The organism is Paenibacillus sp. WC2504, from assembly GCF_052682475.1.
On sequence record NZ_JBQZFH010000001.1, the window covers coordinates 2,691,614 to 2,922,299 of the forward strand.

Below are 230,686 nucleotides of genomic sequence, written 5' to 3' on the forward strand. Positions count from 1 at the left end.
GAGGATTTGATTTAGTTAAACAAGGCGTTCTTAGCGGGACGGTTACTAGTCCGACAGGGGGCAGAGAGTCGATTCAATACGCACTCGATATTCTGAACCGTGAGAAGGTCATTCCCAAGAAGATCATTTTGCCAAGTCATGTTATCACGCAAAAAAATACCAGAGAGCTGGGGGCAGCCAGTGACCCTAGCTTGAAACAGGTTGCTACTCGTATGAGTGTGAACCCGAAAAAAATGAAGTTAGGCGTAGCGGTTGTAGGCTCTGAAAGCAGCTGGCGGGCAGCCAACACCGAATCTATTAAGAATGCGGCGGCTCAAGATCTCGGCATCGACCTTATTATGCAAAATGCCGAGGGCAGCCAAGACAAGCAAATCGAGATTATTCGGAGTTTTATTCAGCAGAGGGTGGACGTTATTGCCTTCACGCCGATTGTGGAGTCCGGCTGGGACGATGTCTTGGCGGAAGCCAAGGCTGCGGGCATACCGGTCATTTTGACGGATCGAAAAGTGAAGCTGGAGGATGACTCCTTATGGACGACGTTCATAGGTTCGGACTTTGTTGAAGAGGGACGGCGAGCGGCTAGGTGGCTTGTGGAGCACAAGCCTGTGTCCGGGGAAACCCAGATTGTAGAACTTCAAGGAACTGCAGGGTCCGCACCTGCAATTGAGCGTAGACAAGGCTTTGAAGAGGTGCTCACTCAGCATGACGGATTTCGTGTGATCGCTTCGGAAGTCGGGGATTTCACGACGGAAAGCGGTCAGCAGTTAATGAGGAAAGTACTTCAACAGGGGAAGATACCGCAAGTTGTTTTTGCACATAATGATGATATGGCGCTTGGCGCGATTAAAGCGATTGAACAGACGGGCTTAAAGCCAGGTAAAGACATCATTGTCATTTCCGTGGATGCAACGAAGCTTGCCTTTCAAGCTATGCTTGCCGGGAAGCTGAACATGTCCGTGGAGTGCAACCCCTTGCTGGGGCCACAAATCATCAAAGCGGCTAAAGATCTCGTCGCAGGCAAGGAAATTCCGGTGAATATTATTACAGCGGAAAGTATTTTCTCTCAGGAAACGGCTAAACGGGATGTTACTACACGAAAATATTAAGGGAAGACGGAGTAGCTTATGCAAAACTATATATGGTCAGGTAAAAAAGTCCGGTTACGACCCGTTCTGGCTTCGGATTGGGAGAAATTCCATCTGAATGATTTGGATTCGGAAGGTGCGAGGCACTGTGACGTCATCTATTTTCCTAGATCGGAAGAAGGAACGAAAGCTTGGGCAGAGAATCAAGCAGGGAATGTTCCGGTCAGCGATAACATCATGCTCGCCATTGAAACGTTGGATGGTGAGCTCGTTGGGAGTATGAGCACTAGCAGCTGCGATCGGCGGCATGGCACTTTCAAATACGGCGTAGCCATCTTTCGCGAGCATTGGCGTAAGGGATACGCCTCGGATGCGATAAAGATACTGCTGCGGTATTATTTCGAAGAGCTGCGCTATCAGAAAGTTACGGCGCATGTGTATGCCTTTAATGAGGGTTCCGTAGCGCTGCATGAACGGCTTGGGTTCGTCCAAGAAGGCAGGCTGCGGAATATGATTTTCACGAAGGGGCAGCACTTTGATGAATGCCTGTTTGGCTTGACGAAGGGTGAATATGAGAATATGACGAAATAACACATTGACCAAGGACCTAGCGATTTTCGCTAGGTTTTTTTTTTTTGTTTTATGTGGTGGGGGGATTTCAGGGAACTAGCGTCCGCTATTTCTCCGCTAATGCAAATTTTTCATTGGCGAGAGGAACGACGATCCTCTATTTTGCCGATTTCTGTTTAGCCCCCTAATTGACGGGAAAGTGATGGCGATACGTGTAACAGCGAAAGAGCTGCGTGTTATGGGCATGAAGCGTCCGCTCGGACCGATTTTGTTCACAGATCTAGGATTGAAGCCGGCAAAAGGTGTTGAGAAAATCGATAAAGCGTATGAAGCGATTTCGCAGGAAGCTCTTCCTGACTACGATGCCGACGCGATTTTTGTTATTGTGAATAATGAAGATGGGGCAAAAAAGCTTTTTGAACAGCTGTCATCTAACCCGATTTGGAAAGGGCTTAAAGCGGTCAAAGCGGGTCATATTTACCCGATTGCTGATCAGCCTTGGCTGGATTACTCAGCCATTGGAAACAAAATGGCGCTTGATGCGGCAGAAAAGCTTTTCGCTAAATAAGTATTTATGAGCTATTCCTCAGCTGTTTTGATAAGGCTGGGGGATAGCTTTTTTTGCGTTTGGCGAGGTGGCGGGAAAGACTTCTGTAGAGATGGGGAATTGGCTTATGAACGATTAAATATATTTTACCCGGGTAATATTGATCTTTTATTTTTATCCGGGTATAATTAGCTTGGCAATCTGAGAGGAGGTTAACATGAGTAATGCCCTAACAAGCTTATACTGCACGGCATTTTTGGGTGTGAAAGTCGTCGCCAGTGGTTCGTTACAGCACATTGTTATTACAGTGAAGGATGCTCTGAATGATAGAGACCTGACACAGTTGCTTATATTTGACGATTCCACGGGGAAGCCAGTAGATGTTGATTTTCGTGGGAAAACAGATGATGTGCTCAAACGATTAGAAGAACAGTTTGGTGACTTACCCAGTAAGGAAGAGAATCATCAGCCTACACGGCGGGCCGGTCGACCCAAGTTGGGGGTTGTATCCGGTGAGGTTACGTTATTGCCACGGCATTGGGAATGGCTCAAGAGTCAACCTGGAGGGGCGTCGGTAACATTACGCAAACTCATTGATGAGGCTCGCCGTACCGGAGAAAAACAGAGCAATGTCCGAGAGTCGCAAGAAGCAGCTTATAACTTTATGACAGCTATGGCCGGAGATTTCCATCAATACGAAGAAGCTCTCCGGGCACTGTATGCTAGTGATATGGACCGTTTTTACCACTTCATCCATGACTGGGCACCTGATATCAGAAACCATGTCAAGAAATTAGCCGCTCATGCATTCCCTGAAGGGAACTTATGACTACGAAAGGAGCCGCTATGACAGAGTTTGAATCTATTTGTTACATCGAACCATCGCAACGCACTGGCATGAAGTTTATGCAACGAGGCATTGAGGGCAGCATCGTGATGTTGAACCTGCTGATGTTGCCGATAACACAGCCAATCCTGAGCTAACACCGGAGGACCCAATCAGCGGTGCCGAAGCTTTTAAACGCTATATTGAGCACACCCTTCCATATCTCCGTGAATGCGGAGGTGAAATCTTGTTTCTTGGGCATGATGGAGAGTTCCTTATCGGACCCGAAGACGAAAGATGGGATCTTGTTATGCTGATCCGCCAGAGCAGCGCGCAGTCGTTTCTTGCTTTTTCAAGTCATCAAGACTACCTGACCGGTATCGGGCATCGGACTGCAGCGATCGAAGATTCACGCCTTCTGCCTATGACAGAACTTCCAATACCAAATTAATTGAAGGAGAACATACGCATGAACATTCTAAAAGTCAACGGTGTTGATTTGGCTTATGACAGTTTCGGTAACGAAAATGACGAAGCTATTATCCTAATCGCCGGGCTTGGAACCCAGATGATCCGATGGACGGCTCCGTTTTGTGAGATACTAGCAGCACGGGGCTTCCGCGTGATCCGCTTTGATAATCGCGACGTAGGTTGCTCGACACACTTTAGCCATTATCCGGCGCTGAATTTTGAAGCACTGGCCACTGCACTCATGTCAGGACAGCGACCGGACATCCCTTACACGCTCGATGACATGGCAGGCGACGTTATCGGACTGCTCGACGCCCTTTCAATTGACCGGGCACATCTCGTTGGCAGGTCGATGGGCGGAATGATTGCCCAGATTGCAGCCAGTGAGTACCCTGAACGAGTTTTATCACTCACCTCCATTATGTCCAGTTCCGGAAATCCCACTCTTCCGCAAGCATCTCCGGATGTCATGGCATTGATGACTAAACCGGCGCCGAGCCCCTTTGAGGATGAAGCAGGATTTTTGGCGCACAGCCTCGCTTTTGCCAAACGCATCGCCGGCACCGGTTATCCGTTTGAAGATGACGCTTATCGGGCACTCATTTTGGAGGAAGTTCTGCGAGCCTACGATCCAGGCAGTGTCGGTCGACAAATTGCTGCGATCGCTGTCTCCGGTGACCGTCGTCCGCGGCTAGCGACCATAAAAGTACCAGCACTTGTCATTCATGGGGTGGACGATCCCCTGTTCGTCCCGGCGTGTGGCGAGGATACGGCTTCTGCCATCCCGGGCGCTGAGCTACTGTTGGTTGACGGAATGGGACACGATCTGCCGCACCAACTGTACAAAGTAACTGTTGATGCCATAGAGCGAACGGCTCGTCGTAATTGACAACTCAAAAGCTAACCGGGCTTCAATTCATCAATCTTGTCTTTAGCAAAAATGATGAGGGCTATTCCAAAGGTCTTAATGATCAGAGGGGTAGCCCTATTTTCATAGCCAATAAGGTAAAAGGATTCTGGATATTCTTTCCCCGATAGGAAATGATAAATGAAAGTAAACATCAGGAAGAGATCACGCGAATTTACATAAAGGAGTCAACCATATGGCATCAACCGATATCCCATTGACATCGTCTGAAATAGGTAACTTGTGGATGACCTATCAAGAAAAAACCATGTTGCTTCGCTTTTTGGAATATTTCCTTGAAAACGCAGAAAATGAAGAGGTTAAACAAATTCTGAAAGCAACGTACGATTCCAGTGATCAAATAGTAACGACGATCAAACACATTTTTGAGCAAGCAGGAGCAGTCATTCCGCTAGGATTTAATGCAAATGACGTCAATAAAGGGGTTCCCAAGTTATTTGATTATCTGTACGAACCGATGTTTTTGCTTATGATAAGCAAGATTGAAGTTCCTCTTTTCGCGTTTCATTCTACGATGTCATATCGGAAAGACATCAGAGAGCTCTTTAAGCAGTTAACAGCAGATTCACAAGAGATGTACGATCAGTGCGTGCAATTCCTGCAGGAGAAAGGGGCTTTATCGCGGCCGCCCTATATGTCCATGCCCACTGAGGTAACCTTTATTAAGAATGATAATTATTTATCTGGATTCAATTTGTTTAAAGATAAAAGAGCGCTAAATGCGATTGAGATTTCGCTTTTACATCATTCGATTGAAACGAATCTTACAGGGATGCAGCTGATGATCGGCTTCGCTCAAGTTGCTCATGATAAGAATGTGAAAGAATATTTTGTGAAAGGCATGAAATTGTCCAAAGAAGTTGAAACAACGCTGGGTGAATTTCTGCGTGAGGATTACATTGAGCCTCCTGCTACTCACGCGGGGAAAGCGACTAACTCCACCGTTTCACCATTTTCAGATAAGATAATGATGTATCTCACCAATTTATTGGGCTCGTTTGCGATTGGCAGCCACTCGCTTGGCGGAGCTTTCAGTTTGCGTAGTGATCTACCGCTTGCGCTCGCGAAACTTGCTCAAAAAATTATCCCCTTTGTCAAAGAAGGCGGGGAAATCATGATTGAGCATGGTTGGATGGAAGAGCCGCCACAAGTTGAAGATCGCAGACAGCTAACCAAATCATGATGGCAAGCAAATGGATACCGACCCAGCCACTCCAGTCATTGGATTGGCTTTTTTGCATAAAATTGCGCTAGCAATTTGCGTGATTTTGCAATAAAATATGTTGGTGAACGAATGGAGGAATGGTTTTGAGCCAACGTTATCGAATTACAAGAGCCTTGCAAGTTAATGACAACTCGGAAGCTGTCATCTCTTTGGAAGAATGCAAACAGTATTTTGCATCCCAATCTGATTTTTCCTATACACCTGTGTTTACGATAACCGGTACAACCACGATGTCCATCGAAGGTGATTTCTTCATGTGGAGTTATGGCGACAGCAAGATTCCCTTCCGGCATTATCAGGGGGATGTTTACGTGTCAGGCACGAATGAAGCCGTGATTCCAAGGATGATGGAAGTTGCGAGCGATTTAAGGGCGGACATCGTAGGCGAATAATTTGTCCTATTTTCGAAATTTCAAAAAATTTGTTTACGTTACAATCGATATCTGATAATATTATCGCAACATTCAAATGCGACGAAGAGAAGAGTAAATAAATGAAATCTTTCACAGAGAGCTCCGTTAGCTGAAAAGGAGTAAAGAAATCTTTATTGAAAAAAGGCTCAGAGCAGCGCATCGGAACCGGGCAAGAAGGGGATGGTGTGCCAGGAGCTCCTGTTACAGAGCTAAAGTATCCGCATTACACCGTAATGCCGTACTTGAAGAGGCTAATATGGCGACATATTGGCGAATCTGGGGTGGTACCACGAGGAATCCAAATCTCGTCCCTGAGGCTGTATTAGTCTTGGGGGTGGGATTTTTTTGCTTTTATAAAAGAAATGCAGGTTACGCGCTGATTAGGTACACCATTTCAGACTTATTGAATAGTTTATCATACCATTTTGAAAGGATTTGAATATCACATGTCAGAAAAATTAAAAGTGGGTATTGTCGGAGGAACAGGAATGGTTGGCCAGCGTTTTGTTGAATTGCTGGATCAACATCCTTGGTTTAAAGTAACAGCGATCGCAGCTAGCAGCAGCTCTGCGGGTAAAACATATGAAGAATCCGTGCAAGGCAGATGGAAACTAGCTACACCTATCCCTGAAGGCGTGAAACAAATTGTTGTTCAAGATGCTTCGAAAGTGGAAGAAGTAGCTTCTCAAGTTGATTTTATCTTCTGTGCCGTCGATATGAAAAAGAATGAAATTCTAGCGTTGGAAGAAGCTTACGCCAAAACGGGCACGCCTGTTATTTCCAACAACTCGGCTCACCGCTGGACACCTGATATCCCGATGGTTATCCCGGAAGTAAATCCAGGGCATATTGAAGTGATCGCGGCACAACGAAAACGTCTCGGAACTTCAACCGGCTTTATTGCCGTTAAGCCTAACTGCTCCATTCAGAGTTATGTGCCGGCGCTTCATGCCTTGCTGGACTTCAAACCAACCCAAGTTGTTGCATCGACGTACCAAGCAATTTCCGGAGCGGGCAAAAACTTCACCGATTGGCCTGAAATGCTGGATAATGTCATTCCTTATATTGGCGGCGAGGAAGAAAAAAGCGAGCAAGAGCCGCTGCGCATCTGGGGCAGCATCGAAAATAATGCCATTGTTAAAGCAAGCTCCCCTTTAATTACAACCCAATGTATCCGCGTTCCTGTAACAGATGGACATTTGGCAACTGTTTTTGCATCGTTTGAGAAAAAACCATCCAAAGAAGAAATTCTTGCTCGTTGGCTCCAGTTCAAAGGCCGTCCGCAAGAGCTGGAATTGCCTAGCGCACCTAAGCAGTTCATCACTTATTTCGAAGAAGAGAACAGACCGCAGACGAAACTTGATCGTGACATCGAGCGCGGTATGGGCGTCTCCGTAGGTCGCTTGCGTGAAGATTCCATCTACGATTACAAATTCGTAGGATTGTCGCATAACACATTGCGCGGAGCGGCTGGCGGCGCTGTTCTGATCGCTGAACTGTTGAAAGCAGAAGGTTACATTCAAGCGAAATAAAAGTTAAATAAAATAGCAAGCCTTCCTAGATGACTAGGGGCTTGCTGTTTTTGTTTTTAAAACACTAAATTAATAGGAAATACCGAATTTCTCGTCCAAATCTTGCGAAATTTGCACGAGATCCCTCCAAATATGGTGACACGACACATGGATGTTATTCAGTTCCGTCCAGCCTTTATCTATTTCGACAATCATTTGTTCAATATCTTGATTTGTGATTTTTCTTTGTTCTGTATTGGTTCGCATAGGAAGCTCCTCCATGACAACGTTTCATACTATATCATATCTTTTCGTCATGCTGATCCCATATGAGGGTGTTGCCTGCAGAGTTTGCAAATTCCTCGTGATAACAGCCGTTCCCTGGGGCACATCTCCCAACATAAGATTACTTAGGAGAGTGATCCCTTGTGACCATGAATAGACGTATACCCTCGTTTCATTTCGCCTACGTTACGAATTTCAACGACAATACCATCTCGGTAATTGATACCCGAACCAGAAAGGTCAAGGCAACGATAAAGACGGGAAAAGGTCCCTTTGAGATCGCGGTCACCCCCGATGGGAAACATGCGGTTGTCATCAATAAAACCGATAACACCGCCCAAGTCATCCAGCGAAGCACGAATAAAATTATTAGCACGATCCCAGTCGGAAAAAGCCCATCAGATGTAGGAACATCGCAAAGGTATGTGTATGTTACGAACTCAGCCGATAATACCGTTTCAGTTCTATGTATAAAAAAGAGAAAGGTCATTCAAACGCTAAAGGTAGGTAAGAGACCGGTAGGCGTAACTGTCACACCTCAGAAAATAGGACAAAGAATGGTGGGTTACGTGAGCAATCACGACAGCAATACGATTTCTATTTTTAATGCGAAATGTAATAAAGTCATAGACACCATTCCCGCTGGAGTGGGTCCGGATCAAATTGCTTTTACCCAAAACAGCAGATTGGCTTATGTGACCACGAATCACAACGTTTTGGTCATTGGTACTAAAAGCAGAAAGATCCTTAGCAAAATTAAAGTCGGCTCAACACCTGTGGGAGTAGCGATAACGCCAAACGATCGATTTGCTTATGTCGGTAATGAAGGAGATAATACCGTTTCCGTCATTAGGCTGAAAAAAAATAAAGTGATAGCTACCGTTCCGGTGGGAAAGAAACCCGGCATAGTCGCTATCACGCAAAACGGCAAATATGCCTATGTGGCTAATTTTGGAGAAAATACCGTCTCTGTTATAAGAGTCCGGGATAATAAGATCATAGACACGATAAAAGTAGGAAATGCTGCATCTGGACTAGCCATTATCCCACTTTGATGAAGGAATTAGAACATCCTTCTAGCCGTAACAAAACGTTTTTTCCATTTATCAGTAAAGTCCTCGTAATGCACGCCTTGCTCTTTGGAGTAAGTATGAAGAAGCCGCCCGTCTCCTGCATAGATGCCAACATGTCCGATATCGAGCCCGCGTGCGTCAAAGAACAGCACATCACCTTTGCGCAGCTCATCTAGAGGGACTTCAGTTCCTTTCAAGGCTTGGTTGTAGGAGACTCGCGGGAGATCGATTGACAATGCTTGCTTGAACACATATTGGACGAATGAGGAGCAGTCGAATGTCTTGGTTTGACCGGGATCTGCTCCGAATTCGTAAGGCGTTCCGAGAAATTTAGCTCCGAAAGCGAGCAAATCATCGGCTTTTTTATCTGCTGAAGCGACGTTGGCGTAATCCGTATACTGGGAGGCTGCAGAAAGGAAACCAATCGTCTTGTCCTTCGTCTGCACCTCCAACCAGTTGGCGTCGACTTCCCGGATGACATGAATGTTCTCGCTCTTCGGAATCATTCGAAGAACTTGCCCACTTGTATTCGGAGCGTCACGCAGATTGACGCCATATTCAATCTTGGTTTCATACTCATTCGCCGAGGAAATCGTAATCGATCGCGAATATTCATGCCATTTCACGAGATTGCCCAGTGTTTCGCTTATTAACCGAAGCGGGATCATCGTGGAGCCGTCAATAATTTTACCCGCGATCGGCATATCTAGCTGGTCTTTATTTTTATAAGCCGTCATGTCACCAATGCGGTATGTAAATACGATATCATTTTTCGTAGCAGTAACTGTTCGTGTTTTGTCATCCCAAGAAACTTTTGCGCCTTCAGCCTCAAAAATTGCACGAAGTGGAACAAGACTGTAGCCATCTTCGATAACGGGAGGCGTCTCAAAGCTCAACGGATGGCCATCGAGATAGACGGGAAGCGACGTGTCCGCATCTGCATGAGCATTTGCTGCTGGGAGCATGCCCATGAGCAGAAACATCAACGCTGCTCCTGTTTGCAAGCCATTTTTTATCTTCATATCCTACACTCCTTAGCTGACTTTAGTAATGTTTAGACGCGGAAGAAGGACTGTTTGTTGCTCTGAAATATGTGGTAAATTAAGGATATGGGCAAAGGAAGAGCTTTTGGAGTCAGAAGAACCTGGGGGGATGGATGTGCAAGAGGAGTATTCAAGAGCAAACAAGAAGGCTTGGGAAACGAAAGCGTATCAGGCTTGGGTACACAGTTTCGGGACACCCGATGAACTTGCCGTAGAGTTGAAAAGGGAACACAAGCATCATCTGCGCTATTGGTTAAAATACATAGGTGATCCAAGTGGAAAGCGAATAATTAATCTTCTTGGTTCGCACGGGAGGAAAGCAATCTCTTTTGCGATGTTAGGCGCGGATGTAACCGTCGTGGACATCTCTGAAGAAAATCGCCTGTACGCCAAGCAAGTTGCCGATGCCGTAGGTGTGAAGCTCGACTATATCTGCTCGGACGTCTTGCAAATCCCGAACGAAGAGTCGCTTGGCCAGTTTGACATCGTGCTGATGGAGTTTGGCGTTTTGCATTATTTCACTGATCTTAATGCTATCTTTGAGGTGGTCCGTCGCAGGCTTGGGAACAAGGGTCGGTTCCTTTTGACCGACTTTCATCCTTTTGCACGAGCTTGGCTGAACACGGTTAATCTGAATCAACCAAGCGGCAACTATTTTGAAAAGGGGACTAAAGAAGGAGAGGTAGCGTTTGCTAAATTGCTGCCTGAGGAGGAACGGTCCGGATTGGAGAAGGTTCTATTGCGAAGTTGGACACTTGGCGAGATTATCACAGCCATTGCGGCTTCCGGGCTCGTGATACGCGCATTGGAAGAGATACCAAGTCCTTCAGATGCTAGGTTTCCTGAGTTTTATACGTTAGTGGCTGATAGAGTGGAGTTGGAGCTATCGCCGCTCTGATATGATTTAGAGATCGCATCCGCTAGCTAGGCTTCCATTAGGGAACTATGGTCTTCTATTTCGAGGAAAACGAGCTGTTTCTACTTGTTAGGAGAACTACAGTCCACTATTTCAGTATATGAAGCCCAAATGCAGCATCCAGTGGGCATATAAGACCCTGTAGTTCTGCTCGCAGCCAGAAATCAGCCTAACTCGCTGAAATAGCGCCCTGTAGTTCCCCCTTCGCACACGGATGCATGCCAACGATGGGATCAACAGTGGAAATGGGGGCGGCAAAAAAGGCAGTTCCCAAAAGTAGAAGCTTCTACTTGGGAACTGCCTTTTCTTACAGGCTAACGACTACATGCGTTTTGCCCGTTTCAGGCGTAAGCACGATGCCGTTAGCGGAATCGATCCATTCCGCCCCGTCTACGCCGGCGACTTCATGAATGCCTCGCAGCACGATCGTATACGGCTTCGTTGCCCCTTGAATGAAGAAGCTTACTTCTTCATCACGGCGAACAGCCTTCACGGTCACTTCCAGCTCGCCTTGCAAGCTGTACAAATTCGCTGCAGCGCTGGCGCCATCTTGCAGTTCAAACAAATGCAGGGATACGCCATCCGCGTAGTCGTAGTCGGGCTTCTGATCGTTCGCACCGATTGCGAGCAACGAATTCGGTTTAACTAACAATGGCAGCGTCATGTAACCATGGGTTTCTTCGTGCCATTTCCCGCCTTCAACGATTTGCCCGCCAAAGAAGTCGGTCCAGCGGCCTTCCGGCACATAATACATCACTTGCCCGCGATCATTAAAGATTGGAGCCACGAGCAGATTGTCGCCTAACATGTACTGCGTATCCAAATGATGCGTGGAAGGGTCCGCAGCATAATCGAGCACCATCGCGCGCATCATTGGAATCCCCATCTCAGTGGACTGGATGGCACTTTCAAACAGATAAGGCATCAACGTGCTTTTGAGCTTCGTAAAATGCCGGAGAACATCGACGGCTTCTTCATCAAACAGCCACGGCACGCGGTAAGACTCGTTGCCGTGCAGTCGGCTGTGGGAAGACAGCAGGCCAAAGGCGACCCAGCGCTTATAAATATCAGGCGGCGCTGTTTTCTCAAAGCCGCTGATGTCATGGCTCCAGAAGCCAAAGCCGGATAAGCCGAGCGAAAGGCCTCCGCGCAGCGACTCCGCCATGGAGTCGTAATTGGCCGAGCAGTCGCCGCCCCAGTGCACAGGGAATTGCTGGCCGCCTGCTGTGGCCGAGCGAGCAAAAAGCATCGCTTCATTTTTGCCAAGTTTCTCTTCCAGCACCTCAAAGACAGCTTTGTTGTACAGGAAGGTATAATAGTTATGCATTTTCAGCGGATCAGATCCGTCATGGTACTTAACATCCGTAGGGATGCGCTCGCCGAAGTCCGTTTTGAAGCAGTCCACTCCCATATCAATCAACCGTCTCAAATGCCCCTTGTACCACTCGGTTGCCGCCGGATTCGTGAAATCGACCAGCCCCATGCCTGCCTGCCAGAGATCCCACTGCCACACGTCATCCTCTAAGGTTTTGACCAAATAGCCTTGCTCCATGCCCTCTTTGAACAGCGGAGACTTCTGGCCAATATACGAATTGATCCATACACAAATTTTGAGGCCTTTGTCCTTAAGGCGTTTCAGCATGCCTACCGGATCGGGGAACATATCGGCATCCCACTCGAAGTTGGTCCATTGATATTCTTTCATCCAGAAGCAGTCAAAATGGAAAACATGCAGCGGAAGATCGCGTTCGATCATACCGTCAATGAAGCTGTTCACGGTAGCTTCGTCGTAATTCGTTGTGAAGGAAGTGGTTAACCACAAACCGAACGACCAAGCTGGCGGCAGGGCGGGTTTTCCAGTCAATTTGGTGTAATTATTCAGAACGTCTTTCAATGTTTGGCCGCCGACGATGAAATATTCGATATTTTCGCCAGGTACGCTGAATTGGACTTTGGAAACGACCTCAGAGCCAACTTCGAACGAGACATGCTCAGGATGATTGACGAACACGCCGTAACCTTTACTCGATAAATAAAAAGGAACATTTTTGTACGCTTGCTCGCTGCTTGTGCCGCCATCTTCGTTCCAGATGTCAACCGCTTGCCCATTTTTCACAAAGGGGGTGAAGCGTTCCCCAAGTCCGTAAATGTGCTCGCCGACGCCAAGGTCCAGCTGTTCGCGGAAGTATACATCTTTGTTATCTGTTGTAATATGCCCCGCGCCTTTGCTATTGGAGCCAGTCAAACGTTTTTCTTCGTAAAAGAACTCCGTTCCCCAAGTTTCTTGTTTATTTATTTTGACACTTAGATTGCCGGATTTAAGCGTCACCTGATGACCGCTTTCATCTATAGTGACAGGCGTCAACGGATTTTCTAACAATTCAAAAGCCGGTCCCTTTGTTGTCTTGCCTGCATGATGCGTCCAACGTACACGGATGACATCAGGGATTGGCGAGCTAATTTCACACGTCAGCAACGCGCCGTTTAAGGTATCGCCTTTTCGCTGAATCCTTCGCGCTGCGGCATAAACCGTAAGATTGTTGCCCTTTTGCTCCACTTCGCGGACATCAACAGGGTTCAAAACTGTGTATCCTTCTTTTGCCATCCAATAGCCATTCGAAAATTTCATTGCCATCAGCCCTTCGTTGTAATTTAATATAAGTATATTGATTTATAAATCGCTTTCCTTTCTTTATATTGCTAGAATATATCAGTATTTTGACATGAGGCTTGATTTTGTGAAGGAGGAACGAAAGCTATGCAGCAGGCGCATTTAAAAGAAGACCGCGTTCACGGCGACCCGCTATATCCGATTCGTGTATATGAAATCTGCTGTCAGCCAGGGGAAGAACTGCTGGACCTTCATTGGCATGACGAGTTGGAGTTTCTAATGCTGACGAAGGGAAAGGCTACTTTTCGCGTTTCTATGGATGACTACGAGCTGGAGGCGGGTGAAGCGATTTTCGTGAATGGCGGTCAGCTTCACTCTGGTTACATCACCTCAGAAGAAGAATGCTGCTTCACAGCCGTGGTGTTTCACCCGGATATTGTAGGAAACGGGCGGTTTGATCTTGTGGGCGAGAAATATATTACACCGCTTATCCAGCAGAAATATATCATTCCTGCCCATATCACACGTCATTCGGCAGGCGAAATTGAGCTGCTTGAACTGCTGCTGCAGGTGTTCGATTTGAACATTAATGAATTGCCGTTATACGAATTGACGACAAAAGGATTACTGCAATTAATTATTTCGAAGCTGATGATGTTGGGAGGACCATCTTTTCGCGAGCTTCCCCCTACGGTGAGTCCGACACATATTGACCGATTAAAACTCATTATTGAATACATTCAAATGAACTACAGCGGGCCCATTCGCTTGGAGGAGTTAGCAGCGCTCGTTTCCTTCAGCGAGTCTTATTTCTGCCGATATTTTAAAAATTTTACCGGAAAAAGCCCGCTGGAATACTTAAATCAAGTACGGGCACAGCGAGCGGCTTACCTATTGAAGGACACGGATAAGAAGATTACAGAGATTTCGCTGGATGTCGGATTTAATACGCTAAGTTATTTTATCGGTGTGTTCAAAGCTCATTTTGGTTGCACGCCATCCGAATATCGTAGAAAAGCCCATGCATAAGGAATGGAAACAGAATCAGGGGTGAAGTCATTTGTTTGCTAAGTTAAGAGACATTGTAAAACCATGGATGTACGATTATTTAACTTTAAAAAAGCGAATATTTATCATCTTTCTTTGCAGTACGCTGATACCGTTTATTTGTATCGTTCTCATTTCTTATTACACGATTTACTCGATCCTGACGAATAAAATTCAGAACGGGATACAGAGTAATTTAAAGCAAGTTGAACTCTCCTTAGAGAGTACGATCAGCAATTTAAATCACGTTTCTCAGCAGCTTGCTTTTCCCGGTAGCGTAGGGAAAAAGCTGGATCAGATGTTATCGCTTCCACCTAGCCAAACCTATGAACGATCTCAAATGATTAGCAATTTAAGAGATGAATTAAGCTTAGTGACCTTTACGAATCCAAATATCGGTCTAACCTTGTACTATTTTCAAAAGGATAATACTTACGATCTCGAAAATGTAGGGGTCAAAGATAATTTCTCTCCTGAAAAGCTGCCGTTGCTGGCAGAATACTCAGGAATTTCGTATTATGGGCCTCATATCAGCAACAACCGTTTCGATAACAACTTTGTTTTTTCGGCACTGAGGAAAGTGGATTTGCCCATGCGCGATGACGTGTATGTCTACATTGAATCAGGGTTCCATCTGACGCAGAATATCCTGAACAATGATCAATTCGGCGGCGGGAATTATCACATTTTTCTGGACAATAATGGTCGAATCGCCTATACGGAGCTGCCTAATTCGTTCGTGAAAGATACGCTCTTCCCGAATTTCTCCAGTGACAGTACGCACGGCAAGCTGAATGAATTTATATGGTTTCGGCAGGCCAGCAATCAAGGGTGGAGTATCGTATCCGTCATTCCGAAAGCTGATTACAATAAGGAAATGAATCGGTGGTTTCTGCAAATCTTATTGTTTGCGCTTATTTTTCTAGGAATTAGTTTGCTGATGGCATGGCTTTTATGGAAAATGGTTTATGTCCCTTTGAATGGATTTAATCGAGAAATCAAGCTGATGGCGCAAAATCGCGCGCAAGTGGTTAATGTAAAAACCAAAATACCGGAGTTTGATTTCCTTTTGAACCAATTTAGACAGATGAGGGAGCAGATTTGGGAGTTGTTCGCCGAGGTTGAGCATAAGGAGAAGCGGCGGGTGGATCTGGAAGTTGAGAAGCTGCTGTATCAAATAAATCCCCATTTTCTGATGAATACGCTGGATACGGTGCACTGGCTGGCCCTTATGAATGGTCAAAATGAGATCGATCGTCTTGTTTCTTCCCTAAATAAGCTGCTGCATTACAATCTGGGCAAGCTGGGAACGGCATCCACAATTAATGAAGAGATTGAGGCTTTGAAGCAATATTTGACGCTGCAGCAAATCCGTTATGATTTTAAGTTTGATGTCCAAATGCACGTCGATGAAGATGTTTGGAGCATGCCGGTGCCTCGGTTTATTCTTCAGCCGCTGGTGGAAAACTCTCTTTATCATGGGTTAAGCGACGATGGGTATATCCGCGTAGATGTGAATTTAACGAATGCCATTCTGATCTCTATTCAGGATAACGGTTCAGGGATGTCGGAAGAAACGATTCAAAACCTCCTGCATAACCCGGAAATCGAGAACAAAAAAGTCGGCATGGGAATTGGGTTGAATTATGTGAAGCGGATGCTCGAATCGCAGTATGGCGATAAGGCGGAGCTGCGTATTCAAAGTGTGATCGGCAAAGGGACAACGATATTTGTAACGATACCTATTATGGAGGGGAACCGCCGTCATGATTAAAGTGATGATTGTCGATGACGATAAATTGGTGCGTAAAGGGCTTATTTCTGCCATGCCCTGGAGCGAGTTTGATATGGAGGTTGTTGGAGAAGCGAGCAACGGCGAGAAGGCGTTGGAATTCATAGCCGACCATGCCGTCGATTTACTGCTCACGGATTTAGCGATGCCCGTCATGTCGGGGATTGAACTATTGAAGATTGTGCGCAAGCAATATCCGACTATGTATACCGTTGTGCTCACTTTCCACCAGGATTTTGAGTATATCCAAGAGGCGCTGAGGCTTGGCGCTATTGATTATATTGCCAAGGTGCAGCTTGAGAAGGAGCGCTTTGAAGAAGTGCTGGGGAGAATTCATAAACGGATTCTGGAGGAACAAAAGCCTGCTCCGCAAGCATCCGATGTCTTCTATGAAGGGGCTTTCTCACGAGACGAAACCATTTTTCAAGTGGATAAAGCTGTGCCGGATCTGGATCAAGTGAAGGAACAATGGTCGGGGCACGAATGGATTCATCAAGATCCGTTATTCGCCGCTCAGGTCAAACAGTTGAAGCATTTACGTTTGCCGCAAACCAAGCTAATTGGGCTCTTGTATACGTTAACGGATAAATGGAATCTATTATTCCACGCTGTTCATATGGCGAAAATTGCGCTGCCGGACGCTTTTGAGAACTGGCTGGAGGTTGAAGCGTGGATAACCAGTACGCGTGACATGATCCGCAAAGCGATGGACAAACCGGCTTTCTCGCAAGAGGTCGTCGAATGCGTGATGAAAGCCGTTCACATCGTCAGCGAAGAAATGCAGGAGCAGATTACTGCGGCAATCATTGCGAAGCGGGTGAATATGAGCAGAAGCTACTTCAGCCAGTGTTTCAAGGAAATTATCGGCATTAATTTTAGCGAGTTTTTGCGCAATAACCGAATCGACAAGGCAAAGGAGTATTTGCTTTATACGAATAAGACAATTTTATGGATTGCTGAGCATGTAGGCTATATGGATGAGAAGTATTTTAGCCGCAGCTTCCGGGAGCAAACCGGACTATTGCCAAGCGAGTATCGGCTAAAGCATGCAGCAGGTAGAGAAATGTCCGAAAGTTAGGGGGTCAAATGCCGGAAATGCCGCAGGTTGGATGCGAGTGGCAGAAAAATCTCGGTCAATTTCCCATCTAAGGTGTAACCGTTTTCCCTCCTTGCAGGGGGATGATTCGTGTTATTTTTATCGTGTAGACAAATTATATAAACGAAAGAAGGGGATTTATATGAGCAAGCCTAAAAAAAGCATGCTGCTTTTACTCGCAGGAATGCTAGTTGTCTTATCTGCCTGTTCGGAAGCGAATACGGCTAAGGAATCACCTAAAGCTTCAACAGCGGCTACACAAACTGCGGGAGCACAAACAGCAGCCGCAGGCCCTTTCACGAAATCAGAGAAACCGATTACGATTAAAATTGGGAAAGATGTCGACGCAGCGGACAAAAGCTTGCCTGCCGGAGATTCGCCGGAAAGCAATCAGTATACCCGCTATATTAAAGACAACTTGAACATTGATACCAAAATTGTTTGGCAAGCGGCAAGCGGAAAGGATTACGATCAAAAAGTTAACCTATCTATTGCCAGCAATGATTTGCCGGACGCGCTTGTTGTGAAAGACACGCAGTTCAGACAAATGGTGAAAAGCGGTCAGCTCGCGGATCTGACAGAAGTATATAACAAATATGCTTCACCAGCACTCAAAAGCATCGTCGATAGTACAAAAGGACTTGCGCTTAAATCAGTTACCGTAGATGGAAAAATGTATGCCCTTCCGAACGTCACAACGGAATCGGACATGGTTCATATGATGTGGATTCGCAAGGATTGGCTGGATAAATTAGGCCTGCAACCGCCGAAAACGATGGATGAACTGGAGAAAGTAGCCAAAGCCTTTGTCGAGCAAGATCCAGACGGGAATGGCAAAGCGGATACGATCGGGATTTCAGGGCCACAATTGGGCGGCTTGTTGAATGCAGATTTTATCAATCCTAACAATAATAACTATGGTTTCGATCCGATTTTCGCTTCCTACCATTCTTATCCAGGATTTTGGCTAAAAGGCGCTGACGGTAAAACAACGTACGGTTCCCTTCAGCCAGAAACAAAGCAAGCGCTCTCTAAGCTGCGTGATCTATATTCCAAAGGCTTGATTGACAAGGAAATGACGATTCGTAAAGACGCGCAAGAGCTGATCAAAAATGGAACTTCCGGTATTTACTTCGGTCTGTGGTGGGCTGGCGGATACGGTCCATTAGCGGATGCCATCAAAAATAACCCGAAAGCAAACTGGCAGGCTTATGCGGCGCCTCTGGATGTAAATGGCGAATTTACGCCACACATGGGGAACCCGACGAATCAGTATCTCGTTGTTCGGAAAGGGTATGAGCACCCAGAAGCTGCTATTCAAATGGAAAACTTGTTGCTGCGTGACGAATCCAAATTCGATGTGAAAGTAGCCATTGGCAACTATCCATTACGTATCGTATATGCTCCAATGGATGAGATGGACGTTACGTACAAAATGATGAAAGAAGTGCTTGCTGGTACCAAAAAACCGGAGGATATGGATCTCCCGGGGTACAAATTGCTGAAATCCGATGCGGAAAAAGTGAAAAAAGTGAAGCTGGAGCCTTACGACAAATACGATATTCAGTATTGGGATCCGAATGCGGATTTAGGAACATGGAAACGGATGTATTCAACACTTGTAGGGATATCTGCGCTCCAGCTGCCGTATAAGAAAACCTACAGCGTAACGTACTCCCAGACGAAAACGATGGAAAGCCGATGGTCTGCGCTGGATAAATTGGAAAAAGAAACGTTCCTCAAAATTATTATGGGCGCTGCGCCGTTGGAATCCTTCGACAAGTTCGTCGAGGATTGGAAAAAGCAGGGCGGAGATCAGATCATTAGTGAAATCGAAGCGAACTTGAAATAGTCGCAAGGGCACACCAGGCGCCAGACTACTCTGGCGCCTTTCCCTTAACAACAAAGAATGGAAGTGATTGATAGGATGGTTACGAAGGGTTTTGCCAAACATTACTATCTCATGCTTCTTCCTGGCTTTATATGGTTGACGCTGTTTAGTATCGTGCCTATGTTCGGCATTGTCATTGCTTTTCAGGATTTTAATCCAGGCTTAGGCATTCTTCATTCCGAATGGGTCGGCTTGGAAAACTTCAAGTACATGTTTTCATTGAACGACAGTAAAACGGTGTTTTTCAATACCTTGTTCATTGCTGTCATGAAAATTATTGCGAATATGATTGTTCCGCTGGTCTTCGCGTTATTGCTGAATGAATTACGCATCGCGGTGTTGAAGAAATGGGTTCAGACGATTGTTTATTTACCACATTTTTTATCCTGGGTTATTCTTTCCGGTATTTTGCTTGATATCTTGTCCTTTAAAGGACCTGTTAACGGGTTGCTGGGGTTCTTCGGCATCAGTCCTACGCTGTTTTTCGGCAAGGCGGAGTTGTTTCCTTTTATCATCGTTGGAAGTGATGTTTGGAAGGAATTCGGTTTTAACACCATTATCTTTTTGGCGGCTTTAACGGGGATTAACCCGGCGCTTTACGAAGCGGCTGCAATTGACGGCGCTACGCGCTGGCAGCGATTGCTTCACGTCACGCTACCCGGCATGATGACAACAGTCATTTTACTTTCGGTACTTAGCTTAGGGAATGTCTTAAACGCTGGTTTTGACCAAATTTTTAACTTGTACAATCCACTTGTGTATTCAAGCGGGGATATTATTGACACTTGGGTCTATCGGACAGGTCTATTGAATCTGCAGTATGGATTGGCTACGGCAATGGGGCTTTTGAAATCCATCATTAGTTTTGCGTTAATTACGACTTCCTATGTGCTAGCCGCTAAGTTTGCAAATTATCGTATTTTTTAATATAAAGGAGCAGGATTATGGTCAGAGAAACAACAATAGGCTCCAGAGTGTTCGATCTTTTCCTTATCGTGCTGCTGGTTGGCATCGCTCTTTTGTGTGTGCTTCCTCTCTGGTATACGCTGGCTGTTTCGCTAAGCGACAATGCGGCAGCGTCCTCGGGGCAGGTCAGCTTCTGGCCGGTGGGATTTAACTTGAATTCCTATCATGAAATTATGGGCGACAGTAAATTTTTCAATTCCTTCTGGATCTCGATTCAGCGTGTTGTTCTGGGATCGACCCTGAACTTTGTTGTTATTGTGTTGATGGGGTACCCTTTATCGAAAAATACGAAAGATTTGCCGTTTCGTAATGTCTTGATGTGGATTTTGGTATTCACCATGTTATTTAACGGTGGCTTGATCCCTTGGTATCAAACGGTCAAATCTCTAGGTCTGATTAATAATATTTGGGCGTTAGTCCTTGGGAATAGCGTTCCGATCTTCAGTGTCATTCTGGTCATTAACTATTTCCGGAATTTGCCGAAGGAATTGGAGGAAGCGGCACTCGTCGACGGTGCAGGTCCTTGGTATATGCTTGTGAAAATATTCATCCCGCTGGCTGTGCCTGTACTCGCGACTGTGACCTTGTTCAGTATCGTTTACCACTGGAATGAGTTCTTTAACGGTCTGGTGTTAATGTCGAATGCGGATCATTATCCGCTGCAGACCTACATTCAACAGCTGGTGGTCATTGTGGATGCCAATACGATGACTGCGGAGCAAATTCAAAAGATGAGCGAGCTTTCCAATCAGACGTTGAATGCGGCGAAAATCTTTATTGCGATGATTCCGGTACTTGTCATCTATCCGTTCCTGCAGCGCTTTTTCATTCATGGGATTACGCTTGGTTCTGTGAAAGAGTAATAAGAGATTTAAAAACGGCTGACTCTGTGTAAACAGAGCAGCCGTTTGTGTTATACGGCTGCTTGAACGGTTGGAGTGAAGGTGTACAGCGAGATCGTAAAAAATGACAGGGCAGTGTAAGTTCATACAATGTAAAGGCAGCTTATAAAGAGTAAAATTTAGACAGAGGTCATAGGATTTTGAACACTGCAACAGATCATGGTAATTTCGACGAAAAGTGAGGAGGTATAAGATAGTATGCATGTCAACTTAGCTTTACAACGACCAGTAATTTGCAGCTCGGAGCGTATGAATGGTGAAGGAAGCCATGCTGTGGATGGAGAAGCGGGCACTTTTTGGCAGCCGCTAAGCACGGATCGAAAGGATGACAATCGCGTTTGGATAACGGTTGATTTGGGAAGTACCGTTTCGTTTAACCAGATCATTTTGAAATTTGCATCGGGCTTCATAAGTGGTTATCAGATCGCCTATTCGCAAGACAACCTCATTTGGCAGGAGGCTTACCGCAAAGATGCTTCTAAAGAAGACATCGGACGTACCAATAAGACCATTTTTCCACGAGTTAATGCCAGATATGTCAAGCTGGAAGCGGAACTTTTCGATCCAGACCGTGATTTTCAATTGGTGGATTTGGGAATTTACGAGATCCCGTCGATTCCAAACGGACCTTTGTTAGCAAGTGTTTATGCGAGCAATGCTGAGGGAGATACCTTTGAACAATGGGATACATTAGCGCTTGTAAAAGGGGGCAGTGCGCGACTTACTATAAAAGGAGTCATGACGGATAGGACGGCAGCTGATCTAACACGAGCAGAGATCGTAACAACTTGCATGAATCCGGAGGTAGTCGTATTGGATGAAATAGGTGCCATGACTGCGCTTAAATCAGGTATTGCTCAAGTCAAAAGCCATGTTACTTTACAAGGGGTCACGCAAGAGATCAACCTTTATGTTGACGTTGATGATCCGTCCGAAAGGATAGCAGATCTATGGCTAACGCATCCTTCCCTTGTTATGGAAATCGGGCAACCTGCTCTACTGGCAGCGGACAGCGAATTTCCTGTCCTGCATATTTTGGCTAGTGAACGTATGTCGGTGAAGAACACTTTGATAAACGATTTAACCGGTGAGGTCATTACCTTTTTACCGGAACGTGAAGTTGAGGCTAACACGGATTGTACATTTATAATACCTGGTTATGCTTCCCAAGCTGCGCACTATCAATGGCGTATCGAGCTTCTACTGAACGGCCATGTTGTAGGTTACGATGCTTTTTATTTTACGATTCTAGATCCCACGGCTTCTGAGGAAGGTCAGAATCAAATCGTTTATCTGAACAAGAACGGCAAGCTTGTCTATGTACCGGATTATAAGGGGAATCGTGTCATCGACTTTTCAAATGCAGGGTATGGAGGTGGGGGAGTCCCATTGCCGGATGTGCCGATAGTCCTCACCATTGAACCTATTGAAGGCGATAATACGGCACATATTCAGCATGCGCTGGATCGTATCTCAGCCATGCACCTTTCTCCAGACGGCTTCCGGGGGGCCGTTCTTCTAAGGAAAGGTACATACCCAGTCAGCGGACAGCTTCGTATCCGTGCGAGCGGAGTCGTATTGCGTGGAGAAGGAGCAGACGAAAAGGGCACGCTGCTGTATGCAACAGGGACGATGAAGCGCAGTGTGATCGATATCCAGGGAGCATCGGCTCCGGAACTGTTAACAGAGACCGCAGCGTCTATAACAGATCTCTACGTTCCGTCAGGCTCACGCAGCCTCCATGTCGAAGATTCATCCGGCTTTCGTCCGGGTGATACCGTGAAGGTGCTGCGATTTGGGAATGAAAGATGGATTCATGCCATTGGGATGGATTCAATTAGGACAAGGCCTGTAACAGGAGGGACTGTGCAATGGTCGCCATTTGAACTAGCGTTCGACAGAGTGATCACGCATATTGACGGCAATTGTATAACACTCGACGCACCTATAGCCAATGCAATAGAACAACGGTGGGGGTCAGGTGCGATCGTCAAATACGAAGATGCCGGCCGGATTGAACGGATTGGTGTGGAACATTTGCGGATTGATGTGACTTATGATCCGAGCGTCAAGGAAACGAGCGTGGATGGAAATGAGGGAAGTGCGACGTACTTGGCTGATGAAAATCACGCCATCACGGGTGTGTATATGGACCGAGTTAAGCATGCATGGGTTCGCAATGTGGCAGGCTTCCATCTGCAGCATGCTCTCGTGCAAGTTGAGCGTGATACCAAGTGGACGACCGTTCAAGATTGCGCCGTATCCGATTTTATAAGTATAATAACCGGCGGGCGCCGTTATTCATTTCATCTTGTTGGCGAATTGGCTTTGGTACAACGTGTTTACTCGGGAGGGGCAAGACATGCTTTTACAGTTGATTCCCGTGTTACAGGTCCGAATGTGTTCTTCGATTGCAAATCCAAACAAGATTATAACACCAGCGAGCCGCATCATCGATGGTCAGTAGGCTGTTTGTATGACAATGTGAATGGTCGCATTCACATCCAAGATAGGGCTTGGTTAGGCAGCGGTCATGGCTGGGCGGGGGCTAACTACGTCACCTGGAATACCCGCAATGAGCTAGTTTCTCAACAACCGCCGACTGCGCAAAATTACGCTTTCGGACATGTGGGGATGAAGGGGAAAGCGCTGCTGCCTAATGCCTATGATCCTAGACCAAAGAATGATGCTTTTTGGGATAGCTTTGGTACACATGTCAGTCCACGAAGCTTATATTTACAGCAATTACAAGACAGGATTGGTGCCGAAGCCGATGAAGTAAAATAATTATGGCTGTCCCATACATTCTAAAAAAGAGGCGTTCCCTCGGTCATTAAATGACTTTGGGACAGCCTTTTTTATTTCACCAACCAGCTAGTCAAGAGACAATGATACGGACTCCCCTTGCAGGACATGATGGTCGATCAATGTCTCGGCCGGCACTTCCTCATAATTAATGCGGCGGATGAGTAGATCAGCGAGTTTGGTACCGATTTCGTTCACATTATAGTCCACCGTCGTCAGGGAGGGGTTAATATATTTCAGAAACTCAATATTATCGAAGCCCATAAGGCCGACTTGATCGGGTACGCGGATTTTACGCGCTTTCAGCCATTTCAAGACCTCCAATGCGTACACATCGCTGGAGCAGAGGATGGCGCATTTGCTGTCGATTGTTTCCATCAATGTTTCTAGTTCCATCAAATATTGCTTCTGTGCAATGACGTTAAACCTCATATCCGGAATCTCCGCACAGGCTTGCAAGAAACCTTGATATCGCTGCTCGGGCACATAAATGTTTTCTTTGCCTTTGCGCATCAGGGGAGGGCTTAAGTAGATGAGATGGCGGTAGCCTTGTTCGGCAAGAAAGGCAACAGAATCACAAATCGCCTGTTTATCGTTAATCCAAATGTAGGGAAACGGACTAGCTAGCCGGTTGCCGAATGTTACAATCGGTGTGCGTGAACGAAGGAGAAATGACTCGAATTTCTTATTGTCATTCGCCGGCAGCAGGGCAATTCCATCGACACGGCGATCCAACAAGTTGTTGATATATTCCATTTCGAGCTCCTTGTCCCGATTGGAAAGCACTAAATAAACGATATAACCTCGTTTCCGAGCTTCAGCCTCGAAGGCATGGAAGAGCTGGGAGAAAATTTGGTTATGGATATCGAATAATACGATGCCAAGTGTTTTCGTATGTCCTTTGACAAGGCTCTGAGCCAAGAAATGCGGTCTGTAGCCAAGCTCTTCAGCGACGCGCATGATTTTATCGCGTGTGTCCGGATGAATGCCTGGACGGTTGTTCAATGCGCGATCTACGGTCCCTCGGGTAACGCCGCACAATTCGGCGATTTGTTTGCTGGTAATGTTCATAGGAATGGACCTCCGTGAAAGGCTTTAGTGGTCTAATCGTAGCTTAACTCGGCGTGCAGGTCAAGACCCGTGCTCGTGAACGTAAAGGGAATGCGCGCATATAGGCATTAGGAACGAATTTCATTTAAAGCGTTTACAAAATGAAACTTATTTGTTAAGATGAGTTCGTTCACGTGCACGATGTAGGTGAGGGGAGCTCCAATGCAGGATTAGCCGAAGCGGGGGACGCCCCGGATGGCACAGTTGCTTGTTGCAAATTTTTTTAGTCTTTACCGTGCACGTGCACGGGATTAACATGACCATGAATCGCAACGTAGAAAGGCATCAGGCCGCACCGGTTATGCCAAACTCGGTAGCGCGGCTTCACATTCTGTTAAGGATGGTGTCCTGTATGAGAAAGGTTTGGGTCTTTTTATTAATTTTTGCACTCGGGTGGTCACTAATTGCATGCAGCTCCAATTCTACACCAACTTCATCGAAATCAACTAAAGCCGAATTAACGCTAGTATGGAGTAAAAATGAAGCCTCAGATGAGCAGTTAACGAATATTTTGGCCGAATTCAATAAACAGAACCCGGATATCACGGTCAAAAGGGTGGAAGTCGTCAGCAGCGGTTGGGCCGACTATTTCAACAAAATCCAGACGATGATCGCCGGCGGCAAATCGCCTGACGTCATTCGTGTTGCCATCGAAGGCATTCAAATGTTTGCGAAGCAGGATTTGCTTCTCCCGTTGGATACCTATATGAAAGCCGATCCGGCTGCACTGGACAACTACAATGATTTACATCCGAAACTTCAGTCGCCTTTTGTCATCGACAAAAAAACGTACGGTTTTGTCTGGGACTGGAACAATGTCGTCATGCATTTTAATACGGATATGCTCAAGCAAGCGGGCTTGTCTATGCCGAAAAAAGACTGGACGAAGGACGACTTTCTACAATACGCGCAGAAGCTGACTACAGAAAAAGACGGCAAGAAACAATACGGATTTGCGATTCCGAATTATTATTTTGGTGCCTCTGCGTGGTTGTTTAACAATAACGCAAGCGTTCTGAACGATGACATGACAACCAGTAAATTAGACGATCCGAACGCCATCGAAATGATGCAGTTTTTCCAGGATCTCATTTACAAATATAAAGTGGCCCCGGTTCCAGGACCGAAGGATGATCAGATTCAGATGCTCATGAATGGTCAGGTAGGGATGATATCTGCCGGCAAATGGCCATTCGGCACGTATGACAAAAATAAGTTTACGAATATCGATGTGCAGTTCTTGCCGACGTTCAAAACGAACAAAGTGATCTTTGGTTCCGGGGCGTTCCCTGTCCTTAAATCCACTAAATATCCGGAAGCCGCCTATAAGCTTTCAGCTTTTTTGAGCGGTGTCTACTCACAGAAAACTACGCTTTCCAATACTTCAATTCCGACACGCATATCCGTCATGAACGAAGTGCTGCCGAAAACACCGCCTCAAAACTGGAAAGTATACGCAGAAAGCGCCGATGTCGCCAAAGCGGTAGAAGCACCTATGCAATATGGCGAAATTCAAGGCGTATTCGACCGTCACGTATCGGAGATCCTGTCTAATCAATCCGATGCGGCGACAGCTATGAAAAAGGCGAAACAAGAAATCGACGCTATCCTGAAAAAATGACGCCGAATCGTTGGCAGTCCGTCGGCGGTCCGGAGGGATCGCCCGGCTCCACGGTTCATGGGAGGAGTCTAGCGTGGGAACCTATCGCAAGATGTCTAATACTGTTGTCGGCTTGTTATTTCTGGCGCCAGCCTTGCTATTTTTTGTACTCTTCATTGGCGAACCGGTTGTAGCGACTCTTTATTTAAGCTTTACCAAATATAACGTGATCACGCCGGCCAAATGGATCGGGTTTGACAATATCAAGCATTTGTTCGCGGATGACCGCTTATGGCTGACGTATGGAAATACGCTCAAGTATGTATTGATTTTAACCCCTATGCATGCGATTCTCGGTTTATTGATTGCTTTAGCGGTCAATCGAAATATTGGCAAAGGGTGGAAGTATTTGTACCGTACGATTTTTTATTTCCCCGTACTCGCGACTTCGGCAGCGGTTGCGGTCGCGTGGCAGTTCATCTTCAGCAAGGACTTCGGCATTCTGAATTTCTTGTTAAGCAAATTTGGTGTCAGCCCAATTGCGTGGATGCAGTCTCCGCAGTGGGTTTATGTGGCTGTAGCGATATATAGCTTCTGGAAATTTATCGGCAATGCGTTCCTGTATTACTTAATCGGACTTCAAAGCATACCTGCTGCACTGTATGAAGCCGCCGAAATTGACGGGGCGAATAAGACACAGCGCTTTTTTTCCATCACGCTGCCGATGCTTTCGCCAACAATTTTCTTTGTCTTGGTGACGACTCTGATTGGGGCGACCCAAATCTTTGATGAGCCTTACCTCATTACGTCGGGCGGACCAGGAGACGCTTCCCGTTCAGTGAATATGTATATTTATGAAGTGGCGTTCCAGCATCATGAGATGGGATATGCCTCTACACTCTCGCTCAGCTTGTTTTTAATCATATTATGTGTGACGGTCTTTCAATTTTCGATTAGTAAGAAATGGGTCAACTATGACAGGGATTAAAAGAGGAGTTGATACAAGTGGAGGCTTCCAATCTTCAGGCAGCAGGAACCGGGACTAAAATGGGCGCCATGCGGGGATTAAGGCCGGGACGCTTTCTGCTGGACGGCGTGCTGCTGCTCTTATCCTTTCTAATGCTGACCCCGTTCCTGTGGATATTCTCCACCTCGCTGCGGCTGCCAAAGGATTCGTTCTCGCTGCCACCTGCTATCTTTCCGACAGCGTGGCATATTGGCAACTACGCCGAGGTGTTTGCGAAGGTACCGTTTTTCGATTTTATTTCCAACAGTTTAAAAATTTGCTTAATCATCGTGCTGGGACATATTTTTATCTCCAGCATGGCGGCTTTTGCCTTTTCACGCATCGCTTTTCCGGGACGCAACGCGTTATTTCTCATTTTTCTTTCCGGGCTTATGATTCCGGGGCAAGTAACAATCATCCCGCAGTTTATTCTGATGTCGAAGCTGGGGCTTGTTGACACGCATCTGGCGCTTATTTTGCCGGGACTCATTAATCCGTTCGGCATTTTCATGATTCGGCAGACGATGATGTCGATCTCCAGCGCGTATGATGAAGCCGCCTATATGGACGGAGCCAGCCGGATTTGGGTGTTTCTGAAGGTCATTCTCCCGATGTCCTATCCAGCAGTGGCCGTCACTTCGGTTATTAGCTTCAACGGACATTGGAACGATTTTTTCCGGCCGCTTATTTTCCTGAATTCATTTGAGAAAATGACGCTGCCGATCGGGATGACCGCATTAACCGGAGCTTTTGGTACCGGAAACCTTTCCGCCATTCTAGCAGGAGTGACATTGTCGCTCATCGTGCCGCTGCTTTTTTACATATTCGGACAAAAATACTTGCTGGATGGCATCACTGCGGGTGGACTTAAAATGTAAGTGAGCACAACGAACTATTTAATATCATGAGGAGTTTGAGGAGGCCGTTCTATGAGTACGAATCAGTCAAATGCGCAATTTGGTATGGAGAAAAATTTTGAATATACAGGTGCCAAAACGAATCAAATCTCGTTTCCGCTTGGTGGCATCGGGACAGGCAGCATTGGTCTGGCCGGGAATGGTCGGCTGATCGATTGGGAGATTTTCAATCGTCCGAACAAGCTAAGTTTTAATGGATTCTCCTTTTTTGCTGTAAAAGCGGAGCGTCAAGGCGAGGTGATCCTGACCAAAGTTTTGAACGGGGATTTGCAGACACCTTATACCGGCGAAGGAAAAGGGAAGTTTGAGGGCTACGGCTACGGTCCTAGACGGGAAAATATGTCGGGATTTCCGCATTTTAAAAACACGTCGTTTCGCGGAGAATTTCCGTTTGCAGAAATGACGTTCGATGATCACGATGATCCTATTCATGTCAAGTTGACAGCTTTCAATCCGTTCATCCCGCTGAACGATCGGGATTCATCGATCCCGTGTGCCATTTTTGAATATGAAGTGACGAACCGCTCCACGGATGAATTAGATCTCAGTGTAGTAGGCAATTTAACGAACCCCCTACGCAAAGGAGCTGTAAACGAAGCGACGGAGGTAGATGGGAGAAGAGCGATTCGGATGTCCTCTGTACAGTATAAGGAGGATGAAGCGGATTTTGGCGATTTGACGCTGCTTGCTGATCATGATGATGTCAGTTATCAGTCCTATTGGTTCCGTGGGAGCTGGTTCGATAACTTAACCGTGTTCTGGAAAGATTTCCGCCGGCCAGGCCGTTTTCAGGAGCGGAATTATGAAACATCAAGTGAACTGGATCCGAGAAGAGTGCATGAAAAGCACCAGGATGTCGGCTTGCTGAGCGGGCATCGTACGGTACCAGCGGGCGGTAAAGCAACATTTCGTTTCATCCTTACATGGAGTTTTCCAAATTATGTAAATTTCTGGAATCCGGGCGGCGATCAACACCCTTCATGGAAAAACTATTATTCAACGCTATTCGAGGATTCCACCGCTACGGCTAAATACGTCATGACGAATTACGATCGGCTCTATGCGGAGTCGCGACTGTTTAAGGATACGTTGTTCGGGTCTACGCTGCCTGATACCGTCGTTGATGCCATTAGCAGCAATATTTCTATTTTAAAATCGCCTACTGTACTGCGTTTAACCGATGGGACTTTGTACGGATTTGAGGGTGTGCATACGAATGAAGGCTCGTGCGAAGGCTCTTGCACCCACGTATGGAATTACGAGCAAGCGACAGCTTTCCTGTTCCCGGCGCTGGCACGTTCGATGCGGAAGATCGATTATACCTATGCCCAATTTGAAAATGGGAAAATGGCGTTCCGCCTCATGCTGCCTGCCGAGCGGACAACACGCGATAACAAGTTCAGAGCCGCTGCCGATGGTCAATTGGGCGGCATCATTAAGTCATATCGCGAATGGAAAGTGTCCGGCGATACAGCGTGGCTGCGCTCTCTGTGGCCTAATATTCGCAAAGCGCTCGAGTTTGCCTGGGAGCCGACCAATGAGGATCAATGGGATGCGGACAAGGACGGCGTGATGGAAGGGCGGCAGCACCATACGCTTGATATGGAGCTGTTCGGGCCAAATTCCTGGCTGACAAGTATGTACTTGGCGGCTCTGAAGGCTGCAGCCGAGATGGCGAATGCGCTGGGAGAGCCGGAGACAGCGGCAGAGTACGATGCGATCAGGCTCAAAGGATCGGCATGGACGAATGAGCATTTGTTCAATGGGCGTTATTTCCATCAAATGGTTGATCTCAAAGACCGTTCCGTGCTTGAAAAGTATGGTGCAGAAGCGGTGTACTGGAACGAAGAGGCTGGGGAGCATAAATATCAGATCGGTGAAGGCTGCGGCATTGATCAGGTGTTAGGACAGGGGTTTGCTCATCTGGTTGGCTTAGGGTACGTGTTGGATTCGGACAAAGTAAAACGTGCGGTTCATTCCATCTATGAGAACAACTTTATTGAACATTTAGGCGATCACCCGAATGCTTGCCGCATTTACGGATTAAATGATGAGGCTGGTCTTGTGATCTGCTCATGGCCTGATGCGAACTCTCCGATTGTGCCTGTTCCTTACGCGGAAGAGTGTATGAATGGCTTTGAATATCAAGCTGCTTGCCATATGATCTATGAGGGATACGTTACGGAAGGGCTGCGTGTGGTGAAAGCGATTCGCGACCGGTATGACGGGGAACGCCGCAATCCGTGGAATGAATTCGAATGCGGCAGCAATTATGCTCGCTCTATGGCTTCTTTCGGTTTATTGCTGGCGCTTAGCGGATTTGAATATGATATGGTCGAAGGACATATTGGCTTTAGTCCGAAGTGGCAGCAAGAAGAATTCAGCAGTTTCTGGAGCTTGAATGACGGTTGGGGCGAGTTCCGCAGCACGAATGGACAGCTGGAGCTGGAGGTTAAGATGGGGACACTGACGTTATCCAGCTTCGGCAGCGAATTGCTGAAGGGGCGCGACATTCAGAGCGTCTTGCTTGGAGGGAACGAAGTAGCCGTAGACCATGCTGAGGGGAAAGTATTTTTTAAAGAGAAGATCACTCTTGATCCGCAATCTACTCTTATCATTAAGTTTTAGTATCAAGGTAGGTGATTCGTAGATGGAAGCCAATGAAGTTATTCAATCAGCTGTAGAGCAGCTGCAAAAAGTAGAAGGAATCGCTGCTATTGTATTAGGCGGCTCACGTGCCTGCGGTACCGAAACACAGGAGTCGGATATTGACATTGGCGTATACTACGATCCTGAGCATCCGATTGACGTTGCAGCTTTGGAGAAAGCTGCGGAGTCATTGGATGATCAGCACCGCGGCGGTCTTATCACGCCAATCGGCGGATGGGGGCCTTGGATCAATGGCGGCGGCTGGCTTAGCAGCGGCGGCTTTCCCTTGGATGTGCTGTATCGGGATGCCGCCAAAGTGTCAGGCATTATCGAGGATTGCCGGCAAGGCCGGATCGATATTCATTATCAGCCTGGCCATCCGCATGGCTTCTGCACATCGATCTACATGGGAGAAGTCGCGCGCTGCCGGCCGCTCTGGGATCCGGAGGGTCTCGTCGCTGAGATGAAGGCCAAGACATGGCCGTATCCGGAAGCGCTGCGGCAAGCGACCCTCGCGAAATTTATGTGGGAAGCGGATTTTTCCATCGCTAACGCTAAAAAGGCTTTGGGGCGTAACGATGTTTCTTACGCAGCCGGGCATCTCTTTCGAACGGTAAGCTGCCTCGTTCAAGTATTGTTCGCGTGCAATGGGCAGTATTTGCTGAACGAGAAAGGGGCCGTCGCCCAGTGCAGCCAATTTGCAGCAGCTCCTGCTGATTTTGAGAGGCGAATCCAGGAGGGATTCGCTTGCATGACGGCCGATCGCTCGGATTTAACGAGGGCGATTGCTTCTTTTGCGGCGCTTGCCGGCGAGGTTCAGGCGATTGCTAAGTAGCGGAGCGGGTTAGGCCCGGCGGAACAAACCGAGCAACTGCGAGGATGAGGCAGATTACTAGTGCTTAACGCCGATTCCTCCTGCTAGTTGCTGCGGTTGTTCCACTTTTTTCCTAAGTAGCTGGATTTTCTGGTGTTAATTAGGCCGACTATACCCAATTCTAGCCTCCTACCGATGATTTTGCTGGAGCTTCTACCGCTATTTCCTTGTCTGCTACTGTGCAGCGAAGATTAACGGTTGTTTTTCCATCTACCTTAGCGGGGACGACTTAGTGGATCATTCGCTCGGAGCAACGGCAGTATTTTCGGGTAAATTGACGAGGCTGCACACCTTACTTGACTGTTTGCATCACATAGTGGAACCTGAGGGCGCTATTTCTGCCCTATCGGTCTATTTTAAACTCTTGGGGAACTACAGGACTTTATTTCAACATCTGGGGCAGACTTTCAGCCCAATCCGTTGAAATAAGGGACCATAGTTCCCCTTCCGTGAGTAAAGGGGCTCATTTCGCAGAAATAGCGCCCTCTAGTTCCCTAAGGCCGAGCTGCTCGGCTTCAGGCCCAGGTGCCGAGGCTAGCCACGCAAGCTCCGCCTTACTCATCCGTTGGGGACGGCGACCGGCAGCAGCTCCAGTTCATGAAGTGTGTAATTTGTCTTTGGTAGGTGAGGTGGAAGTTGACTGATCTGATGAATTTTGATGGAATGGTGCGACGAGTCATTGTGATGGACAAACAGAATCTAGCTTACGTGTAACTCTGGTATGTTGAGAAATTCGTTGATATACTGGGTTTGCAACTGCTTATCCCTTTTGTTGTGGTCGGGGAATTACAACAATACAGGAGTGTCAGGAATCAAGTAGGCTGATGAATTCCCGGATCGGCTTTAGGCTAATGACAACAAACCAATTTGAAGATGAGGTGTTTAAAAATGGCATTAATGTCCACATTCACGAGCTTCAATCTGCCTGTAAACAATGTAGAACAATCGAAGGCGTTTTTCACCGGACTCGGATTCAAGCTCAACCCGCAATTCCCCGAGAATGAGAAGTCGGTGGCTATCGTGATCGGCGACAACCTGCAGGTCATGCTGCTCACCAAAGAAATTCTAAAGTCGCTCACGCAGAAGGAAACCGTTGATACGCAAAAGTATGCGCAAATGACGATCGCATTGGCCTTCGAGAGCCGAGAAAAGGTGGATGAAATCGTGAATACTGCGGTCTCCTTGGGCGGGAAATCGTACGAAGAACCTGAGGATTATGGATTCATGTATCATTGGGCCTTCGAGGACTTGGACGGCCATATGTGGGCAATCAACTACATGAACACGGATGCAGCTCAAGGTTAAGGATAACGGAGAGCGCACTCATACTTGGATTAACAAGGGAAGACGCCAGGCACTCTCCCCGGCGTCTTCTTCGCGATGATTAGTTTTGTTCGGTATAGGCTTTGAAATTGTCCATAATCGGCATCGCAGGGGGACTTAGCCATCAAGCACTGATTTTAAGGTTGAGCTCAAAAAAGGTTTTGACCTTTGGCGAATTCATGTAAAATATAACTTAGAAATAGAGAGTAATGATAAGGAGAGATTCACTATGGCTGTGTTGGATATTAAGGTTGACGATTTAACGGGTACAGAAGTAAAAGCATTAATTCTGGAACATCTAAAAGGAATGTCAGAGCTTTCACCACCGGAAAGCATGCATGCCCTGAATATTGATGGGCTCAAAAAGCCGGAAGTTACCTTCTGGAGTGCCTGGGACCAAGGACAATTAGCCGGCTGTGGCGCAATGAAAGAACTTGACTCCGGACACGGTGAGATAAAATCCATGCGAACTTCTTCAGCCCATCTAAGAAAAGGGGTTGCCAAACAGCTGCTTGAGCACATTATCGGGGAAGCCAAGCGACGTGGCTATCAGCGGTTAAGTCTGGAAACAGGCTCCATGGAAGCTTTCGAACCGGCAAGAAAACTGTATGAAAAATCCGGGTTCGAGTATTGTGAGCCGTTTGCTGATTACACGGAAGACCCGCTTAGTTCATTTATGACATTGAAATTATAGAAAAAAAGGCTGCTGGACCAACAAGTCTGGACAGCCTTTTTTATTTCGCGGTTCAAGGGGTTTTTGAATAAACGAAAAATCCGCTTCTTTTTTCCCAACCCGCAGCCGTCCAGAAAGAATGGCCCAGATCATTATTTTCGAGTACAAAAATGTGACATTTCTCAATCCCTATCTCTCTTAACTGCGCAAGACTCGCTTCTACAAGCCGATGCCCGATCCTTTGTTTGCGATATTCCGGATTCACAGCTAGATGATAGATAAACCCTCTTCTGCCATCGTGCCCAGCCAGAATAGTTCCAACCACCTGATTGTCTGCTTCGCAAACGAAACAAAATCCTTTATTTCTAGCTAGATAACTCTCGATATTTGGTTTAGAATCCGCCTCGCTTAATACAAGACCTTCAATCTGATTCCAGAGTAAAAAGGCTTGCTCATAATCTTCGATTGTCATTTCTCGAATAAGGGACATCGATGCATTCTCCTTTGAATAGTGCATTTATGAACTCTAGTTTATTACCAGAGATTGTACTCTTTTATCTGAAGGATTGCTAGAACGATTTACAGCCTAAAAGATCTAAGGTAATCTATGGATAGCAGGAGGTGGCGATATTCTTTGCCTTTCATTAAGACAATACTGCGTCATTTTGCACAGTATAAATTATTATCTGCTATATTCATAGGCAGTATTTTCATCGAAATTGCGTATTCCGTTGCCTCACCCTTAAGTTTGAAATATTTGGTAGATGAGGCTTTCATGCCTAAGGATCTCCACGCATTCATTTTCATTCTTTCGGTGCTGCTCAGCGGAGGGTTATTGAACATTTGTGCAAGCGCTTTTGGCGACTACTCGTTAGGCAAGCTTAGCGGGGAAATGATCCGAAAGATGCGCAGTGAGCTGTTTGACCATATGCAAAAGCAATCGCTCCGGTTTTATCAACGGTTCAAGGTTGGTGATTTGGTTACTCGGTTTGCTGCCGATATGGGTGCAATGGAGAAAGTCGTACGTATATCGTATCCATTCCTGATGAAGGAAACGTTAAGTGTGACGCTCGGACTTGTCATGCTTTTTTCAATCAATTGGAAGCTAACCCTTGCTATGCTGGCTGGGTCTTCGCTCATGTTTATCGGGCCGAAATTGCTGCAGGGGCGTGCGGAGGCTGCCAACACAGGATACAAGGAAGCGCAGGAGCATTTCGCCAATACGATTGACGAGATGGTCAAAGGGCACAAAACGATTAAAGGCCTTCACTTGCAGGGGAGTATCCGAGATCGTGCGCGCAAACAGATAAACGAATTGTTAACTTTCGGCTTCAAGCTGCATATGGCTGGGGCTTTGATCGAACGGTTGCCGCTCACGGCGCTGCTCATTCTCAACGGTATCATGATCGGTTTCGGTGGGTATTTAATATTTAATGACGATATTACGGTTGGCGGTTTTATGGCATTTTTTACGTTGTTTTTATCCGTAGGTCAATCGGTTACAAATTTGTCGGTCCTTATTCCAAATCTCATTGATTCGAGTATCAGTTTCCGCCGGGTGAAGGAGATATTGGAGCAGCAGCCGGACGTTCCTGACGCGGAGAATCCTGTACCTTTATCTTCATCTTTTACTTCAATTCAGATGGATCGGGTGACGTTCGGATATAACGATGAAGCGAATCAATTAAAGGAAGTGAGCATGCGTATTACGGAAGGCATGTATGTGGCTTTCGTAGGGCCTAGCGGATCTGGCAAAAGCACGGCTTTACAGCTGCTATCACGGTTTTATGATCCGAACCAGGGGGCCATCTCAATCAATGATTGCGATCTGCGTCAAGCAAGTGAAGCGTCGCTAAGAAAGCTGTCTACGCTTGTTACGCAGGATACATTTCTGTTTAACGCTTCCATTCGTGATAATTTGCTGATAAATAATGAAGCTGCGACGGAAGCAGAAATGATAGAAGCGGCGAAGCAGGCGCGGATCCACGATACCATTGTCAACTGGTCAGATGGATACGACACGCAGATTCACCACGAAGGGGGCTCTCTGTCGGGTGGAGAGCGGCAGCGACTGTCCATTGCGAGAGCGCTTCTGCGGAAGCCGAAGTTGCTGCTGCTCGATGAAGTCACATCGGCGTTAGACCCGGCGACGGAGGCCGATATTAATGAGTTGATAGGGCAAAGCCGGAAAGACAAAACGATTATTTCCGTTACACATAGACTGGCTTCAGTCGTGCACGCCGATGTCATTTATGTATTTAAAGACGGACAGATCATTGAAAGCGGCACCCATCAAGAGCTTCTGGATCAAAAGGGGGAGTATGCGAATCTTTGGGAGAAACAGATCGGGTTTCATCTATCTCACGACGGTCTACATGCGACTGTGGATGTCAATCGGCTTGCTAAACTGCCGTTCTTTCAAGGCATTGAGACAGCGCTTTTAAGTGATATCGCTACCTTGTTCTCAACAGAAACATGTAAGGAAGGCGAAGTAATCGTTCGTGAGGGCGAAGAGGGGAATAAATGCTACATTATCGTTCGAGGCAAATTTGAAATTGTGAAAAATATCCCGGACAAAGGCGAGATACGTGTTGCCGTTCTGCAGGATGGCGATCATTTCGGGGAAATTGCGCTGCTCCGCAACACATTAAGGAATGCAGCAGTGAAGGCACTGAGTCCTGCGGTACTGCTATCGGTCAGACGAGAGGCTTTTCACCGGTTGACGGCAGAGTATCCACAGATTTTACAAACATTGCAGCAGACATTATTGAGCCGAATGTAGAGGCTTCGTTGCGGAAGGAGTGAAGGTAAACGTTATGACGGCTAGTATTTACAAACGGTGCGTCACTGATGATGATTTGGCTAAAGTGAGTTTGTTCATTCTGGAAAACCGGCGGGATATGCATCCCTCGTATTCGGCCACCGACACGATAACGATGTTGTATTCGTTCATCAAGTATGGTCAGTTGATTCAGGTGGTGGATCAAAACGTACAGCGTATTATTGCGGTAAGTGCTTATTACATTGGGACACCAGAGCACGATTACGAAGATAAACACATCGCTTTTGTAGAGATGGCCATAGCCGACCGTGCGTATCGAGGATCGAGGCTCTTCATTAAAGGATTGCGCTTCTTGGTAAGCGAGATTATGTCTGACAATCCGGACGTCCAGGAAGTGAGATTTGCAGCACTTGCAGATAATGTATATTTATGTAGATTGTATGCGAAATTTGCCGACATAAGCCATGAAGAGGATAGCATACTTGGCAAACAAATGAAATTTGGTGTCAAAATTAACAATTTGAGGGCTTTCTTAGATAAATTCGTAAAGGTATAATATACATATGACAGACAACTATCCTTGATAAGGAGGCGTTATGCATGATTGTAATTCCACCAAGCATTAAAAAAGGTACGAGCAAAGGCGGTTTCGGTAAAATCGTCAAAGACAACGAGAATTTGCGAGCTAATCCGGTATAATGGGTTTCGAATTCCGCACTTGTAAGTTCGAAATGGATTTCGAAGCTTACATCCGTTTTTTGATTCAGCAACAAGCCTTTTTGAACTTGCCATATCCTTTCGTGATGAAGTTAGCTTTCATGGGTAGTCCGCTACAGTTCGGGCAAGTCATGCTGATTTTCAACGATGAGACTTACGATATCGTAGGTGCGGCGGGTTTCGTGAACGGCACAGGGGCAAATGATTATGAAGATCGAGAGATTTGTCAGGTCGAGATTGCCTTTATTTTGGAACAATATCGGCGTACACCGCTATTTCTACGTGGACTTGAAGCGTTATTAAGCCTTATTAAAGCTGGTAATCCAGACGTGAAGCAGCTCCAGTTCTGGAGTTCTTCTGACAATAAGGAGATACAGCCAATTGTTTCTAGGTGGAGCAGCTTGCCTGGATTCCAATCATCAGTTGTGAATAATTTAACCTTCTACAAGTTTTCATTCGATGAGTTGGAAGCTTATTGCAGGCGAATTGGAACGACGGGAGTAAGGTCTGGGTAGTCTTTTTTCCATACGCATTGAAAACTATCGCTATAGTTGTTATTATGTTTTCATACAAGTAACTGTGTGTGACTGGCGGAACATGGGGAACCATGAGGGAGCACATAGATAATCAGCCGTACGCCTGGGCAGAGGTAAGGGGATATCCCCTTACCTCTTTGCGTTTCAAATTTACTCAAAAGGGATGATTGAAATGTCGAAAGAAACATTAATCTTGGATGGTAACCGGGTCGCAGACGCCATAAAGGCATCGCTGAACAGCAGAATTCAAAACTTGTCCAATCAAGGCGTCGTTCCTTGTTTAGCGACCGTGTTGGTCGGCGACGATCCTGCTTCAGCAACTTATGTACGGATGAAAGGAAACGCATGCAAGCGACTGGGGATTCAATCTATTCGTGTTACTCTTCCTGAACACACGACTACGATGGAGTTAATTGCAGCCATTCACAAGCTTAATGATGACAACAGCGTGCATGGGATCTTGTTGCAGCACCCAGTCCCGAAGCATATCGATGAAAGGGCAGCTTTTGAGGCGATTCGTATTGATAAAGATGTCGATGGTGTAACGACATTGGGATTTGCTCAAAATGCTTTTGGATTTGCTGAGTTCCCTTCCTGTACACCAGCGGCAATCATGGCCATTTTGAACTATTACGAAATTCCTGTTGAAGGCAAACATGCGGTTGTTATCGGAAGAAGTCCAATTCTCGGCAAACCGGTCTCTCTGATGCTGCTAAATAAGAATGCAACAGTTACGACCTGCCACTCAAAAACAGCGAATTTGGCCGATATCGTGCGCTTGGGAGATATTGTCGTAGCTGCCGTGGGGAAACCTCGCTTTGTTCAAGGCGATTGGCTAAAACCAGGCGCTATTGTCTTAGATGCAGGTTACAATCCTGGAAACGTAGGCGATGTTGATTATGACGCTTGTTGTGAGGTAGCTTCGGCCATTACACCGGTTCCTGCCGGGGTTGGTCCAGTGACCATTGCGACCTTGCTCAAACATACGGTCGATGCGGCTGAAAAGATAGCAAACAAGCGATAGGCATAGAGCGTCCGAGCCTGCAAGTTCGCAAACATCATATTTTCACCAACAACGGGTCATACTAGGGGATCTAGAGTAAAGAGGTGAAAATCATGTTATTTAACATTATTGCAGGCTTTTTAATCCCCTGGATATTTGGCATTTATCTGTACAGGAAATCTCGAATTATTGTGTTTCTAATCTTTCCTATTACGGTTACAATATCTAGCTTGATCAATGATACCGGGTATCATCTGAATTTTTGGGATTTTACCCCATTGATTGAGAATGATGAGACACTTTCAGCACTTCCGCTTGATATTGGGCTTTATCCCGTTATGGCCGGTTATATGATTTATTGGATTCGAAAAAATAATCGGCATGCGTTTCTGAAAATAGGCTTTTTTTGCTTGGCTACGACTGCGCTGGAATATATGGCGTTTATTTTTGGGAAAGTAGAATACAGCAATCATTGGAATATAGGTTGGACCTTTGCATCTTATATACTTGCTTATAGCCTGGTTTATTTGTATTACAGGCTTTTGGTAAGATACGGCTATTGGAAATGAAAAACGCTTATTGCTCTTCGGGCCAGTGGTCAGAGGGAGTTGATAAGCGTTTTTTTGTTGCTCTTTATTCAGGAATAATTTGGAACAACCTGCAAAAAATATTTCTGTACGATTTGAAAAGGGGGCAACCGATGAAAATTAAAATTATGTTCATTAGCCTGGTGATTTCAGTCTTATGCGGTAATGTCGGATTCGCTGAACCAAGGCAATCTGTACAAGCTGTGTTTGTGCGCGGCGGCGATCTATGGGTCCAAAAAGACGATAAGGAGCTGCAAGTTACACGAAATCAAAAGGTAAGCGAGCCCAAATGGTCAGCAGATGGGAAGTTCATTGCTTACTCACTTGCCCTTGGAGAACAGCAGCACGAGATATGGGTGTACAGCTTGGAGGCGAAAAAGCATAACCGTGTGTATCCAGGCGGTGACAATTTTCAGTGGTCTCCAAACAGGAATGATCTTGCTTTTAAAATAGATGGCGTTCTGAATACCGCAAGGATTGGCCGCGATAAAGTGGATCCCTTTAAAAATGTAACTCTGGGTGTGGATAACTACTCATGGGTACCTGATGGCAGTGGATTTCTAGTATCGTCACCTGCTCAGCTGCGGCCATCCGGTTGGACGAATGTGGAATTGTACATGGTTCCGGCCGATGCCAAAATGGACCCTAATAAGAGTAAGCATTTTTATACGCTTCCTACGGAGTCGCCTGGTTTTTTCGCTGTTGGCACAAGCATATTCAAATGGTCCAGTGATAAGAAGTGGATCTCGTTTACCGCACATCCAACGGCATCTTTGTCTGCGGACGGGAATGCCTTATGCGTGTTGTCTTCGGATGGCGAACAGTTCCAGCAATTGGATAACATGCTTCACTATCCGCAATGGTTTGCCTGGTCGCCTGCGAAGGCGAGGCTCGCCTATATTGCAGGGGAAGGCCGAGTGGCGGTGCAGAATAAGCATTTGAAGCTCAAGGATCTGCCCGCCATGAAGCCGGCTTCTTATACGCCTCAAGGATTCGCGGATCGTGATTTTACATGGGAAAACGACCGCATGATTATTGTTTCTAGGTCGAAGGAAGCCAAAGAGGATGCTGTATGGCCGCTTCCCGCTTTGTATCAGCTGAGACTTTCAAATAAAGAGCAGAAGCAACTTACGCATCCTCTGGAGAAAAACGGTGACTTCGCGCCGTACATGCTCAGAAAGAGTAATAAACTGACGTGGATCCGGTCAGATGGAAACCATGCGGAAGTATGGATCTCGAATCCGGATGGAAGCAAAGCGGAGATTTTTATTTCCCAGCTGGATGTAGGCGTTCCTTATTATGGATGGAGTAACTGGAGCACGGTTTTAGCCTGGTATGACCCTCATCGATAGCGTCAAATTACATGCTGCCCGTTCGCTGATCTAGCGTTCGGGTTGTTGTATTTTTGTGAGATTTGGAATAACATTAAACGATAAATGATAGGGTTAATCTTCATGAAAAGGACTTCCAGATGAACGAAATATCGCTTGATTTTCTGACGATTTTATTACCGTCCTATATGTTTTTTTATATGGCTATTTCAATGTACGCCCGGAATAAACAAAACCTGGTGAACCGCGTGGCCTCGCTGCTTATGCTTTCATTACTCTTTTATTTTCTAGGTGAATATATCAAGACAGCGCTTTTTCCGAAGTATGAGAGTTTGATTGTGCTTTTTTGGAATGCTCCTATGCTGCTATTAACGATTAGTAACCTTGTGCATCTTAGTGTGCTTGTTGCGGGTAAGACGAGTTCGACAATAAGACAATTTGTCTTATGGATATATGTAACTCCACTGCTTTCTTTGGCGTTGATGCTGCTGATATTTGGTCCTCAACATCTCTATCAGCCAAGGGTAGATGGACCTAGTCCTTTAAGTCCGCTTATGCTTGGTTTAGCGGTTTTTTTTGTAGGAAGTTATATTTTATTATCCGTTGGTATTTTGTTAATTGCCTGGCTGACTACCCAACTTGTGAAACGTAAAAAGATGCTCATAAGACTTTTGGCGGGATTACTATCGCTTTTTGCCTGGATACTTATTGTGACTTTTCTTCTGTCTCTAGCAGTTATTACGAGTTCAGTTTCTATTGCTCTTTATTTTTCCGGAACTCTTCTGTGGGTGGTCTCGCTTAGAAGGCTCATTACGAAATACGACTTTTTGCCCAGTTACCGCGATCTGTTTCACACCTTGTTCCAATCCGCTCCGACCGCAATCTTCCTGCTGGATCTGCAGGGGATTGTCAAAGAGATGAATCCGCGTGCAAAGGGTTTGTTTAGTTTACAAACAGATGACATGGAGCGGGTCGATGTGATCTCAAGCCTATCTTTTTACGATGATACGAGTTTCAAAGATAGATGGAATGAGTTTCAGATGAATGAGATGAGTAATAGGCAATGGGAAATGAAGCTGAATATTCAAGATCAGGCGCAGCTGGATATGATCGTCAGCATGGAGAATATCGAAGGGGCGGAGGAAGGAATGGTCATCCTGAATATGACGGATATCACCTCCCTGAAAGCTACGGAACGCCAGTTGGTTGAATCGGAAAGGAAGTATCGTCATTTGGCTTACCATGATCCACTCACGGGTCTCTTGAACCGGGCCGCCGTGCAAGAGCATGCAAATCTTAAAATAACTGCAGGCGAGCCATTCGCACTGATATTAATAGACTTGGATAACTTCAAGACCGTGAACGATACGCATGGGCACTTGATTGGTGATGACTATTTAAAACATATCGCGGCATTGTTGGAACTGCATGCAAGGCCAGGGGATCTTGCAGGAAGAATCGGCGGGGACGAATTTGTCCTGCTGATGCCTTTCGATTCGGCCCAAATGCAAGTGTACGAGGAAGCACATTCTCGCTTATCCCCGCTTTCTGCCAATCCTTTTCGCATCCATCAAAAGTTAATTCCCGTTTCTTTTAGCGCTGGAGTGAGTCTATACGCCGATCATGCCTCGGATCTTACAGGTTTGTTGCAAAAGGCGGACGAAGCCATGTATGAGGTGAAGAGGAGCGGGAAGAATGCGATCGCTGTTGCGGGGCACAGAGTTAGTAAGACGAAATAAACAGAGGTTGTCCCACAAGGTAAATTACCTTCTGGGCAGCCTTTTTTGTTTTTGAAATAGTTTACAAAAATTTTATGTGTTCAACAAAAAGTCACAAATGAGAATGCATAATTGCCTGCATATTGAAAAAATTTATCGAGATAAATTGATCAATGCAAGCGTTTTATCCCGTCGATTTTGCGTAAAAAAGACTAATTGAGTTACAAGTGTATGTGAAAATTCGCCATTCATCTTTACAAAATCAACATGTTTCCTTGCTTATTAATGTATTGAATGAACCTTTATTAAGTCGTATAGTACCGTATTGTAAAAAGGTTAGTTAGGAGGGTAAAAGCTACTTGCACATCATTACCGCAGATTGAAAAAGTAGTTTATCTTTAGAGGTAAAAGATGTATCATATATTTTGTCGTATATATAATACAAAATAGTGATGGAGAGCTGACAATGAAGAAGTTGAAGAGTTTACGTCTTAAAATTTTACTTGGTTTCTCGGCTGTTTTGGTGTTGTTCGTTGTAATGTCTGTTTTTATCTACACACAAGTAAACGTTTTCAATGGGAGTGTCAAACAAATCGTAACGAATGATGTAACGAAGTTGGTTATTGATGAAAAGCTAAGCGGAAATATACAAAAACGTATAGCCTTGGTAAGGGGTTATGTCTTATTTGGGGACCCGGATTATAAAAAAAGGTTCTTGGAAACTACGGAAGAGAGCAAGGAGTACCAGGAGAAACTTTTGACCATAACGACTTCGCAAGAAGCCAAAGATCTTATAGCGAAAAGCGTTCAGTGGAGGCAGCTTGTTGAACAAAAGTTATTCCCTGCTTACGATAGTGGCAATAAGGACTTGGCTACACAAATTTTAAAAAATGAAGTTACTTCTACAGGACGTGAAATTGACGAAGGTTTTAACAAATTAGCGTTGACTAGAGAATCGGAGATTCAGGAACTGGGAAGTGCGTTGTTATCTAGCGGGGATAGTTTGCAATTGAAAATCGAAACTCTTTCTATCATCGCCATAGTCGTAGGAATTATTCTGGCCCTTCTCATCGCCAATCAAATTGTAGCTCCTCTTATTAAAATTGTTGCCAGAATGAAGTCCATTGCTGAAGGGAATTTAACGGAGGATAAAATGATAACGAATGTGAAGGACGAAGTCGGGCAATTGGTCCACGCTTCGAATGAGATGGTGGAAAGCTTGCGTGACATTATCGTGCAAGTGAGAATAAATTCTGAGCAAGTTGCAGCAGCAGCGGAAGAGTTAACAACAAGTGCTGAACAAACGAGTCATGCGACTGAGCAGATCTCCATCACGATGCAAGATATTGCGTCGAGTACTGAAAAAGAAGTTCAAAGTGCGGAGGAAACGTTAGAAACGGTCAGTAAAATATCCGATTCTGTGCAGCAAATTGCGAGAAATGCGCACTCTGTTAAAGATGTGGCTATGGAAGCGGCTGAGAAGGCAGCGCAAGGAGGGAGTGCCATACAGACGGCTGGTAAACAGATGGATGCCATTCATCAGACCGTTAATGGTTTATCGACGAATATTAAAGGTCTAGGCGAACGTTCTCAAGAAATTGGGCAGATTATTGAGGTTATGGCTGGCATCTCCATGCAGACGAATCTACTGGCCCTGAATGCTGCGATTGAAGCAGCTAGAGCAGGAGAGCAAGGACGCGGATTTGCGATTGTCGCGAATGAGGTTCGTAAATTAGCAGAACAATCGGCTAATTCCGCTGAGCGAATTTCACAATTAATCGGGTTGATTCAGGAGGAAGCAGTCAAGGCTGTTCAGTCCGTGGAATTTACAACGAAGGAAGTAGCTATAGGTATCGAAGTAGTTAATACGGCTGGAGAGTCGTTCGAACATATTGAGACTGCTATTAATGAAGTGTCAACTCAGATTCAAGAAGTGTCTTCAGGGGTTCTTCAAGTAGCCTCTGGCACGGAACAATTGGTTCACGCCATGCAGTTCATTTCTGAAGCCTCGGGAAATATTGCAGCAGGAACGCAAGAGGCATCCGCATCAGCCGAGGAGCAATTAGCATCCATGGAGGATATTTCATCCTCAGCTGCAAATTTATCTACGATTGCCGAAGAATTGCATGTCATAATTAGACAGTTTAAAGTTTAAAACAAGAAGGTGTCCTAAAGCCAAGATGTTGGCGTGTGGGGCACCCTTTTTTTAATTATTCGCAGGGTAAACTTGATTATTTTTAAATAAATTTCTAACCTGGTCGGCCATAAACTGAGTGGAATGTGGCATTTGATGGCGTATCCACCACTCTACTATGCCAATGAAAGCAGAGGCCATGAATTGCGCTTTCAGCTCTAGATCGATGTCGGGCTGATTGTCCGGCTTTTTCATTTTAACCATCAGATTGACAGAGATAAAATTCAGCAGTTGTTCCCGGAATAGAAAAACCCTTTGATTGGAAAACATGGCGGAGAAGAAGGGGAAGTTATCGTGAAAATAATCAAAAATCGGTTTGGGGTCTTGCACCATGCCTTGCGAAACCGAAGGATTCTCCCGCTTCGTGCAGAGCGATATCAATTCGTTGATTTGATCTTCAATGCATTTGTCCAAAAGGTCGTATTTGTCATTGTAATGCAGATAAATGGTGCCGCGGTTCACATTGGCGCGCTCGGCGATCTCGTTGATCGTGATCTGTTCAAAATCTTTTTCCGAAAAGAGCTCCAGAAACGACTTGGTGATGGCTTGCTTCGTTCTGAGAATGCGGCGGTCGGTTTTAGCGACGTTTTCCAACTTTATGTAACCTCCTTTTCAGATAATCAACAATAGGGAGGGTGATGTTGGATATCTAACAAATCCGCATCAATCAACCATTGAGTAATCCGATCTTCTGTCTATAATATTAATCAACGGCCGTTAAATATTCAACACGTGTTTAATATAATATTCAACAGTGAAGGAGTGTTTAGCGATGGAAAATATACAAGGTAAAGTGATCATTATTACGGGAGCATCCAGTGGAATAGGTGAAGCTGCAGCGAAAATGTTGGCGAAACATGGAGCCAAGGTGGTATTGGCAGCCAGAAGAGAGGAGCGCTTGCACACGATTGTGGATGAAATCAAACAGGCTGGTGGCGAGGCTGCTTCTGTAAAAGCCGACGTCGCTTCTGCTGAAGATATGCAGCAATTGGCTAAGTTTGCCTTGGCTGTATATGGCCGAATCGATGTGCTGGTGAACAATGCAGGCGTCATGCCGAGTTCCAGGATGAATGAATTAAGAGTAACCGAGTGGGATCAAATGATCGATGTGAACATCAAAGGCGTTTTATATGGAATCGCCGCGGTACTGCCTGCCATGAGGGAGCAGCGATCTGGACATATCATCAATCTGTCTTCTACTTCGGGTTATCAGGTGTCACCAACATCGGCTGTATACGCGGCTACCAAGTTCGCAGTAAGGGCCATCTCGGAAGGACTGCGGCTTGAAGAATCGGCGACTTCGAATATCCGATCGACCGTGATTGCTCCGGGTCTGACGAAGACGGAACTGTTTGACAGCATCACGAGTCCTGAAGTGCAGGCGATAGCCGGTCAAATAAGCGGCTTGGGGATTTCTCCTAACAGCATTGCCAGAGCTATCGCATTTGCCATTAACGAACCGGATGATACGCTGATCAGCGAAATTATGGTTAGACCTACTGCGTTAGCTTAACCATTTCCCAAGATGTTGATGATTAAAAAAAGGCTGCCGACAACAAACATCGGCAGCTTAATCACTTTTAATAAGCTTGAATCAGCACTTTGCCAGCCTCCACATGTTGCTGCTCAAGTCCCGGCGTGGAGTTGAAGGCATTTACAACAACATCATAAGGCTTTAAATCGTCGGCTGTTAGATCAAAAATATTCTTTTCTACAGCGTGTACATGGGGTTCTTGTACTTTGGACACACTTCTAACCAAAGCCGTTACTTCATGCCCTCTTGAAAGGGCTTCTTTCATAATGAGTTTTCCAGCTTTTCCTGTTGCTCCGAGGATGGCGATTTTCATTGTTTTTCCTCCTAAAATGGTTAAGGATTTCTGTAATAATTATTGTTACAACACGGTCGAAAAAAAGCTCGTACTACTTGAAGATATGATAGATAACATCTTGTAGTGTTTTATTTCTAAGCTCATTTTCCATGGCTGCTTTTACACTTTCAAAGGTTACATCCAAAGTTTGTTGGATTTCCCTGCCTACCGTACAATTCGGATTCGGATTATCATGAATATTGAAAATTTCTGACTCTAATTGGACAGATTTATAGATATCATATAAGGTGATTTCGCTTGGACTTTTGGTCAATGCAAACCCGGCAACGCCTACTCTTGAAGAGATTAAGCCGGATTTTTTCAACATGCTGGTAATTCTTCGAATGACAACGGGATTCGTTGAGACGCTTCCTGCAATCATATCGGAAGAAGCCTTAGGGTTCGTATGAACTAGAGCCATTATATGAATAGCAACGGAAAGACGTGTGTTAACCATGACTGTCACCTCACGAAGGAAGTGTCTTTATGAAAGGATGGGCATCTTTCCATTCGACACGTTTACCCTATTATAGCAGATAAATTAGCTTCTAGCTTCTCCATGATCATGGCAGCGCCGCCAACTTTAGTTTTTGCTACATAGATATTCACTCCTTCTGCTGATCACGCCTTACATGCAACAATAATAGTTACATGTTTTCTTTTTGTCAACCTGTTGCTTTTGTTTTAAAGAATTTAAGAAAGATTTAATTTTTAGCCCCATATCTTTTTAAATAAATTTCCCTATCCTTGATTAAGCGGCAGGTCATAGCTGCTATTGGACAAATGAAATTTATAGGGAGGGTGGGAATGTAGGATGTCGATTACCATTTTGATAGCTGATGATGAGACGGAGATTGCCGATCTTATCGAGCTTCATTTAGAGAAAGAAGGCTACGGATGCCTGAAAGCAGCTGACGGTCAGGAGGCTATAGCTGCCTGTGACGCGCATGTCATTGATTTGGCGATTTTGGATATTATGATGCCTAAACGGGATGGTTATGAAGTAACCAGGCAGATTCGAGAGAAGCATCACTTCCCTATCATTTTTTTAAGCGCAAAAACGTCCGACCTCGATAAGATTGCGGGATTGGTAAGAGGAGCGGATGATTATGTTACCAAGCCATTCAACCCGATGGAGTTGGTAGCGCGAGTTAACGCGCAGTTGAGGCGATCAAAGCAATTCATTCTATCGACGCAAACGGCTAGACCCGTTTTGGAAGCCGGTGGATTGTTCATCTATCCCGAAGAACGTACTGTTTTTTTATACGGCCAACCCATTGAATTAACTCCGAAAGAGTTTGATATCTTATATCTGCTAGCCCGGCATCCCAAGAAGGTTTTCAGTTCGGAGCATATCTTCGAACAAGTGTGGCGTGAGACCTACTATGAGGGAAGCAATACAGTCATGGTGCATATTCGCTCTCTTCGGAAAAAGCTGGAGGAAGACATGCATAAAACCAAACGGATTAAAACCGTCTGGGGGGTGGGGTACTCCTTCCATGGCTAATATGTTCCGCAGCTTTCGATTTAGAATGATTTTATGGTTTGGTTTAAGCATGTCACTATCAGCGGCGATTACCTATATCCTTTTTAAAGCCCTTCAATCCTATTACTACACGACCAAGTTTGAGAATCCCTTAACGAAAGTGCGTTATTTCATAAGAGATATCGGGGATATCAATTTTTTTCTCGTCATCTTCCTTCCTCTCTCCTTTTATTTTTTCTATCTTTCCACGAAACGATATGCGACTTATTTTCATGTTATATCCAATGGAATTAACCAACTGGCGAAAGGTGATTTCAACCGCCGTATTCGTCTGTCCTCCAAGGATGAATTCGGAGATGTGGCTAGAGACATTAATCGGGCAAGCGAGAAGCTACAGCAAGCGATGGAAAGAGGCGATTTTGCGGAAAGCAGCAAGGAACAATTGGTACTGAATTTGGCTCATGATTTGCGTACGCCTCTGACTTCAGTGATTGGTTATCTGGATTTCATCCTTCAATCGGATGGACTAACGGGGGATCAAACGAATCACTATACGCGCATTGCTTACACGAAAGCACAACGATTGGAAAAGCTGATTGACGAGCTTTTTGAAATCGCTCGAATGAACTATGGCACGCTTCCTCTCGAAACAAGATCGATCGATCTCAACGAGCTTCTCTTCCAATTATCGGAGGAATTATTCCCTGTCGTATCTAAAAAAAACGTAACAGTCAGAATGAATATTACTCCGCATTTGCTCGTTTGGGGTGACGGAGATCTGCTGGCACGCGTATTTGAAAATCTTCTGACGAATGCCATTCGCTATGGCGCAGATGGGCAGTTTATCGATATTCTTGGCCATTCGGATGTTGGAGAGGCAGTGATCCAAGTGGTTAATTACGGAGATTGTATTCCGCAGGAGGAGCTGCCGTATCTCTTTGATATGTTTTTTACAGGGGATATGGCCCGAACACATGAAAAAGGCGGTTCCGGGTTAGGCCTGTTCATCGTGAAGAATATCGTAGAGCAGCATCATGGCACCATCACAGTTCAAAGCAATTTAATTCGTACATTATTTGAAGTCCGAATCCCCCAACGTTGACATCGCCTACCAAGGCGGTGTTTTTTTTCTGCCAAGACTTTAGAAAAACTTTAAGTTTTACCCTGCTTTTTTTTAAAAAGTTCATCTTAATCTACATGTAAGAGAGGAGGGAACAGATGAAAGGTTTACGTAAGGATGCTTCAGTGGCATGGATGTTTCTTGCGCCGAGCGGTATCGGATTTGCGCTATTCTACCTGATCCCGTTTGCCATGGGATTGTACATTTCCTTCATGGATGGTACGGTAGATAGCCGCTTTGTGGGATTGGATAATTACCGTGCGCTGCTTGCAAGCGACTCCTTCCGAAAGGCAGCTCTCAATACGTTTTACTTCAGTGTTGTTAGTGTTCCGCTTTTGCTTTTGCTTTCGCTTAGCTTGGCGCTGTTGTTAAACCAAAATATTTATTTTCGCAATTGGCTTCGTATGGCATATGTACTGCCGCTTGTCGTTCCTGTTGCTTCGATCCTGCTTGTCTGGCAGATTTTATTGGACTGGAACGGCTCTTTAAATGCCTGGTTAAGCAGCTACGGGATCGCACGTGTGGATTGGATGAAAACTGATGATGCCCGAACGGTCATCATTGTTGTGTATATATGGAAGAACATCGGTTATAACGTGATTCTTTTCTTGGCGGGGCTTCAGCAAATTCCGAAGGATTATTACGAAACCGCCAAAATCGAAGGCGCTGGGTGCTTACGGCGGTTTGGCAGTATTACGATGGTCTATCTAACATCCACCATATTTTTTGTAGTCATCATGTCGATCATTAATTCGTTTAAAGTATTCCGGGAAACGTACCTGATTGCGGGTGATTATCCACATGAAAGTATTTATATGCTGCAGCATTATATGAACAACATGTTCACGTCGTTGGATATTCAGAAGCTGACTGCATCGGCGGTTTTGATGGCCGGATGTATCCTTCTGATCGTCATAGGCATGTTTATACTAGAGCGCCGGTATCGGCAGTTTATGGAGTAGGGGGAGGAGTCGTGTGCGAAAAATTGCGTTAACGATTGTTATGGGCGTCATAGCTTTCATGTTGTTATTTCCTATTGTTATTACTTTTACCAATTCATTAATGACTACACAAGAAATCAGCATCAATTACAGCACTATTGGGCAGATGAACAAAGAGGCTCGTTTCGTGAATATAAAATTACTCCCGGATCAAGTGACCTTGGATCAGTATGGCAAGGTGTTAGTCGGCAGCCCTAGATATTTGGGAATGTTCTGGAATTCGGTTTTTATGGTCGTACCGATTATCGCAGGGCAGACCTTGGTAGCATCGCTTGCCGCTTATGCCTTCTCCAAGCTGCGATTTCGCGGGCGAGAGCCCTTGTTTCTCGTATATGTCTTTACGATGCTGATGCCGTTTCAAGTGACTCTGGTGCCTAATTATATGATGGCGGATAAGCTGGGGCTTTTGAATAGTCCGAGTGCGATCATTTTACCAGGTATTTTCGCAGCCTTCGGAGTGTTCATGCTTAGACAGTTCATGCTGGAAATTCCATATGCCTATATGGAAGCGGCCAAGATAGATGGTGCCGGTCATTTGCGGATTTTCTACACCATCATTGTTCCTATGATTACGCCGGGTTTGGCAGCCCTAATTCTTCTTCTATTCGTTGACTATTGGAACATGGTGGAGCAGCCGATTGTTTTTCTGGAAGATCCGTTCAAGCAGCCTTTGTCCGTATATTTATCCAGGATAAGCGGCGAGCCGGGGATTGCTTTTGCTGCATCAGTGCTCTATATGGCTCCGATGGTGCTGCTGTTTCTGTACGCGGAATCGTACTTCATAGAAGATATTCAATTGTCTGGCCTCAAGGGTTAGTACTGCGAAAAGTTTATAGGAGAGAAGAAAGGGGGAACGGGGTTGGAAAAGGAGCCGGCTGTATCAGGCCGAAAGAAAAGCATTCAAGTCGTATTCCTTGTTTTTATGGGATTACTTGTGTTTTTTACGCTATTCAGCAATACCTTGCAGTCGTTAGCATTACCGAAAGTGAGAACGGAAAAGCCGGTGAAAGGGAGTCTTGTATTTACAATCGCAGGCAGCGGCAGCCTACAACCGTTCTATGAGGCTAAACTGTCGAATACGGCCGGGTGGAAAGTGCAGCAGATTCTCGTTAAAGGAGGCGATCATGTCAAAAAGGGGCAACCGCTCATCCGTTATGACAGCAAAGTGGCTGAACATGAGCTGGAAGACGCTATAACCAATCTGGACAAGCAAAACATCGAGCTTCAGAATGTGCAAGACCAGTTCATCCAGTCAACCATGGAAGGGGACGACATCAAGATTCGAACGGCAAGGCGCGATCTTGAGACGAGAAAGCTCGATCTGGCTGCGCAGGAGCGCAAAATTAACGAATTTAGAGATGAGCTGGCAGCCTATAAGGAAATGACGGCTCCGTTCGATGGCCTGATAACGAAGGTAAATGCTATGGAAGGGCTGGTTTCGGCGGGAGAACCGGAGATCCTTATCACGAACAGTAGCCTTGGCTACCGCTTCGATCTATCCGTTGATTCAACTCTTCTGTCCAGCTTAGGGATGTCGGCGGGAGAGAAGGTAGAGGTCGAAGTACACGCTGGTCAGGAACCCTATACACGTATCATCAACGGTACAATTGATGAAATGGCGGATGCAGAATCTCGAACCGTAAGCTCCTCTGATGGAGAGTCAGGCAAGACGATAACAGTGCCTCAGAAGGTTCTTCGCGTGAAGGTCGTTGATGCTGAATTGAAGGGGGGTGAGGAGGTTCGAATCAAGCTGGAGAAGCGATCGCGTAAAGAGGGATGGATGATATCGAATGAAGCGATTCATCAGGATCGAGAAGGTATGTTTGTTTATAAATTGGAAGAGATGAGAAATGCGCTGGGCAACGAATTCATAGTCCGTAAAGTCAGGTTGCAATACAGCGAAAGAAATAGCAAAGAAACGATGGTTCAAGCCGATAGCCTTTATGAGGAAGACATGGTGATCTTGGAGAGCAGTGAGCCTTTACAAGATGGAAACCGAGTACGTCTGGAGTAATTAAGCATGCAGATGAGAGAGAATGATAGGAGGATTCATACGATGAAGAAGTGTCAATCAATCATAATTATGAGTTTTTTAATGGCGGTAGCGACCGCGTGCAGTTCCGGAAGCAATGATGACTCAGCGGCAAGCAAGGAGGTCACAGGATCAGGGTCGGCAAAGGGGAAAACCGTCGTTACGATGTCTTTACAAGCGGCAAATCCTTATTACCAGACACTAGAGAAGAAGTTTGAAGAGAAGTACCCTGACATCGACCTTCAAATTCAGTTTACGAATGATTATGAGAAATACCAGAAGACGACGAATGCAGCTCTGCTATCAGGAAAAGGGCCTGATATCTTCGAAATCAGTTCACTGCCGATCGGTGATTATTTGGACAAAAAGCTTCTGCTGAACATGAGTGACCTCATGCAACAAGACCAAACAGTGAATAAAAGTGATTTGCAAACAAATGTGTTGGATGCCTTAAAGTTAAATGGAGGTTTGTATACGATTCCTTCCGGTTTCTCCCTGCGGGCTTTCGTCGGTGATGGAGATATTCTTGAAAAAATGAAGGTTGACGATAAGAACTGGACCTGGAAGCAGTTTGCGGAGACATCGAAGAAAATGGGGCAAAGCGGCACGGAGCGACGTTACGCGTTAGCCAATGATCCGCCAGAAATTCTACTGCAAGAAATGATGGTCGATCATTACGCACAATTTGTTGATCCTACAGCGAAAAAGGCAACATTCGACTCCCCTTTGTTCATTGAAGCGATGCAGCAAATTAAGAAAATGTATAATGACAAAGTCATGACCTCGGAACCTGCGGATGTAGGTAAGCAAATGTTCTATTCTACCGTTTTGCGATCACCCGTAGATTTTATAGATGGTTTGCATCAGTTTTTTGCCAATCCGAAGCTGCTGCAAAAACCTGAGCAAACAGGTGGAACTCGGATTGTCACCTCGACCCAGCTTGCTATTCAAGCCAAATCTCCGGTGAAAGAGGGGGCTTGGAAGGTGATTGCCTTCTTGTTATCGGAAGAGGGGCAGTCTCTACAAGAGAGAGAAGGCTTTTCACTGCTTAAGTCTGTGAATGAGAAGAAATTAAACAGCATTCGGGATCAGGTGAAAAGCGGTACGTATAAGCTGAAGGACGGGAAAGTGCCCAAGGTGTCGGATGAAGAATTCAATAAATTCAAACAGCTCCTCAGTACGGCGGATAATTATCCGATGGTAGACGGCAGTGTGATCGCCATGATAGGGGATGAGGCTAGAGCTTTCTTTGGTGAGCAGAAGTCCGCGCTGGAAGTAGCAAAGCTGATCCAGAGCAAGGCAACAACCTTCTTGAATGAGTAGGGTAGATGACAGATTAGTACCTTCAAATAAAAAGTCGTGGCAATCGGTATAAAAACGTGGTAGAGAATCCGTACAAGCTTATAAAACGCATTGCCGACTTTTTCGAAACCTCGCTGCCTCCTCCCTTGAACAGACGGCATCCATGGAAGATATCTTTCAAGCCACCGAGGAATTGCAAAAGATGGGGCATGAGCTTAATGATTTGGTTAGAATGTTTAGAGTTTGAAGTAAACAGAAGATCCTCAGCACAGAGCTGCGGGTCTTTTTTTGTCGCGCCGCACCTTGGTGAACAGTGGTATAATCAGTTTTGTTGATCATGATCTCATAGAAAGTTGAGGCCGAGTTTAAATGATTACAAGAATGATCTATCGAGCGGAATTTGAAGAGGGGCAAGTATCTGCGGGTGTAAAAGCTTTGGAAAGAAGTGAGCAAGCCAAACAACGCATCATACAAGGTGAGTTGATGACCGCTGCTGCTTATGTGTGGAGAAATAGTCTATTCCTCTATTATGAGTGCATAGACAGCCGGTTAAGTCCTGATGAGATCGCTGGCGCAGCTGTCCCCTATCTGAAGGACTGGCCTGGTCATGCGGAACCGCGCAAGTGGATTCCAATGATTGACGTGTTCCACTTTAATGAGCCGGCGGATACCGAACACTGGCTGCGCAAGGAGCGGGTAGAGAAGCGTGTCGGAAGAGTTGCGCATTTGAAACCTGAGATGATCAGCAGTTATATCTATTATCATTATCAGCTTCAGGAAGAGCGGTCGTTCACAGGGGACAAATACGAAATCATTGCGATGCACGAGAACCTGCTGTTTGGCTATCAAGAGTTTCCAAAGGTCATCGAAGAGCCGGTTGTGCCCGGTCGTTTGAAAACGAAGGGGACTCCCGAGAACTGGCAGGATTCACGTATGGATTTGCACTTTCAACCTTGGGAAGAAGACGGCTATCTGTACTTTAAACCGATTGAACCTATCTTTGCGTATTACATTGGCGACTACAAATGAACGAAGCTGCATGGAGGAATGACCACGTGGAACAACGTTTGGAACAGTCCAAAAAGGTTTACGCCATGCAACTGGCTACGATTTTTGTAGGCTTCATTGTGTTTGGCTTTTCAGAAAATATTAAGGGACCTGCGATCCCTCGCATTCAATTCGATTTTATGCTGAATGAATCGCAGCTTGGGACATTGCTGTCTCTCAATGCGCTGGGTTATCTCATCGCTTGCTCCTTCACGGCTTTTTTAACCCGTCTATGGGGGATTAAAATCGTCAGTATCGCTGCCTTTGGCGTGATGATCCTTTCAGGTGTTTGCATCTATTTATCCAATAGCTTTCCAATATTTTCCTCTTCCTATTTTCTCATGTATATCGGTAACGGGATGCTTGAGATTGCACTCGCGATTCTAGGGGCGAGAATCTTTGTGAAAAATACGGGAACGATGATGAATCTCACGCACGGCTTCTATGGACTTAGTTCCACCGTTGCCCCGTTGATTGCAACAGGACTTATGTCTGTAAGCGTATTCGGGCATATGCTCGATTGGCGCGGCATGTATGTGGTCATGCTTTCGTTGTCCATACTTCCCATCCTTTTTGCATGGCGCAGTTCTTTTCCCTCTGACGAAGTTGCCCATGAAGACCGGGTTCCTTTGAAAACACTAATGCGTGATCGGGTTCTGTGGTTCATGGTCCTGATTCTTTCATTTGGCGTTGTATCGGAGCTCGCGGTAGGCGGGTGGTTAGTCAATTTCCTGGAGAAAGCGTACATGTGGGAAGGTGTGAAGGCTTCCGGCATGCTTTCTGCCTTTTTCCTCTGTTTTACGCTTGCAAGGCTGATTTTGGGCCCGATTACGGATAAAATAGGATTCCTTTTGTCGCTGATTATTTTCTCCGGATTTTCTGCTCTGTGCACGTTTGGCGCCATTGTGGGTGGGGAACCACTTGCCTTCCTATTCGCAGCGGCGGGAATCGGTATCGCGATGATTTATCCGACCGTTATGGCCTTTATTGCCAAAAGATACCCGAACGGCACCGATACGGCCATTACTTTCACGGTTACGCTCATGGGGGTCGGCAGTGTCATTGGCAACTATCTCATTGGCGGTGTTATTGAATTGGTCAAAAATTGGGTTGGATCGGACACCCAAATCGGTTTGATTCGCGGCCTGCAGACCGGATATGGGTTCATCGGGTTGTGCGCTGCGATCTGCGCCGTGTGCAGTTTCATTTTATACCTCATCTTAAAAAAGCAAAAAGAACTTATCTGAATCTAGCAATTTGTGGTACGATTCTTACATAGTATGGAGAGGAGTTTTGAGGATGAGACCGAAAGTTTTTCTTGCAAAGCGAGTTCCAAGTGAAGTAGAGGCGTACATCGCACAGCACTGCGATTATCGTAAATGGGACAGGGAAGAAGAAATTCCTCGTCAACAGCTATTGGAGGAGTTGTCCGATATGGACGGACTCTTAATCTCCGGCGGAAGCATTGATCAAGAATTGTTGGATCATGCGCCAAAGCTCAAAATCGTAAGCAATGTGTCGGTAGGTTACAACAATTTAGATACGGCGGCCATGAAGGCCAGAGGCGTTATGGGAACGCATACACCGGGTGTATTGGATGAAACGGTGGCCGATACGGTGTTCGGGCTTATTTTGGGCGCAGCAAGACGAATACCGGAACTTGACGCTTACGTGAAAGCAGGCAAGTGGAAAAAAGGAAGCGATGACCACATTTTCGGCATCGATGTTCATCACGCGAAGCTCGGGATTATTGGCATGGGGCGCATCGGGGAGGCTATTGCCAGACGAGCGAAGTTTGGTTTTAATATGGAGGTCATGTACTACAATCGCAGCCGGAAAGAAGAAGCTGAGCAGAAGCTGGGTGTTGTTTACAGGTCGCTGCAAGAGCTGCTGCAAGAGTCTGATTTTGTCGTGTTAATGACGCCGTTAACAGCTGAAACGACCCGTTTAATCGGCCGCGAAGAGCTGGCGCTCATGAAGAAAACCGCCATCTTTATTAATACGTCGCGTGGCCAAACCGTGGATGAAGAAGCGCTCATTGACGCATTGGAAAAAGGACAGATTCGCGGAGCGGGTCTTGATGTTTTCGAACAAGAACCGGTAGATCCGGAGAACAAGTTATTGAAAATGCCGAATGTCGTCACCTTGCCGCATATCGGATCGGCTACCCATCAAACACGTTTTGATATGGCGATGCTTGCCGCAACGAATTTGGTGAAGGGTGTTCAAGGGGAAGTGCCGCCGAATCTTGTTGCGGAGTTGAAGTAAGTAAAGCCTGACGGAGCAATCTTGAACTCCGTCAGGCTTTTTTTGTGGTCAACCGTCCTCTCATCCAACCAATCAGTACAACGCTTAGCGGATAAACAATGCCCAATAGGATGGCGAGAGGAATGTAAGTGTGGTTATCCCACTTTTGCTCAAATGCGCCATTGGGGTAAACGACAAGAGCCAGGACGGTAACAATTAGCCCGATGGGCGTACAAAGAGATTTGTAATCGCGTAATTGGAAGGTGTGCGCTAAACCTCGAAGAGTTGTATGAAAGTACATGGATGTTTTGAAGAAAATGGAGACCAGCCATAAGAAGGCTACGACAACTTCAATGCGCTGTAAGAAATTTCCAATGTTAATTCTTTGTGCCAAGGCATAACTAGGAAACGACTCTATGGCCGCAGAATCAGGCCCAAGCACGAGGACACTGGAGGCCACGAGTAAAAACAAGGTCAGACCGCTTATCACAACGCCTACAAGGTATCCCTTACTAGCCCTTTTTACATTTGAAACTTGATTAATAATAGGGCCAATCGTAATAAATAAGGGGATATAGGTAAAACAGACGATTCTTATCGTACACCGAATGATCGGGATTGCGGTGGCTTCTCCAATCGGTAAGAGATTGTTCGTATCCATATTAGGGATATTCATGGTCATAAATAAGGTAAATAAGAGGATAAGCCACGGAAAGAAAATTTCAGCCGTTCTGAGAAAAACAACCAATCCCAATTTTGCTCCCATCATAACTACAAGCATGAATAGGATGTTAATGGCCTGGATAGGTGTTGAAGGCATAATTTGAGTGCTCATAAAATGGCCGACGTAAAAAACGTCCTGAGCGCCGAAAATAAGCGTCAGAAAGGTAATGCCCAAGGTGATCATGCGGCCCAACCACTTGCCAAAAACGAGGTCGTTGATTTCGAAAAGTGAAGAGATCGCATATTTTTTCGCCACTGCTGTATAAAGGAGGGCCAGGATTATGCCCAGACCTATGCTGAGTGCAAGTGGTATCCATGCATCTTGTTTGACATCCGCGGCTATCGACGCTGGTATGACCAGTATAGCTGTACCTATGGAATAAAGGATGACGATGATCATGAGTTGCCGCGGTGTGATGGACTCTTTGCCCATGCAAGCACATCCTTGTTTAGCTGTTTTTGACTTTTTTTCTGCGCATGTAGCCGATGATGATGAGCAGACCGGGATGCAGGCAGCCGAAAAATAATCCCAAAGGTACCCAGGTGTGTTGATCCCATTCATGGATGTAGGCTACATTGGGGTATACCATTAAAGAAAGCACGATCACGATGAGACCCGTTGGCGTTGCAAGAGATTTATAATTTTGGAGTTGAAAAAAGGAGGCGACGGCTTTGAGTGTTACGTGAAAATAGAGGGTCAGCTTAAAATAAATGGAAATAAACCATAAGAAAGCGACCGTAACCTCAATCCGTTGAAGAAAATTCCCTACGCTAATTTTTTTGGCTAGCGCATAGGTGGCATAAACATGCCGTGCCGATTGGTCCGCCCCCATCACCAGAATGCCTAGTAATGTGATAATAATCATCATGACTCCGCTAGTTATCCCTCCGTAGAAGAAGGATTTGGCGAACCTCGCAGGAAATCTGGCCTCCTTTGAGGTTAAACAGAGGATAAAAACGATGGGAAAAAAGCTATATACGATCATAAACATAGCCGGACGTGCAATGGAGATGAAACTTGCTTCGCCAATTGGAAGCAGATTCTTCATATTGGATTGCGGCGCCACAAAGACTACCAATAAGAAAAACAGTAAGACAATCCATGGAAAAAAGATTTCACCGGTTCTCGCTAAGATGACCACACCCAGCTTTGCGCCAATGACGGTAAACGTGATCATGAGAATGTGAATGGATTGGATAGGTGTCGTAGGCATGATCTGGGTTGTCATGAAGGCGCCAATATAGAAGAGGACCTGCGCGCTTATTATGAACATGATGTAGATGTAGAGAAGCGTTACCGCTTTGCCAAGCCATTTGCCCAACACATATTCATTCATATCAAAAAGCGTCATATCCGGATACATCCGGACTAACTTGACATACATCCAAATGAAAAGCATCCCTGCGCATACGGCCGTTGTGCCGGCGATCCAGGCATCCTGTTTGGATTGTGCAGTCAAAATGGAGGGGACGACAAGGATCGTTGTCCCCAGCGAAATCAAGAAAATAAAGATCATAAGCTGCCGAGCTGTTAAAGTACTCTCGTTGTTCATGCTCTGCCTCCCTACGCCGAGCCCAACTCATTTGATTAACCCGACCTGCAACAACAGCTTGCTTAACGGGGCCATAAGAAACGTAATGCCGTCGCCTGGATTTGGCAGTGTTTTTCCCATCCCTTTGAACGTAGCAAGCACATTGCCGATCAGCATGAGGATAAGGTACAACCAAACTGTCTTCTTACATCCTTGCTTCCACAAACGCGGAAGTTCATACCACGAAATCAGGATGGAAATTAATAGTATACTGAGGCCAATTAACATATCGGCTACTCCTTTGCATCATTGACTACAGAATCTCCCAAGGTACCTGTACCTCTCACTTTAGCAACCACATTCATGTGTGGCTCCAACTGCTTAAAGACCTGTTCCCAATGATCCTTGACTTTGTTCCAGTAGGTCGGATCAGCCCGATGGACAGCTTCACCGAAACCATAAATATCCGTGCCTAACTGCTGCGTCTTCTTAATCGTTTTCTCCATATTGGATTTAATGAAATCAACGTACTGTGCATCCAAATAGGCGATCGTTTCTGTTTTGAAAAGATTGATTTTACACTCTACATCAGAGACATTCCCTTCTGTCCGAGTGTTGATATAAATTTCAGGTTTATCGTTCTTGATAACAGCGTGTATCTTGCTTTTGACGCGGGCAATATCGATACCAATGTTTCCGCCATCGGGACAGACGAGGTGAATCGAAGAGCGCATGGATTGATTGGTAATGACAGAGTAAGCGCGGGACTCTTTCTCGTTCAACCATCCGACGAGTTTATCTTTTTTAAAGACCGCATTGCCCGAATATTGCAACTTCACCCGGGGGGACGTGTAGTCGATATTGTTATTGCGCTTGCCCGTTGTAGGTTCACCTACAATTTGTATGCCGGAGACAACGGAACTTTTTCCTGGGGTAACGAGACCGCTCGATAATTGATCGAGTTTAATTGTGACCGCAGAAGTCCACTCTTTTTTTGCAGCTTCTAGAGAATTAAAGATATAGTTGGCCGGAACTTTCTCTAGCGGTGTCATGACGCTTAATAAGTCCTTGGCTGTGTTGTTTCTGGCAATGACAACGTCAAAATCAGTCCGGAATTCGCTTCCTCTCATGAGATAATCCATCGCATTGACAATTCCTTTGGAGGCGAGATCCTCTGAAATGACAAGGATTCGTATATGGGCGAAATAGATGTTCCTTGAGATCGACGATGTCAATCTTTTGACTGCTTCATTCAGGGTCACGCCTTTGGAAGAATAGACGATGATAGGAACTTCGGCATTCCCTTTTTCCTTCGTCACACTCCGCGGGTTCACAATTTGAACGGTTAACTCAAACTGGCCATCCGAGATATCGATGCCGACACCTTCTGCAATCGCGATATCGTTCAGTTCTCTGCGGCTCCAACAGCCGCTTACTAGGAAAATGATCAGGAATAAGCAGGCTGTTAGTCGCATCCGGGATATCAAATGACCTCGTGCCTCCCTTAAGGTCGGAATGGTTTTCTTTTTGCTTTCTTAACAACGTTATTGGTATGGATCGTACGAACTCGGGAAAATAACGACTGAAAAGGCAATCGAAACAAGGCATCCTTTTGTTTGTTTAATTCCAGAGGAGCAAAAGGGCTTAAATAAGGCACGCCAAACGATTGTAAACTGTTCAGATGTAAAATTAATCCAAGAAGTCCTGCCAGTATCCCGAAAAATCCGAAGGAAGCCGCTAAAGCCATCAATGGGAACCGCAAGATGCGAATGGCGTTCGATAAGTCATAGGAAGGAAAGACGAAGCTGGAAATCGCGGTAATGGATACCACGATAACCATCGCAGCCGATACAATACCGGCTTCAACGGCTGCTTGCCCGATGACCAATGTCCCGACGAAGGACAGCGCCGAACCGATGCTTCGCGGCATCCGCAGTGCGGCCTCCCGCAGCACTTCGAATGTGATTTCCATCAGCAAGGCTTCGATGAAAGCCGGGAAGGGAATGCCTTCTCGCTGCGCAGCAAGGGAAATGAGCAGCTGCGTTGGGAGCATTTCCTGATGAAAAGTCGTGATGGCCACGTAGAAGGATGGCGCTAATAAAGCGATGAGAAACCCGGCATAACGGAGTATCCGGACTAACGTGCTGATATCCACGCGATGATAGTAATCCTCGGAAGCTTTGAGGAAGGTTTCAAACAAGGCGGGAGCGATCAGCACGAAAGGGGTGCCGTCGACGAGAATGGCAACTTTGCCTTGAATTAATTCAAGTGCGACGACGTCCGGACGTTCCGAGTTATAAACGGTTGGGAAAGGCGTGATGACTTCATCCTGGATAAGCTCCTCGATATTGCTGCTTTCGAAGATCCCGTCAATGTCTATCTGATTCAGACGATTGCGGGCTTCAATAATAAGAGAATCCTGGGCGATCCCGTGCAGATACATCAGCACGACGTCAGTTTGGGTCACATTGCCGACTTGAAAAGTTTCCACCCATAAATTCGGATCTTTAATTTTCCGGCGGATGAGTGCCGTATTCGTTCGAATCGATTCAGAGAATGATTCGCGCGGTCCGCGGACAACAGTTTCAACATTGGTCTCCGTTACACCACGGTCTTTCCAGCCTTTCGTACTTGCTGCAAGACCTGTCGTGTAGCCGTTCATCAAGATAACCGAGTCGCCCGATAAGATATGATGAAACAATTTTTTCATATCGGAAACTTTCTGAATTTCACCAATCGTCAACGTATGTAATTCCAAGACGTCAAAAGGGTTTTGAGCAGGATCAATGTCCATGGTATCTGTCATCATAGCTCGCATAACGAAATCGTTAATGACATTCCCATCCACAAGGCCATCGGTGTATAAAATAGCGACGTCCTCTGTTATCGAGTTATAGGTAAACTCTCTAATCACAATATCCGTGCTGTTTCCGAGAGCTTGCCTGACATAATCCGTATTTTCCTGGATGGTTGCGAATAAAGGCATGGAAGCCGCTGGTTCCACAATGGTGTTTGGTTTAGGAAGACTCGGATGTTTTTTGGAGCTCAGCCAACGAGCGAACATATGGTATTTTCTCCAAGCTCTAGGATGTTGTGCTAGTATCTTTTCCTTAAGTTTCCTGAGGTATGCGTGTGAGCAAAAAAGCGTGGCGTGAACATGATGGTTTCAAGGAACACGGATTCGGGTATGTATGCTTAGGATGGTTTACTGCTGGGAAGTGACTAGTTAACGTACAGGCAACAATCAAAGGAGGAAAAACCTATGTACAACCATATTCTTGTTCCTATCGATGGTTCGCAGCAATCCGATCGGGCCTTGGATCATGCGATCAAGCTCTCCAAGCACGGATATCCGAATGCTCGCATAACGATTATTCATGTGAGTCCTCAGATCATCTTAAATGATCCACCGATAAGCGTTCCGCTTAGTGACACACTGGCCGATGAAGGGCGGAAGATTGTTGAACCTGCTTCCGCGAAATTGATGGAGAGCAGAATAGCTTTCAAAAGTGTGACGTTGACTGGGGACCCGTCAACGACCATCTGCCATCAGGCAGATACAGATGGCCACGACTTGATCGTGATGGGCTGCCGGGGTGTCGGCCTCATGTCGGAAATTCTCCTCGGCAGTGTAAGTCATGGTGTGATCAAACATGCGAACTGCCCGGTCTTGATCATAAAATGAAAATAAGCTGCACCTTTCGGTTTGATGGCCGAAAAGGTGCAGCTTTTTTGTGGTAGGTGCCGAAGGGCAGCCTCCCAACTCACAAATTGCTAATTTTACATCAAATAGTGTCCTGTAGTTCCCCAAAATCGCAAGGCACAATCAATCCATTGCCTATATGTAAAGTGGAACCTAACTTCTAGCATCAATTAGCGCTGCTTCGCGGCGGATGAGAGGAGTGCCGCTCAACAAAACGGGTGTCCACCCTGATTTTGGAGGTGGCCTCGACACCATGTTCGATGGATTCGATCAGTAGATCAACCGCTAATTGAGCCATGCGTTTTTTCTCGACGTGAACGGTGGTTAACTCCGGTGAAATGATGCGAGACTCCGAAATATTGTCAAACCCAACGACAGATACTTGTTCGGGCACACGGATGCCTAGCTCCGATAACGTCTTCATAGCGCTAATCGCGATGTAATCACATTCGCAGAAGATAGCGGTTGGCAGTTGTCGGTCCGTTTCCATATACGCCTTGATTTGTTTCTTAAGATCTTCCTGAGACGATAACATTGTCGGCGCTACAGCAAAGATATGATCGGGATGGATTTCGAGTCCCTGTTCATGCAATGCCTCATAAAAGCCAATCTTGCGCTCTTCAAAGTTCTGAATCCGAACATTGGAGGCAATATATCCAATTTCTGTATGTCCGATACCGCTTAGATGAACCCCCGCTTGATAGGCTCCCATGAAGTTATTCATGCTCACAAAATGAACAGGCAGCTTATCAAAGCAATTATCGAGCACAACGAGGTGAGGTCCTAGGCGATTTGAAATATCCAGAATCTCCTCCGGACTAAGGTTATTCCCAAGTAAAATAATGCCGTCGCTTTGGTTATCCTCCGCAAGCGTCCGAATTTCGCGTTCGAAATACTCCATATCTACCGAAGAGAAAAGCAAGGAATAGCCTTTAGAGCGGCAGCGATCCTCAATATAATGAATCAGCTCTCTAAAAAAGGGCTGCTGATAATAGGCCTCAAGCACGATACCCGAGTTGGTGAAAACGAGAAATGAGAGTGATTTCACGGCGTTTTCGACAGCGGATGCCCGAGGCTTCGGGGAATAACCGCTTTCTCTGGCAATTTCAAGTACACGGTCGCGTGTCTCCGAGCTAATCCCCGTTTTGCCGTTTAGAGCCAGTGATACCGCCGATTTAGAAACCCCGGCCATTTTCGCAATGTCTTCCATTTTCAAATCAAACAATCCCCATTTACTAAATTAGTTGAGTGAGTTTAGTTTATCCTTAACCGCTTTGAAATGCAATATATCGTTTTGTTTTCACTAAACTTTTTATATAAAACCAACTAAACTTTAATTAAAAACAGCATTGACGTCCCAATATTGGCATGTTAGATTAAGTTTATTCATAAAATTAGCTAAACAAAGACGGATAAGAACATATTTATTTTAGTTACATTTCATCTCAATAATTAATTTGTTTAGCTAAACTTATCAGGAGGCACATCCATGAAAAAATTAAAGCTGGGCTACGCGCCGACTCGCCGATTCGTTTTTAGCGCGGAAGATGCGTTTAAGTACAAAGTGCTCATTAGAGAAAAAATCCAAAGTTTCGGATTGGACATCGATATTGTCGATCTGGAGGGGATCAATTCAGAAGGCCTTCTCTATGACGATAACATTAACGCAGACCTCATCATCGATCGGTTCAAACAAGAGCAAGTGGATGCGGTATTTTTCCCGCACTGTAACTTCGGTACGGAAGACACAGTTGCGCGGGTAGGTAAAGCGCTAGGCAAGCCGGTGCTGTTGTGGGGGCCGCGCGATGAAGCTCCGCTTGAGGATGGCATGCGGCTACGAGATACACAGTGCGGACTATTTGCAACGGGAAAGGTGCTTAGACGCTTTAATGTACCATTTTCTTATGTGACGAACACGCGTGTGAATGATCCTGTTTTTGAAAGGGGTTTCTCTAATTTCATCTCAGCGGCGAATGTAGTTCGCCAGTTCCGTTCGCTGCGCATCCTGCAAATCGGGCCGAGACCGTCGTCGTTTTGGACGATGATGTGCAATGAAGGGGAATTGCTGGAGCGTTTCGGAATTGAGCTGCACCCTATTACGCTCGTTGACATCCAGCGTGCTACAAAGCGCATCGAAAACGGCCAATCCTCGGAATTGGCGCAAGCGATGGATTACATCAAGGAGAAGCTGGACTGGTCGGAAGTGACGGAAGAGGATGTAAGGCGAATTGCCGCATTGAAAGTAGCCATGAAGCAGTACGCGCAGCAAACAGGCAGCACGGCGATTGCCATCCAATGCTGGTCAGCGCTGCAGGAGGCTATGGGAATTATGCCTTGTCTGGCGAACGCGATTTTGACGGATGAACAGATCCCGGTAACATGCGAGACTGATATCCATGGCGCGATTACTTCCGTTATGGTTCAAGCTGCTGCGATGAATGAAGCGCCGACCTTTTTTGCCGATTTAACGGTACGCCATCCGGAGAACGCCAACGGAGAATTACTGTTCCATTGCGGGAACTTCCCTGTTTCTCTCTCCGTTGAAAATAAGCCTAAGCTGCGCAAGCATTTCTTGTTCGACGATCATGCGCCTGGCACTCACGAAGGTGAGATTAAAGGAGGCGGCATGACACTGGCCCGTTTTGACGGCGATCATGGCGATTATCAATTATTCCTTGGGAAAGCCAAGGGAATTCAAGGCCCGTATACACGTGGATCTTATGTATGGGTTGAAGTGAACGACTGGCCGCTATGGGAAGAGAAGCTTGTGAAGGGGCCGTACGTGCATCATTCTGTAGGCATTCATGCCAATGTCATTCCTGCTTTATATGAAGCTTGCTCGTATATACCGGGGTTATCCCCTGATCCTGTTGATCCGACGGAAAGCGAAATTCAGGCTTGGCTGCGAGGCAAGGGCCTGTAAATAAGGAGGATTTATGGAAATCTCAGCGCTTCAAGCGAAAGCAACGCAAATCAGGATGGATTTATTGCAAATGATTGCACAGGCTCAGACCGGCCACACGGGCGGTTCACTAAGCAATACAGATATTTTGACAGCACTTTATTACCGTGTGATGAATATTGATCCTGCGAGCCCAAAGGCGGCAGATCGTGACCGCTTTATTTTGAGTAAAGGGCATTCGGTAGAATCGCTATGGTCGATCCTTGCTGACCGCGGGTTTTTCCCGAAAGAGGAGCTGGCAACCTTCAGCAAATTCGGCACGAAACTTATCGGACACCCAAACAATAAGGTGCCAGGCATCGAAATGAATACAGGTGCGCTTGGCCATGGACTTGCGGTTGCCGTCGGTATGGCGCTTGCCGCGAAAAAAGACGGCGCCGCCTATCGAACTTATTGTCTCATGGGAGACGGCGAGCAGGCGGAAGGTTCGGTATGGGAGGCCGCGATGGCGGGATCTCACTATAAATTAGATAATTTGATCGGGATTATCGACCGCAATCGGCTGCAGATCAGCGGCTCAACGGAAGACGTTATGGGCTTGGATCCGCTTGAGGACAAATGGGCGGCTTTTGGCTGGCATGTTGTGTCGATTGACGGCAACGACATGCAGGCTTTGATCGAGACTTTTGAGGCCGTACCGGCAATGAATGGCAAACCGACGCTTGTCATGGCGAATACGGTGAAGGGCAAAGGTGTTTCTTTTGCCGAAAATGTTCCACACTGGCATCATCATGTGCCTAACCAAGTTGAGTTGGAGAAAGCTCTGGCCGAGCTCGCCGCAACATTCGACAACTACGAGCAGAAAGGACAGGTGCGTTAAGATGAACACGATTCCAAATCGTCAGGTCATATGTGAGACTTTGCTCGAAAAGGCGCAGCAGGACCGCTCTATTATGGTGCTTGCCAGCGATTCGAGGGGTTCGGCGGCGATGGGACCTTTTGCCAAAGCGTTTCCGGAGCAATTCGTTGAGGTGGGCATCGCAGAGCAAAATATCGTCGGAATTTCCGCAGGGCTTGCCCACAGCGGTAAAAAGCCGTTCGTTACCTCGCCGGCCTGTTTCCTTAGCATGCGCAGCATTGAGCAAATCAAAGTGGACGTCGCTTATTCGGCAACCAACGTGAAGCTGGTGGGAATTAGTGGCGGTGTCAGCTACGGCGCGCTTGGCATGTCCCACCATTCCGTACAGGATGTGGCCGTTATGCGGGCGATACCGGGCATCGCTGTGATGATGCCGGCTGATCGGCATGAAACGAAGCGGATGACGGAAGCGCTTGTGCAGCACGAAGGCGGCGTTTATGTTCGAATTGGCCGTAACGCTGTTCAAGATGTTTATGATTCGGACGATTACGAATTCATTATCGGCAAATCCGTGCAAATGCGCGAAGGCAGCGACGTAACGATCATTGCAGCAGGGGAAACGGTTCGTGTGGCACTGGATGCACATGAAGCGCTGAAGGAAGCGGGCGTATCTTGCCGAGTGATCAATATGCATACGATAAAACCTTTGGATGCGGATGCCATTATTCAGGCGGCAAAGGAAACCGGACACATCATCACGGTGGAAGAGCACAGCGTGCATGGCGGGCTTGGCGCAGCTGTGTCGGAAGTGGTCGTTCAACATCAGCCCGTACCGATGCGGATTATCGGCATACCAGACGAACCGGCGATTGCCGGGAAAACGGCTGAGGTTTTTGACCATTACGGCATTAGCAGCAGCAATCTTAAGCGTGTGGCGCTTGGCATGCTCGGCAGACAGGAGTAATGATGATGGAAAAGTCCTACCTGCTCGCGATTGATCAAAGCACATCAGGGACGAAAGCGCTTATTATTAACCGCGCAGGGCAGATAATGGCTCAAAGCGCGATCCCGCATCGCCAGTACTATCCGCGCCCGGGGTGGGTCGAGCACGATCCCATGGAAATTTACGCAAATGTCATTCGCTCAGCTCATGAAGCTTTGGCGATAGCCGGAGTCGGGCCGCAATCTTTGGCTGCCTTAACGATCACGAACCAACGGGAGACGGCCGTGTTGTGGGATCGAACGACAGGGCTTCCCGTGCATGCCGCGATCGTATGGCAGTGCCAGCGAACGGCTGACCAGTGCGCCGTCTATCAGAAGGCGGGGCACGAGGAGAGTGTGCGCAGCAAGACGGGGCTGATGCTCGATCCATATTTCACCGCCGCGAAATGGGGCTGGATCCTGGAGCATGCAGAGGGTGTGCGAGAAAAGCTGGCCGACGGCCAGCTGCTCGCTGGCACAATCGACAGCTGGCTGCTGTGGAAGCTGAGTAGGGGCAAGACGCATGCAACGGATTATACGAACGCCAGCCGCACATCGCTTTTTAATATCCACACGTTACAGTGGGATGAGGAACTGTGCGGCCTTTTTGGCGTGCCGCTGCAGCTTCTTCCCGATGTCAAGAGCTCGGATGAAATTTTTGGCTACACGGAAGATAGCGAATTATTCGGCGATTGCCGGGTTCCCATCACGGGGGTCATCGGCGACTCGCAGGGAGCTTTATTCGGCAACCAGTGCTTTGAGAGCGGTATGGCGAAAGCCACCTACGGCACAGGCACATCCGTGCTGATGAATGTAGGCGAGAGGCCGATTCCATCAGGTAACGGACTTGTGAGCGCTATTGCCTGGGGCAGGGGCGGCAAAGTGACGTATGCCGTTGAAGCCGTTATCCGCACTTCGGGTGACAGCTTGACCTGGGTTCGGGATAATTTGGGTTTGTTTCGTACGTTTGAGGAGATGGAGCAGATGCTTGAGCACACGCCAGATAGTGAGGGTGTATATTTGGTGCCGGCATTTGTCGGGCTTGGTGCGCCTTACTGGGACTCTTATGCCAGAGCCTCCATTACGGGTATGAATCGGGGGACAACGAAAGCACATATCATTCGGGCTGCCATTGAAAGCATTGCTTTTCAGGTACACGACGCGGTTAAATTGATGGAAGATGAAACTGCTGTTGCGCTGCAAGAACTGCGGGCAGACGGCGGTGCGTCTGATAATGTAAATTTGATGCAATTCCAAGCTGATTTATTAGGTAAAATGGTCGTGAAATCGGAAATTGCGGAATTGTCCGCACTAGGCTCGGCTTATTTGGGCGGTGTCGGAATCGGCTTTTGGCCGTCACTCGAAGCGATAGGTACAACGCGAGAAGGATCTATATCGTATCAACCGAAAATGCTGCCGGAACTGCGCGAAGCCCATTGTTCGGGCTGGAAAAAGGCCGTTTCTTCCGTCTTAACTCGGAATGCTTAGATGCAAAAAGGAGAGATCATAAATGCCGCACCATTTTATGCCCTATGAGGTTCCAGAGCAAAAGCAGATTCGTGTCATTATCAATACCGACGCCAAATGCGAAGCGGACGATCAATACGCGATTGTGCATGCGATTTTATCACAACGCTTACAAATAAAAGGCTTCATAGGCGCCCACTTCGGTCCAAGAAGCGCTGCTCCGATGGAAGAATCTTATGAGGAAGTGGAGCATGTGCTGCAGCTCATGGGGATGAGAGAGCAATATGGCGTCTATCGGGGGGCTCCGCACAAACTCCCGGATGTCCATACGCCTGTGCCTTCGGAAGGCAGCCAACTCATTATTGACGAAGCGATGAAGGACGATCCGAGGCCTTTATTCGTCACCTTTCAAGGACCGTTAACTGATCTGGCTAGCGCTTATTTGCAGGAGCCGCGCATTGCGGATCGTCTTACCGCTGTTTGGATCGGCGGAGGTACGTATCCTGAGGGGCATGATGAATTTAATTTATCCAATGATGTCGAGGCAGTGAATGTCGTTTTCAATTCCCCGATCCCGCTATGGCAGGTTCCTAAAAATGTGTACGAAATGGTGCGCGTTGGCATTGCCGAGCTTGCTGTAAAGGTTCGTCCTCATGGCCGCATCGGCAGCTATTTATATGACTACCTTGTCCATCACAATATGAAAAACGGACATCGCCCGCAGTGGCCGAAAGGGGAGACCTGGGTGCTCGGCGATTCGCCGGCCGTTTCCCTGCTGCTGGAGGAGCAGAGATTCGATTATGAGATGATCGAGGCGCCGAATGTGGATGCCGAAATGCGATATTTCGCGAAGCCGGGCAACCGTAAAATCCGCGTCTATCGGAGTGTGGACTCCCGATTTATTTTGGAGGATTTTTATGCGAAATTGGCGTTGTTTGCACTCTATGAGAAGGAGAGGGATTCACAGGAGTAGCGTGAGCGACACGCTGTAGGGTTGTTTTACACCGCTAACGTAGCTGCCACGCGCGAACAGTTCGCGGTAGCGTTGTAAAACAAGCTTAAGTTCAGCGTGGAACCTCATTCCACGCCCACGACACGCTGTAACGTTGTTTTACGCCGCTAACGTAGCTGCTATGCGCAAACAGTTTGCGTTAGCGTTGTAAAACAAGCTTACATGCCGCGCGGGACCCCAAACCACGCCCACGACACGCTGTAACGTTGTTTTACATCGCTAACGTAGCTGCTATGCGCAAACAGCTCACGTTAGCGTTGTAAAACAAGCTTAAGTTCAGCGTGGGAGCCCATTCCACGCTTTCGACACGCTGTAACGTTGTTTTACATCGCTAAAGTAGCTGCCACGCGCAAACAGTTCGCGTTAGCGTTGTAAAACAAGCTTAAATGCCGCGCGGGACCCCAAACCACGCCCACGACACGCTGTAACGTTGTTTTACATCGCTAACGTAGCTGCTATGCGCAAACAGCTCACGTTAGCGTTGTAAAACAAGCTTAAGTTCAGCGTGGAACCTCATTCCACGCCCACGACACGCCGCAACATTGTTTGTCACCGCTAAAGTAGCCACAACCTCCTCCATTCCCTTCCGAGAAAGCCCAATAGGCTGTCTCGTATTCCACTGTTCCATCCAATCGCAATTTCCACTTTAAACGATCCCAATCGCGTTGTATTGCCAGGACTGGCAGAGCAAAAATGAAAGCGTTTCAGCAAAAAACACTTCAATTTGATCCTTTGCTATTTTGAATCAGTTAATGTTAAATACTTCAAACCTCCATTTAGATACCTTCTTCTGCAGCTGGAAAACCATAGGTTTCAGCACCTTTCAAGGATTTTACAAATTACAATTCTACATATATCCAGTTTCATAAAAGCGTGGTATGATGTGTGATGTCACAATATTTCGTATACGAATGATTTTGGTGTGTAAGGGGGGCGCGTTTTGGAAGAGGTTAAAGAACTTGTAGCTGAACTCACGAGGCTGCATAAAGTACGGGCTTCTTTACTGTATCGAGAACTTCAGCGGGAAGAGCTTACGGGACCTCAGCTATTTATTTTGCGGGAATTGTTTTTAAAAGAACCAAGAAAGCTTGGCGATCTTGCCCAGTCTGTGCAGCTCAGTAATAGCACGGTGTCAGGTATTGTCGACAGGCTTGAACGTGATGGGATGGTTGAACGCAAAAGAGATGAACAAGATCGCAGGGTGGTCTGGATTGGCACAACAGATTTCTGTCAACAAATGAAGAAATCGAAGGTCGAGACGATGAATAATGAGTTTTATGCAGGTCTAGAAAATGTCTTTACACCCGAGCAGATTGCGACTTGCAAAGAAGTAGTGGGTACACTGATTAAACATTTGGAGAAAAAGCTGGAGGGAACGGAATGAAACGTAAATTAATTTTAATTATTATTCTGGCTGTTATTGTACTTAGCGGAGCCTTTATCGGCAGTTATTACTGGTATCAAGGCGCTAACTACGTAGCGACGGACAATGCCCGTATCTCTGGGGATATCTACCGTGTCATGCCTCGAATTTCCGGCAAAATCAATACGCTGGGCATTAAGATGGGAGATACGGTTGTGGCGGACCAAATCGTTGGGCAGCAGGATATTACGAACTTATCAAATAGCTTATTAGATCAAGCATCACTGCGTGCTCCGATTAGCGGAACGGTCATTCAAACTTCTGCCAAAGTCGGCGAAGTCGTGGCTCCTGGGCAATCTGTAGCCATGATTGTGGATAAAAATGCGCTCTACGTATCCGCAGACATCGATGAGACGAAGATCAAAAAAGTCCATGTGGGTCAAGTGGTAACATTTGATGTCGATACATATGGCAAAACAGAATTCCAAGGGAAAATAATGGAGATCGGCCAAGCAACAGCTTCTACGTTCTCTTTGCTTCCAACAACAAGTTCAAGCGGGAATTTCACCAAAGTAACACAACGTATGAGTGTAAAAATTTCTATAGACGATAATAAAGGATTGGATCTAGCGCCAGGAATGAATGCTTCGATCAAAATCCATATCAAAGGGGAGTAAGGATTGCCCATGAAAAAACATCTTAACGTCGTTATATCTTTAAGTGTTCTTGCCGGTTCCATGATACTTGCGAGCGGCTGTACATCCTCGTCGGCCAGCACTGCGCAATCAAGCGTACCTTCCGTCAAGGTGATTACGATCAACAGCGCGAATGCCGTTGGCGCAAGCGGTAAACTGGCATCGGATCAAACCGTTCAAGTCGTGTCCAAAATTGGCGGTAAAATTGCCGCAGTTTCCGTTGAAGAAGGCGCAAAAGTGAAAAAGGGCGATCTGCTTGTGCAGCTTGATACGGAAGATTTGCTCCAACAGTTGGATCAAGCTCAAGCAGGACTGACGGCTTCGCAAGCCAAATTGGCGGATACGGAAGCTGGTGCCCGCTCGCAAGATGTGCAGGCGGCAATGTCGGGTGTTGACCAAGCCAAAGCAGCGGTTAACCAAGCGAAAGCAGGGGTAACGCAAGCGCAAGCAGCTTATGATCTTGTGACCAAGGGATACAATCATGCTAAGAATTTTTATGATCAAGGCGATGTTACATCCGACGAATTGGATAAAGTAACGCTTGATTATGAAAAGGCTAAATCAGCGAATGATGCAGCCCTATCACAACAACAGGCTGCGAATGCGCAATTGGCTGCGGCCGAGGCGAAGCTTGGTTTGATCAGAGAAGGGGCAACGGCAAACACATTAGAACAATTAAAAGCTGATGTAACTGCTAAACAAGCTGCTTTGAATCTGGTTCAAATTGCAGTGAAAAATGCGGGAGTCGTATCTCCCATCGATGGTGTTATTGTTAAAAAGAACGTGAATGCAGGAGAAATGGCGCAAGCGGGCGCTGCTTTATTGACCGTTGTAAATGTGGATAAAGTGAAGGTTGAAGTTAGCGTACCTGAAGGAATGATCAATTCGATCAAGGAAGGTTCCAAAGGAAACGTTATTGTTCCTAGTGTTCCAGGTAAAACATTCGAAGGAACGGTCTCCTTTGTAAGCCCGGTATCCGACACGAATAATAATACGTTCCCGGTGAAGTTGACAGTAAACAATCCGGATGGAACGTTACATGCAGGTGCTGTAGCGAGTGTTGACTTCGGAGGCAGCAGCAGTGAAAGTCGCGTTGAAGTGCCCAAAGTAGCGCTTGTTCAAAAAGATGGTAAATCCGTCGCTTTCAAACTTAACGGTGACGCTGTGCAATCCGTTGTGCTGCAAACCGAAGATAAGAACCAGGATTGGGTATACCTTAAAGGAGACTCGGCTCTGAAACCGGGAGATAAAATCGTCTTGAACCCGGGTGACAAGCTGGCAGACGGAGCTAAGGTTCATGCCGAGTAAAGGAGGCTGCTACAATGTCAACAACAACGGCAGATACAGCTACTCCGGCAGTTGAGCAAAAAGAGGAGCAGATCACAGTCTACCAGTGGTTAGCACTGTTAGTACTCATTCTAGGCACATTTCTAGCCATTTTGGACAATAGTTTAATGAACGTTGCGATACCAAAACTGATGGCTGTATTCGGTTCGACATCTACGGAAATCGAGTGGGTTGTTACGGGGTATATGCTTGCTTCAGCTGTCGTTGTTCCGATGGGGGGCTTTCTGGCGGACCGATTCGGTTACAAAACAACGTTTCTGACCACGGTGAGTGCGTTTATCGTCGGCTCGGTATTGTGCGGGATCGCTTGGAGCGACACGAGTCTTATTATTTTCCGAATTATTCAAGGACTTGGCGGCGGCTTTATTATGCCGGTAGGTATGGCCATGCTTTACCAAATCATGCCTCGCAGCAAAATTCAAGTAGCGATGGGGATCTGGGGAATTTCGGCGATGGCTGCGCCTGCGATGGGGCCAACTCTAAGCGGATATTTAATTGATAATTTTAGCTGGCGCTATTTATTTTACATCAACGTTCCCATTGGGATTGTAGCCGTAGGTCTTGGTTTGATTATCTTGAAAGAGACGCCTAAACGTGCAGGGCTGAAATTTGATTACGTTGGCAGTATCTTATGTATGATTGTTTTCAGCACGCTGCTTCTGGCATTAACGGACGGTCAAGCGGATGGGTGGACTTCCTTCTATATCGTGAGTTTGTTCTTCATCTCTATTTCATGTTTTATTCTATTAGTTTATATCGAGCTAGGTAAAGATAATCCGATTATGGATTTTCGCTTGTTTAAAAACTCCGTCTTTACGATCAGCTTGGCAGCCTCAAGTTTCGTTATGATTTCCATGCAGGGCGGGATCTATATGATGCCAATTTTTCTGCAAAATGTAACGGGATTGACGCCTATGCAGACAGGGTTGGTCATGATGCCGCAATCGATCGCCATGGCTTTCATGATGCCTGTTGCAGGGAAACTTGTTTCCAAATACGGAGTTGTACCTCTAAGTATCGTAGGTTTGGCTATTATTGGTTTTACAACGCTGGAAATGCATGTTCTTTCGCAGCAAACGTCTACACATTGGATTAGCGGTTTGCTCGTTATCCGTGGTATTGGTATCGGTTTGTGTATGATGCCGTTGTCCTCAGCCGGGATGAATACGTTGCCGAATCATTTGATCGGGAGGGCTTCCTCCGTATCCAACGTTGTGCGTAACGTAATGGCATCGCTGGGTATCGCCTTGCTGACCAGTATTATGAATAACAAATCTACGCAATTCGGAGTAAGATTCAATGAATCCATTTCTACGAATACGCCTGCGTATGCTGATTTTCAGACAAATGTCGTTCATCGTTATTTAGAACTTGGGACGGACACAAGTTCAGCTTCCGGTGGTGTTATCGGCGTTTTATACGGACTCGTACAAAAAGAGGCTTTGACAAGAGCAATTGCTGACACTTTAATGGTATCTGCGGTTCCGGCTTTCATTGCGATCGTCTTGGTCATTTTTATGCGGAAGAAAAAGAAAAGTGAGGCTGTCGAGCAGCAATCCGCCAAGGATTCTGATGCTCAGCACCATGTGATGATTGAAATGTAATCGCAAAACTCACTCTTAGGAGGAACGGGAAAAATGAAAATTCAATTTAAACAAGTAGCAATGACGCTCGTTCTGTCATCAGCATTGCTGATGATGGGACTCCCGGCGCTTGCAGAAGGAACAGATGCTGCTGTTGCTCAAACAGTCGCAGCTCCGGTCTATCAAATAAGCGACAGCCTGCAAGTTGCAATCGAAGGCGTCACTAGCGAGAAAACAGCAAACGGCGTGCGTCTCGGTTCTGTCATTAGAATCATGAACACCAGCAATCAGACGCTTCGCATTCCAGACTATGAGCTTAAAGTAAAAACGACGGATGGTACCATCTATACACTGCGTCCAAGCAGCAGCAATGCACACGGGGTGCAGCCGGAGTCGGAAGTCGAATTGACGTATTTGAAAGTCATCAACCGTCAAACGGAAGTGGATTTAAGCAATCTATCACTGATTGATGTTAATTATGATGTATATCCGAAACAGGAAACATTGCTTCTATCTGCTCCAATCGATGGGTTGGTATGGAACGGAAATCGCGGAGAGTTTAAAAAGGCTCCGGCTTCCATTAAATGGGGAGAAACGTTCACCATCCCGACTGTAGCATCGCCATTGCAATACAAAACAGTTGATATTACTAAAAGCAACAGCAATGAAGGTGTTATGTATGTGGTGAAACTTTTGGTAACTAATCCGAATGATCAAGCCGAAACATTGCCGGCTATTGAATTGGATGGCAAGTCCAAAACGAATCTGTATGCTGGCAAACAGGTTGAAGCAGATCCTGTTGTGCTCGATGCAGGTCAAAGTAAATATGTTCATTATGCGATTCATGCCGATATGGATACCGTGCTGGAGAGCATCAATGTGCTGACATCCGAAAGCTTTACGCAAGCAGATGCAGCAGGCAATGTAAAAACTTCTGCCTTCACAATCGGGAAGCTGAATGTTGAGATGCCAGGCGCTGCCGGTGCCACGGGCAGTTATACGTACGGAACGCCGATTACATTTGAGAAATGGAATGACGTTATTAATCAGGATCTTGATGTAGCCTTGGTAGAACTGCATGTTACGGACAACAAAGATCAAGGCAGCAAAGTAGCTTTTGCTAAGTTTACTTTGACGAACAAAGGCGTTAGTGACATTCCTGTCCCAGCTTTCCAAACAATGTTGTCTAGCTCAACCGGCTATGATTACACAGGTTCCAGACAAAATGATGCTCAGAAGTCTATCGCGCCAGGAACTTCAACAGTTGTCAGCTATGCATTTGTACTGCCTGTGTCTGAGACAAGCGATACATTTACGATGAAAGTGCAAAACGAAATCAAAGGACAAACAGACGGAGAATCCAAACCAGCGTTCAAGTCAACAATTGCTTCTTACCAGGTAGCTGTACAGGAGCCAGAGGATAGACACGAGATCTCTTTGTATCCTTATACGGTTAATTTGAAAGATTACATGTTGTCTCAAATCACAGTGCCAGGACAAACGATTGCTCTCAATTACACCTATAAATTGCAGCTGTATATGGATCTCATTCGTGATCCTAAGGTGTTGGTAGACAATAGCTTCTCCAAATTGAAATTTGAGCTGGTTGATCGATCGGGCACGATTTTGGGTTCTAAAATCTTCCCATTCACCGGCACTGATCGCTTAGTTAATGGCAAACAAACGTTAACTTTCAGCAACTTAACGACAGATCAAATTCAAAACAATGTACTAGTTAATGTATATGAAGTGTTGAACACACCTTCAGGAGAAGTTGATCGACTGATTGCAGAGTTGAAATAATGGATAGAAGAGGATGTCCCAATAGCCATGTACATGGCGGGGCACCCTCTTTTTCATTGTAGCTGACGCCGATTACTCCCGCTATTTTTCTCGAGTTTAAATTGCTTGGAATTTCTGGTAAACTGTCTGATAACATGCCTGTAGGGTTACCGCTTACCCTTCCTGTTATTTTTTTAAATACAGATAGGCAAACGATTCGTAAAGCCATATAATTAGAAAGGACAATCAAAGTTATTCAGGAGGAAGGGAATCATGTCATTAATTGGAGAAGAACGCAAAGACTATATACTAAACCTGCTTAACCTTGAGGGTAAAGTAAAAACGACGGACTTGGTTGATAATTTGAATGTATCTTCTGAAACGATTCGCAGATATCTGGAGGAATTGGAAGAAGAAAACAAATTGAAGCGGGTATATGGCGGCGCCGTGAAAATCAATCTCTCCCGTGAGGAACCATCCCATCTGAAGAGAGAAGTTTTGCATGCGGAAGAAAAACGAATCATCGGCCGTTCAGCGGCTACATTAGTGGAAGATAACGAAGTCATTTTCATCGATGATGGGTCAACGACGCTGCACATCATTGATTATTTGCTTAATAAGAAAAATATAACAGTACTTACGAATTCAGTTCCTGCTCTTTACCTGCTTATTGATTACAAGAACAAGGAACTCCTTTCTGGCGACATCTTCTTCATCGGAGGGAAAGTAAGTTCATTACAGTCTCGCGTTGTCGGTTCTATGGCTGAAAAAATGATCGAGAACTTTTATGTGGATAAAGCGTTTATTTCGATTGACGGCATTATGTTGGACAAAGGGATCACGGCTTTTGATGAAGATCGGGGACAATTTGCCAGAAAATTAATTGACCAATCGAAGATTAGCGTTGTGGTAACGGACAATTCGAAGTTTGGACAAGTACAATTTTACAAAATTGCTGACTTGAACAAGATCGATATTATCGTTAGCAATGTGGACGCTCCTAAAGAGTGGAAGGAACAGTTGATTCAAAAAGATATTACCTGGATTCAGGCCGAATAAAATATACAGTGAGAGAAGCATCTGAGGCAGCGGCCTTGGGTGCTTTTTTGTTTTTCATTCAACCATATATCGGTAATTTTTCGACTTTTTTATGAAAATACTCCACTCTCAATTGAAGCGTTTACAGCTAAGATGAAAGCAGTAAACGATATTGAGGTGAACAACCAAAGTGATACATCCACTTGTACAAATGGAAGGTATTGATAAACATTTCCCCGGCGTACAGGCGCTTTCCAACTGCCAATTTGAACTTATCCCAGGTGAGGTCCATGCTTTGGTTGGTGAGAATGGTGCAGGAAAGTCGACCATGATGAAGATCCTGACCGGCATTTATCAGAAAGACGGCGGACGCCTGCTGTTGAAAGGGAAGGAGGTTCAGATTCCGGATACCAAAACAGCTCAACGACTAGGTATCAGCATCATTCATCAAGAGCTCAATTTAATCCCCGATTTGACGATTGCTCAGAATATGTTCATTGGGCGGGAGCCGCGAAAGAAATTGCGATTTATTTTAGACGAAAAGAAAATGAATGACGACACGAAGGCGCTTCTGGAACAGCTAAACCTGAACTTGGATCCGCGTATGAAAATATCGGAGCTGAGTGTCGCCAAGCAGCAAATGGTTGAGATCGCCAAGGCGCTGTCCTTCCATTCCGAGGTGCTCATCATGGATGAACCGACTGCGGCACTGACGGAAGCGGAAATAAACGAACTATTTCGGATGATTGAGAAGCTGCGGCATAACGGTGTAGGTATCGTTTATATTTCCCATCGCATGGAAGAGTTAAGAAGAATCAGCGACCGAATAACGGTCATGCGGGATGGGCGTTACATTACCACTGTGAAGACGCAAGAAACATCCATGAATGCGATCATTTCGATGATGGTTGGAAGGGAAATCGTGGTTGAGAAACGGCCAAGCTTGCAAGGCGGATCGCAGGATACAGTCCTGAAAGTCGAAAATCTGAGCCGTGGGAATGCCTTCAAGAATATTCATTTTACCGTGAATGCCGGTGAGATCGTAGGCGTTGCCGGTTTAATGGGAGCAGGCCGAACGGAGATGGCGCGAGCGATTTTTGGAGCCGATCGTATGGATACTGGCGAAGTCTATGTACACGGGAAAAAAGTGAATATTCGCGGAACCCATGACGCGGTGAAACACGGAATCGGGTATCTTTCCGAAGATCGCAAACGATACGGGCTTGTCGTGGATATGGATCTGGGGGCCAACATTGCGCTGCCCTCTTTGAAGAAATTCCGCAACCGGTTCGGGTGGATGAAAGATGGTCGCATCGAACAAGTATCGGGTCACTATGTGGAATCTTTGAAAATAAAAACGCCGAGTGTGCAGCAGAAAGCGAAATTTCTGTCAGGAGGCAATCAACAAAAGGTCGTTATCGGGAAATGGTTGCATCGCGATTGCCAGATTCTTATTTTTGATGAGCCGACAAGAGGGATTGATGTGGGGGCAAAATCCGAGATTTATGCGCTGCTAGAGGATTTAGCCAAGCAGGGAAAGGCGATTTTGATGATTTCCTCCGAGCTGCCCGAAATTTTGCGTTTAAGCCATCGTGTTCTGGTGATGTGCGAAGGCCGAATAACCGGTGAACTTCCAGGTGATCAAGCCAACCAAGAAGAGATTATGAAACTAGCAACAAGCCGCAATTAAGAAAGGATGGACATTCATGCAATTAAGCAGCTTGAAATCTTCAAAGCCAATTCTTCCAAAGACAGCCGCTACACAGAAATTGTTAGCTTTCGCCAGTTTGGCGCTCTTAGTTATTATTTTCTCGCTCTCCTCCAGCAATTTCTTGCAATTCACGAATATCGTCGGGATTCTCCTATCAACGGCTGTCATCGGTGTGCTGGCGCTAGGCTCAACGTTCGTTATTATAGCAGGCGGCATTGATCTCAGTGTCGGTACGGTCATGACTTTCTCGGCTGTGATGACCGGTGTGTTCATTACAAACTGGCATTTGCCGATTCCCATTGGAATTCTGGCAGGAATTTTGACAGGTGTTCTCTGCGGATTGTTCAGCGGCTTTGCAGTAGCCAAGATGAATATTCCACCGTTTATTGCGACACTGGCCGTCATGATGATGACGAAAGGCTTGTCACTTGTGATCTCGCATGCGAAACCGATTTATTTCAATGAAACGCCTGCATTTCGTGAAATTGTGATGGGCACAGCGCTGGAGAAGGTGATTCCGGGCTTCGCGGTTCCCAATGCGATTCTAATCTTCTTCGGGCTTGCCATTGTTTCAAGCTTGGTGCTGACGAAAACGGTGATTGGACGCTATAACTTTGCATTAGGCAGCAATGAGGAAGCAACGCGGCTATCCGGTGTAAACATCCGTTTCTGGAAAATCTCCATCTATGTATTAACCGGTTTATTTAGCGGAATTGCGGGGGTCATGATTGCTTCGAGACTTGACTCCGCCCAACCGGCGCTTGGGATGGGGTATGAATTGGAAGCCATCGCGGCCGTCGTCATCGGGGGCACCTCATTAAGCGGAGGCCAGGGATCTATTCTGGGAACCGTGATCGGGGCTTTGATTATGAGTGTGATGACCAACGGGTTAAGGATCTTGTCCGTTCCTCAAGAATGGCAAACGGTTATCGTTGGCATTGTGGTTTTACTTGCGGTGTATGCAGACATTTTGCGTCGGCGTAAGGCGGGGTAATGACTTCAGGTGTTCCTTCTTTGTAAGAATTCATATACCAAATTCCATGTAAAAGGGAGACGACAAAATGAAAAACAAAATGAGTAAAATTGTCATGGCCACCGTTGCGCTTACACTTTCTGCATCTCTTCTCGCTGCTTGTGGATCAAGCCCGACATCTAGTACAACAACAACATCTTCAGCCAAACCTGCTTCTTCAAACGCTTCAAAGCCTTACATTCCTGTGATTTCCAAAGGTTTTCAGCACCAATTCTGGCAAGCGGTAAAGCAAGGAGCAGAAAAGGCCGCCAAAGAATTCGACGTGAATATTACGTTCGAAGGCCCGGAAACTGAAGCGCAAGTGGATAAACAAATTGAAATGCTGCAAGCTGCGCTGGATAAAAAGCCAACCGCCATCGCCTTCGCAGCGCTGGACAGCAAAGCATCCGTTTCGCTTCTGCAAAAAGCGAAATCCGCGAATATTCCGGTTATCGGCTTCGATTCCGGCGTGGATAGCGATATTCCCGTCACGACAGCGGCAACGGATAATAAGAAAGCCGCAGCACTCGCCGCAGACAAAATGGCGGAGAAGATTGGCGATGCCGGCGAAGTTGCGCTTGTTGTGCATGACCAAACGAGCCGCACCGGCGTTGATCGCAGAGACGGCTTCGTCGATCAGATGAAAGCGAAGCATCCGAACATCAAAATCGTTGATATTCAATATGGCGGCGGCGATCAATTGAAATCAACCGATTTGGCTAAAGCAATCATTCAAGGGCACCCGAACTTGAAAGGTATTTTCGGAGCCAATGAAGGCTCGGCGATTGGTGTCGTCAACGCGGTGACTGAGCTTAAAAACGATAAGCTTGTCATTATCGGCTATGACTCGGGCAAAGCGCAAATTGACGCCATTAAGAGCGGCAAAATGGCTGGAGCCATTACCCAAGATCCGATCGGAATCGGTTATTGGTCCGTTAAGGCGGCGGTCATGGCGAGCAAAGGCGAGAAAGTTGAGAAGAGCATAGATACTGGCTTCCATTGGTATGATAAAACAAACATGGACTCAGCTGAAATTAAGGCGCTGCTGTATAACTAAGTTTAGATGAGGTTGCTCTTAAGCGGGCAACCTTTTTCTCAAAAAGAAATTCCAAACCTCTACAGGAAATGTAATCGCTATTATAGAATAAAGTGGAGGTTCAGAGCGAATTTGTTAAACCTGAGGTGGTACGGTGTATACCCTAATCATTGTTGATGACGAAGAGGCTGTACGGGAAAGTATTCGTGAGAAAATAGATTGGGAGGCCTATGGCTTTGAACTGATAGGTTCTTATGGTGATGGAAGAGAAGCCTTGGATTCCCTCGAAATCCGGCTGCCGGATGTGATTATTACGGATATTTCGATGCCTCACATGGATGGGCTGGCGCTTGCCGCGGCGATTGCTGATCGCTACCGGGATATTACCGTCATCATTATGACGGGATTCGGAGAATTCGAATACGCCAAGCAGGCCGTAAAACTGAAGGTGTATGAATATGTGATGAAACCCGTTGGCCATCACGAATTTACGGGTATTTTGCAACATTTGAGAAAAGAGCTCGATGAGAAACGGTTAAGAAATGAAGATCTGTCCAGGCTGCAAAGCCAACTAAATATGAGCATGCCTTTGTTGCGCGAGCAATTTTTAGAACGCATGGTCACCAGCGAAGTGAAGAAAGAGGAGATTCTGAATAAATTTGCTTTGTTTCATTTATCACTCCCAGGGCCGTACTACTTGGCGGCAACGTTAGACGTGGAGGAGTTTATGTATCCAAAGGTTGCGAAAATAAGCTCGGAGACCGAATTGCTGCGGTTTGCCGTGTATAATATTGTTCACGAAATTTTTGAGTTAGAGCAAAACGGTATTGTCTTCCGAACGAGAGACGAGCGAATCGGCATCATTTTCGCAGGGGAAATGCCTCATCTGATTCTCGCTGTCCAGAAATACGCGGAGCAAGCCCTGCAGTGCATAGAAAAGTACGTGAGAGTTCGCGTTTCGATTGGGATTGGCAGACCTTACCGGGCGATGGAGGAGCTGTCGAAATCTTATTCTGAAGCGGGTTCGGCACTTGATTATCGATTTATGGTTGGCAAAAATAAGATTATTTCCATTGAAGATATCGTGCATGGAAAAGGTAAATTGCAAGTGCATCATGCAGAATGGGAGCGCAAGCTGATCGCGGCGTTGAAGACGGGGAATAAAGAGCTTTTCGCCAGACTCTTAAATGACTGGATGCATGAGCTGCGTGCTTCGCAATCATCGGTAGATCGCTGCTACATTTATGTGCAAAGGCTGCTTGTTGCCATCATTCAATTATTCGAGGACTCAGGGCATGACGCCCTGGAGGCTGCGGATATTCTCGGACAGGTTCGAGCCTACAAAACCTTAGATGAAATAAAAGGGTGGTTGGAGTCGTTATGTCTGCAGTTGTTTGAACAGGTCATGATGAAAATGGCGCAAGATGTAGACTCTTTGTTGATCCGGTCTGAAGTGTATATTCTGGAAAACTATCAGAATGAGAACTTATCGCTGAATGAAGTGGCCCAACACGTCTATATGAGCATGAATTATTTCAGCGGGCTGTTCAAGCAGAAGAAAGGCCAGTCCTTCATTGAATATGTCACATGGATACGCCTTGCCAAAGCGAAGGAGCTGTTAACCGAGACGAATTTGAAGGCCTATGAAATTGCCGCGAAAATTGGATACAGCGACCCGCAGTATTTCAGCGTGATTTTTAAGCGGCATCATGGGATGACGCCCAAAGAATATAGATCAGCAAGCAGAGAGGGGAGCTCTCTTGAATAAGAGGCGTTTCTTTAGATTTAAAAGCATTCACACGAGCATAGCTGTCGCTTTCTCCTGTTTGATCATAGGCACAACGCTTATTCTGAGCTACAACACATACCGCCAGTCGTCGGACTCCGTTACGGAAAACTCTGTGCAGTATACGAATGAGCTGATCAATCAGGTTGGAACGACCATTGAGACATACATTGACAATATGAAAAGTATTTCGTCCCTTCTATATAACAATGGGCAAATCAGGCAGTATTTGACGATGGCGGATCCACATTCAGAAGTCGGACAAAGCCTGGTCAATGCGATTGAAAGCTCCCTGCAAGTCATCGTTCAATCCAGAAATGACATTAGCGCAATTCTTTTTATAGGCTCCAATGGAGCTGTCATCTCCGACCGGGAGCAGAGCGCTCTGAAGAGTTATCCTGAGTTAATTGCGCAGGATTGGTATACGAAAGCGAAGAATGATGCCACCTATATTTCTTCTTCGGAAGTTGAACATGTCTATCGCAACGAATATCCATGGGTCATCTCCATGAGTCAGCAGTTTCGGGGCCATGATCGATTCGACAAGACCGGCGTGTTGCTGATTGATTTGAATTACACGATCATTAATGACCTCTGCAGCCATATTCAACTAGGCAAGAGAGGGTATGTGTTTATTGTCAATTCCGAAGGAGACCTCGTTTATCACCCTCAGCAGCAGATCATCCATACGAATTTGAAAAGTGAACCTATTGAAGCGATTCTGGCCTCGGGAGACGGGCAGTTATCATTGAAAGAAAATGATCATGAAAAAATCTTATCGATCCGAACAACGAATTTTGGTTGGAAAATTGTTGGTGTCACGTATCCCGAAGAGCTGGTTGGCAATAAAAAAAAGATGCAGCTTTCAACGGTTCTATGGGGCAGCGTGTGTTTGATCATCGCGCTGGGTATTTCAATCGTGCTATCGTTTACACTCAGCAGACCGATCAAGAAGCTGGAAGCGAATATGAAACAGGTGGAACAGGGCAACTTTGACATTCGGGCTGATATTACGCAAGCCGATGAGATTGGGAAATTAGCGAGAAGCTTCAATGTCATGCTTGTCAAAATAAAGGATCTCATGAAACAAATCGTGCATGAAGAGGCGCTGCTTCGGACAAGTGAAATCAAAGCGCTCCAATCCCAGATCAACCCGCATTTCTTGTATAACACGCTGGAATCAATCATTTGGATGGCGGAAACGAACAAGATGAGAGAAGTCGTGAAAATGACCATGGCACTCTCCAAAATGCTGCGTTACAGCATAGGCAAAGGGGAACAAGAAGTTTCGGTATCCATGGAAATGGAGCACTTGGCTAACTATCTAACGGTACAATCTATGCGATATACGAATAAATTTTCATACGCGATTGAGGTAGAACCCGAACTGCAAGGCTGCCGTATGCTACGAATTATGCTTCAACCGCTCGTGGAAAATGCAATTTACCATGGCATCAGGCGCATGGAAGAACGGGGGCATATCCGCATTGAAGGGCGGTTGGTCGACGGCGTCATCCAAATTACGGTAAGCGATAATGGATTAGGAATGGATAAAGCCAAGCTGCAAGGCTTGCTGGGACCGGGACCAGGACAGGAATCTTCCAAGGATCAGGGGCTAGGTGTTTGGAATGTGCATCATCGTATTCAACTGTTCTATGGTACAGCGTATGGCTTGTCTTTCGAAAGCGAACCGGAAGAAGGGACGACGGTCACATTGCGGATTCCTTGCTCGGAGTTGGAGGTGAAAGACGAATGAAGCGCTGGTTATTCTTAATTGTCATTGCAATCTTATCGATTGCTATTTATATGTACGGTTTAAAGGCGGCAGGTAAAAATAATCAGCCCATCGTTTTTGTACCCAAGACAATTGATAAGCAAATTGAGTTTTGGCAGGTTGTCGAGCAAGGCGTCAACGCCGCTGCCGCAGAGATGGGCAGCAAGGTGAAAGTTGTCGGTACAGACACGGAAAAAGATGTCGATGGTCAAATTCGGATGTTGCGCGAAGTCATAGCAATGAAGCCGAAGGCGATTGTCTTGTCGGCTTTAGATTTCGAGCGAACGGTGCCTATTGCACACGAAATTGTAAAAGCCGGTATTCCCTTAATTACCGTTGATTCCGGTCTCAAGGGAGGCATCTCCAAGTCATTTATCGCTACGGATAATGTGGAAGCGGGTAAAAAAGCGGGTGAAGCGCTGATCCAGACACTGCCGAATCGCGGGCAAATAGCCATTATTAATTTCATTAAAGGGTCATCTACTTCCATTGAAAGAGAAAACGGCCTTCGCTCTGCCATTCAAAGGGACACGGGCTTCCAAATTCTGAACACCTACTACAGTGAGGGATCTTCGGAAAAAGCGTACGACATTACGATGCAACTGCTGAAGGATTACCCGGATCTGCAAGGGATAGTTGGATTAAATGAGCCTTCGACCCTTGGCGCGGCCAAAGCGCTTCACGATTGGAAGAAGCCAGGAGAGATCAAGCTGATTGGCTTCGACAGTTCCATGGAAGAAATCGGTTTCCTGGAAGAGGAAATCATTCAGGCAATGGTCGTCCAAAAACCGTTCAACATGGGCTATGTGGCATTGAAAACGGCGGTTCAACTGAGCAGTGGGCAGAAGGTGGAAGGAAGAATCGATACGGGGTCGGAGGTTATCTGGAAAACAAACATGTATACGAAACCGAATCAGAAGCTGCTTTTTCCAATCCTGGATAAGCGTCCTTAGTGGATGCTTACAGGATTTTTTTCTTTTCGACGGCATTCGACACCAAATTCTTCCAAAAAAAGTTATTGCATTTTCCAGTATTACACGGTACGATACAGATATTGGTTAAGCGCTTACATTTAGAGTGACTATGATTAAATCGGTTTAACAAACATCCATACCTTACGTTTAATTCCACTCAAAAGAGGAGATTACCCGATTGCTATGTACCTTGTTAAACCGGTTTAATCTGTTATTTTGGATCTTTTTACGCTTTGCAAAGAAAGCGCTTACTCTTATCTCCACATACTTAAACCGGTTTAAGCTTGAATCTATCTAGGGGGTGGAAGGGAACCAATTTCCAGTTCGTGATGAGGAAGATTGAAGTACCAGATGAATGATGGAGGGGATAGGTTTGAAAACGAACCACATATTTTTGGGCATGATGCTGATGGTGTTCACTGTTGTATTTGCTGCCTGCGAGAGTGCAAGTGAAGTTAGTCCAAAGGCAAGCTCTGCCGCAAAAGAGGCAACGGCGGCTCCCGTAGCGCCCGCTCCCGCAAAGACAGACGGATTCAAAGAAGCTCCTATGCTTACTAAGCTTGTGAGCGCAGGAACGTTAAAGCCAGTGACTGAGCGTATGCCTGCCAAGGAAGACATCATGGTCGAAACCGTATCCGAGGAAATCGGCAAATACGGCGGAGATTGGAAGATGCCATGGACCGGACCGAATGACCGCTGGACAGTAGGTCAGCCTACAGAGGAAGCTCTGTTCCGTTTTAAAAAAGATGGAAGCACAATTGAACCTAATGTGGCCAAAAGTTATGAGGTCAACAAAGATTCTACCGAATTTACGATCCATTTAAGAAAAGGTATGAAATGGTCAGACGGGGTGCCGTTTACCGCCGATGACGTGCTATTCTACTGGGAGCACATGCTTACCAAAGAAACGTTCGGCAAAAAAATATATGACGCTTATTATTCCGTAGACCCTGTATCAGGGGAGAAGGCTTTGGCGACGGTTACTAAGGTAGACGACTATACATTTAAGGTTGTACACAAGTATCCGAGCGTACAGTTCCTGGAACGAGTAGCGATAGACAACAAATGGTTCTTCGCTCCAGCGCACTTCCAAAAAACGATACTGCCTGAATTTGTGGGTCAAGAGAAAGCACTAGAGATTGCGAAAAAATGGGGCTTCGAAGACGTAAAAACGTTCTTAGTCGCAACAGGATATTATTATTGGGTAAATCCACAAATTCCGACATTGCGGGCTTGGGTGGCAAAAAATGACCCCAACAGCGATCAGTTTATTATGGAACGTAACCCTTATTACTGGAAAACAGACAAAGAGGGTAATCAGCTTCCGTATATGGATCGCATCGTTGCTACCAAAGTACAGGATCCTGCTCAACGTATTCTTGGTACGCTTGCTGGAGACTACAATTTGCTTGACTTCGATTTTAAAGACTTCACTGTCCTCAAGGAAAATGAGAAAAAAGCAGGGTTCCGCGTTATGTCTTGGACGACGCCCAATTGGTCAAGCGCTGGCCTGCAGTTGAATCAGACGATTGCAGATCCGAATCTGCGCAAGCTGTTCCAGGATATTAGATTTAGAGAGGCTCTGTCGGTTGCTGTAGATCGAAAGGAAATTTCGGAAATCGTAACGAATGGCTTGGGCGCTCCTCAGCAGGCATCGGTCCCTGAAGGATTGGTTGGCTACCAAGCAGGATGGGCAGATCAGTGGAGTAAGTTCGATGTGAATCGGGCTAATCAGCTGCTGGATGAGATTGGTTTGACCAAGCGCGATAAGAATAATTTCCGGCTGAATGCAGATGGCTCTGATCTGACCATTACGATCATTGAAGGCAGTACGAACACAGCAAGTTTCCTGGAACTTGTCAAAAAGTATTACGAGGCAGTGGGCATTAAGGTAGACCTTAAAGTTGTGGATCAAGGAACGCATCAGGAACTTAAGTACGCTAACAAAATTCCTGCGACGACTGAAAATATCTCACTGGTTAACGTAGCATTCCGTCCGGATACGCTCGTTCCTTTGAGGGTACTGACGCCTTGGTATGGACATTACGGACTGTACTCGTCTTCCAATGGCAAAGAAGGTGTCAAACCGGAAGGCGATGTAGCTTTAATTCTCGACTACTGGAACAAAGTTAAAGCGTCGACAAGTAAAGAGGAGATCGAGAAATGGAGCAATGAGATTGTGAAGCTACATCAGAAAAATCAATGGATTATTGGCTACGCCGGTCCTACGCCTCGCCTTGTAGTTGCTTCTAATAAAATGGGCAACGTACCCAAAGACTTAGTCTATTCAGATGAATTCCGCAGCTTAGGGCACGGTCATCCCGCGCAATTTTTCATCAAACCATAAATAAGCTTCAAGCGAAATAGGGGGATCCCAAATCCCCCTGTATCGTTCAGCGGCATTCTTGAATTAAACGGAGAGGATAGGGTAGAGATGCTTCACTATATCTTAAAAAGAATCGTCTTGGTTATACCGGTTATTTTCTTTATCTCCATGATCGTTTTCTACATCATTCAGCTTCCGCCAGGTGACTACGTGTCGACTTATGCGGCTAAAATGTCGGTTGCAGGCGATGTCATGTCAGACGCCGATATAGCTGCAATGCGAGCAAGCTTGAAATTGGATCAGCCCTGGTTTTTTCAGTATCTGGCTTGGATGAGCAATATGATAACGAACTTCGACTTCGGCTATTCTTTCAGCTATAACAAGCCGGTTACTACGGTTATCTCGCAATATATGGGATTAACGATTGTCGTCTCTTTGGTGACAATGGCATTCACATACGCAGTGGCGGTTCCGATCGGTATTTACTGTGCCGTAAAGCAATATTCAATTGGTGATTATATTTTTTCTGCTGTTGGCTTTCTTGGCATGGCAACGCCGCATTTCTTAATGGCCATAATATTAATGTATTTGTCGTATGTTTACTTTGGTGATCCCTTGTTAGGTCTCTTTTCAAGTGAATTCGTTAATGCAGGCTGGTCGTTAGATAAGGTATTGGATTTACTCAAGCATATGATCATTCCTGTTATCGTCATTGGTTTAGCGAATACAGCAGAATTGATTCGAGTTATGAGAGGTCAGATGCTGGACGAATTAAATAAGCCAAATGTGGTGACGGCGAGAGCAAAGGGTTTATCGGAAACAAAAATATTAATCAAATATCCGACACGTGCAGCTATGAATCCGATCGTGAGCACAATTGGTTGGTCACTGACCTCTATATTTACAGGTTCCACCATTACGGCGATTGTTCTCAATCTTCCCATCCAAGGGCCGGTCATGTATAACGCTCTCTTAGCGCAGGATATGTACTTGGCGGGTACATGGCTGTTGTTTATGGCTGTTTTGACGGTTCTGGGGACATTGATTTCAGATATTTTATTGGCATGGCTCGATCCAAAAATTCGCACAGAGTTCAGAGGTATGTGACCATGAAAACAATTCCAATTGTCGGAAGACAAAAGATAACTCCAGTAAAAGAAACTCCCAAAAGTGATCTTTCTCATAGCTCACAATGGCGACTCATGTATCGTCGTTTAAAAAAGCATAAATTGGCCCGGATTAGCTTGGCGATTCTTGCATGCTTTTATGTAGCGGCCCTATTTGCACAGTTTATTGCGCCTTATGGCTTGCAAAGCTATGACAGTAAATACGTAAACGCACCTCCAGTAAAAGTAAGCTTTAAGGATGCAGATGGCCAGTTCCATATGAGACCGTTCGTGAATGAACTGAAATCAGGAAGAGATCCTGTGACGCTCCGTAAAATATTTGTCCAAGACGAGAATGTTCGTCACCCTGTTCGCTTTTTGGTAGAAGGTGAAACCTATAGGTTTTTAGGACTGTTTTCAACGAATATTCATCTATTTGGCGTCGATGCGCCGGGACGCATATTTCTATTCGGTACGGACGGCATGGGTAGGGACTTACTTTCCCGTGTATTTCTGGGGAGTCAAGTTTCATTAAGTATTCCTCTCATTGGCGTGTCAATAAGCTTCATCTTGGGATTATTTATCGGAGGGGTGTCCGGTTATTTCGGCGGTTGGCTCGATTCGATTATACAGCGGAGTATTGAAATCATTCGGTCATTTCCGACGCTTCCTCTCTGGATGGCATTGTCAGCTGCCATTCCGGCTAGGGTTCCAATTGTCACTATGTATTTGTATATTGTCATCATTTTCGCCTTTATTGGGTGGACGGAATTAGCAAGGGTTGCAAGAGGAAAGTTCATCTCTTTGAAAAATGAGGAGTATGTGTTGGCAGCCAAAATTGCCGGCGTCAGTGACGCAAAAATCATTATTAGACATCTATTGCCTGGATTTATCTCCTATTTGGTTGTGGCAACGACCTTAGCGATACCTGGCATGATACTTGGTGAAACAGCAATGAGCTTCCTAGGGCTCGGAATACGCTCGCCTGCTACGAGCTGGGGCGTCTTGCTCCAAGAAGCACAACAGATCGAGAATGTTGCTTTGTATCCCTGGAAACTGATCCCTTTAGGTTTTGTTATTGTGACAGTTTTAACCTTTAACTTTCTTGGCGACGGATTGCGCGATGCTGCCGATCCATACAAGAAGTAATTCATTCTAGTGTAAAGCGAGGGGATAGTATGACATCGCAAGCCACCGTATCACAATCTGAACGCCCCCTACTGTCTGTCCAAGATCTCAGAATTCGCATTCAAATGGATAATGGAGAAATGAAGGCCGTTGATGGCGTTGACTTTGACATAAAAAAGGGGAAGACGCTGGGCCTTGTTGGCGAGTCCGGCTGTGGCAAAAGTTTGACTAGCAGGGCAATTATTAGCATTAATCCCAAAGAATGCGAAACCACCGGAAAGATCGTGTATCACTCCGAATCGGAGAAAACCTTAAATCAGTTGGATTTGTTATCGTTACCTACACGGAGCAAACAAATACGCTCCATTCGTGGCAGAAAAATAGCCATGATTTTTCAAGAGCCGATGACTGCTTTTTCACCGATGTACACGATTGGCAATCAGATTATGGAAGCTATATTAATCCACCGAACGAAGAACAAAAAAGAGGCTAAAAAAATCGCGCTTGAAATGCTTGGCAAAGTCGGTATATCGGATCAAGAAAAGCGTTTTGACCAATTTCCGCATGAATTCTCCGGGGGGATGCGTCAGCGGGCGATGATTTCAATGGCCTTGTCCTGCAACCCGGAATTGCTAATTGCTGACGAGCCTACTACTGCGCTTGATGTTACGATACAGGCACAAGTGTTGGAGCTTATGAAGGAGCTTCAACGTGAATTTGGTATGGCTATCCTGCTGGTCACTCATGATCTTGGAATTATTGCCGAAATGTGTGATGAAGTGGCTGTTATGTACTTGGGGAAAATAGTCGAACAATCGACAGTTAAGGAAATTTTCAATAATCCTAAACATCCCTACACCAAAGGGTTGCTCAAATCGATGCCTAAATTATCCGGAAGCAGGCATGCAAGATTGGAATCCATCGATGGAACTGTTCCCATGGCAACTAATATGCCGCCGATGTGCGGGTTCTACGAGCGCTGTTCAGATCGAATCGAGGGTGTATGCAATAAGCAGGCCGTTCCCAAAACGAATGTTTCCGATAACCATATGGTGAGATGCTTTCTCTACATGGCTGAGGGCGAGGGAGAATAAGGATGTCTAAACCAATTTTGAAAGTAAATCAATTGAATAAGGATTTTCAAGTGAAATCCAAAAATAAGCTGTTTAGCAAACCATCCTCCATCCGCGTGCTGAATAATGTTTCTTTTGAGCTTTTGGAAGGCGAGACATTAAGTATTGTCGGTGAGTCGGGCTGCGGTAAAACGACTTTAGGACGTTGTATTGTGAGAGGGATGGATGCAACCTCCGGTCAAGTTCTCTATCATCCGGAGGGAGAAGAGCAAGTCGACTTTTTAGGATTACGGGGAAAAGCATTCAAGAAATATCGTAAAGATATTCAAATGATTTTTCAGGACCCTTTTTCATCCCTTAGTCCTAGAATGAGCGTATATGACATTATTTCTGAGCCGCTTTTGGCCAACTTCAAGCTGTCGAAATCACAATTGGATGAGAAAGTGACCTTAATCGCAGAAAAGACGGGCTTAAATGTCAGTTATCTCAAACGTTATCCTCACGCATTCTCTGGCGGACAAAGGCAGCGGATAGCGATTGCGAGATCTCTCATTTCCCAGCCAAGACTCATTGTATGCGACGAAGCAGTGTCGGCCTTGGATGTCTCGATTAAAGCGCAGATTATTAACTTGCTGAAGGATTTGCAAGAGCAGCTTCAGATCACCTATATCTTTATTTCTCATGATTTATCGATCGTACAAAACATTTCGGACAGGGTGGCGGTCATGCACTTGGGTAAAATCGTAGAATTGGCGCCTGTTGATTCTTTATTTACCCATCCGATGCACCCGTATACTGAAGCGCTTTTGTCAGCCGTACCAGAGCCAGATCCCGATACGAAGAAGGATCGAATTATTCTGGAAGGAGAGGTTCCTAATCCGGCTAATCCTCCAAGCGGTTGTCATTTTCACCCAAGATGCAGGTATAAAACGGACAAATGCGTGCAGCAGGAACCGGAGCTTCAAACTGTAGACAATGACAATAACCATTTTGCTGCGTGTCACTACGCGAACCAATTAAATCTAAGAGGTGTCATTCATGAATCATAATACAACGAATATTTCAGCACAAAAGAAACTAATTGTTTTTCTGGACTGTGGCGATACCATTATTGATGAAGGTACGGAAATTAGAGATGATCATGATATTGTCATTCAAGCTAATGTGATTCCAGGAGCCGATGTCATGGTGAAGACGCTGGCTGAACGGGGGTATACACTAGCGATTGTAGCCGACGGCAATGCGCAATCCTTCAAAAATATTCTGACACAAAATGGCTTGTACGATTATTTTACGACGATGGTGTACTCGGAGACGGTCAAAGCCTCCAAACCAAGTCCTCGGATGTTCAAAGCTGCGATAGGGGCATTAGATCTCAGCGAACAGGACTGCAACCGTATTGTCATGGTCGGAAACAACTTGAGCAGGGACGTCAAAGGGGCTAACCAAATGGGGATCACGAGTATCTTCTTAAGCTGGACGCCACGTTATCCGAAGCTGCACGCAGACGAAAGTGAAATCCCTCAGTATACAATTAGTCACCCACTGGAGTTAATTGATTTAGTCGAGCGGCTCAATGACAAATTAGCGTAAATGGATGGTTTTCTGAAGGGATGTTAATAAGGATATGGCTAAAATAGATGACGTTGCCAAATTAGCGAAAGTTTCGAAGGGAACTGTTTCCAATGTTTTTAGCCAAAAGAGGCCTACAAGCAATGAAGTGAAAGAGCGAGTATTGCGTATCTCCAAACAGCTGAATTATGTGCCGAATCATATCGCGCGCAGCTTGGTGACAAAGAAAACGATGGCGATCGGGTTAACAATTCCGCATGGCAACTTCTTTTTTAGTGCATTTCATACGCAATTCATCAATGGGGTCATACTCGAAGCTTCCTATTACGGATACCGGGTGCTGCTTGATATGATTCCTTTGCAAAAGGTTCAAACCCCTTTCTTGTCTAGTTACCCAATCGATGGGGCTGTTGTCATGCGTCCAACAACCAATGATGAGCGAATTCATCTGATGGCTTCGGAGAATATTCCATTCGTTACGGTAGGCAGGGTCATGAATTCAACGGTTCTTAATAGTTATAGTGTAGATAATGATAATCAAGCAGTTAGTTATCATATTTGTGAATATTTGATTAAAAAAGGACATCGGAATATCATGTTTTTAAATGCCAACGAGTTAATGACGGTATCCATCGATAGAAAAGAGGGCTTTATCAAAGCAATGGAAGATCACCATCTTCAAGTTGAAGAGCACATGATTCATCATAAGCCTGATCTAAGTTCAAATGTGTACATGGATTACGGCTATGAGGAAACAATGACCACTTTAGGGGAACTTAGGAAAGGAGTAACCGCAATAATTGCAGATGATGACCGTACAGCATTCAGTGCCCTCAATGCAATTAAAGATCTTAATCTCAAAGTCCCTGAAGATGTTTCAGTCTTCGTAATATGTGGTGATCTTTCCATGATGGTTCAATCAAACCCGCCGCTTACCAGTATGGACTTGCAACCTTCGGAATTAGGTGCTCAATCCGTCAGAATGTTAATGAAACAACTAGGCGTGCTGCCTAATGACTTCCAAAGAAATGTCATTATTCAAAGTAAAATAGTTGAAAGAAATTCTTGTTCCACGCTTGTGAAGTCAGTTAAATGAATAAAAGGTCTGCTCCGAAACTGGGGCAGATCTTTTTTATTTATTAGGAGGGAATCTTCCGATGAGTCGGCTTGTTTCGGTAGCTCTACGTGATGTTAATGTTATATTTTGTGACATAAAATAGTTGACACATCCACGGGGATCGGATTATAATTTCATTATAAAAACAACTAAAAACAATTAAAATCAATTAGTTTAAGTTGTTTTTATGTTTTTTACTGAAGGAAAACGATGTGGGGGGGATCTTTGATCGATAGTCGATCAGCGAAAACGACGTTTTGCATCCAGACCATACAAAATTAAAGTAGAGAGAAGCGTGTGTCTTATCGGAAGGAACAGATTATAACCAGGAGAGGAATCGGAACAATGAAAAAATTAACTAGAGGTTTAGTCGTTGCGGTTACGTTAGTTTCTTTCTTATCGGCATGCGGCAAATCTGCAACCATCAATGAGTCGACACCTGGAGCAGCCGCAAGCCCTGCTGGAACAAGCAGTATAGATTCAACCAGTAAGGAACTGACGGTGTATACGGCACTGGAAGATGATGCAATCAAGAGCTATCTAGCTAGTTACAAGAAGAAATATCCTGATATTAAACTTAACATTGTCCGAGATTCGACGGGGGTAATCACGGCTAAGCTGCTGGCCGAGAAAGATAATCCGCAAGCAGATGTTGTGTGGGGATTAGCGGCAACAAGCTTGCTGGTGTTAGATCAAAGTAATCAGTTAGAACCTTATGCTCCGCAAGGGGTAGATCGCATACTTCCTGAATTTAAAGATAAAAATGTACCGGAACATTGGGTGGGCATTGATGCTTGGGAAACAGCTTTCATCGTCAACAAAACAGAGATGGAAAAGCGTAAATTGCCCATTCCTGAATCATATGCCGATTTAATTAAGCCGGAGTATAAAGGGCTTATTACCATGCCTAACCCTTCTTCCTCAGGCACAGGTTTTCTGACGGTATCTGGATTGATCCAATTGGAGGGCCAAGATAAAGCTTGGAACTATATGAACAAACTGCATGATAATGTTGCCATGTATGTTCACTCCGGGTCGAAGCCGGCCAAGTTGGCGGGTACGGGCGAATACCCAATCGGCATTTCTTTTGGATATCGCGGCTTGCAGGAGAAAAAGAACGGATCCCCGGTCGAAGTTGTATTCCCGAAAGAGGGCTCCGGGTGGGATGTAGAAGCCAATGCACTGATTAAGAAGAAAACGATTAAACAAGTGTCTCAGCAGTTCCTGGACTGGGCTGTTACAGATGAAGCTATGAAAGAATACAACAAAAATTATGCCATCTTAGCGATCAAAACCGATAATTCGCAACTTCCTGAAGGTTACAAAGTGGACCCGATGAAACAATTGATCAAAAATGATCTCAATGAAATTGCGAAAAATCGGGCAAGTATTCTGGCTGAATGGGATCAACGTTATAACACGAAGAGCGAGCCGAAATAACCCGCTATCAAGTTAATGAAACGGCTGCTGTCCGGATCTGCCTAGGTCAGCAGTCGCTTCCTTCTCAAATCTAAGTTCAAGGAGGCAGCTTATGCCAGAAGCCTATTTATCCATTCAAGGCGTGAACAAAACATTTGACTCCTTTACAGCGCTTAGAGAAATAAATATTGATATTAAAAAGAATGAATTCATTTGCTTGCTTGGCCCAAGCGGCTGTGGCAAAACAACCTTGCTGCGCATTATCGCCGGTCTTGAGAAACCGACGCGCGGGCGAATAACGGTTGGAGGCAAGGACATCACAGATTTGCCGCCATCCAAACGAAACTTTGGCATGGTCTTTCAATCTTACGCTTTATTTCCAAATTTAACGGCTGCTCAGAATGTGGCTTACGGCTTGCAGGGGAGGAAACTTACGAAGAAGGAAATCAACGACAAAGTTAGCGAGGCGCTTTCACTAGTCGATTTACTACATTTGAAAGAACGTTATCCGTCCCAGCTTTCAGGCGGCCAACAGCAACGCGTTGCACTTGCCAGAGCTGTTGTTTTATCACCTGATTTTCTCTTGCTGGATGAACCATTATCAGCGTTAGATGCCAAAGTTAGGACCAAACTGCGTGAAGAAATTTGCAGCCTGCAAGAAAAATTGGGCATTACAACCATCATGGTGACACATGATCAAGAAGAGGCATTGACCATGGCGGATCGGATTGTCGTTATGAATAATGCTGAAATTATGCAAGTAGGAAGCCCTCAGCAAGTGTATGATCAACCGGAATCGCCTTTTGTAGCGGATTTTATAGGTTCCATTAATTTCTTGGCCTACGGGCCACGCAAAGGAGACTTACCGCTCACCAATTTTGCTGTCAGACCCGAACATTTCGTATTTCTTCATCAGGTTCAGGTTACCAAGCTGTCGTTAAGCACATGGAGTTTAGAGGTCCGTTTTATAGATTGCTATTGCAGCCCATCCGTGAGCTGAAAGATCTGCTAGGAAATCAGCTGCTTTCCGTGGATGTCTCTGCACAGCATGCACAGAAATTGAACTTGATGAAGTTTGCTGAAGTATCGGTTGAGTTTCCGCAAGAGAGAGTCATTACCTTTACCCCGGATGATGTGGTGACTGCGTGATGGAGAAGCAAAGCGCTGCTTGGACACCGTCTGTTCGCCGAAACTGGGGAGAAATCCTCAATTTGCAAAATTTCCTTATTATCTTACTCGTCATCACTTTATCGTTCACGATTTTAGTGCCGCTCTGTTTACTGTTCAGTAAAGCTTTTTTCAATACGAATGCAGAATTCATCGGGATTCAGAATTTCATTAAGTATTTTACGACACCTTCCTTGGCGCAATCCTTGTGGAATACGGTGTGGGTTTCATTGCTTTCTACAGGTATTGCCGTCACCCTGGCTTTCCTGTATGCGTATGGGATTAGCCGGACGGCGATTCGAGGTAAAGCCTACTTGCATTATGTCGCCATGCTCCCGCTTTTTGAGCCGACCATGATGCACGGTATTGCTTTAACGTATCTTTTTGGCAATCAAGGCATTCTGACATCTGGTTTTTTCGGATTATTGCCCAGCGGTATCCGTATCCCGATTTACGGTCCTGGGGGAATTGTTATTTCTGAAGTCATTTATTTGTTTCCGCAAGCGTTCCTCATTTTTATTACCGCATTATCCATCACAGATCAGCGGCTTTATGAAGCGGCGGAGACATTAGGGGCAAGTAAGGTGAGAATGTTCCTGACAGTTACCTTGCCTTCGGTCAAGTATGGATTAATCAGTGCAATCTTCGTTTGTTTCACGGCTTGTTTTACGGATTTCGGGGCGCCACAAGCCATAGGCGGTAAATTCAACGTATTAGCCACGGATATTTATAAGCAGGTCATCGGACAGCAAAATATGTCAATGGGCGCTACAGTGGGCATTTTGTTAACCATTCCGGCAATCGTCGCTTTTGTAGTTGACCGAATGGTAGAAAGAAAACAGCGTTCCATGCTTTCTTCCAAATCAACTCCCTATCGGATAGCCGGGGGGAAAGTTCGAGACACCATCTTTCAATTGTTCGGAGTAGTCATTTCTATTTTAATACTCATTCCATTAATAACAATCGCGTGTGCTTCGTTGATTAAAGTTTGGCCTTATAACTTAAATTTCAGCTTCAAACATTATGATTTCTCCGGTGTCGCAGGATCAGGACTTGATCCGTTCTGGACCAGTTTGCAGGTATCGTTTTTTACAGCAATCGTCGGGACCATCGTCACGTTCTTATTCGCCTATCTCATTGAGAAATCGCGTCATTTGAACGGACTTAGGCAAATTGGCTATTTTCTGTCTGTGCTGCCGTTAGCACTGCCAGGGATGGTCATAGGTTTAGCGTACATTTTTTTCTTTAATAATCCGAACAATCCTATGAACTGGATCTATGGATCGATGATTATCCTTGTGCTCGCCAATATCACCCATTTCTATGGCGTGCCGTTCATCACGGCGACGACAGCCTTGAAGAAGCTGGATAAAGAATTCGAACTCGTTTCTGAATCGATGCGCGTGCCATTTTACAAAACATTGCTGAGAGTAACGGTTCCTATGTGTCTGCCGGCAATCATAGAAATTGCCATGTACCTCTTTGTCAACTCCATGGTTACGGTTTCTGCTGTTGTATTTCTGCGGTCAGCGGATTTGAACTTAGCGGCAGTTGCGCTGGTGAGTATGGAGGATGCAGGAGATGTAGCAGCAGCGGCAGCTATGGCGGTGCTCATTGTGATTACGAATATTATCGTAAGACTGCTTTACACGCTCCTTTCCAAAAAAGTAAGAAAGAAAACGGAAGCATGGCAAATTCGAAAGTAGCCGCTATGAACAAACATTGAGGCAGTTGTGCAAGGAGGTTCGCGTTCGTGTCACTTATCGGGGAAGAACGTAAGGAGTATATCCTTAATCAGATCAATGCCGAAGGCAAAGTAATTACCAATGAGCTTGTTGAGGTGCTTCAGGTTTCTTCGGAGACTGTACGCAGGTATTTGGAGGATCTTGAAGAGGCTAACAAGCTGAAGCGGGTCTACGGCGGAGCGGTGAAAGTTAATCGCTCGCGGGAAGAACCCTCCCATTTGAACAGAAAAGTACTGAATGTGGAGGAGAAACGTAAAATAGGCAAGTGGGCTGCAGCACTTGTCCAGGACAATGAAGTGATTTTTATCGATGATGGCTCGACGACGATGCAGATGATCGAACATTTGCTTGATAAGCAAAATCTCACGATCTTGACAAACTCCATTCCTGCGCTTCACTTGCTAATTGAGTATAAGAACAGAGAGTTGTACTCCGGGGAAATATTTTTCATCGGAGGCAAAGTAAGCTCCCTGCAATCCAGGGTTGTCGGCTCATTGGCGGAGAAAATGGTGGAGCATTTCTACGCAGACAAAGCGTTTATCTCCATCGATGGGATGATGATCGACAAAGGGATCACATCTTTTGATGAGAAACGCGGTCAATTAGCGAAGAAGATGATGGAGCATGCGAAAGTGAGCATTGTGGTCTCCGATCATTCCAAAATAGGTATGGTGCAATTTTATAAAATGGCGGATTTGCGGGATATCGATGTCATCGTCAGCAATGTTCCTGCACCGGAAGAATGGGAAGTAGAACTGGAACAAATGCATGTCGAGTGGATCACATCAGAATAAATATTGATTTGCGAACTAAGAGAGGGATGGTAATGATGTCGAAAAATTATGAAGGTCGTATTCAAGCCGTTATTTTTGATTGGGCAGGTACGATGGTTGATTATGGATGTTTTGCGCCACTGGACGTATTCTTGCGGATATTTGAGAAACGGGGCATTGCCATTACAGCTGAAGAAGCACGCGGTCCGATGGGACTATTGAAATGGGATCATATCCATACCTTATGCAGCATTCCGAGAATCGCTCAGTTGTGGAAAGACAAATTTGGGGCTCTACCGACGAATGCGGATGTGGATGACCTGTATGCCGATTTTGAACCTTTGCTATTTGAAATTTTACCGAATTATACGGACCCTATCCCTGGTGCACTGGACTTAGTGAAGGAACTGCGGAACAGAGGATTGAAAATTGGCTCTACGACTGGCTATACGGCGGAAATGATGGAAGTGGTGAGCCGGGAGGCCAAGTTGAAAGGGTATGAGCCGGATTCCTTGGTTACTCCTTCCGAAGTGAATGCCGGGCGGCCGTATCCGTGGATGTGTTACGCGAATGCCGCGAATCTAGGGGTTTATCCGTTCCAGGCGATTGTCAAAGTAGGCGATACTGTCAGTGATATTCAAGAAGGTGTGAATGCAGGCGCATGGAGTGTTGGGGTTGTAAAAGGAGGAAGCGAGCTCGGTCTTACCGAGGAGGAAGTCAATACGATGCCAGCTGAGGAATTAGCAGCGAAAATGGACGTTGTTGAAGACCGTTTCCGCCAAGCAGGGGCCGACTACGTGATTCCGACGATCGGTGACCTTGTGAAAGTCATTGATGATATTAATGCCCGTTTGGCAAAAGGTGGCCAATAGATGAATAAAACGAGGGAGGACGTAACTATGAATATAGATTTGATTGAGGATAACCCGTATTTGCTTTTGACGCCTGGCCCGCTTTCGACTAGCAAAAGGGTAAAAGCGGCCATGTTGAAAGACTGGTGCACATGGGATGATGATTATAACCGAATTGTGCAGGATATTCGCGCTAAACTTGTCCAATTAGCGACCAAGGAGACTTCGCTTTACACCTCCGTTCTTATGCAGGGCAGCGGTTCATTTTGTGTAGAGTCGGTTATCGGTAGCGTTATTCCACAGGATGGCAAAATTCTGGTTATGGCAAATGGTGCTTATGGTCAACGGATGGCCCAAATGGCGAAAATGCTGAATATCCCGCTCGTTCTCTTGGATAACGGGGAGGTTCAACCTCCGGATTTGGATCAATTGGAATATACGCTGTGCAAAGAAACGGATATTACACATGTAGCTGTTGTTCATTGCGAGACGACGACAGGCATGTTGAACCCTATAGAAGCTGTTGGCCGCATTGTCAAAAAATATAACAAAACCTATATCGTAGATGCTATGAGTTCCTTTGGCGGAATTCCAATGGATATCGCGGATCTACAGATTGATTTCTTAATCAGCAGCGCTAACAAATGTATTCAGGGTGTTCCGGGATTCGGTTTTATTATCGCCAAGATTGATGAAATGAAAAAGTGCGCCGGATGGGCGCGTTCCCATTCCCTCGATTTGTTTGACCAGTGGGATAAAATGGAGAACTACAATGGCAAATGGCGTTTTACATCGCCAACCCACGTCGTCCGTGCTTTCTATGAAGCACTGAAAGAATTGGCGGATGAAGGTGGCGTTATCGCCAGATACAATCGTTACAAAACAAGCCAGCGGGCACTCGTCAAAGGAATGAAGGTTCTCGGCTTTGAGACCTTGCTGCCGGAGGCACTGCAGTCGCCGATCATTACTTCGTTCCTATATCCGGAAAGCGATGCGTTCCAGTTCCAAACCTTATATGAGAAATTGAAGCTCAGAGGTTTTGTGATTTATCCGGGGAAAATTACGAACGCCAACACGTTCCGAATTGGCAACATCGGTGAAGTGGAAGCGGCTGATATGATTCATCTTGTGGATGCCATACAGCAAGAACAATTTTGGACATAGGCGAAGGAGATGCGTGAACATGATTATTGGTGTGCCAAAAGAAATTAAAAACAATGAAAATCGAGTTGGGATTACACCTGCGGGTGTGGCCACTTTTAAACATTACGGACATGAGGTTTGGATTGAAACCGGCGCTGGTTTGGGTAGCGGCTTCGAGGATAGCGAATATTTGACGGCAGGTGCCACAATCGTACCTACGGCAGCGGATGCTTGGTCGGCGGAGATGGTGCTTAAAGTAAAAGAGCCGCTTGCAGAGGAATATGGGTTTTTCCGGGAAGATTTGATTCTGTTCACCTACCTGCATCTTGCTGCAGAATCCGAGTTGACCCGGGCGTTAACGGACAAGAAAGTCGTCGCAATCGCGTATGAAACGATTCAACTAAATAACGGTTCACTTCCGCTTCTTACCCCGATGAGTGAAGTCGCCGGCAGGATGTCCATTCAAATCGGCGCACAATTTTTGGAAAAGTCCAAGGGTGGAAAAGGTATCCTTCTTGGCGGAGTTCCTGGGGTAGCGCCAGCTGAAGTCGTAATTATCGGCGGGGGCGTGGTGGGGACACAAGCGGCGAAAATGGCGGTTGGTCTAGGAGCAAGTGTTACGCTGCTTGATGTAAATCCAGAGCGGCTGCGTCAATTGGATGATCAATTCCAAGGACGGCTGCGCACGTTGATGTCGCATAGCAGCAATATTGCCGAGGCGGTCAAGAAAGCGGATCTGCTGATCGGCGCCGTATTGATTCCGGGCAGCCTGGCACCGCGACTCGTAACTGAAGCTGCTGTCAAAACAATGAAACCGGGTTCCGTTATTGTGGACGTAGCCATTGATCAAGGCGGCTCAATTGAGACTATCGATCGAATTACGACTCACAGCAATCCAACCTACGTGAAGCATGGTGTTGTGCATTATGCTGTTGCCAATATGCCTGGCGCTGTCGCACAAACTTCTACAGTGGCTTTAACGAACGTCACCGTCGGATATGGCTTGCAAATTGCCAATAAAGGCTATCGAGAAGCTGGATTGCAGCATCAAGATTTAGCAAAAGGATTTAATACGATTGAAGGTAAAGTCACGTATAAAGCTGTTGCTGAAGCTCATGGTTATCCTTATGTTGAAATTAACGCGGTACTAGACGGTCTTTCCGTATCTATATAACAAGTCCCGCCTTGCAGACGGGGGCATGTTGAGAGGAGAAACACAGTGTTGATATCTCCCTTTGTGATTAAGTTAGGTATTGCTCTATTTCTTGGCATGTTAATCGGCATTGATCGCCAGTTGAAACATAAGCCGGTAGGCATGAAAACGAACATGGTTATTGCTGTTGCCAGCTGCTTAATTACGATGGTTTCTATTGAATCCGTAAGCCGATTTTCGGTTCTAGGTCATACCAACATGGACCCCATGCGGCTTGCTGCGCAAATCGTCAGCGGCGTCGGTTTCTTAGGAGCAGGCGTCATCTTAAGGAAAAATAATGATGAAATTTCCGGCTTAACGACAGCATCTATGGTATGGTCAGCATCTGCGTTAGGAATTGCAACTGGTGCAGGTTATTATTTGCAGGCATTTGTAGCCGTGATATTTATTATTTTTTCTGTCAATTTGTTTCCAGTAATGATTAAGTGGATCGGCCCCCGCTCTCTCAAACAACGCTATTTGGAAGTACGAATTATATGTCATGAAAGTCAGGATCCCAACCGGATTTTCAAAAGGTTAAAAGAGCTGAACATTCAGATTGAACGCGTGAAAGTTAAGGATGTAGAAGGCAGCTCTAACCAGTTGGAATTAAAGCTGCTAACGTATGAAAAAGTGCAGGCAACGGATATTTATGCTTCGCTGAAATCTGTTGATCATGTTACTTTTGTGGAAGTTGAAAGCAGATAACCGTCTACGGAAAAACCCCAGTCCTATTTCGGAGGACTGGGGTTAATTTATGTTATTCCAGTGAGGAGACTCCGACCCAAGGGATTGGACTGCATTCCATTGACCTTCCTACGGGCATGTACATAGCCCCATCAACTTCAACAATTTGTGAGATGATTTGGCTTGGTAGTAGATTCCGACCGTCAAGCACATAAGGCCTGCGCATAAGGTGAAGCAGATAAGGCCAATCGAGTTCAGCGAACTGCGGCCATTCCGTCATAATCATGACAGCATCGGCCTGGGCTGCTGCGGCATAAGGGGAATCCATCACCTGAGCGGCTGTAGCTCCCACCTGTCTGACGACAGGATCGAAGGCTTGAACCTCGATGCCATGACGCTCACACTGAGCTAATAAGGTTAGAAATGGCGCATCGCGAACATCATTGGTATTTGGCTTGAACGAGATGCCTAATACACAGAGTCGCTTGCCTAAGGGATTGCCCCAAAGCGAGATAAGTTTGGCGATCATCCTTGGAATGCGCTGGTCATTGACTTTGGCGACCGCTTCCAAAATGGGAAGCGAGCTGCCAATCAATTTCCCGGTCGTCAGCAGGGATTGCAAATCTTTGGAGAAACAGGAGCCTCCATAACCAGCGCCTGCCGATAGGAATTCAGGCCCGATGCGCTGATCGGCGCCAACTCCGCTCATCACGTGGCGGATATCTGCGCCATAACCTTCACACACATCGGACATCATGTTCGCGAATGAGATTTTCATCGCAAGGAAGGCGTTCGATGCATATTTGATGAGTTCGGCGCTTCGCCGGTCGCAAACATGTACGGGAGCCTCGATCCCCTCATATAACTGGCGAAGCAGGGATTCGGCTTGCGGCGTTTTGCAACCGAACACGATGCGATCGGGTTCCATGAAGTCTTTGAAGGCGCTGCCTTGCCTTAAAAATTCGGGGTTAAAGGCGACTTCTGTACGAAGACCAGCCGCCAGCAAAGTAGCTTCCAGTTCATCGCAGGTGCCTACGGGGACGGTACTTTTTATGATGACAAGAGGAGGACAGGTGCCGGCTTGCATCAAGTGAGACAGCACTTCATGCACATGACCCAGATTCGTATGACCGTCTGATCGCGTAGGGGTGCCTACAGCAATCATCAATGCGTCCGTGTCCGATGAGGCTCGGGCGAGATCTGTCTCGAAGCTTAATAACCCTTTCACATAGACATCGGCCAGCTCTGGCTCCAGCCGAGGTTCCCATACGGTCAGCTTATTTTCCTTCAGCCCGCGAATGACGGGCTCGCGGTCAACGGTAATGACTTCGTGCCCCAGCTTCGCAAAGCACACAGCGGCAACCAAGCCCACATACCCTGTTCCGACTAATGTAATTCGCATGGATGTCCCCTCCTTTAAGCTGTATAGAATCCCAGTTTGCTTCCAATTCGACGAGCATCGATAATTTGTTCGTAGTCCTCCAGCAATCTGTCAAAGATAGCGTCCCATGAGCGTCCAAGGGCAAAACTTCTTGCTGCCTTACGGAAATCTGCCCATTGTTCCGGGGCATTGACGAAAGCATCAATGGCTTGAATAAAAGATTCTGGCTGACGTGGCTCGCATAAAGTTCCCGTCTGCCCGGGAACAATCATATCCCGCACTCCTCCGCTATTTGCGGCGATAACCGGAAGGCCGGAAGCCATCGCCTCTTGGACGACATTGCCGAATGTTTCGGTACTGGAGGGGAAGAAGAAGAGATCGGACGAGGCATAGATTTCTGCAAGTTCTACCCCTTGCTTATAACCGGCAAATGTCACATTGTCCGGAGCTTGCTCGCGCAGCTCCTCAAGTTGCGGTCCGTCCCCTACGATGAGCCAGTGAACACGTTCTTTCAGCGAATCAGGCAAAGTACGCATGACGGCCGATAAGGTATCTATATCTTTCTCCGGGGCGATGCGCCCCACATAGAGGAGGAGGTAAGGGGCTGTAATTCCGTATCGCTCACGAACCGCATTCGTGTGCTTATCGGGGGTGTAGAGCGCACAATCAACACCTCTGGACCACAATAGCATGCGGTCAAAGCCTTGTGCATGCAAGTGCTGCATGGTATCGGTTGAAGGGACGAAAGTTGCGTCGCAGGATTGGTGAAACCACTTCATGTACGTCCAATACAATGGAACTGCTCTTTTCATTCGGTAGTAGGTTAAATAGCGATCAAAATGAGTGTGATAGGAGGCTACGTGCGAAATCCGGTGCTTGCGGGCGTAGTGGAGACCACACAAACCGATGTTAAACGGAGTTGCCATATGGAGCAGATGGGGACGGAAGCGATCAAGCTCAGAACGCAGAGAAATAATGTTGGGCAAAGCAATTCGGCATTCGGGGTAGAGAAAAAAAGGAACGGACGGTACGGGGCGAATCAGTTCGGAGTAGGCCATTTCATCCGTGCATTTCGGCGTGAACACGAGGTGCTCAACACCACGACGATTTAAATAATCCGTAAGACGTCCTAACGTGAGTGCAACGCCATTCATTTGAGGAACATAGGTATCGGTAAACAACGCGAGGCGCATAAGAATCCCTCCTGTAGTTCCTAGATGCGATAAGCGTAACATTCGATTATTCGTGGAACGTTAACCGCATGTTAATTCTTTTTTAAAACAGCAAGGGCCTGACAGCAAGCGTCAAACCCTCATTTTGTCGAAAATCAATGGTGAAGGGGTTGCAGAAATCGACATACAGCAATAAGAGATTTGGAATATGATAGAAAGGAAGGCAGAGTTCACTCGTAGAAGGGGCTGATCGTTGTGGGCAAAATACAAATATCCTCAAAAGGGATCGAAAAAACGCTTCGTAAATTTGATTATTTGCAGGCGATTTCCGAATATATTTGGAACGGCTTCGATGCGCAAGCTACAGTGGTAGACGTTAAACTTCATTTAAACGTGCTCGGCGGTGTTGACCATATCGTAATCTCGGATAATGGTTACGGGATTGATCGGCGTGAATTGGAACGGAAATTCACGCCTTTTTTTGAGTCGGAGAAGCAGATAGATCCAGAGAAGCGGACAAGAACCACATCGGCGATGCACGGTAAAAATGGGATCGGCCGATTAACCTTTCATCGGTTTGCTTCTGATGCGACATGGAAAACGACTTATGCAGACGGCTTATTGAAAAATACGTATACCATTCAAATTAACGCGAATCATTTGGACGCCTACGAGGTTTCGAGAATCAAACTGACAGATGGAGAGGCAGGAACGAGTGTCACGTTTCACAACATCATGCAGGATTTCATTCTTGAGGATTTGTCGGCATATCTATGCAAGGAATTTGGCTGGTTTCTGGAGCTTCATGCGGACAAAGATTTCGATCTTCGTCTGGATGGCCAATCGCTGGATTATTCGAGTCTGATCGGGGAAAAAGAGTGCTTTGACCTCGTACATGCCGGCAGCCAAACAGCGTTTCAAATTAAATTTGTCCGTTGGCAAGACCGGATAAACCACGAATATTCCAAGCTGTATTTCATCGACTCCCATTTGGAAGAAAAGTATAAACAGCCTACCACCTTTAATAATAAAGGGGATTCCTTTTACCATAGTGTCTACATTCAAAGCAAACTGTTCGACTACTTTGATTTTGAGAGCGATGATCAAAGCGGTCAGCTCGAAGCGGCTTTTGGTGTGAGCAAAAAAAGCGACGCTTTTCAATTTCTGTTGGAAGAAATCAATGCATTTATTAAGCAGAAAAGAAAGCCCTATTTAGAAATACTGTCTGACCATGTCATTCAAGAATTTGCGGAAGCGAAGGCTTTTCCGGATTTCACGGACGCTCCTGAGGACACACGGAAGAAAAATGAGCTGGAATCCGTCATCCGGGAGCTCTGTCAGCTGGAACCAAGAGTGTTCGCTAGATTAAATGTGGAACAGAAGAAACTGATGGCGCATCTGATCCACTTGGCGATGGGCACGGCAGAACGAAAACGCTTGTTGGAGGCGTTATAAGAGCTTAGGCGCTTTATGACCGCTGCCGATTCCGATACTCCGAAGGAGAGATGCCATAATACAGCGTGAACTGCTTGCTGAAATGGTGGATAGAAGAGTACCCCAGATCCTCGGCGATGTCAGTAACCGATCGTGCGCTCTCTTTTAATGCGGCAGCGGCTTGCTTCATGATGACAGAAGTCCAATAGGCCTTGGGCGACAGGCCTGTGGCTTGTTTGAATAGCTGATGGAATTGTGTTTTCTTTAGCTTGCATTGTTCCAGCCAGGATTCATAACTGGACTCCATATAGGCTTTCTGGTGAATGTTATCGAGCAGAGGTTTGATCCGGAAATCAATAAACGGCATGTAAGTGTGCAGTTGAACAATTTTTAGCAGTAAGGCTTGGAGAAGGCTTTTGCCGATTACGTCTGAATAGGGGGCAGCATTCTGATGCTGCTCTACGACTAGGGCGAACAGGTCGGTAATGGCGCTTTGATGCTGGAAATGCAGCAGATTAGGCAAGGTGTCCAGGTCAGGATTCGGCTCCATAGCCGTTAACAAGTGAGGATCGAAGTCGGCTTCTTTCCAAACAAGATGTTTTTGCCCAGCGTCCAGGCGCGTAGCCCATAAGTCGCAATAAATGTTATAGGTCGATAACGCATGTGCAGCATCAGAATGGAAGGAATGTTGGAGCTTAGGCGGAAAATAAAGCAGATCACCTTTGGCGATGGAGAAGGTTCCTGTTGGAAGGGTAATGGCTCCTTTGCCACCGGTCACGAGGTGGAAGGCATAACAATAACCTAAACGGAAAGATTCGCTGTCATTTTTCGTGTAAGGAAAGCGGTAGTGGTGGGCGGTTCTTATCGATGGATTCATCGCTGTCAAAATCGGCATCAGACGGTCTCCCTTTGCTAGCAGGTTGTCATTTCATTGTATGTCATAATGTTCTGGTTGAAAAGAAATAACCGGAAGAATTGATCAATCCTTGAACAGCCGGATAAATACGTTTTAACTCAAAGATGCTAAATTTATAAGTGTAGATCAACTTTGAGGAGGAATGAACACAATGAACGTGAATCAAGTCGGCGGAAGTTTGAGCAAAGAGCAAGTTGATTTTTATAACACGGAAGGATATCTCGTAATTCCAAATTTGCTTCAGGAAGAAGATCTCGCGCAGGCAATTGAAGCGATGACGACAAAGGTCTCGGCCATTGCGGAGGAGCTTGTGCAGGCTGGGCTCATTCATGACAAATTAGAAGATCGCCCTTTTAAATATCGTTTGGCTGAATTGTTCAAAGATTTGACGGCGGAGCATTTCCTGAAATATGGGCGCAGCTGGCGAGACAGGATTCCAGGTTATTTTCACTTAATGAGCAATCCCAAAATTTTGGATGCGGTTGAATCGTTAATCGGCGGCGAACTGTTTTCCAATCCGGTCTATAACACACGACCAAAAATACCAAAGGTGGCCGCAGGCGCAGTACCCTGGCACCAAGATAAATCCTATTGGCCTGATGCCAATTCCAATCCCGTGATTACGGTTTGGATTCCGCTTGTTGATGCGAATGAGATTAACGGTTGTCTGCATATTAAACCGCGCACGCACCGTAAGCGCTTACTGAAGTGGCACCGGGAAGAGGATACAGGAACAGGATACACGGCTTTGCATGAAAGCCAATTGGGCAAAACAGAGACTGTCGTTCTACCGGTATCCGCAGGAAGCGCAATCCTGTTTAATGACCGTTGCCTGCACATGTCAACGCCTAATTTATCCGATGAGGTACGTTGGAGTGTAGACCTGCGTTATCAGCCTACTGACCAAGACCCGATGCCGGGTCATGGAGCGGGATTCCTGGCGAGAAGTTACAAATATCCCGATCGCGTTGCGACTTTAGAGGATTGGCTGGTAAATCGGATGGAACATACCCCCGGATCCCCAGTCTAGTCCATCAAGCGGTATCGATCTTCCCGAAATAAGGAGCTGGCTCTTGCTGAGCCGCTCTTTTTTGTGTGTTCGACATTATCCATGAAATGGAAAATCAATTTTTACCCTTACAAGGAAAGGAAAATGCCGAAGAACATAGAATTGTTACTAAAAACACATGCGTTTATTGATAGGGTGAGGACTAACAACATGGATAAAAGGGTACAGAGTAAACCAATACCGACAAATTGGATGCAGCAAATTAACCAACTATTCGACCTTTGCTTTCACCATACAAATGCCAGCATCGCAGTTATTGATCTTGAAAATCACATTTTGCAGGTGAACAAAGCGTATGAAGACATGTATGGGTGGACGAATGATGAGGTTTATGAAAAGTGTTTAAAGACCGTTCCCTTATACGAAGTTGACCGAGTAAGAAATATTCATTCCCGTGTAATTGACCATGATCAGGCTGAGAGTTATGAGACGCATAAGCTTCGCAAAAATGGCGATTCTTTTTTTGCCAGCATGACGATATCCCCGCTGAAGGACAACGAAGGCCGCATTTTTGCGTTAGTGGAAGTAGCTAGAGACATTTCTAATCGAAAAATGGAAGATGTGAAGCTGAAAGAAAGCGAAGAACGCTATCGCAATTTGGTCGAACATTCACCGGAACCCATTATTGTATACAGTGAATCTGTTATCGTATATGCAAATCCTGCCGCATTAAAGCTGGTAGGTGCTGAAAGTGAAAACCAGCTTCGAGGGAAGTTAGCCAAAGAATTTATTCATCCGGATGAAAGAGACGAGCTTCAAGCACAGGTAGAGGATTTACTGAAAACCAAGAAGCCTACGGATATTATTGAGAAGAAGTTGGTAAGGCTGGACAACCAACTGATCAATGTCGAAATCAGAGCCGTTCCGGTTGAATATTTGGGCAAGCCGTCGGTTCAATTATTATGCAGAGATATTACACATAAAAAAGTGATGGAAAGCATCGTTCGCGAACGGGATGAAGAGTATAGGCGTATGATTAAATTGCTCCCTGAGCCGATCCTTGTGCATCAGGAAGGCATCATTTGTTATATCAATGATATCGGGTTGAAGCTGTTAGGGGCGGTAACGCAGAATGAGGTTATTGGTAAAAGCGTGATTGAGTTCATACACCCTGATTTTCATGAGATTTTTAAAGAGAGAGTCAAGTCCGTTGAGTTCGTCGATAAATATATACCATTTATTGAACTGAACCTGTTAGGTCTGCACGGAGATCGTATTGCCATTGAGGCTTCATCTGTCGTACTTCATAAATATTTGGAACGTCCTGTTATCCAGACGGTGCTAAGAGATATCACCGAACGCAAGACAGCGGAAGAGATGCTGCTCCAATCGGAAAAACTCTCCGTAGTCGGACAATTAGCGGCAGGAATCGCGCATGAAATTCGAAATCCCTTAACCTCGCTTGTAGGGTTTCTAAAGCTTATCAAGTGCGCTCCTGCCCAAAAAATCGTCGAGTACACAGATATCATGTTGGTAGAATTAAATCGAATCAACAGCATTGTAAACGAATTCATGCTCATTTCGAAGCCGCAAAGAAGCAGATTTGAAGATAAAAACGTTGGTGACATTATCGATAATGTGGTCTCTTTGCTTCAGCCTCAGGCACTCTTGCATAATGTCGAGATTGATTTTAATCGGATGAACGATGACGTACATATGGTTAAAAGCGATGAAGGCCAGTTGAAACAGGTCTTTATCAATTTGTTGAAAAATTCCGTGGAGGCCATGCCAGGCGGCGGAATTATTCAAATCGCTATTCAACGTCTAGGAAATAAGAAGATGTTGATTAAGCTCAAAGACAATGGGATTGGGATTGCTGAGGAGCTTATACCTAGACTGGGTGACCCTTTTTTTACGACAAAAGAAGAAGGAACCGGGCTCGGACTCATGGTTTGTTACCGGATTATTGAAGCGCACCATGGGAGCATGAGGATTCAAAGCAAGCTGGGAGTAGGGACAGTCATTGATATAGAACTCCCTTTTGTGCTATAAAAAGCGTGCTTTCAACGTCTTTTTCATCTTGAAATAAAATTTCACAAATTCTTCAAAACATGTCGACAAAGTTTTACAAACTTCTGCGGAATCATGATTTATAATAAAGACACTAACGAAACTGAACAGAATTGGTGTGAACTGTTGAGATGGAACTTTTGTTGCAGAAAATTGAAGCATTACGCATGAAGATGATAGAGGAAGCCGAACGTCACGGCTGTTTTACCCATGAAAAGGTCGTTGCGATTAGCCAACAATTGGATGAATATATTATCCGATATTACGTGCTGAAATAACCAATCGGCAGGTTGACGATTAGACATCGTGGTGATAATATGGGATTAATCCAAGTGATTAACTTGGTTTAAGTGAAGCAGTTTGACCGACCGTAGAAAACGGAGGCGATCCTTTGAGGGATTGCCCTTTTTTTTTAATACCAACAGACAGGGAGATGTGAATATGAGTATTGGACAAAGACGTCTTGGCCGATCAGGATTGCGCGTTTCGGAGGTAAGTCTGGGCACGATGGCTTTCGGCAGATGGATCGGGGAGAAGGAATCTGCAGAAGTGCTGGACACGGCGCTTGATGCGGGAATTACCCTTATTGATACAGCTGATGTGTATGGCTCTGGGATGGACAAGGATAACCCGCTTGAAACCGGCGAGTCCGAAACGATTCTCGGCAACTTGCTTGGTGCGCGCCGCCATGAAATCGTGCTCGCGACCAAAGTTCACGGACGTGTCGGACTAGGCCCGAATGATGCTGGTCAAAGCCGATACCATATTTACCGTGCTGTTGAAAATAGTCTTAAACGATTGAAAACCGATTATATTGACTTGTACCAAGTACATAGATTCGACGAACAAACTCCGCTCGAAGAAACGTTGCGCGCGTTGGACGACCTTGTTCGTCAAGGAAAAGTTCGCTACATCGGCGCCTCGAACTATGCGGCGTGGCAGATCGCCAAAGCTCATGGCATCTCTGCGCTGCAGCGGCTTGAACGCTTCGAGAGCGTTCAGCCGGAATACAGCCTGATTGCACGCGGAATCGAGCAGGAGCTGTTGCCTTTCGCCATCTCGGAAGGCGTAGGTGTTATCGTGTACAGCCCGCTGGGACGCGGACTTTTGACGGGGAAATACGCCTACGGTCAGCAACCGCCTGCAGGAACTCGTGGCGCTGCCAATGAGAAGCGGCTGCAAGTGCTGCTGGAGCAAGAGCGGCATTTCCACATTGTGGAGCAGTTGAAACCAATCGCAGCTCGGAAGGGTTGGACGCTTGCTCAGCTAGCGCTGAGCTGGGTTCTGAGTACGCAGGGAGTCACATCGGCGATTCTGGGTGTGTCCAAACCGCATCACATTACGGATATTTTGCCAATGGTTGCTGAGAAGTTAACTCAGGAGGAACTGAAAGAGCTCGATGCGGTGACGAGAAATCCCCAAGCGAATCTAGTTAGAAATTAAGACAGTGAATAGAGGGCTGCTCCAGGAAGGTGATCTTCTGAGGAGTGGCCCTTTTTGTGCTGACTCTAGGAATAACACAAGTGGACCTAAAAAAAACGCTACAGGGATAGGAAGAATTTAACTATAATGAACATTGTTAAGCGCTTACACGGAAATAAACGCTAGTATTCGAACATGAAAGGAGGTCACCTAAGCCTGCAGCACAAAAGTCATTGTTCGCCTTCAGATTGCCTCACACTGATTTTCTGAATGAACAGCATTGCGTACTGCTTCGAACTCAGAACACAAAAGTTGACCATTAACTAGGAGGATTATTATGCGAAAAAAAATGCTAAAACCCATTCATTACTTAGTAATGCTTTCCTTGCTGTTGTCAACCGCATTAATTTTCAGCAATGTTACGTCGGTAACAGCCGCATCCATTGCGATCACTAATCCTGGCTTCGAAAGTGATGCAACAGGATGGACGAAGGTTGGCTCCGCTGCGATCTCAACGAGCGATCATCACTCGGGTACTCGTTCGGCCAAATCCACAGCTAGCGGTGGCGGTTATCAGCAAACCATATCCGGTCTAACAGCGAACACCGATTATACGTTGAAAGCCTGGATTTTGGGTCAAGGCGTTATTGGCGCTAATACCTTTGGCGGCAGCGAAGTTACGGCTGGCGGCAATACCTCAACTTGGACGCAATTTACCGTCAACTTTACGACAGGGGCGACGAATACCAGCGCCGTAATTTTCACTAGAAGCACGGGCTCTTCCGATGTACGCTTTGATGATTTTACCCTTGACAGCGGCACTGGCTCGACGCCAACTCCTACCGCAACGCCAACAACCACACCAACACCGACGCCACCTACAACTCCAACACTTCCATCTGATGTCCTATACTTGAAAAATTGGAAAATCACTTTGCCGATTCCGAAGCAATCCGGCTCGACTAGTCCACTAGAAGTATTACAACCAGCGTTAAATACGTATTCCATCGACCCTTGGTTTAAAGTTGTCCACGATGCGGATGGCTATGCCGTTCAATTTCGCGCGAACCATGGCGCTGTGTCAACATCAGGGTCCAGCAATCCTAGAAGTGAGCTGCGCGAGATGAAAGATAACTATACGACTGGAGATTCCAGCAATCAGATGTCTTGGGGCAGTAATGACGGGAAAACACATACGATGTATATTAAGCAAAAAGTGACGCATCTGACAACGGTTAAACCGCAAACGGTCGTTGGCCAAATTCACGATGCCAATGATGATGTGACTGTCTTCCGTGTCGAAGGCAATAATCCTGGCGGCGTTTCCACGACAGCAAAAATTTACATTACAGACGGGGATAATACGCATGGTTATTTGCTCGACAGCAATTATACGCTGGGAACTTTATTTACGGTTAAAATCATTGTAGCGAATGGAGTCATTTCCTATGAATACAATGGTCAAACTGTGCCTTACACGCAAACGAAAAATGTAACAGGGTGTTTCTTCAAAATTGGAAACTATACGCAATCCAATGATTCAACTGCGCCTGGTGAAAGTCCGGACGCCTATGCCGAGAACTGGGTGTACGACTATTCGGTCACACATCAATAAGCTGCTACTGGTCCGGCGTGTCTTTGAAAAGTGTAGCGCAAAATTGACTAAGACTCATACCTGTTTTTCGCTTGAAAATTTTCCCGAATGCATGGATATTCGTGTAGCCCACCTCATTGGCAATTTCGCCAAATGATTGCCCGGATTGAAGCGCCAGTTCCTTGGCCTTCTCCAATCGGACCCAGACCAAATATTGCACGGGTGACATGCCAAATGCGGTGCGGAATTGCGTAATAATGTAATTGCGGCTCCAGCCGGTCAATTTCTCCAGGTCTTGATGCGTAAATCCAACCTGCAAGTGGTTGGAGATATAGTTGCGTATAAGAATGAGCTTCGCTTTGTTAGCATCTTCTTTCTTCGAAGGGCTGACAGCGAGCTCTTTTTTTTGCTTGGACATTTGAAGTAAAACCTGTGTCAGCAGGCTTTGACAGAGAAAGTGGTCTGTTACCTCAGGCATCCGGTAATGGTGTACAAGTTCAGTCAGCTTATGCTCGATAGTGTGATTTTGGTAATTCCCCATGTAATGAGGACCGGTTTCATTGGAAGCATCCAGAATTTGTTGGACGGGGAAACCGGATTCGCCGAAATGGAAAACAATCGAGATGCAGACATAAGGCTCGTTCGGGCGGGTGGTGACGTAATGGGGCTCGTTCGGTCTGTGAAAGATCAAATCCCCACGTTCCGTCACATAATCATGCCCGCTAATATGATAGTCTGCAACTCCTTCAACCACATATTGCAGTTGATATTGCTTCAACGAGCGTGGTTTCAATTTCCAGCCGTTAGGGGCATGGAACATATGGGCAAGCGTAATATACGGCGGGAAATAATACTGCTTTAACTGTTCGAGCGTTTCGCTTGGCTCCATAAAATAAAGCTTAGTCGTCATCGTTCGCCTCCGCATGATCCGTCCAAGTGCCTAATTCCATTATACAAATTTATGGGAATTTGCCATAGTGTGATTTTGGTAACCATTTTGTTACTTTGGGATAAATACTTCCGTAGGGTGGGTCTGTACAATGAAAGCATAATCATCAAGGAGAAGGAGGCGCTCAGATGTCTTCAGCCAATGGAAGAAGAGATTACAGCCTTACAGGCAAGGAGAATCAGCGAGCACAAGATAGGGGCCTTGTCACCACCGAATGGTACACGTCTCCTATTCCTCGTCAGAGGATGAAGGAGTTAATGAAACGTAAAGACGGGCCGGCGATCCGGGATACCCTTATTTTATTCGCGCTTCTCATCGGCACTGGCATCCTTGCCTATTATTCGTGGGGAACGTGGTGGGCTGTTCCAGCATTTTTTATCTACGGCACCTTGTACGCATCCCCGGGAGATTCGCGTTGGCATGAGTGCGGGCATGGGACGGCTTTTAAAACACCTTGGATGAATGAAGTGGTGTATCAGATTGCTTCCTTCATGGTGCTGCGGTCTGCAACACCATGGCGCTGGAGCCACACGCGTCACCATAGCGATACGTACATTGTGGGGCGTGATCCCGAAATTTTTATGGAAAGACCACCGATCTGGCGCATTCTTTTTATGGAGATTCTTCATCTGTACGGCGGGCCGAAAGAAATAAAACGTTTTTTTCTCCATTGTGTTGGGAAAGTGGATCGTACGGAAAATGAGTACATTCCCCTGTCAGAGCGCCCCAAAGCATACCTGGAAGCACGCATATACCTGCTTATTTTAGCCTCTGTTACCGGGCTTGCGATTTATCAAATGAGTTTCCTGCCGCTTATGTTTATTGGCCTGCCGACATTCTATGGTACATTGCTGATGCTGTTATTTGGATTATCGCAGCATTTGGGGCTGCATGAAGATGTCTTGGATCATCGTTTGAATACGCGCACGGTATATCTGAATCCCGTGTTTAGATTTCTCTACTGGAATATGAATTATCATGTTGAGCATCATATGTTTCCGATGGTGCCTTATCATGCACTTCCTGCGCTTCATAATGAAATGCTGGGGGATTGCCCGAAGCCGTGCAGCAGTCTAGGCGCTGCGCTCAAAGAAGTCATGAACGCGCTCATCAAACAGGGCAAAGATCCATCCTTTACGATCGTTAAGCCGCTGCCGAGCACGGCGCGTCCTTATTACTATGGTCCGGCGAAAACGTCCGACCCCAATGAACTGAAAAGCACGGGCACGAAACCTGCAAGGACCGGAGGAATGACACATGGCGCCTGATGAGTGGATTGAAGCATGCAGAGCGGACGAAATTGAACAGGAAGACGTGATCCGCTTTGATTATAGCGAGCGTTCCTTCGCGATATACCGAACGGATCGAAACGACTACTATGCGACGGAGGGGTTTTGCACACATGGGAAGTTTCACCTGTCAGAGGGACTTGTCATGGGAAACATCATCGAATGTCCGAAGCATAACGGGAGATTCGATGTGATTACCGGTCAGGCGAAGAGGGCGCCGGTATGTATTGATTTGAAAACATATCCAGTGAAAGTAGAAGCGGGGAAAGTTTTCATTAGGCTCTGAGAGGGGAAGAGAGCATCGGGTTTTGGGAGGAGAATGATATGAAAGACAGGAATGCAGCGAAGGTTCAGACAGGAACGTATAAAGAGCACTTCTCTCTTTCCATAGAAAATGAGACGCTCAAAATAGAACTCATCCCGCAGCTCGGAGGGAAGCTGGTTTCCATGATGTATAAGCCAACTGGAAAACAGTGGCTGCTTGATTCAGGTGCGCGTCCTCTCAGGCAGCCGGAGTTTGGCTCAACCTTCACGGATTGGGATATGAGCGGTTGGGACGAATGTTTTCCAACCATTCTTGCCTGTCCTTCCGGCGGAGATGAACCTATTCTCCTGCCGGATCATGGAGAACTTTGGTCGCTTCCAGGAAGCTGTCAGATCGAAGAGGGGACTGTTAATTGTACGATCGTAAGCCCGCAGCTGCCCTACCGGTTTTCAAGGCGAATATCATTGGCGGACACAGACAAAGTCAAGCTGTCGTATCGCGCCGAGAATGAGGGGGATAAACCAATCCCCTTCCTGTGGGTCCCGCATCCTCAGTTTGCGATTACAGAGCAGACACGCCTTCTTCTTCCTGACTCTATGGAGCGTATGTTGTGTGTTTTTGGAGGTGAAAAACTTACAGCCGGCAATTCCTATTCCTGGAAGGAAGTCTCACGGCTTACACCCGAGGCATCTGGAGATGCGCGCAAGTTTTATTACGATGGGAAAGTAACGGCTGGATGGTCGGGTTTGTATGAAGAAGTAAGCGGTAATTATTTCATTATGTCTGTATCGGCTGACAAAGTTCCCTATATCGGCATTTGGATTGACGAAGGTATGATTAATGATCGAGTTACGTGTGCATTGGAGCCAAGTATCGGCTATTACGATTCGTTGGAGACGGCGATAAACAATGGAACGGCGCAGGTCATTCCGTCAAAAGGTTGCTTCGAATGGGAAATGGAGCTTTCTTTTGGTGTCGGTGAGTGGCTAAAGGCCGTTCAACCGTAGATGTATGGATAAAATGCCTACAGAAAGCGTAGGCGTGAGTGTGGATACAACTTTGTTACGCGAAGCTGTATACTTCACTGGGCTTGTCTCATATAATGGAAATAGATGGAATGGTTATTTGGTCTGCCTATTTATAAGTTTGTGAAAGCGTTTCCCCTATGCAAAAAATGATGAATGTTCCACGGATGTTCGAACGACGAAAGTGACATTTCAATTTTGGGAGGAATACGAAGATGACAGGAAACAGAGCAGTCGTTTATAACAAACCAGGCAGTGTAGAAATCCGGGATACAGCTTATCCGGATCTTATTTTACGTGATGGTCCAGGCGTGAATCCGCTAAATGTGGGACGTAAATGTGAACATGGCGTCATTCTGAAAGTTGTCACGACGAACATTTGCGGCAGCGACCAGCACATGGTCAGGGGCAGAACGACGGCGCCGTCGGGGCTTATTTTGGGACATGAAATCACAGGCGAAGTCATTGAGGTTGGTCGGGATGTGGAGTTTATCCAAAAAGGGGATCTGGTCTCCGTTCCGTTCAATATCGCCTGCGGACGCTGCCGTAATTGCAAAGAGCGCCATACGAATGTATGTCTGAATGTGAATCCGGATCGTCCAGGCTCTGCTTATGGCTATGTGGATATGGGCGGTTGGGTAGGCGGACAGTCCGAATACGTCATGGTACCCTACGCTGATTTTCAATTGCTGAAATTTCCTGACAAAGCGCAAGCGATGGAAAAAATTCTTGATCTAACGATGTTATCCGATATTTTCCCAACTGGCTACCATGGTGCAGTTAGCGCCGGTGTTCGTTCTGGCTCGACCGTATACGTTGCCGGTGCGGGGCCAGTCGGTTTGGCGGCAGCACATTCCGCACAACTGCTGGGCGCAGCGGTCGTTATCGTCGGCGATTTGAACGCAGAGCGGCTGGCTCAAGCGAAAAGCTTCGGCTGCGAGACTGTCAATTTGCGTGAGCATGCCAATTTGGCCGAGCAGATCGAGCAAATCTTGGGCACGCCGGAAGTGGATTGCGCGATTGACTGCGTCGGCTTCGAAGCTCATGGACATGGCAAGGGGCATGGCGAGGCGCCGGCGACTGTGCTTAATTCCATCATGGAGGTTACGCGTGCGGGCGGCAGTCTGGGTATTCCGGGGTTGTACGTGACAGGCGATCCTGGCGCTGTGGATGAGGACTCCAAAATCGGCACACTGAAAATCCGGTTCGGGCTCGGCTGGGCCAAATCCCATACGTTTGTCACGGGCCAAACGCCGGTCATGAAATACCATCGTGACTTGATGATGGCAATTCTTAGCGGCAGAGCGCAAATCGCGAAAGCGGTGAACGCGACGAAAATCTCCTTAGAGGAAGCGCCTAACGCTTACCAGGAATTTGATCGCGGTGTCTCTCGAAAATTCGTGATCGATCCGCATGGGCTTGTGAGATAGAAGGTTTTGTTGATGACATCCTCAGTCGTTGGACTGGGGGTGTCTTTTTGTGCTTCGGAAAGGCAGGCAGGTTTAAACATGCCAACATCGAAGTATTTAACAGATGAAATTGCATCCTATAGACTACGGAGGTAAGCAAATGAATACATTAAAAGAACCGCTGACGAATAAAGGCCGCAACGTGAGAAGCATCCTTGAAGTCGTCGATATTCATACGGGTGAGCGAACTCAGCTGGCTTATTATGATTACCTGATCGAAGCTCCGAATTGGACGAGTGACGGTAACCGGCTCATTTATAATAGTCTGGGCCGTCTCTATTCTTTTGATATCTTAGAGAGTGAAAGCACACTAATTGATTCGGGATACATTGATCATTGTAATAACGATCACGTGCTATCGCCCGACCAAACGCAAATTGCCGTAAGTCATCATACACAGGAAGACGGCCAGTCTCGCATTTACATCGTACCACTGGAGGAAGGGCATCCGGTTCTCGTTACCCCCATGGCGCCGAGTTATTTGCACGGGTGGTCACCAGACGGCAGTGAACTAGCTTACTGTGCAGAACGAAACGGACAATATGACATTTATACAATCCCTGCTGCCGGAGGTGTGGAGAGACAGCTAACGGATAGTCCTGGTCTGAATGACGGCCCTGAATATTCACCCGACGGCAAGCATATCTGGTTTAATTCCGTTCGATCGGGTCTGATGCAAGTATGGCGCATGAACGTAGATGGCAGCGAGCAGACGCAGATGACGTTTGATGAAAGTAACAACTGGTTCCCGCATGTGTCTCCTGACGGTGAGCTTGTTGCGTATATCGCGTATAAAAAAGGCGATGTTGAACCCGGGGACCATCCCCCGAACAAGCAGGTGGAAATACGCTTGATGCCAAGCGGTGGCGGCGAAGCTAGAACACTGGTTCAACTATTTGGCGGCCAAGGCACAATTAATGTCAACTCATGGTCTCCAGATAGCAGCAGGCTGGCGTTCGTCAGCTACGCATTGATTTCACCCGATGCTGGAAAATAAATGTTGAAGCATTTGAAATCCTGTAGTAATATCAAATTAAGCGCTTAACCTCGATGGAGATTAAGTGCTTAAAACAGGAGAGATTAAGCGCTTAATCCCTCGGGATAGCAAAGGAGATCGAGATACCCATGAGCACAATCCGTTTAACGATGGCACAGGCTTTGCTTCGATTCTTGGACAGTCAGTACATATCGGTTGATGGTAGAGAGCAGAAGTTTGTTGAAGGTGTTTTCGGTATATTTGGACATGGCAACGTGACGGGCATCGGTGAAGCGTTGGAACGAAGCGTGGGCAGTCTTACTTATCGGCAAGGTAAAAATGAACAAGGCATGGTGCATTCTGCAATCGCTTTCGCCAAACAGCGGAATCGGCAGCAAATCTATGCCTGCACCAGCTCGATTGGCCCGGGTGCATTAAATATGGTCACAGCCGCAGCAACAGCGACGGTTAACCGCATTCCGGTACTGCTGCTGCCGGGAGACAATTTTGCCTCCAGACAGCCGGACCCCGTGCTGCAGCAATTGGAATCTATTCAGGATTACACAATATCGGCTACGGATGCTTTTAAAACGGTAAGCAAATATTGGGACCGGATCGTCAGACCGGAACAACTGATGACAGCTGCCGTTCAGGCTATCCGTGTATTGACGGATCCGGCCGAGACAGGAGCAGTAACTTTGGCTCTGCCACAGGATGTACAGGCGGAGGCGTATGATTATCCTTTAGCTTTCTTTGATAAGAAAGTCCATTATATCGATCGTCGGCCAGCCGCCGAGGGCGCGGTCAAACGTGCAGCGGAGCTGCTGAAAGGCAAGCGCAAGCCGCTCATCATCGCCGGCGGCGGCGTGTTGTACGCTTCCGCTTCGCAGGAGCTTGCTGCTTTCGCCGAAGCTTTCGGCATCCCCGTGGCCGAAACGCAAGCCGGCAAAAGCGCCCTGCCTTGGAACCACCCGCTGCAGGTCGGCGCAATCGGCGTCACAGGGTCGCTGGCAGCCAACCGGCTTGCGCAAGAGGCGGACGTCATTATCGGCGTCGGAACGAGATATTCTGACTTTACAACATCGTCGAAGTCGGCTTTTACCCATCCTGACGTGCAGTTCGTCAACATTAATGTCAGCGGATTTGATGCGGCGAAGTTAAATGGCGTGGGGATTACCGCCGATGCGCGAGAAGGTCTTATTGCCTTGCAGGAAGCGCTTACACAGACCGCCTATAGAACTGCATACGAAAGCGGGGAAATTGACGGCCTTAGACAGCAATGGACCGCTGAAGTGGACCGCTTGTACGCGGCCGAGCATGAGGCTGGACTAGCACAAACTCGTGCATTGGGTGTCATTAACGCCGCGATTGACCCTTCCTCGGTGATCGTGTGTGCGGCCGGCAGCCTGCCGGGTGATCTGCATCGATTATGGCGGCCGGTCGAGCCCAAAACCTATCATATGGAGTATGGCTTCTCCTGTATGGGGTACGAAATTGCCGGAGCCTTCGGGGCTGCCCTGGCAGAACCTGAACGCGACGTATACGCCATGGTAGGCGACGGCAGTTACCTGATGATGCATTCCGAGATGGTCACCAGTCTGCAAGAAGGCCGCAAAATAACGGTGCTGCTATTTGATAACCATGGCTTCCAATGCATTCATAACCTCCAAAGAAGCCAAGGCAGTGATGGTTTCGGTAATGAATTCCGCTACCGCACGGAAGCGACAGGCGGTTTGACGGGTGCCTATATGCCTATTGATTTTGCCGCGCATGCTCGCAGTTTGGGGGCTAAGGCTTATAAGGCAAATACGGCTGAGGAGCTTCAGATTGCGCTGCAGATGGCCAAACAGGAGAGTGTAACTACACTCATTGAAATCTCTGTCGTTCCAGGCACGAATACCGATGGTTATGAGTCCTGGTGGAATGTAGGCGTACCCGAGGTCTCCGTCTCAAGCAAGGTTGTTGAAGCGCACGAAAACATGAAAGCCCGCATTCAGGCGGTCACGATCATTTAACGAGAGGGGATACGCTGCATGGGTAAACTGCCTTTTAAACTTGGCATACATCCAATTAATTGGGTTGGCGAGGATGTAAGGGAACACGGCGCTGACACCACATTTGAGCAAATTGTTGACGATATTCAGGCTTTAGGGTTGACGGGAACCGAGATGGGACGGAAATATCCGACAGATCCTACCGTTCTAAAGGCTGAGCTTGCGAAGCGCGGTATTGAGCTAACATCTCAGTGGAAATCGGTGCTTTTTTCCGACCCGGCATACCGCGAAGCGGAACTTGAAGCGTACCGCAAACATGTAGAGTTTCTTCATGAGATGGGAAGCACCGTCATCTCCACGTGCGAAGTGGGAGGTTCCCTGCACTTTGATCCGCGGCGTACGCCTAACGAGAAGGAAGTGCTGCGTTTCGATGAAGCAGCCTGGCGATCGCTGGCAGAAGGTCTGAATGCAGCCGGAGCCATCGCTCAGGAGTATGGCCTCAAACTAACGTATCATCATCACGGCGGAACGGCTGTAGAACAGCCGGAAGAAATCGATCGCCTAATGGAATTAACCGATCCTAATCTTGTGTATCTATTGTTTGATACAGGCCACGCCTATTATGGCGGCGCAGACCCGCTTGCGGTTTTGCGTAAGCATTACGATCGTATCGCATATATTCATTTAAAGGACATTCGGCAAGAAATACTCGACCAAGCACGCGCAGCAAACGCGGATTTCGTGACTTGCATTCGCCAAGGCGTGTTCACGGTACCGGGTGATGGATGCCTGGATTTTGCTCCAATTTTCCGGGAGCTGCTAGAGCGTAACTACAGCGGTTGGGCAATGCTGGAAGGCGAGCAAGATCCCGCTGAACATCCAGCATACGAATACGCGAAGAAATCGCTTGATTTTATCCAAACGCTCATATCCCAAGAAAGCAGGTAGAGAAGCCATGACCTATGTATCTTTTCCAACGAATAAGCCGCTTGATTTTGTAGCTATTGGACGCTTGTGCATCGATTTGAATGCGAATGAAATTCATCGCCCCATGGAAGAAACGATGACGTTTACGAAATATGTCGGCGGATCGCCTGCGAATATCACGATTGGAATGTCGCGTTTAGGTCTGAATACAGCTTTCATCGGGAAAGTGGCTAACGATCAAATGGGCCGTTTTATTACCGACTATCTGCAGCGCAACAAGATTGACACCGCCGGTGTTGTAACGGATACAACCGGAGCCGTGACGGGGCTTGCTTTTACGGAAATTAAAAGTCCTACCGATTGCAGCATTCTGATGTACCGAGACAACGCAGCCGACCTGAAATTGACGCCTAACGAGGTGCAAGAGGAGCTGATCGCCCAGGCTAAGGTGCTGCTTATTTCCGGGACGGCGCTTGCCAAAAGCCCATCGCGGGAAGCTGTAGTCCAAGCTTTGAATTATGCCAAAAAGCACGGCGCAGTTATCGTCTTCGATTTGGATTATCGCCCTTATACATGGACATCACCGGAAGAAACAGCGGTTTATTACAATCTTGCCGCTGAAAAATGCGACATCATCCTCGGAACGCGTGAAGAGTTCGATATGATGGAATGTTTCGAAAGCAATGAGTCCTCCGACGATAAAGTTACGGCTTCCAAGTGGTTTAACCATTCAGCGAAAATCGTCATCATCAAGCATGGGAAAGAAGGCTCTATCGCTTATACACAGGATGACGAGGGGCACCGGGCGAAGAGCTTCCCAGCCAAAGTCGTCAAAACCTTCGGAGCGGGAGATTCCTATGCTGCTGGATTCCTGTATGGCGTTATGCAAGGCTGGACGCTTGAGAAGAGCATGGAATTCGGAAGCGCTGCCGCATGTATCGTTATTTCCAGCCATAGCTGCTCGGATGCCATGCCGACCGTTAACCAAGTAGAAGATTATATTGAGCGCTGCAATCGCAATGAAATTACTGCCTCATAGGCGAGATTTAGAAACCAGGCAACTTTGAAAGGGGAAACCACAATGACACAAGTATTGAAAAACTTGATTGGCGGAGCATGGGTAGCATCAACTGCCACACAGAACGAAGCCGTGATGAATCCGGCAACCGAAGAAATCATCGCTTATGTGCCGTTTTCAACAAAAGAGGATGTGGATCAAGCGGTTCAAGCGGCAAACGCTGCTTTTAAAACCTGGAGCGCGACACCAGTTCCGCGCAGAGCTCGCGTGCTGTTCAAGTACCAGCAGCTCCTAGTCGATCATTGGGAAGAACTGGCGCGCCTCGTAACCAAAGAAAACGGCAAAAGCTACACGGAAGCTTACGGTGAAGTGCTGCGCGGGATCGAGTGCGTCGAGTTCGCTGCAGGAGCACCGAATCTAATGATGGGTAAACAGCTTCCGGATATCGCAACGGGGCTGGAGTCCGGTATGTATCGCTATCCGGTTGGCGTTGTTGGCGGTATCACGCCTTTCAACTTCCCGATGATGGTGCCGTGCTGGATGTTCCCGCTGGCGATTGCTTGCGGCAATACGTTTGTTTTGAAGCCGTCCGAGCGGACGCCTCTGCTGGCTAATCGTTTGGCGGAGCTATTTATGGAAGCCGGCTTGCCGGAAGGTGTACTGAACATCGTTCATGGTGCGCATGACGTGGTGAACGGCATTTTGGAGCATAAGGACATTAAGGCGGTTTCTTTTGTAGGGTCACAGCCTGTTGCAGAATATGTGTATAAAACAGCTTCCGCACACGGGAAACGGGTACAGGCGCTGGCTGGTGCCAAAAACCATTCCATCGTTCTGCCGGATGCGAACCTGGACCTAACGGTTAAAGAAATTATCAATGCTTCCTTTGGTTCTGCAGGCGAGCGTTGTATGGCATGCTCAGTGGTAGTCGCTGTGGGAGATGTAGGCGATAAGCTCGTAGAGAAGCTTGTGGAAGCTGCGGATAAAATTACGATCGGCAACGGCAACGAAGAAGGCATCTTCCTTGGTCCTGTCATTCGTGGACCGCATAAGGATCGTACGCTGCAATATATTCAGACTGGAGAGCAAGAGGGAGCTTTACTCCTGCGCGATGGACGTAAAGATGCGGCAGCGGGCGGTGAAGGCTATTTCGTTGGGCCAACGATTTTTGACAACGTGCAGTGTGATATGAAAATTTGGAAAGACGAAATTTTTGCCCCTGTTCTTTCTATTGTGCGGGTAGATTCCCTAGAAGAAGCTATCGATTTGGCAAATCGTTCGGATTTTGCGAATGGCGCTTGTATCTTCACGGATAGCGGAAGCGCTGTAAGACAATTCCGGGATACGATTGATGCCGGCATGCTCGGTGTCAACCTTGGCGTACCCGCACCAATGGCGTTCTTCCCTTTCTCTGGATGGAAGAAATCTTTCTACGGGGATCTGCATGCGAACGGCACGGATGGTGTTGAATTTTATACTCGGAAGAAAATGGTGACCGCTCGCTGGTAATGTAAGTAAAAAACGTGATGGAGAGAGAGAAGGAGTGGAAGGTATGGCGCTGGTTTCGATGAAAGACATGCTGCATAAGGCGCTTGAAGAGCAGTATGCCGTTGGACAGTTTAATTTGAACAACTTGGAATTTACTCAGGCAATTCTGCAAGCAGCCCAGGAAGAGAAGGCACCAGTCATTCTCGGTGTCAGCGAGCCTTATATTCCTTATATGGGCGGGCTTCCATGCATTGTAGGAATGGTCAATGCGCTCATGGAGCATTACGGAATTACGGTACCTGTTGCCCTCCACTTGGATCACGGCACAACGTATGAGGTGTGTGTACGGGCCATTCATGCCGGCTTTACCTCTGTGATGATCGATGCCTCGCACCACACATTGGAGGCGAACATTGAGGTAACGCAGCGGGTCACTCAAATGGCTCATGTTCTTGGGGCTACCGTTGAGGCAGAGCTTGGAAGAATCACGGGACGCGAGGACGACTTGGTGGTGGACGAAGCCGAGGGGATGTATGCCGTGCCGGAGGATTGCGTCAAGCTGGTGTATGAGACCGGGATCGACTGCCTGGCGCCTGCGCTAGGTTCCGTACATGGACCCTACCGGGGCCAGCCGAAATTGGGCTTCGACCGCATGGGCGAAATTCAGCGATTGACGGGTCTGCCGCTTGTTCTGCACGGCGGCAGCGGCCTGCCGGAGAGCGAAATTCGGCAAGCGATTGCTTTGGGGACTTGTAAAATTAATGTCAATACAGATAACCAATCGGCCTGTACAGCAGCGATTCGCAGCTATTTACAAGAGCATCCCGAAGCATACGATCCGCGCAATTATTTGATCCCTGCGCGGGAAGCGATCAAGGCTTCGGTTAAGGCGAAAATTCGCTTGTTTGGCAGCGATGGAAAAGCGGGAGGACATGCACAATGAAGAAGATCAGAGTTGGCATAATTGGAGCGGGAAGAATCGGAAAAATTCATACCGATAATCTGTTGAAATTGCCGCAGGTAGAAGTTGTTGCGGTGAGTGATTTATTTGCCGGAGAGGAACTTACAGCTTGGGCTGCGGAAAGAGGCATCGATCAAGTCGTACAGGACAGCCAGGTGCTAATTGCCAATCCCGACATTGACGCTGTGTTTATTTGCTCGTCGACGGATACGCACGTACCTTTGATTAAGCAGGCGGCGAAAGCCGGCAAACACATTTTCTGCGAGAAGCCGGTTTCCATGGACATTACGCAAACCGAAGAAGCGCTGGAAGTGGTGCGTCAATCCGGCGTCCAGCTGCAAATCGGATTCAACCGCCGGTTTGATCATAACTTTAAACGTGTGCGTGACCATGTACAAAATGGGACAATTGGAGATCCTCACATCGTGAAAATTACGTCACGCGACCCGAATCCTCCGCATCCAGATTACATCAAAGTTTCTGGCGGCATTTTCATGGATATGATGATCCACGACTTCGATATGGCTCGATTCGTAACCGGCAGCGAAGTGGAAGAAGTGTATGCACAGGGGAATGTGCTGATCAATCCGGTTTTCGCTGAACATGGCGATGTGGATACGGCTATTGTGACGCTTCGCTTCGCAAACGGTGCGCTGGGCGTCATCGATAACAGCCGCCAGGCTGTCTACGGTTACGATCAGCGAGTAGAGGTTTTCGGCTCCAAAGGCAGTGTCGCTGTGACAAATGACCATCCGAATACGGCGGAAATTTCCACAGCCGAAGGCATTATGCGGGATAAACCGCTGCATTTCTTCTTGGAACGCTACAATGAAGCATATATCCTTGAGACACAAATGTTTATTGATAGCTTAGTGAACGGTCATCCCCTCCCGGTTGAAGGCTTTGACGGGCTTCAAGCAGAACGTATCGCCTTGGCTGCGAAGTTCTCTCGAGAGCTGCAGCGTCCGGTTAAAATCAGTGAAATCAGCGAGCTGTTGTCGCAGCAGTCAGTAGCTCAATAATGCAGTAGGGAGGCAGGATCACATGTCGGATTCCAATCTGATCGTTAAAGCCTATGAGGCAGATAAAGAGGGTGTCGTCCTTACCGTCACTCCCGAGTCTGCAGGGTGGGAGTATGTAGGGTTCCAAGTCGTCAAGCTAGCGGAAGGCCAGGTTCTGCGTCGTGAAACAGGCAGCAATGAAATCTGTCTGGTCCTTTTAAGCGGGAAAGCGGACGTTTCCACCAAGCTCCAATCGTGGCAAGGAATTGGGGAGCGGATGAGCGTCTTTGAGAAAATCGCTCCTTATTCGGTGTATGTGCCGAATGAAGATGTTTACGAAGTTAAGGCCCTTACGGACGTGGAGTTGGCGGTATGCGCCGCTCCCGGCTTTGGCCGTTACCCGGCCCGATTGATTGAACCGGCGCAGGTTGGCATCGAGGCTCGCGGATATGGCAATATCGAGCGTCGGATTCATAATATCCTCCCTGAACAAGAGTCGGCAGACAGCCTACTCGTGGTGGAGGTTTTTACCCCGGATGGACATTGGTCCAGCTACCCGCCTCATAAACATGACCGGGATTCGCTGCCCGATGAGTCCTTGCTGGAGGAGACTTATTACTTCCATGTTCAGCCTGAGCAGGGTTTCGCCATTCAACGCGTCTATACGGATGACCGCTCCTTGGATGAGACGCTTGTTGTTCGTGACGGTCAAACGGTGTTGGTGCCGAAAGGATATCATCCCGTGTGTGCGCCGCCTGGGTACGAAGTGTATTACTTGAACGTAATGGCGGGGCCAACGCGGACGTGGAAGTTCCATAATGATCCCGATCATGCTTGGCTCATGACCAAACCTCGCGAATAGCGGCTGTACGAGCGGGTTGCAACTTGGATGCCTTCTGAGCATAATAGAGACTAATGTGGAAGAAACAACGATGGGAGAAGCAAATGAAGGCAACCATATATGATGTAGCCCGTGAAGCCGGAGTATCGATAGCGGCCGTTTCGCAGGTTATCAACGGAAAAGGTAAAATCAGCGAGGAGCGCCGCAACGAAATTTTTCTCGTTATGGAACGGTTAAATTATCGTCCAAGCGTTATTGCCGCAGCTTTGACAGGCAAAAAGACATTCACCCTCGGGCTGCTGGTCCCCGATATTTCAAATCCTTTTTTTGCTGAAATCGCGCATGCGGTTGAAGATCAAGGACATAAGATTGGCTATAGCATTGTCATTTGCTCAACGCATAACGAAGACGAGCGAATTGAACGGTATTTAACGCTGTTGCAGCAAAAAAGCGTGGACGGCATGATCATCGGTACCGGAATGGACAATTTGGAACTTTTATCGCCCTTGGTCGATAAGTCGATTCCCATTGTTTCCATAGCCAGGGAGATGGCAAGTCCCTATGTACAAACCGTACATGTAGGCGACTTCGAAGGAGGCAAATTAGCAGCGCAGCATTTGCTTGAGCTCGGGCATACCCGGATTGCTGTGTTGGCCGAGCATCTGAAGGTCAGTTCCTCCCGGGAGCGCATTCGCGGGTTCCGTGAAGCGCTGGCGGGCGCGGGGCTCGAACTGCCGGATGCTTCGGTGAAGTCCGGCGGCTACGATCTGCTTCGCGACGGCAAGCGCCAAACGATGGAGCTGCTGCAGCAGGAGGGGCGTCCTTCGGCGCTCTTTTGCTGTAACGATCTGCTCGCCATTGGCGCGCTGCAAGCGGCCAAGGCTTTGGGTTTGCGCGTACCGGAGGACGTGTCGATCGTCGGCTTCGACGATACGATTTTGGCCTCGGTCACAGACCCGCCTTTGACCACGATCGCCCAGCCGATAGAGGCGATGGGGAAGCTGGCTGTTGATCTTGTGATCGCGCAGCTCGCGAACAAGGGGGACGCCAAGCCAGAGCAAGTGCTTAAACCGGAGCTCGTTGTACGCAAGTCTACCGGAGCGGTAAGCGAGTAAACAAGCAGGGACCAGTCGACGATTGTCGAATGGTCCTTTCTTGTTTACTTGGAAGGTGATATTCTTGTCTTATAACGTTGTTTTGGCATTCATTATAAAATGGGGGGGAGATTTTTTTGGAAGCTAATAAGTCCTGTTGTTCAGCAAGTCGAGATTCAGCTACACAAGTTCACTCCGACGCTCCGACACCTGTTCAGTCTCAGTCTCAGGCTCAAGCTCAGGCGGTTGAATCTAACGATCGTCAAGTTTCGGACAAGTCGGGCATGATCTATTTGGAGGGGGGCACGTTCCTGATGGGGACGGACGACCAAGAGGGTTTCCCAGCCGATGGTGAAGGACCGGTACGAGAGGTGACCATCAAGCCTTTTTACATAGATCCATGTACGGTAACCAATGCGGAATTCAAACAATTTATTGATCAAACGGGGTATCGCACCGAAGCGGAATCGTTCGGATGGTCGTTTGTTTTTCATCTGTTTGTATCTGAAGCCACAGCTCAAAAGGTGAAATCCGCCGTGCAGCAAACACCATGGTGGTGGGTTGTCGAGGGAGCCGACTGGCAGCATCCGGAAGGACCGGACTCCAATGTGGAAGATCGATGGGATCATCCGGTCATCCACGTGTCCTACCAAGATGCGCTAGCTTATTGCAAATGGTCGGGCAAACGCCTTCCTACAGAGGCCGAATGGGAGTATGCCGCAAGAGGCGGTTTGGTGCAAAAGCGCTACCCCTGGGGGGATGAACTGAAGCCGGGCGGCCAGCATAGATGCAACATTTGGCAGGGGAAATTCCCAATTAAGAATAACGCTAGCGACGGCTATGCAGGTACCGCGCCGGTACGAGCATTCGAGCCTAATGGCTACGGATTGTATAATGTTTCGGGCAACGTTTGGGAGTGGTGTTCGGACTGGTTCAGCCCGGACTATCATGTGAAAGCCAAACGAGTGAATCCTGCAGGACCTCCGTCCGGTCAAGCCCGTGTGATGCGTGGAGGCTCCTATTTGTGCCACAAATCGTATTGCAACCGGTATCGGGTAGCTGCGAGAAGCAAGAACACACCGGATAGCTCCACAGGAAATATTGGATTCCGCTGCGCTTCCGATGTTGAATAGAGACGATGGTTCACGATAGGAGGTTCGGCTTACTGTGATCAAGTGTAGACATTGTTTCAAAATGACTGATCTACAATTGCAGAAGTGTTCGCACTGCGGAGTGGTGCTCGGTTATTCGGTTGCAGAGAAATTTGATCTACTCGCTGAATCGGTTGAGCATGCACTGAAAAAGGAATTGGAAGCTAGAAGAAAGCTGAAGCATTGAATGGGAATAGTCATGAAAGGTCGCCTACAAGGCGGCCTTTTTTTGATTTGCTTGTGGTTAGTTATTAGTGCCGATTACTCCAGTTATTTCATGCGAACAAAACCTAATAACTGGAAATTCTGCCGCTAATTTCACGAGTGTATCAGTTTTCGGGCAATCATCGACGATTTAGCTGGAGCTTCCACTGTTATTACCTTCCACACCACTGGGTTGCGTAGAATAACGGTAGTTTTTCCATTTGTATTAAATCAGAAGGCTGTTGACTGTTATTCAACCGCAAAATAGTCGTATTTTTGCACAAGATGTGTGCACATTTCGAAGGAGAATATTGGTAAGCTTGAACCAATAAGCTGAAGGAGGAAATAAGCATGCTCAAAGTAGCTATTATTGGTGCAGGGGCCATATCGAACGCACATATCGAAGCCTATTTGAAATTTCCGGAGCGCTGCCAAATTGTGGCGATTAGTGATATCTACGTGGACAAGGCGCAGGAACGAATTGACCAACATGGGCTGAATGCCAAGGCTGTCAAGGATTATAAAGAACTGCTCACGGGGGAAATTGACCTCGTTTCCATTTGTACACCACCGTATACCCATGCTTCATTGGCTGTCGAATTTATGGAGGCTAACACACATGTCATGGTGGAAAAGCCGATGGCGTCTTCGCTTGAAGAGTGCGATACGATGAATGAAGTGTCGCAGCGCACAGGCAAGCTGTTGTCCGTTGTGGCTCAAAATCGTTTCAAAACGCCGATGATGAAAATGAAGTCTGTCCTGGAAAGCGGACTTATGGGGAATATTTTGCACGTGCAGGTCGATTCGTTCTGGTGGCGCGGTCATTCGTATTATGATCTCTGGTGGCGCGGCACATGGGAAAAAGAAGGCGGCGGCCCGACACTGAACCACGCCGTGCATCATATTGATGCGCTGCTGTGGATGATGGGCAGCCCGAGTGAAGTACAGGCATTCATGAGCAATGTTGCGCATGATAATGCCGAAGTGGAAGATCTGTCGATCGGTATGCTGCGTTACGCTAACGGATCGCTTGGTCAACTAACCTCCTCTGTGGTTCATCACGGAGAGGAGCAGCAGTTGATTTTCCAAGGCGCTAAAGCGCGCGTCTCCACACCTTGGAAAGTGAAAGCATCGAACTCAAAAGCGAACGGTTTCCCTGAGCCGAACCCAGCATTGGAGTCACAGCTGCAGGCTCTCTATGATGCCCTGCCGGACGTTGTGCATGAAGGCCATGCGGGCCAAATCGATAATGTGCTTACCGCCATTGAGACAGGTGCGCCTCTCTTAATCGATGGGGTGAGCGGCAGACAAACACTCGAATTAATTACAGCTATTTATAAATCGGCAAGCACTGGACAATTGGTGAAATTCCCGATCGGCCCTGAGGATGCTTTCTATACCCGTGAAGGTGTTCAGGCGAATGCAATCCATTTCTATGAAAAAAAGAAGTCAATCGAGAATTTTGCAACGACCACCATCTCGACAGGAAGCAGCTACAAATAAGGATGCCGCTTACCGAGGCTATCAGCGCTGCTTCTGCCATTGCAGGCGGAATTGATGGGGCGTGCTGCCCATACGGCTTTTAAACATTTTACAGAAGTAGGAACTGTTCGTAATCCCGATGTTTTCGGCGATTTGTGCGATCGACTGCTCGGTTGAAGTTAACAGCATGACAGCTTGCTGCATTCTACGTGCGGTCACATAATCGGAAATGCTGCTGCCTGTACACTCTTTGAACAAATGAGAGAGATGGTAAGGGGACAGGTGAAGCTCGCTAGCCATGTGCTCAAGTCGAAGCGGTTCCGTGTAGTGCCCTTCGAGCCAGCCCAGAATACGCTCAGCCTGATGCTTATGGCGTGTGTGGCCGGAGTCGAACTGCACATCGCTTCGTTCCCATATTTGCCGTAAAGCTCGGAAAAAAGCAACGAGGAATAACGAAAATTCCTCCAGCTCGTCTTTCTTCGCTAATGTCGGTATTTTCTCTTCCAGGCTTGGAAAAAGGGAAAGCAGCGGCTCCGGCTCGCTGATATTGTAGATGCATGGCGCAGGCAGCTTGCTCGTGTGCATTTGCTTGAAAAATGTCAGCAGCTTCGGCCATCTCTCAAAATAAGATTCATAGAGATAGGGCTCGAAGTGTACAATTGAGCGGATGAAAGGCGTGTCGGGACTTACTTGGATATGGTGCAGCTGATAGGGTTGGAAAACACAAAGCATGCCGGCGGTAACCTCATAGCTTTGTTGATCGACAATCAGCGTACCCTTTCCTTCGTGTACAAACAAAATTTCTACGCCTTGATGTGCATGAAAGGTGCCATGAAACTGTTCGTTGCCGATCGTTTGACGGCGGTACGCAAAGTAAAGCGGACTCTCGCTGAAGCTAAGATTCTGAATATACGTCATCTGAAGCACGTCCCTCTGCTGCCGCGGCAGCGTTAAAAGAGCTTAATCCCAGCTTGCCAAAGCGGATGGATTAAGCTTTTTTGGTCTTCTTATTCCGCCGTTACCTTTTGCATTTTGGCAGGGTTGTTGATTTTGTAAGGTACAGGATGCTTGCTAAGCTTCTTAGCTACGATTTTGCACTCAAAGGTGACGGTATCTCCGACTTCGAGTTCCAACTTTTTGAGCGTGTTGCTGTGACTGGACCAGGCTGTGCCGATCTCCATGGCAGGTTCCGTGATGGAAACAGCCTCATAAATGATAACTTCATCATCATTATCGGAGAAATTGTTAGGGACGGTCGTAAATTCCTGCACCGTAGCGATCATTTTAACTTTATCTTCAGGCAGCTCCAGCTTCGGGGCCTTTTCTTTTTTTGCTGCTTTTTCTTTCGGCTGCTTTGTTTTCGGAGCTTTCGCTTGTTCAGCTTCTTGCTCGGCTGGGGCGGAGTCGTCTGCGATGGATTCTACAGCAGCGGGAGCTACGGTTTCAGACTCTGCCGCGTCAGTTCCAGTAGTCTCGTCCGTGGCCGCCGTCAGTCTTTGGCTGTAATTGGCCGCCTGCATCTCCTTCAGATAAGAGGGGTGAATGCAGTGCAGCTGCTTATTGTCGAATTCAATGACAGCGGTCATTTTATCTACCAAGCCGACGATATCGCAAGACAAGTTCATGCCGTTGTTTTTGTAGTAAAAGGTTTTCGTTTTGGCCGCTTTCTCAGAAAGTAAGCCCCATTCTTTACACTGCTCCAATTGTTCGGTTTCATCCTCGAAGGTTGTGTAGGTTTCGGGCTGAATGGTGAATGCATGTACCATGTTCGTGCCGCCTTTCTATGTATTTATGGTAGAAGGTTCTTTTATTGTTCTAATCGGAAGTCATCCGTTTTCTCGCCGTCTTCCCAAATTTCCACAAACAGGGCTTCGCTGTTATCGAAATCAGCGGGCGTGAACGACAGCGCTTTCTCCTCGTCTGTGCCTACATAAACATTTTCCATTTCTTCGCCGTCGAAAGAGAGGATGACGTAAATTTTCATGTCAAAATGCCTCCAAATAAGTTGATATGGATCATTATAACACAATCGCTGAAAACTTCGCATGAGGTGGCTTTTTTAGGATGACATGAAAAACAAGCCGCCATTAGGCAGCTTGTTTTTTTGTCGCATTTTATACGCAGAGAAGTGGAGTCTAGCAATGTTAGTAGTGAAGGGACAGACCATATTCCCCTGATGCTGAAGAAGAATTGTTAAGTAGCGCTACAAACCCGATATCCCCGTAAGTTCTTGTAAATGTACTGCCTACCGGCACTGTAAAAGTATCGATAGAAGCTCCGATTGAGTTGCGAATCGTCACATCTACGTTTCCTCCACCGGATGCTTTTACACTAACAGAACCGCTAATTGGCAATGGCGGGATGGCAGGAGCTGAAGTATCAATTGCGTACACGGTTAATGACATGCCGGCCGTTATCATAAACGTACCGCAAATATCGTCATTATAAGGATTTCTGTTGTTGCATAGACAAGGCATACAATCATCTCCTACGGATCTGAGTTTTGAAAAATCTTTACCTTACTATTAATGCGTCCTGATTGTAGTTGGTATAGATACTAACATAGCAGCTCGTCTATATTTAGAAATATGTTCAAAAACCTACCAACTCTATGATTTGCAAGTGATTTGCTCCATCTCTTCTTTTACTAGGCAGATCTCGTCTTTGCGAGGGATGTCACTTAGGATTTGCGGTCGCAGCTTAACGACAGTTATTTTTTTCTTAGGATGCTTACGTTTTTTTATCGTGAAAAAATAATGTGCGGTGATGGAGTACTGGCCTACGCTTTTAATCTCTGCAGAACTTGAGGAGCTTATTTCTAGGCTTGCGACAGCTCCCAATGTAATGGATTTCGTTTGATTAAGTTCCGTTAGTGTAAACAAGGTGATATCGGAAATCCCATCCCCTGTTGTATCAGCTTTAACCGTCAACGTACAATGCGGACTCTGGTTCCGTACCGTAATCGTTCCAAAGGGAAGATTGCGCCCCGTATTGGCCGTCCGCCAGTATTGCACACTTTCGCCATTGCTTTCTTGTGAAATACTGCCGCAGATTTCATCCGTTACGAGTCGTTTTCGAAGTGGAGATGCTTTCCTCTTTCTACAGATGAATTTTTTTGTTCTGCAAATTTTGCATGATTTTCTAACACGTCTTTTATGGCATGGCAAAGAAACCACCTCCTATACACCAATCTATGGATGAAGCCCCGGAGATGGTTGGACGACTTGACTAATGAATACATCCATGTTTGTTTCCAATGCCTTTTGCACTGGCTTAAAATCGCGCCAAAGTTCATATACATCAATACAAGCTCGAACGCCAGTGAAGGGCCAGGGAGTTATTTAGCAAGCGGCTGCGGGGAATAGGATTGAGGGGGTTTCTAGGATGTTGATTGCGGTTATTTGCGTAGTCGGGTGTCTCTGCGGTTTTATACTGTTCAGAAAAAATGTGCTTCGGCCAGGTTATGTCCCAGGGGCAGATAAAGTGAAGCTGTCCGTCATCATTCCAGCCAGAAATGAAGCGTGCAATTTACCTCATCTGCTTCACGCGCTCAAAATACAAACCCTGGAACCCTTCGAAATTATCGTCGTAGATGATTTCTCGGAGGATGACACCAGGGAGATTGCGGAGAGCTACGGAGTTACCGTTATCTCCAATCCCAGCCTTCCGGAGGGGTGGACGGGGAAAAATTGGGCCGTATGGAACGGTTATTTACAGGCCACCGGGGATATGATCGCCTTTCTTGACGCCGACATTCGATTGGTGCCACGCGCACTGGAAATATTAATCATGGCTAGACAGCAAGCCGGAGGCGTCATCTCGGTTGTGCCATTTCACTACACGGTGAGTTTCGGTGAAAGGTTAGCTCTCATTTTTAACTTCTTAGGGGTGTTCGCTTTCACATCACCAATAGAGAAAGACAGTCCTAATAAGGGGCTTTACGGTTCCTGTATTTTAACAACAAGAGCAGATTACGAAGCGATTAAAGGTCACGAAAGCGTCAAAGCGGAGATGCTGGACGACCTGAACCTCGGAGCTGCCTTTCGCAAAGCCGGTATCCGAGTGACGAATTTCATTGGTTACGGTCTTGTTTCCTTCCGTATGTATGCGCAGGGGATGAAAAGTCGCATTCAAGGCTTTGGTAAAGGGGCCGCCCTCGGAACATCCAAACTGAAAGGCGGAACGATCGCGCTTATTGCCCTGTGGGTACTCGGTCTCGTTGCCTCGGAAACGTTCTTTTTATTTTTGAATACGTCCTGGTGGCTTCCTTTATTTATGGGCTATTTGATCTACATGATGCAGCTGTTTTATTTTGTCAGGTATGTGGGGAAGTTTGGTGTCATCATGCCCATTTTGCATATCTTTTCCACGATATTTATGGTTGTTGTCATGCTGTATTCCGTTTATCAAGTGGTGTTTCTGGGCCATGTAGCATGGAAAGGAAGGAATGTCAAAGTAGGAAGCAGGCGGGAGCTATGACCATCGTATGGACGGCTTGCGCTTTTTTATCAGGCGCTCTGATGTTTTCTTATTGGCTTGGACTCCTGGCCAGACACCATCTAGATCACATTGGAGATGGAAACCCAGGGGCATTGAACTTGTGGAGAGCAGCGGGGTATCGGATCGGGCTTGCGGGCATTATTCTCGATTTTTTAAAAGGGTACCTGGTGCTGGTTTGGATCTTAGGATTTAGTTTGGACACTACGCGTGTTCAAGGTTATGCATTGATTCCTGTCGCGCTGGCACCGATTGTAGGGCATGCCTTTTCGCCATTTCTGAAAGGGAAAGGAGGCAAAGCGATTGCCGTTACTTTCGGTGTTTGGAGCGCGCTGACGAAGTTTGAGGCTTCCCTTGCACTAGCGGTTATATTGGCTGTAAGCGTAGCAGTAACGAAGCTGGCGACAAGAGGAAGGCCCACTTCCTCCTCGGCGGATGGCTTACAAGTGGTAATAGGCATGCTGCTTCTAGGTGTGTATTTGTATATAGGCGGTTATGTGGAAGCCATCATGTGGGTGTGGCTGGGGAATGCTGTGCTGATTGCGTATAAGCATCGAAAGGAGCTTGCCTTTTATTTGACAAAAAAGCAGCCCAAGACGGGCGGTGAGTAAATGCTGGCAGCATGCAGCCCGTAAGGAAAAAGGGGTCACTACGATCTGATTACATACTAGTCCCGACGAAGGGTAAAACTAGGAAATAATCAGAAAGGAGTGACCCCTTCGCATGGATGACAGCTTTCGTTTAAAAGAGGAACGCCTAAACGCTTTAAGTCACGGAATCGGCGCCGCGCTAAGCGCCTTCGGTCTTGTGCTGCTCCTTCAGCGAGCCGCCCTGTTCGAAGATTTTGCTTATACAGTTAGCAATACGATTTACGGCTTATCTTTTTGCATGGTATATCTGTCCTCCACACTCCTGCATTGCTCACGTTCGCGCAAGTGGGGGGAGCGTTTCGAAATGCTGGATCATGCGGCTATTTTCATCGCCATTGCGGGTTCCTACACGCCATTCTTGATGATTACTCTTCAGGGCCCATTAGGCTACTCTATGCTGATGTTGGTCTGGGTGCTTGCTTTGGGGGGCGTGCGCTACATCAAGTTCATCATTCGGCGATTTATCCCTTGGGGTCTGTTCCTCTACTTGCTGCTGGCCGGGTTCATGGCCTCGTTGATTTCACCGCTGCAGGAAAGGCTTCCTCTAATAGCTATTACTTGGATCGTCACAGGCGTTATTCTGTACAGTATCGGATTATTATTTTTTCTATGGCGGAAATTGCGCTACCATCATCTGGTCTGGCATGTGTTCGTTGTTGCGGGCAGCAGCTGCCATTTCGTTGCTGTCTACGCGTACGTGATGCCCGCGGTACTTTAACTTACAGGCTGGGAACCGATCCGTTTAATGCTAAATTCCTGATGCCCCAGAATTTCTGCCTACGTTCGTTTACCTTCCTCAATGGCACAGATTTCACGCCAGATGCGCTCGCCTGCTTGCTCTAAATGTAAAGTGCGGCGAGCATTTTCCTCACATTCACCTCCTTTCTACAAATATTGGCAGGCTAGTCAGGTAATCAACAATCTCCTCCGAACTTCAGAAGGCGGATAACTCTTATATTTTTTATAAAGTTTTGTAAAATAGTTCGCGTTCCCGCAGCCGATGTTTTCGGCAATCTCGGTTACAGTCCATTCCGTTTCACGCAGCAAACGGTCTGCTTCGTTAATCCGCAGCCAGTTGACAAAATCGACAAAAGTTCGTCCGGTCAGCTTTTTAAACGTTTTGCAAAAATGGTACGGATTGAGGTTGACCATCTTCGCCGCCTGATCAACGGAGAGCGGATCCGCAAGATGAGCCTCAATGTGCTGAATTAACGGCTTAAATGATTCAGAATGCCTCAGGGGAGCGGGTTTATCCACGAACTTGTCAGGCAGAAATTGTCTGGAGAGCAAGGCGAACAGAAGATGAAAGTTATGTTTGATGATCAGCTCGTAGGCAGCGGCCGGGTGCTCAAACTCATGGGTAGATTCACGAATGAGCCGCCGAAATGGGGCTCCTTGTTCGTCGCTTGCGCTAATCTTAACGGGTAGTTGCGCGCGTCCGTCCAAGAAAGGCAGCATGTAACGCTCATAGACAGGATCGGGGTGCAGCATGCGAAGGAGGGAGGCGTTGAAGACAACGGCTACGAATTCCACGTCTTCGTCGTATGCATTATAGCCGACATGCAGCGCCCCGGCAGGGACGAATAGCAGGTCCCCGGCGCTCGCCTCGTAAGGGCGGCTATCGATATGAAACTGTGCTTTACCAGCTTGCATATCAATAATCTCGAAGTGCTCATGCCAATGGAGATATAAAATATTGTCGTCTTTTTTGGCCATCCTAGATCGATTACGGTAAAACCGAATCGGATAGTTGCTGTCCCAGAGAGGTGTTTTCTCCCTTAAATCTTGGGGGTAAGTCATGCGCAGCCTCGCTTTCTAGTTGTCAGAGTAATAATGCTTGTTTAGCAAGATCAGATAGATTTATTGAAAAGATTACCGATTGTGATGACATTGTGCCTTCATTTTAGAGCAAGATTGGTGTGGTTTTCAATAGTAGAAAGGTTTTGGGCCTATCAAAGAGAATAAATACTCATAAAGGTACTTTGGGAGGTAAATATGACCAATCTATTGCATGTTGAAAACCAGCTGGAACTTTCCTGGATGAATAAGCCAGAACAGTGGAGATTTACAGAAGACGGGGGAATGATCGTTACTGCTCCTCCAGGCGCCGATTATTTTTGCGATCCTGCTGGAAAGCATATTTGTGCGTCGGCTCCTTTTTTGTACACGTTTGTGCAGCAATCTTTTGAAATGACAACGCAGCTTACCGTTGAAATGAAAAATAAATATGATTCGGGATGCTTAATGCTTCTAGTAGACGAAAACAATTGGTGTAAATTGTGTTTTGAATATAACGGTAAAGTGCCAACGATTGTTTCTGTCGTGACAAAAGATGGTGTCTCCGATGACTGTAATTCAGAAATCGTTCATGTGGCTAACCCGTATCTGAGAATCCGTAAAGTCGACGATTGCGTATCCTTTTTTTACTCACAGGATGGTGAAGAATGGACGTTAGTTCGTTATTTCGGGATGCGTACTCCAAGTGAATGTAAGGCTGGGCTTGTCGCTCAATCCCCACAAGGAACAGGGAGCACTACGCACTTTATGAACTTAATGGTTACTGAGACCAAACCTCAGAGCCGATTTGGCCTTAAAGCCATTATCTTTGATTTTGACGGATTGATTATGGATACAGAAACTCCTTGGTACTACGCTTTTAAAGACATATATCAGGAACACGGAATCGAACTTTCACTTGAGCTTTGGTGTAAAAATGTAGGCACTTCTTTTGATGAGTTTAATCCTTATGTTTATCTGGAAAGCTCCATCCAAAAACCCTTGGATCATGGATATATCAAACAGTTGTCTCACGAAAAGTATGCCGTTTATTTAGGAGAAGCTCAGCTGCTTCCCGGTGTGCTTAATGTACTGAAAGCAGCCAAATCGAGAGGTCTACGAATTGGGTTAGCATCCAGTTCAACACGTGATTGGGTTCACAAATACTTGAAGCAACAAGGTATATTCTCATATTTTGATGTGATTCATACAGCTGATGATGTCAAGAGGGTGAAGCCTGATCCAGAGCTTTATACATTAACACTGGACAAGCTTGGCGTAGCAGCCGGGGAGGCTCTCGTTTTTGAAGATTCACCTAATGGGTTGAAGGCTGCCAAGGCAGCTGGTATCCGATGCGTGATCGTGCCGAATGAGGTTACGCGGAACTTGGAGTTTATCGCACATGATCTGAGAGTTGCCTCGCTGGATGAATTCGATCTGGAGGTGTTTTAGGAGGTTATCTTAGTTTTGTGCTAGCTCTGATTAAGAATGTCTATTAAGTATCTCATTTGACTTTTCTATAATAAGGGTAAGGTTACAGCATTCAAAACACGCCAAGGAGGCAGGAACAATGCAGGAGAAACAACCTTTACTATTGACGGATGAGCAAATGAGAGAATTTATTACGAATGGGTGTCTAATTCTTAAAACGGATTTTTCCCATGCGTTTCATGACAATCTGCTTGAGCAATTAAATACGGTGTATGCAGAAGAGGGGAATCCTGGAAATAACTTGCTGCCGCGTATCCGAGAGCTGCAAAAAGTATTTGACCATCCCGTTGTTACTGGAGCACTAACAAGCGTGTTAGGTCCAAATTATATGATGCATGCACACAGACATGGGCATTTCAATGCCCTGCCTACTGCAGGCGGCTGGCATAAAGACAGCTATTGGGGCTATGACCGCGTGCGTAATCATCACCCGAACTGGGCAATGATTATGTATTTCCCGCAAGATACACCGGTAGATTTGGGGCCGACAGGCATTATGCCAGGCACGCAAAATCACCAGAAGCGGGCTTTTGAAGCGAATGAGCATCCGGCTGAAGTTTTGGCAAGCGGCGAGGCAGGCACTTTCGCGTTGATCCATTATGATATCTGGCATCGTTCCACTCCGAACATTCTTGGAAAACCGCGTTATATGCTGAAGTTTGAGTTCATGCGTACTGAACTGCCTAAACAGCCAAGCTGGAATAATCAAGAACGCGAATGGAAGAAACCGGCGAACTTGCTTGCACCGCTTGCTGCTCACGATTTGATGTGGGAAGAGACGTGGAACTGGTTATCCGGTGAACTCTGCTCCTTGGCGGGAACGGCTTCATCCGATCCGCAGGAAGTTCAGGAACTGGCGGGGAAATTGAGCGGTGAGGAAACGATCGCCATCAATGCCTCTTATGATCTTGCACGTAGAGGCCAGGCTGGCGTGAATGCTCTGCTGGACGGACTCCGCAGCGATGATGTTCATGTATCGCGAATCTCCGCGTATGGATTGGCTGTTGCTGGAAGCGAGGCGGTTGACGGGTTGATTGCTGCGCTGAACCATGAGAATGTAAATACAGTAACGCATGCGGTTTTTGCTCTGGGAGAATTGAGCGGGCTAGCAGCCAAAGCGGTTCCAGCTCTTACCGAGCTGCTTGATCACCCGGAGGATAAAATACGCAGCGCTGTTGTGGATGCACTTGGTTTCAAGAACTCGCCTGTTGAGGACGTCGTTGCCAGCTTAACTCGCGGTCTTCAAGATCAGAACGCACAAGTGCGCTTCATGTCCAGTCTATCGTTATCCCGCTTGGGCGCTTCCGCAGAATCGGCCGTTCCGCAATTGGAAATCGCGTTGGATGACGAGAACCGATACGTTCGTGCGCATGCCGCAGAAACGTTGAATTACATCGGCACAGATCGGGCGAAAAACTCGCTGATCCGTTTCCTGTTGAACAACCGCTGGTGCTCCACGACGACAAAGGCAAATGCCTTCTATCCGTAAGCTGCAAGAAATTGCATAGGCACGCTGATATACAAAAGAGGCCGTCTCTCAGCCATGTTTCATGGTTTGGAGGCGGCCTCGTCTTTTAGTTATGGGCTATTTTCCATGGTTTTTAGTCTCAAATCACGGAAAGCCGTAGGCTTAAATCCGGTCTGCTCTCGGAACATACGGGAAAAATACGATAATTCCATCCCTAACGCATCAGCGATTTGCGAAACGTTCAATTCCGTCGTCATAAGCAAATCTTTGGCTTTTTCGGAACGCAGATGATTCATGTATTGGATAGGCGAGTAGCCCGTGAATTGCTTGAAAGCATTGATAAAATAATTAGGATGGTAATGAGCTATGCGTGAAAGTGTATCCACGGACACATTTTCGGCAATATGCTGTTCCATGTACAGCAAGACTTTATTCATTTTTTCAAAAGTCGGCGTGGAGGTCAGGTTCAGCTTGATGGATTGATTTTGCTCAATAAAATCGGCAATAAACGTCATCAGAATGGAGTAAGCTCGGAACTCTGAGGTGATGCTATCGCTCTGGCTGTAAGCAATCAATTGTTCGAAAGCTTTCACGAGCTCTTCCGGATTCTGAACTTTCAAGCAAGGCGAGGTTTGCAAAATTTGAAACAAATCCAAATCTCCGATTTTGGCGGAAAAATGGCACCAATACTTGCCGAAAGTATTGTCGCTTATCGTGCCATAAGCCTGGTCGCTTCCAGCTGGCAACAAATACAGCTCCCCGGGTTTCGGGAAGTAAGTCTGATCCCCGATCCTGACATAGCCTTCACCTTCGCAGATAAAATAAAGTCGGTTAAACGGACAGGCGGGATTCTCATCTGTCCAAGACTTTTGGACTTTGGTATAGGCCGCGTAGGATAGATCCAGCTTTGCCTTGGCGAGGTACTTCTTCCAGAACGTGCGTTCGCTCGTGTTCATTCCGTTCTTCATAGCCTATATTCCTTTCACGAATATTCGGGCATCGCCTACAGTCCTAAGTCTAATCCACAGTGCTCAATTACTCGTTCGTCAGCTTTAACTTATCCAGCAGTTTGAAAAACAGGCTAAGCACAATAGCAACAATAGTGGCCAGCGCCATGCCTTTCAATTCAAAATTCCCCAACTTCAACGTTGCACCGCTAAGACCGATGACAAGAACCGACGTTGTCAGAATCAGATTGATCGGTTTGGAATAATCCACTTTCGTTTCCACGAGCATCCGAATACCGGAAGCGGCGATGATGCCGAACAGCAACATGGAAACGCCTCCCATGACAGCTGTGGGAATCGTTTGAATCAAGGCTGAGATTTTCCCCACAAAAGAGAGCACAATCGCCAGGATCGCAGCTCCGCCAATGACCCAAACCGAGTACACACGGCTAATCGCCATGACGCCGATGTTTTCACCGTACGTTGTATTTGGCGTGGACCCAACCAAGGAAGACAGCATCGTGGAGATCCCGTTTCCAAGTAAAGATCTGCTTAGACCCGGGTCTTTGGATAAATCTTTGCCCACCATATTGCTGGTTACGATTAAATGGCCGATATGCTCTGCAATGACAACAAGTGCCGCAGGGGCAATGATTAATATACTTGCTAAATCAAACGTTGGCGAATAGAAAGTAGGAAGTTGAAGCCATTGTGCGGCGCTTAAAGTTTCTTGAATATGTACTAAACCAAGTAATGCTGCAAGTACGTACCCCAGGATGATAGCTACCAGAATAGGGATGACCTTCAACAGCCCTCGAAATACGATGGAACCAACCACGCCTACTAAAAAGGTGAAAATAGAAACCGTAATCACGGTCATATCGGGAACCCAGGCTTCTTTAGCATCGGCAGGAGCGATTATGCCGGCCATCGAAGCGGCTGTGGGCACTAGCTCCAGCCCGATAACGGACACGATAGCGCCCATCGCCGCAGGTGGGAAGACAACATCAATCCAGCGCGTTCCAACAAAGCGTATCAATAAAGCAATAATCGTAAAGATCAGACCCACGACTAGAAATCCGCCTAGTGCCGCACTGTAACCCTTTTGACCGAGGACGACGAAAACAGGCGAAAGGAAAGCGAAGCTGGACCCCAGGAAAGCGGGGATTTTGCCTTTTGTGATAAAAATATAGAGCAATGTGCCGATCCCATTCATCAACAATATCGTAGCTGGATCGACATGAAATAGAATCGGAACAAGCACGGTGGAGCCAAACATCGCAAATAAATGCTGCAAACTAAGGGGAATGCTTTCGCCTATGGAGGGGCGTTCATCAACTTGTATGATACGAGACACGGTATAAACTCCCTTTCTGTTTCTTCTCGTTCGATATCTTATCACAAAACGTGCTCGTAGGTAAGCCTTACCAATCTTTTCGCAGCGCAAATAAATCATACAGCTCTTCATTCGAGAGCTCGGTAATCCAAGCTTCGGAGGTGGAAATCACATTTTCGCTGAGACTCATTTTACTCTCGAGTATCTCGTCGATTTTTTCCTCAAGCGTGCCCAACGAAATAAACTTATGCACTTGTACATTCCGTTTCTGACCCATCCGGTAAGCACGGTCTGTCGCTTGGTTTTCTACGGCTGGATTCCACCACCGGTCAAAATGGAACACGTGGTTGGCAGCGGTCAAGTTGAGACCGACACCGCCTGCTTTGAGCGACAGAATAAAGATGCCAGGCCCATCGGCAGCTTGGAACTTGTCAATCATCTTGTCGCGTTCTTGCTTCGGCGTGCTGCCGTTCAAGTACAACACGGGTTCGTCCCGTTGTGCCTGCAAAATATCGGCCAACAGCTTGCCCATGCTGACATACTGTGTGAAGATTAGGCAGGAGTCGCCTTCATCCCGCAGTTCGCCAACCATTGCAACGAGCCGTTCGAGCTTAGCTGAACGTAAGATGAAGCTTTCCCGGCTGTCTTCGTTAAGCAGGCTTTCCTCGGAGATAGGAGCCTCCTTGGTCAGCAGAACCGGGTGATCGCAAAGCTGCTTAAGCTGTGTTAACGCAGAGAGAATAGCGCCTTTGCGCTCCATGCCTTCCAGCTTTTGCATGCGCTCCATGAGGTTTTTGACAGCTTGCTCATACAGCGCGCCTTGCTCGGCGGTCAAGTTCAAGTAGACCTTCATCTCCTGCTTTTCCGGCAAATCGAGCTGGATGGCGGGATCTTTCTTTTTCCGGCGCAGCATAAAAGGTTTGACGAGTTTCTGGAGCTGCATCGTCCGCTCCTCATCCTGGTGTTTCTCAATCGGATTCGCGAAACGATGCTGAAAGCCGCGCTGATTTCCCAAATATCCGGGATTCAGGAAGTCATAGATCGACCACAACTCTGATAACCGATTTTCGATCGGTGTGCCTGTCAGGGCGATGCGATGTTTGGCTTGAAGTGAACGCACGGCGGCGGACTGCTTGTTTTGGGCGTTCTTAATATTTTGCGCTTCGTCCAGACAAAGGGAGCTCCAGACCGTCTCCTGCAGCGTTTCTTGCTCCATAAGAGCGGTCGTGTATGAGGTCAGCACGATATCGGTGCCTTTCAAAGCTTCAGAAAGCGCTTCGCCGCTTAGACGGCCTTTGCCGTAATAAAGCAGCACCTTGAGATCCGGGGCAAAGCGAACAAGTTCCTTTTGCCAATTGCCGAGTACAGAGGTAGGGCAAATCAGCAGAGCAGGCTGCTCGGATTCAGCTTGGTGATGCAGCAAATAGGTGATGAATTGAATGGTCTTCCCAAGCCCCATATCATCGGCAAGACAAGCGCCAAGCCCGAACTTTCTTAGGTAAGTTAACCATGTGAAACCTTCATGTTGATAGCTGCGCAGTTCAGCACGCAAGCCTGCTGGAACAGGAATCTCCTGCAGTTCCGACGGCTGTGCAAGTTGACGCAAAAGGCCCATCAGATGCGCGTTTAACTCAACTTCCATTTTGATGCGTTCTTCGTTCTCAGCGTCGTCCTCAGGTGATGAACTTCCCTTAGGCGCGTTCTCTTTCTCTGATTCATTCAGCAGGTGGAGTTGGAAAATATCCAGCAAAGACAAACCTTCTTGCGGGTCAACGCTGGCCATCAGTCTGCGAATTTGCTCAAGCAGCGCCGGGTCCAGGTAGACCCACTGGCCGCGGAAGCGGATGAGGCGCTCATTGCGCGAAAGCAGCGCAGCGAATTCCGCTTCGCTTAGATCCGCTTCGCCAATGGCAATCCGCCAGTCGAAGTCGACTAAGGCGTTCAGCCCGAAGAGCGACTGCCCTTTGCCTCCAGCTTCGGAGGATACCTTCGCGCGCAGCCGCGGCTTACGCTTGGAGGCGGCTTCCCACCAGCCGGGCAGCATAACATTCCAACCGCCGTCTAAAAGATGCCGGCTGTCTGTCGTTAAAAACGTCCAGGCCGATTCATCGCTTAGAGGCCTGGATAAGAGCTCTACGCCGCTGCTCCCGCTGGGCAGAGGTTCGGCTAGCCTGGCTGCCCAGCCGGCTGACCGTTCCAGCACATAGGGACTCCAGTTGGTGTCCCAAGTTCCTGCAGCGGTTCCGTCCGCAGCAAGACGAATCGGCGCGAGCACGGATCGATCCTGCTTGTCCTGCAGGACAAGGCGGAGTCGCCACGTGTCGTCCTCTTCATCAGGTTCCAGCAGCTGCAGCGCAGGCCGGAACGGAGCCGTATCAGGCCGCCATCCTAAGGAGGCGAGCCATTCTTCTTCCGTCAAAGTGACAGGCGAAGCGGAGCGTTGGAACAACGGGGGGTAGTCGCGGCGAAGATCGGAAATCGCGGCTTCACTTGCATAGTGCTCCGTGGTAACTACGGCGGAGAACGCTGCGCGCAGCCCGGCTAGGCCTTGACCAAGGGCGTCAAGGTTTTGAAAGGCTGCCCAATCGAACGATTTCAGCGCATCGGATTCGGCATCCCAAGTCCAACCCAGCGTCCCTTTGCGGAAATCGTGCAAGCTGGGTACATAGCGACCAGCTTGCGCTTCTTGGTAAAGAAGCGGTGCAAGCTCGCGCATTGCTTTCATGCCTTCATTCCCATCCTCAAAGCGCAGGATTTCCATGAAACCTGGTTCCGTGAAGTAGGGAAGCACCATATCCGCAGGGAGCACGACAACCGAGATGTCACCAGCCTGCTGCAGGTCCAAAGATGTGCCGTAATAGGAAGATTCGTGCCAAGCGAACATGAGATTTCGCAGCTTCTCACCAGGCACATCGCGGTCGTCAAGAAATCCCCAGAATAAAGCATCGCCGCTATCTGTTAATGTCATGCTCACTTGTAAATTGTGCAATATTGCGTTCATCCGAGCAGCTTTCCTTTCCTCAGTTCCTCTTGCAACGCCCGCAGTCTGCTGTGTCGATCAACGAAACCGGCAAAAAATGTTTCCCAATGACCGGGTTGCTTCATTTTCTTGTACACTTTTTCGAGTCTTTTCAAAAGCCTGACAGCAGCCTTATAGTCGTGACGGTTTTTCAAACCAACGTAATGGTTCACAGCTTGATGGTAATAGGGTAAAAGCAGCTGTGGCGCTTCTTTTTCGATCGGCTGAAGCACGCTGACCCGGTGAAAAAGCGGGTCATGGCCCTGAAGGATCTGCATTTCTAGCCAAGCCTTCCATTTGCCTTGCTCGTAGAGGACATTTTCAATGAGAGTGTATGACCGCGGCAGGAGACTTTCAAAGGCTTGCCACATCAGCTCCTCGGCCTCAGGAAAACGAGCGACAGCTTTTTGCCAATAATTCGCGTATGTATCGAGTTCACGGGTTCGTGGATTGTTGAAGAAGACGGCCGTTTTGGTTAGCCAGTCTACAAGTTCTTTCCAGTTGGCGTTATCCTGCAGATGGTCGAAGAACGTAATGAAAAGGTAGGCAGGCGTGTCTTTAAAGGTTAGCCCCTCCGCTAGTACTGCCCAAGCAATATTCGGTTGTGACGTCAGCAAGTGCAAGTAAGCTAGCGCAGCTGAAACCGAGGGCGTGGCGGCAGAGTCATCTGCGATCGACGTCTTTATAGCTTCAATTTCTTTAGGGGCGTAGGATAAAGCCGTTGCGATTTCTGAAGTCATCCATTCGTTCCAAAGTGCGCAGTAAACGCCAAAATCTTGATAACTGTGGCCTTTCTGATCAGCCATCTGCGTTCTGAGATAAGCGAATGTCGCCTCAAGGCGCTCGCTGGACTCGGAAAAGGCGAGTCGGTTAGCCTGCTCTTTTAACCAACTCAGAATCTCATCGTAAATCTTGTAGATTGCAGATGACGTAAAGAAGCTCGTCCCACCTTGTGTGTTTTGTCCTTTTATTTTCCTAAGAAGGAATAACGATTGATGCAGCTCGAAAAATCCCTGATCCTGTTCAGAAAAAGGAATGGCAACGTTCATTAAGGTGCTTAAATGGCTTCGCAACTGCTGAGCGTAAATGCCTTGATCGTAGCTAGGTTTTATGGAGACGGTGTATTGGTCCAGAAACTGCTGCCAGCCGCTAACAGACATAGTAGGCAAATTCATCATGGCGGATTCCGAGGTAGCTTGCGAAGCCGCGCGTTTGAGCTGCATTTTTGCATTCATAATCTGGGTTGCCGGGTATCCGAGCCGGTCCGCCAGTTCCATCATGACAGCGGCTTGGTGTTTGCAAGCGCCATGAACGGGGCATGTGCAGCTGCCTTCTTTCAACTTATTTAGGTTAAGCGATACACGATAAGCTTCAGATCCATCGACTTTGGCTTGCACCAAACGAGCGTCAGAGATGCTGAGGGAGATAACTTGTCCTTGTTTAAAATAGGTAAATCCTCTGGAAAGGGTCACATCCGAATAGGTTTCAGCGACATATTCGAGCAGCTTCAACCACTCTTCATCATTTAAAACAGTAGAAGTACTCATAGGAAGGCTCCTTGCTAATGAATAGAGTATCTAATAACCTTATAAGTATAAATAGTACAGCTAATATTGTAAATTTTGTTTCTTATTTAAATGGTTTTTTTGAAATTAGGGAAGGTAGAGTGAATAAATGAGAAAAAGAATAGTCATAATTGGAATAGGACTATTTGCTGTCTTTGTTCTATTACAGCTTCAATTTTAGCCCTATTGGGTAAATATCAAGCAAAGGCTACTTTTTTTCTAATAGGAAGCGAGCTTGAGAAAAATAGAGAAGCTGGGCAGCTGATCGCGAAGGCGGGGCATCAGATCGGAAATCATACCTTTCGCATCAACGAATGGTTTTCAAAAAGCCCTCTTTTATCCGCGAAGAAATTGAAAAAACGAATCAACTAATCCGCAAGACGGGTTATGAAGGTGAAATTGACTTTCGGCCGCCAAACGGTAAAAAGTTGATTGGCTTACCTTATTATTTACATAAGCAGCAGATTCAAACGATCATGTGGAATTTGGAGCCGGACACGAATTATCAAACAGCTTCCGACAAGGTTAACGAAGTCATTCAGCATGTGAAGCCAGGCTCTATCATTCTGCTGCATCCTATGTACGATAAGTCGGAGCTTCTTGCGATAGAAGGCATTCTGGATGCTTTGACGAAAGAAGGCTACACCTTTGTGACTGTCAATGACCTACAAAATAGATAATGTTCATTCAGCATGAGCCACATTGACAAAAGATACTGTAACATTTATAATTACAGTATAGCTAGTGAGTGATTAAAAATAACGCTAAAGGCGGTGCTGGATGATGAACTATCAAATCAGTGATTGGGTTACAGCCACTACGAATCAAGATGAAATGTTGCATGGGTATGTAGAATCCATGGATGTGCTTGGAGGTTTGACTCGCATTTACGTGATTGCATCCGACCGTGAATCGACGATTGGGAAAGTCATGGAAGTCAGCAACCAAGATGTTAAAAAATTGCCGCCAAGTTCCCTGGATATAGAAGAACAAGTGAGAAGCTTGATCGATGTCGCCCTCGCGGTAAGAGACGAAATGTGGTTCCTTGAATTGACGGGTAAACTGCTGGCGATTCAACAAAACGAGTCCAAGCGCAGCGAGCGCGATCATCTTCCGTCCCTAACGTTCAAAAACCGCTTAGGCGTTGATCAGCTATAATGAAAAGCCAATCCAAGACATGTGAAATATGTCGAGTGGATTGGCTTTTTTTGGTTGAAGGTGAGGGAGGAATGTGCCCCCGTGCATTACTGCACAGGCGCCTTTTTCACAACCTGCGGCCCTTTTACCATTTCCGCTTCAAACAGGGCTTGCAGCTCGGTAATTTTCCTTGGATCGGTAAGCGCCATTTTATCTTTAAAATACTGTTCTACAACGAGCTCCCAGGTAGGCACGACTTTCTGGGCCATAATGGAACGGATGGCTGTCTTCAGAAGCCGGCGTTCCTTAGCATTGCTGTAGACATCTACATATTGCTGTGTGCGCTCAAAATCAAGCTCCTGAAAGATTGCTTTGAACACGAGCGATGTCATCCGCGCATCATCCAGTGCTCTGTGGGCGGAGCCTTCCGCCTCGATTTGCAAATCAAGCAGGGCAGCCTCGACGCTGACGTCATTCGTTACATTTTTATAGCGGATAAACCCTTTCAGCAAGTCAAAATAGTTGGCATTCATCCAGTACGCATCGTCCAATTTGTGCATTCTCGTATCGAATACAATGCGTTTCAAATCTTCCCCGCCCCATGTAACAAGGAGAAAAGCATCACTCCGGTTCAGCCAGCTGATGAATTCCGCAATGACACTGCGAAAGCCGGCGGCGCCATCAATGTCTTCTTGCGGAATGCCCGTTTTCTTTTTAATAAACCCGTTTAATTTGGAGAAATAAACCGGCTTGATCAGAGATGAGAACTCATCGACCGGTTGAAGGGAGTCATTAAGGCGCACAGCCCCAATCTCGATGACCTCCATAGGTAAATCGCTCGCAAATTTGCGACCGTTAAATTCGATATCCAAAATAATGTAGTCCATGCTGCTTGCCCCCGTTCTTTCTATTCCTATCATTTTAACAGAAAATGTTTAGGCTGCCATCTTGGCTTTTCCATAGATTACGCTAAGTACCAGGCTGAACAGCAGTCCGATAAAGGACATACCGGCAATCCATAAATAAAGCGATTGACCGCCAAAGCTTTCATAAAACCACCCGCCCAGATAAGAAGCAACAATGCCGGATACACCGAAGAACAGCAGAGCAAGAACTGTTTGACCGGTCGCTCTCCACTCCTCAGGTACAATACGGTATAAATATTGAATCGCCGCGGAATAAAAGATTGGAAAAGTGAAGGTTTGCAGAAGCTGTAAATAAACAAGTACATGAGGTTCTGTTATCCATGAGGACAATAAAAAGCGAATGAAGTAAAAGAATGCAGAAAATGCGATGATTTGGAGTTCCTTTCCTTTACGCAGCCACCAGAAACTTAGCGCAAAGACAAGAATTTCACTTCCTGCCGCTAAAAACCATGCTTGTCCGACCAGTTCAGGACTGCCGCCTAATTTTCGTATATATACGCCTAAAAATGTATCATTAATCCGTTGCGGAACGGCAACAATAAAGATTAACACCAGGAACCAAATTGTCTCTTTATTTCCTAGGAAATTACGTAAGCTTTTTAATGTGATTGGTTTTCCGGAAACTGGTGCATCTGGAAGTGATAGACAAATAATAAGGCTGATGACACCGATCCCTCCGAAAAGGTAACCCAAGCTGTTCAAGCCTAAATATTGAATCGCGTATCCAACGGCCAAGGACATGACGGCATAGCCAATCGCACCGAAAGTCCGTATGGAGCCATAACTGACGCCGTTCGCTTCCGCTGTTTGGAAGTTCAAGCTTTCCGTTAACGGATCAAGCGGCATAAGGAAAAAGTACAAAAACATCGTAAACAGAAGCAGTACAATGAAACTATTGGAGGTATACAAAAAATACCCAACAAGACTTGAACACACTAATAGAAGTAACATGACTTTCTTAATGGTTCTGGTCCTGTCACTAATCATGCCCCAAAGCGGCTGCGAGAAGATCGTAATGATTCCTCCTGTACCGATGATCAGACCGATTTTGGTCGCTGGAAGTCCTTGAGCATCTAGATAAACAGGGAGAAAAGATACGAACATGGCAAGCAGGGCAAAGTACAAAAAATTAAACGAACGTAAAAGATTTGAAGAATTCATGAGGTGATGACCGTAACCTTCCTGGTTGAAATTAGCTGATGTTTGCTGTAAAACTACATTCTAACACGATGCACGAAAGATTCCAAAAAGAAAAATGTCTCAGTTGCAAAAGAGACGTGAAGTTGTTATGGACTCCATTGCAAATAGCGTCATCTCAGTCTGTTAGGTGACGAATAGGCTTTTTTTGCTATGTCGGCTTTTTTTATCATCATTGGATCGGCGTTTTTTATATAACCAATTGCAAGAATTGAAGATTGCTTCGGAAGAGATGCGTCTTTTATGCTAGAAAAGCTGGTACGAAGCATTTGCTAGAACTTGTTTTCTCGCATGAAAAAAAGTCGATGAGGTGATCGTTTGGGAACAATGACAAAATTACTATCGGTCAGTATGGTCTCGAGTCTTCTAGTATCTTTTGTGCCCTTTTATGAAAGCGCTTATCCTAAAGCGGAGGCCGCTGCGGTCAACCTGCTGAGCAACGGCGGCTTCGAACAAACAACAACAACGCTGGATGCGAGCTGGAACGGGGTGACAAGTCCTGCACCGGTCGGTTGGGGCTTATGGATTCCTACAGGGAGCGGCAAAGCACCCAATCAAACGGTGAATGTCTCCCTGGACTCAACTACCTTTCATGAAGGGAGTAAATCGATTTTGTTTGACGCTTTTGCAACGAGCAGAGTTTCTGTCAATCAAAGCGTGTTGACGGTTACACCCGGCAAGTCCTATCGACTGAAAGTATGGGTGAAAACCGATAATGTCACGGGGACTGGTGCTTATTTTAGAACACAGTACTATAATACAAGCAAAGTAGGTGACGGCCCTGCATCCGCGAAATTGCTCGGTACGAAGGATTGGACGATGCAGCAAGTTTTTATGACAATTCCGGCAAATGTCACGAAGTTGGTGATAGAGCCGTTCCTAGAAACAGGCAAAGGGAAGGTATGGTTTGATGATATGAGTTTGGAGGAATATAACGGAGTTACAGGAATTACTTTGGATCAAAGTGCGTTTTCTATGGCTCAGGGGGCGTCAGTGGCGTTAGCGCCAACGTTTGTTCCAGCGAATGCGGCGGACAAATCGGTGATTTGGCGTTCATCGAACCCCAATACGGCAGTTGTGGATAACAGCGGAAATGTAACGGCTGTAGGGCTAGGCTCCACGACGATAACGGTGTCGACACCAGATGGAACAATCCAGGCAGATTGTCTCGTAAACGTTGAATCTGCCGAGCTTTTTCAATCCTATGCGCAGATGCGGGCCAAATGGTTCAACAAGCTGACAGGCGGTCCTAATTACGATGCCGCTGATCCTGATATTTCAGCTAACTTGGCCAAAATTGCCGATAGTGTTACGAACGCCGATGCGACCGGCTTCTGGGATACACTGAACAAATCCGCAGGCCGAACGCTGGTCTGGAACGATCTTGCCAGTACGACAGATTCCGCGCAAGTCACGACTTCGTACAGCAGATTGAGGACGATGGCGCTCGCCTATACGCTCAAGGGATCGAGCTTATATCATAATGAAACGCTTAAAGTAGACATTTTGAACACGTTGGATTGGCTGAACGCTAACCGTTACAACGAGTCCAAAACGGAGTACGGCAATTGGTGGGATTGGGAAATCGGCGCTCCGCAAATTATGAATGATATCCTCGTGCTGATGTATGAGCATTTGACACCTGCTCAAATTACAAAACATATGAAAGCGATCGACCGATTTGTCCCTGATCCGAAAAAGCGCACGCTTAATAATGTTGTTGAAACCGGCGCCAATCTGCTGGACAAGGCGCTTGTTGTTACAATGCGAGGCATCATCGGCAATAACAGTGCGAAAATTACGCAAGGCCGCGACCCAATTGGTCCCGAATTTGTTTATGCCAATCATGGAGACGGTGTATACCTAGATGGTTCATTAGTGCAGCATACGAATATTGCGTATACAGCAGGATATGGCGCTGTATGGCTAAGCCGAGCTGCTGATATGACGTACGTCCTTAATGGCTCCCCATGGCCTGTAACGGATCCTAATGTAAACAATGTGTACAAATGGGTTACAGACACGTTCGAACCTGTTATTTACAAAGGACTTTACATGGATATGGTGAACGGAAGGGGTATTTCCAGACAAGCAACAGGCAGCGCTAGAAGTACGATTACCACTTTGCTTCGTTTAGCAGAAGGAGCGCCGGCAGATGTTGCACTTTCGATTAAACGGATGGCCAAGGAATGGATTTTGAGCGATACGACCTACGCAAATTATGTGGATGGGCTGCCGATTTACGAGTTGACGTTGATCAAAGAGTTAATGAGCGATTCATCAATTCAGCGCAGAGGAGAATTAGAGCGGAATCAAGTATTTGCCGGCATGGATCGTGTGGTTCATTTGCGTGAAGGATATGGCTTTGGATTAAGCCTTTTTTCGAACCGAATTTCTGCTTTTGAAAAAGGAAATAACGAAAATCTCAAAGGCTGGTACACGGGAATCGGCATGACGTTCCTGTATGATCAGGATCTTAACCAGTACCGCAATGACTTCTGGCCGACTGTGGATTCCTTCCGATTGCCAGGCACTACGACGGATCAGTCAGGGAAAGGCGTGACTCCGGGCGAGTGGACCTCGTACATGAACGCGAAAAATTGGGTGGGCGGCTCCTCTATCGACGGCTTCTATGGCGCCGCAGGCATGGACTTTTCGATGGATAAAGTGACAGGCAGTACGCTGCAAGGCAAAAAATCGTGGTTCATGTTCGACGATGAAATCGTCGCTTTAGGAGCTGGAATCTCGAAAAGCTCAGCGGCGAACGCGCCGGTTGAAACGATCATCGATAATCGAAAACTGGATGATGCCGGAGACAATGTGCTAACGATCAATGGTTCAGTGCAATCGAATCAGCCCGGCTGGTCAGGAACGCTAAATCAAGTGAACTGGGCTCATTTAGCCGGTAATGTGGCGAATTCAGATATCGGTTATTATTTCCCAGGGTCAGCTACCATCTATGGCTTGCGTGAAGCGAGAACGGGAAGTTGGCAAGAGATTAACAGCGGCCAATCGAATACGCCGATTACGCGTAATTATTTAAGCTTGGCTTTCGAACACGGGCAAAATCCGAACAATGCTTCCTATGCTTACGTCATGCTGCCACACAAAGATGCATCGGCAACAGCGGCGTACAGCCAATCGCCGGATGTTGAGATTTTAAGTAATACAGCCGATGTGCATGCGGTGAAAGAAAAGCAGCTGGGCATTACAGCGGCTAACTTCTGGAACCCGGGTTCCGTGGCAGGCATTACCGCCAGTAATCCGGCATCTGTGATGGTGAAGGAATCGGAGTCCGAGCTTTCCATCGCGGTATCCGATCCAACACAAGCGCAGAGCATGATTTCACTTGAGCTGAATAAAACGGGCTTGCAGCTCGTAAGCAGTGACAGCACGATTTCTGTGCAGCAAACGTCTCCTAGCTTGAAGCTTGATATTCAGGTTGCCAATTCGTATGGTAAAACGCATGTCATTACCTTCAAGAAAGACAGCGCATCTCCTGTAACGACAGATGACGCGAAATCAGGATGGCAGCGCACGGCGCAAACGGTGACATTAACGGCTAGCGATGCTGGCAGCGGCGTACAAACAACCATGTATAGCCTTGATAACGGTGCCTTCACAGAAGGGAACGCGGTTTCTGTTACGGATGATGGCGTGCATCAAATTCGATATTACAGTGTCGATCAAGCCGGCAACCAAGAATCAGTCAAAACGGTTGAAGTCAAAATCGATACCAAAGCGCCGGTCATTTCACCTTCGGTCACGATGGATGTTTATTGGACGGATGGCGGCAGTTTGACCTTCAACGTGAGTGATGAAATAAGCGGAGTCGTTGCCAAGTCAGTCAGCATTGACGGCGCTAGCGTTAACGATCCCTATACGTACAAACCTTTTACGTTCCGTATTGGTGATCATCCAATAAAAGTAACGGCAACGGATGCTGCCGGGAATGAAGCGACCGTGAGCTATGTGCTTAAGGTGCACATGGATGTCATGCATTTGGATGAAGCGGTTCGTTATGCTTATCAACAAGGCTGGATTACGAATCAAGGCATTTATAACAGCTTGTTAATGATGGTTGAGGCGTTGCAAAAGCACTTGGATGACAAGGGTGTCAAGGCGGCATTGAACGCTATTGAACAGCATGTTCGAGCTCAATCGGGTAAAAAAATCGACAGCAATTTTGCAACATTTTTATTGGATGCCATCTCAATTCTGAAGGCATAAACAAGATCATCGGGTTTTCCTACAAGTCATGAATATGACGGAGGGAAAGCCCTTTCTTTTTTTGTGGAAAGGCATTCCTGCTTCTTCCAATTCGTACGAGGACGGTTTACAATAACGGAAGAGGAGTTGATGTCTAATGGGTTCGAAGAACGTACAGCTGGTTCTGGACGCTAAAGCCACTCTAGGAGAAGGGCCAAGCTGGAACGAGGAGGAGAAAGCGCTTTATTGGGTTGATATTGTAGGAGAAAAGTTTTGCAGGTTTTATCCGGAGACCGGTCAAAATGAGTCCTTTCTTATTGGTGAATTTGTAGGAGCAGTTGTTTGCGCCGGGAAAGATGAGTTCGTTTTGGCGACACAATCCGGTTTCCAGTCCTATCACATGAAACAGCGCACTTTAACACCTCTCGTTGATCCAGAAGCACACTTGCCTTCCAATCGGTTTAACGATGGAAAATGTGATAGCCATGGCCGGTTCTGGGCGGGAACGATGGAAATCATTGAAAAAGGGGCGACAGGCTCCCTCTATGTACTTGAAACAGATGGCAGCTACCGCAAAGTTCACGAAGACGTGGGTGTATCGAACGGGATTGCCTGGAGTCTTGACGAAAATGAGATGTACTATATTGATTCGATGAGAAAACAAGTGTTAGTTTTTGAATTTGACGCGGAAAAAGGAGAAATTAGCCGTCCTAGATTATTAATCGATTTCGCTGGCGAGCAAGGATTTCCAGACGGTATGACGATTGATGCGGAAGGGATGCTCTGGATTGCACACTGGGATGGCTGGCAGGTGTCACGCTGGAATCCCCGCACAGGCATGAAACTGGAGAGCATCGCGGTCCCCGCAGCGAAAGTAACTTCGTGTATTTTTGGCGGAGATGAGCTGGACACTTTATACATAACGAGCGCACGAAAAGGGCTGGAGGACGAAAAAGCAGGAGATCAGCCTCATGCCGGTGGCATTTTTGCAGTCAAACCTGGCGTTAAAGGAACGAAGACGCATGCATTCGGTACACCATATATCCAGCAAAAGGAGTAGTTTTATGTCAGTAGAATCTAATCAGCTAACCATTCAGTATATTGGACAGGTTGGCGTTATTTTGCGAAAAAACGACATGGCCATAGCCATTGACCCGTATTTGACGGATTCTGTCGATCAACTCGGAGGGTCTCCCGATAGGTTCTGGGTGAGAAGATATGCACCGCCGGTGAAACCCGAAACATTGACGGATCTGGATCTTGTCCTTTGTACGCACGAACATATGGATCATATGGATCCGGCGACGCTGCGGGTTATTGCGGAGGCGTCTCCGCATTGCCGCTTCGGCGCTCCTAAGGTTTGCTTGCCGGCACTGGAGGCAATGGGAATTGCACCTAATCGGCTGCAGGCGCTTGGTGTTCAAGAGGCTTGGCCGTTCGCTGAAGGGCTGAACATTCAACCGATACCTGCGTGGCATGAAGAGCGTGTGCAGGATGAAGCGGGCTGGGACCATTATTTGGGCTACATGCTCGAATGGGACAATTTATGTCTCTATCATGCAGGCGATACGCTTTTGACGGATGAATTGGTGAATACGCTGTCGGGTTACACGATTGATGTAGGCTTCCTGCCGATTAATGGCCGAGATATTTTCCGCAACAGACTTGGCGTCGTTGGCAATATGAATGCTTTGGAAGCGGCAGATTTGGCTGCGCATCTTCGTTTTGACATTGTGGTGCCTGTTCACTTTGATATGTATCCTAATAATAGCGAAGGCATTTCGCCGTTCGTAGACCGATTGTATCAGAAGCATCTGGGGCAGAAATTTCATATTTTTCAACCAGGTGAGACACTTTTGTATAGGAAAACGAGATAGATTGCGATCAGTAATTAAGGCCTCTCAGTGTCCGAGTTAGCACGAAGGGGCCTTGGTTTCGGATTATTCGACACATCTGTGCGTTGAAAATAGGCCATAAGGCTATTGCAACTAAGCACATCTTCATCTTCAGGTATCCCATGTGATGTGATATGCTGAAGAGGCTGGTACGCACCTAAACAGCTGCTAACATGACCATTATGAATGGAGTGTTGTTCAGATGAAAATGTACCAATCCGTTGACTATATCCAGCAGACTGAGAAAATTGCGCTTTACAAGCTTCATCAACAGGCGAATGAGCCGGAGCATACGCACAATTTCATCGAGCTGGTTTATATCTGGCAGGGAGCAGGGTACCATCAAGTGAATGGGAAGTCATTTGCCGTGCAGCGCGGGGATTTTTTGTTCATGAATGTTGGCGACCGGCATTCGTTTGAAATTCAAAAGAACATGCAGTATATGAACATTTTGCTGGATCCTGAGTTTCTAAGCAATCGATTGCAGGCTACCGAAAGCGCTTCCGATTTTCTCCCGCTCATGTTGTTTCAGGAGTTCAAGTCCTCACTTGCGAATCCTTCGCCTCACGTCACGTTCAGAGGGAAAAACATGATTGAGGTCGAGCAGCTGCTCGAAACGATGTATGCGGAATATTGCGGTAAAAAGAGCGGTTATTTAGCTATGCTTCACGGCTATGCGACATTGTTATTGACGCGTATGCTCAGGTCGATGCAAGAAAATCTACATAACTCGGAATTGCGTACGGCTTATCACATGCTTCCTCAGTTGCTGTCCTATATCGAGGAGCACTATGCGGGGCATATTACGCTGAATGATTTGGCGCGCGAGAGCTTTTATTCCCCTTATTATTTGAGTAAAATGTTCAAAGATTGCCTGGGGTTCACCTTCACGGAATACGTTCACGACGTCAGGCTGCGCGAAGCGAAGCGAATGCTGCTGGAAACGAAGGATTCTGTCGAATCCATCGGACGAAGCGTCGGTTATGAGGATAAAACGCAGTTTTTCCGCCTGTTTAAGCAGACCTTAGGGATGACGCCTCAGCAGCTTAGGAAGCAGATGTGAAAGTGTACGCGTAGAGCGGCTATGAGGGATGAGTGAGCAAGAGCAAGCAAGCGCAAGTGCAGATAAGATGGAACAGTGAAATAAAGGAATGACAAAGAATTACGTTTGTAAACGCTTAATATGGATGTTAGGCCTGCTCCGTTTCTGGGGCGGGCTTTTTGTGTTTAGGGTAGGTTATGGCGACTGTGTTGGAAGTCCGCTGACTGTTAAGCGTGTTTTGCGATGTTAAGTGATCCGTGTGGAGTGAATAGCATGCGTTAGCGATGAAAAACATCGTTACAGGGCGGAGCATGCAAGTTGGGAGGACAGTAACGATAGCTAAGCGTGTTTTTCATCGTTACAGCAGGTAATTGGTGCGCTCAGCACGAGTTAGCGATGGAAAACATCGTTACAGAGGTGGGGCATGCAAGTTGGGAGGGCAGTAACGATAGTTAAGCATGTTTTTCATCGTTACAGCAGGCAACTGGTGCGGTCAACATGAGTTAGCGATGAAAAACATCGTTACAGGGCGAAGCATACAGATATGAGCCCCCCGGCGAGAGATAGCGTGTTTAAGAGCTAAAAGCTGTGCAGCCTCATCGGACAAAATCCAATGAAAACCCCTAAAAGGCTTTTAAATTGCTCATTTCATTGGACAAAATCCAATAGGACAGCAATATCCAGCGCTATAGCGGCACGATTATCTGATGTCATTGGATTTCATCCAATAAAATTAATACTCTAGCCCTCAAATCATTAGGTTCATTGGATTTCGTCCAACGAACCCATTCAAGAGCTCTGCATTGGCATTGCGCACTGTCGATGCACTCGGTAACAAGGCTTAACCTTGTTACTGGCTTCACAGCTCGCCTGCCGTCAAAGCCCAAGTCCTGTTGTGACTTTGTGGGACTTTCTTTGCGTTTGCCTGACTCAAACTAAGAGTCCAGAAAATGCCTCTAGGCAGGCTTCATGAGGAGGCGGCATTTTTTCATTTTCATAGCCGCAAATGATGTCGAGAAGATGTTGGTAGCGGTTACATGTTGTGCGCAAAAAGCCGAATCGGTCTAATCTTGTCGAATCTTAACGATGAGTAGTGTGTTTAGTGAAGATAGTGAATTTTCAGAAAATAAGGTTGATTATTAGGGGCAATCTCCATAACAATGAGGATGAGTCCACAAACTCAAAAACATTTTAGGAAATCGGAGGGTTGCAAATGAAGTCAAGGAGGAAGTCGATTATTTTACTCCTGGTTTCAGCACTCATGTTGACGCTTGTACTTGGGGGGTGTCAAGACAGTCCAGCTTCGACGACTCCAGCGCCAACGACTGCTGCCGTACAAGCAACGAAAGCGCCGGATCCAACAAAAGCACCTGACGGTGGAGGCGGACAACCTGCGCAATTGACAGCGTTCAAGGAATCGCCGGTTTTGGCGTCAAAAGGACTGCCACCCGTGAAAGATCGCTTGCCGAGCGATTATAAATTCACGAATGAATTACCGGAGAGCCAAATGAAATACGAAATCGGTACGTATGGCGGTGTTTTGAGAACGGTTACATCCGCTCCGGACTGGGATGCTGACGTTTTCGTTATGAACAACGAACCGCTGCTTAACACGCCGGGTATTCTCGGTGATCAGATCACAGGTAACGTGCTCAAAGATTACAAAGTCAGCGATGATCAAAAAACATTCACGTTCTCCATGCGCAAAGGGCTGAAATGGTCCGACGGTCAACCGGTTACAACGGAAGACGTGAGATTTACAGTCGAGGATATTTTGAACAATACGGAGCTGACGCCGATCTTCCCTGTATGGTTGCGTGGCGGCGGTGAAGCCGATGCAGCTCCGATGAAACTGGAAGTAATCGACGATCTGAACTTCAAGTTGGTCTTTGACCGTCCGTACGGAGGTATCCTGATCCGCTTCGCCATTCAAGGCTGGCGCGGATATACTGAGCTCATCCGTCCTGCGCACTATCTCAAACAGTTCCACAAAAAGTACACGCCACTGGATAAACTGGAACCGCTAATTAAACAAGGAGGTTTCCAACCTGGCGAATGGTTCAATCTTTTTAACGATAAAGATATTACAAACTGGGAACTTGCGAATAAAAAAGCCGTTGGTTTCCCTGTGCTTTATCCATGGATGATGACCAAATCGACGGAATCTGTAACAACATATGAGCGCAACCCGTACTATTTCAAAGTAGATACTGCAGGTAACCAATTGCCTTATATCGACAGCATTCAGAGTACGCTCGTACAGGACATTGAGATGGTTGGTTTGAAAACGATTGCAGGTGAAGTCGACTTCTCCAGGGAGTCAGCAGCTCTGATCAAAATGCCGCTTTATCGTGAAAATGAGAAAAACGGCTACAAAGCATTGCTGGCCAACATGCACGTGACGCCAACGGATATTTTCTTGAACGAAACGTTCAACGATCCGAACTGGCAAAAAGTTGTTCAGGATGTTCGCTTCCGCAAGGCGCTCAGCTTGGCGCTGAACCGCAAAGAGATCATCGACACGATCTACTATGGCTTTGCGAAGCCGGGCAGCATTGAAGATCCGACGTTTGATCTGGCTGCAGCGAATAAATTGCTGGATGAGATGGGCCTCACCAAAGGGGCTGACGGCAAACGTCTTGGACCGGATGGCAAGGTGTTCACGATTCCGTTCGAAGTTGGAGCACAAGCGCCGGATATCGTCCCGTTAACCCAATTAATCGTGGAGATGTGGAAGCAGCTTGGTCTGAACGTCACGATGAAAACAATTGACCAAACGCTTTGGACGACGCGGAATACGAACAATGAGCTGCAAGCGACAATGATTTGGACGCATACACCGCTCTGGTACATGGGCGATTGGGGCACTCAGCTTTGGGGCGCGCAATGGGATCTCTGGCGTACTTCAGGCGGTAAGAACGGTCAAGAGCCGCCTGCAGACATTAAGAACCTATACAAAATGATCAATGACGCTGCAGCTGCGAAACCAGATGATGCGAAGAAAAAAGTAGCAGAAATTAAGCAGGTCATGAAAGACAAGGTCTACTATTTCATTCCGATCTCGGAAGTGAAGCAGCCTCTAATCGTCAATGCGAAGCTGCACAACATTCCGAATGACACCAGCTTTGCGATCGGCGCGAACTTCAGTGGCGAGCAGTTCTTTTATAGCAAATAATTGAACAAGAGCTAGTGCGAGCCCGGGCGACGGCAGGTCGTTTGATCCGGGCTCCACGGTTCGTTCAGAGACAGGTTACATTTTTGGAAGGAGGAATTACATGCTGAATTATATCTCCTATCGGCTTTTGCAGCTTATTCCGCTGCTGATAGCCATCAGTATTATTGTTTTTGTAATCATTCAGCTTCCACCTGGGGATTTCCTAACACAATATATTGCCACCTTAAAACAGTCCGGATCAGCGGTTTCAGAAAGTACGGTTATTAACCTTCAACAGCTTTACGGGTTAGATAAATCATTAATCGTTCAATACATCATTTGGATCAAAAATATTATTCTTCACGGTGACTTGGGTCGTTCCTTTCAATGGAATCAGCCTGTGACAGAAGTCATTGGTCCAAGACTGGCGTTGACAGTTATCATATCGCTCATTTGCTTAGTCTTTGTGTGGCTGATCGCGATTCCAATCGGCATTTATTCAGCGACGCACCAATATTCGGCACTTGACTATGTGTTTACGTTTATAGGCTTCATTGGTCTGGCCATGCCAGGATTTCTCATTGCTTTGATTATCGTGTATGTCATTTTCGCGCAAACAGGCGTTTCGATCACTGGCTTATTCTCAGCTCAATATGTGGATGCTCCCTGGACGATGGACAAAATCTTGAATATGCTGCCTAGGCTCATTATTCCTGTCGTGGTTATCGGCATGTCGGGGACTGCATCGCTGATCCGTATTACACGTGGGATGCTGCTGGATGAGTTGTCGAAGCAGTACGTCATTACGGCTAGAGCCAAAGGTGTTCCTGAGGGCAAGCTGCTGTTCAAATATCCGGTTCGATTAGCCATCAATCCGCTGATTTCAACCATCGGTTGGACACTTCCGGCGCTTATTTCAGGGGAAGCAATCGTCTCGATTGTGCTGAATTTGCAGACAACGGGGCCGATGCTGCTCAAAGCCTTGATGTTCCAGGACGTGTACTTAACGGGAAGCTTCCTGTTGATTCTAAGCGTGATGACGGTTATCGGGACGCTGCTATCCGATATTTTGTTAGCATTCGTTGACCCGAGAATACGCTTCGGGGGTGTTGCGGAATGAGTGCGATAACGACGATTGCGAATCGGTTTCGGAGGACCAAGGTGAGCAACCGAAACCGAGTCGGAGCGGATAATCAATACGAAGTCGCTTCCCAGTGGCAGCTGATGTGGTGGAAATTCATCAAGCATAAAATGGCTGTATTTTCTGCGGTTGTATTGATTTTATTTTATCTGGTGGCGATTTTCTGTGAATTTCTGGCGCCAACGCTGCAGGATGCAAGGTACTCCGATTATAAGAACGCAGCACCGCAACAAATTCATTTTGTCGATCCGAATAACGGATTTCAGCTTAGACCTTTTGTTTACGGGATGAGCGAGAAAGTCGATCCCCAAACGTTTAAACGAACGTTCTCCGAAGATCCGGCGAAGAAATTCGAGATTTATTTTTTCACAAAAGGCGAGCCGTATAAGCTCTGGGGGCTCATCCCCATGGAACGTCACTTGTTTGGTTTGAAAAATCCAAAGGATGCGCTCATTTTGATGGGGACGGATAAGCTGGGGCATGACCTGTTGTCCAGAATCATTTACGGAGCCAGAATTTCGCTCTCCTTCGGACTGCTGGGCATCGTCGTAACCCTCATTTTGGGATTAGTACTAGGCGGCATATCCGGTTATCTTGGCGGTGTTTCGGACACCATCATTCAACGGACAATTGATTTGCTCATCTGTATTCCAACGATTCCGCTTTGGATGGCGCTCACAGCTGCATTGCCAAGAGATTGGACGGCGCTGCAAACGTACTTCGGGCTGATTCTCATTTTTTCCATCATTGGTTGGACTGGACTTGCTCGCGTTGTGCGAGGAAAAATATTGTCTCTTCGTGAAGAGGATTTCACCATGGCGGCCAGACTTGCGGGCGCAAGTGATTTCCGCATCATTCGCAAGCATTTGCTGCCGTCTTTCGCAAGCTACATCATCGTAAACGTGACGCTTTCGATTCCCGGCACGATTCTAGGAGAGACCGCATTAAGTTTCCTTGGGATCGGGCTTCAGGCGCCGGTTGTCAGCTGGGGAGTGTTGCTGCAGGATGCGCAAAACCTGGAAACACTGGCCCATCACCCTTGGCTGCTGTGGCCGGCGGCATTCATTATCTTGACGGTTTTAATGTTTAATTTCCTTGGGGACGGACTGCGCGATGCGGCAGATCCATACAAATAGGAGGTGAAGTGAATGGCAAACGGGGATAACGTCATATTGGAAATGAAGGACGTGAAAGTTCACTTCCATCTGGATGAAGGCGTATTGAAAGCGGTGGACGGCGTTGATCTGCAAATCAAGCGGGGCATGACGCTCGGTATCGTCGGCGAAAGCGGCTGCGGCAAAAGTGTCACATCGCAAGCGCTCTTGCACATTGTGCCCAAGCCGGGCCAAGTGGAAGGCGAGATCAAGCTGCAGCGAAACGGTGCCGGGAGCAATGAATCGGTGGATCTGGTGAAGCTGGACCCGAGAGGGAAGGAAATTCGGGATATCCGAGGCGATGAAATCGCGATGATTTTCCAGGAGCCTATGAAAGCATTCTCTCCGATTCATACCGTAGGCAATCAAATTATGGAAGCGATTTTATTGCATGTGACACAGGATAAAAAAGAAGCTTACCGCTTGGCGGTGGACATCCTGCGCAAGGTCGGCATGTCCAATCCCGAGCAGCGGCTTGCCGAATACCCGCATCAGCTGTCGGGCGGGATGCGGCAGCGGGCCATGATTGCCATGGCACTATCCTGCAATCCCTCGATTCTTATCGCAGACGAGCCGACGACGGCCTTGGATGTTACCGTCCAAGCGCAAGTGCTTCAGTTGATTAATGAGTTGAAAGCTAATCATGATACTTCGGTTATTTTCATCACGCATGACCTTGGGGTTATTGCCGAAATGTCGGACGAAGTAGCGGTCATGTACCTTGGCAAAGTCGTCGAATACACGGATGTAGACTCCTTATTTCATAATCCGAAACATCCGTATACGAAGGCGCTGTTGAATTCGATTCCTGCGATCGGCAGGGAGAACAAAAGGCTGGAATCCATTGAAGGGACCGTGCCGTTCCCGATGAATTTGCCGAAGGGCTGCGGCTTTTATACGCGTTGTAAAATGGCAATCGACGGCGTGTGCAACGTAGCGGATGTACCGCTTGTCGAGGTGAAAAAAGATCATAAAGTTCGCTGCTTATTGGTTGAAACGGAGCTTAAAGAAGCCGAGGTGGTCTCATGACGGTACAAACAGACGAACTCATTCTTGATGTGAGCTATATGCGGAAATATTTCCCGATTAAAAAGGGGTTCTTGCAAAAAAATGTCGGGTATGTCAAAGCGGTCGACGATGTCCAGTTTTATATCCGTCCCGGTGAAACGTTCGGTCTTGTCGGCGAGTCCGGCTGCGGCAAAACAACACTCGGACGCTGTATTCTTCGCGCTATCGAACCAACCTCGGGCTCAGTGCGCTTTCGCGACCGCAAAGGTCAGATGCAGGAAGTGCTGCAGCTCGACGCGAAGGAACTGCGATCGATTCGGCGGGATATGCAGCTCATCTTCCAAGATCCGTACTCCTCACTTAATCCTCGGATGACGGTGCTCAATATTATTGCCGAGCCGCTCGTCTGCAACGGCATGGCGCATGGCGACGAGCTCAAAGAGCGCGTGGCAGAGCTCATGGAGATGGTGGGCTTGAACAGCCGCCATCTGGAGCGGTATCCGCATGCTTTCAGCGGAGGACAACGCCAGCGGATCGGTATTGCGCGAGCATTAGCGACGAATCCCAAGTTCATCGTTTGTGATGAAGCCGTGTCGGCATTGGACGTATCCGTACAGGCGCAGATTATTAACCTGCTGCAGGATTTACAGGAAAAACTGAACTTGTCCTATTTGTTTATCTCTCATGATCTCGGTGTTATCCAGCATATATCTAACCGTGTCGGGGTTATGTATGTTGGCAAAATGGTAGAGACAGCGGCAACGAAAGATTTGTTTGCTGCTCCCAAACACCCTTACACTGAAGCGCTACTCTCTGCGAAGCCGGTACCTGATCCTCGGAAGAAGTCGAACCGCATTATTTTGCAAGGGGAAGTCGCCAACCCGGCGAATCCGCCTTCCGGCTGCTATTTCCATCCGAGATGTGCCTATGCCAAAGACATTTGCAAAAAGCAGGCTCCAGAAATGAAGCAGGTTGGCGATGGGCACTACGCAGCCTGTCATTTTGCAGGGGAGCTTGACCTTAGGGGGGCAACGTCGATATGACGTATATTTTGCTTACGCTGCTGGTTTTCTTCGTCTGTCTTAGTCTCATTATGGTGGGTTCGTTATGGTATATGAGGGTGCTGTTGGAGAAAATGGTCGGAGGCAAGCTGCGCGACTTGGAGACACTAACAGCGACGGGCACAATCCCTGAAACGTGGACGGTCAAATTTAACGAGCGTATGATTCAACATCAAAAGCAGGGAAATACCAAACAAGTAGACCGAATTGAACGATTGGCACGAAAGTCCTATTTAAACAAAATCGGTAAACTAATAGCCTTTGTAAAAAAATCAACACTGGTAGAAAGTGAAGAAGCACGAAAAGCTACGCTGCGTATCCTGCAAAGAGTGGAGCGGGATTGGAGGGACGCTAACTCGTATGGATCCTTTTCTTGAGTTGAAACAGCGTGATCCGTCGGCGGGATATAAATCGGTGGGAATTACCGTTATTACTGCAGCGCTGGGCATAATAAATTGGTTTGAATTGCGGAGCCTGCTGCTGGTTTTGCTGACCTTTTTTGGCGTTAAACGTTCCTCTTGGCAGGCCATTGATAATCTCTCATTTCTGTTCATGGGTGTCGTTTGGCTCGCTTACGTATTCTACTGCCAATATTATTTGAAAAAGAAGGCGGAAGCCAAGCAGGTGCTGCAAGCTTCAGCGATGCTGTTGGCTATACAGCTAGGGATTTTATTTGTATGCAATCTCCTTTCACATGTTTTGCTGAGCGTGCCGTTTGAAACGTACATGTTGCTTTTTTTAATTCTTGAAGGTGTTTTGACTGTCATACTGGGCTGGTTTGCTAGGCATGCGGCTCGCAAAAGAGTCTTACAATAATTTGTAGATAAAGGTGGGTATTCTCTTATGGATGTAGGTGTGGTTTCGCGCAGTTTTCCGCAATTATCAAATGAAGAGGTGGCGGCGCTGCTGGCTGAGCGCGGGTTCAGATGGACAGAGCTTTGCTTCTCCCAAACGGATTCTAACTATTGGCGTTACAACGGGCGGAGTGATCTTAGTGATCTAACGGATAAAAGAAGTCAAGAAATCGTAGAGACCTATCGCAAACATGGCATTGAAGTTGCCTCAATTGGCGTATTTACGAATTTGTTGGAAACGGATGAGCAGGAAATGGAGGCGAATTTGCAGTATTTTGAACGGCATATGCAAATTGCTGCCGGGACCGGCGTACCGGTCGTGGCAACGGAGTGCGGATTCATTCCGGGAAAAAGGGGCATTCAAGCGGATTCGTACGAAAAAGACTTCGAACGTCTCAAACAGCAGATAAGCTGGCTTGGCGAGCGTGCAGGACATTACGGCATTAAGCTTGCGCTTGAACCCTGCGTCTTGGATGTTGTGCCCAGCGCGAAACGAACAGCCGATTTCCTGGCGCAGGTGGGCTCACCGCACGTTCAAGTGCTCCTGGATCCGGCGAATTTAATCGCGAACAGTTCGGAAGAGGAGATGTTCCAGTATTTAGCTCCGCATTTGGCTTACTTTCACGGGAAAGACCGCAAAGTCAATGATACCTACGGGCGCTGCGTTGGGGATGGGGATATTGACTGGAGAAAGCTGCTCGATTTGTATCATGAGCATGCGGAAGGTGTCCCTTTTATTTTGGAATATGTCAATATCCATAATTTCTGTGAAATTCGTGATCGGGTGATCGCGTTTGACCAAGCCCGCTAATTGTCCGCTACAACGAATCGGAAATCTGAAGCTCAGGGAGGTGTTTGATGATGCTAGTCGCGGAAAGGGTTCAGCACATTCTACGGCTGGTTAACGAGCGGGGAAGCATGCGCGTCACTGAACTTAGCCAGATATGCCGGGTTACGGAAGAAACGATCCGCCGGGACTTGGACCGTTTGGAGAACGAAGGCCGACTGCTGCGCAGCTACGGCGGCGCGATTCGTCTGCAGCCGCAAACGTCCGAAACGTCGTATGAGCTGCGGGAAACGGTGCATGTGACGGAAAAGCAGCGTATTTCGGCTCAAGCTGCCAAATTTGTGGAACCGCACGATCGCATCGTCCTCGATGCGAGCTCCACGACATGGCATTTGGCAGAGCTGCTGCCCGACATTCCACTCACCGTCATCACCAACTCCTTGAAGGTGGCTTTGGTTCTAAGCGAGAAAAAGAACGTCAGCGTCATCAGCACAGGAGGCATCCTTGTGCCAAATTCACTTTCTTTCGTTGGACCGCTGACGGAGCAGGCCTTGGAAGAGTATCATGTAAATAAAGCGTTCGTTTCTTGCAAAGGCGTACATATGGAGCGGGGCATCAGCGAGTCGAATGAAATGCAAGCGAGGGTGAAACGGAAAATGATCGGCATGGCCGAACAGGTATTTGTCCTCGCGGATTACAGCAAATTTGATATGCAGGCTTTTACGATGATCGGGGCTTGGAACCAGATTCATCATCTCATTACGGATGAACAAACGCCTCTTGATCACGTTCAGCTGCTCCAGCGTAAGTTCATTAATGTTATTCAAGTTTAAGAGCAAATGAATATGGCGCAATACCCTTGTAAGATGGCTGAAACCGCAATGAAAGCGTGAGTTGGATGCCTTATGATGAAGACAGAAGCAAAGAAAGGAATTGTACATATGGTTAATCTCCTGCGACAAAGTCAATTCATGAAAGACAAGCAAATTCCGTTCTACATTAACCGCTGCTTCCATCATCAAGATAATACGCCATTGGTTCATTCACATGACTTTATCGAACTTGTTTATGTGGTTAGCGGTCAAGCGGATCATGTATTTGAAGGAGAATCCTACCAGATCCAAACGGGCGATGTCTTTATTATTAACCCCGGGGAAGTTCATACGTATCGTACGAAGCCGGGAGAAGGCATCGAGATCATTAATTGTCTCTTCACGCCAGAATTAATTCATGAGTCTCTGCTGAAGGAATTGGGCGTGTCACAGTCCATGGATTACTATTATGTGCATCCTTTCTTAAATACAAGAGAGCGCTTTCATCACAGGTTGAATTTGATGGGGCAAGCATCGAACCATGTTCTTATTTTGCTTGAAACGATGATTTCAGAATGGGAGCATCACCGGCCGGGCTATCTAACGCTCATTAAACTGCAAATGCTCCAGCTTCTCATCCTGTTATCTCGCTGCTATGCGGATTCCACCAACAAGGAGAAAAAGAGCTCAAGATCAGCGAATCATACCATACTTGTGCGCCGGATCACCGGGTTTCTGGAGCGTCATTTTGATAAAAAAATGACCATCCCCGATTTGTGCGAGTTGTTTAATGTGAGTAGCAGGCAGCTTAACAGGGTGTTTAAACAGGAAACGAATCAAACTGTAACGGAACGTATTCATGACATTCGAATTGAACGGGCTAAGCAGTATTTAGTAGAAGGCGATGACAAAGTGATTCATGTCGCCCAGCGTGTTGGCTATGAGGACCCGGCCTTTTTCACACAATTGTTCAGACGGAGGGTCGGATGCTCGCCAGGGCAGTATCGTGATTTACACGGGGAAGTGTTGGAGAACACGCAGGAAATTCAGTAGAAGAAACGGGAGGAATAGACGATGACGTTAAAGGTTGGGGTTGTAGGGGTTGGCAATATCGGTTCCATTCATGCCAATGTGTACCATGAACATGCGAAAACAGAGCTTGTTGCTGTATGTGACATCATCAAGGAGAAAGCAGATGCGGCTGCGGCCAAATTCGGCTGCAGAGCTTTCTATAGCGTGCAGGAAATGCTGGCCAGCGGCATTCATTTGGATGCTTGCTCGATGGCGACCAAAGGGGAAGAGAATGGCGGCGAGCATTATCAGCCTACGATGGAGCTGCTCGAGGCGGGCATTCCTGTTCTCGGGGAAAAGCCGATTTCCAACCGGATTGACGAAGGGGAGCGGATGGTGGCGCTTGCCAAAGAGAAGCAGATTCCTTTTGCCGTCAACTTGAATCATCGTTTTACGCCTGCAGCGCTTCGTGCCAAAGAATGGGTAGAGGAAGGCCGTCTAGGTCAGTTACATATGATTAATATGAAAATGTGGATCAACAACCCGGTCGAAACTTCGCCTTGGTTCCATTTGCGCGCGCTTCATCCGCATTCCTTCGATGTGATTCGTTATTTCTGTGGGGATGTGAAACGGGTAGCCGCCTTCATGATGAAAGGCGAAAACAGGAAAATTTGGTCCAATACGCAGGTAATGCTTGAGTTTGAAAATGGCGCCATCGGGAACCTCGTCGGCAGCTATGATGCTGGAGCCAGCTACGGTTTGGAGCGCTGCGAAGTTGTCGGCTCCAAAGGCCGTTTCGTGCTGGACGACGCTTGTGAGCACTTAACTTTCTACCCCCGTCATAGCATTTCAACGGAAAGCTACAGCTATTTGGGCGGCATGCGCCATTTCAACGAAACGTTTAAAAGTCGCATCAGCGACTGGATTGAGCAGCTGGATGCCAAAGTGCCTTACGATCAAATCAATGGTTCGGGCCAAGAGGCGCTGAAGGCACAGACGATTATTGAAGCGGCTATTCGTTCATTTGAAACGTCAAGCATTGTTGAACTTTAACTTGGGAGGCTGTAAACCATGATGCAATTAGGGATAAATTCCGTACTGTTCAAAGATTTTGATTTCGCTACGGCAGCGCAGCATATTAAGCTTTGCGGCTATGATGGTGTGGAGATCTCGGCGATCAAAGGCATGTGCGAGCACATTGAGCTTGACAACTGGCGGGAGCAGGCACCGGAGATTCGTAGAATCGCCGAGGAGGCTGGGCTGAAGCTTCTGTCGATGGAAGTGGCTGAGCTGAATGAGACGAGGCTTCCGCTTGCTTTTGAAGCGGCGGCAGAGCTCGGGATCCCGGTTGTCAATGTGGGACCGGGCGGAAAGTCGGACGTCGAAGAGGATTTGCAATTCACGATTGAAAAGCTGACGCGAATGTCAAAACTCGCAAGTGAATACGGGGTTACGCTTTGCGTGAAAGCGCATGTCGGCGGTTCGATTTATAATACGCCTACCTCATTAAGAGCGATCGAGGCAATTGAGAATCCATCTTTTGGCATCGATATGGACCCTAGTCATATTTATCGGGCCGGCGAGAATCCGGAAGCGGCTTTACCGGCTGTGATCTCGCGCGTGAAGCATATTCATATTCGCGACTGCAGCGGCAGACAAGCGGGGCCAGGCACAATCGACAAGCAGGCATGCGGGCGTGGAGACATTGATTTGATTGGCTACTGCAAAGTGCTTGCAGATAATGGTTATGAAGGTCCTGTGTGTCTTGAAGTCATTGGCGCCAATGGGCACTCTCTCGCACAGGTTTCTATTGTAGCGGCTGAAAGCTATGGCTATTTGAATGCGGTACTGCGCTCTTTTGGAGCAAGATAAGTCGATTATAAACGGAGAAGGAGTAATTCCCATGACATCTAAAATGCCGAATTTACTGCTGCTTGGTATAGATAGCTTACGTCGAGATCATATGAGCAGTTATGGTTATCACCGGCTGACAACCCCGCATATTGACCAATATAGCCAAGGGGGCGTGCTGTTTGAACAGCATTTCTCCCCGAGTATTCCAACGACGCCGGGGTATGCCTCCATGCTCACGGGTATGGATTGCTTCGGAACGGACGTTGTCGCGCTGCGGCACGGCGGACCTGTCGGCGACCATGTCAAGATGCTCTCCGAGCTGCTAGAAGAGAACGGTTACAATACAACGTGTATCGGCTTCACAGGCAACCCCTCGGCACGCGGCTTTCAGAAATATATCGATTTCGAAGGCTGGGGACCTGACGAAACGGGAAGAAGCCCGAAAGCGGACAACTTGAACCGTGTCGCCATCCCGGAAATGAAGCGCCTTAAGGAAGAGGGGAAGCCATTTTTTCTCTTCTTGCGCCATATGGATCCGCATTCGCCTTATTTGCCGCCTAAGCCATTTGAACGGATGTTTTATGACGGCAATGAGTGCGATCCCGCCAATCACTCTTTGGATGAGCTTTACGATTTTAAACCATTCGCCGACTATTTCAGCTCCTGGTTCCCTGAGGGATGTACAGACAGCAAATATATTGATGCGCAGTATGATGGCGCGATTGCCTACATGGATACGGGCATTCAGTCCATATTCACGGCGCTTGAGTCCCTTGGCATCGAAGATGAAACGCTTGTGGTCATCACCTCCGATCATGGTGAAACTTTAAATGAGCATGACTGTTATTATGACCATCATGGACTGTATGAAACGAATTTGCGTATTCCGCTCATTCTGCGTTTCCCGGGCAAGCTCCCGGCAGGTAAGCGAGTATCCAGTTCCTCGCAAATTAAAGATGTAATGCCGACTATTGTGGAACTTCTGGGTATACCGTGTGAGATTCCATTCGATGGCCGCAGCTTAATTCCACTTGTGAAAGGCGAGGAGCGGGTGCCGGAAAGTGAAATGTACATTACAGAATGTACATGGATGCGCAAACATGGTTGGCGGACGCCGGAATGGAAGCTGATTGTAGCGCTTGAGCCGGATCTGCATTTCAAGCCTCCAGTGGAGCTGTATAATTTGGTTCGCGATCCTGAGGAGCTGCATAACCTCATTGATGAAGAGCCGGAAGTAGCGGCCCATCTCATGAGCCGGTTAAATGCGCATATCGCGAAGCGGGAACAAGAAACAGGACGTGAGAATCCGATCTATACGAATTTGAATTGGCATGGATTAGGATGCGGTCCGTTCAAGACTTCTCAGCAGGCTTTTGACTCCATGCACATCGGTTCCCCGAGGACGGCACGATCCTTGCAAACGAAAGAGAAGGAAGCCGAACCGGTGGCAGCAGCGGAAGGGGAACCCGCAGAAGTGGAAGCTGACACGACATGCTGAGAATAGCCGTTGTAGGAGTTAATCACATTGGACGTATACATTGCCGTTGTTACAAGGAACATGCAGATAGCGATCTCATCGCTATCTGCGATTTGAACAAAGAGCTGGCGGATTCTGTCGCTGCACAGTTTGGCGTGAAAGCCTATTATGACCTGGATACCATGCTTGAAGCTGAACAACTGGATATTATCAGCGTGGCTACTGGAGGAATCGATAACGGCTCTCATCACCGAGAGCCTGTTATGAAAGCCATTGCGGCCGGTAAGGACGTACTGGTCGAAAAGCCCATTTCCAATTCGCTGGAAGAAGCCCGGGAAATGGTTCAATTTGCGAAAGAAAAAGGCGTTCGTTTCGCTTGTAATCTCAATCATCGTTTCACGCCGGCTGCCAAGAAGGCGAAGCAGTGGATGATGAATGGCGATATCGGCCAACCGCTTTTTGTAAATATGAAGCTGACGATCGGCAATCCGAATGAATCCAGTCCCTGGATCCATTTGCGCGCTCTGCATCCGCATTCACTTGATGTGATGCGTTATTTTGCAGGTGAGGTTCGCCGTGTTCAAGCTTTTTTGACGAAGGCCCCTGGTCGCACGGTGTGGTCAACGGCTTCCATTAATTTGGAATTTGCCTCTGGCGCGGTGGGCCATTTGCTGGGCAGCTACGATATGTTCGGCATTCATCCCATTGAGGCTTGTGAGGTCGCAGGCGATCAAGGCAGATTTGTTTTGGATAATGTGTATGAATCGCTTACGTACTATCCACATCGTCAGGAAGACCTGAGGGTTTACCGTAATTCTATTATGAGCGGAATGCGCGGTTTCGAGGATACGTTTCGTCTGCGGCTGGATGCCTTTATACAGGAAGTGAAGGAGGGAGTTCCTCCTGAACAAATTACAGCATCCGGGGCGGACGCCTTGGCTGTTCAAGAAATTATTGAAGCGGCGATCCGTTCCCATCTGGCCAATGGTGCTGTTATCCCGATTTCCTAAAGACCGATCCGAAGGAGGAAGGTTATGAGTAAAGATGGAGAGGTACTGTGGTTCACCGGTCTCTCGGGCTCAGGCAAATCAACGACGGCTCGTGCCTTGGTTGAGCCACTTCGCGTCAGCGGCAGGAAAGTAGAGCTGCTCGATGGAGACGAGCTTAGGCAGACGATTTCCCAAGGGTTGGGCTTTAGCAGGAAGGACCGCATCACGAACGTTGAACGTATCGTTTTTCTTTGCAAACTGTTATCGCGCAACGGTGTTACGGTCATTGTATCGGCCATTACGCCCTATGAAGAGATGAGAGCGCATGCCCGTGCCGAGCTGCCCGGTTATGTTGAAATTTTCGTGGATTGCCCTCTTGAAGAATGTGAGCGGCGAGATGTGAAAGGGCTGTATGCCAAGGCCAGAAACGATGAAATCAAGCAATTTACAGGTATTGGAGATCCATATGAAATGCCGGAGCAGCCGGACATCGTGATTCAAACGCATGTGGACGAAGTAGAGAGCAATGTCGCTTTAATCATGGATTACTTGATGACAAAAACAGGACGGAGTGAGGCCGTATGAACATTGTTTTCATCTCAATGGACACGATGCGCGCCTCCCGGCTGGGCTGTTATGGCTATGGGAAGCCGACTTCGCCCTACATGGATCAAATCGCGGAGCAAGGTGTTCTGTTCGAAAGAGCGTATGCAGCAGATATCCCAACGGAAGTGGCCCATACCGGTATATTTACGGGGAAAGTAGGGCTGCGAACAGGTGTCGTTTCACACGGATCACCGCTAACGCAGCTGCCCAAGAAAGAGTCGTGGCTGCCATCTCTTTTACAAAATCAAGGTTTTACGACGGCTGCTGTCGATAATTTGTATCAATTAAAGGAATGGTTCGCGAGAGGTTACCGATATTACATCAACTCGGTTCAAAAGACGCGCAGCATCGACGGGAAGTCGGTGAATGAGCTTGCTTTCAAGTGGATTCGCGAGCATAAAGAAGATGATTTCTTTCTGTTCTTGCATTATTGGGATCCCCATACACCTTACCAGCCTCCGGCAAGTTATGTGCCAGCTTTCTATGATCAGACCCGGGACCCTTATGATCCGGCCAATCGCAGTATGGATGCCGCATATAATCATGCGGCTTATCCGTTTTTTAAGCATCATCATTATGACTTGCTCGGCCCTATAACGGATGCTGCGTACGTTAATGCGCTTTATGATGCAGAAGTGCGTTATCTCGATGATCGTCTGCGTGAGCTTGATGAGCTGCTTATTGCGGAAGGGGTCTATGAGGACACCTTGTTGATTTTGTTCGGCGATCATGGAGAAAGCTTGACGGAGCATGATATTTACTGGGATCACTGCGGATTATACGAAACCTCGGTTCAAGTGCCGATGATTATGAGATGGCCTGGACGAATTCCGGAAGGACGCCGAGTTAAAGGCTTAGTTCAGCAGGTCGATATGCTGCCGACCATCTTGGAAGCAGCCGGTATCATGACACCGACGAACATTGACGGGCGCAGCTTGTGGCCGAGTATACGCGGGGAAGCGGATGGAACGCATGATGCCGTCTATTTAAGTGAATGCGCTTGGCAAGCGAGCAGAGGGATTGTGACGAAGGATTATAAATTTATTCGCACACTGGATGCAGGACCTTTTGTTCGTCCACCAAGGGAACTGTTCGATTTGCGTGTTGACCCGGATGAAACAGTGAATATCGCCGAAAGTTCTCCGGCCATTGCCGATGAGCTTGCCTATCAGTTGGACAATTGGACGGAAAAAATGCTGAATGGACGGGCGGATCCCATGCTGAAACAGATCGAAGTAGGCCTTCCGTTTCGCAATCGTATCCATGAGATTTTGCTGCAGTATGGCTTGACCTGGGATGAATGGATACAGGATCCTCGGCGAGACAGGTTCGACGAAGCTTCCGCAGCCAGGCATGCGGGGAGGTAATCACTTTGACGGAGACGGTTCAAAAGCCTAATATGCTTATCATCGTGGTCGATCAACTGCGCTATGATTGCCTTGGTTATAGTAATCAGGCGCCTGTTTCGACACCTCATCTCGATAAGCTCGCGTCTGAGGGTATGTGGTTTGACCGTGCCTATAATCATATTCCCATCTGTGGCCCCGCGAGGCAGTCTTTCGTCTGTGGCAGAAGGGCTGAAGCCTTCGGCGGACTTTGGAACTTCTCTTTGGGCATGCGGATCGGTGCACTCGAGCCCACGAGCTTCTCGTGGGCCCGTTCTTTGCAAGGGGTGGGCTACTTGAACGGGTATATTGGCAAATGGGATGTCCATCCGACCTATGATCCGACACATTATGGGTACAATATGTTCGTTTCCAGTGATGAGAAGTACCGGGAGCGGACAAAGGCACGGTACCCGGAGCTGGGGTATACGGGCGGGTTCTTTGGCGAAATCGACCCTTTGCCGCTGGAGGATACGCGCACACACCAGACGGTCGCCATGGCCACGGCGTTGATGAAGCAGCTGTCGGAGGAAAGCGCCGGTTCACCTTGGCAGTTGCGGGTAAATTTCCAGGAGCCTCATCTGCCCTGCCGCCCGGTTGCCGAATTCGCTGCCATGTATCCACCGGAGAGCATTCCCGAATGGGGAAGTTTCCGTGAAACGTTTGCGAATAAGCCTTATATTCAGAGCCAGCAGCTTAGAAATTGGGAAATCGAGCATTATGATTGGGCGGATTGGGCGCCAATCGTCGCTCGTTATTATGCGATCATCTCGCAGTTAGACGATGCTGTTGGGAAGCTTCTCGCGGAGTTAGACGCTTTGGGACAAAATGAGAACACGGTTGTCATTTTCACAACCGACCATGGCGACATGTGCGGCGGGCACCGCATGTTGGATAAACATTACGTCCTATACGAGGACGTCGTAAAGGTTCCCCTAATCATTAGGTGGCCTGGAGTTATTGCGCCAGGCAGCCGCTGCGAGCGATTCGTCCAGACCTTGCTGGATTTGCCGCCTACACTCTTGGCTATCGGCGAAGCGGAGCCGCCAGTGGATCATCGGCTTCATGGGGAATCCTTGCTGCCGCTGCTTCTGGGCGCTGATCCGGGGGGGTGGCGCGAAGAAGTTGTCGCCTCTTACAATGGCGGACAATTCGGCCTCTACACGCAGCGAATGATTCGCACCCGGGAGTGGAAATACATCTGGAATTGTACAGATGTCGATGAACTTTACGATATGCGCCATGACCCGCATGAGCTTCATAACGTGATTCATCATCCGGCTAACAAGACTGCTGTCGCCGAGTTGCGTAAGCGGCTCTATCATATTTTGTACGAGGATGGCGATGGTATCGTGCAAAATGATTGGATGCGGGATCAACTGCTGGAGGGGCGGAAGGGGTAGCGGTGGAGGATATGCCCAGCTTGCTTATCTTTCATGGGCCTTATGGAGTTTGGATTTACTCCAACGAAAAGTACATTTGCACGTCCAATTCTGACATCTCGTTGGATTTCATCCAATGAATTGCCCAGGTTCATCTCTAAGATGAACCTATTTCGTCATATAAACAAAGCTTAATCCCCTTTTGCGACAAAAAGCGAAGTTTCGGTTCCCGAGCTGATTTCGGCAAAGTAGCTGCCCTTTATATCCTTTTGCAAAAGGAATAGAGCGTTGCAGCCAGATTGTGTGCTTGCGTCAATAAAGAAAGACTATCCACAAAGTCATCAATGATGACCTTGTAGATAGTCCTTTTTGTTTACCGCTGTCTGACCAGCTTCGTTACCCGGCCATCGGAAATCCACTCGGCCAAGTAAACGTTGCCCTCGGAATCTACACAGATGCCGTGCGGGGAGCTGAATCGATCCGGACGGTAATAGCTTTTGGGAAGATTCGGCCAACCTTGCTGCTTGTAGGCTTGTTGATCCTCGCCTAAGTGCGTGATCAAGCGATCATTTGCGTCCAAAATGGTCACCCGGCTATGTAGATCGGGGAGATAGACTTCATCGCCGAAGAAGTAAAAAGAGCAAGGAAGATCCAGATTATGCTCAACGAAACGCAGATGCTCTCCTTCTAGTGTGAAGACTTGAATACGGTTGTTACTGCGGTCAGCTATGTAGATTTCCGGTTGTTCTCCGCGCAGATTAATGGAGATGCCATGAGGCGAATTAAGCTTGCCTGGCTCAGTTCCTTTTCCGCCCCACGAACGGATGTATGTGCCCTCTGCATTGTAATGATGGACGTAGGATTGGCCATAGCCATCCGAAACATAAATGTCACCGTTAGGAGCGACACAAACATCAGTTGGCACATATTTGCGCTCAGCATCATATAAATCAGGCCGATCGGGGGGGGTAATCCGCAGGAGTACTTCACCGGATAACGTCGTTTTGACAATCATGGAACGTTTGGTGTCTGCAAAATAAAGGTACTGCTGTCCATCGGAATCGCGATGCAAGTAAAAGCCGTGGGCCCCGCCTTCAAATTCACTTCCCCAGGATGTGAGAAAGGTGCCATTTTTGTCAAATACAACAACGGACTCTTTGCCAGTGTGATGGACATACACACGATCTTCATCGTCTACGACTATCCCATGGGTGTAACCATACTGGATATCTGCCGGCAGTTGTCCCCAGCCTTCTTGTACGGCATAAAGATGTGAAGCGTTTCCAATAATAAGCTGCTCAGACATATGAAACCTCCTTAGTGGTTGACAAGCTTCTTTACCATCATACACCATGCCCTTACAAAATAGGTCGGTTAATTTCTGATCGTTAATTTTTCTGTGAAAAGTGCAATTTCAGGTTGGAAATATCTAACGACTCGGAGGCTTGCTGACCTTACAATAAAGGTATATCAAGCGAGGAGGAATCAATCATGCTAACACAAGAGCAGATCAAACAATTCGATGAATTGGGATTTCTGAAAGGCGACGTCGTTTTATCCGATGAAGAAGTGGAGCAACTACGTGAAGAACTGGAAAACGTGATGGAAGGGAAATCTGTCAAAAAGCCAATCCTCAACCGAAATATGCTCGATAACTCCCATTACGGGATGACCATAACGAAGAAGGAAACGGTTGTCCAAATCGTGAATATATGGATGGCAAGCGATGTGTATTTGCAGCATGCGTCCAACCGTAGAATATGCGAGGATGTGGCGCAGCTATGTCGTACGGATACGCTTCGGATCTGGCACGATCAAATTCAGTACAAACCGCCTGTCATGGGGGGACCGACACATTGGCATCAAGATCACCCGCTATGGCCTGTGATTCAACCAGCTGATCTCATTAGCGCCTGGGTTGCACTGGATGATGCCGTCATAGAAAACGGCTGCATGTGGATGGTGCCGGGCAGTCATAAATGGGGCAACCATCAAAAATATTTAGGCTCGAACGATGAGTTCATGCCGGTTCACAAACAACCGGATTTGCTTCCGGAAGGAGCAAAGGTGGAAGCGGTACCTTTTGAAATTAAAAAAGGTCAAGTCGGCTACCACCACTCTCTGACATGGCACGGCAGTCCGAATAACCGTTCAGAAATGAAACGCAGGGCAATTGCGGTTCACTATATGCCAGGTCATACGTATTACGCTCCGACAGGCGGTCATCCGATGGAACCCCATATTCATGTGGCGCCAGGCGAAATCGTGTCAGGAGAAAGTTTCCCGGCGGTGTATCAGAGATAGCCCTTTGTTAAGAAAGGGGAATTGCTTTATCCCTAGCCCGAAACCTACGCCTTTTCCAGATATCAATGAAATGTTAGAGCAACTTGTTCTTGGTATCCTACGTGTACTCAATCAGGACGTTGTTGGTGTCTATGTTCACGGTTCCTTGGCACTGGGGGACTTCAATCGTGAAACGAGTGATGTTGATTTTCTCGTGGCAACTCGGACCGAACTGCCTGCGGAGAAGCATCCAACTTTGGAACAGATGCATGCTGAGCTGCGAAACCAGGGGTTCAAATGGGCTGGCAACATGGAAGGCTCTTATATTTCGCAGGAATTGCTTAAGCGCTATGATCCTCAGCAGTGTTGGCATCCTGCATTACGCTGTGACGGCAGTTTTGGTGTAGACGGGCATGCGAGTGATTGGATCATTCAGCGTGCCATCCTTCGTGAACATGGCATTACGCTGCATGGCCCAGCACCAGAAAATCTGATTGATCCTGTTGCACCTTACGAGCTTAAAAAAGCTGCGCAAGCAATTTTAACCGAATGGTGGAGCCCTTTATTTGTAGATGCGTCTCGCCTTAAATCGAGTGAATATCAGGCCTATACGATTCTTACGATGTGCAGGTGTTTGTACACGATAGAAGAGGGGCTTGTCGCTTCCAAACCTGCCGCAGCCCATTGGATGCTAGCTACAACACATGGAAGTAAATGGGGGTCGTTGATCCGGCAAGCCTTGGCATGGCGCAGGGGAGATGAGCTCAACGCAATCAATGAAACGTTGGCTTTTATCAGGTATACCCTTGAGCAGGCTGTTCATTAATAAAAGTCCCTTTTCCATCTGGCTATGGAAGGGGGACTTTTACTTTTACCTATAGATTACTCCATCTGATATTCTTTCATTTTGTTATAAAGGGTGCCTCGGGAAATGCCCAATAGCTTGGCGGCTGCGCTTTTATTTCCTGCTGTCTTGGCCAGTGCGTCCTCGATGAGTGTGATTTCTTCCTCGTCTGATACTTTCGCTTTTAATAAAATAGCAGCAGAATCTCCTTCTAACGAGGCGAGACTAGGCTGACCTTCTTGTAAAGCTGTAGGCAGGTGCTCAAGTTGGATGATATCCTCATCACTTAAAATAACGCAGCGTTCGATGACATTTTTTAATTCCTGGATATTTCCAGGCCAAGCATAGTTCGTGAGCGCCAAAATCACTTCCGGCGAAAGCACGGGAACCGGTTTCTGATAATTCAAAGAAAACTGCTTCAGATACATATGCACCATAGCGGGAATGTCTTCCGTTCGATCGCGTAAAGGCGGAATCCGGATGGAAATCACATTAAGTGCATAGTACAGATCAGAGCGGAATTCTTGGGTAACCAGCTTAGCTGCCAAATCCTGCGTAGTTGCAATAATAATCCGGGTGCGCACCCGGATAGGCTGGCTTCCGCCCGAACGGACGATGGTTTGCTGCGTGATAGAATGGTAGAGCTTGGCTTGAAGATCCAGTGGAAGCTTCTCGATTTCGTTAATGAATAAAGTGCCTTCTTTGGCTTGTTCCAGCTTCCCGGCTTCCCCTGTTTCACTTCCTGTAAAAGCTCCGCCTTGATAGCCGAATAATTCAGCCTCAAGCAGCCCCGCGGGCACAATGCCGCAATTGAGTGTCAAGAAAGGATGTTCGGACCGCGAGCTGGACTGATGAATAATATGAGCAAGCTGCTCTTTGCCAACACCCGATTCTCCGATGAGGAGGACGGGTGTTTCTGTTGCGGCCACTTTTTTGGCCCACTGAATGACTTTGCCGATGGCAGGGCCTTTGCCTTTGATTAACGTAAATAAATCTTCCGTTTGTTCTTTATTAGGAAGCCCGAAGGAGTCCGCAGCCGTTAACTGTTCATTTAACCTCACCAACTGTGTAATATCCTGTTCAGTCGCAATACCGCCAATGATAAGCCCTTGGGCATCCCGGATCGGCGAGGCGTTGATAAGGACATGTGTGTCTGGGCGTGGTCGGTGATACGTATTTCGAATCATGCGGCCTTCGTCCAAAATTTTGAGCACCATTAACGTTTCCACGTCAAAATGCTCACCAATCCGCTTCCCCAAAATATCTGCGCTAGGAAGCTGATAAAGCTCTTCGGCAACCGTATTCCAGTAGATCACAGCGCCGTCTCGATCAACGACCGTGACAGCATCGGTAACGGTGTCAGCAAGGGCAGCGAAATAAGCCGCCGATTTTTGCTGTTCTAGCGTTGCAGCACGCAGCAGGTCTGATAAGGAGGAGTATCCCCGAACGTTCCCTTCTTTATCCTTGATCAGAAGAGGCCGGTTCGATGACAAAGTCAGTGGAATGAGGCTTGCCAGATTTCCTTGGTCGTCCCATTGCACAGATTCGGCAAGGAAATAAGAACTCTTTTCCAATAAAGCCTGGACGTTCATAGCCGACAATGCAGGTAGAAGCGCGGCGTCCTCCGGCGTAAATAAACAGGTGTGGCTGCCGGAATGTGCAATGACACCCGTGCCTTTATTTAAATAGAAGGAAACTTCCTCAAGCGTTGTTTCTATTGAAACAGTAACGATCGAGGCGTTTAACAGAAAGTGTTCATTTTTGAACATAGTCGACCTCATTTATGGAGCGTTGATTTGCTATAAATTTACCACGAAGCTAATGGCGATTCAACACGTTCTGGAAGGGCGGCGAGTATGATAGGAGTATAGTTGATAATGTGTTCAAAATTATGAAAAATATACACATAAACAAGTAGTGTTCAAAATATAAATTATAGTGTACAATAAAAACATAAATTAAACACTATTGTACAAATTCCTTTGGAGGAATACACAGATGGAACTCATGATGAGAAACATGTTTCAATCTTTAGGGAAGAGCCGCACCGCGAATCGCTTAGCGAAACGATATGGTTTACGTTTTGGCGCCGCACGTTTCGTTGCCGGTGAAACCATTCAGCAATCTATTCAAGCTGTGCGTGGACTCAATCAGGATGGCCGTATTGCCACACTGGATCATTTAGGGGAGTTTGTTTTCAGTGAAGCGGAAGCCTTGGAATCGGCTGATATGTGTATCCAAACATTAGATGCCATCGCCCAATCCGGCGTCACCTCCAATTTATCTCTAAAAATGACCTCACTTGGTCTGGATATAAGCAGAGATTTGTGTGTAAGCAATATGAGACGGATTCTTGACCGGGCTCGCATGCACGGCAATTTTGTCCGGATTGATATGGAAGACTATGCGCACAGCCAAATATCGCTCGACATCTATCGTGAACTGCGAAAAGACTACGACAATGTCGGCATCGTGATTCAAGCTTACTTGTTCCGTACGATGCAGGATATGGATGATTTGCATGAGCTTGGCGCGAACTTGCGTCTTGTGAAAGGGGCTTACAAGGAATCCCCGCAGGTTGCTTTTCCAGAGAAAAGCGCTGTTGATGATAACTATAAAAAGATTATTCAAAAACATTTGCTAAACGGCCATTATACGGCGATCGCCAGTCATGATGAAGCGATTATCCATTTTACGAAGCTCTTTGCCAAGGCAAACGGGATTTCGGGCGATCAGTTTGAGTTCCAGATGCTCTATGGGATTTGTGAAGACTTACAGAAGCAATTAGTGAAAGAAGGATACCGGGTACGTATCTATGTTCCTTATGGTGTGGATTGGTTCGGTTATTTCATGAGAAGGTTAGCAGAACGTCCAGCCAATGTCTGGTTTGTTCTTAAAAATATGTTCAAATAAACTTCCCATTCGGAGAGGAGAAATAACATGACAACATTTACAAAGGTGAGCCCTTACGCGAACGAGCCGTTTACTGATTTTAGCTTAGAGGAAAATAAAAAGGCCATGCAGGCAGCTATTTCGAAAGTAAAAGAGGAATTGGGCCGCGAGTATCCGCTTTACATCGGAACGGAGAAAGTGACGACGGAAGCGAAAATTACGTCTATTAACCCAGGTAATGTGGATGAAATTATCGGTTACGTCAGTAAAGCGGACCAAGCTCTTGCTGAGAAGGCGATGAACGTTGCACTTGAAACGTTTGAATCTTGGAAAAAGGTTCCGGCAAGAGAGCGTGCCGAATACTTGTTCAAAGCGGCAGCGCTGATGCGTGCTCGCAAGCATGAATTCTCAGCGCTAATGCTGCTGGAATCCGGCAAAAACTACGTGGAAGCCGATGTTGATACGGCTGAAGCGATCGATTTCATCGAGTTCTATGCGCGTGAAATGATTCGCCTGAGTGAAATCAACGAGACGCAGCCACTGGTCAAAATTCCCGGCGAAAACAACAAACTTACGTACATCCCTCTAGGCGTTGGAGTTATTATACCTCCATGGAACTTCCCTCTTGCTATCTGTGTTGGGATGACGATGGCAGCCGTTGTTTCTGGTAACACTGTTCTGCTTAAACCAGCTTCCACGACGCCGGTAATTGCGCATAAATTTGTTGCACTCATGGAAGAAGTGGGTCTGCCTGCAGGCGTTATCAACTTCATTCCAGGCAGCGGCGCAGAGGTTGGGGACTACTTAACGACGCATCCGAAAACGCGTTTTATCTCCTTTACAGGCTCCAAAGAAGTAGGTTTACGCATCAACAAACTTGCCGCTGACACCGTTCCGGGTCAAATTTGGATTAAACGTGTCGTTGCTGAAATGGGTGGAAAAGACGGTATTGTTGTAGACGAAACAGCTGATCTTAACGCGGCTGCAGCGGCAATCGTGGCTTCGGCTTTTGGCTTCCAAGGTCAAAAGTGCTCCGCGGGTTCCAGGGCCATCATTGTAGAGTCCGTATATGACGAAGTGGTTGAAAAAGTGGTTGCCTTGACGAACCAGCTGCAAAGCGGTTTGCCTGAGCTTAACTTTGCAGCAGGTCCGGTGATCGATAAAACGTCCTACGAGCGGATTCTGGATTACATCGAAGTTGGCAAAAACGAAGGAACACTTCTTGCTGGCGGTGGCAAAGCGGATGGCAACGGCTATTACATTCAACCTACTGTATTCGGCGATGTGAGCGGTAAAGCTCGCATTATGCAGGAAGAAATTTTCGGGCCGGTGCTCGCCATCGCCAAAGCGAAGGACTGGAAAGAAGCTATCGCGATGTACAACGATACCGAGTTTGGTTTGACGGGTTCGTACTTCTCGACAAACGAAGAGCGTATCTCCGAAGCGCTTGACACGGTACACTGCGGCAACTTGTACATTAACCGCAAATGCACGGGCGCTTTGGTCGGCGTTCATCCTTTCGGCGGCTTTAACATGTCGGGAACGGATTCCAAAGCAGGCGGATATGATTACCTGCTGCTCTTCACGCAAGCGAAGCTGACATCTCGCAAGGTGTAATAAAGGGAAAGACGGACGATGCGTCCGTCTTTTTTTGTTTTGGCGTGGTGTGGTTTGCCTCCGGCCAAACATTCCCCCTCTGTTCGCCGGAATAACGGATCGTAGTTCCCCACCATCAATGTATATGCTGTCGAGGAGATGGCTTATTTGCTTTGCTACGGAAGTGGGCCCATCACCCGTCAGACATACCCCAACCCTCGACATATTGCTCCTGAGGACTGGATTTGAGATAATGCACATAGGAAATTGATAGATAGGAGATGGTTATTATGTCTAAGTCCCAAAAAACGCTAGCATTTATTGGTTCCTATGCGGATTCAAGCAATCCAGGCGTGTATACCTGCCAATTTGGAGAAGGGAATGGAAGTCTGGAAGTCCTTCATGAAGTGGATGGCTTGCAAAATCCTACGTTTCTATCCGTCGATACGACAAATTGGAGGCTGTATGCGATCTCGGAAGGAACGAATGCAAACGGTCAACGCTGTGGAGCAGCAAGCTCCTATGATATTGACACGGTCTCGGGGAAATTAGCCTTTTTGAATAATGAGCTTACGCTTCCGGCAACGACTTGTCACATCCAACTTGATCATTCGAATCAAGTGATTATGGTTTCGAGCTATCACGGAGGCATGGTGGGCTTGTCGCCTGTTCTGGCGGACGGACGAATTGGCGAAAATGCAGATATTCAGCAGCATGAAGGCTCCAGTCTTTTGGAGGTGCAGGATAGACCGCGTGCTCATTCCGTTTTCTTGGATCGTACGAATACCTATGTAGGCGTTTGCGATTTAGGATTGGATAAAATCAAGCTGTACAAGCTGGATCTTGCTGCGAAAAAGCTGCATCCTCATGGTGAGGTGTCTGTTGCTCCAGGGTCAGGACCGCGGCATTTTGCCTTTCATCCATCCTACAAGTATGGTTATGTAATCAACGAGTTAGGCTCGACGGTGACAGCTTTTAGCTACAAAGAGGAGCAGGGAGAGCTTACTGAAATTCAAACGATTTCTACGCTGCCTGAGGCGTTCGAAGGTGAAAATGCTTGCGCGGATATTCACGTTTCTCCGGACGGCAAGTATCTTTACGGCTCGAATCGCGGGCATGACAGTATAGTTGTGTATGCTATTGATGCGGATACAGGCAAATTGACTCCTGTTGAATATGCACCTACGCTTGGGAAGCATCCGCGTAATTTTGCCCTTTCACCGGACGGGGCACATCTTTTAGTCGCAAACAAAGACTCCGATAACATTGTATCGTTCGCAAGGGATGCCGCAACTGGGAAGCTGTTGCCAACCGGAAGCGTGCTGACGCTGTCCAAACCGGTATGCATCAAATTTGCCATTGTAGACTAAAATGACACCATACACGCAGCGCGTGATCGAAATTATCCGTTCCATCCCCGAAGGGAAAGTGATGACCTACGGGCAGGTTTCGCGACTTGCGGGAAGCCCGAGAGGCGCCCGTCAGGTCGTGCGGATCTTGCATGCCATGAGCAAGAAGTATAAGCTGCCTTGGCATAGAGTCGTGAATGCAAAAGGTGAAATTGCCATTGCAGATGATGAAGGAGCGGAGCTGCAAAGCTTTTTGCTTCAATCAGAGGGTATCGAGCTCATTGAGGATCGCTTAATCTCACTTGAGCGCTATCAGGCTCACATGGAAGAAAATACATAAACGATAACATAAGAAGCCTCATTTCTTGCCACAATAAGAAGTGAGGCTTTCGTATGCCGGAAGGAAACTGTAGAATCTTGTCGAAGTGTAAAGCACAAAGCTAAGCATTATCGGGGGTTTATCATGGGTCAACATCAAGCGCTGCCTGTGGCGGTATACAATTTATTAACGATGCCGTCTAATCGTGCGCAGCGGCGGTTTGCTTATATCATTGGGGCTCTAGTAACCCTTATTTCTTTGTTCACTGTGCCTTTTGTCCGCATTCAGCTAGGAGAAATGCCGGCTTTCCAGCCGGCTATTTTTTCTACGGTTGTTTGCTTCGAACTCATTACGGCCTATGTGATCTATAGTCAGTTTAAAATCTCCCGCCAACCCGCGGTGCTTGCTCTTTTTGCGGGTTATTTGTTCTCGGCGGGCATGAGCTTAGTTTACATCCTCGCGTTCCCCCGTGTTTTTGCTGACAATGGGTTGTTCAACTCAGGACCACAAACCTCCGTGTGGGTGTATTCGCTTTGGCACATAGGCTTTCCGGTGGCAGTCCTGCTTTATTTGCGACTTGAAGCCAAACATCGGAATGTGCGGTACAGCTCTCGCAAGGCAAAGCTAGCCGGTTGGTGTACATTCTTTGGCACAATCATATTGATGACCGTGTTTACGTTGTTTACGACGCATTTCGTTGAGCGGCTGCCAACCGTTTTGTCACAAGGACAGCTATCTCCCGCATTTGTTAAGTTTGTTGGGATACCGATCGTTGTGCTTACGTTCATCACGCTGCTCATCTTTTACGTTCGGACTAAAGCTAGTACGGTAACCTCAACTTGGCTGTGCGTAGCAATCCTTGCGATGATGCTGGATGTGGTCATTGTTCTTTGCGGAGGCGGACGGTTCAGTCTGGGTTGGTATGTGGCGAAGTGGAACTCCTTTGTATGCTCGAATGTTGTGCTGGCCGGCATGATTTATGAATTTACGAAAATGTATCTGAACATGGCGGATCTTTTTAGAAAAGTCAAAGACAGCGAGTATAGTTATAAGGTGCTCCTTGGGGAAAGCCAGCAAGCGGAAAGGACGATCTCCGAACAGAACACGATTATCGAGCAGATGCTGGAGTCCAGTCATGAAGCTATTATCATGTGTGATACGGTAGGCAGAGTTATTTTTGCTAACCGCCGTGTGGAGCTTTTTTTTGAAAATCCGATTCACAAAGGGGACTGTTTGTTCACATATTGCGAAGGTATGCGAGCGTCAGACACTGCTTTTAAATCCATCGTCGAGGCTTATTTCAACCAAACTATACCGCCTTTTCTGAAAAGGATCTCAAGAGTCTCGCATTCCGGTGAAATGAAGCATTATGAGTGTTACGTCAATCCCATAGTGGACGAGGGGGCTGACACGCTCAGGGGTCATTTGTTCGGATTCAGGGACCGGACCGAAGAGGAACGGATCGATGAGATGAAAAATGAATTTGTCTCCATCATTTCCCATGAAATCCGAACTCCGCTGTCTTCCATTATGGGATTTATTGAGATTTTGGCGACCCGGAACGTCACGGAGGACAAGCGAGTCAAGTACGTAGAGACGATTCATAAGGAATCTATGCGACTGTCCAATCTAATCAACGATTTTTTGGACTTGCAGCGATTGGATTCAGGACGGCAGGTCTTTCATTTTCAAACGCTCAACACAGCTCATTTGGTAGGTGAAATCGTGGATCAATGGCAGGGCAAAGACAATCATGAGATTGAACTGCATGTCCTTGATGAATCCCTTTTTATTCATGGGGACGAAGAACGTCTCAAACAGGTTTTTCATAATTTGATCTCCAATAGCATCAAGTACTCTCCTGATCAATCGAAGATTGATGTGTATGTGGAACGTGAGAATGGCCGTGTGCACATCAAAATTCAAGACTATGGACTCGGCATTCCGGCTGAGGCATTGGATAAACTATTTGGGAGATTTTACCGGGTAGATAATTCAGATCGCAGGAAAATCGGGGGAACCGGACTCGGGCTGTCTATTGTTAAAGAGATTGTAGAAGCTCATCACGGCAAGGTGCTGGTGGAGTCTGAATTAGGCAGGGGTTCGATTTTTACGGTTCAATTCGATGAGCACAAAGAGGGGTAGCTTACTTATGAAAAACAAAAAGAATCTGGCCCCGTGCCAGGTTCTTCTCATTTTCGCCCAAAAATAAGCAAAAACAATCAAAAGTGTTACAAAGTCGTTCTGTCGGGAATAGACTATCTGTATCATAGGCCATAGGACAGGAGGCATTTCGATGAATGAAAGAACCTTATATCTATTCGATGGCATTAATAAAAGCTCTGTGAAAATCATTGTCGAGCAAATTATGAAAATAAACCAATTTGATGATGACAAAGATAAAAAGGAGAAAGATTTTAAACGCGTTCCCATCGACGTCATTATTAATAGCAATGGGGGGAGCGTCTACGACGGTCTAGGCCTCATTAATGTGATCGAAAACAGCAAGACGCCTGTACACACCTACGTGTATGGACTAGCTGCCAGCATGAGCTTGCTGATCGCTGTGAGTGGCCACAAAAGGTATGCCGGCAGGCTCAGCACCTTTATGTATCATGCCGTTTCTACGCATATTGACGGTCATCTGGAGTATTTGAAAAACAGGGTGGATGAGACGCAGAGGCTGCAAAACATTTATGATGAATACCTCTTATCTAAAACAAAGTTAACCCAAGATGAAATCCTTCGTGTTCAGGAGCATCAGCGAAATTGGTATATGAGTCCTGAGGAAGCTTTATCCTTTGGTGTGATTGATGAAATTGTATAGGAATTGGGAAGAGAAGCCTGGGGGATTCTCTTTTTCTTTGTTTTTTATCTCTTTTTGGTGTTTAATGAGAGAAAGAGAGAAGGCTGGCAGCGACAGCTGCCGCCAAGTGCAAAGGAGACCCAACTGTGTATAAAATTGTGTTTTTTGATATCGACGGTACCCTTGTCAATGAGGAAAAACAGGTTCCTGCTTCCACAGTAACCGCTATTCATCAATTAAAGCAGCAAGGCATTGAACCGGTGATTGCTACCGGACGAGCTCCTTACTTCATTAAACCCTTGGCTGAGCAGCTCGGGATCGATTCCTATGTTTGTTTGAACGGGGGATATGCCGTGTATCGGGGGGAACCTCTGTACAGACGCATCATTGCCAAAAGCAGCATTGAAGCTTTGGTAAAACTTGCCGCGAAGTACAAACATTCTCTCGTATTCGAAGGGGAGCATCAGTTTTTTACGGACACAGAAGATCATCCATTCGTAACAGGATCCGTTTCGTCGTTGAAGGTAGATTTGCCAGGTTATGACCCGGATTTCTGGAAAACGAACGATATTTATCAGATTTTCCTGCACTGCGAAGATACGGATGAACATTTGTATGAAGAGCTTCAAACGGAATTTAAGCTGATTCGCTGGCACCAGCATGCGATCGATGTTTTGCCTGCTGGAGGTTCCAAAGCCCAGGGGATTGCAGCACTGCTTGAGCTTGTAGGCATCAAACCGGAAGAAGCGGTTGCATTTGGCGATGGCTTGAATGACATGGAAATGCTTTCCTTTGTTGGGATGGGCATCGCGATGGGGAACTCCCACAAGGAATTGCTTCCTTATGCGGATCATGTGACAACGCATGTGGATGAAGATGGCATTCGCAATGGACTTATAACAGCAGGATTGCTCTAACATTGAAAGAACAAGATCAGGGTGAAAACAAATGAGAATAGCTTTTTTTGATTCAGGAATAGGCGGGATTTCCGTCTTACACGAAGCCATGAAGCAATTGCCTCATGAAGACTTTCTTTACTTTGCAGATACGCTGCATGTGCCATACGGTACGAAACCGAAGGATGAAGTCCTTTCTTTTGTGAAACAAGCGGTGGAAACCATCAGCAAGGAAGAGGTTTGTGCACTCGTTATTGCTTGTAACACGGCTACGAGCATTGCGATCGCGGAACTTCGCAACATCTATGACATGCCGATTATCGGCATGGAACCTGCGGTAAAGCCGGCGCTTGCCATGAACCGTTCTTCGGGAAAAAGAGTGCTTGTGCTTGCGACACCGTTAACGCTCAAAGAATCCAAATACCGGGAGCTTGTTTCCCGTATCGATGACATGCACATGGTGGATTCGCTGCCAATGCCGGAATTAGTTCAATTCTGTGAGCAACTAAACGTGGATAGCCAGCAAATTATTGATTATTTTCATACCCAGTTCGCTTCGTTCGATCTAAGTCTGTATGGTACGGTAGTCCTTGGATGTACGCATTTTCCTTTTTTTCGAAGCGTATTGAAAAAGGTTCTGCCCGATCATATCCAAATTGTTGATGGAAGCGCAGGGACCGTGAACCGGCTGACTCAACTGCTAAGTGATCGAGACCAACTACTTGGCAAAGGACATTCCGATTTGAAATGGATGTGCTCGGATGATAATCCGATGTACCTGGAGAAAATGCGGAAAGCGCTGCAGCTCTTTGAGGTCGTTGGGGTATAAGAGCTGAATAGGAAAACACAAAAAGGGCTGTCGTCCAGTAGATGTATCTACAGGGAGACAGCCCTTTCGTTTTAACTTGATTATACGCGAATCTCAAGCAGTTCGTAGGAGATAACACCCATTGGCGCATTGACGCTGATTGTATCGCCAACTTTTTTGCCCATGAGCGAGACACCAAGCGGGCTTTCGTAGGAGATTTTATTTTCATTGACATTTGCTTCAGAGGTGCCGACGATTTTGTATTCGATTTTTTCGGCGAATTCTACATCATTAAGGACAACAGTGGATCCTACTTGAACTTTAGATGTATCCAGATTCGTTACAACGCGCGCCTTTTTTAACATTCTTTCGATGGTCAAAACTCTCGTTTCCATGAAACCCTGTTCTTCTTTGGCCGAATGGTATTCACTGTTCTCTTTCAGGTCACCGTAGCTAATGGCCGTCTTAATCCGGCTTGCCAATTCTTTGCGTTTAACGGTTTTCAGTTCCTCAAGCTCAAGTTCTAAACTGCGTAATCCTTCGGGAGTTAGAATGATTTCATCATTGGACATTTTTACAGCTCCTCATGTATTCGATACTTGTTATAGTACTAAAGTAGCGAGGTCAAGTAAAGTAATCGTAAAAAAGCAACTTATTGATCAGGAGAACGTCTAAATGATGGAAGTATTTTCCTTATAATGGATGCGGAAGCGGTGAGTTTACGATGATGAAAATAAAACTGTTCACATTCACGGTTGTTGCAGCAGCAATGGGTTTGGCTGGTTATGTGTCCCAAGCAGCTGCGGATACAATTTATGGAGGTTCTTTTGCTCCAGAGGGGCTTCGATTCCCGGACGAGATAGAGCTGCTGGCTGAAACACCTTATTACGCTGCGGCAGATACGTACAACACGGATCCTGAAGGAACATTTGCTCCGCAGACCGTGCATGTACTGGAAACCGAAAGCGGCTGGTCGATCGGCGAGGCGACTTGGAAAATCGAAACCATGTTCGGACCGCGGTGGATCAGGCCGAAACCTTGGGAAATCGAGATTGCGCCGCCAAAGCGGATCACGCTTCTAGACGAAACACCGCTTTATCGCAGTGCAAGCACGAAAAATACCCCTGTCGCTGCTTTAACCCCCCAAGAGGTGGAGGTAACAGATGCTGAAAAGATGTGGTTCTATACCAACGATCCTAACAGCAAAGCCTGGATAAAAGTGCATACAAGTTGGTTAGGAGATCTATGGGCGTTTATTCCAGTTAAGGAAATTGGTACGGTTCACGACGTTCAGCGTAAAGCACATTATGATAATCTTCCCGCAAAAAGCGATCTAGGCGCGGCAATGGGCGTCGGTCAGCAGCAGATGGACTGGTCTACGACGACAGCAGGGGATTTCACGATTGTCCATGAATTTACAACGATATATGATCGTGCTTTCGAAGTTCAAACCGATCAAGGGACGGTCTGGACGCGAGACAAAGGAGTGACCATTCTTCCGACAGATGAAACACTGAAAATTGCACGTGAGACGCCGTTATTTCCTACTGTCTTCGCGGGGTTGGCGAAAATAGATGCGGTGCTTAAAGACGAGAATGTCATTGTATTTGAGAAAATCATAGAACCCTTATGGGCGGGGAGGGGTCCATACGAAATTTGGCATAACAGCACCTGGTATCATGTACGTTCCTCGAAGGGAACAGGATGGATTAACAAGCTGGTCGGAGAACCGGAGTCTGCCGTACCTGTTCACTGGAAGATGTTGGTTAAGAATGCAAGAGAGCTGTCGCAATATCCGGAAGTGCCGTTTAACGACACGACATTGCTGCTGCGCAATCAGACAGTGGAAGTGATAGAAGCTTGGAATCCGCCGAATGGCGGATCTATGTGGCTGAAAGTACACGTTGATAACCGAACGGGGTGGATTCCATTCTGGAACGGTACGCAGGATACACTGTGGGATGAGGATTCTCAAACGATAGCACGTGTTGCCAAGACGGAGACGAATGGTGTGAATATTGTACCGACTGGCACAGGAGATTTACAGCTTAACACGGGTGTAAGGATAGGCTACACGGACAAAGGCCAATCTTATTTAAACGTGAACCAGCTGGCCGATCTGTATCTCTATGAAGTAAGCACCGCTTCAGGTAAGAATGAGATTACGCTTACCAAGGGCGATTACTCCTTCGATTTGCAAGCAAATCAAGCCAGTGCTGCTGTGCATTGGCAAGAAGAGGCAGGTGGGAACGTGCCTCTGGATAAGCCTGCCGAGGCTGGTATTTAAATTTAAAAGATGTGCTGGCGCTCTTTGGGTTAACGCAAGTAGTTGCCGGAAATGAGTACAGTTTGTTTGAGAAAAATTATACCGTAATTGCCGAAGACATTCCGACAAGTGTGAAGAGCGGACGGCTGGAATTGCAAGCATTCGTGAATGACTGGACCAGTAGAGAAGATTACAATGCTGGGCAAATGCCGCTTCAACTGAGCATCGAAGAGGGAGAAGACCGCGGAGGAATCGAGCATAATTCCGTGAACAAAGGAATTGTGAATCAGTCGGATCAAAATTCAGCCGGTACCCTGTTTAGCTTGAAAACATCACATCCGTTAGCTGTGGGGAGACATCAAGTCGATGTTGTCTTGCGCATAGGCGAAAGAATCATTTGGAAGAAAAGTGCTGAGATAGCGGCTAAGTAACCTAAACATGCAACCTAGTTCCTGCGGGTTGCATTCTCTTTTTGGCGTCTCGAAAGGAACTACAGTCCGCTATTTCAGAGAAAAGCGGTATTTTGGCGGTACGAGAGGAACAACAGGGCACTATTTCTTTGCATTTTGCTGGTTTATAGCCAAAAGCGAAGAAATAGCGTCCCCTAGTTCCCAACGCAAGTGAGAAGGTGCTTTTACAAAGAAAAAGCGCCCTGTAGTTCCGTTTCCGTAAGGAAGAAACCAACGAGAAATCCACCCCTAGTTCCCATCCTGTATCTTGGTATTTTTCCCTATCTTACCAATGGTTTAAAAACCGCAATATTAATTGATAGACAAGGCTTTCCTATCCTACTATACTACTGAAAGGGACAACTAATTTCGAGATGTGTCGAAAAAGTTTTACATAGTGTCGAATTTGTAATATTCATTTTACAACATATAGAAAGTGTGAACATCTTCATGAGAATAAACTCCAAAGTCATCTACATCACCTTAATTATCGTTATTCTGTTGCTGGTGACGAATAATACCTCTTATTACTGGTATACGAAATCACTGTTAACGGAAGCCTTATCGATGAGGATGGAGTCGACGGCCAACCAAATCCGAACGTCCATTGAACTGTCAGAGGAAGGATCCTTCTTCGTGGAAGATTTAGTTGGAGAAAAGCTACGCGCTGTCGCACTTTTCGCCGCGAACAAGCTCGATCCGGATGCCGATAAAGTATCCAATGAACAATTGGTTCAGCTGGCCAAACAAGCGGGGGTCGACGGTTTCTCGCTGATGAAGCGGAGTGGTGTTGGAAACGATATCATGGTCGCCAAGTCATCGGAACCCAAAGAACTTCAAATTAAAAGCACAATCCCTTTTGGCTATTGGTTTACGGCTTTCGATCAATTGATGACGAACCACCAGGTTACGATTCCTGAAGGTCAGAAACTGCCGAATTTCTGGTCCGGTATTTACGAGGTTCCAGCTTCGGGCTCCAGCAATGTCAGTAAATTTGGTTATTATTACGACGGTTCGACCAATTATATTATTTGTGTGTTTGTGAATGCCGATAAAATTCAACGGTTTAAAGAAATCGTCGGTGCTGATACTGTTGTAAAGAAAACGCTTGCGGCAAATCAGGATATTTTGGAAATTTCGGGTCTGCATGGGGTTACGTTCGGCACTAAGCCAATTGAGTACAAAGGCAGTGACGGCACATCTTTCATTTCGGTGTATGATCGGCCGCTGCTGTTCGGTTCGTACAACATTACGAATGACAAAGATTTGAAGTATTACAAAGAGTCCATCGAAAATAATAAACCGGTTAGCATCGTAGAGAGCTGGAATGGGAAACCGATTCTCAAAACGTTCATGTACGTCCCGGTTAAGAACAAACTGACCGAAGTGCAGCGAGAAGTTCCCTACGTCATTTCCATTACGTCGGATTATCAATCGATTCAAGAGACTTTAAACAAACAGCTCGTTCAGCTTATGCTTGTGGTTGTTCTGTTTACGGTTTGCAGCTGCATCTTTATATACTTTGTCTTCCGATTTATTACCAAAAGCCGTGAAACCGCGGTTCAATCCACACAAGAAATGTACATTCAAAATGTGGATTTGATGTTTGCAACGATTCGCAGCCAGCGGCATGACTTCTTAAATCATGTGCAGACCATGTATGCGCTCCTTGCAAATGGCAAAAAAGAAGACCAGATGAAGTACATGAAAGAGTTGCTGGAAGAAATCAATGAAGTGAACGATATCATTCGTATTGGCCATCCGGCGATTGCTGCTTTGATTCAAGCGAAGTTTGCGCTTGCTATGCGGACGAAAATTGATTTTCATTATGAATTTACAGGCCTTGATGGCTTAGCTTTAGGGGTAAAATCCGTTGATCTCGTGAAAATTATCGGAAATCTGATTGATAATGCTTTTGACGAGGTGAATAAATTCCCGCCAGGCGAACGGGAGGTTATTGTGAACGGATGGTCGGAGTCCAATCAAGTGACGATCTCCGTTTCCAACCCTGTGCTTCCGGATTTCCAAGTAGAGGACTACAATCAAATGTTTACGATCGGCTACAGCACCAAAGGTGACGGTGAGCATCAAGGATTAGGCTTGTCGGTCGTGAAGGAGCGGATTGAGCACTACAAAGGGACAATCGAAGTGTGCGTGGAGGATGGCTGGATTTGCTTTAAAATATCGATTCCAATGCAGTAAATGGAAAGCCCCTTCTTTTTCTGTTTAAGACAGAGAAGAAGGGGCTTTTGTTTATTTTTGCAGCATGGGATAGACATAAAGCATAAAAGGGATCAATAAGGTGACGGCCAAAAGCAGCCAACGGAATACGGTTTCGCTCGAAGATCCCGTATCAATTGCGATGAATTTCGGCAATATGCGAATTTTCATTGGGAGCGGCCAGAATAGTTGTATGCCTCGCTCATTGAGCAAATCAATAAGCGGATGCGATGCATAAGCGACGATGAAAACCCAAAAGTACAAAGGCGACATCGGCAATGAAATCATCATCAGCAGGAGGATAAAGACAATCGAATGGGTTAGCGTCCGATGGCGGACCTTCAGAATGCGAAGCAAGGCAGATAATGGGAATAGAACCTTGGCCATCGTCGAGCCTGGCTTGTCGACATCGGCCAACGTTCCTGCCAAGCAGCCCAGCAGAAGAGCTCCGGCCGTGTCCCACGAAAAAAAGCTTACATCTTGATAAGCGAGTACGAGTTCTGCCGAGATGAATCCGGCAATACTGTGTGTTTTTTGTAGCATAAGTTAACCCCTAAGTCTAATTTATTTATAACTGTATAGCATTCGAAGCAGAAACGTATTTTCAGACGGAATCCGCTCACAGCAAGCATATGCAACAAACAGCGTATCATATTCTAGTGAATGTTGTGGTCATTTCTTTGAAATTGGGATGAGGAATATGTGATCAGGGTGCTTGGAACTAGGCGTAGTTACCTACCATGAGTCAATAATGAGGGGTTAAGTAGTCTATGAGCACTTTTTGAATATAGTTTTATACGTTATAATAGACATATAGTTGAAATAGTGAAGGAGCTAACTCCGATGCCAGTCTTTAATGCCATGGAAACGATCGTCGTCAATATGTTTGATGAATTTCAGAAAAATTACGAATTGAAATGCGACTGTAATAAGTGTAAAGATGATATGCTAGCGTTGGCTTTAAACAAAATTCCGCCTAGATATACGTCAAGTGAAAAGGGTGCATTGTTTGTTAAAGGCATATATATTAATCCGCAGCTGCAATCCGATGTGATGCGTGAATTAATGGAAGCCGCGAATATAGTGGCTGATCATCAGCATCACGAAGCCTAATACCGAGGATTGAACAGAGAGCTAGTCTCCGTCTCAGGAGGCTGGCTTTTTTTTATAGCATGTCATTCGACAATATAGTATAATAATCGACGAGTTTCGTATATTTCGAACATAATTCGTTAACACTTGTCGAACGAAAAAATGCTTTGACTAAATCCGAGTTATTTAGTAGGATATACAAAAGAGTATTTTACATAACATATATTCACCAAGGGGAGAGATACACATGAAAAAAGCATTAATTTCTATGTTTGCTGTTACCGTGTTGCTGACAGGCTGCGCAACGGCAAAAACAGACACTGCAGCACCGGGTGCTGAAGCAACGAAAGCTGCTACGGCTAAATCAGATAAGAAAGTTATCCTGATTACACCAGAGAAAATTGGTTTGAACCCATTTTTCGCACAAGAGGATGAAGGTGTTAAGAAAGCTGGACAAGAGTTCGGCATTACGGTTAAAACGGTAGAATCGACGGATGCCAGCGCGATTGAACAAAATTTACGCGCTGCCGTTGCAGATAACTATGATCTCATCATTACCAGCTCTTTCGAGTCCGAAGATGCTCTTAAGAAAGTAGCCGCTGAGAATCCGAAGAAATCTTTTGCCATTATTGATACAGTTGTCGATCTTCCGAACGTTCGCAGTGTAGTATTCCGTGAGCATGAAGCTTCCTACTTGCTGGGGGCGGCAGCTGGTCTTGCAACGAAGAAAAATGTCGTAGGTATGGTTGCGGCACTTGATATCCCGCTGATCAAGAAGTATACCGTTGGCTTCCAAGAAGGCTTGAAAGCAACAAATCCTAATGCTAGGTTCATCGTTAACTACGTAGGCAGCTTCACGGATCCAGCCAAAGCTAAAGAATTAGCATTAACGCAATTCTCACAAGGCGCAGATTTCATCGCTGCTGCTTCCGCTGTTGGTGATCTGGGCGTATTCGAAGCTGCGAAAGAAAAAGGCTTCTTCACATCCGGACAAGATATTGACCGTACAGTCACGGATCCACAACATATCGTCCTTTCTCAACTAAAAGGAACAGATGCCGTAGCTTACCAAACGGTGAAGGATTTCGTAAACGGCTCGTTTAAATTCGGTTCAGTTGATTACGGTTTGAAAGAAGACGGCGTTGGTCTTACTTTTGTGACCAAAGATAGCAAATCTACACTTAGTCCTTTCATTGGACAAGATGTCGTTACGAAAGTTAAAGCGATCCGCGACGATATCGTTTCCGGCAAAGTGAAAGTTGAGAATCCAGTCAAATAATGAGCACGATCATTTCATATCGACCTTGGGAACTGTTTACGGAGACGTAAACAGTTTCCTCATGTCTAGACAGAGGAGCGAAAAATCGTTATGCTGCTTCAAATGCGTCAAATTACGAAAACATATGGCAATTTAACAGCGAATTCAAATGTTGATTTTTCGCTGCGTCAAGGTGAGATTCATGCATTAGTCGGGGAAAATGGAGCTGGAAAAACAACGCTAATGCGTATTTTGTACGGCATGGAGCAGCCAACGGCAGGCAGCATTCTTTTGAATGGCAAAGAAGTGGCCTTCACGAACCCTACGGATGCGATCCGTCATCGAATCGGCATGGTGCATCAACATTTCATGCTTTTTCCCTCTTTTACCGTGGCTGAAAATATTGTTATCGGGAATGAACCTAAGTCAGGACTCAAATTTGACCGTAAAAAGGCTGTCAAGCAAGTTGAGGCATTGTGTGAGCAGTATCGCCTGCCGATTGACCCGAACAAGAAAGTGGCGGATATTCCACTTGGCATGCAGCAGCGTGTGGAGATTTTGAAGGTGCTGTATCAAGGTGCGGACATTATTATTTTGGATGAGCCTACGGGGGTATTGACGCCGCTTGAAGCGAAGGAACTCCTCGTTATTATGAGAAACTTGGCCAACCAAGGGAAGAGCTTTATTATCATCACGCACAAGCTGCATGAAGTGATGGAAATTGCTGACCGGGTTACGGTTCTACGTGACGGGAAAGTAACGGGAGAGCTGGATGCCGGGGCAACCAATGTCGAGGAATTGTCCAAGCTAATGGTGGGCAGAGATCTGCTTCCTACGTCCAAAAGTGATGTGAAACTTGGTGAAACCGTTCTACAGGTCCAAGACGTCTCAATCATGGGGGACAAAGGCAAGCCCGTTCTGGATAAAGTCAGCTTTCATGTCAAAGCTGGAGAAATCGTTGGTATCGCAGGTATTTCAGGGAACGGTCAATCCGAGCTCATTCAAGCTATCTCCGGTCTCCAATTTATTGACCATGGGGAGATTAGATTGCTTGGCGACAATCTGAAAGGACGTTCTGTGCGGGAAATCAGAGACATTGGTCTTTCACATGTTCCGGAGGATCGTTATCAATGGGGTGCGGCGAAAGAGGGCACTGTCTTAGAAAATGGGACGATGGGTCATCACAGAACCCGCAGCCGTAAAGGGTTTTTACAGGGAAAAGAACTGCGGAAAATGGTGGACGGCTTCATTCAGCAATTTCAGATTAAAGCAGGCTCGCAGGATGCGAAGGTGAAGTATCTGTCCGGTGGTAATCTGCAGAAGCTGATTGTAGCCAGAGAAATTGCGCAGAAGCAACCGTTTCTTATTGCTGCAGAACCGACTCGTGGCGTCGATATTGGCGCGATGGAGCTCATTCACGAAGAATTGCTTCGCAAACGTGACGAGCAAGGCGCGATATTATTAGTTTCCTCGGAGCTAACAGAAATTCTTAAGCTTTCGGATCGTATTCTCGTCATGTATGAAGGACGAATCGCCGGTGAGATTTCTGCCGAGAACGCAACAGAGGAGCAGATTAGCTTGTGGATGGCGGGAGGAGTTTCTCATGCTTAAAAGTCGTTTCCCTATAAGCGCTTGGGTCCAACCGCTGCTTGCCGTCATCATCGGCTTAATCGGCGGTGCGATTGCCATCTCATTGATTGGCGGATCCGTTATTGACACTTATGCACAGATGTGGAAGGGTGCTTTCGGCAATTTCTTTTTCATAACGAATACGCTGACCCGGGCCACACCGCTGATTCTCGTAGGTTTAGGCGTTTCGATCGCTTTCCGTTCAGGTTTTTTCAACATGGGATCGGAAGGTCAAATGATTTTGGGCGCATTATCCAGTGCAATGATCGCTATTTATTTGCCTGGGCCAGCATTATTTAAATTGTTGGCAGCTATACTTGGCGGAATCATTGCCGGTGGCATATGGTCGGCTTTTGCAGGTTGGCTGGACGCCAAGTTCAGAATGAACTTGATCATTACAACGCTGCTGATGAATTATATAGCTGCATTATTTGCAGGCTATATGGTCGCCTATCCTTTTAAGGACAAAACAGGATCAGCCGCTCTCGCTCAAACGATGATGATTGATAAAGGGGTCTGGCTGCCCAAACTATTTCAAGGGATGAGCATTCACGGTGGGTTTATTATTGCGCTTGCACTCGCGGTTCTCCTGTATCTGTTTATTAAATATACGGTTGCCGGTTATGAAATTCGTATGTTGGGATATAATCCGCTGTTTGCCGGATACGGAGGCGTGAAAAGAGGGAAAGTGATGCTCGCCAGTATGTTTGCCAGTGGCGGATTTGCCGGGTTAGCCGGCGCAATTGAAGTTCTCGGCATGCAGTATCGATACACAGATGGCATGATCACGAATCCTGGTTATGCCTGGTCCGGCATTATGGCGACACTGCTGTCAGGCGCTCATCCTTTAGGTACGGCAATTGCGGCCGTTCTTCTTGCAGCTTTGCAAACCGGAGGTATGGGGGTTGAGCGGAATACGAGCATTCCATTAGAGATTTCAAGTGTTATTCAGTCTTTGCTCATCTTGTTCGTTACAGCGAAGTTCAGCTACACCCTTTGGAAACGACGGAAAGGAGGCAAGGGCGATGCAGCATCTTCTTGATGTGTCATTATTCAGTTCAATGATTCGGATGGTGGCTCCGATTCTGCTTGCGGCACTCGGCGGAGCGATTTGTTCCAGAGTCGGCTTGTTTAACGTAGGCTTGGAAGGATTCGTGTTAGTCGGTGCATTCTCAGCAATTGTGGGTAATTTTTACACAGGAAATGTATTGGCTGCTGTTCTTATTGCTGTTGCGGTTACGATGCTCTTCTCATTGATATTTGCTTATATAAGTATTCATTTGCAAGCGAATGTCATCGTTGTTGGTATCTCGTTTAACTTCCTGGCGCTGGGTTTGACTGCGTTTAGCTTGCGAGCGATTTTTCATGTCAAAGGCGCTTTCTATGATAAAAATATGATCGGATTGCCGAAATGGGATATTCCGTTCATTAAAGATATTCCCGTCGTCGGCGACATTATTTCTGGGCATTCACCGCTCGTATACTTGGCCTTTATCCTTGTATTTGTCCTTCAGTATTTTCTGTTCAAGTCTGTCCTTGGATTCCGACTGGTTGCTGTTGGCGAGAATCCGATTGCCAGCAAAAGCATCGGAATTAAGGTAAATCGGATGCAGTACTTGGCGGTTCTTATCTGCGGAGTGCTTTGTGGACTCGCTGGCGCTCAGCTTTCGCTGGGGCAAGTGACGATGTTTACGGAAGGCATGACGGCCGGAAGAGGATTTATTGCTCTGGTGGCAACGATGTTAGGCCAAGCAAATCCAATCGGTGTCATGGCGTCCAGCTTGCTTTTTGGATTGATGGATGCGTTTAGTATCCGGTTGCAGGGCTTTTCCCTGCCAACTCATTTTACACAAATGCTGCCTTATGTCGTGACATTGCTGGCGATGCTTTTCTTCCGGAGAAGCAATTATTTGGCTGATGCACAGAAGGCGAACGGCAGTTCCCGATAAGGGAGTAACGGAGGATGACAGATGCACAAAGATAGCAAAGCAGAGCGCATTAAGCGAATGAATATTCCCGCTGTTGAGGTTCCGCAGGAGATTGCAGACAGAGTTCCACCTGGACAAGCGGTCACAGAGAGATTTCCGATTCTTCACGAGGGTGAAGTGCCGAAATACGATATGTCCACATGGTCGCTGCGTGTGTTCGGTGAAGTTGCGGAGGAGAAGTCTTTTAGTTATGAAGAATTGCTTGCGTTACCTCGGACACAAATCGTCTGCGACATTCATTGCGTGACGCGTTGGTCTAAGCTGGATACGGTGTGGGAAGGCGTGCTCTTTCGAGATTTCCTTAAGCTTATCAACGTTAAGCCGGAAGGCAAGTATGTTATGCTGCATGCTGATAATGAGTATGAAACGAATGTTCCGCTCGAGGACCTTATGGGAGATCAGATTTTGTTGGCCATGAGCTATGACGGCAAACCGCTAACACCTAAGCATGGCTGGCCGCTTCGTCTACTCGTACCGCATTTATATTTCTGGAAAAGCGCCAAATGGATTCAAGGTATCGAATTTATGAAAGAAGACCGTGAAGGATTCTGGGAGCGCAATGGTTTCCATAATGTCGCAGACCCGTTTCAAGAGCAACGTTTCTCAGGGGAAGCGATTCCGATTCCGGAAGACGAGTGGGTTAGAAAGGAGTTCGATTAAATTGAAATTATCCATTTTACAGGTGAATACAGAGGATTTAAGTCCTTACGCGATTGTTTGCGGGGATCCATTCCGAGCAGAATCCATCGCGCGCAAGCTGGACAATGTTCGTGAGCTGGCTTTTAGCAGAGAATATCGAACTTTCGTTGGTGAAGCGTCTGGCGTAGCGATTACCGTTGTCAGTCATGGCGTTGGATCGCCTGGAGCTGCTGTTTGTTTTGAAGAGTTGATTAAAGGCGGCGTAAAAACGTTGATTCGCGTTGGAACCGCAGGCTCTTACTCGGCAGAAGTCCCTCCGGGGAGCTTGGTAGTGAGCACGGCAGCGGTTCGGGAAGATGGCTTGACCCGTCAGTTAGTACCACTAGGCTTCCCGGCAGTAGCCGATTCAGACGTTGTGCGGGCACTGTTTGAAGCTGCAAGCGAGACAGATGGTCTTGTGAAAAAGGGAATTACCGTCACGTTGGATGCCTTCTTCCAAGGTGTGGAAGAATTCCCTCATCAGAAATACAAGCAGGCTGGCGCCTTGGCTGTTGAGATGGAAATCTCTGCACTATACGTCATTGCAGCGCTCCGCGGAGTGCGTGCAGGCGCGATAGTCGCATTGGACGGTTATGCGGATGCAGATCTGAGGGAAGTATACGATCCACATACAGATGTGGTTTCTGGTGCTGTTGAGCGGGAAATTGATGCTGCTATACGTGCCATAGTCAAATTGAACCAGTAATATGTTCGACATAGAAAAGAGGTCAATCAGCGCAAGCTGGTTGACCTCTTTTGTTATTGCAGCTGAGTCGTTCTGTGCTGTCAGCCGCGCGGCTAAGCTTCCATTTCCTTACCTGCGGTTAACATCAAAAATGTGCTTGAACTGATTGAATTTGTCCACCGCTTGCGCACGGGATTTGACGCCTAATTTCTCGTAAATTTTGCGAACATAATTATCGACCGTACGTTTGCTCATATGTACTTCATCCGCCATCTGTTCATTGGTTAAACCTTGAACAATCATCGTCATCATATTCACTTCATCATCGTCCAATAAATCCGTCTGGTGCAAATTCCCGCTTGATACTCTCATCTTGTGGAAAACAGGAACAGGTACTACCGTAAAGTTCTCCATTAACAGAGTAACTAAGCTTTTGATGAGCGTCCCACTGGATTCCTTTGAGATTACGGCGCTAACCTCGAGCCCAATCAAATGGTTGTAGAGGTGCGATAATTCGATTCCGGAGAAGATAACGAGATGTGTCGTGGGATATTTACCTTTAATAATTTTGGCAACTTCATCTCCGTACTGATCCGGCAAATTAAAGTCTAGAAATACAATATCCGGCACATGCAAGTCCATGAGTTCTAAGCATTGTTTGGCATTACCCGCAATCCCGACAATTTGCACGCCGTCAATTTGTTTGAGCGTACTGGAAGTTGCCTCAGCCATTAGAGGGTGATCATCTGCGATTAAAATTTTTGATTGCTTGTTCATGCAGTACTTCCTTCCTGAGTAGGTATGGGAATCCGAATGGTGAGTTCAACGCCGCTTCCCTTATCCGAGAGAAGCTCTAGATGTCCACTCAAATGTAAGACACGGCTTTTCATCTGTTCTAGTCCAAAGCTGGTGTTAGCAATCGTTCGCAGTCTTTTGTCCTTCGCGAGGGCTTGCGGGTCAATGCCGACCCCATCATCCCGATAAAATAAACATAAGTCATTATCAGCGACAGCCAATTTAATGATGACTTTAGAGGCATTTGAGTGTTTCTTGGCATTGTGCATAAGTTCTTGGAAGATACGGAAAATGTGCTTCTTAATATCGATATCAAGTCTTTCGATGATCAACGCGCCATCCACGTGGAATTGCGTTTCATATTCGTTTAAGCCAATATCCAGATCCAATGTTGCTTGAATGGTTTGAATTAACCCAATATTTTGAAGCAGATGCGGATTTAATTCAAAGCAGCTTTGACGTAAGCTTTCATTCACCAGATCCAGGTGTTTGATCGCTTGAACGACTTGCTGTTGATCCTCGTTATTATTGATAAAAGAAATTAATCTTCTACGTACTAATAAAATGTCCTGCATCGTCGTGTCATGCAGATCCGTAGCAAGTCTGTATCGTTCTTGTTCCTGTAGTTCAAAAAGTGATTTGCGAAGCCAAACAACGTCCTGCCCGGCTTCCTCATTCGGAATTTGCGAAGCTAAATCATGCAATTTAACGGTTAATTTACGAATCAGATATATATTTTCCAAGCTTACCGCCAAATAAGAAATGATCAGACTTAACCACTGACGTTCCTCCAGACTTAGCAGTGTGTTGGTTTTTTTCCTGGCAGTGACTAAGTAGCAGGAGTACTCTTCGTTTTGATTAATAACAAAAATAGAATACTTCGAGTCATCCAACCGATTTTCACGCAAATATTGTTCGATTTCGTTTAAATCCAGAACGCCCTCGCCAATGGTTTCCATGGAATGCGGGTACTGAAAAACGATGGCTCCACCGTAGACGTTGAGGGTACTTACGATATCTACCAGTATAATATCTTTTAATTCGCGGAAACTCGTAATTGTCCGCAAGTTTCTTGCAATTTTCTTAAGGGCAAGCTGTAAGTAAAACTTTTTGGGAAACATGATAGCATCCAGCTTTGTAACAAAATATTCAAGCACGTAAAGCAAGAAAGAGATGGTTGTTAAAATAAATAAGAAGCTTAACGACATGTTTTTCACAGTGACTGCATTACTAAAAATCAGAGCGATCATGAGCACGATTAATGTGGTTGGTACCATCGAAATAAGAGACGTATACAGAATGCGGCGTAGCAAGATATGAATATCAAACAATTGCTTGGTGACGATGATATAAGTAAACGATAATGGAAAGAACACAACAAAGTATCCCGTATAAAGCGATTTAACGAGCGGCGCTCCTGTGAACAAAATTGGCAGGAAGGATAGAAAAGCTAACGGTGCTGTCGAAATAAAGAGGGCGAACCAGACAAGCTTAATAATGGCTTGGATGGAAGAATTATCCCGTCGATATTTGAAAAACACATAAAATAGTAATCCGATATTAAGTAAGAATCCGCACAAAAATAAAAGTAGGACACAGCGATAGTCTAATATATAAAACTTGTATGTGTCCAGCGGCGTGAAATAGATGCATCTTCCAATAAAAGTGAGAAACATGAAGCTATAGACATATTTCAAATAGGTGGTTGGCAGTGAGACACCGCTTTTCTCTTTGAAAAATAAAGTTAGAAAATGAACGAAGACAAATGGCATGATCATCACAAGATTGCTGATCAGCACTTTCGCCAAACTATCTCCGCGAGCGGAAGGGGGGATGCACATGAAAATGATGCCTACAATGAGAAAAACAAGCGATAGCAGACGAGCTGATTTGGAGTGGGGAATTTTCCACAAGATCATAAAGGAAACACAAAGACAAATAATTTCTCCGAACAAAGAGATAAAGTCGAAATCAGGTTGAACGATATCTTCGAATGATATCGTTATTTGCTGGTCATTCCTGGCGATGGTAATTGTATCCGCTTGCTCGATCGTAGCCCATTTTTGGACAATGTTGTTTTCGTTAGGGTCTTTTCCGTTCACATCAATAATTTTGTCGCCAACTTGAAGCCCAAGCTCCGATCGGATTTTGTCATCTTGAAACGATTTGATATGCCATTCCATGCGTTCATTTCGTTGTAATTGAATCCCGAAGAATGTGTACTGAAAGGTGATGAATAAAAACCAAATCTGCAAGCCTACTAAACAAAAAGATAGAAGAATTTTATACAATTTGTGATTCAATCACTATATCTTCCTCTCAATCACTGCTATAATAGCAGTTGTTACTTAATTTGGTTGAATTAGGGGGTATGTGTATGATCAGTGCAACATGGTCACCGGATTTATCAACAACCATTGCTTATTTGAAAAAGTTGGGTTTGAGCGAGAGATCGTCCGCACTTCAAGGTCTGACAGGTGTCTCGGGATGCGAAAAACAGGCAATTATGAAAACGTTTACCAATTCTAGAAAGAACGAACCGAAAGAAGAATTTTGGTTCTAGTTCATGCACACCGTTACTTAATTTTACCAAATCTCTCAAAAAGATTGCAATTAGATTTTTAAAATCTAGCTGCCATCTTTTTTTTTGCGCAAAAAAATGTGCGTTTATTTGAGAGTCAGAGGTGTATTTACGAAAATAATTATTGCGCTGATATTTAGAGCGCTTCGATATATGATGTAAGTAGGAAATTTTCCAAATTCATGTAAATAAGGAGGGATTTCATAATGAATAACGAACAGTTTGAATTTATGTTTGATACGGTGTTAACGGATGTTGTTAAACAAACCTACAGCACGCTTTCCCTGCCCTCAAAAGAACAAATCCAAATTTCTATGAAAAAGATGATGGATATGATCGAAGCGAATCACCGGTGGAATACTGGGAATGAGCGATAAGAAGATGAATCGATGGAGTACTTACGAACCTTTAGCTGCTGAGCTGGGCGGTAAACAAATCGCCGACCTCGTCGTAACCGGTCATGCTCATTCCCGATTTGGCGAGCGCGTTACGTATGAAAAAGCAAATCTCGAAGAGGTTAACCTATTTGTACGGAAGAAGCTTGAAGATGAGCGAATTAAGCCCAGTAACCGCAACGAACCGACGATGTTTATCATTGATGATGATGTAGAGATGGTGGCTGAATTTGAGCTGATGGAAGAAAATGAGCTTCGGGCAGGCCATTCGCGATATAAAATGATCGTCGTTACCTTCTTAGGACGTTTGTCTGATAACAGTGAATATACGGATTTACAATCTTAATATAAATTTCAAAATGGTTGGACAGAGCAATTCTGTCTGATCATTTTTATTTTATGAGGACCTAAGAACTAAATTCGTATTTATAGAAGAAGGATTTTCCATGTCATTGTCGAAAACAGTTGTCGAAAACAATCGAAAAAGATGTTGAGGATAAGGGGAATATCATATGTTACATAGTGTTCGATGGTTCAGAAAACACTTGGTTGTTCGTATTGTAGCCGCTGTTATGATTGTTATTTTGGCACTGTCCGCCGGCTATATCACAATGGAATTCCGAAATGCCAAGCATGCGGGGATGGAAGCGATATCCAGTTACGGTATTCGGCTTTCAGATAGCTATACCAAAGGAATGGATATTGGCCAAATCGAACAATTCTTGAAAGACCCCAAGGAAAATGATCTCTATTGGCAAATCAGACAGCAGCTGGATACATACCGCACACAAATCGGTGCGCTATACGTCTATTTGGTTCGTTTCGACGACCAGCAAAAACCTCTCATTATGATCGATGGACAACCTAAGGGGTCGGATGTCGCTTCTCCCATCAATGAGGAGACGGACATCGCGGCAACGGAAGTTGAAACACTGTTGAAAGGCGTTTCGGCAAGCTCGGCGATTATCGATAATCCGAAATACGGGAAATACATTTCAACCTATACCCCTGTGAAAAATGCCGAGGGCAAAGTGATTGCTGTTCTTGGCATTGATACGGAGGCAGGTGTAACGGAGCAAATTTCCTCCAGTGTCATCAAAAGTAATCTGCCCATTTATGGATTGATGCTTGTTCTCACTATACTTGGACTTGGACTCGTTATGCTCGTAGTAACCCGAGCCCTTCGTCCTTTGCAGTGGATTGGGGCAGGTGCGGAGAGCATAGCGAAAGGAGACTTCCTAAGCGCAAGGAAGCAATTAGCTGCTAATCCGGTTCGCTCTATCGATGAAATCGGAACGGTATACCGCGCGATGATGAAGATGTCTAACGACATCAATGATATGCTTCGAACGATTGTCTCCCAAGTCTCGCATACGTCAGAGCAGTTTGTGGTGACCACTCAGCATTTCAATGTACAGGCTCACCGTTTGCTCGAGATGAATACGAATGTGAATACATCCCTCCAGGTGGTGGCTGACGGCGCTAATACCGTACAGTTCAGCACGAACGAGAGCGCTCGCTCGATGGAAGAAATGGCGACGGCTATTCACCGCATATCCGAAGCTTCCTTGACCGTTGCCGACGCATCAAACAACGCGCTGCAAAGCGCACAATCGGGGCAATCAATCGTTCAGAACATGAATGGCCAATTCGTGACGATTACGACTGCTACGCAAGAAGCGCTCGATCGCGCGGCCTCCCTTCGCAGCCACTCGAAGGAGATCGGTATTGCCTTATCATCCATTTCCGATATCTCGGAGCAAACGAAATTGTTGGCCTTGAATGCGTCGATCGAAGCCGCAAGAGCCGGAGAACATGGAGCGGGCTTCGCGGTCGTTGCCGGAGAAGTGCGTAAGCTAGCGGATCACGCTGCAGAATCGGCGAAGCTGATCGCGTCTTTATTGCAAAATATTCATCGTGAGACTGAGCGTATGGGAGAGGCGATGGAAGCAGGTCGGAGCGAAATTCAAACGGGCGCTGACCTTTCCAGAAAAGCAGAAGAGTTTTTCCGTCACATTGTGGAACAATTCCGCTTCGTTTCCCATCAGATTCAGGAGATATCTTCGGTAACAGAAGAAATGTCTGCGGGTTCTGAGGAAGTCGCAGCTTCCGTTGTCGATATCGCGCATATTGCGAAATCGTCATCGGATGGCACGACGAACATCCATAAGCTGACCCATGAGCAGCTCGAAATAGCGCGAGAAATCGCTGATTCGGCAGATGCACTAAGCGGGCTTACAGACGAAATGCGGAAGTCTATCGAGCAAATCAAGGTATAGTTGGATGAGAAACAGCCTCTCTGGATGAGAGGCTGTTTTGTTTCTTCCTACCTTTTATTGGCTTTGCTTACTCACCCAGAACGTTACACTATCGCCCTGAAATCCTTTGGTCCCAGGCTGAGGGTCTTGCTTAAAGACCGTACCGTCGGGAGAAGTGCTTGCTTCGATGAAATATTTGAAGCGTAGTCGCAGATCTAGGGCTTGCTGCTGTGCGTCAGCAAGTGATTTACCAACCAAATTGGGAATCTCTACTTCCACAGGCTGATTATTGGCATCCCCAACAAGTTTCGTTGGTACAGGTGTGGGGGTTGGGGTACTCGACGGTGGAGTCGGCGTAGCGGTTTGCACAGGCGTAGTAGCAACAGGCTGCTTCTTCTCTGAAGAAGGCCAAAGTATCCAACCGGCAATAGCCACAACGAACACGGCAGATGCTCCGATACCAACTTTACGTAGCCGGTTCTTTGTGTAACTTTGCTCGGATTCTTCATCCTCGTCCTCATCCTCATCCATTTCCTCTTCCGCGTGGGCGACCACCTGCGCCTTCTGGGATCGGGATGGGCGATGCATGGGTGCAGCGAAAGCTTCTTCTTTGAAGCTGGAAGGTTGTAAGCTGCGCAAACCAAATACGAAGGAGGATAGGGAAGCTTGGCCTTGACAGATGAGCTTCACTAGCTTAATAAGTGCAGCTTTCTGTTCGGGAGTAGCCGAAGGGATAGGCGTACGCTCTAACTGCGTATGGATTACTTCAAACGGGGTTGTACTCGGCTGCGTGCCGCTAAAGAGCTGAAGCATCAAGCGGCAGAGCCCGATTGCGCCTTGTGCTTGGGCATCCCCCTCATCCCAATAATTGATAACAGTAAGCTTATGATGATCATCTAGCCACAGGTTTTCGGCGGCTACGGAGAATCCGGTAATCCGTTCCTCCAAGGCATCAAGCAAGGAGACTCCCAGATCTGCGATCATCGTGATGATTTGATGGAATGTCCACGGTTGTTTATGGATGACACGAGAAAATAACGAACCTGGCTTAGCTTGTAAAATAATGGTTACAGAATCTTCTTCTACGGAAGTGTCCAGAATATGCTGAAAACCGTCATGGATGAAAGCAGCCTTGTGATGAAGAGTTCGCATATAATCTGCGCCAATCTGTCCGGGAACAAGCTTTATGTTATAAAGAAGAACTTTACGAGTCAGAAATACATCTTCTCCATCATGAAGAGTGCCCTGAGGTAAACTGATGATCCGGGTTCCCGGTATGTATCGTGTACCCATCTTGTTATGCATGGAATATCCATCCTCTCTTGATGGCATCATATGAGCATTGCCTATATTATATATGATTCGGTGAGATATAGGAATTTTGGTAGTCTGTTTGCTGCAACAACCATAGAAAAGCGAATTTTTAGTTTAAAATTATGATGATCGTTCGGAATAGGTGGGGTGAAAATAGGAGTAAAGTCGAGTTAAGATCCAGAGGTGAAGCTAATTCCTTCATAGACTTTACTGTACACCTTTTTGCCTGGTTTTGGAACAAGGGTTTAGCAAATTAAACGAGAATTTTATAATTCATAGATTATCTAGGTTACAATACTTGCAAAAATAATAACAAGACCCAATTTTGCTGAAAAACGATATCGGTTTTCAGTTTTTTTATGTTTCTATTGAACTAAAAGTCTATGATTCGAATTGCCTAGATGGTATGATAGTTTACAGATAATTTTACAATATGATCCAAATCGAGGGGGAATTATGGTGAAAAAAGTCGCAATTTTGGGTGGCGGCGTCGCTGGAATGAGCGCAGCACATGAACTAATCACAAGAGGTTATGAGGTATCGGTCTATGAGTTTAAGACTATACCGGGCGGGAAAGCGAGAAGCATGCCTTATGTAGGAAGCGGAGTCGACGGGAGAAGAGATCTTCCAGGTGAGCATGGCTTCCGATTGTTTCCACGTTTTTACAGACATGTCATTGATACTTTACAACATATTCCCTATGAAAACGGAACCGTATATGATAATTTAATGGAAGTAACAAGACTCGATATTGCGACTTTCACGGCAGCTTTGCTCCCATTGCTCGCGAAGATAGAGTTCAGCCTTGACAACTTCCTGGTTGTTATCCGTGATCTTTTCGATAATAATCTGGGTTTGACGATGGACGACATGGAGCAGTATGGACGTAAGCTATGGCAAGTTATGACCTCCTGCGAGGAGCGTATCCGCGAGGAATATAACCTGATCGATTGGTGGACATTCATCGAAGCCGAGCAGCAATCCCCTGCTTTCCAGAAAATATTTGCAGGTTTCACCAAAACCCTTGTCGCTTGCCAGTCCAAGATCGCCAACACACAAACGGTAGGTCCTGTAGCCACTCAAATGACACTGGACATCACAACGCCAGGAACGAGCTTTGTCCGACTTCTGAACGGTCCCACGAATGACAAATGGGTGAATCCTTGGCTATCCTTTTTAACAGAAAAAGGCGTTGACTATCATTTGGCTGCAAAGGTAGAGAGCATCGAGTGTGTTGATGGAGTCATTCGCAGCGCGAAGGTGACGGAGAACGGAGAAACGTTTGACGTTGAAGCGGATTATTACATTGCTGCCTTCCCGGTAGAGGTGATGGGGAAATTCATTACTAATGCAATGCTAGAAGCAGATCCAACACTTGCCGGCGTTCAGAAGTTGGTTGATTCTGTGGCGTGGATGAACGGGATCCAGTATTATTTGAAAGAGGATGTTACAATTACGCACGGCCATGTTATTTACTTGGATGCGCCTTGGTCGCTAACGTCCGTTTCACAGAAACAATTCTGGCCTGATGTTCATCTGAGCGAGTATGGCGATGGTACGGTTAAAGGCGTTCTGTCTGTCGATATATCCGATTGGGATACGCCAGGAATTTTATATGGTAAGCCAGCTACACATTGTACGGCAGAAGAGATCAAAGAAGAAGTCTGGGCTCAGATGAAGAAAAGCTTGAATGTGGACGGAGCCGTCATATTGGAAGATGAAGTACTGCATTGCTGGTTCCTCGATACCGATATCCAATTTGATAATCCTGAACATGCCTGCACGAATATGGAGCCGTTGCTGATTAACCGTGTAGGAACTTGGAATGATCGTCCGGAAGCGTATACCGCTATTCCGAATTTGTTCTTGGCGGCAGACTACGTTCGTACGAATACGAACCTTGCAACGATGGAAGGCGCCAATGAAGCGGCGCGCCGTGCGGTGAATGCGATTCTCGAACGAGACGGTTCAAAGGAGAAACCATGTAAGATATGGGAAATGTACACCTTTGAGCTGGGGCACCTCGACATATTAAAGCCGTATCATATCCATGATAAGCACCGTTTTGAAAAGGGACTTCCTTGGGACGGCAAGATTTTAGGTTGGTAATACATAGAAGATCAAATATCATTCCAGCGCGCTCCTTGATTGTTAAGGGGCGTTTGTCTGTGAAAGTACCTGGCAGCAAGTTTTACTAGGAGGATTTTATGTTAATTTTGCCGGAATATGAATTAATCAGACAGATTTATCAGGGCGACCGGACCGTGCTGTTCCGTGCCATCCATAAGCCGACTATGGAAAAAGTCATTATCAAAACCCTTCGGTCGGATTTTCCGGTTTCTGCGGATGTAGCACGACTGAAGCGAGAATACGAAATTGGCAAAATGCTTGACATAACCGGCATTGTGAAACCGCTGGGGCTGCCTAAATATCAGAACAGCATCGCGCTTGTTTTGGAGGACTTTGACGGCGACACCTTATCCTCTTACTTTCCTTTGTTTCGCCAGTCACTTCAGGCTTTCTTAACGGCGGCAATTCAGTTGGTCAAAATCCTCGGCAATATTCATCAGCGATATGTGATACACAAAGATATTAAGCCAAGCAACATTATTACGAATCCTGATAAAAAGATTATGAAACTGGCGGATTTCAGCATCTCCTCCTTTACTAGAGAGCGCCAGGAAATGTTAGATCCGCACCAGCTTGAAGGAACACTGAGTTATATGTCCCCGGAACAAACAGGCCGCATGAATCGGATTATCGATTATCGCTCGGACTATTATTCGCTAGGGGTAACTTTTTACGAAATGCTCACGGGCCGGCTTCCTTTTCAAACCGAAGATCCGGTGGAGCTTATTCATTGCCACTTTGCCGTGACGCCAATTTCTCCCGACAAGATTAGGATGGATATTCCGAAGCCGCTTGCCGAGATTGTCATGAAACTTTTGGCAAAAAACGCCGAAGACCGCTATCAAAGTGCTTACGGGATCATTCAGGATCTTGAACACTGTCTAATGATGGTCAATGCGCCGGATGAAATCCAAGACTTCACAATTGGTCTCTACGATATGACCGACATGTTTCAAATCCCGCAAGGGTTATACGGGCGTTCCCAGGAAATCGAAAAGCTGCTGCATGTCTATTCGCGCGCCATTCATGGCTCCGTAGAAGCCGTTTGGGTAACGGGGGAGTCCGGTTACGGCAAATCGTTCCTCATCGCAGAGACGATGAAGACGGTGATGAAGGACAATAGCTGGTTTTTGGCCGGGCGTTTTGAACCCGGCAAACAGCATGTCTCCTACCATGCGCTATCGAGAGCGCTTAGGCAGCTGGTCCGTCAGCTTCTGACGGAGAAGGATCAACAAATCGAAGAGTACCGAGGACAGTTGCTCAAAGTGCTCGGAACGAGCGGTAAAGTATTAACCGATCTCATTCCAGAGCTGAATCTGCTGATCGGCGAACAACCTCATGCGAAGCAGCTTCCGCCGCAAGAAACGCAAAACCGGTTGCATTTCTTATTACAGCAGTTTTTGCTCATCTTTTGCTCGAAAGACAGGCCCATCGTCTTGTTTCTTGATGACTTGCAGTGGGCGGATGCGGCCTCCTTGCAGTTTATCGATCTGCTTCTAAACGATTCACAGATGAGGCATTTCCTATTTATTGGGGCCTACCGAAGTGAACACGATACCAATTGGTTATCCTCCACGCATGTTCAACTGCTCGATAAGCTGCCGGAACGGCTTGTTGCGGAACGGATTGTGCTGAAGGCGCTGGAAATCGGCGATGTCAAGCAGCTAGTAGCTGAGTCATTAAAGACGGAAAACCATCAAGTAGCCGAGTTGGCACAGCTGATCCTGCAAAAAACAGGAGGCAATCCATTCTTCGTCAAACAATTTCTAACGGCCTTATACGAGCAAAATTTGCTTTCCTACAGCTATGAAGCCAATCGGTGGATTTGGGATATGAATGAAATTCAAAAGTTGCGAATTACAGACAATCTCATGTTCCTTTTGGCGGAAAAATTGCTGCGTATGCCGTCCAGAACGCAATATTTATTGCGTCAGGCAGCTTGCTTAGGTGCAACCTTTGATCTGGAGGCGCTTGGTATCATTGCGATGACGTCATTTGAGGATATTTTACAGGAATTGGAAATCTCTATCCAAACGGGTTTGATCATCCCTGTTGGTACGGATTATAAATTTTATACGGATTCGCAAGGCAATTCCGCCGCTCAAGACATTCGCTTTATGTTCGTGCATGATTCGATTCAGGAAGCTGTATATGGTTCGATCGAACAAGTCGATCTGCCTGAGACACATTTGCATATTGCGCGTAAGCTGCTGGAGTTCTTGCCTGAAGCACAAATTGAGCAGCGCTTATTCGACATCATCAACCATATGAACTTAGGTTCGGAGTTGTTGAAAGAGCGTCAAGAGCTTGTCAATCTGCTAGAGTTTAACTTGCGAGCTGGCCGTAAAGCCAAATCTTCGAATGCCTATCGTTCTGCGCTTCAATATTACAACAAGGCTTTGACGTTATTGAATCTGGTAGAAAATAAGGAGATGGAGGATCTCAGCTTCTCGATTCGGCTGGAAAAGTCCGAAGTCCTCTATTTGAACGGCCAAGCGGATGAAGCGGAAACTTCCTATGAACAGCTGCTCCTGGATGCCCGGACGAACGAGCTGAAGCTGGAAGTGTATAACTTACAGGTTATCTTGTACACCAACGTCGGAAAGCAACGTAAAAGTGTCGAAGTTGGCTTAAAAGCCTTGGCTGAACAAGGGATTCGTATTCCAAGCGAACCGACGAGCGCGAATATTTTTCTGGCCTATCTCAACCTCAAAGCTAAGATTGGGCGTAAAAATACACTGCAGCTGTATGATTTGCCAATCATGGAAGATGAATACCGCTTCAAATTGATGAGTTTGATGATGAGTATTGCGGTTTCGGCGTATTTCGTAAATACGAACTTATTCGTACTTTTTATGTTCATCATGACCAAACACGCGCTAAAATACGGCAATACACCGGTTATGGCCTACGTGTACGGCTCCTATGGATTAATCCTTGGCTCAGGTTTCGGTGATTATCAGTTAGGCTACCAGTACGGACAACTTGGCGAAAGATTGAATGCCCGTTTCCAATCCCATCAATACCGCAGTAAAAGCCACTTTTCCTTCGGGTTGTTCGTTACACCGTGGGTCAAACCGCTGCAAGTTAGCTTGGAGCATCTGAATGAGTCGTTCAAAAGTGGAATTGAAGACGGAGACTTGGTTTTCGCAGGCTACGCACTGACCTATCAGGTGCTGGCTAAGGATTTTCAAGGCGTGGCTCTTCCGGAAGTACAAGAAGATCTGAATAAGAACTATCGCATCCTGGAGCAAACCAACCATCATGACACTCTGCTTATGTTAGAAATGCTGCGCATGGTGATTCAGAATCTGGAAGGAAAAGCCGGAAATCCCCTGATCGTCGGCACGGACGAAGCAGCGGAAGAGCGGTTTGTCCAAAAGCTGATTATTCACCCTAATCAAGTCATTATACATGAGTATAAGGTTAAAAAAATGATGCTGTATTATTTGTTCGGTCAATACGAAGCTGCTTTAAAGACCGGCAAAGAAGCAGAGCCGATGCAGGCTGTCTCTTTCGGATTGTTCCACATTCCTGAGAACTATTTCTATTATGTTTTATCCATTGCCGCTGTGTATAAGGATGCAACCATATTTGAGCAGAAGCTTTACGCCAAGCAAATAGGTAAAATGCTGCGCAAAATGGACAAGTGGGCGACTCACTGTCCGGAAAACTTCTTGCACCTTAGCTCCTTGATGCGTGCCGAGTGGAGCCGTGTCACGGGGAATTTCCAGAAAGCCGAGCAGGACTACGAGTTGTCCATCCGGCAAGCAAGGGAGCAGGGCTTCATCCAACATGAAGCGATCGCTTGCGAGCTGGCAGGGAGGCTCTACAAGGATGCCGGCCGCGAGAAGATCGCAAAAACCTACTTCATTGATGCTTATTATGGCTATTTAAGTTGGGGAGCTAAAGCGAAAGCCGATGAGTTAAAGCTGCGTTATCCAAACTATCTGACCTCACTTAAGGAGCAGCAGGACTGGAGTACGACGAATATCAGCGACTATTCGCTGCAGGCTCTGGATTTTATGACGATTATGAATACGTCCAGATCCTTATCCAGTGAAGTCAATTTGGAGCAGCTCATCAAACGATTGATGGAAATCGTTACTTATTCGTCAGGCGCAGAGCGAAGCATCCTTGTTCTGAAGGAGAAAGAAAGCCTGTATGTCGAGGCGGAAATGCTTGCGACGGAAGGCAAAGATTCCTGCACGGTGAGCTCGGTTGCTCTGGAAACGCGGGAAGATCTTCCGGCCGCTGTGATTCATTTCGTTGCCCGGACCAAGGAAGGCGTCGTGTTGGACGATGCCGCGAATAAAGGCATCTTCACGCATGATCCTTATATTCGCGCCGCTGAGGGCAAATCGATTTTCTGTGAACCGATTCTGCATCAGGGCAATCTCGTCGGCGTCTTTTATCTGGAAAATAACTTGATTCGCAATGCCTTTACATCGGACCGCCTTGATATTATCAAGCTGCTGTCCGCGCAGGCGGCGATTTCGATTGAAAATGCCAGACTTTATAACGACTTGGAGTCCAAAGTGAAAGAGCGTACGAATGAATTGATCCTGATGGAGACTTCGCGGCGCGATTTGCTTTCGAATATTTCTCACGATTTGGGTACACCGCTGACTTCCATTCAGGGCTACGTCGAGGCGATTCTGGACGGTGTGATCCAGGAGCCCGAAGAACAAAGAAAGTACCTTTCGGTTGTGCATATGCGCATTGTCGGTATTCAGCGATTGATTACCGATCTCTACCAACTGAGCCGCTTGGAAACAAAGCAGTTCCATTTCCAGCTTGCGCCAACTTCCTGTCAGACCATGGTGCGCCAGCTTTTTGCCAAATATGAGCTGGACTGCGCCAATGCGGGTATCACTTACACTCTCGATATGGTGAATTCGGAAGATGAAGAGATGTTGTTAACCGTTGATACGGATCGGATCGAGCAGGTGTATGCCAATATTATTTACAATGCCATTAAGTTTTCGGCTAAAGGCGGCTTCATTCATGTGCATGTGGACATCAAAGGCGATCCGCGCCAACTTGTGATTCGGGTGACCGACACAGGCGTGGGGATCAGCGAAGAGGATCTGCCGCACATATTTGAAAGGTTCTATAAGGTTTCCAAATCACGCAGCACATCCGGCGGAAGCGGACTTGGTCTTGCGATTGCCAAAGAGATTGTCCAATATCATGGAGGGCAGATCTGGGCGGAGAGCCGTCTAGGCAAAGGCTGCAGTATCTCGTTCTCTTTGCCGGTACACCGGATTTAATGAGTCTAGAAATGAATAGGCTGTCCCTCGGTCATTATGATGACTGTTGGGACAGCCTATTAAGGTCGTATCGTCACACGGGTATGAATCGGCACGAGTGCGGCCAGTTCAAGCACATCTTCGTTGTACATTCGGATGCATCCGTGAGAGGTACGTTTGCCAATGGAGGAGGGGTCGTTGGTGCCATGAATACCGTAATGCGGTCTGCTCAATCCCATCCAGAAGACGCCGAAAGGACCGCCAGGATTGGGCTGTTTATTAATAATCGTATACTCGCCGATGGGTGTACGGGTTACCATCTTGCCGATTCCCACCGGGAATGCGCGTACAACGCGATTTACATCAAGCAAATATAATTGGAAATCGGACAGGTCAATAATAATGCGGTAATTGGGCATGGGATATTCACCTCGGTCTATCTTATGTAGGTACATGAGAAACGACAGGGCGCCAAACCTTTTTCGAAATTAAAACGGAGTTGTGGTATACTGCATTAGTTAGAAATCAGATATCAGTCATCCAAGGGAGCTACAATCATGCAATCTTTTTTACAATTCAATCCAACGAAATTATGGTTCGGCAAAGGGCAAATTGAGCAGTTAGCGCAGGAACTAGGCACTCCTGGCAAGAAGGTGCTGCTCGTATTTGGCGGCGGAAGCATTAAGAAAAATGGCGTTTACGAAGCTGTTAAACAGCAGCTTGACCATATGCAAGCGGACGTGTATGAAATGTCAGGCGTTGAGCCGAACCCGCGGCTTACGACAGTGAAGAAGGGGATCGAACTGTGCCGGGAGCAGGGTATTGAGCTGATTCTAGCTGTAGGCGGCGGTAGTGTGATTGACTGTGCCAAAGCAATTTCAGTTGGCGTTTATTATGATGGTGATGTTTGAGATATTATTACGCGCAAGGCTGTCCCTTCTAGAGCACTGCCATTCGGAACGGTGCTAACGTTGGCGGCCACGGGTTCTGAAATGAACAACATTTCAGTCATTACTCACTGGGAGAAAAACGAGAAGCGCGGCTGGAGCAGCCCCTTGGCCTATCCGGCTTTCTCTATTTTGGACCCGGAGTTTACGTATTCGGTGCCCTTGGATCAAACGGTGTACGGCATTGTGGATATGATGTCTCATGTGCTCGAACAGTATTTCCACCTCACCGAAAATACGCCAATGATGGATCGTTTCATGGAATCGGTTCTCTTAACGATCATGGAGGCTGCGCCTAAACTGCTTGAGAACCTGCACAGTTATGAACATCGAGCAACGATCATGTATGCGGGAACTACCGCTTTTAACGGGTTATTATCCAGCGGGACCGATGGCGGAGACTGGGCATCTCACCAGATCGAGCACGGCTTGTCCGCGGTGTATGATATTCCGCATGGCGGAGGTCTTGCCATCATTTATCCGAACTGGATGAGACACTGCGCAGAAGATGATCCTTCACGGATGACCAAGCTGGCGTTGGCTGTGTTCGGTGTTGATCCCGCAGGCAAAACCGATCACGAAATTGCATATGAAGGCATTGAGGCGCTGCGTCAATTCTGGAATTCGCTAGGTGCGCCGAACTGTTTAGCGGACTATGACATTAGTGATGCCAGACTTGAGGAATTAATTCATAAGTCCTTTATGAAGGAGCAAGTGGGAAGTTACAAAATCATGACGCGTGATACGGTCAGAGATATTCTGACGAAATCGCTATGATGAAATATTATTTGTTCGTGTTGGCTGGCGCATGCAGCTTTGGATTGTTATCCACTTTTGTCAAAAAAGCGTATGAATCGGGCTTCCAAGTGGGGGAAGTGGTTGGCAGCCAAAATTTGTTCGGCGTGCTGATGATTTGGATCTTGGTTCTTGTTACAGCCAAATCCAATCGAGGCGGCAGCGCCGAGACCAAGAAGTATAAAGTGGCACCGCGGCAAGCCTTGTCGCTCATGGCGGTTGGAACAACCTCAGGCTTAACGGGTATTTTTTATTACGCAGCTTTGCAATATATCTCAGCTTCCTTTGCCATTATTCTTTTGTTTCAATTTACCTGGATCGGAATTTTGCTTGAGGCGATAACAGAGCGGAAACGGCCTGGAAAAGATAAAATATTCGCGCTCATCATCCTGTTTATCGGAATTATTATGGCAAGCGGATATTTAGGTGGCGGGCAAGAAGCACCGTCATGGATTGGAATCAGTCTGGGGCTTCTCTCTGCGCTAACTTATGCCTTATTCATTATGTTTAGCGGCAAAGTTTCCAGCGCGATTGCGCCAATTACTCGCAGTGCTATTATGCAGTCAGGATCGTTAATCCTGGTAATGCTGGTTTATCCGCCGCATTTTCTGTTCAACGGCTCTTTACATGAAGAACTTCTGCCTTGGGCGCTTCTGCTTGCATTCTTCGGTGTCGTCATACCGCCGTTGTTTTTCGCGATTGGCGTTCCTCGGATCGGCGGTGGCATCGCGACAATTATGAGCGCGGCTGAATTGCCGACCGCAGTCATCATGTCCTTCGTCGTGCTTCATGAAACCGTCCATAGCATACAATGGATTGGTGTTATTATTACAATGGTTGGTATTGCTTTGCCAGAATTGATGAAGCTGCGGAAGCGGCGGAGTCAAACGGGCGTAAATTAGAATCAGGTGAACTCTGCATCATGATGGTGAGGGAGTTCACCTTTTTGTTATGCTGGGGGAATTTTGAGCAAGTATCGAAGTTAAAGCTGCGTTGGCGAGGGCGACGGCATCTGCTGCTATTGATCTTGCGCCTCACGGCATCCGCGTCAATTGCATCGGGCCGGGAGCGATTGACACCAGAGACGGCAGCTTGGAACCGCTGCATGTAGTGTCTCATTGATTTTATCCGGTGCCACATCAGTGCCATCGGCGGCTGACGCCTGCTAGAAATTTGGCTTCTTGCAGTTTGCCTGAGAGCCATTTTCGTGTAAAGTGAAATGTGAGCACTCTATTAGATGTCCATGTATATGAATCTGCTGAAAAGGCGAGGTTGATGAGATTGAATTTGAAAACGGAGAAATTAAATCTACAGATGGCGGATATCACGGGTTCAAAATTTGAAAAAGTGAAAGCTGAGGATCTTGTTTTTGACAATGTGAATCTGGCAAACACAAAGATTCATAATGCGAATATGAGCGGCATGATACTAGATGACATCAATATGCAGAATACAAAGTTTTCGAATATCAACCTTTCGAATACGAGCATTCAGAATGCCAACTTCAGCAACGCTCAGATCGAGCATGTTCATTTTGTAGACACTTCATTTACGAAATGCAAACTAGCCAATACCAAGATCGCCAACTGTGATTTGACAGATGCGGAGCTTACAGATTGTGAACTCAAAGGCATGAGAATTAATGGCATTCTAGTTGAAGATTTACTCAAAAACTATTCAGCTAACCAATAAGTCAGGAGTAACAGGAGGCGCGAATGCCATTTTTACAGCGAATAACCTTGGACTGGTCGGAGCTGTCCGAAGCGGATCAAGCTGCATTTCCGTTTAACATTAAGCCCATTCGCCAAATCGATGAGCTCAAGTTCCGATCGAATGTCACCTTTTTTATCGGAAATAATGGTTCGGGGAAGTCAACGCTGCTGGAGGCGATCGGTGTCTCCTGTGGCTTTAGTGTGGTCGGAGGCCGAGATTTAACGATCAAGAAAGAAAAAGATGATGAATCGCTGGCGAATATCATGAGATTATCGTGGCTGCCCAAAGTCAGTCACGGACTCTTTTTCCGTGCGGAGACCTTTGATACGTTTGCCGGTTATATCGATGAACTGGCGAAGGATCCGTATATTGGATTTCAAGCTTACGCGCCATATGGAGGCAAATCCCTGAATGAGCAGTCGCATGGACAAGCATTCTTGACCTTTTTCCGGAACCGGTTCGGCCGCAAAGGCTTGTACCTGCTGGATGAGCCTGAGTCGGCGCTTTCGCCACAGAATCAGTTGGCTTTCCTCGGCATGATTCGGGAATTGGAGAAATCAGGTCAGGCGCAATTTATTATAGCTACGCATTCCCCGATCATCATGGCGTATCCAGGTGCGCAAATTTTGCAGTTTACTGAAACCGCCATCGAGCCAATCTCGTATGAAGATACGGATCATTTCAATTTAACGAGAGATTTCTTGAATCATCGGGAGCGGTATTTTCGGGCTCTTTTTGATGATGATGAAGCGGAGGAATAATCATGTCTTTTTTTAAGAAGATGATGGCTAAAGTAGGAATTGGGAACATTGAAATCGACACGCAGTTCCATACGGAGGCTTTCATTCCCGGGGAGCTTGTAGAGGGAGTCATCGTTGCCAAAGGCGGCAGTGTAGAGCAGAAAGTGGACAGAATCTATTTTCAAATCATGACGGAATACCTCAAGCCGGCAAATAACGACGCAAATCGGATGCACAGAGAAACGGTTGTAATTGCTAATATTCTGCTCGGCGAAAGTTTTGTTTTTGAACCCGGAGAATCGGTCGAAATTCCTTTTCATTTCGTACTGCCGCACGAGACGCCTATTTCTATTGGTGTAAGCCCGATATGGATCCGTACAGGCATGGACGTGGACAACGCGGTTGATCCTTCCGATCGTGATCCTATTGAGGTATTGGCTCACCCGCACACGTCGGTTATTTTTGAAGCGCTGGAGGAACTCGGTTTTCATTTACATAAAGCAGAGAATGAATATTATCCGCAGCGCAATTATCATCTGCCATTTATTCAAAATTTCGAATTTGTACCGTATCAAAATGGGGAGTACCGCAGCTCCGTAGATGAGTTGGAGCTTGTTTTCTACCCGGATGAGAATGGCGTTGAAGTTCTTCTGGAATTTGACCGCAGAACGCGGGGGTTTGGCGGGCTTTTATCGGATATGCTGGATACGGATGAGTCCCATCACCGTTTCTTTTTCAGCGTAGATGAGCTCGAGGAAGGCGCTGAATCCGTGGCGGATCAGTTCCGGGGCATTTTTGACGATTTGCTGGATAGGTAACACGCACCCGATACACCAAAGGGACTGTTCCAAAAGATCATGTGATCTTTTGAAACAGTCCTTTTCTATTTGATCGGAAGGCGAATGATCACCGTGGTGCCTTGCCCCGCTTGGCTGTACAAGGTCAGGCCGTATTGTTCGCCGAAGTAGAAACAGATACGATCGTGAACATTTTTAATTCCGATATGGGCTTCGTCTAACGTGTTGGAAGGCTGGGCGAGCCTTAGTTGCAGCTGCTGCAGCTTCTCTTCGTCCATCCCCACACCATTGTCTTTGATCATGATGAGCATATCATTGCCGGATTTTACCGTAGACACCTCAAGCAAACCTGGCCCGCTTAACCGCTCCAACCCATGCACGATCGCATTTTCGACGAGAGGCTGTAGTGAGAAGTGAATGACCTGTATATCGGCGCTCTCTTCCGCAAGCTTCTCGGAATACTGGATTTTATCACCGAAGCGGAGCTGCTGGATTTTCACATATAACCGAATATGTTCAAGCTCTTCACGCAGTGACGCGGTTTCTTTGCCGGTCTGAATCTGAATACGGAACAGACGACCGATCATGCCGACCATCTCACTAATTTCCCGCTGACCGTTAATGACGGCTTTCATTTGGATGGATTCGAGTACATTGGCGAGAAAATGGGGGTTAATTTGGCTTTTTAAGGCACCGAATTGAGCTATTTTTTGCTGTACCATCGCCGTGGCCGAGCGCTCGATATAGCTTTGCAGATCTTCCACCATTTTACGGATGCCCTGGTACAGCACACCGAATTCATCCTGACGGTCGCTGCTTAAATCAACGTCGAATTTCCCTAACCCGACCAATTTAACCTGTCTGCTAAGCAGAATAATCGGCTTGGTCACACGCGCAGACAAGATGAACATGAAGAGGAGCGCTGTGCCCAGAGAGAGGAAGGCTAAGGTCAGAACTATTTTAATCAAAATATCAGCTTGCTTGGTCATTTCTTTCTCATCGATATATTGGATGACTTTCCAACCGGAATACGAAGAAGTGACAAAGTTAATATACGAGTTAACCCCAGAGAAGTTGGCATAAAAACTTCCCGTTTCGTTGTTCAGTACGGATTGAATGGCTTGCTCCTTGAGCGTTGCCGACAGATTGCTTATCGACTGATTGCGGTTGGAATTGTAAATCACGCCGCCTTTATCATCAATAATGATGAAATTCCGCTTCCGATCTTCCGACAGCTTCAGAATTTCCCTTAAAGAATCCAGACGAATGTCAATGAGCATGACACCGATGGGCTGTTTGCTGCCTACTTTGTTAATGACTCTGGCGATGGAAATAACGGATTCTTTGGCGTTGACCCGATGAAAAGGAAGATGTGCGCCGAAAAGTACGATTCCGCCTGCCTTTTGCTGTGTCTGGAGATACCAATCTTCATGTGTAAAATCCTTCACATCGTAGTCGGAACGATTGAAATTCATCGAGTAAAACATTCTTGAACCTGCGTAAATTTGAACGCTGTCCACGTTCTTGATCGTCATCTCGATGGAACTGATAAAATGCTCGATAATGTTGCCGTATACAATCATTTGATCGTTGCCGCTGTCATCGCCAGCTATCGTCCAATGCTCCAGCGCTCCTTGCAGCTGTCCGTCCATTTGTGCGTTCAGCGTACCTTTTTCGATACTTTGCAAGTACTGATCAATGTTAAAGGACAAATTCGTAAGAATTAAGTTGGAGCTGCTTTGGTACTCGTTTTTGACGGCTTGTATGGAAAATAAGTAGATGATAACGGAAATGATTAATAAAGGAATTGTAATAATCAGGATCATCAGTACAAAAATTTGATGGTTGACGTGCTTCATCCGGAACTGTCGAGTCAGTTGTTTCCACTGCAGCATTTAGGACCAACCCCACTTTTTTCGGTATTCGGTGGGTGTCATTAGGGCGATGATGCCGAAGGTTTTGACGAAATGCTTGTAGCTTTTGTACCCGCACATCGTACAGATGTCCGTTACTAATAAATCGGGCTTCTTTAAAAGCTCTTGAGCGTAGGCAATTCGAATTTCCGTGACGAAGCGCATGTAATTTTTATCTAATTTTCTTTTGAACAGGCGGCTTAAGTAGGAAGGGTTGTAGAAAAATCGGTCGGCGACCATTTGCAGTGTCACATCTTCCGCGATGTTCTGCTTAATGAAAGAGGCGATGTGTTCAAAAATGAGCACGTCCTGCTGCTGGTCCGAAAGCGTGCCATCCTGAGACAATGTTCCGAGCTGAGCCATCCAATCACCGAGCCAGTCGAAGAGAGCCTCCAATGTTGAGAAATCATCCACGAAGGCAAGGCTTAACAGTTTGTCGCTGTAGACGCTTTCAAACGGGATGCTGTTTTTATTGGCAAAGTGAATGCAAACGCCGATGAGTTCCTGCAAAAAGGCAAGCCAACGTGCAGGCGCAATTTGCAGCATGTGAGCTAGATTGTCCTTCTCGAATCGGTGCAAGAGTTTTTTGATTTCCTCTGCATTAGCAATTTCTAAGCAGGTATAGAGTTGCTTTTTATCTTGATCATTCAAATGAATGGTGGATGTTTTGCCTGAATACGCCGTCTCGCCCGAGGCTGCAAGAAACACATGCCGGCCAGGTTCATAATACCGCTGCCATAATGCTTTATCCGTCTGGTGCATCAAATGGCCTAATTCAGGCAGCCTATCTGTTGATTCGCCGATGGCCATGAAAATAGAAGTTTGGCTCACTTCTCCCGCCTGCTTCAACAAACGCTCCTGTTGTTGAAAAGCAAATCTCAGATCGACCTGCGCACAGGGGCTATTTAAGATTGCAATCCCGTATAACTTGGATCTATACATGTAGGTAATAATTTGACGTGCCGTTTCAGTCGAATACAGCGAAGAAATCATATCATCGATCCAAGTGGCCGACAACAGCTTGATACTATTTTTGGCAAGAGGAGCAGCTGTTTTCACAGGCAACCACGAGATAACAAAAGGGACATACGCATAGTTGTCGCTTTGGAATTCAAAGAGATGCTGCAGCTTTCCCTCTTGAGCCGCAGCGAGATCAGGTTCCTCCAGCAAAAGCTGAAGCCATTCGCTGCCCTTGGACAGCTTGCTTTCTTGGATGAGCTCGGAGTGGGTTTCCCGCTTCTTCTGCCTAGCTACAATTTCTTGTAGACAGCTTTGGATCGTGGCTAGACTTTCTTCGTATTCGAGCGGTTTGAGCAAAAAGCCATGAACGCCACCCAACCGTATGGCTTGCTGTGCATAGGCAAATTCATTGAAACCTGTCAAAATGACAAACACCGTATCTGGAAGCTGAGGGCGCAAGTGCTCAATCATCTCAAGCCCATCCATCTCCGGCATGCGGATATCCGTAATAATGAGATGAGGTTTCTCCTGTAATGCCATTGTTAGTCCATTTTTCCCGTTGTCCGCTTCTACAATATGGGAGACCTCAAGATCCTGCCAGTTAAAATAATGCTTGATGCCTGTGCGAATGAGTGGCTCATCCTCGACAATGAGTAGTTTATACATGGAATCCCCCGAAAGATTATGGCCTTCTCTGTTCTTTTCCTAAATTATATACTAAAATCGCTACAAAACGTGTTTGAAAAAGATCGAAAAGCAAATAGGTCAGAATACGACCATAGATGTAAAACCAGTGGGATTTTGCCATGGATGGATATGTTTTATGCTTAGAGCAAGGGATGAAAGCGAAATTATTCGTTCCTATAACGATAATGGGGGTACTTAGATGAGAGCAATGAAAAAAGGGCTGATGACCGTTTTAGGCGTAGCGCTAGTAGGATCCCAATTGGTTGCATGCACCAGTAATTCGGAAGGAAGTAAACCGGCCTCATCGCCGGACACAGCAAAACCTGCAGCGACTCAAGCGGCAGCTAAGCCTTTTGAAATTACTTGGTGGAACTTTCCCAACTTCCAAACGTTGGATGGGGAAGTCGGCAAATACGAGAAACAAATCATTGCAGCATTTAATCAAAAATATCCGGAAATAAAAGTCAATCTTGAAATGATTACATTCGATGGAGGCCCGCAAAAGCTGAATGTCGCGATTGCGTCCAACACGGCGCCTGACGTCATTTATGATGCTCCAGGACGTATTATTGATTGGGGCAAGAAAAAATTGCTCGCACCTTTAAACGATATGGTTACCCCTGAAGTTAAAAATGACATTGCTCCGGCTTTCTGGAAGCAGTCGACTGTCGGCGATCAGATCGTCATGTATCCGCTGAATACGGGGCCGTTCATGATGGCTGTGAACAAAACCGTGTTTGAGAAAATCGGCGCTGTCGATCTACTTCCGCTGAACAAGCCGGATAGAACGTGGACGGTAGCGGAATATGAAAAAGCGCTGCAAGCTGTGAAAGATAAAGCACCGGAAATGATTCCAACCGGCTTCTTTGCGAAAAGCACGGCAGGTGATCAAGGCACTCGCGCCTATTTGGCTAACATGGGGGTTTCAAGATTCCTGTCCGAGGATAACTCGAAAGTTGCGATTAATACCGAGAATGCCGGCAAGGCGCTGGATTGGGTTGTCAAAGCAACGAAAGACAAGATCAGCGTAGCGGGAGCAGCCTCCCTGGCCGCGTCTGACGTCAACGACTTGTTTTTACAAGGAAAACTGGCCTTCACCCTGAACTACTCGCCGGTGTTGAAAGCGCAAAACGTTGCGAATAAAAAAGTACCTTTCGAGGATATTCTGCTTCCATTCCCGACACTGGATGGTTCGAAACCTAAGCTTGAGCCATTCCTTGGGGGGCTTGCGATTTTCAACAACGGTAATGCTGATAAAATTGCAGCTTCCAAGAAATTTATCGATTTTGTTGTGAATGATCCCGTTTGGGGTAAAAAGAATGTCATCCAGACCGGTGGTCTATCCGCACGCACGTCGGTAACCGGCTTGTATGACGACCCTGAGTATAAATACGCGGACCTGGCGCGCCAATTTATCACGGATCCTCCCACAATTGCAGACGGCTATGCGGAAATCCGCACATTCTGGTTCCCTGAGCTGCAGCGCGCATTGACAGGAACAGCAACAGGAAAAGAGGCGCTTGACGCCTTTGCGGCCAAAGCCAATGAGGCAATTGCCAAAGCGAAAGCGCAAGTTCAAAAATAAGCAGCAATGGCAGGAGGAGCAGCGCAGCAAGCGGCGCTGCTCCTTCACTAAACACGAGAAATGGGGAAAAGGAATGGAAGCAACGGTTAGCAAATCGAGAAATATGGTCCTGCGCGACTGGCTGATGAGCTATCTCTTTTTACTTCCAGCGTTTGGATTTTTTCTGATTTTTGTCGCATATCCGATGCTAAAAGGTATTTACATCAGCTTTTTCGATTATTCTTTGAGAACTTTTGATTTTATAGGCTTAGATAATTACGTTTCCTTAATGCATAACGAAACATTTCTTAAGTCCATGCGAAATACGATTTTGTTGGTTGTAATTGCGGTGCCGATCGTCATCGTATTTTCCATCTTTGTAGCCGTTAATATTTACAAAATGAAGGAATTTTCCAGATCATTTTTCCGTGGTGTATTTTACTTGCCTGCCGTATCTTCGGTTGTCAGCATTACGGTCGTATGGGGTTGGATTTATCATCCCAACTATGGAATTTTGAATTATATCATCGGTCTATTCGGTTTCGATCCGATATCGTGGTTAGGCGATACAAGAACTGCGCTGCTCGCGATCATTGCTGTTTTGATTACAACGTCTGTTGGGCAGCCCATCATTCTGTATGTCGCTTCGCTGGGCAACATTCCTACCTCCTATATCGAAGCGGCGGAGATTGATCGTGCAACTCCGTGGCAAATTTTCACCAAAATCGTATGGCCTATGCTCATGCCGACGAATCTTTATGTGATTGTCATAACGACAATTAACACGTTCCAGTGTTTCGCATTAATTCAGCTGCTAACCTCGGGCGGTCCCGTTTACAGCACATCGACGGTGATGTATGGCGTGTACGAGCAAGCTTTTATGCTCGGGCATTTCGGTCTTGCTTCTGCAATGGGTATTATATTGGCCATCGTAATTGGCATCATATCCGTTATTCAATTCAAATATTTTGGCAGCGATGTTGAGTACTAGGAGGTCATCATGACAGCAAATACACATGTGCACGCACACGCCGGCAGTGTCAGAAAACAGCGGCTCACCGGAAATAAACGTACATGGACGCCGACGAAAGTGGTCTCCACCGTGCTTTTAATTCTTTCA

196 protein-coding genes, 6 pseudogenes, 1 riboswitch and 1 other annotated feature (2 of these 204 cut by a window edge) are annotated in these 230,686 nt (G+C 46.7%); of the genes and pseudogenes, 162 read left to right on the forward strand and 40 right to left on the reverse strand.

The genetic code is table 11. The features are described 5' to 3' along the window. The 9 genes and pseudogenes from ACUN27_RS11695 to asd form a co-directional block, all read left to right on the forward strand. Positions 1-1,106: the 3' portion of a substrate-binding domain-containing protein gene (locus tag ACUN27_RS11695; protein WP_445558949.1), read on the forward strand. It extends 787 nt beyond the left edge of the window; the window shows 1,106 of its 1,893 coding nt (coding positions 788-1,893); its start codon lies off the left edge, out of view; its stop codon occupies positions 1,104-1,106. An 18-nt stretch (positions 1,107-1,124) separates the two neighbouring features. Beyond that, positions 1,125-1,676 (forward strand): GNAT family N-acetyltransferase, encoded by a 552-nt coding sequence (locus ACUN27_RS11700; protein WP_445558950.1) that lies wholly within the window; start codon positions 1,125-1,127, stop codon positions 1,674-1,676. 169 nt (positions 1,677-1,845) lie between these two features. Next, a pseudogene (locus tag ACUN27_RS11705) lies at positions 1,846-2,223 on the forward strand (ABC transporter substrate-binding protein); the annotation flags it as partial. A 196-nt stretch (positions 2,224-2,419) separates the two neighbouring features. Beyond that, positions 2,420-3,031 carry a DUF2239 family protein gene (locus ACUN27_RS11710; RefSeq protein ID WP_326062465.1) on the forward strand — a complete coding sequence of 204 codons (612 nt, stop codon included), beginning with the start codon at positions 2,420-2,422 and terminating at the stop codon, positions 3,029-3,031. Between the two features lie 244 nt (positions 3,032-3,275). Then, the gene (locus tag ACUN27_RS11715) at positions 3,276-3,479 is read left to right on the forward strand and encodes a hypothetical protein (RefSeq protein WP_445558951.1); all 204 of its coding nucleotides are present in this window, start codon (positions 3,276-3,278) and stop codon (positions 3,477-3,479) included. An 18-nt stretch (positions 3,480-3,497) separates the two neighbouring features. Beyond that, the gene (locus tag ACUN27_RS11720; protein WP_315952690.1) at positions 3,498-4,388 is read left to right on the forward strand and encodes an alpha/beta fold hydrolase; all 891 of its coding nucleotides are present in this window, start codon (positions 3,498-3,500) and stop codon (positions 4,386-4,388) included. Between the two features lie 214 nt (positions 4,389-4,602). Then, the gene (locus tag ACUN27_RS11725) at positions 4,603-5,610 is read left to right on the forward strand and encodes a DUF3231 family protein (protein ID WP_326062468.1); all 1,008 of its coding nucleotides are present in this window, start codon (positions 4,603-4,605) and stop codon (positions 5,608-5,610) included. A gap of 125 nt (positions 5,611-5,735) precedes the next feature. Then, positions 5,736-6,044 (forward strand): hypothetical protein, encoded by a 309-nt coding sequence (locus tag ACUN27_RS11730; RefSeq protein ID WP_315952686.1) that lies wholly within the window; start codon positions 5,736-5,738, stop codon positions 6,042-6,044. A gap of 72 nt (positions 6,045-6,116) precedes the next feature. After that, positions 6,117-6,381, forward strand: a binding site (T-box leader). A 130-nt stretch (positions 6,382-6,511) separates the two neighbouring features. Further along, positions 6,512-7,597, forward strand: a complete 1,086-nt coding sequence (gene asd, locus ACUN27_RS11735; RefSeq protein WP_445558952.1) for an aspartate-semialdehyde dehydrogenase — start codon at positions 6,512-6,514, stop codon at positions 7,595-7,597. 69 nt (positions 7,598-7,666) lie between these two features. Here asd and ACUN27_RS11740 read toward each other — a convergent pair whose 3' ends face one another. After that, positions 7,667-7,843 carry a hypothetical protein gene (locus tag ACUN27_RS11740; RefSeq protein ID WP_157326056.1) on the reverse strand — a complete coding sequence of 59 codons (177 nt, stop codon included), beginning with the start codon at positions 7,841-7,843 and terminating at the stop codon, positions 7,667-7,669. Positions 7,844-8,010: 167 nt separating this feature from the next. Here ACUN27_RS11740 and ACUN27_RS11745 point away from each other — a divergent pair, with 167 nt between their 5' ends. Further along, on the forward strand, positions 8,011-8,916 hold the full coding sequence (locus ACUN27_RS11745; RefSeq protein WP_445560621.1) for a YVTN family beta-propeller repeat protein: 906 nt from the start codon (positions 8,011-8,013) through the stop codon (positions 8,914-8,916). An 8-nt stretch (positions 8,917-8,924) separates the two neighbouring features. On the opposite strand, the gene ACUN27_RS11750 is transcribed toward ACUN27_RS11745, so the two are convergent. Next, a complete protein-coding gene (locus ACUN27_RS11750; RefSeq protein WP_445558953.1) occupies positions 8,925-9,956 on the reverse strand; it encodes a stalk domain-containing protein in 1,032 nt (343 codons plus the stop codon). 130 nt (positions 9,957-10,086) lie between these two features. Here ACUN27_RS11750 and ACUN27_RS11755 point away from each other — a divergent pair, with 130 nt between their 5' ends. Beyond that, the gene (locus tag ACUN27_RS11755) at positions 10,087-10,875 is read left to right on the forward strand and encodes a class I SAM-dependent methyltransferase (RefSeq protein WP_445558954.1); all 789 of its coding nucleotides are present in this window, start codon (positions 10,087-10,089) and stop codon (positions 10,873-10,875) included. Positions 10,876-11,200: 325 nt separating this feature from the next. Here ACUN27_RS11755 and yicI read toward each other — a convergent pair whose 3' ends face one another. Continuing rightward, the gene (gene yicI, locus ACUN27_RS11760; RefSeq protein WP_445558955.1) at positions 11,201-13,522 is read right to left on the reverse strand and encodes an alpha-xylosidase; all 2,322 of its coding nucleotides are present in this window, start codon (positions 13,520-13,522) and stop codon (positions 11,201-11,203) included. A gap of 129 nt (positions 13,523-13,651) precedes the next feature. Here yicI and ACUN27_RS11765 point away from each other — a divergent pair, with 129 nt between their 5' ends. The 7 genes from ACUN27_RS11765 to ACUN27_RS11795 all read left to right on the forward strand — a co-directional run bounded on the left by ACUN27_RS11765 (position 13,652) and on the right by ACUN27_RS11795 (position 23,985). Further along, entirely contained in the window at positions 13,652-14,533 is an 882-nt protein-coding gene (locus ACUN27_RS11765) for an AraC family transcriptional regulator (RefSeq protein WP_315952680.1), read from the forward strand. A gap of 67 nt (positions 14,534-14,600) precedes the next feature. Further along, positions 14,601-16,325: a sensor histidine kinase gene (locus ACUN27_RS11770; protein WP_315952784.1), complete on the forward strand. Its 1,725-nt coding sequence runs from the start codon at positions 14,601-14,603 to the stop codon at positions 16,323-16,325. Further along, complete coding sequence (locus ACUN27_RS11775; RefSeq protein WP_315952678.1) at positions 16,318-17,421, forward strand: response regulator; 1,104 nt, start codon at positions 16,318-16,320, stop codon at positions 17,419-17,421. The genes ACUN27_RS11770 and ACUN27_RS11775 overlap by 8 nt, the downstream gene beginning before the upstream one ends. A gap of 160 nt (positions 17,422-17,581) precedes the next feature. Next, entirely contained in the window at positions 17,582-19,291 is a 1,710-nt protein-coding gene (locus tag ACUN27_RS11780; protein ID WP_315952676.1) for an extracellular solute-binding protein, read from the forward strand. Between the two features lie 75 nt (positions 19,292-19,366). Then, entirely contained in the window at positions 19,367-20,257 is an 891-nt protein-coding gene (locus tag ACUN27_RS11785; RefSeq protein ID WP_315952783.1) for an ABC transporter permease, read from the forward strand. Between the two features lie 17 nt (positions 20,258-20,274). Then, positions 20,275-21,159, forward strand: a complete 885-nt coding sequence (locus ACUN27_RS11790; RefSeq protein ID WP_315952675.1) for a carbohydrate ABC transporter permease — start codon at positions 20,275-20,277, stop codon at positions 21,157-21,159. Between the two features lie 237 nt (positions 21,160-21,396). Continuing rightward, on the forward strand, positions 21,397-23,985 hold the full coding sequence (locus ACUN27_RS11795) for a discoidin domain-containing protein (RefSeq protein ID WP_445558956.1): 2,589 nt from the start codon (positions 21,397-21,399) through the stop codon (positions 23,983-23,985). Positions 23,986-24,072: 87 nt separating this feature from the next. Here the strand turns inward: ACUN27_RS11795 and ACUN27_RS11800 are convergent, their stop codons facing one another. After that, positions 24,073-25,074: a LacI family DNA-binding transcriptional regulator gene (locus ACUN27_RS11800; RefSeq protein WP_445558957.1), complete on the reverse strand. Its 1,002-nt coding sequence runs from the start codon at positions 25,072-25,074 to the stop codon at positions 24,073-24,075. Positions 25,075-25,465: 391 nt separating this feature from the next. Here ACUN27_RS11800 and ACUN27_RS11805 point away from each other — a divergent pair, with 391 nt between their 5' ends. The 7 genes from ACUN27_RS11805 to ACUN27_RS11835 all read left to right on the forward strand — a co-directional run bounded on the left by ACUN27_RS11805 (position 25,466) and on the right by ACUN27_RS11835 (position 34,176). Further along, positions 25,466-26,734: an ABC transporter substrate-binding protein gene (locus ACUN27_RS11805; protein WP_445558958.1), complete on the forward strand. Its 1,269-nt coding sequence runs from the start codon at positions 25,466-25,468 to the stop codon at positions 26,732-26,734. Positions 26,735-26,807: 73 nt separating this feature from the next. Then, complete coding sequence (locus ACUN27_RS11810) at positions 26,808-27,701, forward strand: carbohydrate ABC transporter permease (RefSeq protein WP_220138815.1); 894 nt, start codon at positions 26,808-26,810, stop codon at positions 27,699-27,701. A gap of 17 nt (positions 27,702-27,718) precedes the next feature. Beyond that, positions 27,719-28,597: a carbohydrate ABC transporter permease gene (locus tag ACUN27_RS11815; protein ID WP_445558959.1), complete on the forward strand. Its 879-nt coding sequence runs from the start codon at positions 27,719-27,721 to the stop codon at positions 28,595-28,597. Between the two features lie 51 nt (positions 28,598-28,648). Next, positions 28,649-31,264, forward strand: coding sequence for a GH116 family glycosyl-hydrolase (locus tag ACUN27_RS11820; protein WP_445558960.1), 2,616 nt, complete (start codon positions 28,649-28,651; stop codon positions 31,262-31,264). Between the two features lie 22 nt (positions 31,265-31,286). After that, positions 31,287-32,120 (forward strand): nucleotidyltransferase domain-containing protein, encoded by an 834-nt coding sequence (locus tag ACUN27_RS11825; protein ID WP_445558961.1) that lies wholly within the window; start codon positions 31,287-31,289, stop codon positions 32,118-32,120. A 927-nt stretch (positions 32,121-33,047) separates the two neighbouring features. Next, entirely contained in the window at positions 33,048-33,464 is a 417-nt protein-coding gene (locus tag ACUN27_RS11830) for a VOC family protein (RefSeq protein WP_315952661.1), read from the forward strand. Between the two features lie 256 nt (positions 33,465-33,720). Beyond that, positions 33,721-34,176, forward strand: a complete 456-nt coding sequence (locus tag ACUN27_RS11835) for a GNAT family N-acetyltransferase (RefSeq protein ID WP_315952782.1) — start codon at positions 33,721-33,723, stop codon at positions 34,174-34,176. A gap of 52 nt (positions 34,177-34,228) precedes the next feature. Here ACUN27_RS11835 and ACUN27_RS11840 read toward each other — a convergent pair whose 3' ends face one another. Continuing rightward, positions 34,229-34,645 (reverse strand): GNAT family N-acetyltransferase, encoded by a 417-nt coding sequence (locus ACUN27_RS11840; protein ID WP_315952659.1) that lies wholly within the window; start codon positions 34,643-34,645, stop codon positions 34,229-34,231. 144 nt (positions 34,646-34,789) lie between these two features. Here ACUN27_RS11840 and ACUN27_RS11845 point away from each other — a divergent pair, with 144 nt between their 5' ends. The 8 genes from ACUN27_RS11845 to ACUN27_RS11880 all read left to right on the forward strand — a co-directional run bounded on the left by ACUN27_RS11845 (position 34,790) and on the right by ACUN27_RS11880 (position 44,984). Then, the gene (locus tag ACUN27_RS11845; RefSeq protein ID WP_445558962.1) at positions 34,790-36,937 is read left to right on the forward strand and encodes an ABC transporter transmembrane domain-containing protein; all 2,148 of its coding nucleotides are present in this window, start codon (positions 34,790-34,792) and stop codon (positions 36,935-36,937) included. Positions 36,938-36,971: 34 nt separating this feature from the next. Further along, entirely contained in the window at positions 36,972-37,493 is a 522-nt protein-coding gene (locus ACUN27_RS11850; RefSeq protein WP_445558963.1) for a hypothetical protein, read from the forward strand. Positions 37,494-37,635: 142 nt separating this feature from the next. Next, positions 37,636-38,169, forward strand: coding sequence for a hypothetical protein (locus tag ACUN27_RS11855; RefSeq protein ID WP_445558964.1), 534 nt, complete (start codon positions 37,636-37,638; stop codon positions 38,167-38,169). Positions 38,170-38,227: 58 nt separating this feature from the next. Further along, positions 38,228-38,306, forward strand: a riboswitch (ZMP/ZTP riboswitch). 56 nt (positions 38,307-38,362) lie between these two features. After that, positions 38,363-39,214, forward strand: a complete 852-nt coding sequence (locus tag ACUN27_RS11860) for a bifunctional 5,10-methylenetetrahydrofolate dehydrogenase/5,10-methenyltetrahydrofolate cyclohydrolase (protein ID WP_326062058.1) — start codon at positions 38,363-38,365, stop codon at positions 39,212-39,214. A gap of 92 nt (positions 39,215-39,306) precedes the next feature. Beyond that, entirely contained in the window at positions 39,307-39,762 is a 456-nt protein-coding gene (locus ACUN27_RS11865) for a CBO0543 family protein (protein WP_315952651.1), read from the forward strand. Between the two features lie 131 nt (positions 39,763-39,893). Beyond that, the gene (locus ACUN27_RS11870) at positions 39,894-41,132 is read left to right on the forward strand and encodes a TolB family protein (protein ID WP_326062059.1); all 1,239 of its coding nucleotides are present in this window, start codon (positions 39,894-39,896) and stop codon (positions 41,130-41,132) included. Between the two features lie 179 nt (positions 41,133-41,311). Further along, positions 41,312-42,850 carry a diguanylate cyclase gene (locus ACUN27_RS11875; protein ID WP_445558965.1) on the forward strand — a complete coding sequence of 513 codons (1,539 nt, stop codon included), beginning with the start codon at positions 41,312-41,314 and terminating at the stop codon, positions 42,848-42,850. A 445-nt stretch (positions 42,851-43,295) separates the two neighbouring features. Further along, positions 43,296-44,984 (forward strand): methyl-accepting chemotaxis protein, encoded by a 1,689-nt coding sequence (locus tag ACUN27_RS11880; RefSeq protein WP_445558966.1) that lies wholly within the window; start codon positions 43,296-43,298, stop codon positions 44,982-44,984. A gap of 51 nt (positions 44,985-45,035) precedes the next feature. Here the strand turns inward: ACUN27_RS11880 and ACUN27_RS11885 are convergent, their stop codons facing one another. Then, positions 45,036-45,617 carry a TetR/AcrR family transcriptional regulator gene (locus ACUN27_RS11885; RefSeq protein ID WP_445558967.1) on the reverse strand — a complete coding sequence of 194 codons (582 nt, stop codon included), beginning with the start codon at positions 45,615-45,617 and terminating at the stop codon, positions 45,036-45,038. Between the two features lie 178 nt (positions 45,618-45,795). On the opposite strand from ACUN27_RS11885, the gene ACUN27_RS11890 reads away from it, so the two are divergent. Continuing rightward, positions 45,796-46,536, forward strand: coding sequence for an SDR family oxidoreductase (locus ACUN27_RS11890; protein WP_445558968.1), 741 nt, complete (start codon positions 45,796-45,798; stop codon positions 46,534-46,536). 79 nt (positions 46,537-46,615) lie between these two features. Here the strand turns inward: ACUN27_RS11890 and ACUN27_RS11895 are convergent. Then, a pseudogene (locus tag ACUN27_RS11895) lies at positions 46,616-46,870 on the reverse strand (NAD(P)-dependent oxidoreductase); the annotation flags it as partial. Positions 46,871-46,943: 73 nt separating this feature from the next. Next, positions 46,944-47,348 carry an Rrf2 family transcriptional regulator gene (locus ACUN27_RS11900; RefSeq protein ID WP_326062064.1) on the reverse strand — a complete coding sequence of 135 codons (405 nt, stop codon included), beginning with the start codon at positions 47,346-47,348 and terminating at the stop codon, positions 46,944-46,946. Positions 47,349-47,705: 357 nt separating this feature from the next. On the opposite strand from ACUN27_RS11900, the gene ACUN27_RS11905 reads away from it, so the two are divergent. The 9 genes from ACUN27_RS11905 to ACUN27_RS11945 all read left to right on the forward strand — a co-directional run bounded on the left by ACUN27_RS11905 (position 47,706) and on the right by ACUN27_RS11945 (position 57,147). Beyond that, a complete protein-coding gene (locus tag ACUN27_RS11905) occupies positions 47,706-48,398 on the forward strand; it encodes a response regulator transcription factor (protein ID WP_326062065.1) in 693 nt (230 codons plus the stop codon). Further along, on the forward strand, positions 48,391-49,479 hold the full coding sequence (locus tag ACUN27_RS11910) for a sensor histidine kinase (RefSeq protein WP_445558969.1): 1,089 nt from the start codon (positions 48,391-48,393) through the stop codon (positions 49,477-49,479). The genes ACUN27_RS11905 and ACUN27_RS11910 overlap by 8 nt, the downstream gene beginning before the upstream one ends. Positions 49,480-49,595: 116 nt before the next feature. Beyond that, a complete protein-coding gene (locus ACUN27_RS11915) occupies positions 49,596-50,459 on the forward strand; it encodes a carbohydrate ABC transporter permease (protein ID WP_445558970.1) in 864 nt (287 codons plus the stop codon). 40 nt (positions 50,460-50,499) lie between these two features. Then, a complete protein-coding gene (locus ACUN27_RS11920) occupies positions 50,500-51,315 on the forward strand; it encodes a carbohydrate ABC transporter permease (protein ID WP_445560622.1) in 816 nt (271 codons plus the stop codon). A 42-nt stretch (positions 51,316-51,357) separates the two neighbouring features. Further along, the gene (locus ACUN27_RS11925; protein WP_445558971.1) at positions 51,358-52,512 is read left to right on the forward strand and encodes an efflux RND transporter periplasmic adaptor subunit; all 1,155 of its coding nucleotides are present in this window, start codon (positions 51,358-51,360) and stop codon (positions 52,510-52,512) included. Positions 52,513-52,581: 69 nt separating this feature from the next. Next, positions 52,582-53,853 (forward strand): ABC transporter substrate-binding protein, encoded by a 1,272-nt coding sequence (locus ACUN27_RS11930; RefSeq protein WP_445558972.1) that lies wholly within the window; start codon positions 52,582-52,584, stop codon positions 53,851-53,853. A gap of 348 nt (positions 53,854-54,201) precedes the next feature. Further along, the gene (locus ACUN27_RS11935) at positions 54,202-54,861 is read left to right on the forward strand and encodes a hypothetical protein (RefSeq protein ID WP_445558973.1); all 660 of its coding nucleotides are present in this window, start codon (positions 54,202-54,204) and stop codon (positions 54,859-54,861) included. Further along, the gene (locus ACUN27_RS11940; RefSeq protein WP_326062071.1) at positions 54,858-56,126 is read left to right on the forward strand and encodes an MFS transporter; all 1,269 of its coding nucleotides are present in this window, start codon (positions 54,858-54,860) and stop codon (positions 56,124-56,126) included. Before ACUN27_RS11935 ends, ACUN27_RS11940 begins: the two co-directional genes overlap by 4 nt. A 52-nt stretch (positions 56,127-56,178) precedes the next feature. Then, positions 56,179-57,147, forward strand: coding sequence for a 2-hydroxyacid dehydrogenase (locus ACUN27_RS11945; protein ID WP_326062072.1), 969 nt, complete (start codon positions 56,179-56,181; stop codon positions 57,145-57,147). A gap of 31 nt (positions 57,148-57,178) precedes the next feature. On the opposite strand, the gene ACUN27_RS11950 is transcribed toward ACUN27_RS11945, so the two are convergent. Genes ACUN27_RS11950 through ACUN27_RS11970 form a run of 5 tightly spaced genes read right to left on the reverse strand, consistent with a single transcriptional unit; the run spans position 57,179 to position 62,445 of the window. Next, positions 57,179-58,282 carry a GerAB/ArcD/ProY family transporter gene (locus ACUN27_RS11950; RefSeq protein WP_326062073.1) on the reverse strand — a complete coding sequence of 368 codons (1,104 nt, stop codon included), beginning with the start codon at positions 58,280-58,282 and terminating at the stop codon, positions 57,179-57,181. Positions 58,283-58,298: 16 nt separating this feature from the next. After that, positions 58,299-59,402 carry a GerAB/ArcD/ProY family transporter gene (locus ACUN27_RS11955; RefSeq protein WP_326062074.1) on the reverse strand — a complete coding sequence of 368 codons (1,104 nt, stop codon included), beginning with the start codon at positions 59,400-59,402 and terminating at the stop codon, positions 58,299-58,301. Between the two features lie 27 nt (positions 59,403-59,429). Beyond that, positions 59,430-59,669 (reverse strand): hypothetical protein, encoded by a 240-nt coding sequence (locus ACUN27_RS11960; protein ID WP_315952625.1) that lies wholly within the window; start codon positions 59,667-59,669, stop codon positions 59,430-59,432. Between the two features lie 5 nt (positions 59,670-59,674). Then, entirely contained in the window at positions 59,675-60,868 is a 1,194-nt protein-coding gene (locus tag ACUN27_RS11965) for a Ger(x)C family spore germination protein (protein WP_326062075.1), read from the reverse strand. 17 nt (positions 60,869-60,885) lie between these two features. Continuing rightward, complete coding sequence (locus ACUN27_RS11970) at positions 60,886-62,445, reverse strand: spore germination protein (RefSeq protein WP_379173014.1); 1,560 nt, start codon at positions 62,443-62,445, stop codon at positions 60,886-60,888. A 198-nt stretch (positions 62,446-62,643) separates the two neighbouring features. Between ACUN27_RS11970 and ACUN27_RS11975 the strand changes: the two genes are divergently transcribed. After that, positions 62,644-63,066: a universal stress protein gene (locus ACUN27_RS11975; RefSeq protein WP_315952622.1), complete on the forward strand. Its 423-nt coding sequence runs from the start codon at positions 62,644-62,646 to the stop codon at positions 63,064-63,066. A gap of 184 nt (positions 63,067-63,250) precedes the next feature. On the opposite strand, the gene ACUN27_RS11980 is transcribed toward ACUN27_RS11975, so the two are convergent. Then, positions 63,251-64,300 (reverse strand): LacI family DNA-binding transcriptional regulator, encoded by a 1,050-nt coding sequence (locus tag ACUN27_RS11980; RefSeq protein WP_315952620.1) that lies wholly within the window; start codon positions 64,298-64,300, stop codon positions 63,251-63,253. 273 nt (positions 64,301-64,573) lie between these two features. Here ACUN27_RS11980 and ACUN27_RS11985 point away from each other — a divergent pair, with 273 nt between their 5' ends. The 32 genes and pseudogenes from ACUN27_RS11985 (at position 64,574) to ACUN27_RS12140 (ending at position 103,726) form a co-directional block, all read left to right on the forward strand. After that, on the forward strand, positions 64,574-66,007 hold the full coding sequence (locus ACUN27_RS11985) for an L-fucose/L-arabinose isomerase family protein (RefSeq protein ID WP_326062076.1): 1,434 nt from the start codon (positions 64,574-64,576) through the stop codon (positions 66,005-66,007). Positions 66,008-66,020: 13 nt separating this feature from the next. Beyond that, on the forward strand, positions 66,021-66,866 hold the full coding sequence (locus tag ACUN27_RS11990; RefSeq protein WP_326062077.1) for a transketolase: 846 nt from the start codon (positions 66,021-66,023) through the stop codon (positions 66,864-66,866). 1 nt (position 66,867) lies between these two features. Further along, entirely contained in the window at positions 66,868-67,809 is a 942-nt protein-coding gene (locus ACUN27_RS11995; protein WP_315952615.1) for a transketolase family protein, read from the forward strand. Then, complete coding sequence (glpK, locus tag ACUN27_RS12000) at positions 67,809-69,314, forward strand: glycerol kinase GlpK (protein ID WP_418936926.1); 1,506 nt, start codon at positions 67,809-67,811, stop codon at positions 69,312-69,314. The genes ACUN27_RS11995 and glpK overlap by 1 nt, the downstream gene beginning before the upstream one ends. A gap of 22 nt (positions 69,315-69,336) precedes the next feature. After that, positions 69,337-70,266, forward strand: a complete 930-nt coding sequence (locus tag ACUN27_RS12005) for a nucleoside hydrolase (protein ID WP_326062079.1) — start codon at positions 69,337-69,339, stop codon at positions 70,264-70,266. Positions 70,267-71,245: 979 nt separating this feature from the next. After that, on the forward strand, positions 71,246-71,689 hold the full coding sequence (locus tag ACUN27_RS12010; protein WP_315952609.1) for a MarR family winged helix-turn-helix transcriptional regulator: 444 nt from the start codon (positions 71,246-71,248) through the stop codon (positions 71,687-71,689). Continuing rightward, positions 71,686-72,345 (forward strand): HlyD family efflux transporter periplasmic adaptor subunit, encoded by a 660-nt coding sequence (locus ACUN27_RS12015; protein ID WP_315952607.1) that lies wholly within the window; start codon positions 71,686-71,688, stop codon positions 72,343-72,345. The genes ACUN27_RS12010 and ACUN27_RS12015 overlap by 4 nt, the downstream gene beginning before the upstream one ends. Before the next feature lie 9 nt (positions 72,346-72,354). After that, positions 72,355-73,671 carry an efflux RND transporter periplasmic adaptor subunit gene (locus ACUN27_RS12020; RefSeq protein WP_315952605.1) on the forward strand — a complete coding sequence of 439 codons (1,317 nt, stop codon included), beginning with the start codon at positions 72,355-72,357 and terminating at the stop codon, positions 73,669-73,671. Positions 73,672-73,685: 14 nt separating this feature from the next. Then, positions 73,686-75,314 carry a DHA2 family efflux MFS transporter permease subunit gene (locus ACUN27_RS12025; protein ID WP_315952603.1) on the forward strand — a complete coding sequence of 543 codons (1,629 nt, stop codon included), beginning with the start codon at positions 73,686-73,688 and terminating at the stop codon, positions 75,312-75,314. A gap of 33 nt (positions 75,315-75,347) precedes the next feature. Further along, positions 75,348-77,096, forward strand: coding sequence for a hypothetical protein (locus ACUN27_RS12030; protein ID WP_326060919.1), 1,749 nt, complete (start codon positions 75,348-75,350; stop codon positions 77,094-77,096). 252 nt (positions 77,097-77,348) lie between these two features. Then, complete coding sequence (locus ACUN27_RS12035; RefSeq protein WP_315952599.1) at positions 77,349-78,134, forward strand: DeoR/GlpR family DNA-binding transcription regulator; 786 nt, start codon at positions 77,349-77,351, stop codon at positions 78,132-78,134. Between the two features lie 190 nt (positions 78,135-78,324). Next, positions 78,325-79,803 carry a sugar ABC transporter ATP-binding protein gene (locus ACUN27_RS12040; RefSeq protein WP_418936899.1) on the forward strand — a complete coding sequence of 493 codons (1,479 nt, stop codon included), beginning with the start codon at positions 78,325-78,327 and terminating at the stop codon, positions 79,801-79,803. A 16-nt stretch (positions 79,804-79,819) separates the two neighbouring features. After that, positions 79,820-80,818: an ABC transporter permease gene (locus tag ACUN27_RS12045; protein ID WP_315952596.1), complete on the forward strand. Its 999-nt coding sequence runs from the start codon at positions 79,820-79,822 to the stop codon at positions 80,816-80,818. 67 nt (positions 80,819-80,885) lie between these two features. Continuing rightward, a complete protein-coding gene (locus ACUN27_RS12050; protein ID WP_315952595.1) occupies positions 80,886-81,893 on the forward strand; it encodes an ABC transporter substrate-binding protein in 1,008 nt (335 codons plus the stop codon). A 133-nt stretch (positions 81,894-82,026) separates the two neighbouring features. Beyond that, the gene (locus tag ACUN27_RS12055; RefSeq protein WP_315952593.1) at positions 82,027-83,640 is read left to right on the forward strand and encodes a helix-turn-helix domain-containing protein; all 1,614 of its coding nucleotides are present in this window, start codon (positions 82,027-82,029) and stop codon (positions 83,638-83,640) included. Next, the gene (locus tag ACUN27_RS12060; RefSeq protein WP_315952591.1) at positions 83,633-85,414 is read left to right on the forward strand and encodes a sensor histidine kinase; all 1,782 of its coding nucleotides are present in this window, start codon (positions 83,633-83,635) and stop codon (positions 85,412-85,414) included. Before ACUN27_RS12055 ends, ACUN27_RS12060 begins: the two co-directional genes overlap by 8 nt. Continuing rightward, the gene (locus ACUN27_RS12065) at positions 85,411-86,385 is read left to right on the forward strand and encodes a substrate-binding domain-containing protein (RefSeq protein ID WP_326060916.1); all 975 of its coding nucleotides are present in this window, start codon (positions 85,411-85,413) and stop codon (positions 86,383-86,385) included. The genes ACUN27_RS12060 and ACUN27_RS12065 overlap by 4 nt, the downstream gene beginning before the upstream one ends. Positions 86,386-86,779: 394 nt before the next feature. Next, a complete protein-coding gene (locus tag ACUN27_RS12070; protein ID WP_315952589.1) occupies positions 86,780-88,753 on the forward strand; it encodes an ABC transporter substrate-binding protein in 1,974 nt (657 codons plus the stop codon). 87 nt (positions 88,754-88,840) lie between these two features. Then, complete coding sequence (locus tag ACUN27_RS12075; protein ID WP_315952587.1) at positions 88,841-89,839, forward strand: ABC transporter permease; 999 nt, start codon at positions 88,841-88,843, stop codon at positions 89,837-89,839. A 2-nt stretch (positions 89,840-89,841) separates the two neighbouring features. Further along, positions 89,842-90,987: an ABC transporter permease gene (locus tag ACUN27_RS12080; protein WP_326060915.1), complete on the forward strand. Its 1,146-nt coding sequence runs from the start codon at positions 89,842-89,844 to the stop codon at positions 90,985-90,987. Between the two features lie 29 nt (positions 90,988-91,016). Further along, positions 91,017-92,060, forward strand: coding sequence for an ABC transporter ATP-binding protein (locus ACUN27_RS12085; RefSeq protein ID WP_326060914.1), 1,044 nt, complete (start codon positions 91,017-91,019; stop codon positions 92,058-92,060). Between the two features lie 2 nt (positions 92,061-92,062). Continuing rightward, complete coding sequence (locus ACUN27_RS12090; protein WP_315952584.1) at positions 92,063-93,088, forward strand: ABC transporter ATP-binding protein; 1,026 nt, start codon at positions 92,063-92,065, stop codon at positions 93,086-93,088. Further along, a complete protein-coding gene (locus ACUN27_RS12095) occupies positions 93,078-93,632 on the forward strand; it encodes an HAD family hydrolase (protein ID WP_445558974.1) in 555 nt (184 codons plus the stop codon). The genes ACUN27_RS12090 and ACUN27_RS12095 overlap by 11 nt, the downstream gene beginning before the upstream one ends. A gap of 34 nt (positions 93,633-93,666) precedes the next feature. Then, positions 93,667-94,707, forward strand: coding sequence for a LacI family DNA-binding transcriptional regulator (locus ACUN27_RS12100; protein ID WP_315952582.1), 1,041 nt, complete (start codon positions 93,667-93,669; stop codon positions 94,705-94,707). Between the two features lie 366 nt (positions 94,708-95,073). Further along, entirely contained in the window at positions 95,074-96,168 is a 1,095-nt protein-coding gene (locus ACUN27_RS12105) for a putative 2-aminoethylphosphonate ABC transporter substrate-binding protein (protein ID WP_445558975.1), read from the forward strand. A 91-nt stretch (positions 96,169-96,259) separates the two neighbouring features. Next, positions 96,260-97,296, forward strand: a pseudogene (locus ACUN27_RS12110) (ATP-binding cassette domain-containing protein). Beyond that, positions 97,296-99,020 (forward strand): putative 2-aminoethylphosphonate ABC transporter permease subunit, encoded by a 1,725-nt coding sequence (locus ACUN27_RS12115; RefSeq protein ID WP_445558976.1) that lies wholly within the window; start codon positions 97,296-97,298, stop codon positions 99,018-99,020. Before ACUN27_RS12110 ends, ACUN27_RS12115 begins: the two are co-directional and overlap by 1 nt. Positions 99,021-99,067: 47 nt before the next feature. Then, the gene (locus tag ACUN27_RS12120) at positions 99,068-99,853 is read left to right on the forward strand and encodes a DeoR/GlpR family DNA-binding transcription regulator (RefSeq protein WP_315952576.1); all 786 of its coding nucleotides are present in this window, start codon (positions 99,068-99,070) and stop codon (positions 99,851-99,853) included. Positions 99,854-99,888: 35 nt separating this feature from the next. Next, entirely contained in the window at positions 99,889-100,704 is an 816-nt protein-coding gene (gene phnX, locus ACUN27_RS12125) for a phosphonoacetaldehyde hydrolase (RefSeq protein WP_445560623.1), read from the forward strand. A 42-nt stretch (positions 100,705-100,746) separates the two neighbouring features. After that, the gene (gene phnW / locus ACUN27_RS12130) at positions 100,747-101,847 is read left to right on the forward strand and encodes a 2-aminoethylphosphonate--pyruvate transaminase (protein WP_445560624.1); all 1,101 of its coding nucleotides are present in this window, start codon (positions 100,747-100,749) and stop codon (positions 101,845-101,847) included. Positions 101,848-101,866: 19 nt separating this feature from the next. Further along, entirely contained in the window at positions 101,867-103,000 is a 1,134-nt protein-coding gene (gene ald / locus ACUN27_RS12135) for an alanine dehydrogenase (RefSeq protein ID WP_315952575.1), read from the forward strand. Positions 103,001-103,048: 48 nt separating this feature from the next. Further along, positions 103,049-103,726: an MgtC/SapB family protein gene (locus ACUN27_RS12140; protein WP_315952775.1), complete on the forward strand. Its 678-nt coding sequence runs from the start codon at positions 103,049-103,051 to the stop codon at positions 103,724-103,726. Positions 103,727-103,778: 52 nt separating this feature from the next. Here the strand turns inward: ACUN27_RS12140 and ACUN27_RS12145 are convergent, their stop codons facing one another. Both ACUN27_RS12145 and ACUN27_RS12150 read right to left on the reverse strand, forming a co-directional pair. Then, the gene (locus tag ACUN27_RS12145) at positions 103,779-105,107 is read right to left on the reverse strand and encodes a UDP-glucose dehydrogenase family protein (protein WP_445558977.1); all 1,329 of its coding nucleotides are present in this window, start codon (positions 105,105-105,107) and stop codon (positions 103,779-103,781) included. 14 nt (positions 105,108-105,121) lie between these two features. Then, complete coding sequence (locus tag ACUN27_RS12150) at positions 105,122-106,279, reverse strand: glycosyltransferase family 4 protein (protein ID WP_326060907.1); 1,158 nt, start codon at positions 106,277-106,279, stop codon at positions 105,122-105,124. Positions 106,280-106,513: 234 nt separating this feature from the next. Here ACUN27_RS12150 and ACUN27_RS12155 point away from each other — a divergent pair, with 234 nt between their 5' ends. Beyond that, on the forward strand, positions 106,514-107,713 hold the full coding sequence (locus ACUN27_RS12155) for an ATP-binding protein (RefSeq protein ID WP_315952570.1): 1,200 nt from the start codon (positions 106,514-106,516) through the stop codon (positions 107,711-107,713). A gap of 13 nt (positions 107,714-107,726) precedes the next feature. Here ACUN27_RS12155 and ACUN27_RS12160 read toward each other — a convergent pair whose 3' ends face one another. Then, positions 107,727-108,587, reverse strand: a complete 861-nt coding sequence (locus ACUN27_RS12160; RefSeq protein WP_315952569.1) for an AraC family transcriptional regulator — start codon at positions 108,585-108,587, stop codon at positions 107,727-107,729. A 172-nt stretch (positions 108,588-108,759) separates the two neighbouring features. Here ACUN27_RS12160 and ACUN27_RS12165 point away from each other — a divergent pair, with 172 nt between their 5' ends. The 5 genes from ACUN27_RS12165 to ACUN27_RS12185 all read left to right on the forward strand — a co-directional run bounded on the left by ACUN27_RS12165 (position 108,760) and on the right by ACUN27_RS12185 (position 114,724). After that, a complete protein-coding gene (locus ACUN27_RS12165; protein WP_315952568.1) occupies positions 108,760-109,638 on the forward strand; it encodes a phytanoyl-CoA dioxygenase family protein in 879 nt (292 codons plus the stop codon). Positions 109,639-109,827: 189 nt separating this feature from the next. Then, entirely contained in the window at positions 109,828-111,669 is a 1,842-nt protein-coding gene (locus ACUN27_RS12170) for a PAS domain S-box protein (protein WP_315952566.1), read from the forward strand. Between the two features lie 149 nt (positions 111,670-111,818). Then, on the forward strand, positions 111,819-111,965 hold the full coding sequence (locus tag ACUN27_RS12175; RefSeq protein WP_145657396.1) for an aspartyl-phosphate phosphatase Spo0E family protein: 147 nt from the start codon (positions 111,819-111,821) through the stop codon (positions 111,963-111,965). A gap of 163 nt (positions 111,966-112,128) precedes the next feature. Continuing rightward, complete coding sequence (locus ACUN27_RS12180) at positions 112,129-113,130, forward strand: aldo/keto reductase (protein WP_445558978.1); 1,002 nt, start codon at positions 112,129-112,131, stop codon at positions 113,128-113,130. A gap of 316 nt (positions 113,131-113,446) precedes the next feature. Continuing rightward, positions 113,447-114,724 (forward strand): polysaccharide lyase family 7 protein, encoded by a 1,278-nt coding sequence (locus tag ACUN27_RS12185; RefSeq protein WP_315952562.1) that lies wholly within the window; start codon positions 113,447-113,449, stop codon positions 114,722-114,724. Between the two features lie 4 nt (positions 114,725-114,728). Here ACUN27_RS12185 and ACUN27_RS12190 read toward each other — a convergent pair whose 3' ends face one another. Beyond that, complete coding sequence (locus ACUN27_RS12190) at positions 114,729-115,613, reverse strand: helix-turn-helix domain-containing protein (RefSeq protein ID WP_315952560.1); 885 nt, start codon at positions 115,611-115,613, stop codon at positions 114,729-114,731. 167 nt (positions 115,614-115,780) lie between these two features. On the opposite strand from ACUN27_RS12190, the gene ACUN27_RS12195 reads away from it, so the two are divergent. The 16 genes from ACUN27_RS12195 to ACUN27_RS12270 all read left to right on the forward strand — a co-directional run bounded on the left by ACUN27_RS12195 (position 115,781) and on the right by ACUN27_RS12270 (position 132,858). Then, positions 115,781-116,920, forward strand: coding sequence for a fatty acid desaturase family protein (locus ACUN27_RS12195; RefSeq protein WP_315952558.1), 1,140 nt, complete (start codon positions 115,781-115,783; stop codon positions 116,918-116,920). Beyond that, complete coding sequence (locus ACUN27_RS12200; RefSeq protein ID WP_326060902.1) at positions 116,910-117,227, forward strand: MocE family 2Fe-2S type ferredoxin; 318 nt, start codon at positions 116,910-116,912, stop codon at positions 117,225-117,227. Before ACUN27_RS12195 ends, ACUN27_RS12200 begins: the two co-directional genes overlap by 11 nt. Positions 117,228-117,265: 38 nt before the next feature. Next, positions 117,266-118,213 (forward strand): hypothetical protein, encoded by a 948-nt coding sequence (locus ACUN27_RS12205; protein WP_445558979.1) that lies wholly within the window; start codon positions 117,266-117,268, stop codon positions 118,211-118,213. A 233-nt stretch (positions 118,214-118,446) separates the two neighbouring features. Then, positions 118,447-119,661 carry a formaldehyde dehydrogenase, glutathione-independent gene (fdhA, locus tag ACUN27_RS12210; protein WP_445558980.1) on the forward strand — a complete coding sequence of 405 codons (1,215 nt, stop codon included), beginning with the start codon at positions 118,447-118,449 and terminating at the stop codon, positions 119,659-119,661. Positions 119,662-119,800: 139 nt separating this feature from the next. Further along, complete coding sequence (locus ACUN27_RS12215) at positions 119,801-120,697, forward strand: TolB family protein (protein ID WP_326060899.1); 897 nt, start codon at positions 119,801-119,803, stop codon at positions 120,695-120,697. Between the two features lie 128 nt (positions 120,698-120,825). Continuing rightward, on the forward strand, positions 120,826-122,691 hold the full coding sequence (gene iolD / locus ACUN27_RS12220) for a 3D-(3,5/4)-trihydroxycyclohexane-1,2-dione acylhydrolase (decyclizing) (protein WP_445558981.1): 1,866 nt from the start codon (positions 120,826-120,828) through the stop codon (positions 122,689-122,691). Between the two features lie 18 nt (positions 122,692-122,709). Then, a complete protein-coding gene (gene iolE / locus ACUN27_RS12225; protein WP_326060897.1) occupies positions 122,710-123,618 on the forward strand; it encodes a myo-inosose-2 dehydratase in 909 nt (302 codons plus the stop codon). Positions 123,619-123,625: 7 nt separating this feature from the next. After that, positions 123,626-124,636 (forward strand): 5-dehydro-2-deoxygluconokinase, encoded by a 1,011-nt coding sequence (iolC, locus tag ACUN27_RS12230; RefSeq protein WP_445558982.1) that lies wholly within the window; start codon positions 123,626-123,628, stop codon positions 124,634-124,636. Positions 124,637-124,678: 42 nt separating this feature from the next. Next, positions 124,679-126,124 carry a CoA-acylating methylmalonate-semialdehyde dehydrogenase gene (locus ACUN27_RS12235; RefSeq protein WP_315952544.1) on the forward strand — a complete coding sequence of 482 codons (1,446 nt, stop codon included), beginning with the start codon at positions 124,679-124,681 and terminating at the stop codon, positions 126,122-126,124. Positions 126,125-126,167: 43 nt separating this feature from the next. Beyond that, positions 126,168-127,046: a class II fructose-1,6-bisphosphate aldolase gene (fba, locus tag ACUN27_RS12240; RefSeq protein ID WP_315952542.1), complete on the forward strand. Its 879-nt coding sequence runs from the start codon at positions 126,168-126,170 to the stop codon at positions 127,044-127,046. Beyond that, the gene (iolG, locus tag ACUN27_RS12245) at positions 127,043-128,086 is read left to right on the forward strand and encodes an inositol 2-dehydrogenase (RefSeq protein ID WP_315952541.1); all 1,044 of its coding nucleotides are present in this window, start codon (positions 127,043-127,045) and stop codon (positions 128,084-128,086) included. The genes fba and iolG overlap by 4 nt, the downstream gene beginning before the upstream one ends. Positions 128,087-128,108: 22 nt before the next feature. Further along, positions 128,109-128,927 (forward strand): 5-deoxy-glucuronate isomerase, encoded by an 819-nt coding sequence (gene iolB / locus ACUN27_RS12250; RefSeq protein WP_315952540.1) that lies wholly within the window; start codon positions 128,109-128,111, stop codon positions 128,925-128,927. A gap of 83 nt (positions 128,928-129,010) precedes the next feature. Further along, on the forward strand, positions 129,011-130,021 hold the full coding sequence (locus ACUN27_RS12255; RefSeq protein ID WP_445558983.1) for a LacI family DNA-binding transcriptional regulator: 1,011 nt from the start codon (positions 129,011-129,013) through the stop codon (positions 130,019-130,021). Between the two features lie 116 nt (positions 130,022-130,137). Then, positions 130,138-131,133, forward strand: coding sequence for a formylglycine-generating enzyme family protein (locus ACUN27_RS12260; RefSeq protein ID WP_315952538.1), 996 nt, complete (start codon positions 130,138-130,140; stop codon positions 131,131-131,133). Positions 131,134-131,167: 34 nt separating this feature from the next. Then, a complete protein-coding gene (locus ACUN27_RS12265; protein ID WP_326060894.1) occupies positions 131,168-131,338 on the forward strand; it encodes a hypothetical protein in 171 nt (56 codons plus the stop codon). A 368-nt stretch (positions 131,339-131,706) separates the two neighbouring features. Then, positions 131,707-132,858: a Gfo/Idh/MocA family protein gene (locus tag ACUN27_RS12270; RefSeq protein WP_315952533.1), complete on the forward strand. Its 1,152-nt coding sequence runs from the start codon at positions 131,707-131,709 to the stop codon at positions 132,856-132,858. A gap of 21 nt (positions 132,859-132,879) precedes the next feature. On the opposite strand, the gene ACUN27_RS12275 is transcribed toward ACUN27_RS12270, so the two are convergent. The 5 genes from ACUN27_RS12275 to ACUN27_RS12295 all read right to left on the reverse strand — a co-directional run bounded on the left by ACUN27_RS12275 (position 132,880) and on the right by ACUN27_RS12295 (position 136,013). After that, positions 132,880-133,755, reverse strand: coding sequence for an AraC family transcriptional regulator (locus tag ACUN27_RS12275; protein WP_315952532.1), 876 nt, complete (start codon positions 133,753-133,755; stop codon positions 132,880-132,882). A gap of 89 nt (positions 133,756-133,844) precedes the next feature. After that, complete coding sequence (locus tag ACUN27_RS12280) at positions 133,845-134,603, reverse strand: hypothetical protein (RefSeq protein ID WP_315952531.1); 759 nt, start codon at positions 134,601-134,603, stop codon at positions 133,845-133,847. A gap of 41 nt (positions 134,604-134,644) precedes the next feature. Continuing rightward, positions 134,645-134,821, reverse strand: coding sequence for a hypothetical protein (locus tag ACUN27_RS12285; protein ID WP_164819425.1), 177 nt, complete (start codon positions 134,819-134,821; stop codon positions 134,645-134,647). A 160-nt stretch (positions 134,822-134,981) separates the two neighbouring features. Beyond that, entirely contained in the window at positions 134,982-135,314 is a 333-nt protein-coding gene (locus ACUN27_RS12290) for an S-Ena type endospore appendage (protein ID WP_326060891.1), read from the reverse strand. Between the two features lie 132 nt (positions 135,315-135,446). Continuing rightward, positions 135,447-136,013 (reverse strand): S-Ena type endospore appendage, encoded by a 567-nt coding sequence (locus ACUN27_RS12295; RefSeq protein WP_445558984.1) that lies wholly within the window; start codon positions 136,011-136,013, stop codon positions 135,447-135,449. Positions 136,014-136,221: 208 nt separating this feature from the next. Here ACUN27_RS12295 and ACUN27_RS12300 point away from each other — a divergent pair, with 208 nt between their 5' ends. The 3 genes from ACUN27_RS12300 to trhA all read left to right on the forward strand — a co-directional run bounded on the left by ACUN27_RS12300 (position 136,222) and on the right by trhA (position 138,702). Further along, complete coding sequence (locus tag ACUN27_RS12300; protein ID WP_445558985.1) at positions 136,222-137,316, forward strand: glycosyltransferase; 1,095 nt, start codon at positions 136,222-136,224, stop codon at positions 137,314-137,316. Next, entirely contained in the window at positions 137,313-137,945 is a 633-nt protein-coding gene (locus ACUN27_RS12305; RefSeq protein WP_326060888.1) for a glycerol-3-phosphate acyltransferase, read from the forward strand. Before ACUN27_RS12300 ends, ACUN27_RS12305 begins: the two co-directional genes overlap by 4 nt. Positions 137,946-138,057: 112 nt before the next feature. After that, positions 138,058-138,702 (forward strand): PAQR family membrane homeostasis protein TrhA, encoded by a 645-nt coding sequence (gene trhA, locus ACUN27_RS12310; protein WP_315952522.1) that lies wholly within the window; start codon positions 138,058-138,060, stop codon positions 138,700-138,702. Positions 138,703-138,890: 188 nt separating this feature from the next. Here the strand turns inward: trhA and ACUN27_RS12315 are convergent, their stop codons facing one another. Then, entirely contained in the window at positions 138,891-139,784 is an 894-nt protein-coding gene (locus ACUN27_RS12315; RefSeq protein WP_326060887.1) for a helix-turn-helix transcriptional regulator, read from the reverse strand. A gap of 195 nt (positions 139,785-139,979) precedes the next feature. Here ACUN27_RS12315 and ACUN27_RS12320 point away from each other — a divergent pair, with 195 nt between their 5' ends. Beyond that, positions 139,980-141,212 carry an HAD-IA family hydrolase gene (locus ACUN27_RS12320; protein ID WP_445558986.1) on the forward strand — a complete coding sequence of 411 codons (1,233 nt, stop codon included), beginning with the start codon at positions 139,980-139,982 and terminating at the stop codon, positions 141,210-141,212. Between the two features lie 118 nt (positions 141,213-141,330). Beyond that, positions 141,331-142,740, forward strand: a complete 1,410-nt coding sequence (locus ACUN27_RS12325; RefSeq protein WP_445558987.1) for a HEAT repeat domain-containing protein — start codon at positions 141,331-141,333, stop codon at positions 142,738-142,740. Positions 142,741-142,829: 89 nt separating this feature from the next. Here the strand turns inward: ACUN27_RS12325 and ACUN27_RS12330 are convergent, their stop codons facing one another. From ACUN27_RS12330 to ACUN27_RS12345, 4 genes are all read right to left on the reverse strand, one after another. Beyond that, positions 142,830-143,687, reverse strand: coding sequence for an AraC family transcriptional regulator (locus tag ACUN27_RS12330; RefSeq protein WP_315952515.1), 858 nt, complete (start codon positions 143,685-143,687; stop codon positions 142,830-142,832). A 67-nt stretch (positions 143,688-143,754) separates the two neighbouring features. After that, on the reverse strand, positions 143,755-145,023 hold the full coding sequence (gene uraA / locus ACUN27_RS12335) for a uracil permease (protein ID WP_315952513.1): 1,269 nt from the start codon (positions 145,021-145,023) through the stop codon (positions 143,755-143,757). Positions 145,024-145,090: 67 nt separating this feature from the next. Then, a complete protein-coding gene (locus tag ACUN27_RS12340; RefSeq protein WP_445558988.1) occupies positions 145,091-148,003 on the reverse strand; it encodes a DEAD/DEAH box helicase in 2,913 nt (970 codons plus the stop codon). Further along, positions 148,000-149,568 carry an SWIM zinc finger family protein gene (locus ACUN27_RS12345; protein WP_445558989.1) on the reverse strand — a complete coding sequence of 523 codons (1,569 nt, stop codon included), beginning with the start codon at positions 149,566-149,568 and terminating at the stop codon, positions 148,000-148,002. The genes ACUN27_RS12340 and ACUN27_RS12345 overlap by 4 nt, the downstream gene beginning before the upstream one ends. A gap of 192 nt (positions 149,569-149,760) precedes the next feature. Here ACUN27_RS12345 and ACUN27_RS12350 point away from each other — a divergent pair. Then, positions 149,761-150,266 (forward strand): annotated as a pseudogene (locus tag ACUN27_RS12350) (polysaccharide deacetylase family protein); the annotation flags it as partial. Between the two features lie 100 nt (positions 150,267-150,366). After that, positions 150,367-150,744 (forward strand): IDEAL domain-containing protein, encoded by a 378-nt coding sequence (locus ACUN27_RS12355; RefSeq protein ID WP_315952509.1) that lies wholly within the window; start codon positions 150,367-150,369, stop codon positions 150,742-150,744. 86 nt (positions 150,745-150,830) lie between these two features. On the opposite strand, the gene ACUN27_RS12360 is transcribed toward ACUN27_RS12355, so the two are convergent. After that, positions 150,831-151,610: a 3'-5' exonuclease gene (locus tag ACUN27_RS12360; protein ID WP_315952507.1), complete on the reverse strand. Its 780-nt coding sequence runs from the start codon at positions 151,608-151,610 to the stop codon at positions 150,831-150,833. Between the two features lie 48 nt (positions 151,611-151,658). Continuing rightward, complete coding sequence (locus tag ACUN27_RS12365; RefSeq protein ID WP_445558990.1) at positions 151,659-152,810, reverse strand: MFS transporter; 1,152 nt, start codon at positions 152,808-152,810, stop codon at positions 151,659-151,661. A gap of 363 nt (positions 152,811-153,173) precedes the next feature. Here ACUN27_RS12365 and ACUN27_RS12370 point away from each other — a divergent pair, with 363 nt between their 5' ends. The 21 genes from ACUN27_RS12370 to ACUN27_RS12470 all read left to right on the forward strand — a co-directional run bounded on the left by ACUN27_RS12370 (position 153,174) and on the right by ACUN27_RS12470 (position 178,688). Further along, positions 153,174-157,076 carry a polysaccharide lyase family 8 super-sandwich domain-containing protein gene (locus ACUN27_RS12370; protein WP_445560625.1) on the forward strand — a complete coding sequence of 1,301 codons (3,903 nt, stop codon included), beginning with the start codon at positions 153,174-153,176 and terminating at the stop codon, positions 157,074-157,076. 136 nt (positions 157,077-157,212) lie between these two features. Beyond that, positions 157,213-158,115 carry an SMP-30/gluconolactonase/LRE family protein gene (locus ACUN27_RS12375; protein ID WP_445558991.1) on the forward strand — a complete coding sequence of 301 codons (903 nt, stop codon included), beginning with the start codon at positions 157,213-157,215 and terminating at the stop codon, positions 158,113-158,115. 4 nt (positions 158,116-158,119) lie between these two features. After that, on the forward strand, positions 158,120-158,932 hold the full coding sequence (locus ACUN27_RS12380) for an MBL fold metallo-hydrolase (RefSeq protein ID WP_315952501.1): 813 nt from the start codon (positions 158,120-158,122) through the stop codon (positions 158,930-158,932). Positions 158,933-159,152: 220 nt separating this feature from the next. Beyond that, positions 159,153-160,013 (forward strand): AraC family transcriptional regulator, encoded by an 861-nt coding sequence (locus tag ACUN27_RS12385; protein ID WP_315952500.1) that lies wholly within the window; start codon positions 159,153-159,155, stop codon positions 160,011-160,013. A 1,192-nt stretch (positions 160,014-161,205) separates the two neighbouring features. Then, the gene (locus ACUN27_RS12390) at positions 161,206-163,167 is read left to right on the forward strand and encodes an ABC transporter substrate-binding protein (RefSeq protein WP_315952499.1); all 1,962 of its coding nucleotides are present in this window, start codon (positions 161,206-161,208) and stop codon (positions 163,165-163,167) included. A gap of 100 nt (positions 163,168-163,267) precedes the next feature. Next, the gene (locus ACUN27_RS12395) at positions 163,268-164,266 is read left to right on the forward strand and encodes an ABC transporter permease (RefSeq protein ID WP_127450180.1); all 999 of its coding nucleotides are present in this window, start codon (positions 163,268-163,270) and stop codon (positions 164,264-164,266) included. Next, on the forward strand, positions 164,263-165,423 hold the full coding sequence (locus ACUN27_RS12400; RefSeq protein ID WP_326060878.1) for an ABC transporter permease: 1,161 nt from the start codon (positions 164,263-164,265) through the stop codon (positions 165,421-165,423). Before ACUN27_RS12395 ends, ACUN27_RS12400 begins: the two co-directional genes overlap by 4 nt. Before the next feature lie 12 nt (positions 165,424-165,435). Further along, positions 165,436-166,470, forward strand: a complete 1,035-nt coding sequence (locus ACUN27_RS12405; RefSeq protein WP_326060877.1) for an ABC transporter ATP-binding protein — start codon at positions 165,436-165,438, stop codon at positions 166,468-166,470. Next, complete coding sequence (locus ACUN27_RS12410; protein WP_315952495.1) at positions 166,467-167,492, forward strand: ABC transporter ATP-binding protein; 1,026 nt, start codon at positions 166,467-166,469, stop codon at positions 167,490-167,492. The genes ACUN27_RS12405 and ACUN27_RS12410 overlap by 4 nt, the downstream gene beginning before the upstream one ends. Then, positions 167,489-167,887: a hypothetical protein gene (locus ACUN27_RS12415; RefSeq protein ID WP_315952493.1), complete on the forward strand. Its 399-nt coding sequence runs from the start codon at positions 167,489-167,491 to the stop codon at positions 167,885-167,887. The genes ACUN27_RS12410 and ACUN27_RS12415 overlap by 4 nt, the downstream gene beginning before the upstream one ends. Then, entirely contained in the window at positions 167,871-168,326 is a 456-nt protein-coding gene (locus ACUN27_RS12420; protein ID WP_315952491.1) for a hypothetical protein, read from the forward strand. The genes ACUN27_RS12415 and ACUN27_RS12420 overlap by 17 nt, the downstream gene beginning before the upstream one ends. A 27-nt stretch (positions 168,327-168,353) precedes the next feature. After that, positions 168,354-169,175 (forward strand): sugar phosphate isomerase/epimerase family protein, encoded by an 822-nt coding sequence (locus ACUN27_RS12425; protein ID WP_315952490.1) that lies wholly within the window; start codon positions 168,354-168,356, stop codon positions 169,173-169,175. 50 nt (positions 169,176-169,225) lie between these two features. Beyond that, positions 169,226-169,984 (forward strand): DeoR/GlpR family DNA-binding transcription regulator, encoded by a 759-nt coding sequence (locus ACUN27_RS12430; RefSeq protein ID WP_315952772.1) that lies wholly within the window; start codon positions 169,226-169,228, stop codon positions 169,982-169,984. A 75-nt stretch (positions 169,985-170,059) separates the two neighbouring features. Continuing rightward, positions 170,060-171,016 carry a helix-turn-helix domain-containing protein gene (locus ACUN27_RS12435; protein WP_445558992.1) on the forward strand — a complete coding sequence of 319 codons (957 nt, stop codon included), beginning with the start codon at positions 170,060-170,062 and terminating at the stop codon, positions 171,014-171,016. A gap of 21 nt (positions 171,017-171,037) precedes the next feature. Beyond that, a complete protein-coding gene (locus tag ACUN27_RS12440; RefSeq protein WP_315952487.1) occupies positions 171,038-172,027 on the forward strand; it encodes a Gfo/Idh/MocA family protein in 990 nt (329 codons plus the stop codon). A gap of 18 nt (positions 172,028-172,045) precedes the next feature. Then, on the forward strand, positions 172,046-172,846 hold the full coding sequence (locus ACUN27_RS12445) for a sugar phosphate isomerase/epimerase family protein (protein WP_315952486.1): 801 nt from the start codon (positions 172,046-172,048) through the stop codon (positions 172,844-172,846). 31 nt (positions 172,847-172,877) lie between these two features. Then, positions 172,878-174,326, forward strand: coding sequence for a sulfatase (locus ACUN27_RS12450; RefSeq protein ID WP_326060875.1), 1,449 nt, complete (start codon positions 172,878-172,880; stop codon positions 174,324-174,326). Then, positions 174,320-175,315, forward strand: coding sequence for a Gfo/Idh/MocA family protein (locus tag ACUN27_RS12455; RefSeq protein WP_326060874.1), 996 nt, complete (start codon positions 174,320-174,322; stop codon positions 175,313-175,315). Before ACUN27_RS12450 ends, ACUN27_RS12455 begins: the two co-directional genes overlap by 7 nt. 24 nt (positions 175,316-175,339) lie before the next feature. Further along, positions 175,340-175,879, forward strand: coding sequence for an adenylyl-sulfate kinase (gene cysC / locus ACUN27_RS12460; RefSeq protein ID WP_127450158.1), 540 nt, complete (start codon positions 175,340-175,342; stop codon positions 175,877-175,879). Next, a complete protein-coding gene (locus ACUN27_RS12465; protein WP_315952481.1) occupies positions 175,876-177,267 on the forward strand; it encodes a sulfatase family protein in 1,392 nt (463 codons plus the stop codon). Before cysC ends, ACUN27_RS12465 begins: the two co-directional genes overlap by 4 nt. A 5-nt stretch (positions 177,268-177,272) precedes the next feature. Next, positions 177,273-178,688, forward strand: a complete 1,416-nt coding sequence (locus ACUN27_RS12470; protein WP_326060872.1) for a sulfatase-like hydrolase/transferase — start codon at positions 177,273-177,275, stop codon at positions 178,686-178,688. Positions 178,689-179,040: 352 nt separating this feature from the next. Here the strand turns inward: ACUN27_RS12470 and ACUN27_RS12475 are convergent, their stop codons facing one another. Beyond that, complete coding sequence (locus ACUN27_RS12475) at positions 179,041-179,973, reverse strand: hypothetical protein (protein ID WP_315952478.1); 933 nt, start codon at positions 179,971-179,973, stop codon at positions 179,041-179,043. 185 nt (positions 179,974-180,158) lie between these two features. Between ACUN27_RS12475 and ACUN27_RS12480 the strand changes: the two genes are divergently transcribed. Together ACUN27_RS12480 and ACUN27_RS12485 are read left to right on the forward strand one after the other, a co-directional pair. Continuing rightward, positions 180,159-180,971 carry a phytanoyl-CoA dioxygenase family protein gene (locus ACUN27_RS12480; RefSeq protein WP_315952476.1) on the forward strand — a complete coding sequence of 271 codons (813 nt, stop codon included), beginning with the start codon at positions 180,159-180,161 and terminating at the stop codon, positions 180,969-180,971. A 70-nt stretch (positions 180,972-181,041) separates the two neighbouring features. Further along, positions 181,042-181,776 (forward strand): nucleotidyltransferase domain-containing protein, encoded by a 735-nt coding sequence (locus ACUN27_RS12485; RefSeq protein ID WP_326060870.1) that lies wholly within the window; start codon positions 181,042-181,044, stop codon positions 181,774-181,776. Between the two features lie 56 nt (positions 181,777-181,832). Here ACUN27_RS12485 and ACUN27_RS12490 read toward each other — a convergent pair whose 3' ends face one another. Next, positions 181,833-183,563: a sigma-54 interaction domain-containing protein gene (locus ACUN27_RS12490; protein WP_445558993.1), complete on the reverse strand. Its 1,731-nt coding sequence runs from the start codon at positions 183,561-183,563 to the stop codon at positions 181,833-181,835. 229 nt (positions 183,564-183,792) lie between these two features. Here ACUN27_RS12490 and ACUN27_RS12495 point away from each other — a divergent pair, with 229 nt between their 5' ends. From ACUN27_RS12495 to murI, 8 genes are all read left to right on the forward strand, one after another. Further along, on the forward strand, positions 183,793-184,707 hold the full coding sequence (locus ACUN27_RS12495; RefSeq protein WP_445558994.1) for a proline dehydrogenase family protein: 915 nt from the start codon (positions 183,793-183,795) through the stop codon (positions 184,705-184,707). Between the two features lie 27 nt (positions 184,708-184,734). After that, entirely contained in the window at positions 184,735-186,303 is a 1,569-nt protein-coding gene (gene pruA / locus ACUN27_RS12500) for an L-glutamate gamma-semialdehyde dehydrogenase (protein WP_326060867.1), read from the forward strand. A gap of 269 nt (positions 186,304-186,572) precedes the next feature. Continuing rightward, positions 186,573-187,652 carry a lactonase family protein gene (locus ACUN27_RS12505; protein WP_326060866.1) on the forward strand — a complete coding sequence of 360 codons (1,080 nt, stop codon included), beginning with the start codon at positions 186,573-186,575 and terminating at the stop codon, positions 187,650-187,652. Position 187,653: 1 nt separating this feature from the next. Beyond that, positions 187,654-187,971: an MGMT family protein gene (locus ACUN27_RS12510; protein ID WP_315952466.1), complete on the forward strand. Its 318-nt coding sequence runs from the start codon at positions 187,654-187,656 to the stop codon at positions 187,969-187,971. A 123-nt stretch (positions 187,972-188,094) separates the two neighbouring features. Beyond that, positions 188,095-190,095, forward strand: a complete 2,001-nt coding sequence (locus tag ACUN27_RS12515; RefSeq protein WP_315952464.1) for an MASE4 domain-containing protein — start codon at positions 188,095-188,097, stop codon at positions 190,093-190,095. Between the two features lie 151 nt (positions 190,096-190,246). After that, positions 190,247-190,777 (forward strand): ATP-dependent Clp protease proteolytic subunit, encoded by a 531-nt coding sequence (locus ACUN27_RS12520; protein WP_315952463.1) that lies wholly within the window; start codon positions 190,247-190,249, stop codon positions 190,775-190,777. A gap of 125 nt (positions 190,778-190,902) precedes the next feature. Then, the gene (locus ACUN27_RS12525; protein WP_315952461.1) at positions 190,903-191,673 is read left to right on the forward strand and encodes a Cof-type HAD-IIB family hydrolase; all 771 of its coding nucleotides are present in this window, start codon (positions 190,903-190,905) and stop codon (positions 191,671-191,673) included. A gap of 31 nt (positions 191,674-191,704) precedes the next feature. Continuing rightward, the gene (gene murI, locus ACUN27_RS12530) at positions 191,705-192,481 is read left to right on the forward strand and encodes a glutamate racemase (protein WP_315952458.1); all 777 of its coding nucleotides are present in this window, start codon (positions 191,705-191,707) and stop codon (positions 192,479-192,481) included. Between the two features lie 80 nt (positions 192,482-192,561). Here murI and greA read toward each other — a convergent pair whose 3' ends face one another. Beyond that, entirely contained in the window at positions 192,562-193,032 is a 471-nt protein-coding gene (greA, locus tag ACUN27_RS12535; RefSeq protein WP_315952457.1) for a transcription elongation factor GreA, read from the reverse strand. Between the two features lie 152 nt (positions 193,033-193,184). Here greA and ACUN27_RS12540 point away from each other — a divergent pair, with 152 nt between their 5' ends. From ACUN27_RS12540 to ACUN27_RS12550, 3 genes are all read left to right on the forward strand, one after another. Then, a complete protein-coding gene (locus ACUN27_RS12540) occupies positions 193,185-194,747 on the forward strand; it encodes a hypothetical protein (protein WP_379171394.1) in 1,563 nt (520 codons plus the stop codon). Between the two features lie 11 nt (positions 194,748-194,758). Then, positions 194,759-195,157, forward strand: a complete 399-nt coding sequence (locus tag ACUN27_RS12545; RefSeq protein ID WP_445558995.1) for a hypothetical protein — start codon at positions 194,759-194,761, stop codon at positions 195,155-195,157. Between the two features lie 468 nt (positions 195,158-195,625). Beyond that, positions 195,626-197,377 (forward strand): sensor histidine kinase, encoded by a 1,752-nt coding sequence (locus ACUN27_RS12550; RefSeq protein ID WP_315952453.1) that lies wholly within the window; start codon positions 195,626-195,628, stop codon positions 197,375-197,377. 51 nt (positions 197,378-197,428) lie between these two features. Here the strand turns inward: ACUN27_RS12550 and ACUN27_RS12555 are convergent, their stop codons facing one another. After that, the gene (locus tag ACUN27_RS12555; RefSeq protein WP_315952452.1) at positions 197,429-197,938 is read right to left on the reverse strand and encodes a metal-dependent hydrolase; all 510 of its coding nucleotides are present in this window, start codon (positions 197,936-197,938) and stop codon (positions 197,429-197,431) included. A 318-nt stretch (positions 197,939-198,256) separates the two neighbouring features. Between ACUN27_RS12555 and ACUN27_RS12560 the strand changes: the two genes are divergently transcribed. The 7 genes from ACUN27_RS12560 (at position 198,257) to ACUN27_RS12590 (ending at position 204,746) form a co-directional block, all read left to right on the forward strand. After that, positions 198,257-198,508, forward strand: a complete 252-nt coding sequence (locus tag ACUN27_RS12560) for a late competence development ComFB family protein (RefSeq protein WP_315952451.1) — start codon at positions 198,257-198,259, stop codon at positions 198,506-198,508. 226 nt (positions 198,509-198,734) lie between these two features. Next, positions 198,735-199,766, forward strand: a complete 1,032-nt coding sequence (locus tag ACUN27_RS12565; RefSeq protein WP_315952450.1) for a BMP family lipoprotein — start codon at positions 198,735-198,737, stop codon at positions 199,764-199,766. A 90-nt stretch (positions 199,767-199,856) separates the two neighbouring features. Next, positions 199,857-201,356 (forward strand): ABC transporter ATP-binding protein, encoded by a 1,500-nt coding sequence (locus ACUN27_RS12570; protein ID WP_315952449.1) that lies wholly within the window; start codon positions 199,857-199,859, stop codon positions 201,354-201,356. After that, positions 201,349-202,416: an ABC transporter permease gene (locus ACUN27_RS12575; protein ID WP_326060862.1), complete on the forward strand. Its 1,068-nt coding sequence runs from the start codon at positions 201,349-201,351 to the stop codon at positions 202,414-202,416. Before ACUN27_RS12570 ends, ACUN27_RS12575 begins: the two co-directional genes overlap by 8 nt. Continuing rightward, positions 202,400-203,323, forward strand: coding sequence for an ABC transporter permease (locus ACUN27_RS12580; protein WP_315952446.1), 924 nt, complete (start codon positions 202,400-202,402; stop codon positions 203,321-203,323). The genes ACUN27_RS12575 and ACUN27_RS12580 overlap by 17 nt, the downstream gene beginning before the upstream one ends. 21 nt (positions 203,324-203,344) lie before the next feature. After that, positions 203,345-204,022, forward strand: a complete 678-nt coding sequence (locus ACUN27_RS12585; RefSeq protein WP_315952444.1) for a sulfite oxidase-like oxidoreductase — start codon at positions 203,345-203,347, stop codon at positions 204,020-204,022. Position 204,023: 1 nt separating this feature from the next. Then, positions 204,024-204,746 carry a nucleoside phosphorylase gene (locus ACUN27_RS12590; protein WP_315952443.1) on the forward strand — a complete coding sequence of 241 codons (723 nt, stop codon included), beginning with the start codon at positions 204,024-204,026 and terminating at the stop codon, positions 204,744-204,746. 108 nt (positions 204,747-204,854) lie between these two features. Here the strand turns inward: ACUN27_RS12590 and ACUN27_RS12595 are convergent, their stop codons facing one another. Together ACUN27_RS12595 and ACUN27_RS12600 are read right to left on the reverse strand one after the other, a co-directional pair. Next, a complete protein-coding gene (locus ACUN27_RS12595) occupies positions 204,855-205,502 on the reverse strand; it encodes a response regulator transcription factor (RefSeq protein ID WP_326060861.1) in 648 nt (215 codons plus the stop codon). Next, positions 205,499-207,823, reverse strand: a complete 2,325-nt coding sequence (locus ACUN27_RS12600) for an ATP-binding protein (RefSeq protein ID WP_315952440.1) — start codon at positions 207,821-207,823, stop codon at positions 205,499-205,501. Before ACUN27_RS12600 ends, ACUN27_RS12595 begins: the two co-directional genes overlap by 4 nt. Before the next feature lie 74 nt (positions 207,824-207,897). On the opposite strand from ACUN27_RS12600, the gene ACUN27_RS12605 reads away from it, so the two are divergent. The 4 genes from ACUN27_RS12605 (at position 207,898) to ACUN27_RS12620 (ending at position 210,775) form a co-directional block, all read left to right on the forward strand. Further along, positions 207,898-208,083 (forward strand): hypothetical protein, encoded by a 186-nt coding sequence (locus tag ACUN27_RS12605; RefSeq protein ID WP_326060859.1) that lies wholly within the window; start codon positions 207,898-207,900, stop codon positions 208,081-208,083. Positions 208,084-208,307: 224 nt separating this feature from the next. Beyond that, on the forward strand, positions 208,308-208,478 hold the full coding sequence (locus ACUN27_RS12610) for a hypothetical protein (RefSeq protein WP_157321945.1): 171 nt from the start codon (positions 208,308-208,310) through the stop codon (positions 208,476-208,478). Continuing rightward, positions 208,468-208,842, forward strand: a complete 375-nt coding sequence (locus ACUN27_RS12615) for a hypothetical protein (protein WP_315952436.1) — start codon at positions 208,468-208,470, stop codon at positions 208,840-208,842. The genes ACUN27_RS12610 and ACUN27_RS12615 overlap by 11 nt, the downstream gene beginning before the upstream one ends. Positions 208,843-209,008: 166 nt before the next feature. Beyond that, positions 209,009-210,775, forward strand: coding sequence for a methyl-accepting chemotaxis protein (locus ACUN27_RS12620; protein ID WP_326060858.1), 1,767 nt, complete (start codon positions 209,009-209,011; stop codon positions 210,773-210,775). 54 nt (positions 210,776-210,829) lie between these two features. Here the strand turns inward: ACUN27_RS12620 and ACUN27_RS12625 are convergent, their stop codons facing one another. Further along, positions 210,830-212,059 carry a PASTA domain-containing protein gene (locus ACUN27_RS12625; RefSeq protein WP_326060857.1) on the reverse strand — a complete coding sequence of 410 codons (1,230 nt, stop codon included), beginning with the start codon at positions 212,057-212,059 and terminating at the stop codon, positions 210,830-210,832. A 465-nt stretch (positions 212,060-212,524) separates the two neighbouring features. Here ACUN27_RS12625 and ACUN27_RS12630 point away from each other — a divergent pair, with 465 nt between their 5' ends. The 3 genes and pseudogenes from ACUN27_RS12630 (at position 212,525) to ACUN27_RS12640 (ending at position 219,471) form a co-directional block, all read left to right on the forward strand. Further along, a complete protein-coding gene (locus ACUN27_RS12630; RefSeq protein WP_326060856.1) occupies positions 212,525-214,177 on the forward strand; it encodes a hydroxysqualene dehydroxylase in 1,653 nt (550 codons plus the stop codon). A 98-nt stretch (positions 214,178-214,275) separates the two neighbouring features. Beyond that, positions 214,276-218,964, forward strand: a pseudogene (locus tag ACUN27_RS12635) (AAA family ATPase); the annotation flags it as partial. Between the two features lie 3 nt (positions 218,965-218,967). Beyond that, positions 218,968-219,471 (forward strand): sensor histidine kinase, encoded by a 504-nt coding sequence (locus ACUN27_RS12640; protein WP_445560626.1) that lies wholly within the window; start codon positions 218,968-218,970, stop codon positions 219,469-219,471. A gap of 59 nt (positions 219,472-219,530) precedes the next feature. Here the strand turns inward: ACUN27_RS12640 and ACUN27_RS12645 are convergent, their stop codons facing one another. Further along, positions 219,531-219,869, reverse strand: coding sequence for a L,D-transpeptidase (locus ACUN27_RS12645; RefSeq protein ID WP_315952428.1), 339 nt, complete (start codon positions 219,867-219,869; stop codon positions 219,531-219,533). A gap of 138 nt (positions 219,870-220,007) precedes the next feature. Between ACUN27_RS12645 and ACUN27_RS12650 the strand changes: the two are divergent. The 6 genes and pseudogenes from ACUN27_RS12650 to ACUN27_RS12675 all read left to right on the forward strand — a co-directional run bounded on the left by ACUN27_RS12650 (position 220,008) and on the right by ACUN27_RS12675 (position 224,463). Further along, positions 220,008-221,174 (forward strand): annotated as a pseudogene (locus tag ACUN27_RS12650) (iron-containing alcohol dehydrogenase). Then, entirely contained in the window at positions 221,171-222,094 is a 924-nt protein-coding gene (locus ACUN27_RS12655) for an EamA family transporter (RefSeq protein WP_315952425.1), read from the forward strand. Before ACUN27_RS12650 ends, ACUN27_RS12655 begins: the two are co-directional and overlap by 4 nt. A 91-nt stretch (positions 222,095-222,185) precedes the next feature. After that, positions 222,186-222,314: an SDR family oxidoreductase gene (locus tag ACUN27_RS12660; RefSeq protein ID WP_315952423.1), complete on the forward strand. Its 129-nt coding sequence runs from the start codon at positions 222,186-222,188 to the stop codon at positions 222,312-222,314. 159 nt (positions 222,315-222,473) lie between these two features. Continuing rightward, on the forward strand, positions 222,474-222,884 hold the full coding sequence (locus ACUN27_RS12665) for a pentapeptide repeat-containing protein (protein WP_445558996.1): 411 nt from the start codon (positions 222,474-222,476) through the stop codon (positions 222,882-222,884). A 23-nt stretch (positions 222,885-222,907) separates the two neighbouring features. Next, entirely contained in the window at positions 222,908-223,666 is a 759-nt protein-coding gene (locus tag ACUN27_RS12670; RefSeq protein WP_445558997.1) for an AAA family ATPase, read from the forward strand. A 2-nt stretch (positions 223,667-223,668) separates the two neighbouring features. Beyond that, complete coding sequence (locus tag ACUN27_RS12675; protein ID WP_315952418.1) at positions 223,669-224,463, forward strand: sporulation protein; 795 nt, start codon at positions 223,669-223,671, stop codon at positions 224,461-224,463. A gap of 65 nt (positions 224,464-224,528) precedes the next feature. On the opposite strand, the gene ACUN27_RS12680 is transcribed toward ACUN27_RS12675, so the two are convergent. Beyond that, positions 224,529-226,337 carry a cache domain-containing sensor histidine kinase gene (locus ACUN27_RS12680; protein WP_315952417.1) on the reverse strand — a complete coding sequence of 603 codons (1,809 nt, stop codon included), beginning with the start codon at positions 226,335-226,337 and terminating at the stop codon, positions 224,529-224,531. Beyond that, a complete protein-coding gene (locus ACUN27_RS12685; protein WP_445558998.1) occupies positions 226,338-227,981 on the reverse strand; it encodes a response regulator transcription factor in 1,644 nt (547 codons plus the stop codon). Positions 227,982-228,201: 220 nt separating this feature from the next. On the opposite strand from ACUN27_RS12685, the gene ACUN27_RS12690 reads away from it, so the two are divergent. The 3 genes in view from ACUN27_RS12690 to ACUN27_RS12700 are tightly spaced (at most 9 nt apart) and all read left to right on the forward strand, a layout consistent with a single transcriptional unit that may run on beyond the window. Further along, positions 228,202-229,587 (forward strand): ABC transporter substrate-binding protein, encoded by a 1,386-nt coding sequence (locus tag ACUN27_RS12690; RefSeq protein ID WP_445558999.1) that lies wholly within the window; start codon positions 228,202-228,204, stop codon positions 229,585-229,587. After that, positions 229,547-230,557: a carbohydrate ABC transporter permease gene (locus ACUN27_RS12695; protein WP_445559000.1), complete on the forward strand. Its 1,011-nt coding sequence runs from the start codon at positions 229,547-229,549 to the stop codon at positions 230,555-230,557. The genes ACUN27_RS12690 and ACUN27_RS12695 overlap by 41 nt, the downstream gene beginning before the upstream one ends. Positions 230,558-230,566: 9 nt before the next feature. Continuing rightward, on the forward strand, positions 230,567-230,686 hold the 5' end (the start) of the coding sequence (locus ACUN27_RS12700; RefSeq protein WP_445559001.1) for a carbohydrate ABC transporter permease. Its footprint extends 774 nt past the window's final position; only the first 120 of its 894 coding nucleotides appear in the window; it begins with the start codon at positions 230,567-230,569; the stop codon falls past the right edge of the window.

Bases quoted from the DNA above. Each gene is read 5' to 3' on its own strand.
- ACUN27_RS12080 (WP_326060915.1), top strand. From the start codon at position 89,842: ATGAAAACAATTCCAATTGTCGGAAGACAAAAGATAACTCCAGTAAAA.
- ACUN27_RS12205 (WP_445558979.1), top strand. From the start codon at position 117,266: ATGAAAGACAGGAATGCAGCGAAGGTTCAGACAGGAACGTATAAAGAG.
- ACUN27_RS12445 (WP_315952486.1), top strand. From the start codon at position 172,046: ATGATGCAATTAGGGATAAATTCCGTACTGTTCAAAGATTTTGATTTC.
- ACUN27_RS12655 (WP_315952425.1), top strand. From the start codon at position 221,171: ATGATGAAATATTATTTGTTCGTGTTGGCTGGCGCATGCAGCTTTGGA.
- ACUN27_RS12150 (WP_326060907.1), bottom strand. From the start codon at position 106,279: ATGCGCCTCGCGTTGTTTACCGATACCTATGTTCCTCAAATGAATGGC.
- iolC (WP_445558982.1), top strand. From the start codon at position 123,626: ATGACCTATGTATCTTTTCCAACGAATAAGCCGCTTGATTTTGTAGCT.
- ACUN27_RS11795 (WP_445558956.1), top strand. From the start codon at position 21,397: ATGCATGTCAACTTAGCTTTACAACGACCAGTAATTTGCAGCTCGGAG.
- ACUN27_RS12400 (WP_326060878.1), top strand. From the start codon at position 164,263: ATGAGTGCGATAACGACGATTGCGAATCGGTTTCGGAGGACCAAGGTG.
- ACUN27_RS11830 (WP_315952661.1), top strand. From the start codon at position 33,048: ATGGCATTAATGTCCACATTCACGAGCTTCAATCTGCCTGTAAACAAT.
- ACUN27_RS12015 (WP_315952607.1), top strand. From the start codon at position 71,686: ATGAAACGTAAATTAATTTTAATTATTATTCTGGCTGTTATTGTACTT.
- ACUN27_RS11995 (WP_315952615.1), top strand. From the start codon at position 66,868: ATGAACACGATTCCAAATCGTCAGGTCATATGTGAGACTTTGCTCGAA.
- ACUN27_RS11855 (WP_445558964.1), top strand. From the start codon at position 37,636: ATGGGTTTCGAATTCCGCACTTGTAAGTTCGAAATGGATTTCGAAGCT.
- ACUN27_RS11745 (WP_445560621.1), top strand. From the start codon at position 8,011: ATGAATAGACGTATACCCTCGTTTCATTTCGCCTACGTTACGAATTTC.
- ACUN27_RS12580 (WP_315952446.1), top strand. From the start codon at position 202,400: ATGCAGCATCTTCTTGATGTGTCATTATTCAGTTCAATGATTCGGATG.
- ACUN27_RS12355 (WP_315952509.1), top strand. From the start codon at position 150,367: ATGATGAACTATCAAATCAGTGATTGGGTTACAGCCACTACGAATCAA.
- ACUN27_RS11725 (WP_326062468.1), top strand. From the start codon at position 4,603: ATGGCATCAACCGATATCCCATTGACATCGTCTGAAATAGGTAACTTG.
- ACUN27_RS12480 (WP_315952476.1), top strand. From the start codon at position 180,159: ATGCTAACACAAGAGCAGATCAAACAATTCGATGAATTGGGATTTCTG.
- ACUN27_RS12300 (WP_445558985.1), top strand. From the start codon at position 136,222: ATGTTGATTGCGGTTATTTGCGTAGTCGGGTGTCTCTGCGGTTTTATA.
- ACUN27_RS12550 (WP_315952453.1), top strand. From the start codon at position 195,626: ATGAGAATAAACTCCAAAGTCATCTACATCACCTTAATTATCGTTATT.
- ACUN27_RS11915 (WP_445558970.1), top strand. From the start codon at position 49,596: ATGAAAGGTTTACGTAAGGATGCTTCAGTGGCATGGATGTTTCTTGCG.
- ACUN27_RS12465 (WP_315952481.1), top strand. From the start codon at position 175,876: ATGAACATTGTTTTCATCTCAATGGACACGATGCGCGCCTCCCGGCTG.
- ACUN27_RS11775 (WP_315952678.1), top strand. From the start codon at position 16,318: ATGATTAAAGTGATGATTGTCGATGACGATAAATTGGTGCGTAAAGGG.
- glpK (WP_418936926.1), top strand. From the start codon at position 67,809: ATGATGATGGAAAAGTCCTACCTGCTCGCGATTGATCAAAGCACATCA.
- ACUN27_RS12270 (WP_315952533.1), top strand. From the start codon at position 131,707: ATGCTCAAAGTAGCTATTATTGGTGCAGGGGCCATATCGAACGCACAT.
- greA (WP_315952457.1), bottom strand. From the start codon at position 193,032: ATGTCCAATGATGAAATCATTCTAACTCCCGAAGGATTACGCAGTTTA.
- ACUN27_RS12095 (WP_445558974.1), top strand. From the start codon at position 93,078: ATGAATCATAATACAACGAATATTTCAGCACAAAAGAAACTAATTGTT.
- fba (WP_315952542.1), top strand. From the start codon at position 126,168: ATGGCGCTGGTTTCGATGAAAGACATGCTGCATAAGGCGCTTGAAGAG.
- ACUN27_RS12290 (WP_326060891.1), bottom strand. From the start codon at position 135,314: ATGCCTTGTCTATGCAACAACAGAAATCCTTATAATGACGATATTTGC.
- ACUN27_RS11970 (WP_379173014.1), bottom strand. From the start codon at position 62,445: ATGTTCGCTCGTTGGCTGAGCTCCAAAAAACATCCGAGTCTTCCTAAA.
- ACUN27_RS12330 (WP_315952515.1), bottom strand. From the start codon at position 143,687: ATGAAGAACGGAATGAACACGAGCGAACGCACGTTCTGGAAGAAGTAC.
- ACUN27_RS11805 (WP_445558958.1), top strand. From the start codon at position 25,466: ATGAGAAAGGTTTGGGTCTTTTTATTAATTTTTGCACTCGGGTGGTCA.
- ACUN27_RS11955 (WP_326062074.1), bottom strand. From the start codon at position 59,402: ATGAACAACGAGAGTACTTTAACAGCTCGGCAGCTTATGATCTTTATT.
- ACUN27_RS12145 (WP_445558977.1), bottom strand. From the start codon at position 105,107: ATGCGAATTACATTAGTCGGAACAGGGTATGTGGGCTTGGTTGCCGCT.
- ACUN27_RS12175 (WP_145657396.1), top strand. From the start codon at position 111,819: ATGGAACTTTTGTTGCAGAAAATTGAAGCATTACGCATGAAGATGATA.
- ACUN27_RS11960 (WP_315952625.1), bottom strand. From the start codon at position 59,669: ATGTTAATTGGCCTCAGTATACTATTAATTTCCATCCTGATTTCGTGG.
- ACUN27_RS12575 (WP_326060862.1), top strand. From the start codon at position 201,349: ATGCTTAAAAGTCGTTTCCCTATAAGCGCTTGGGTCCAACCGCTGCTT.
- ACUN27_RS12605 (WP_326060859.1), top strand. From the start codon at position 207,898: ATGATCAGTGCAACATGGTCACCGGATTTATCAACAACCATTGCTTAT.
- ACUN27_RS12485 (WP_326060870.1), top strand. From the start codon at position 181,042: ATGTTAGAGCAACTTGTTCTTGGTATCCTACGTGTACTCAATCAGGAC.
- ACUN27_RS12105 (WP_445558975.1), top strand. From the start codon at position 95,074: ATGAAAAAATTAACTAGAGGTTTAGTCGTTGCGGTTACGTTAGTTTCT.
- ACUN27_RS12085 (WP_326060914.1), top strand. From the start codon at position 91,017: ATGACATCGCAAGCCACCGTATCACAATCTGAACGCCCCCTACTGTCT.
- ACUN27_RS12695 (WP_445559000.1), top strand. From the start codon at position 229,547: ATGAGGCAATTGCCAAAGCGAAAGCGCAAGTTCAAAAATAAGCAGCAA.
- ACUN27_RS11890 (WP_445558968.1), top strand. From the start codon at position 45,796: ATGGAAAATATACAAGGTAAAGTGATCATTATTACGGGAGCATCCAGT.
- ACUN27_RS12370 (WP_445560625.1), top strand. From the start codon at position 153,174: ATGACAAAATTACTATCGGTCAGTATGGTCTCGAGTCTTCTAGTATCT.
- ACUN27_RS11790 (WP_315952675.1), top strand. From the start codon at position 20,275: ATGGTCAGAGAAACAACAATAGGCTCCAGAGTGTTCGATCTTTTCCTT.
- ACUN27_RS12005 (WP_326062079.1), top strand. From the start codon at position 69,337: ATGCCGCACCATTTTATGCCCTATGAGGTTCCAGAGCAAAAGCAGATT.
- ACUN27_RS12390 (WP_315952499.1), top strand. From the start codon at position 161,206: ATGAAGTCAAGGAGGAAGTCGATTATTTTACTCCTGGTTTCAGCACTC.
- ACUN27_RS11710 (WP_326062465.1), top strand. From the start codon at position 2,420: ATGAGTAATGCCCTAACAAGCTTATACTGCACGGCATTTTTGGGTGTG.
- ACUN27_RS12630 (WP_326060856.1), top strand. From the start codon at position 212,525: ATGGTGAAAAAAGTCGCAATTTTGGGTGGCGGCGTCGCTGGAATGAGC.
- yicI (WP_445558955.1), bottom strand. From the start codon at position 13,522: ATGAAATTTTCGAATGGCTATTGGATGGCAAAAGAAGGATACACAGTT.
- iolG (WP_315952541.1), top strand. From the start codon at position 127,043: ATGAAGAAGATCAGAGTTGGCATAATTGGAGCGGGAAGAATCGGAAAA.
- ACUN27_RS11840 (WP_315952659.1), bottom strand. From the start codon at position 34,645: ATGTCCCTTATTCGAGAAATGACAATCGAAGATTATGAGCAAGCCTTT.
- ACUN27_RS11865 (WP_315952651.1), top strand. From the start codon at position 39,307: ATGTTATTTAACATTATTGCAGGCTTTTTAATCCCCTGGATATTTGGC.
- ACUN27_RS12380 (WP_315952501.1), top strand. From the start codon at position 158,120: ATGTCAGTAGAATCTAATCAGCTAACCATTCAGTATATTGGACAGGTT.
- ACUN27_RS12195 (WP_315952558.1), top strand. From the start codon at position 115,781: ATGTCTTCAGCCAATGGAAGAAGAGATTACAGCCTTACAGGCAAGGAG.
- ACUN27_RS11825 (WP_445558961.1), top strand. From the start codon at position 31,287: ATGGAAGCCAATGAAGTTATTCAATCAGCTGTAGAGCAGCTGCAAAAA.
- ACUN27_RS12255 (WP_445558983.1), top strand. From the start codon at position 129,011: ATGAAGGCAACCATATATGATGTAGCCCGTGAAGCCGGAGTATCGATA.
- pruA (WP_326060867.1), top strand. From the start codon at position 184,735: ATGACAACATTTACAAAGGTGAGCCCTTACGCGAACGAGCCGTTTACT.
- asd (WP_445558952.1), top strand. From the start codon at position 6,512: ATGTCAGAAAAATTAAAAGTGGGTATTGTCGGAGGAACAGGAATGGTT.
- ACUN27_RS12165 (WP_315952568.1), top strand. From the start codon at position 108,760: ATGAACGTGAATCAAGTCGGCGGAAGTTTGAGCAAAGAGCAAGTTGAT.
- ACUN27_RS11920 (WP_445560622.1), top strand. From the start codon at position 50,500: ATGGGCGTCATAGCTTTCATGTTGTTATTTCCTATTGTTATTACTTTT.
- ACUN27_RS12045 (WP_315952596.1), top strand. From the start codon at position 79,820: ATGCAATTAAGCAGCTTGAAATCTTCAAAGCCAATTCTTCCAAAGACA.
- fdhA (WP_445558980.1), top strand. From the start codon at position 118,447: ATGACAGGAAACAGAGCAGTCGTTTATAACAAACCAGGCAGTGTAGAA.
- ACUN27_RS12420 (WP_315952491.1), top strand. From the start codon at position 167,871: ATGGATCCTTTTCTTGAGTTGAAACAGCGTGATCCGTCGGCGGGATAT.
- ACUN27_RS12685 (WP_445558998.1), bottom strand. From the start codon at position 227,981: ATGTATAAACTACTCATTGTCGAGGATGAGCCACTCATTCGCACAGGC.
- iolD (WP_445558981.1), top strand. From the start codon at position 120,826: ATGAGCACAATCCGTTTAACGATGGCACAGGCTTTGCTTCGATTCTTG.
- ACUN27_RS12520 (WP_315952463.1), top strand. From the start codon at position 190,247: ATGAATGAAAGAACCTTATATCTATTCGATGGCATTAATAAAAGCTCT.
- ACUN27_RS12185 (WP_315952562.1), top strand. From the start codon at position 113,447: ATGCGAAAAAAAATGCTAAAACCCATTCATTACTTAGTAATGCTTTCC.
- ACUN27_RS12035 (WP_315952599.1), top strand. From the start codon at position 77,349: ATGTCATTAATTGGAGAAGAACGCAAAGACTATATACTAAACCTGCTT.
- ACUN27_RS12345 (WP_445558989.1), bottom strand. From the start codon at position 149,568: ATGAGTACTTCTACTGTTTTAAATGATGAAGAGTGGTTGAAGCTGCTC.
- ACUN27_RS11755 (WP_445558954.1), top strand. From the start codon at position 10,087: ATGGATGTGCAAGAGGAGTATTCAAGAGCAAACAAGAAGGCTTGGGAA.
- murI (WP_315952458.1), top strand. From the start codon at position 191,705: ATGAGAATAGCTTTTTTTGATTCAGGAATAGGCGGGATTTCCGTCTTA.
- ACUN27_RS11900 (WP_326062064.1), bottom strand. From the start codon at position 47,348: ATGGTTAACACACGTCTTTCCGTTGCTATTCATATAATGGCTCTAGTT.
- ACUN27_RS11700 (WP_445558950.1), top strand. From the start codon at position 1,125: ATGCAAAACTATATATGGTCAGGTAAAAAAGTCCGGTTACGACCCGTT.
- ACUN27_RS11905 (WP_326062065.1), top strand. From the start codon at position 47,706: ATGTCGATTACCATTTTGATAGCTGATGATGAGACGGAGATTGCCGAT.
- trhA (WP_315952522.1), top strand. From the start codon at position 138,058: ATGGATGACAGCTTTCGTTTAAAAGAGGAACGCCTAAACGCTTTAAGT.
- ACUN27_RS11770 (WP_315952784.1), top strand. From the start codon at position 14,601: ATGTACGATTATTTAACTTTAAAAAAGCGAATATTTATCATCTTTCTT.
- ald (WP_315952575.1), top strand. From the start codon at position 101,867: ATGATTATTGGTGTGCCAAAAGAAATTAAAAACAATGAAAATCGAGTT.
- ACUN27_RS11950 (WP_326062073.1), bottom strand. From the start codon at position 58,282: ATGGGCAAAGAGTCCATCACACCGCGGCAACTCATGATCATCGTCATC.
- ACUN27_RS12275 (WP_315952532.1), bottom strand. From the start codon at position 133,755: ATGACGTATATTCAGAATCTTAGCTTCAGCGAGAGTCCGCTTTACTTT.
- ACUN27_RS12375 (WP_445558991.1), top strand. From the start codon at position 157,213: ATGGGTTCGAAGAACGTACAGCTGGTTCTGGACGCTAAAGCCACTCTA.
- ACUN27_RS12090 (WP_315952584.1), top strand. From the start codon at position 92,063: ATGTCTAAACCAATTTTGAAAGTAAATCAATTGAATAAGGATTTTCAA.
- ACUN27_RS11910 (WP_445558969.1), top strand. From the start codon at position 48,391: ATGGCTAATATGTTCCGCAGCTTTCGATTTAGAATGATTTTATGGTTT.
- ACUN27_RS12440 (WP_315952487.1), top strand. From the start codon at position 171,038: ATGACGTTAAAGGTTGGGGTTGTAGGGGTTGGCAATATCGGTTCCATT.
- ACUN27_RS12540 (WP_379171394.1), top strand. From the start codon at position 193,185: ATGATGAAAATAAAACTGTTCACATTCACGGTTGTTGCAGCAGCAATG.
- ACUN27_RS11800 (WP_445558957.1), bottom strand. From the start codon at position 25,074: ATGAACATTACCAGCAAACAAATCGCCGAATTGTGCGGCGTTACCCGA.
- ACUN27_RS12025 (WP_315952603.1), top strand. From the start codon at position 73,686: ATGTCAACAACAACGGCAGATACAGCTACTCCGGCAGTTGAGCAAAAA.
- ACUN27_RS12475 (WP_315952478.1), bottom strand. From the start codon at position 179,973: ATGTCTGAGCAGCTTATTATTGGAAACGCTTCACATCTTTATGCCGTA.
- ACUN27_RS12190 (WP_315952560.1), bottom strand. From the start codon at position 115,613: ATGACGACTAAGCTTTATTTTATGGAGCCAAGCGAAACGCTCGAACAG.
- ACUN27_RS12200 (WP_326060902.1), top strand. From the start codon at position 116,910: ATGGCGCCTGATGAGTGGATTGAAGCATGCAGAGCGGACGAAATTGAA.
- ACUN27_RS11750 (WP_445558953.1), bottom strand. From the start codon at position 9,956: ATGAAGATAAAAAATGGCTTGCAAACAGGAGCAGCGTTGATGTTTCTG.
- ACUN27_RS11935 (WP_445558973.1), top strand. From the start codon at position 54,202: ATGATTACAAGAATGATCTATCGAGCGGAATTTGAAGAGGGGCAAGTA.
- ACUN27_RS12430 (WP_315952772.1), top strand. From the start codon at position 169,226: ATGCTAGTCGCGGAAAGGGTTCAGCACATTCTACGGCTGGTTAACGAG.
- ACUN27_RS11880 (WP_445558966.1), top strand. From the start codon at position 43,296: ATGAAGAAGTTGAAGAGTTTACGTCTTAAAATTTTACTTGGTTTCTCG.
- ACUN27_RS12065 (WP_326060916.1), top strand. From the start codon at position 85,411: ATGAAGCGCTGGTTATTCTTAATTGTCATTGCAATCTTATCGATTGCT.
- ACUN27_RS12215 (WP_326060899.1), top strand. From the start codon at position 119,801: ATGAATACATTAAAAGAACCGCTGACGAATAAAGGCCGCAACGTGAGA.
- ACUN27_RS11765 (WP_315952680.1), top strand. From the start codon at position 13,652: ATGCAGCAGGCGCATTTAAAAGAAGACCGCGTTCACGGCGACCCGCTA.
- cysC (WP_127450158.1), top strand. From the start codon at position 175,340: ATGAGTAAAGATGGAGAGGTACTGTGGTTCACCGGTCTCTCGGGCTCA.
- phnX (WP_445560623.1), top strand. From the start codon at position 99,889: ATGTCGAAAAATTATGAAGGTCGTATTCAAGCCGTTATTTTTGATTGG.
- ACUN27_RS12690 (WP_445558999.1), top strand. From the start codon at position 228,202: ATGAGAGCAATGAAAAAAGGGCTGATGACCGTTTTAGGCGTAGCGCTA.
- ACUN27_RS12490 (WP_445558993.1), bottom strand. From the start codon at position 183,563: ATGTTCAAAAATGAACACTTTCTGTTAAACGCCTCGATCGTTACTGTT.
- ACUN27_RS11930 (WP_445558972.1), top strand. From the start codon at position 52,582: ATGAGTTTTTTAATGGCGGTAGCGACCGCGTGCAGTTCCGGAAGCAAT.
- ACUN27_RS12160 (WP_315952569.1), bottom strand. From the start codon at position 108,587: ATGCCGATTTTGACAGCGATGAATCCATCGATAAGAACCGCCCACCAC.
- ACUN27_RS12360 (WP_315952507.1), bottom strand. From the start codon at position 151,610: ATGGACTACATTATTTTGGATATCGAATTTAACGGTCGCAAATTTGCG.
- ACUN27_RS12455 (WP_326060874.1), top strand. From the start codon at position 174,320: ATGCTGAGAATAGCCGTTGTAGGAGTTAATCACATTGGACGTATACAT.
- ACUN27_RS12625 (WP_326060857.1), bottom strand. From the start codon at position 212,059: ATGCATAACAAGATGGGTACACGATACATACCGGGAACCCGGATCATC.
- ACUN27_RS12285 (WP_164819425.1), bottom strand. From the start codon at position 134,821: ATGAAAATTTACGTCATCCTCTCTTTCGACGGCGAAGAAATGGAAAAT.
- ACUN27_RS11820 (WP_445558960.1), top strand. From the start codon at position 28,649: ATGAGTACGAATCAGTCAAATGCGCAATTTGGTATGGAGAAAAATTTT.
- ACUN27_RS12410 (WP_315952495.1), top strand. From the start codon at position 166,467: ATGACGGTACAAACAGACGAACTCATTCTTGATGTGAGCTATATGCGG.
- ACUN27_RS12235 (WP_315952544.1), top strand. From the start codon at position 124,679: ATGACACAAGTATTGAAAAACTTGATTGGCGGAGCATGGGTAGCATCA.
- ACUN27_RS12325 (WP_445558987.1), top strand. From the start codon at position 141,331: ATGCAGGAGAAACAACCTTTACTATTGACGGATGAGCAAATGAGAGAA.
- ACUN27_RS12515 (WP_315952464.1), top strand. From the start codon at position 188,095: ATGGGTCAACATCAAGCGCTGCCTGTGGCGGTATACAATTTATTAACG.
- ACUN27_RS12610 (WP_157321945.1), top strand. From the start codon at position 208,308: ATGAATAACGAACAGTTTGAATTTATGTTTGATACGGTGTTAACGGAT.
- ACUN27_RS12555 (WP_315952452.1), bottom strand. From the start codon at position 197,938: ATGCTACAAAAAACACACAGTATTGCCGGATTCATCTCGGCAGAACTC.
- ACUN27_RS12030 (WP_326060919.1), top strand. From the start codon at position 75,348: ATGAAAATTCAATTTAAACAAGTAGCAATGACGCTCGTTCTGTCATCA.
- iolE (WP_326060897.1), top strand. From the start codon at position 122,710: ATGGGTAAACTGCCTTTTAAACTTGGCATACATCCAATTAATTGGGTT.
- ACUN27_RS11740 (WP_157326056.1), bottom strand. From the start codon at position 7,843: ATGCGAACCAATACAGAACAAAGAAAAATCACAAATCAAGATATTGAA.
- ACUN27_RS12675 (WP_315952418.1), top strand. From the start codon at position 223,669: ATGTCTTTTTTTAAGAAGATGATGGCTAAAGTAGGAATTGGGAACATT.
- ACUN27_RS12425 (WP_315952490.1), top strand. From the start codon at position 168,354: ATGGATGTAGGTGTGGTTTCGCGCAGTTTTCCGCAATTATCAAATGAA.
- ACUN27_RS11780 (WP_315952676.1), top strand. From the start codon at position 17,582: ATGAGCAAGCCTAAAAAAAGCATGCTGCTTTTACTCGCAGGAATGCTA.
- ACUN27_RS12615 (WP_315952436.1), top strand. From the start codon at position 208,468: ATGAGCGATAAGAAGATGAATCGATGGAGTACTTACGAACCTTTAGCT.
- ACUN27_RS12435 (WP_445558992.1), top strand. From the start codon at position 170,060: ATGAAGACAGAAGCAAAGAAAGGAATTGTACATATGGTTAATCTCCTG.
- ACUN27_RS12340 (WP_445558988.1), bottom strand. From the start codon at position 148,003: ATGAACGCAATATTGCACAATTTACAAGTGAGCATGACATTAACAGAT.
- ACUN27_RS12585 (WP_315952444.1), top strand. From the start codon at position 203,345: ATGCACAAAGATAGCAAAGCAGAGCGCATTAAGCGAATGAATATTCCC.
- ACUN27_RS12320 (WP_445558986.1), top strand. From the start codon at position 139,980: ATGACCAATCTATTGCATGTTGAAAACCAGCTGGAACTTTCCTGGATG.
- ACUN27_RS12365 (WP_445558990.1), bottom strand. From the start codon at position 152,810: ATGAATTCTTCAAATCTTTTACGTTCGTTTAATTTTTTGTACTTTGCC.
- ACUN27_RS12020 (WP_315952605.1), top strand. From the start codon at position 72,355: ATGAAAAAACATCTTAACGTCGTTATATCTTTAAGTGTTCTTGCCGGT.
- ACUN27_RS11975 (WP_315952622.1), top strand. From the start codon at position 62,644: ATGTACAACCATATTCTTGTTCCTATCGATGGTTCGCAGCAATCCGAT.
- iolB (WP_315952540.1), top strand. From the start codon at position 128,109: ATGTCGGATTCCAATCTGATCGTTAAAGCCTATGAGGCAGATAAAGAG.
- ACUN27_RS12305 (WP_326060888.1), top strand. From the start codon at position 137,313: ATGACCATCGTATGGACGGCTTGCGCTTTTTTATCAGGCGCTCTGATG.
- ACUN27_RS12505 (WP_326060866.1), top strand. From the start codon at position 186,573: ATGTCTAAGTCCCAAAAAACGCTAGCATTTATTGGTTCCTATGCGGAT.
- ACUN27_RS12115 (WP_445558976.1), top strand. From the start codon at position 97,296: ATGGAGAAGCAAAGCGCTGCTTGGACACCGTCTGTTCGCCGAAACTGG.
- ACUN27_RS11875 (WP_445558965.1), top strand. From the start codon at position 41,312: ATGGCTATTTCAATGTACGCCCGGAATAAACAAAACCTGGTGAACCGC.
- ACUN27_RS12620 (WP_326060858.1), top strand. From the start codon at position 209,009: ATGTTACATAGTGTTCGATGGTTCAGAAAACACTTGGTTGTTCGTATT.
- ACUN27_RS12415 (WP_315952493.1), top strand. From the start codon at position 167,489: ATGACGTATATTTTGCTTACGCTGCTGGTTTTCTTCGTCTGTCTTAGT.
- ACUN27_RS12180 (WP_445558978.1), top strand. From the start codon at position 112,129: ATGAGTATTGGACAAAGACGTCTTGGCCGATCAGGATTGCGCGTTTCG.
- ACUN27_RS11940 (WP_326062071.1), top strand. From the start codon at position 54,858: ATGAACGAAGCTGCATGGAGGAATGACCACGTGGAACAACGTTTGGAA.
- ACUN27_RS12645 (WP_315952428.1), bottom strand. From the start codon at position 219,869: ATGCCCAATTACCGCATTATTATTGACCTGTCCGATTTCCAATTATAT.
- ACUN27_RS12570 (WP_315952449.1), top strand. From the start codon at position 199,857: ATGCTGCTTCAAATGCGTCAAATTACGAAAACATATGGCAATTTAACA.
- ACUN27_RS12050 (WP_315952595.1), top strand. From the start codon at position 80,886: ATGAAAAACAAAATGAGTAAAATTGTCATGGCCACCGTTGCGCTTACA.
- ACUN27_RS11985 (WP_326062076.1), top strand. From the start codon at position 64,574: ATGAAAAAATTAAAGCTGGGCTACGCGCCGACTCGCCGATTCGTTTTT.
- ACUN27_RS12040 (WP_418936899.1), top strand. From the start codon at position 78,325: ATGGAAGGTATTGATAAACATTTCCCCGGCGTACAGGCGCTTTCCAAC.
- ACUN27_RS11945 (WP_326062072.1), top strand. From the start codon at position 56,179: ATGAGACCGAAAGTTTTTCTTGCAAAGCGAGTTCCAAGTGAAGTAGAG.
- ACUN27_RS12565 (WP_315952450.1), top strand. From the start codon at position 198,735: ATGAAAAAAGCATTAATTTCTATGTTTGCTGTTACCGTGTTGCTGACA.
- ACUN27_RS12495 (WP_445558994.1), top strand. From the start codon at position 183,793: ATGGAACTCATGATGAGAAACATGTTTCAATCTTTAGGGAAGAGCCGC.
- ACUN27_RS12450 (WP_326060875.1), top strand. From the start codon at position 172,878: ATGACATCTAAAATGCCGAATTTACTGCTGCTTGGTATAGATAGCTTA.
- ACUN27_RS11870 (WP_326062059.1), top strand. From the start codon at position 39,894: ATGAAAATTAAAATTATGTTCATTAGCCTGGTGATTTCAGTCTTATGC.
- ACUN27_RS12315 (WP_326060887.1), bottom strand. From the start codon at position 139,784: ATGACTTACCCCCAAGATTTAAGGGAGAAAACACCTCTCTGGGACAGC.
- ACUN27_RS12170 (WP_315952566.1), top strand. From the start codon at position 109,828: ATGGATAAAAGGGTACAGAGTAAACCAATACCGACAAATTGGATGCAG.
- ACUN27_RS12680 (WP_315952417.1), bottom strand. From the start codon at position 226,337: ATGCTGCAGTGGAAACAACTGACTCGACAGTTCCGGATGAAGCACGTC.
- ACUN27_RS12385 (WP_315952500.1), top strand. From the start codon at position 159,153: ATGAAAATGTACCAATCCGTTGACTATATCCAGCAGACTGAGAAAATT.
- ACUN27_RS12405 (WP_326060877.1), top strand. From the start codon at position 165,436: ATGGCAAACGGGGATAACGTCATATTGGAAATGAAGGACGTGAAAGTT.
- ACUN27_RS11785 (WP_315952783.1), top strand. From the start codon at position 19,367: ATGGTTACGAAGGGTTTTGCCAAACATTACTATCTCATGCTTCTTCCT.
- ACUN27_RS12100 (WP_315952582.1), top strand. From the start codon at position 93,667: ATGGCTAAAATAGATGACGTTGCCAAATTAGCGAAAGTTTCGAAGGGA.
- ACUN27_RS12510 (WP_315952466.1), top strand. From the start codon at position 187,654: ATGACACCATACACGCAGCGCGTGATCGAAATTATCCGTTCCATCCCC.
- ACUN27_RS12280 (WP_315952531.1), bottom strand. From the start codon at position 134,603: ATGGTACATGCATTCACCATTCAGCCCGAAACCTACACAACCTTCGAG.
- ACUN27_RS12595 (WP_326060861.1), bottom strand. From the start codon at position 205,502: ATGAACAAGCAATCAAAAATTTTAATCGCAGATGATCACCCTCTAATG.
- ACUN27_RS12075 (WP_315952587.1), top strand. From the start codon at position 88,841: ATGCTTCACTATATCTTAAAAAGAATCGTCTTGGTTATACCGGTTATT.
- ACUN27_RS11850 (WP_445558963.1), top strand. From the start codon at position 36,972: ATGACGGCTAGTATTTACAAACGGTGCGTCACTGATGATGATTTGGCT.
- ACUN27_RS11990 (WP_326062077.1), top strand. From the start codon at position 66,021: ATGGAAATCTCAGCGCTTCAAGCGAAAGCAACGCAAATCAGGATGGAT.
- ACUN27_RS12560 (WP_315952451.1), top strand. From the start codon at position 198,257: ATGGAAACGATCGTCGTCAATATGTTTGATGAATTTCAGAAAAATTAC.
- ACUN27_RS12670 (WP_445558997.1), top strand. From the start codon at position 222,908: ATGCCATTTTTACAGCGAATAACCTTGGACTGGTCGGAGCTGTCCGAA.
- ACUN27_RS11860 (WP_326062058.1), top strand. From the start codon at position 38,363: ATGTCGAAAGAAACATTAATCTTGGATGGTAACCGGGTCGCAGACGCC.
- ACUN27_RS12395 (WP_127450180.1), top strand. From the start codon at position 163,268: ATGCTGAATTATATCTCCTATCGGCTTTTGCAGCTTATTCCGCTGCTG.
- ACUN27_RS11720 (WP_315952690.1), top strand. From the start codon at position 3,498: ATGAACATTCTAAAAGTCAACGGTGTTGATTTGGCTTATGACAGTTTC.